This window comes from Ovoidimarina sediminis (assembly GCF_032586175.1).
GTDB classification, from domain to species: Bacteria; Pseudomonadota; Alphaproteobacteria; order Rhodobacterales; family Rhodobacteraceae; genus Ovoidimarina; species Ovoidimarina sediminis.
Genome location: NZ_JAWHTE010000008.1, coordinates 1 through 188987 on the forward strand (window position 1 = coordinate 1; position 188987 = coordinate 188987).

Sequence of the window (188987 nt, forward strand, 5' to 3'; positions counted from 1 at the left end):
TCTATACTCACCCGAAGAGTGTTGGAACTACTTCAGGGCTGCCGGATATGTCTCAGGTTAAAGGCCGGATGCTTTAGCGGCGTGAAGGGCCAGAGATTTGATACCGCGCAATTCGCGGGCCCGGAAACGCAAAGCGCCGCCCCTCGGGGAGCGGCGCTTCGACAATCCTGCCGGAACGTTTTACCGGTCTTCGACATCCACGTAGTCGCGCCGGTTCGCACCCACGTAAAGCTGACGCGGGCGTCCGATCTTGAGTTGCGGATCCGCGATCATCTCTTTCCACTGCGACACCCAGCCAACCGTGCGAGCAAGCGCGAAGATCGGCGTGAACATGGAGGTCGGGAAGCCCATGGCATCGAGGATGATGCCGGAATAGAAATCCACGTTCGGGTAGAGTTTCTTGTCCTTGAAATAAGGATCTTCCAGCGCGATCCGCTCCAGCTCCTTGGCGACCTGCAGCGTCGGGTTGTTCTCGATCCCCAGAAGATCCAGCACCTCGTCGGCCGACTGCTTCATCACCTTCGCGCGCGGGTCGAAGTTCTTATAGACCCGGTGGCCAAAGCCCATCAGGCGGAACGGATCGTTCTTGTCCTTGGCGCGCGCGATGAATTCGGGGATGCGGTCGGGCGTTCCGATCTCGCGCAGCATTTCAAGACAGGCCTGGTTTGCGCCGCCATGCGCCGGGCCCCAGAGACAGGCAACGCCAGCCGCGATACAGGCAAACGGGTTCGCCCCCGAAGAGGAGGCAAGCCGCACCGTCGAGGTCGAGGCATTCTGTTCGTGATCGGCATGAAGCGTGAAAATCCGGTCCATCGCGCGGCTAAGGATCGGGTTGACGACATAATCCTCTGCCGGCACCGCGAAGCACATCCTGAGGAAGTTCGACGCATAATCGAGATCGTTCCGGGGATACATGAACGGCTGGCCGATCGAGTACTTGTAGGCCCAGGCCGCGATCGTCGGCATTTTCGCGATCAGGCGGATCGAGGCGACCTCGCGCTGCCAGGGATCGTGAATATCGGTCGAGTCGGGATAGAAGGCCGACATCGCGCCCACGACCCCCACCATGACAGCCATGGGGTGCGCATCCCGGCGAAAGCCGCGGAAGAAGTTCTGCATCTGCTCATGCAGCATCGTGTGCATGGTGACGCGGTTCTCGAAGTCTTCGAGCTGTTCGGCCGTCGGAAGATCGCCGTAGAGAAGGAGGTAGCAGACCTCGAGGAAATGCGATTTCTCGGCCAGCTGATCGATCGGATAACCCCGGTGCAGAAGCTCGCCCTTATCGCCGTCGATGAAGGTGATCGTCGAGTCGCAGGACGCGGTCGACGTGAAGCCGGGATCGTAAGTAAACACGCCGCCCTGGCCATAGAGCTTTCGAATATCGATGACATCCGGGCCGGCTGTCGGCGTCAGAACCGGCAATTCAAGCTCTGTCCCATCAAAGATAAGCTTGGCCGTCTTCGTCTCCTGCTGCGTATCAGGCATTGTCTTGCATCCTTCCTGCAGCGGCCCCTGACGAGACCGCAGAACTTCATCGTGTGGCGGCAAGAAGCCTGCCGGAGAGTGCGGCCGGTTAGCCCCGGCTCGCGTCATTCAGCCGGGCGACGGTTTCGTCTTGTCCCAGCACCAGCATCATATCATAGACGCTGGGGGTTACGCTGCGTCCTGCAAGCGCGGCACGCATCGGCCCGGCAAGTTTTCCGAACTTCAGCCCCTGTGCCTCTGCGAATTCCGTCAGGATAGCTTCCAGCGAAGCCCGGGTCCAACTAGCATTTTGCAGGTGCGGCGTCAATTCTGACAGTATACCACGGGATACATTGTCAAGTTGGGAGGACGCTTTCTCATCGGGCCGCACCGGGCGCTCGATCATAGTAAAGTGCGCTTTATCAATAAGTTCCTCGAAGGTACGGGCCCGATCCGTGAGGCAAAAGAGCGCGGATTTCAACGCCGCCTTTGTGGCATCGGACAGGGACGGTCTTTTTGCAGCTGCAAAATAACTTTCTACACCTGCGATCACATCTTCGTCGCCCATCGCCGCGATATGCTGCCCCGACAGGTGATCGAGCTTCTTGCGGTCCATCCGCGCGGGCGATTTCTTGATTCCGGTAATGTCGAACCATTCAAGCGCCTGCGCATCGGTGAAGAATTCGTCATCCCCATGGCTCCAGCCAAGCCGGGCGAGGTAGTTGCGCATCGCCGCCGCCGGATAGCCCATCGCGGCCCATTCCATGACGCCCAGCGCGCCGTGTCGTTTCGACAGCTTCTTGCCGTCCTCGCCGTGGATCAGCGGGATATGCGCCCAGACCGGCACCTCCCATCCCATCGCCTCGTACACCAGCATCTGGCGGGCGGCGTTGTTCAGGTGGTCGTCGCCCCGGATCACATGGGTCACGCCCATGTCGTGATCGTCGACGACAACGGCCAGCATGTAGGTCGGCGTGCCGTCCGACCGAAGGACGATCATGTCGTCGAGCTGGTCGTTCCGGATTGTCACGTCGCCCTGCACAACGTCGTGAATGACCGTCTCGCCCTCGCGCGGCGCCTTCACCCGGATCGCGAAGGGCGCGTCGGGGTGGGTCGCCGGATCCGCATCGCGCCAGGGCGAACGGAAGAGCGTCGATCGCCCCTCTGCGCGCGCGGCTTCCCGGAACGCCTCGATCTCCTGCTGCGTGGAAAAGCATTTGTAGGCCGCCCCGCGCGCCAGCATCTCCTGCGCCACCTCGGCATGGCGGCCCGCCTGTTCGAACTGGCTGACGGCCTCGCCATCCCAGTCGAGGCCTAGCCAGCGCATGCCATCCAGGATCGCCTCTGTCGCTTCGGGCGTGGATCGGGCGCGGTCGGTATCCTCGATCCGCAGCAGGAACCGCCCGCCCCGGCCCCGGGCATAAAGCCAGTTGAACAGCGCCGTGCGCGCCGTGCCGATATGCATGTACCCGGTGGGCGAGGGCGCGATGCGGGTGACGACCGGACGGTCCGTTGAAGTTTCAGGCATGTGTGCCCCTGTTAACGTTTTGGAAACCATCGGAGGGAAAGCTCGGTCCCGTCACTACAGGACTGGCGCGGGAGAAAACAAGGGTGCTGACCGCCGGCCGCCTGACCCGCATGCTGGACGGGCAGCGCGGATCGCTCATTCTCTGGACCCCGGTGTTCTACGGCACCGGGATCGCCGCCTATCTGGGTCTCGCACGAGAGCCGGGAGCAGTCTTCTGGGCGTCAGCCGCAACGCTGGCAACTGCGTTTCTCTGGCGGCTCAGGCGAAAGGGGCTCGAGGCACCGCTGGCCATCGCTGGGCTTTGCCTTCTTCTGAGGGCGGCCATCGCGGCGGGCCGCACCCACAGCATCGCCGAACCTGTGCTTTCATTCAGATACTACGGGCCGATCCAGGGGCGGATCGTCGATATCGACCGCTCGGGATCCGACAAGATCCGCCTGACGCTGGATCGGGTGGTGCTGGAACGGGTGCCGGACGCCCGTACGCCCGCGCGCATTCGCATTTCGCTTCACGGGGACCAGGGCTTCGTTACCCCTGAACCCGGCCTCACGGTCATTCTGACCGGCCACCTCGCCCCGCCCGGCGGGCCGGTGGAGCCAGGCGGTTTCGATTTCCGCCGACAGGCCTGGTTCAAGCGGATCGGGGCTGTGGGATATACGCGCACGCCCGTCCTCGCCCTCTGGCCGGCGGAAGAGGGGCATACGGGCCTTCTTCTCTTCCGCCTGCGCAACACCATCGCGGGGGCGGTGCGCGCAACGCTTCCAGGCACCACGGGCGCTTTCGCGGCGGCTGTGATCACCGGCGACAGATCGGGGCTCGACCAGCCCACGCTCGAGGCGATGCGCTTGTCGAACCTCGCCCATCTCCTCGCGATCTCGGGGCTGCACATGGGGATGCTGACGGGCTTCGTCTTCGCGCTCGTGCGCTATGGCCTTGCCCTTGTGCCCTGGGCGGCCCTGCGTTGGCCGCTTCACAAGATCGGGGCCGTCTCGGCTCTTGCGGCAGGCACAGTCTACCTTGGCCTTTCGGGCGGCAATGTCGCCACCGAGCGTGCCTATATCATGGTGGCGGTGATGTTCGCCGCGGTGCTTTTCGACCGGCGGGCGCTGACGCTCCGCTCCGTTGCGCTGGCCGCGCTGATCGTTCTGACGCTGCGGCCAGAGGCGATCCTCGGCCCCGGATTCCAGATGTCCTTCGCCGCCACCACCGCGCTCGTCGCGGCCTTCGGGGCGCTGCGGAACTCGGGCTTCTGGCGTCTGCACCCGGTGCTGCGATGGGTGGGGGCCCTTGCGCTGTCTTCGCTTGTCGCCGGCCTCGCCACCGCACCGATCGCGGCCGCGCATTTCAACCGTGTTCCCCATTTCGGCCTGATCGCCAACCTCCTGGCCGTGCCTGCGATGGGCGCGGTCGTCGTGCCCGGTGCGGTGGCCGCCGCGCTGCTCGCACCGCTTGGGCTTGGAGAGGTCGGGCTGAGGATCATGGCGCTGGGCATCGACTGGATCCTCGCCGTCGCACACCATGTCGCAAGCCTTGATGGCACAGTCAGCCACGTGGCCACCCCCGCCCCCGCCATCCTTCCGCTTCTGACGCTGGGGGCGCTGTTTACGGTTCTCTGGACAACGCGCCTCCGATGGGCCGGGATCCTGCCTGCCATGGCGGCCCTCGCCCTCTGGGCCATGACAGAGCGCCCGGGGCTTCTGATCGCGGCCGATGGCGGGCTGATCGGGCTTCTCGCCGAAGAGGGCCGCAGCCTCAGCAAGCCGCGGGGCGGCGGGTTCGCCGCGGAAACCTGGCTCGAAAACGACGGCGACGGCGCGACCCAGGGGGTCGCCGCCGCCCGTTCGGGGCTGATGATCGACAAGGGACATGCGGTGGGGCGGATCGGCCCCTTTGACATCCACCACCTTTGGGGCCGTGGCGCGGAAGAAGCAGGCCGCGCGGCCTGTGCCAGGAACGCCATCCTCGTCACCTCGGCGCCGATCGCGCCCCTGGCCGGTCCCTGCCGGGTGATCGACCCGGCAGTTCTGGCGGAAACCGGGGCGCTTGCCCTTTACCTCAGGAAAGAGACCCTCATCGATGTGCCCACCTACCGCCCCGGCGCGCACCGTCCCTGGGCGCCACGCCCCGTCAGCCGTCCGTGAGACCTTCGCAGAACCGTTTGATCCGGGCGCAGGCCTCGGTCAGTTCCGCCTCTGAGGTGGCATAGCTCACGCGGAAATGCGGGCTGAGCCCGAAGGCCGCCCCGAAGACGACCGCAACGCCTGTTTCCTCGAGAAGCGCGGTGACGAACGCCTCGTCATCCACAATCCGCGTGCCGGAGGCAGAGACTTTTCCGATGCACCCTGCGATCGACGGATAGACGTAGAACGCGCCTTCCGGCACCGGGCAGGTGATCCCCGGACAGGCGTTCAGCCCCGCAACGACAAGATCCCGCCGCGTCTGGAAGAGCCGCGCGTTCGGGGCAAGGAAATCCTGCGGCCCGTTCAGCGCCTCGACCGCCGCCCACTGGCTGACCGAACAGGGGTTCGAGGTGGTCTGCGACTGCACCTTCCGCATCGCCGCGATCAGGGGTTCGGGCCCGCCGGCATAGCCGATCCGCCAGCCCGTCATGGCATAGGCCTTCGACACGCCGTTGAGCGTCAGTGTCCGGTCATAAAGCCCGGGCTCCACCTCTGCAGGGGTAGCGAAGGTGAAACCTTCGAAGGCTATATGCTCGTACATGTCGTCGGTCAGCACCCAGACCTGCGGGTGCCGCATCAGAACGTCGGTCAGCGCCTTCAGCTCGTCGCGCCGGTAGCCCGCGCCGGTCGGGTTCGACGGCGAGTTGAAAATCAGCCACTTCGTCTTCGGTGTGATCGCCGCCTCGAGCGCCTCGGGCGACATCTTGAACCCGCTTTCAAGCGTGGTCTCGATCACCACCGGCGTGCCCCCCGCCATCAGCACCATATCGGGGTAGCTGACCCAGTAGGGTGCGGGGATCAGCACCTCGTCACCGGGGTTCAGCGTCGCCAGAAGCGCGTTCCAGATCGCCTGTTTCCCGCCAGAGGAGATGGTGATCTGCGACAGGGTGTAATCGAGGTTGTTTTCGCGCAGGAATTTCGCCCGCACCGCCTCTTTCAGCTCCGGAATTCCGTCGACGTTGGTATAGCGCGTCTTGCCCTCGTCGATCGCGTGCTTGCCGGCCTCGCGAATGTTTTCGGGCGTCGGAAAGTCCGGCTCCCCGGCGCCGAGCCCGATCACGTCACGGCCCGCCCGCTTGAGCTCATCGGCCTTCGCCGTCACCGCCATTGTGGGGGATGGTTTCACCCTCTGGAGTGTCGCGGATTGCAAGCTCATGGTCGTCTCCGGTTGAGCGTTCACGAAAGCGACCCATATTGTCGGCAAGGCTTCCCTTCAACCCGTAACCGCAGGTGCCCCCAATGGACGATGCTCTCGACAACGACTGGTATTCCGAAGACATGGCAACATTCGGCGATCGTGTCGCAGCCGCGCGCGAGGCTCTCGGCATGACGGACGAAGAACTGGCGCGCCGGCTGGGTGTTCGCCTGAAGACCGTTCAGGGCTGGGAACAGGACACCGCCGAACCGCGGGCCAACAAGCTTCAGCTTCTTGCCGGCGTGCTAAACGTGAGCATCCGCTGGCTTCTCACCGGGGAGGGCGAGGGCATCGACGCCCCCGATCCGACCCATGAGGAAGATCTGGCCGCCCTTCTGGCCGAGATGCGCAAGCTTCGGGTCGACATGGCGCAAAGCGCCGAACGGCTCGGCCGGCTCGAGAAGCGTCTGAAATCGGCGATGCGCCGCGCGGCATGACGGAGGCGGCCGAAACCCGTCTCAAGCGGCTCAAGATCCGCTCCTGGCGCCGTGGCACGAAGGAGATGGATCTGATTCTGGGCAAATGGTCGGATCGGAACCTGCCCGAGATGGATGAAACGACGCTCGACGCTTACGAAGCGCTGCTCGATGAGAACGACCAAGATCTCTATCTCTGGGTTTCCGGCCAGGCCGTGCCGCCCGAACACCTCGCGCCCCTGATCTCGCGCATCGCCCGCGAGACCGTAAATCATCCAAATTAAAGGATAATTCGCGATTTCCGGCCAAGACATGCCCGTATGGGTAAGACGGCCGGAGACGACCATGAGTATGATTGAACCGATCCTCGAGGGGGAGACGGGCGGGCTTGCATCCGAATACCTCGAAACCCTAGCCCTCGTGGAGCGGCTGCACCGCCTTCTCCTCGACGTCATCAAGGACGAGTTCGAACGGATCGGCATCCTGGAAATCAACGCCGTGCAGGCGCTTCTTCTGTTCAATGTGGGCGAGAACGAGGTGACAGCTGGCGAGCTGAAGAGCCGCGGCTATTACCAGGGCTCGAACGTCTCCTACAACCTCAAGAAACTGGTGGAGGCGGGATACATGCACCACCAGCGCTGTGATATCGATCGCCGTTCCGTGCGGGTTCGCCTGACCGAAAAGGGGCAGGACGTGCGTGACGTGGTTGCCGGCCTGTTCGACCGTCACGTCAACGGCATGGCCGGGCGCAGTGGCTTCGGCCCCGCCGGCCTGAACGAAACCAATGCCTGCCTGGCCCGGCTGGAACGGTTCTGGACGGATCAGATCCGGTACATCTACTGAGGCCGCTTGGCGTGCTGCCCCCCCCGGGGCCGCAGTGCCACCGTTGCCTTGCCTGCGGCCTCGCCCAAAGCGTTTCGGGCATGAGACGCCCCGCCAGGCGCCTCATCCGATTTACGGTGCACCTCCTCGTTCCGTGCTAGAGTGGTTGCTCAAACCAAAAAGAACGAGGGACAAAATGACCGATACACACAAGGGCCAGTGTTTCTGCGGTGCCGTGGAGATCGAGGTTACCGGCGAACCGGCCGGGATGGGATACTGCCATTGCGAAAGCTGCAGATCCTGGTCGGCCGGCCCGGTAAACGCCTTCACGCTCTGGAACCCCACCAGCGTCCGGATCGTGAAAGGTGAGGAACACGTCCGGCAATTCAACAAGACCGCGAACAGCGACCGGAAATGGTGCGACAAGTGCGGCGGGCACCTTATGGCAGGGCATCCCGGCCTTGGCCTTACGGATGTCTACGCGGCCGTCATCCCCAGCGTGACCTTCACTCCGGGTATCCACGTGAACTACGCGGAAACCGTGCTTCGGATGAAGGATGGGCTGCCCAAGATGAAGGATTTCCCGTCGGAATTCGGCGGATCGGGAGAGACCGTTCCCGAATAGCCGGCCATAGGATCGGGGGCCAGGCCTTCCGCGTGGAGGCCCGGCCCTGCGCCGCAACGGGCCCCTAGCGCCGGAACGGCGTTGGCCTCAGCCCCGCATCGAGGCTGTCAACCACATCAGCGATCCGCCTGGCCCGCGTCGCATCCGTTCTTGCCGTCTTGATCCACTCAAGCGCCCCGCGCTTCACCGATCGCGGCCATGCCTCCCAGCCCGCCACGCGCGGCCCCAGCGCAGCGTCGAGATCGGCCGGACGCTCCAGCCGCTCCACATCGTCGAGAAACGCCCACATCCCGTTCTCCCGCGCTGCCGCCACCAGCGCCTCGCCCGCAGGCGTCATCCGGCCAGCCGCGCGCGCCGCCTCGATCTTTTCCTTGTTCGCCCGGGACCACGCCGATTTCGGGTTGCGCGGCGCGATCAGCACGCTGGTACGATCCCCGTCCACACCCCGTGTCTGGCTGTCGATCCAGCCCCAGCACAGAAGCTCTTCGATCATCTCGCCATAGTCGAGATAGTGATCGGTATGCTTCTTGTAGGTCACGAGCCAGACCGAGGAGGCGGTCGCGTGATGCGCGGCAAGCCAGGCGCGAAGCTCGGCCCGCCCCCGCACTTCCACCCGCTCTGCGCCCTCCGCCGCCCGCGCCATGGCCCTATTGCAGGGGCCGCGTAGGCTGCGGTTCCGGCTTTGGCCAGTGAAGCGGCGTCTTGGGGTGGTAATACCCCTGCCCGTGCCAGGGCGATCCGATGGTCAGGTGCCCCGAAAGCCCGTCATCCTCTGAATATTTGAGCCCCAGGTGCAGGCCCGAACCGTGTCCCTGACCGATCCGGTAGCGCGGCACGACATAGACGTCGCGCACGCGCCGATCCCGCTCAGCCGCCGCCTGCGCGGCCTCAGCCTCGGCGCGCAGCAATTCATCGACCCGCGAGGCCCGCAACAGCGCATCCGCGGAACGCGGCGAGGGCGGCCCGTCATAGGCGGGCGTAGCGAACGGGTTTTCGATCGGCGCGGGCCGGTTGATCCGCACACCGTTGTCGTCGAGCCCCGGGTCGCCCGGCAGGCCATAGGCCCGCTCCTCCACCGACTGGGCGGCAATTGGCACGGGCATGCCAAGCATAATCAGAACGGTCAGAAGCCGCTTCGCTTGCTGGAACATCACACTCTCCATTTCGCCCGCACAACTGTGCCAGCAAAGCGGTGATATGGAAAATCACGATCCCACCGGGGATCAGTGCGCATCGGCCCAGTTGTCCCCCTGCCCCGCATCGACCGTAAGGGGAACGGTCAGCCTCACGGCTGGATCGGCCGCGCCTTCCATCACGTCGCGCGCGGTGTCGATCAGCCGGTCGACGCCGCCTTGCTCGACCTCGAACAAAAGCTCGTCATGCACCTGCAACAGCATCCGCGCCGGCTGTCCCTCGATCGCGCGCGGCATCCGGATCATCGCCCGCCGGATCACATCCGCCGCCGTGCCCTGGATCGGCGCATTGATCGCCGCGCGCCGGGCAAAGCCCGCCGTCGGGCCCTTCGCGTTGATCTCGGGCGTATTGATCCGCCGCCCGAACAGCGTCTGCACGTAACCGTGCTCCTTCGCGAAGGACACCGTTTCATCCATATAGGCGCGGATCCCGGGGAACCGTTCGAAATACCGGTCGATGAAGCCCTGCGCCTCCTCCCGCGGGATCCGCAGGTTCCGCGCGAGCCCGAAGCCCGAAATCCCGTAGATCACCCCGAAGTTGATCGCCTTCGCCTGCCGCCGGATCTCGGGCGTCATCTCGTCAAGCGGCACGTTGAACATTTCCGATGCCGTCGCGGCGTGAATATCCTGCCCTTCGCGGAACGCCTGCTTCAACGCCTCGATATCGGCGATATGGGCGAGAATACGCAATTCGATCTGGCTGTAATCGAGGCTGACGAGCACATGCCCCGGCTCCGCCACAAAGGCCGTTCTGATCCGGCGGCCTTCCTCGGTTCGCACGGGAATGTTCTGAAGGTTCGGGTCGGTCGAGGCCAACCGCCCCGTATTCGCCCCGGCGATCGAATAGCTTGTGTGCACCCGCCCCGTCTCGGGGTTGATATGCTCCTGCAGTGCATCGGTGTAGGTCGATTTCAGCTTCTGCACCTGCCGGTAATCCAGCACTCGCGCGGGCAGGTCATGCTCGGTCGCCAGATCTTCCAGCACGTCCGCCGGGGTCGAGTATTTCCCCGTCTTGCCCTTCTTTCCGCCCGGCAGGCCCATCCGCTCGAACAGGATCTCCCCCACCTGCGCGGGGCTCCCGACATTGAACTTCTCGCCCGCCATCTCCTGGATCTCGTCTTCCAGCGCGGCCATCTTCTGAGCGAAGGCGTTCGACATGCGCGACAGCGTATCGCGATCCACCTTGATGCCAGACATCTCCATCCTAGCCAGAACCGGCACCAGCGGGCGTTCGAGCGTCTCGTAGACAGTTGTCACCCGGTTCAGGTGAAGCTGCGGCTTCAATGTCTGCCAGAGCCTCAGCGTGATGTCGGCATCCTCGGCGGCATAGCGCACGGCATCGTCGATCGGCACCCGGTCAAAGGTGATCTGCGACTTGCCCGTGCCCAGAAGCGATTTGATCTCGATCGGCTGGTGGCCCAGGTACCGCTCCGAAAGCTGATCCATCCCATGCCCGTGCAGCCCCGCGTGCAGCGCGTAGGAAATCAGCATCGTGTCGTCGATCGGCGCAACATTCACCCCGTAGCGGGCGAAGATCTTGGCGTCGTATTTCATGTTCTGGCCGATCTTCAGAACCGCCGGGTCTTCCAGCACGGGCTTCAGAAGCTTCAGCGCCTCATCAAGGTCGATCTGCCCTTCGGCCAGATCGTCCGACCCGAAAAGATCATCCGACGACGCTGCGCGATGGGTCAGCGGGATATAGCAGGCGCTGCCTGCATCGACGGCAAGCGATATCCCCACCAGATCGGCCGTCATCTCGTTCAGCCCCGTCGTCTCGGTATCGACGGCCACCCAGCCCCGCCCCCGGATCTTCGCGATCCAGGCCTCAAGCGCCCCGCCATCGCGCACGCACTCGTACGCCTCCGGGTCGATGGGCGGGGCTTCGGGGCGGTCGGGCGCCGCGGCCGGCGCGGCCTCCGCAATCACCGGGGCTTCGACGCCCAGCGCCTCCGACACCCGCTTGGTGATCGTGCGGAATTCCATTTCGGTGAGGAAAGCCAGAAGGTCGTCCGCCACCGGCTCTTTCACCTCGAGACTGTCGAGGTCGTAATCGAGCTCCATGTCGCAATCGAGCGTCACAAGCTTCTTGGACAGCCGGATCTGGTCTGCATTCTCGATCAGCGTCTGCCGCCGCTTCGGCTGCTTGATCTCCTCCGCGCGTTCCAGAAGCGTTTCGAGATCGCCGTATTCGTTGATCAGAAGAGCCGCCGTCTTCACCCCAATCCCGGGCGCGCCGGGGATATTGTCGACGCTGTCGCCCGCGAGCGCCTGCACGTCGATCACCTTGTCGGGCGTCACACCGAACTTTTCTTGGACGCCCTCGACGCCGATCCGCACATTCTTCATTGCGTCGAACATCTCGACGCCGTCGCCGACAAGCTGCATCAGGTCCTTGTCGGAGGAAATGATCGTGACCCGGCCGCCCGCATTGCGGGCCATGCAGGACAGAGTCGCGATGATATCGTCGGCCTCGAACCCCACCTGTTCTAGGCAGGCGATATTAAAGGCCTTGGTCGCCTCCCGCGTCAGCGGGATCTGCGGTCGCAGATCCTCGGGCATCTCGTCCCGGTTCGCCTTGTACTGGTCGTACATGTCGTTCCGGAAGGTGTGCGATCCCTTGTCGAACACCACAGCCACATGGGTCGGCGCGTCCGCCCCCTTGTTGTCCTCGACATTCTTCCACAGCATGTTGACGAAGCCCGAGACGGCCCCGATCGGCAGCCCGTCGGATTTCCGGGTGAGCGGCGGCAGCGCGTGATAGGCCCGGAAGATGAAGGCCGACCCGTCGATCAGGTGCAGGTGATGTCCCTTGCCGAACGCCATCGCGGATCCCCCATGTTGCCGGTCGCCTAGACCTAACGCGGGGGTGCCGGGCGGTCCAGCGGGCTCAGTGCTGCGCCTTGATGAAGGTGCCGTTATTGAGGTCACGCATGGCCTGCATCAGCTCTTCGCGGGTGTTCATCACGATGGGGCCATGCCAGGCCACGGGTTCCTCGATAGGCTGGCCCGATACCAGAAGGAAGCGCATGCCCTCGGGCCCCGAGGTGACGGTGATCTCGTCGCCGGTGTCGAAGCGCACGAGCGTCCGGTTCCCCGTCATGTCGCGGATGTTGAGCTCCTCGCCCACCACTTCCTTCTCCACCCGTACTCCCACGGGATCGGAAGCATCGCGGAACGTCCCCGCACCCGCGAACACATAGGCGAAGGTGTTGGCATAGGTATCGACGGGCAGAACCTTCCGCGTGTCGGGTGGCAGCGAAACGTCAAGATACTGGGGATTGGCGGCGATCCCGTCGACCGGCCCCGACTTTCCCCAGAATGCGCCCGTGATCACCTTCACCCGCGTCCCGTCATCGTCGATGATCTCGGGAATATCGCTGCTTTGGATGTCCTGATAGCGGGGCGCCGTCATCTTCAGCGAGGACGGCAGATTGGCCCAAAGCTGAAACCCGTGCATCTGTCCCGCGGCGTTCCCGCGCGGCATCTCCTGGTGCAGGATGCCGGAGCCTGCGGTCATCCACTGAACCGATCCGGCGCCAAGGACACCGTTGTTACCCAGCGAATCCCCGTGCTCCACCTCGCCTTCCAGCACATAGGTTATCGTCTCGATCCCCCGGTGCGGATGCCAGGGAAAACCCTTCTCATAGGCCCTGGGATCGTCGTTTCTAAAATCGTCGAGCAGAAGAAACGGATCACTCTCGCCCGGATCGCCGAACCCGAAGACGCGGTGCAGGTGCACGCCCGCGCCCTCCATGGTCGGCTGGGCGTGGGAGGTGGATTTCACGGGGCGGAAAGTCATGGCAGGAAAACTCCTTGGATGCCGTCAGGATATCGCCCCGCTTTGAGGGAAGTCCAACAGGCACCGGCGCACAGGATCTGTGCCACGGAGAACGAAGGGCCTCACCCCTCGGCAAAATCCTCGTGGATATACCGCTTGTCGCAATACCCGCATTCGACCCATCCACGGTCGGGCGGGATCGACAGCCAGACACGCGGGTGCCCCAGCGCGCCTTCGCCCCCGTCACAGGCCACGCGCCAGGCCGACACCACTTCGGTTTCCGGAACCTCGGGCACGGAAGTACCCGCCGATGCGGCCTCGTCTGACATGGCGCTGTGTCCCTTCGGGTTGCCGCCGGGCATCTCCCGGCTTAGGTCGGGCTTCAACATACCGACGCCCGAACCGGGCACAAGAGGTTGAAGGCACTCCATGGCCACGGAATACGCGATCGAAATCGAAGACCTGCGCAAGGTTTACAAGGGCCGGGGCGGCGAGGCCGACAAGGAAGCGCTGAAGGGTGTGTCGCTGAATGTGCCCACAGGGTCGATCTTCGGGCTTCTCGGCCCCAACGGCGCGGGCAAGTCGACGCTGATCAACATCCTTGCCGGGCTTGTCCTGAAAACCTCGGGCAAGGTGCGCATCTGGGGCTTCGACCAGGATCAGAACCCGCGCCAGAGCCGCGCCGCCATCGGCGTCATGCCGCAGGAGCTGAACTTCGATCCCTTCTTCACCCCGCGCCAGTCGCTTGAAACCCAGGCCGGGCTTTACGGCGTACCCAAGAGCGAACGCCGTTCAAACGAGATCCTTGAACTGATCGGCCTGTCCGACAAGGCCGATGCCTATGCCCGCACGCTCTCGGGCGGGATGCGCCGCCGCCTTCTTCTGGGCAAGGCGCTCGTGCATCATCCCCAGGTCCTTGTCCTCGACGAACCCACGGCAGGCGTCGACATCGAGCTTCGCCAGATGCTCTGGACGAATGTGAGGAAGCTGAACGAAGAGGGCATGACCATCATCCTCACAACCCATTATCTCGAAGAAGCCGAGGAGATGTGCGACGAGATCGCCATCATCAACCATGGCGAGGTGGTGGCCCGCGACACGACCGCGGCACTTCTCAGCCGGATCGATTCACGCACCCTCGTGATCCTTCCCGAGACCGGCACCGATGCAGAGATCGATCTCCCCGAAAGTGTCCGGCAGGAACGGCGGCGCGATGGCAGCATCGCGCTCACCTATGCCCGCCACGACGTGACGCCGGGCGAACTTCTCGATCACGTCCGCGCCGCGGGGGTGACGATTCGGGAGCTGGCGACGGAAGAGCCGGATCTTGAGGATGTATTCCTCGAACTCACCCGATCCCGCTGATGTTCGCGCAACAATAGTTCACATTTAATCCCTTGAAAGAAATGTTGTTGCGCTGCAGGTGCGAATAGACTAGGCCCTTTGCAGTTGCAGAAAAAGGGCGTGAAGAATGGCGCATGACGGTCAGGACATAGTCAAGGAAACGCAGGTGATCCTTCCCGATCTTCTCGCCCTCACCAAGGGCGGTGTCACGGCGGCCGAGGCGCTTCTTTCCCGCGCGACGGCCCACGTCCGCGCCCGGCTCGAGGTTGACGGCAAGGTCACAGGCGCCGCGATCGAGGCCGACCAGACCGCCGCCCACGGCCTTGCATGGGTCGCAACCTATGTCGAGGCGCTGCGCCAGATGCACGGCTGGGCCGAAGGGCTCGAAGCAGCGGGAAAGTTCGGCGAAACGGAGCAACTGATCCTGCAAATCGCCTTCGGGGAGTATCTCTGGCAACTCTACGGCGGCCTGCCCATGAGCCAGGGCGAGATCCTGCGCCTGCAAGACCTCGGTCTTTCCCAAGACGATCAGCGCATTCTGATGGCGCACGAGGTGATGACCCTCACCCAATCAGGCAACACCCAGGCCGCGCGCAGCCGTCTGGCGCAGATCATCCGCGACACCGGCACCTCCGGCATAATCGGCGAAAGCGGCCTCGACGACGAGCTTGAGATGATCCGCGACCAGTTCCGCCGCTTCGCGGTCGAAAAGGTCGAACCCAACGCACATGGGTGGCACCTGAACGACCAGCTGATCCCGATGGAGCTGATCAACGAACTCTCTGAAATGGGCGTCTTCGGCCTGACGATCCCCGAGGAATACGGTGGCTTCGGCCTGTCCAAGGCCTCGATGGCCGTCGTCAGCGAAGAGCTGTCGCGCGGCTATATCGGCGTGGGATCCCTTGGCACACGCTCGGAAATCGCCGCCGAACTCATCCTCTGCGGCGGTACTGAAGAGCAGAAGGCAAAGTGGCTTCCGGGCCTCGCCTCGGGCGAGATCCTGCCCACTGCGGTCTTCACCGAGCCCAACACGGGTTCCGATCTCGGCAGCCTGCGCACCCGCGCCACCCGCGACGGCGACGACTGGCGGATCACCGGCAACAAGACCTGGATCACCCACGCCGCCCGCACCCATGTGATGACGGTTCTCGCCCGCACCGTGCCGGACACCAGCGATTATCGAGGCCTGTCCATGTTCCTCGCCGAAAAGACGCCTGGCACCGACGACGCGCCCTTTCCCGACGAGGGCATAACCGGCGGGGAGATCGAGGTTCTGGGCTATCGCGGCATGAAGGAATACGAACTCGCCTTCGACAACTTCCATGTGAAGGGCGAAAACCTGCTCGGCGGTGTTGAAGGGCAGGGTTTCAAGCAACTGATGCAGACCTTCGAAAGCGCCCGTATCCAGACCGCCGCCCGCGCTGTCGGCGTCGCGCAATCGGCGCTCGATATCGCGCTGCGCTACGCCGAGGACCGCAAGCAGTTCGGCAAGGCCCTGGTCGAATTCCCCCGCGTCTCCGGCAAGATCGCGATGATGGCGGTGGAAACCATGATCGCCCGCCAGCTCACCTATTTCTCCGCCCGGCAGAAGGATCACGACCGGCGTTGCGATCTCGAGGCCGGGATGGCCAAGCTGCTGGGCGCCCGCGTTGCCTGGGCGGCGGCCGATAACGGGCTTCAGATCCACGGCGGCAACGGTTTTGCGCTCGAATACCAGATCAGCCGCGTTCTTTGCGACGCGCGGATCCTCAACATCTTCGAGGGTGCCGCGGAAATTCAGGCGCAAGTCATCGCGCGCCGCCTTCTGGCCTGAGGCGCGCGATGCGGCTGGGACGTGCAATCGCTGTCGCGCTTGGCCTGACCCTCGCCGCCTGCGCCGGGGACGAAACGATCTCGGGCTATGCCGACCGAGACGCGACCTACCTGCTTTCCGATCTTTTCGGGGAGCCTTTCGATGCAACCGCGACAATCAGTTTTCCGGAAGAAGGACAGATCGCGGGCACCGGACCCTGCAACGCCTACTCCGCCGCGCAATCCGCCCCTTACCCGTGGTTCGAACCGGGCCCCATTGCCGCAACGCGACGCGCCTGCCCCGATCTTTCCGCCGAGGCCGCGTTTCTCGCCGCGCTGGAGACCATGACGCTGTCCGAAGTCACCGGCGACGTCCTGATCCTCTCGGACGAGGACGGGCGCGAAATGGTGTTTCGCCGTCAGCCCTGACGCGCGATCAGGTCGGCAAACCGACGCCGCGCCTCGGGCAAAGGCCGGTCGCCCAGCGCGGCGGCCACCCGGGCCGACAGGAAATGCCCGGTTGTCCTGAGCCCCGCCGCGACCTCCGGCAGCGCGCCCTCGCCCTCCCCCAGAAGCGCGGGCGGCAGGGGCAAAAGCCTGTCCTCCCACTCCCCTGCCCCGGCACGGCTGACCGCGCGGCCCGATTTCGGAGAGACATAGGCCAGGTCTTCCAGCGCGCCCGTCACCGCGCAGCGAGACAGATCGAGGCCGAAGCCCAGCTCGTCCAGAAGCGCCAGCTCCCACCTCAGATAGGCCAAGGGCCAGACCGGGTTCACCCCGATCAGATCCATCAGCCCCCCGGTCTTTTCGTACAGCGGATCGTGCGCCTCGCGCTCCGGCAGGGCAAAGGACAGAAGCGCAAGCGCCGAGGTCATCCCGGCAAGCGCCAGCCGGTCGCCGAAGACCTGCGCCGCGCGCGCCTTGACGGGCTCCACCGTGAAGGCCCCGATATGTTCGTCAAGCCGCGCGCGCCAGGTCACGTCAAGCTGCGCCCCGGGCTGCAGGATGGGCGTCATTTTCCGGCTCACCCCGCCCCGGACCACCCCCGCATAGCGCCCCTGCCCCGGTGCGAAGATCTCGATGATCGCCGCGGTTTCGCCGTGCTTGCGGACGCTCAGGAGGACGCCTTCGCCCCGCCACTCCATCTCAGGCGAGCCCTTCCTCGTTCAGAAGGTGCCGCCCCTCCCGGTCCTCAACCTCGACGACCCAGAGATCGCGGTCGAACTGGCGCTGGCGCGCGATTGCGGCATCTACCTCCGCCTCCTCGCCCTCGCTCAGAACGACCCAGGCGCGTTCCCCGGTCATCAGGTCATAGGAGCGTTGAAAACAGGTCGCTTTCCCGTCAAGCGTCGCAAGCTTCACCATCACAACCCCCGCCGTCGGATCGCCCTTGAAGGTGATATAGGCAGGGATATTCATCAACGACAGCCGCCGCAGATAGGCGTCGATCCAGACCCGCGCGGTCAGTCTCGGGCTCACACGTCCCCCTCGCGGAACTCAAGGCCCATCTCGGAATAGCGCTCGGCCTCTTCCAGCCAGCCGGGCCGCACCTTGACCTGCAGGAACAGGTGCACCGTCCGACCCAGAAACTCCGCCAGTTCGGCGCGCGCCGCCTGGCTCACCGCCTTGATCGTTTCGCCCTTCTTGCCGAGGACGATCCCCTTATGTCCGTCACGGGCGACATAGATCAGCTGGTCGATCCTGACCGAACCGTCGTCGCGTTCCTCCCAGCCTTCCGTCTCGACAGTCAGTTGATAGGGCAGTTCCTGGTGCAGCCTCAGCGTCAGCTTCTCACGCGTGATCTCGGCGGCGATCATCCGCATCGGCAGATCCGCGATCTGATCTTCGGGGTAAAGCCAGGGGCCCGCCGGCACCGCGCCCGCGATCCATGCCTTCAGATCCTGCACGCCATAGCCCTTCTCGGCAGAGATCATGAAGGTCTCCACAAATTCGAACCGCCTGTTCAGATCTTCGGCGAGGCCCAGAAGCGCCTTTGCTTCCACCCTGTCGATCTTGTTGATCGCCAGGGCCACGGGCTGTTCGCCCGCATGGGTCCGCAGGTTTTCGAGAATCGCCTCCACCCCGGCCGTCACGCCGCGATGCGCCTCGACGAGAAGGACCACAAGATCGGCATCCGCCGCCCCGCCCCAGGCCGCCGCCACCATCGCCCGGTCCAGCCGCCGGCGCGGGCGGAAGAGGCCCGGCGTGTCGACGAAGACGATCTGGCTGTCCCCTTCGATGGCGATGCCCCGGATACGCGCCCGCGTCGTCTGCACCTTGTGGGTGACGATCGATACCTTGGCGCCCACCATCGCGTTCAGAAGCGTCGACTTGCCCGCATTGGGCTCGCCGATCAGCGCCACGAAACCCGCGCGCGTCTTCGTCTGATCCTCATTCGTCATCACATGTCCACCGGTCCTACCCTGCCCCGGGCGGGCAGGGTTCCAATGACCTCAGGGTGCGGGCCGGGTCAAGCCCCGTCCACCTCCGCAAGAAGCGCACGCGCCGCGGCCTGTTCTGCCTGTCGCTTCGATCCGGCCTCGGCCCGTGCCGCGCGCCCGTCCTCAAGCCGGGCTTCTATGGTGAAGATCGGCGCGTGATCGGGGCCGCTGCGTGCCACCTCGACATAGGACGGTGGCGGCTTGCCCTGCCCTTGCGCCCATTCCTGCAGCGCCGTCTTCGGATCGCGCGCATCCTCCTCGACCCGGGCGATGCGCGCGCCCCAAAGCCGCACGACCAGATTCCGCGCCGCCTGAAACCCGGCATCGACATAGACCGCGGCAATCACCGCCTCCATCGCATCGCCCAGAAGCGCGTTCTTCCGCCGCCCGCCCGACATCATCTCCGACCGGCCGAGCCGCAGCACCTCGCCCAGCCCGATCTCGCGGGCCACCTCGGCGCAGGTTTCCTTCCGCACAAGCGCGTTGAAGCGGGGCGCAAGCTGGCCTTCCGAGGCGCCCGCATCGGCCTCGAGCAACGCCTCGGCCATCACGAGCCCCAGAACCCTGTCGCCAAGGAATTCAAGCCGTTGGTTGTTCGCCCGCACGGGGCTTGCCATCGAGCCGTGCGTTACCGCCTCGATCAAAAGATCGGGATCTCGGAACTCGTGCCCCAGCCGCGCGGAAAACGCCCGAAGCGCCTCCGACACTGCCATCAGTCGATTTTCTTGAAGAACCTGTCAGGCCGCCAGGTCCAGACGAAGAAGAGCGACCGGCCCGCCGCCGAGAACATCACGCGATCCGCCCGGCCGATCAGGTTTTCGAACGGGACGTAGCCCACGCCGTTGGGCGGCATCACCCGGCTGTCGGTGGAGTTGTCGCGATTGTCACCAAGGAAGAAGAAATGCCCCTCGGGAACCGTGTAGACGGGCGTGTCGTCCAGCCGTGAGGGCCGCACATTCAGCACCGAATGCGAGGTTCCGCCCGGCAGGGTTTCGACGAATTTTTCCTTCTGGCAGGTGCCGCCGAAACCGACGCCCGCGTTCTGGCAGAGAGGCAGCGACGCGATCGGGCCCTGCCGCTCGAACGTCTCCTGAAAGATACCGTCGGGTGTTTGCGGCGCCGGTTCGTCATTGATGTAAAGCACGCTGTCGCGCATCTGGATGCGATCGCCCGGCAGGCCGACCACCCGCTTGATGAAATCCGATCCGTTCACCGGATGGCGGAACACAACCACATCGCCGCGTTCCGGTTCCGATCCGAAAATGCGGCCGTCAAAGGGGCACATCGAGAATGGGCAGGAATGCTGGGAATAGCCGTAGGCCATCTTGTTCACGAACAGAAAGTCGCCGATCAGCAGCGTGTCCTTCATCGATCCCGAGGGGATCCAGAAGGGCTGAAACAACACCGTGCGAAACACCCCGGCGATCAAGAGTGCGTAGACAATCGTCTTGACGGTCTCGACGACCACGCCTTCGCCTCTTGCCATGATGCCTGCCTCTGCCACGCGTTTCAGGGCTTCATGCGCATCGCGGGCCGGCAAGTCAAGATTGGGGGGGAACCTCCGTGGCCGCGAGGGGCCGCGCCTCGATCACGACGAAGGCCTGCGCCCAGGGGTGATCGTCGGTCAGCGTCACGTGGATGACGGCCTCGTGCCCTAGCGGCGTCATCTCCTTCAGCCGGTCCGCCGCCCATCCCGTGACATGCATCACCGGCTGGCCGGAGGGCAGGTTGGTCACCGCCATGTCCTTCCAGGCGATCCCCATCCTGAGCCCGGTGCCCAGTGCCTTCGAACAGGCCTCCTTCGCCGCCCAGCGCTTGGCGTAGGTGCCCGCAGTGTCCTTCCGGCGCTCCGCCTTGCGCTGTTCGACATCCGTGAAGACACGGTTGCGAAAACGGTCGCCGAAGCGCGCGAGAGTACCTTCGATGCGCTCGATATTGCAGAGGTCTGTGCCGATGCCGAGGATCATGCCTCTTCATGGGGTGCGGCGGGGCTCAAGGCAAGCGTCAAGCCTTCGGTCACCATTCCGCGTTAGACACCGGGCCATGATCACACGGGCCGACAGGCAGAATGCCGCATCGGGCCTTGCGCTTCTGTGCCTCGCGGGGTGCTCGGGCGTGGCCTACAACACCACCGTGGCGGCGACACCGGCCGCGCGGCTGGCAATGGCCATGTCGGTCGTGCCGGGTGAGACGACCGAACAGGGGTTCATGACGCGCTGGGGTGCGCCGGTTCAGAAAATCCGCGAAGGCGGGCAAACCGAATTCGTCTACCGCGACATGAGCGAGCTTGAATGGTATCATCTGCCGCAGTTCGGCGACAGCACGCGCTACGTCATTGTGACCTTCCAATACGGGATCGCGACGGGGGTGCGCACGTCAGACGGCATCGCCTGCCGCGCGACCTTTCCGCCGCGGCCGCCGAACTTCGCCCTCGACAACCCGACACAGGTGCAACTCGTGGGCTCCTGCCCGCTGGGCGGGCTATGGCCGGGCGTCGGGGGCACTGGCGACGGCGGTTCGGGCGGCCACCCGACAGGCGATGCCCCGGCGCTCGCCCCGAACGGAGGCATGGTGGAGGATGACGCCGCACGTTATCCGGGCGGCGGCACGACAGGCGATCTTCCTAAATAGCGGCGCGCGCCTCATCCATCAGGCGGCGCATCTCGGCGATCGCCGGGGTCAGCCCGCGAAAGATCGCCTCACCGATCAGGAAATGCCCGATATTCAGCTCCCGCACCTCGGGAAAGGCCGCCACCGGACCGACCGTATCATAGGTCAACCCGTGGCCCGCATGCACTTCGAGCCCGAGGGAATGCCCGAATGTGGCCATCTCCCTCAGCCGCTCAAGCTCGGCATCGCGCTCCGCGAACCGGCCCTCGGCATGGGCATCGCAATAGGCACCGGTGTGCAGTTCGATCACCTGGGCGCGGATCCGGTGCGCGGCCTCGATCTGCGCCTTGTCGGCGGCGATGAAGATCGACACGCGGCAGCCCGCCTCCCGCAGGGGCTGAATGAAATGCGCCAGCCGGTTCTCGTCCCGCGCCACTTCAAGCCCGCCTTCCGTTGTCCGCTCCTCGCGCCGTTCGGGTACGATGCACACGGCATGCGGCTTGTGGCGCAGCGCGATCGCCTGCATCTCATCGGTCGCCGCCATTTCGAAGTTCAGAGGCACCGTCAGCACCTCCATCAGCCCCTCGATATCCTCGTCCGAGATATGCCGCCGGTCTTCCCTGAGATGCGCGGTGATGCCGTCGGCTCCCGCCTCCTCTGCCAGCTTCGCGGCCCTGAGCGGATCGGGATAGGCCCCGCCGCGCGCATTCCGCACCGTCGCCACGTGATCGATATTGACGCCCAGCCGCAGAGCACGCTCACTCATTGTTCCACTCCACCCTTCGCCGCCGCCTCGGCCCGTTCCTGCGACGCCTTCTGCATCTCGATCTTGCGCCGCCGCGCCTCGAAGCGTTGCTTCATCCGTGCGATCCGCCCCTTCTGATAGGATGCAATCACCGGGTTGGCCATGAAATACGCCGCGAGCGCGGTGAGAATCCCGGGCACGATGCCACCCACGAGATAGGGCAGGAAGATGCGCGAGAAGAATTCGGAAGTCTGCGTCCAATCCGCCTGCCGCGGCGTGAAGATCGCGGCGAAGTTCCCCCAAAGCTCCACCGACACAACGCTGAAGCTGAGAAGGATGTCCTGCGGCGGCACGCGCGGGGCATTGAGCATCCAGGTGCCAAGTTCCACCGCCACGGTCGCGATGATCGGGAAGGTCACGGGATTGCCGAAGAACGTCGCCAGAAGCGAGGCCAGGATATTGCCGCGCATAAGATAGGCTATGCCGGCAGCGGTGAAGAAGTGCAGCCCAAAGAACGGCGTGAAGCTAGCGAACACCCCCGCGGCGATCCCCCGGCTGATCTTGTGGGCCGGATCCGGCAGGCGCCGCAGACGGTAGACGATGTAACGGCCCGACCGGCGCCAACCGCCCGGGGGATAGAAGAATTCCCCGAACCACCGAAGGTAGGTCTTTGGATTTCGCCGCTTGAACACCTCTGTCTCGCGCTCCGCCTACGTCGTCTCTTTCAGCTCCCGGTGGCGCTCGACCGAGGCCACGTCGCTGTCGGCCTCCATCGCCAGCATCACCGCATGCAGGTGCTCGGCATCCCGCAATTCTACGTCCAGAATGAGGCGGTAAAAGTCCGGTTTCCGGTCAAGAAACCGCAAGTCCGTGATGTTCGCCTTCTGCTCGCCAATCTGGGTGCACAGGCGCCCCAGAACCCCGGCATCGTTCGAAATCGTGAGGTCGAGCCCCACGTCATAGACCGGCTGGTGCACGCCGGAATGCCAGCGCAGATCGATCCAGCGCTGCGGCTGATCCTCGTAAGCCTCGAGCGCGGCGCAATCGATCGCGTGGATGACGACGCCCTTACCTCGATAGGCGATGCCCACGATCCGCTCTCCCGGAACCGGGCGGCAGCAGGGCGCGCGGGTGAAGCTTTGTTCCCCCGACAGGCCGACGACTGCGCGGGCTGCGTCGATTTCATCGCCCTTCTTCTCCGCGAGATCGGGGTAAAGCGTTTCCACTACGCTCCGCGCAGTGATTTCCGCCGCACCGAGACGGGCGAGAAGTTCCTGAGACCCCGCAAGCCCCATGTGCCGTGCCGCCGTGGTCAGGGCTTTCTCGGTCGCGCGCTTGCCCACATGCTCGAACGCCACGCGGGCCAGTTCCTTGCCAAGCTTCTCGAACCGCCGCCTGTCCTCGTCGCGCAGGCTGCGCCTGATCGCGGCCTTGGCGCGTCCCGTCGCGACGATATCGATCCATGTGGCCTGCGGGCGCTGCCCCTCGGCAGTGATGATCTCGACCGACTGACCGTTCTTCAGCCTGGTCCACAGCGGCACGCGAATCGTATCCACCTTCGCGCCGACGCAGCTGTCGCCTATCCGCGTATGAATCGCGTAGGCAAAATCCAGCGGGGTCGCGCCCCGGGGCAGCTTCACCACCTCGCCCTTCGGCGTGAAACAGAACACCTGGTCCGAGTACATCTCCATCCGGACATGTTCGAGAAACTCGTCATGGTCGTCGGCATTCTCGAACCGGTCGGTCAGGCTGGCAACCCACTGCGCGGGATCGACCGCGAACGGGTTTTCGGCCCGCACCCCATCGCGATAGGCCCAATGCGCGGCCACGCCGGCCTCTGCGACCTCGTGCATCTCACGCGTTCTGATCTGAACTTCCACGCGCTTGCCGTCCCGTCCCGACACGGTCGTGTGAATAGACCGGTACCCGTTCGATTTCGGTTGACTGATATAGTCCTTGAACCGCCCGGGCACAGCGCGCCACCGCTGGTGGATCGCGCCGAGAACACCATAGCAATCGGCTTCCGACGTCGTGATGACACGAAACCCGTAAATATCGGACAGCCGTGAAAAGCCCTGGCCCGACGCTTCCATCTTGCGCCAGATCGAGTAGGGCTTCTTCGCCCGGCCATAAACGTCGGCCTCGATCCCGGCGCGTTCGAGTTCCTTTCGGATATCACCAGTGATCTTCTGCACCACATCGCCGGTTTCACGCTGCAGCGTGATGAAGCGGCGCATGATCGAGTTGCGGCCTTCGGGGTTCAGCACGCGGAAGGACAGATCCTCCAGCTCGTCGCGCATCCACTGCATCCCCATGCGGCCCGCAAGCGGCGCGAAGATATCCATCGTCTCATGCGCCTTCTGAACCTGCTTCTCGGGGCTCATGGATTTGATCGTGCGCATGTTGTGAAGCCGGTCCGCCAGCTTCACGAGGATCACCCTAAGATCCTTCGACATCGCGAAGAACAGTTTGCGGAAATTCTCCGCCTGTTTTGTTTCGGAGGACGACAGTTGCAGGTTCGTGAGCTTGGTGACGCCATCCACAAGCTCGGCAATCTCGGTGCCGAAGCGATCCTGCACCTCGCCATAAGTTGATCGCGTGTCCTCGATCGTGTCGTGCAGAAGCGCGGTCACGATCGTCGCATCGTCCAGATGCATCTCAGTCAGGATCGCCGCCACAGCGACGGGATGCGAGAAATAGGGTTCCCCGGACCGGCGAAACTGACCCTCGTGCATCTCCATGCCATAGGCATAGGCGCTGCGGATCAGCTTCTCGTTCGTCCTCGGGTTGTAGTTGCGGACCAGTTCGATCAGGTCGTCAGCGTCGATCATCCGGTCCGCCTGTCGGGCGTTTCCGCCCCTATTGCCGCTCCTGCGCTTCCATCAGCGCCCGGAGGAGTTTCTCTTCCGACAAATCGTCATCCGCGGGTTTGTCGTTTTCCGTCTGGCCCATCAGAAGCGCCATCGCGTCTTCTTCCGGCTCATCCACCTCGATCTGGGTCTGGTGGCTTTCGATCATCCGTTCGCGCAGATCTTCGGCGCGCTGCGTTTCCTCGGCGATTTCGCGAAGGCTCACGACGGGGTTCTTGTCCTTGTCGCGGTCGATCGTCAGCGGCGCACCCGACGAAATCTCGCGCGCCCGGTGGGCGGCAAGCATCACCAGTTCGAACCGGTTCGGAACCTTGTCAACGCAATCTTCGACCGTCACGCGGGCCATAAGCTTCTCCAATTATCAGCCGGGAGACCAGAAACCCGGTATTTAGGGCCGGATCGCCCTGAACACAAGGCAAAAACCTGCCTATTCGGGCGCGATCGGGCGGATCGCGGCGCGCTCTGCCTCGGGCAGGGCATCGCGAAGCGCCTGCGCGGTACGCCCGATCACCGGATGCACCCAATCCGGCGCGATCTCAGCGAGCGGCACAAGGACGAAGGCGCGATCCTGGATCCGGGGGTGCGGCAGGATGAGGCCGTCGGGCACGCGCGTCTTCTGTTCCTCGAGCGGAAGATCACGCCATTCCGCGTAGGTCTCGGGATCGGGCAACACCTGGTCGCCGACAGCCAGCAGATCGAGATCGAGGATGCGCGCACCCCAGCGCGATTCCCGTCTCCGGCCAAAGCGCGCCTCGATCGCGTGAAGCCTTTTCAAAAGTTCCGTTGCGTCAATTTGCGCGACATTTTCGTCAAAAGCGATCTCCACGACCGCATTCACGTAGTCGTCGCCCGCCCCCGGAGGAAACGCCGGGTTTTCGTATAAGCTACTGACAGACAAAACATTTATGCCGCCATCACGCAGCGCCTGGATGGCGGCGCGGACCACCTCTTCGGGGGTCATTCCGCCCGCACAAATGTTCGAGCCGAGGGCAATATATCCTGGCATTGCAGAACGTCGACTAAAGTATAGTTGAATCAAGATACGTTCGCTCTATGGTCAGCGCGCCGGGCGGGGCACGTACCACCCCAACCAAAACTAATCAAACAGGTCCGCGCGGCTAAGAAAAAGGAAAAATCTAGCGTGTTCTATCGAGACGAGCGGCTCGCCTTATTCATTGACGGATCGAACCTCTACGCGGCCGCAAAGGCCCTTGGCTTCGATATCGACTACAAGCTTCTTCGCGAGGAATTCATGCGCCGCGGAAAGCTGTTGCGGGCCTTCTACTACACAGCACTACTTGAGAACGACGAGTATTCGCCGATCCGGCCGCTCGTCGACTGGCTTCACTACAATGGGTTTTCCATGGTCACGAAGCCGGCGAAGGAATTCACCGACAGCCAGGGACGGCGCAAAGTGAAGGGCAATATGGATATCGAACTCACCGTCGATGCCATGGAGCTTGCGCCGCGGGTCGATCATATCGTCCTGTTTTCCGGCGATGGCGATTTTCGTCCACTGATCGAAAGCCTTCAACGGCAGGGCGTGCGCGTATCCGTGGTCTCCACGATCCGCTCAAATCCGCCGATGATTGCCGATGAATTGCGCCGCCAGGCCGACAACTTCATCGAACTCGACGAACTGAAGCAGGTGATCGGCCGTCCTCCGCGCGAACCGCGCGAGGATACCCGCGAACGGGCCGAAACCACCGATTAGGCCAAGGGCGGCATCAGCCGCCTGGCCGCCCGTTCACGCGGTTGTGCTGTTCGATCACCCGATCGGGCCAGGTGCTCTTGATGAACGCGAGAACCGACAGGATCTCGCGGTCGCTCAGGATATCGCCGAAGCCCATCATGTTGCTTTTGTGCCCGCCGCCCACCACCTCGGCCGAGCCGAGCTTGGTGATCCGGAACAACAGCTCGTCCTGGTGATGCCAGGTGTGCCCCGTCTCGTCATGGGGCGGCGCGGGCCAGTATCCGTCGTCTCCCGCCATCTGCCAGTCGGGTTCGCCTTCAAGGTTCTCGCCATGGCAGGCCGCGCAATGTGCGGCATAAAGCGGCGCGCCCTCGGCCACCCGTTCGGCATCCTCATAAGGGATCTCAACGGGTGCGGCCCCCACCAGCGCCCAGTAGCCGCCAATTCCGGCCACGACCATCAGCGCCGCTGCAAGCACCAGCTTCCTCATTTCCGATCTCCTGTCCGTTCCGCCCGTCACGCTTCCTGAAACCGACCGCTTGCGGTCGCCGCCCACGCCACTATCCTCGCACCGAAACCGGATGGAAATACGTCAGTTGAGCAAATCTCCCCTCACCCTATACCTCGCGGCACCGCGCGGCTTCTGCGCCGGGGTCGACCGCGCCATCAAAATCGTCGAAATGGCGCTCGAGAAATGGGGCGCCCCGGTCTATGTCCGGCACGAGATCGTGCACAACAAGTTCGTCGTCGACGGGCTGCGCGACAAGGGCGCCGTCTTTGTCGAGGAACTTGACGACTGCCCTGGCGACCGCCCGGTCATCTTCTCGGCCCACGGGGTTCCGAAGGCTGTGCCGGCAGAGGCCGCGCGGCGCGAGATGGTGTTCGTCGACGCCACCTGCCCGCTTGTCTCGAAGGTTCATATCGAGGCCGAGAGGCACCATGCCAACGGCCTCCAGATGGTGATGATCGGCCACGCAGGCCATCCCGAAACAGTCGGCACCATGGGCCAATTGCCCGAGGGGGAGGTGATCCTCGTCGAAACGGTCGAAGATGTCGCGACGCTGGCCCCGCGCGACCCCGGGAAACTCGCCTTCATCACCCAGACGACGCTGTCGGTCGACGATACCGCCGAAATCGTCGCCGCCCTTCAGGCGCGCTTCCCGGCCATCGTCGGGCCGCACAAGGAAGACATCTGTTATGCGACCACGAACCGGCAGGAGGCGGTGAAGGCCATGGCGCCGAGGGTCGACGCGATGCTGGTGATCGGCGCACCCAATTCGTCGAACTCGAAACGGCTGGTCGAGGTCGGGCGCGCAGCGGGCTGTGCCTACGCACAGCTTGTCCAGCGCGCGGATGACATTGACTGGCGTGCGCTCGAGGGCATTTCCTCGGTCGGCCTCACCGCCGGGGCCAGCGCGCCCGAGGTTCTGGTCAACGAAGTGATCGACGCCTTCCGCGCGCGCTATGACGTGACGGTCGAGCCGGTGGAAACCGCCGTCGAACGGGTTGAATTCAAGGTGCCCCGTGTCCTGCGCGAACCGGCCTGACCGCACGGGGCCCGATGCCTGACGCGATCCGATCGCTCGCCGCCCGGCTTCTGGGCTTCGCGATCATCGTTTTCGCACGCTTCATCACGGCCGTCCGTGCGATCTGGACCGACAGCGAACCGGAAACCGGCCAGCGGGTCTATTACGCCAACCACACCTCGAACGGCGATTTCATCCTGATCTGGACAGTGCTGCCCCCAGACATCCGGGCGCGGACGCGGCCGGTGGCGGGAAGCGACTACTGGTTCAAATCGCGCCTGCGTACCTTCATCGGGAAGGACGTTGTCAACGCGGTCCTGATCGACCGGCGCCCCGACGCCCGCGATACCGACCCGATGGAAACGATCCTCGACGCGCTCGACACCGGCGTGTCGCTGATCATCTTTCCCGAAGGCAAGCGCAACAACACCGAGGAACGGATCCTTCCGTTCAAGAGCGGGATCTACAACATATCCGTCCAGCGTCCCGAGGTCGAACTCGTCCCCGTCTGGATCGAGAACCTCAACCACGTGATGCCGAAGGGCAAGCTGATCCCGATCCCGCTTCTGTGCACCGTGACCTTCGGGCCCCCGATCCGCGCGGAAGCCGGAGAAGACCGCAAGGCCTTCCTCGAATGTGCGTCGAACGCGCTTCTCGCCCTCGCCCCCGAAGACGAGGCCACGGCATGACCGACGCGCGCAGCGATTTCATGATCCTTCTGGGCGGGATCGGCGCGATCCTGATCGTGGCCAGCCTGATCGGCCAGACGCTGGCCCTTCGTGCGGGCCCCGAGGGGCCCGGCAAGGGCATCCAGAACCTCAACGCACGGATCGCTGCCTGGTGGGCGATGGTCGCCCTTCTGGCGGTCGCGTTCCTCGCGGGGCGCACCGGCGTGATCATCCTTTTCGCCTTCTGCTCCTTCGCCGCCCTGCGGGAATTCGTAACGCTGACGGCGCGGCGCAGCGCCGATCACTGGGCCATCGCCACAGCCTTCTTCGCAATCCTGCCGGCGCAGTACTACCTGATCTGGATCGACTGGTACGGGCTCTATTCCGTGTTCATCCCGGTATACGCCTTCCTGCTTTTGCCGGTCATCGCGGTGCTCGAGGGCGATACCCAGAAATTCCTCGTGCGCATCAGCGGGCTGCAATGGGCGCTGATGATCACCGTCTATTGCGCCTCCTACGTGCCGGCGCTCCTGTCGCTCGAGGTTGACGGGTACGAGGGCCGCGCGATCCTTCTGATCGCCTTCCTCGTCGTGGTGGTGCAGCTGTCGGATGTCTTCCAGTACACCTGGGGCAAGCTGATCGGACGCCACAGGATCGCGCCCTCTCTGTCGCCGTCCAAAACGTGGGAAGGGCTGATCGGCGGCGTCGTCAGCGCGACGGCTGTGGGCGCGGCGCTTTGGTGGATCACCCCCTTCACGCCGCTTCAGGCCGCCGTCCTGGCCTTCGCGATCACCATCGCGGGCTTCTTCGGCGGGCTCGTGATGTCGGCGATCAAGCGCGACCGGGGGGTGAAGGACTGGGGGCACCTGATCGCGGGCCATGGCGGGTTCATCGACCGGCTCGATTCGGTGATGTTCTCGGCCCCGCTTTTCTTCCATCTCACCCGCTATTTCTGGTCGACCGTATGACACCGGTTGCAGGCGCGCCCCGCCATGGCTGACCGCCGCCCCCTGGCGAGCCGGCAGAACCCGCTTGCAGGCCGCGCCGCCCGATGGCTGGCCGAACGCGGGATCCGCCCCAATCGCATCTCGCAAGGGAGCATCGTCTTCGCGGCCCTTGGTGCCGCAGCCTTCGCGCTTTCCGCCGCAGGCGGCGCTGGGCCTGCGGCCGCGCTCCTCGTGATCGCGGCGCTCGCCTGCCAGTTCCGCCTTCTCTGCAACCTCCTCGACGGGATGGTCGCCATCGAGGGCGGGTTGTCGGAACCCGACGGCCCCTACTGGAACGAGGCGCCCGACCGGATCGCCGACTTCCTTTTTCTCACGGGCGCAGGGATCGCCGCAGGGGTTCCATGGCTCGGCCTCGCCGCCGGCGCCATGGCCATCCTCACCGCCTATATTCGCGAGCTTGGCCGCGCCGAGGGCCTTGACTCGGATTTCTCGGGCCCGATGGCGAAACCGCAGCGCATGGCGGCCCTCACGATCGGCGCGCTGCTTGGCGCTGTCGAAGCGCTCGCCTTTGGCTCATCGATCGCGCTGACCCTCGCGCTCGCCGTCATCGCCCTCGGTGCTGCCTGGACAGCTGCCGCCCGATCCAAACGCCTGATCGACACGATGAACACGGGGGCCTAGCCCCAGGCCGCCTGCCCCACCATCAAGACCCGGCCGGTGTCATCCTCGGCCCAGAGATCCGCGCCCCGGATCGCGAACCGGGCCAGGCCCGGCAAGCTCAAGGGCGCCGTCGCGCGGAACGAAAAGCCGGTCAGCGCCCCGCCCTGCCGCACCGCCAGATCCATCATGAGCGTCGCCAGAAGCGGCCCGTGCACGACGAGGCCCGAATACCCTTCGACCCCCCGCGAATAATCCGCGTCATAGTGGATGCGATGGCCGTTGAAGGTGAGTGCCGAGTACCGGAAAAGAAGCGTCGAATCGAACGTCCGCACCTCCCTGTGATCCGCGGCGGCGGGGCGGTCGGGTGGCCGCCCCGGCGGCGCATCGGCGGCGCGGTAGACCAGATCCTGCTCTTCGCTGACCGTAAGCGCGCCGCGCTGCCGGATCTCGTGGCGCAGCGTTACGATCGCCAGCGGGCCCGTGCGTCCCGTCTTTTCCTCGGCCCGGATGCAGCGGCTGACGCGCGTTGCCCGGATGCCAGCGCGCAGGGGCGTGTGAAAGGTCAGCCGTCCCCCGGCCCACATTCGCCGCGGCAGTCCGAAATCGGGGATCAGTCCCGCCCCTCTCATCGGGTGGCCGTCATCGCCAAGCGCGGTGGAAGGCAGGGCACGCCAGAAGTAGATCTGGTGCCAGTAGGGCGGCAACGGATCGCCCAGCCCCGGCGGCGGCCCGGACCGGCCCAGCGCGGCGTGCAGCGCCGCGGCCCGCGCCGGATCGAGCGCGTCGGTGATCTCTTCGGTGGCATCCCCCATCGCGGCGAAAGCTAGTGCATGTCCATCGCCGGGTGAAGCACTCTCGCGCACCCGGACGGCGCCCGCCACCCTTGCGCCACAGCCGCGGGAGGCGTAGCAGAAGAACCGACCGCAGGAAGGGGACGGAACACCCATGACAGATGATCCGAAGACGCTCGTCTCGACCGATTGGCTGGCCCGGCACCTGAAGGATCCCGACCTGCGCCTGATCGACGCCTCCTGGTACCTTCCCGATGCGGGCCGCGATCCCAAATCGGAATATGACGCCGCGCATATCCCCGGCGCGCGCTTCTTCGATATCGACGAGATCAGCGATCAGCGCTCGGCCCTGCCGCACATGGCACCGCCACCGGAGAAATTCATAAGCCGCATGCGCGCAATGGGAATCGGCGACGGCCACCAAGTGGTTGTCTATGACGGGATGGGCCTTTTCTCGGCGGCCCGCGTCTGGTGGCTTTTCCGCCTGATGGGCAAGACGGATGTCGCCGTGCTGAACGGCGGGTTGCCGAAATGGCTTTCCGAAGGTCACCCGATCGAGGATATGCCCCCCGTCATGCGCGACCGCCACATCACGGTCAGCCTGCAAAACCACCTCGTTGTCGACGTCACCCAGGTGGCACATGCCTCGAAACTCGCCGATCACGAAATACTCGACGCCCGCTCCCCGGGCCGTTTCTCGGGGGAAGAACCCGATCCCCGCCCGGGCCTGCGCGCCGGTCACATCCCGAATTCGAAGAACGTCTATTACAAGACGCTTCTGAACGAGAACGGCACGATGAAGACGAAGGCAGAGCTGCGCGAAGTTTTCGACGCCGCCGGCGTCGACCTGAAGAAACCCGTAATCACCACCTGCGGATCCGGTGTCACGGCAGCGATCATCTTCCTCGCGCTCGAACGCCTCGGGGTCGACCGCAAGGCTCTGTATGACGGATCCTGGTCCGAATGGGGCAAATACGACGACCTGAAAGTTGCCACGGGATGACCATTCAGCCCGCGGGAACCGAGGTCGGCTACACCGTCACCTGGCTTCAGATGACGGAGCGCCCGTCTTACGACTGGCCGCATCTGCCCGCGAACCAATCCGCCTCGCTCCTGCATGCCGTCAAGCCGCCGCGCTGGTATTTCCTGTCGCTCTACGACGCGGTGGGCCGCCACTACGCCTGGGAAGACGCACATGACCGCGACCCCCAGGAACTTCAATCCTGGCTCGGCGAAGACAAGGTCGATCTCTTCACGTTGATGGGCGACGGCTGGCCGCAGGGCTTCTTCCTTCTCGATGCGCGCAGCCCCGAAGTCACCGACCTGTCCTATTTCGGGCTTGTGCCCGAGGCCGTGGGCAAGGGGCTCAGCACCTTTCTCCTGCGCACCGCGATCCTCACTGCCTGGCAGCGCGAGGGCCTGCGCGTGCTTACCGTCAATACCTGCACGCTCGATCACCCACGTGCGCTTCAGACCTATCAGAAGAACGGGTTCACCCCCGAGCACCGCAAAACCTTCAAACGCATCCTCAAACGGCCCCGCAACCTGGCCCTGATCCCCGACTGAAAGACAACGCCATGTTCGAACACCTGAACCAGCAACCCGCCGACAAGATCCTCGAACTGATGCAGCTGTTCCGCGACGACCCGCGCGACAACAAGGTCGATCTCGGGGTGGGCGTCTACAAGGATGCCGACGGGCACACCCCGGTGATGCGCGCGATCAAGGCGGCCGAGAAACAGCTTTGGGAGGCCGAGACAACTAAAAGCTATGTGGGCATTCTGGGCGACGGCGCGTTCAACAGCGCGATGCGCACCCTGATCCTAGCCGACAGTGTCGCGGGCGACAGGCTGGCCTCGGCGGCCACGCCGGGCGGCACGGGGGCCTGCCGGCAGGCCTTCGAACTGGCCCGCTTCGCCAATCCCGGCGTCACAGTTCACGTCTCCGCGCCCACATGGCCGAACCACGTTTCGATCTTGAAATACCTCGGCCTGCCGACCGTGGAATACCGCTATTTCGACAATGCTACCCGCGCCGTCGATTTCGACGCAATGGCCGAGGATCTGAAGCGCGCGAAGAAAGGCGATCTCGTCCTCCTTCACGGCTGTTGCCACAACCCGACCGGCGCCAACCTGACGGCGGACCAATGGGGCACGGTCGCCGACATCCTGGCCGAAACCGGCGCGACGCCGATGATCGATATCGCTTACCAGGGTTTCGGCGACGGATTGGAGGAAGACGCGCTGGGCACCCGTCTTCTCGCCTCCCGCCTGCCCGAACTTCTGATCGCGGCCTCGTGTTCGAAGAACTTCGGCGTTTACCGGGAACGCACGGGCATCCTGATTGCGGTATCCGAAACGCCGGCGGCATCGAAGATCACGCAGGCTAATCTTGGCTTCCTGAACCGCCAGAACTTCTCTTTCCCGCCCGACCATGGCGCGCGGCTCGTCCAGATGATCCTCGACGACGACGCGCTGCGCACCGACTGGCGGGCCGAGCTTGAAGAGGTCCGCCTCGGCATGCTGAAGCTGCGCGAGGATCTTGCCGCCGAACTACGCCAGCGCACGAATTCCGACCGCTTCGATTTCATCAAGGATCACCGGGGCATGTTCTCGCGCCTCGGCGCGACGCCAGAACAGGTCATGGCCATGCGCGAAAGCCACGGGATCTACATGGTGGGCGACAGCCGGATCAACGTCGCGGGGCTCAACGCCCGCACCGTGCCGATCCTGGCCGAGGCGATCGTCGCCGCCGGGGTCTGACCCCGGCGCGGCGCGTTAGCGGGGCAAGGGCGCCCCGCCCGCCCGCTTTGCAAAGAGAACCGGGGCCTCGCGCCCGTCCGGCCCGAAAAGACGCGTGGCAGTGAGACCAAGCGTTCCAAGGATCGCGTCGATTTTCCTGTTGTCGAGAAGATCGGCTTCACCGGCCCCAACATAAAGCCCCGCAGGCTCATAGCGCGTCACCGCGCCGTCCGAGATCCCTTCCCACCACGCGCCGTCCTCTTTTCCGCCCGCCCAGGTCGCGTGACATAGAACACGCCGCACAACGTCACCGTCGCGGTAGAGGTGGAAGTCGTAATTCTTCTCTGCGGCCGCCTCTCCCGAGCGCCGGAAATAAAGCACATCCGCCCCGGAAAGCACGGAGGACACCCCGAAGGCCGTCATGCTCATCCCCGAGGCCATCTCACGCATCTCCACCACCGTCAGGTCTGCATGACCGGTCACGCGGGATATCCGAAGATCGTCGAAATCGGCCGCAAAGCCGCCGAACCCGGCGTTGGCGGGCGGCGCATCCCGGGTGAGCGGCGCCCCCTCGGCCTCGGCACCCGTGAACATCATGTGGACGTCGAGCCGCCCCACCATATCGGGATCGGGCGACATCCCCGCCATCGGGTTGTTCCACGGCCCGTCGGCTGCCCGCATCCCCATGATCCGCATCAGCAGGCGAAAAAAGAGGGAGGGTTTGTGGTTTTCCGGATCGAACCCGCCGCCCCACGGTTCAGCGTCCGCAAGGCTTTCTGCTAGCGCCCGCAGAACCATTTCCTGCGACGCCTCCACCAGCAGAAAATCCTGGTACCCGAAATTTTCCACGGGGCTCATCATGGTCATCGGCCCGCACTCCTTGCATCCGCCGAAACCCCCGGACGGCATGCTCACGGAAAAATGCGTTAAAAATTCGACGGGTTGACGCCGCCATTCCACACGTCACACTTGTGCCAAGGGATGAGATAACTCACGAACGAGAACCCCGGGGGACAGATGCGGCTGCTCCATGTCGCCGATATTCACTATGCGCTGAAGCAGTTCGACTGGATCGCTTCGGTCGCAGAGGATTTCGACGCCATCTGCATTACCGGCGATTTGATCGAGGATCCCGGCCACGTACCGCCCGCGGCGCAGATCGTCGTGATCCGCAAATACCTCGCGGCCATGGCGCAGAAGACACGCGTCCTCGTCTGTTCGGGCAATCACGACCTGACGGGGCCCGACGAATTTGGCGAGAACGTCGCCCACTGGATTCCGCCGCTGGCGCAAATCGACGTTGTCCCGGACAAAAGCTGTGTGGAAATCGGCGATACGCTCTTTTCCGTTCTGCCCTGGTGGGATGGGCGCCTGACGCGCAACCGCATCGCCCAGCAGCTCGCCGAAGATCACAAGAAGCGCAGCGACAAGTGGATCTGGCTCCACCACGCACCGCCTGCAGGCGTCAAGGTGGCGTGGAACGGCACGCGGTTTTACGGCGATGGCAATCTCGTAGACTGGATCGATCGCTACCGGCCGGATGCCGTGTTGTCGGGACATGTGCACCAGGCGCCCTTCGCCAATGGTGGGTCATGGGTCGATCAACTGAACGGCACCTGGGTCTTCAACATGGGGCAACAGCCGGGCGATGCACCGGCCTGCATCATCTACGACACCGACGCGGCAGAAGCCGTGTGGTTCTCCATCGCCGGGGTGCAAACCATGTCGCTGTCCGGCAACGGGCACCTGCGCGAAGGCACGCCAGACTGGCTTACAGCCGCTCGTCCCCAGGCTTAGGTTCCGGCCGCACGTCGGGCCAGCGTTCCTGCTGCTGCATCAGCGTATCCAGCACCTGGTCCACCATCCCGAAATGATTGGTGTACCCTTCGAACTGCCGCCGCATGTCCGTGAGGTAGGACGTCGCATCCACCAGCCGTCGTGCAAGAATGCGCGCGGTGTGCAGGGCAAGTTCGGGGTTGTTCTTCAGATACTCCCCGGCCCGCTCCACCCTGTAGGCCTTCACGGGCGTCGCCGCCGCGACCTCCGCGGTCGTCGAAACCGCCAGAAGCGCCGAGATTTCGCCAAACACCGCGCCGGGTTCCCGGACCCGGGTCACCTCGGTTCCGCCCTTTCGTACAGTGGCCTCGCCTTCGATCAATATGTAAAGGCGATCGGCCACCACATCCTCTTCCATCAGCACGTCGCCGGTCTGAAATGTCTCGACCGGCAGATCGCCGCAAATGTCCAGAATGTCCCTCATCGTGTCGTCCTGTCGCTGCCCCACGATCCCTCTTAGCAGAAAAAAAACCCGGGCGCGAACGCCCGGGCAAGTTGCACGATAAAGACTGACAGGAAGGGTGATCAGCCTTTGGTGAAGTCGGGGTAGGCTTCCATACCAAGCTCGCTGGTATCGAGGCCCTGCATCTCGGCTTCCTCGCTGACGCGGATGCCCATGATCCCTTTCAGGATGATCCAGACAACCAGCGAAACGACGAAGGTGAAGACACCGTAGGCGATGATGCCGGTGATCTGCGTCACGAGGCTGGCATCGCTGTTGTAGAAGACGACCGCTATGGTGCCCCAGATCCCTGCGAAGAGGTGCACCGGGATCGCGCCGACGACGTCGTCGATCTTGAACTTGTCGAGCATCGGCACAGTAAGCACCACGATCACGCCGCCGATCGCACCGATCCAGAGCGAACCGAAAAGCGTGGGCGCCAGCGGCTCGGCGGTGATCGATACGAGGCCGGCCAGCGCGCCGTTCAGAACCATCGTAAGGTCCGCCTTCTTGTACATGATCTGCGTCAGGATCAGCGCCGCAACGGCGCCCGAGGCCGCAGCCATGTTGGTGTTCGAGAAGATGCGGCTCACGTCGGTGATGTCGCCCACGGTGCCGGCCGCAAGCTGCGAACCGCCGTTAAAGCCGAACCAGCCGAGCCACAGGATGAAAGTCCCGAGCGTGGCGAGCGCAAGGTTAGAACCGGGATAGGGGAACACCTTGCCGTCCTTGTACTTGCCAAGGCGCGGGCCGAGGATGATCGCACCGGCAAGCGCCGCCCAGCCACCGACCGAGTGCACGATCGTCGAACCGGCGAAGTCGGAGAAGCCCGCTTCCGACAGCCAGCCGCCGCCCCACTGCCAGGAACCCGAGATCGGGTACATGATACCCGTCAGGATCACGACGAAGACGAGGAACGGCCACAGCTTGATGCGTTCGGCCAGCGCACCCGACACGATCGAGGCGGTGGCGGCGACGAACATCAGCTGGAAGAAGAAATCCGATCCAACAGAGGCGTAGTCGAGCGCGGCATCCGCGGCATCAAGCCCGACGGGCTCAAGCGAGGTGGGCGAGAAGAATGGCCCGACCCAGCCGGCCATGATCCAGCCGTCGCCCGGGTACATCAGGTTGAAACCGATCAGCCAGTACATGATCGACGCGATCGAGAAGAGCGCGATGTTCTTCGTCAGCTGCATCGTCACGTTCTTCGAACGCACCAGCCCGGCCTCGAGCATCGCAAAGCCCGCTGCCATCCAGAACACGAGGAAACCACCCACGAGGAACAAAAGGGTGGTCATGATGTACGGGCCGATCTCGTCGAACCCCGGCGCCGCCGCCTCCTGCGCATATGCGACGGCGGGCTCAAGGGCGGCCCCCATCACGGCGCTGGCTGCGATAAATTTCGAGAGTTTCATAGGTGATAGTCCCCTTTGGATCTGCTTCTGCCCGCGTCAGAGCGCGTCGGCGTCGGTTTCGCCGGTCCGCACCCGCATGGCGCTTTCGACGTCCAGAACGAAGATCTTGCCGTCACCGATCTTGTCGGTCTTGGCAGTGCTCGCGATGGTCGACACAACCTGTTCGGCCATGCTCTCGGATACGACGATCTCAAGCTTGACCTTCGGCACGAAGTTCACGGCGTATTCCGCGCCGCGATAGATTTCCGTGTGCCCCGACTGCGAGCCGAAGCCTTTGATCTCGGTGACCATCATGCCGCGTACCCCGATGGAGGTGAGCGCTTCGCGCACCTCTTCGAGCTTGAACGGCTTGATTGCTGCGATGATGAGTTTCACATGCATCCCCTTCCGTTTTGCGGGAGGACCCCCGCGGTGTTACATGCGGGAAAAGGAACGTATGGCGGCGCCAACTCAAGAAATCGGGGCCTGAAATAGCAGCCCAAACTCAGCGAGTTGCACAATTTTTGCACAAATTGAGTGCATTGCTTAAATTTTAATCGATTAAGAATCGCCCTCTGGCGGAATGGCCGGTCCACATCCATGTGAGACGGGCGTATGATGGGTGCAATAAATGCGTAAGCAGACGGGCAGGTAAGCAGACATGGCTCGCGGACAGAAACCGCCGCTGAAGGCGGAGCGTCGTTACAAGACGCCTCCCAAGGCGGAGAAACCGGCGAAGACAAAGCGCACCCGGCGCAGGAAGCCGGCGCGCCGCACGCCGCTTCTTCTCAGGCCCTTTGTCTGGCTGTTCCGCATCTTCATGCGGCTCTTCATCCGTGTCGGCGTGCTCGCCGCCGTGATCCTCGCGCTCGTCGTGGGCTACAACGCGATGACACTGCCGCCGGTCCAGAACCTGCTCGACGCCCGCGCGCGCGGCTCCGTCACCATCCTCGACCGCAACGAACAGGTCTTTGCCTGGCGCGGCGAACAGTTCGGCGGCCAGATCACGGCCGATACCGTCTCGCCCCACCTGAAGAACGCGATCGTCGCCACCGAAGACAAGCGCTTCTACCGCCACTTCGGCCTGTCGCCGCGCGGAATCGCCTCGGCGATCCGAATCAACCTGCGCGAAGGGCGCGGGCCGTTTCAGGGCCATGGCGGTTCCACGATCACCCAGCAGGTGGCGAAACTCCTCTGCCTCGGCACCGAATACGATCCCTCCGCCGGCATGACGGAGGCGGAGTTCGAGGCCGACTGCCGCCGCACCACGATCCAGCGCAAGGCGTTCGAGGCGATCTATGCCCTCGCGCTCGAAACCCGCTACTCGAAGGACGAAATCCTTACGATCTACCTCAACCGCGCCTATCTCGGCGCCGGCTCCCGCGGGTTCGAGGCCGCCTCGCAACGCTACTTCGGAAAATCCGCCAACGAGGTCACGCCCTCCGAAAGCGCGATGCTCGCGGGGCTCCTCGTCGCGCCCACCCGGTATGCGCCCACCGCCAACCTCAAACGCAGCCAGGACCGCGCCAACGTGATCCTGGGGCTGATGGAGGATCAGGGCTACCTGACAGCCGAACAGACCAGCACGGCCCGCGCCCGCCCCGCCGAACTTTCCGAAGCCGCCGAACGCCGCGCGGGCGGTTATTTCGCCGACTGGGTGATGGAACAGGGCCCGAGCTTCCTCACCCGCGAGACGACCGAAGACGTGATCGTCCACACCACCTTCGATCAGCGGATCCAGACCGCCGCCGAACAGGCCCTGCAATCGATCTTCGAAACCAAGGTGAAACCCGGCTCGAAGGCCCAGGCCGCCATCGTCGTGATGTCATCGGACGGCGCCGTGCGCGCCATGGTCGGCGGGCGCAAGTTCAAGGGAGTCGCGGGCCAGTTCAACCGCGCGATCCAGGCCAAGCGCCAGACGGGATCAAGCTTCAAGCCCTTCGTCTATGCCGCCGCCCTCGATCTGGGATACAGCCCGAACGATATCGTGGTGGACGAACCGCTCACCATCGACATCCCCGGCTCTGGGCCCTGGAGCCCGCAGAACTACACCCGCGATTACAAGGGCCGGGTCACGCTGACCGATGCGCTTGCCCATTCGCTGAACATCCCGGCCGTGAAGATCTCGGAATTCGTGGGGCGTGAAAACGTCCGCAAGATCGCCGAAGGCTTCGGCATCGAAAGCGATCTGGCCGACGGCCCGGCGCTGGCGCTCGGCGTCTCGGAATCGACCCTGCTTGAAATGACGGGGGCCTATGCGGGCATCCTGAACGGCGGCTCGGCGGTGACGCCCTACGGAATGATCGACCTTCGGATCAAGGGCGATCCAACCCCGATCATCGGCCAGGAAGGCGGGGTGCAGGAGCGCGTGATTTCCCAGCGTGCGGCGCGCCAGCTTGTCTACATGATGCGCGAGACCGTGCTCACCGGCACCGGCACCCGCGCACAGGTCGGCGGCCACCCGGTTGCGGGCAAGACCGGCACCACCCAGGCCCAGCGTGACGCCTGGTTCATCGGGTTTTCGGCCGATTACGTGGTGGGCGTCTGGATGGGCTATGACGACAACACGCCGCTCACCGGTGTCACTGGCGGTGGTCTTCCGGCAGAGATCTTCCGCGAAGCCATGGCCGGCATCCACCAGGGCATGCCGACGAAACCCTTGCCGATGACGGCCCCCGAACCCTCGCGCCAGGTCGCCAGCGGAAACGATAGGGGCACCTCTGCGCAGGACAGGCTGCGCCGCGGTCAGACGGAACGGCGCCAGCCGCAAACCGATAACGTCGTCGAACAGATCCTGCTCGATGTGCTGGGAGAGCTGTTTCGCCGCAACTGACGGGTGGTCAGACCGGGGAAAAGCGGAGCGTCAGCTCCGCCGCCGCAGATCCTGGATCATCCCGTCGATGCTGCCCCTGTTCTTGTCGAGGATCGCGCCGATCTCGGTCTGTTCGGTTCTGACAAGGCTGATCCCTTCGATCACGATATCGAAGAACAGGTCGCGCCCCGACCGGTCCGAAACCCGGAACACCACCGAAAACGGTGCCTGCCCCGGCAGCTTCGCAACTGTTTCAACCTCGTGCCAACGCTTCACCTGCTTTGCGCCGATCACCTGGATCTCGCCGCCGATGAATTCGCGGAACCGCCGCCCGTATTTGCGCGACAGATAGACGGCGAACGCCTCGGAAAACGCATTCAGCTGCGACTGGCTGGCCGATCGCGCATCCGGCCCCAGCGTCGCCCGCGCCACGTTCGGCACATCGGCATAGCGCCGGAACACCTGTTCGAACTGTCCCAGCATCGCACTTTCCGACCGGCCCGAATTGATGATCCCGTTGATTTCCGCAACCACCCGGTTCACCAGCGCCGCAGCCTGGGCATCGTTCAGCGCAAAGGCCCGGGGCGCCGCAACCATCGCGGCAAGCGCCGTACCGGCGCGGATCACATCACGTCTGTTCAACTTACTCTCCATAGATGTCGCCGAACACGTCACCTTCTGCCCCGCTGTCGCTTCCAAGCTCGAAGCGGCGGTTCTGCAGATAAAGGTTTCGCGTCTGCGCATAGCTGTCTGCGCTTTCGTAAAGAAGCGCGTCAATTGTGCCCCTGAACTCGTACCGCGCCCCCAGCCGGTCCATCACGTTGGCGCTTGGGGGGATAAGCTCAGCATCCCCGTTCAGCGTACCCGAAATCGGGTTCGAGATGAAATCGACGACCGTTCCCACCGCATCCCGCTCGTTCGAAGCGCCGAATACGGGAAGTTCGATATAGGCGCCCTCACGCGCGCCCCAGACATGCAGCGTCTCGCCGAACCCGGTGCGGCGGCTCTCAAGGCCCGCCTCGCTCGCCGGATCGAGAACGCCCAGCCCGAAAATTGTGTTCATGACGAATCGCGCGAAATTGTGCCCCGCGTCGCGCACGTTGCCCTGCGCAAGGTCGTTGGCGATGAACCGCGGCGTATCGATGTAATTGGCGAAGTTCGATACACCCGTGCGCACCGGTTTCGGCACGATCACGCCATAGGCCGTCGAAGTCGGGCGCACCACGGCCTGGTCGAGGCCTAGGTTGAACTTGTGGATTTTCCGGTTCGTCGCCTCGTACGGGTCATGTATGTCCACCGGCTCGTCGGGCACAGAACAGGCCGACAAGGCGACGCATACGCCCGCAACAAGCGCGAAATGTCTCGAAAACTGCCACATGTTCAAGTCTTTCTGCCGGGGGACGCGGCTCTATCTCTTGGGGATACCACATAAGCGTTCGGAGAGAAAAACACATCGGTATGGATATGCCGATGTCCAAATTGTGACGATTTCGAAACAGCCTTAACGGGCGGCACCGGTGCCACAGCCGCGCGCCGCCATCATTCTGCTTTTCAAAGGGGTCGAATGCACAATAGGTAGGCCCTTAACGATCCGAGGGAGGCTATTCATGACATCCGAAATCGACCAGCGGCTTGCCGAACGCGGCCTCACCCTGCCTGAGGCCACCGCACCGCTCGCCAATTACGTGCCATTCGTGCGCACCGGCAACCTCGTCCATGTGTCGGGCCAGGTTTCCGCACGGGACGGCGCGCTGATAACCGGCAAGCTGGGCGACGACATGTCGGTTGAAGACGGCGCAAAGGCGGCCGAGGCCTGTGCGCTTTCGCTCCTCTCCCAGGTCCGCGCGGCCTGCGACGGCGATCTGGGCCGACTGCGCCGCGTCGTGAAGCTCGTTGGCTTCGTCAACTCGACCCAGGGCTTTACCGATCAGCCCAAGGTGATCAACGGCGCCTCCGACCTTATGGTCGAGCTTCTGGGCGATACGGGCCGCCATGCGCGGTCCGCCGTCAGCGCCGCATCCCTGCCCTTCGGCGTCGCGGTCGAAATCGAAGGCATCTTCGAAGTCGAATGATCCCGCTTCCCGACGCCTTCCTTCGGAAACCGCTGGCCCACCGCGCCCTGCACGACACGGCGGCGGGCCGGCCCGAGAATTCCCGCGCCGCCGTCCGCGCCGCGATCGATGCCGGCTATGGCATAGAGATCGATCTGCAACTCTCCGCCGACGGCGTGGCCATGGTCTTCCACGACTACAAGCTTGAGCGGCTGACAGGCGAAACCGGCCTCGTCCGCGAACGCACGGCGGCGGATCTTGCGAAGATCCGCCTCGCCGGCGGCGGGCCACGCGAAACGATCCCGACGCTGGCGGACATTCTCGCGCTCGTCGGCACTCACACGCCGCTACTGATCGAACTGAAGGATCAGTCCGGCACGCTTGGCACAGACACCGGCGTGCTCGAGGCGGCTACGGCAACGGCCTGCGCCGCCGCTCCCGATGGCGCGATGATCGCGGTGATGTCCTTCAACCCCGAAAGCGTCCGCGCCATGCGGGATCTTGCGCCCGATCTGCCGCGCGGCCTTACCACCCAGAACTTCGCGGCAACCGGTTGGGGCCCGGTCTCAAAGGATCGCCTCGCCCATCTCACCGAGATGCGCGATTACGGGCCGGTGGGTGCAGGCTTCATCAGCCACGATGTCGATGATCTGACCTCCCCCGTCGTCTCCCGCCTGAAATCCGAGGGCGCGAAGATCCTGTGCTGGACGGTGAAATCCCTCGAGGCCGAGGCCCGCGCACGCCGCGTCGCCCACAACATCACCTTCGAAGGCTACCTGGCCCCGTTCCCTGCCGCTTGACCTCGCCTCCGGCGACCCCAAGTGTTAGGGCTGAAGGCAGCGACAGGCCCGATGACCCAGGCAACCCTTGAAATCGAAGCGTTCGGCTCCCTGGCCGAGATCCCGGCACGCGACTGGGATGCCTGCGCCTGCCCGGAAGCCGCCGATGGCGGCCGCCCGCTCGATCCCTTCACCACCCACCGCTTCCTTAATGCGCTCGAGGCGTCCGGCTCCGTCGGCACCGGCACGGGCTGGCAACCCCGCTACCTCGCGGCCCGCCAAGACGGTGTGTTGATTGGCGTTGCGCCGCTTTACGCCAAGGGCCACAGCCAGGGCGAATACATTTTCGATCACAACTGGGCCCATGCCTACGAACAGGCGGGCGGGCGCTATTACCCCAAGCTCCAGATCGCCGTGCCCTTCACGCCCGCCACCGGTCGCCGCTTCCTTGCCCGCCCGGGTCACGAGGCCACGGCCATGGGCGCGCTGATCGAAGGGGCGATCCGCATCGCCTCGGACAACCGGCTGTCATCCGTCCATGCCACCTTCTGCACCGAAGACGAGGCGATCGCGGGAGAGGTCATGGGCCTCATGCGCCGCACCACCCAGCAATTTCATTGGGAAAACATCGGCTACAACGATTTCGACGCGTTCCTCGCCAATCTTTCCTCCCGCAAGCGCAAGAACATCCGCAAGGAACGCGCCACCGCAAACGCCTTTGGGGGCGAGATCGTCTCGCTGACGGGCGACGCCATCCGCCCGGAGCACTGGGACAGTTTCTGGCAGTTCTACCAGGATACCGGCGCGCGCAAGTGGGGCACGCCCTACCTCACCCGCCGGTTCTTCGACATCGCACACGAAACGATGCGGGAGGACATGCTCCTCGTCCTCGCCATTCGCGAGGGCCGCCCCGTTGCGGGCGCGCTGAACTTCATCGGGCGCGAAACGCTGTCTGGCCGCTACTGGGGCGCGGTCGAGGATCATCCCTGCCTGCACTTCGAGGCCTGCTACTACCGCGCTATCGACCACGCAATCGCCCATGGGTTGAAACGGGTTGAAGCCGGGGCGCAGGGTGCGCACAAACTCGCCCGCGGCTACATGCCAGTCGCCACACATTCGCTGCACTGGGTGGCGGACCCGGGCTTCGCCCGCGCGGTGGAACAGTATCTGGAGGCGGAACGCTCCGCCACGGATGAGGAAATCGAGGTCCTGACAAGCTACGGACCGTTCAGAAAGGTAACGTCGGAGGATTGATGGCAGAGAAACTCACAGAGGCCGAACGCGCCGAGCATCTCGCGGTGCTGGAAAAGGCGGGCTGGTCACTCGATACGGGCCGCGACGCGATCACGAAGGACTATACTTTCAAGAACTTCGTGCGCGCCTTTTCCTTCATGTCGGGCGCGGCGCTTCATGCCGAGAAGCTGAACCATCACCCCGAATGGTCGAACGTCTACAACCGCGTGACCGTCACGCTCACCACCCATGACGCGGGCGGGCTGACAGACCTCGACATCACCCTGGCCAAGCGCATGGACGCCCTCGCATGAATTCCGATGTCGTCAACGAAGTTCTGAACACCGACATCCTCGGCACCTCGCTGCGCGAGCTTCTGTCGGTGCAATACCTCCTAGATCTCACGGGCAATATCGTTGCGGCCATTGCGATCCTCTTGATCGGCCTCTTCGTCTCGGGCTGGATCAGCCGCCGGATCCGAAGCATCGGCGGGCGCAACCGACACCTCGACATCACGCTGTTCAGCTTTCTGGGCAATATCGCGCGCTACGTGATCCTGGGCCTTACCGCCCTCATCATCCTCAACACCTTCGGGGTACGCACCACCTCGGTCGTCGCCGTCATCGGTGCCGCGGGTCTTGCCATTGGTCTTGCGCTTCAGGGCACGCTGTCGAACGTGGCGGCGGGCGTGATGATCGTTTTCTTCCGGCCCTTCAAGGTCGGTGATTTCGTGGTGATCGACGGCCAGATGGGCACGGTCAAGGACATCACGCTCAACTTCACCGAGCTCTCGGATCTCTCGAACGTGCAGATCATCATTCCCAACGCCAACGTGTGGGGCAACACGATCACCAATTACTCCGCCTATCCCGAACGCCGGGTCGAATGGGTGTTCGGCGTCAGCTACGGCGCCAATCTCGCTCAGGCCGAAAAGATCATCCTCGATACGATCATTTCTGACCCGCGCGCCAGGGCGGAACCCGAACCCTTCATCCAGGTGACGAACCTGGGCGATTTTTCGGTCGATTTCACCGTACGCGTCTGGTGTGCCGCCGGGGATTTCTGGGGCTTCAAGACCGACATGACCCGCAGGGTGAAAGAGGCACTCGACACCGGCGGCATCGAAATTCCCTTTCCGACGCAAACCGTTTACCGGGTCGGAGAAGCCGCGGAATAAGCGCGCCTAAGCGGGCGTTCTGCCAAACGGCCCGCCCCACGTTCCATCAAGCTTGAACGCAATCAGCCCCCGCCACCCACGGGGGCTGATTACTTGCGTCGCACTGACGCTACGTAAAGTAATTTTTCCGCTCCGTAGTGCCAAATCTATTTGATTAATGCACCATTAGTATGTCTTATCATGGCAATACGTCGATTGCTGAGTACTGCTTTCCCCATGAATGAAGACGACTACATAGGGCGCCGCATGCGCCATCGCCGCTGGGAACAGGGCATGTCCCAGACAGAACTTGCAGACAGCGTTCTCATCGAACCCCACGACATCCAACTCTTCGAATCCGGCGTCAGATCCGTACCGCGTCTTCTTCTGATCAAGATCGCTGCTGTGCAGGACGTGCCCGTCAGCTACTACACCGACGGCATCGAGGACGCACCCGCCGAATAGCCACACGCGCATTGAAAACAGTGTCTATTCCGGCCCGAATTCCGGAAATCGGGCCAGGCGCACGTCACACCCGCTGCCGCTCCGGCCCCTTCGATCCATCGACAAAAGAGACGAACAGCGACGCGATAACGGCCGCGGTGAACAGGTAAAGCCCCCAGGCCACCTCGATCTGCCCGATCCCGATTCCCTTCGCGATCACCACGTAGAGGGCGAGGATGAAAATATCGGCCATCGCCAGTTTCCCCATCACCGCGATCACCGGCTGCGTCGCCCGCGACATCAGGTTGAAGTGGATCAGCCCCATGCCAAGGCATTTCAGCATCGGCGCCATCAGCGCAAAGAACGTGACCGCTATGGCCAGGAACACATCCGTCTCCCACAGCTTCTGAAGCCCCGACACCACCGTGATCGTATCCGGCGCAAACAGCGTGCTGCCCCCAAGCCAGCCCGGCATCTGCCACTGCGGCAACAGACCGGTTCGCATCAGGGGGGCGAACCACGCGACCGGAAAGGCCACCACGAGGGCGAGATTCAAATACTTCGCCAGATGTTCCTTCGACATGCCGATCCCTTCGCAAACTCGTCGCGTTGCCCCAAAGAATAGCGTCAGCACGGCGCTGCCGAAAGCCAGCGCCCAAAACAGTTCGGGCGCCACCCGGGCGCCCGAAAACAGTGTCTATTTCAGCCTAATCACCACTGATCGGGGCCCTTCTCGGCAAAGGCATGCACTAGGAAATCGATGAAGGCACGCACCTTGGGCTGGGTGAACCGGCCCGGCGGGTACACCGCATAGATCCCCTGCACCTCGACGGGCAGATCCGGGATCGCCTCTTCGACCAGCCCCTGTTCCAGCGCTTCGGCATAGAGGAAGCTCGGCAGATAAGCGATCCCAAGCCCCGAGATCGCGGCATTGAGAAGCGACTGGCCGTCATTCACCGTCAGCCAGCCCGCCGTCCGCACCTGCCGCTTCTCGCCCGAAGGCGCGGTCAGCTTCCACACGTTGCCCGAAGACTGGTTCGAGTAATGCAGCAGCTTGTGTTCGTTCAGATCGTCGATCTTTCCGGGCCGGCCGTATTCCGCGAAATATTCAGGGCTCGCGATCATCCGCTTCGTCGTCTCGCAGAGTTTCCGCGCCCGAAGCGTCGAATCCTCCAGCTCCCCGATCCGGATGGCCATGTCGAACCCTTCCGAAATCAGCTCCACATAGCGGTTGTTCAGCACCATGTTCACCGTGATGTCGGGGAACTCCTGCAGGAACTCGCCCAGGACCGGCGACAGGTGGTTCACGCCGAAGTCGGTCGCCACGGAGATCCGTAGAAGGCCCGACGGCGCAGATTGCATCGATGTGACAAGCGCATCCGCCTCGCCGGCATCGTTCAGGACGCGGCGCGCGCGGTCGTAATAGGCCAACCCGATCTCGGTCGGGCTCACCCGGCGCGTCGTCCGGTTCAGTAGCCGTGCGCCCAGCCGTGCCTCAAGAGAGGATACATGCTTCGACACGGCGGATTTGGAAATACCCATCTTCTTGGCAGCGTCGGTGAACCCTCCCTGGTCCACCACGGTTGCGAAGGCTTCCATCTCGGTCAAACGGTCCATTTAACACCTTGCTTACCGGTACCCTCCACAACGGCCCTTCTGAAGGTGAAATCGGGCGACAATGCGGACAGCGACCGACAATAGTTTGGTATCTTCAGGATCGTTATGGGTTCCGAAACAGGCAATGGGGGCAAAGGCCGGGCCCGATCGCGCACCGAAAACACTGGCTTTCCGAAACGTTAAAGGCTGGCCGCCAGCCTCGCCCCCTGGTCGACCGCGCGTTTCGCATCCAGCTCGGCGGCAACATCCGCGCCCCCGATCACGTGCACGCGCCGGCCTGCCGCCTCAAGCTCGTCCTTCAGCGGGCGATAGGGCTCCTGACCCGCACAAAGAACGATCGTGTCCGCCGCGATCACCGTGGGCCGTTCGTGCCCCTCGCCAAAGCTGACATGAAGCCCCTCTGCATCAATCCGCTCATAGTTGAGCCCCCCCACCATCTCCACCCCCTTCATCCGAAGGCTCGCGCGGTGGATCCAGCCGGTCGTTTTGCCAAGGCCCTTGCCGGGGCGGCCCTCTTTCCGCTGGCACAGGGTCACTTTGCGCTCCGCCGGGGCCGGTTTCGGCCCGTCCGGCGCCAGCCCGCCCCGCGCCGCGCCGGGATCGGCCACGCCCCATTCGCGCAACCAGGCGTCAAGATCCTCGGTCACGCCATGACCATCCTCGACGAGGTATTCGGCCACGTCGAAACCGATGCCTCCCGCGCCCACGATCGCCACACGATCGCCTGCGGCCTTGGCCCCGGTCAGAATCTCGACGTAGCTCGCGACATTCGGGCCCTCCTGCCCCGGAATCCCCGGATCTCTCGGCACAACCCCGGTCGCCAGGATAACCTCGTCAAAGCCCGACAGTGCCGCCGCATCGGCCCGGGTGTTCAGCTTCAGGTCGATTCCGACTTCGGCCACCTGCCCCTCGTACCAGTCGACGAGCCCGTGAAACTCTTCCTTCCCCGGGATCTGCCGCGCCATGTTCAGTTGCCCGCCGATCCGCCCCGCCGCCTCAAACAGCGCCACCTGATGCCCCCGCTCGGCGGCCACAAGCGCGGCCGAAAGCCCGGCCGGCCCCGCCCCCACCACGGCCACCCGCTTCGGCTCCTTTACGCTGGAATAGACCAGTTTTGTCTCGTGACAGGCCCGCGGATTGACAAGGCAGGAACTCACCTTTCCCGAAAACGTGTGATCCAGACAGGCCTGGTTGCAGGCGATGCACGGCGCGATCGCGCGGGCCCGCCCCGCTTCAGCTTTCGCCACGAAATCGGGGTCGGCCAGAAAGGGCCGCGCCATCGACACCATGTCGGCGCACCCCTCGGCCAGTACGGCTTCGGCCACCTCCGGCGTGTTGATCCGGTTCGATGTGATTACGGGAATCCCGACTTCCCCCATCAGCTTCTGCGTGACCCAGGTGAAGGCCCGGCGCGGCACGCTTGTCGCGATCGTGGGAATCCGCGCCTCGTGCCAGCCGATCCCGGTGTTCAGGATCGACGCACCGGCCGTCTCCATCGCGCGCGCTAGTGTGACCACCTCGTCCCAGCTCGATCCCTCAGGCACGAGGTCGATCATCGACAGGCGGTAGATCACGATGAAATCGTCTCCCACGGCGCCGCGCACGCGCCGCATCACCTCCAGCGGCAGGCGCATGCGATTCTCGTAAGCGCCACCCCAGCGATCCTCGCGCTTGTTGGTGTGCCGGACAAGGAACTGGTTCAGGAAATACCCTTCCGATCCCATCACCTCGACGCCATCATATCCCGCCTCGCGTGCCCGCGCAGCGGCCGTGGCGATATCGGCAATCTGCTTCTCGATCCCGGTCTCGTCGAGTTCCTTCGGCGGAAAGGGCGAGATCGGCGATTTCACCGCCGACGGTGCCACGCAATCGGGCCCATAGGCATAGCGCCCGGCATGAAGGATCTGCATCGCGATCCGCCCGCCGGCGTGATGCACCCGGTCCGTCACCTGCCGGTGGTTCGCGATATCCTCCGCTGAGTAAAGGCCCGCCGCGCCGGGAAACACCCCGCCCTCGCGGTTGGGCGCCATGCCGCCCGTCACCATCAGCCCGACACCGCCGCGCGCGCGCGCGGCATAGAACTCGGCCACCCGGCCCCAGTCCCCGGTCTCTTCCAGCCCGGTATGCATCGAGCCCATCAGAACCCGGTTCCGAAGCGTCACATGCCCAAGATCGAGGGGCGCCAGAAGATGCGGATAATCGGTCATTGGCCCCAGCCCTTCAGTTTGGCGAAAATACTCCCGCCGGAGGCATAGAACCTAAAACCCCGCCCTAACAAGCCGCGCGCCGGCCTTACGCGGGAAAACGCTGCGTCACCCGGGCAGCGTGCCGTCCAGCACATAACGCAGGATCTCCACCACCTGCCGGGGCTCCTCGGCCACTGCAAGCGCGGCCGCATCCACCTCCTTAAGCGCATGCTGATGCTCGGGCGGATGCAGGATGATCAGCGATTTGCCCAGCGCGGCGGCATAGCCCGCGTCGAACGCCGCGTTCCACTGCTTGTACTTGTCGCCAAAGCGCACCACGACGATGTCGGCATCCTGAATGCCCTTCCGCGTGCGGAGCGCGTTCACCATCGCGCCCTTGTGGTCGTGCCAGTATTTCGACGGCTCCTCTCCGAGGATCCGCACCCCGCAATCGTCCGACGCATCGTGATCCGTCACCGGCCCCCAGAACGCGACGTCGAGCCCCTCGGCGCCCGCGCGTATCTCCTCGCGCCAGTCCGTGTGTATCTCTCCCGACAGGTATACCTTCAGCGTCATGGGTTCTCTCCTTTGTTCTTTCCCGCCACATAAGGCACAGCGCGGAAAGAACCACCCCGGGGCTTCATGTGGCCCGAAATATCCCGGGGGACTCGCCCGTCAGGGCGAGGGGGGCAGCGCCCCCGTCTCTCAGCCCCCGGTCAGGTCTTCCGCCAGCATCAGTGCATTGCCGTCGGGATCATAGAAGGTAGCAAGGCGCACCATCCCTTCGATCGTCTCGGTCGCGCCGTCGAATCGCACCCCCGCCCCTTCAAGTGCGGCCCGCGCTGCCGCAAGATCCGCCACCCCGAAGACCGGAACGGTATTCCCCGGCGCGGGCTCCGCCTGCTCGCCGAGGCCAAGGGTCACGCCCTCCGTTTTCGTGCGCATCTCGCTCCATCCCGCCTCGTCGATATGGTGCAGAAGCTCGAAGCCAAGCGTCTCGGCATACCAGGCCGCGCTCGCGCGACGGTCGCGAACGGAAAGGGCGAGCGTGATCGTCGTGTCCAGGGAAACAAGCGGCACCGGGGCTTTCCTCATATCATAAAATAAAGTAACTATATTTTATGGACATAAAAACGCTTGTCAACCTTACCTCCCGGGCCTGGTCGCTGAAGATCCTGGCCCTGCTGGAGGCTGGCCTCCCGGGCCGGCAGGCGCCGCTCCTGGCGGCCACCGATGCCGGGCGCACCGCCTTCGCGGCGAGCCTCGATCACCTCGTGGAACTGGGGCTTCTCGAACGGAATCCCGGGCACGGCCACCCGCTGCGCCCCGAGTTTCGCCTGACACCCGCGGGCTGCGCCGCCGCAGCCATCGCCCGCCGCATCCTGAACGCGGTCCCGGACGAACCCGCCCTCCTCCGCCGAAGCTGGACGGTGCCCATTCTCGCCCTAACCGACCGGCCGCAACGCTTCTCGACGCTGAAGACGATGCTCACCCCGATCACCGACCGCGCGCTCTCGACCTCGCTTCGGTCGTTGGAGGAAAACGCCTGGCTCCGCCGCGACATCGATCTCTCAACCCGGCGGCCCTTCCCGATCTACCGCGCGGTCAACACCGGCCACGACGTCGCCGCCGCCATCCGTCTCCAAACATGAAAACAGCAGGTACCTAGGGGGTCACCCTCTCAGCACACCCCCCGTGGCCTTCCCGACCTTCTTGACGATCTTCGCGCCCACCGCCTCGATCTCCTCGTCGGTCAGCGTCTTCTCAACCGGCTGCAACCGGACGGTGATCGCAAGCGATTTCTTGCCTTCTCCAAGGCTCCCGCCCACGAACTCGTCGAACACCCGCACATCGCCGATCAGCGCCTTGTCGGCACCCTGGGCGGCGTTCACCACATCAAGTGCGGCCACATCGGTATCGAGCACGAAGGCGAAATCCCGCTCCACCGCCTGCAGGTCGCTCGCGGCCAGCGCAGGTTTCGTCGTGCCCTTCGACCGCGCCGCCGGGATCTCGCCGGGCCAGAGGGTGAAGCCCATGACAGGGCCCTTCACGTCCATCGCCTGAAGCGTCCTTGGGTGCAGTTCGCCGAAGACGCCCAGCACCTTCTTAGGGCCGAGGCACAGCATACCGTGCCGCCCCGGATGCCACCACTCCCGCGCGCCGCGCAGGATCTGCACCTTCGCCGGCGCCCCCATCGCGGCCAGGATCGCCTCCGCATCGGCCTTCACGTCATAGATGTCATGCGGCCGCGACGCGCCATGCACGTCCTTCGGCCCCGTCCGCCCCACCAGGATACCGGAAATCAGCAGATGCTGCTCCCCGGGTTCGGCCCCGTGAAACCCGGGCCCCACCTCGAACAGCGCGAAATCCGTGAACCCGCGCGCCTGGTTCCGCGCCGCCGCGGCCAGAAGGCCGGGCATCAGGTTCGGCCGCATATGGCTCATCTCCGACGAGATCGGGTTTTCCAGCCGGCAGGCCGCTTCGCCGCCGAACAGCGCGGCCGACGCCTCGTCGACGAAGCTGTAGCTCACGATCTCGTTGTAACCCAGCGCGGCGGCCGCCCGCCGCCCAGCCGTCTCGCGCATCTGCGTGGGCGTCAGGATCGGCTTCGGCACGCCCGCCGATACCCGCGGCATCGGCTTCGCCTCAAGCTTGGTCAACGACGCGATCCGCGCCACCTCTTCCACCAGATCCGCCTCGCCCATGATATCGGGGCGCCACGAAGGCGGGTGCGCCTGGTCGCCCTCCATCCGGAAGCCAAGCGCCTCCAGCGTCCCGCGCTGCGTCTCCGCCGGAATGTCCATGCCCACGAGCGAGGTCACCCGGTCGGTATCCAGCCGGAAGGCCCGCGGGGCCTCCACGGGCGCACCGTCCACCACGATCTCCGACGCCTCGCCACCACAGAGTTCGAGGATCATCCGCGTCGCGGCCTCGAGCCCCGGCAGCGTATGCAGGGGGTCCACCCCCCGCTCGAACCGGTACTTGGCATCGGAATTGATCTTCAGCCGCCGCGCCGTCGCGGCGATCACCGAGGGTGTCCAATAGGCACTTTCGAGAAACACGTTCACTGTGTCGGCAGTCACACCGGACGGCTCGCCCCCCATGATCCCGGCAATGCTCTCGGGGCCGTTGTCGTCCCCGATCACCATCATCCCCGGCTCGAACGCATAGGTCCGCTCGTCGAGCGCCTCGAGCGTCTCGCCCCCTTCCGCCGGATAGATCCTCAGATCCCCCGTCACCACGTCTGCATCGAAAACGTGCAGGGGCCGGTTCTGATCAAAGGTGAAGTAGTTGGTAATATCCACCAGCGCCGAAATCGGCCTCAAGCCGATCGCCTTCAGCCTGTCCTGAAGCCACTGGGGCGAAGAGCCGTTCTTCACCCCCCGGATCACCCGGCCGGTGAAATGGGGGCAGCCTTCGGCCTTCAAGGCCGCGTCGATCTTCACACCGATAGGCGAAGGAAACGCCCCCGGAACAGGTTCTATTTCAAGCGGTTTCAGCGTGCCGATCCCCCGCGCCGCCAGATCCCGCGCAATGCCGTGGATGCCCAGCGCATCGGGCCGGTTCGGCGTGATCGCGATCTCGATCACCGGATCCACCTTCGCCGGGTCATGCTCGGCCAGCCAGTCGATGAAGCGCTCGCCCACTTCGCCCGACGGCAGTTCGATGATACCGTCATGGGCGTCCGACAGTTCCATCTCGCGCTCGGACGCCATCATGCCGTGGCTCTCGATCCCGCGGATCTTGCCCACCCCGATCGTCGTGTCGATCCCGGGCACGTAGACGCCCGGATGCGCCACGACTACGGTGATCCCCTCCCGCGCGTTCGGCGCACCGCAGATGATCTGCTTCTCGCCCTGATCCGTTGCCACCTGGCACACGCGCAGACGGTCGGCATCCGGGTGCTTCTCGGCCTTCAGCACCTTGCCGATGGTAAAATCCTTCAGCCGGGCCGCCCGATCCTCGATCTCTTCAACCTCGAGGCCCAAGTCGGTCAGCGTCTCCGCGATCTCGTCAACCGACGCGTCGGTCTCCAGATGCTCTTTCAGCCAGGACAGGGTGAATTTCATCGGCCTATGCCACCTTGCGGATTAGGGTTCCGCGCGACATCTCAAATTCGGGCGCGAAGGGCAAGGCGTCAGGGGTAGGAGGGCGGCAATCCCAGAAGCTCGTCAAGCTGCCGCGCGATCCATCCATGGGTAATGAAATGGCCGCCTGGATGGATATCGAGGCTCACCCGCCCATGCGCGCACGCCTCCCACACGGTCCGCTCCAGCGTCAGGAACTCGACCTGCCGCCACGGCCCCCGGGCCTCGCCCGCCCCGCACCCCATGGCATCGCGCCAAAGCTTCACGGGCCAGGTCGTGTCGCCCCCCGGTCCATAGGGGAAGTCGAGCACCTGATCGTTCAGCCCGTAAACCTGCCGCACCTCCCCGGGCCGGGTTGCGCACGTCTCGTCCTGGTCGAGCGTCCCCGAAATCGCCAGAAGCGCGGCGATCCCCTCGCCCCGCTCACAGACAAACCGCCACGCCATGTTGCTCCCCCAGGAATAGCCGGAGACGAAAATCTGATCCTCGATCACCGGGTAGCGCTTCCGCACATCCTCAAGAACTGCGGCCCCGAAGGCCACGTCCTTCGACCCGGGCCGCCAGAAATCCCACGTCTTCCGCTCCCCGTTCGGCGCGACCAGAAGAACCCCCCGCCGCCGCGTCGCCCCGGAGATCCGCTGATGCTTGACAATAAGCGTCCCCTGCCGCTGCCAGCCATGGAAATGCATGAGAACCGGCAGGGGCGTCACCCCGTCCCAGCCATCGGGCGTCAGCACGTGATAGGACCGGTCGCCCAACTGGCAGGTCACATCGGCGTGACAGCCCTCCGCCGCGAGGGCCGGACGGGCGAGGAGCAGAAGAACGAAGAGGAAGACCCGCATGCCCCCCTCCTAGCCGCAGCAGGCGGGGCGTGTCAGATCAATTCGGCGTCAGGTCACGGAATGATCGCCCGCGCGCTCACCGCGACAAACCCCCATGCAGCGTCGGCACCTCCAGCGCCCCGAACCCGTAGTGCCGAAGCCACCTCAGATCGCTGTCGAAGAACGCCCGCAAATCCGGGATCCCGTATTTCAGCATCGCCAGCCGGTCGATCCCGATCCCGAAGGCAAAGCCCTGCCACTGATCCGGATCCACCCCGCCCCAGCGGAGCACGTGGGGGTGCACCATGCCGCTCCCGAGGATCTCCATCCAGTCGTCGCCTTCACCGACCTTCAACTGCCCGTCCACCCAGGAACAGCGCAGGTCCACCTCCGCCGACGGCTCCGTGAACGGGAAATGCGAGGCGCGGAAGCGCAACTCCGCGCTGTCCACCTCGAAGAACGCCGCCACGAAGGCTTCGAGGCACCATTTCAGGTTCGCCATCGAAATGTCGCGGTCGATCGCCAGACCCTCCACCTGGTGGAACATCGGTGTATGCGTCTGGTCGTAATCCGAGCGGTACACCCGCCCCGGCGCGATCACCCGGATCGGTGCGCCCTGCGCCTGCATCGCGCGGATCTGCACCGGGCTCGTATGGGTACGCAACACATGGGGCGGCCGGTTCGCCCCCTCGGGCAGGCTCATGTAGAACGTGTCATGCTCTTGCCGGGCGGGGTGATCGGGCGCCATGTTCAGCGCGTCGAAGTTCAGTTCGTCCGATTCGATCTGCGGCCCCTCGGCCACGGCAAAACCCATATCGGCGAAGATCGCCGTCACTTCCTCGGTCACCTGGCTCACCGGGTGCACCGTGCCCTGCCGCCGCGTCCGCCCCGGCAGGGTCACGTCCAGCCACTCCTCGCGCAGCCGCGCATCGAGTGCCGCATCCGCAAGCGCCGCCTTCTTCGCCGCCAGCGCCGAGTTGATCTCGTCCTTCAGCGCGTTCAGCGCCGGGCCCGCCACCTGCCGCTCCTCGGGGCTCATTTTCCCCAACTCGCGCATCTTGAGGCTGATTTCGCCCTTCTTGCCCACGGCATCCACGCGCAGCGTTTCAAGCGCCGCCTCGTCCTCCGCGGCCCCGATCAGGCCCAGGTACTTGTCTCTCAGGTCGTCCATCGCCAGCGGGTCCCCGTCATCTCGCTCGGCCTGCGTGCTACCCCGCGGGGCCGGGCGCTGCAAGACGGATGGCTCCCGCAGGCGATGTTGCAGAATTGCCGAGCGCCGCCCCTGCACCGGATTGTCCACAACCGGGGCACAGTTTCGCCGCCTTCTTCTGTCAGACACTCGGGCGCGTGTAACCAGCTATTTCGAGAGTGCCCCATGCGTCTCATCGGCCTGTTCCTGATCTCACTCTTCCTCCGTGCGCCTCTGCCGGTGAAGCTTCTGGTCGGTCTTCTCTTCCTGCCCATCGCCCTGCCGCTTGCGATCCTGCGCATCCGCCGCCACCGGAAGGATCAGGCGCCGGTGCACCGCCTCGCGCCCGAGGTGCTGAGCGAACGGCTTGTCCTCCAGACCGCCGAGATCGATCCCAGCTCGAAGGAACTCCAGGCCTTCCGCGCCCGCGTCCTCGTACTCGTCGATGCCGAAGACTGGGCGGGGCTCGATACCCTCGTCACCCGCTGCGATCAGGCCCGCATGGCGGCGAAGGACGACACCCGCCTCGCCCCACACGCCATCGCGGCGATCTGGGACAGAATCCAGGAAGAGGCCGAAACGCATTTCGACGACCGTCTGTCGCGCGGCGAGGACGTCATCCCTGCCTCGGTGATCGAACCCTTCCTCGATGCCGCCGACGACGCCCCCGACAGCTACGCCCTGACGGCGCTGGCCGCGGGCCTCGCGATGCAGCTTGGCTGGGCCCGCCGCGGCCATGCCTGGTCGGAACTGACCGACGAGGAAGAGATGCAGGCGATGCAGGAACTGTTCGATACAGCCGGCGGCCTGCTTTCGGGCTTCGATGCCGAAGATCTGAATTCGCCGCTGCTCGCCGGGCTGGCCTACGATCACCTCGCGGGAACCGGCACCGACACAAAGGGGCTCAACCGGGCCTTCGCGCTCCGCATGCGCCTCGATCCGGGCGATCCCGAAGCGCTCGGGGCCCATGGCTGGTATCTCCTGCCGCGCTGGTACGGCGATTACGAAGAACTCGACGCCGCCGCCCGCCGCCGCCACGCCGAGACCCACCGCGCGCGGGGTGCGGCGGATTACGCGCTTCTCTAAGATCACGCGCTCACCCGCGACGACGGCGCGATGATGATGATCGACATGGGGCTCTACAGGGAAGGTCTCTACGACCTGATCGACCGCTCACGCGATCCGGAAGCCACTGTGAACACCGTCCTCTCGACGCTTCACGATGTCGGCCTGCCCCGTGTCGGACTCGGCGGCAGCCGCGAACCGGCAGAACTCGTCCAGCGCCGGGCCGAATTCCGCGCGCTATTCGACGAGATCGCCCGCGCCCGCCTCACCCGTATCCTGCCCCACCGCTGGGACGAAGGGCTCGATGCCGCCCGACACAGCCTTGCCCTCACCTACCAGGACGAGATCATGGCCGGCGAAACCGTGCATGTGGGCGAACACCACGCAGCCTGACTGCCCTTCATGTGGCCGGAAATATCCCGGGGGTCCGGGGGCAGAGCCCCCGGTTCCTGACCGGGCGCACGGGAACATGCCCCGCATGGCTCTCCATCCGGGGCATCTCTCGGTCTTGACCTGAAAGGAAGAAGGCCCGGGAGGTCCCCGGCCCTTATGCTCAGCCCAGCGCGGCCTTCGCCTTGTCGACAATCGCCGTGAAGGCGTCAGGCTCGTTCACCGCGAGATCGGCGAGCACCTTGCGGTCCACCTCGATCCCGGCCAGCGACAGCCCGTTGATGAAGCGCGAATAGGTCAGCGCCTCGTCATGGGCGCGCACGGCGGCGTTGATCCGCTGAATCCACAGGGCGCGGAAGTTGCGCTTGCGGTTCTTGCGGTCGCGCGTGGCGTACTGGTTGGCCTTGTCCACCGCCTGCGTGGCGGTGCGGAAGGCGTTCGACCGGCGGCCGTAATAGCCTTTGGCGGCCTTGATCACTTTCTTGTGGCGGGCGTGGGTCACTTTCCCGCTGGTAACGCGTGCCATGGGTCCGGTCTCCTCTTAACGGTCGTAAGGCATGAAGCCCTTGACGATCTTCGCGTCAGGGGCGCTGAGCGTGGTCGTGCCACGCGCTTTGCGGATGAACTTCGTGGTCCGCTTGATCATGCCGTGCCGCTTGCCGGCCTGGGCGCTGATGACCTTCCCGGTCGCCGAAACCTTGAAGCGCTTCTTCGCGCTCGATTTCGTCTTCATCTTGGGCATTTCCGTCTCCTGTCTTCCGAACGGTTTCAAGCGCGACTCGGCATGCCACTCCGGCCGGCCGCACGAACGAAGGCGCCGTATAGGCCGCGCGCGGCCCACCATCAAGCAAAAACTTGCGCCCTCAGCCCCGAGCCTAGCCGAGCCCCACCATGTCCATCGCGTAGCGCGGCAGGTTATTCACCGAAAACCCCTCCGAGGGGCCGATCACCTGTGCCCACAGGATAAGGATGCCACCGGCAACCGCGCAGGCTGCAGGCCCGCGCATGGTACGGTTCGACGAGGAAAACGCCCCGATCACCATCGGAACCGAGGCTGCGAGGAAAAGAACACCGAGGACGAAAAGATGCTCCGGTCGCATGTGCGACGCTCCAGGACTCACCGCCCCTCCAGCGCGCGCACATTAGCCGAAAGGCAGGGGTCAGATCAATTCCCGCGTCCCGTGCGCCCGAAGCGTCACTCGGGATCGGTCGAGAAGATCAGGCGTTCCTCGCAAGGCGCGATCCTCAGGATATTGGTTGATCCGGGCACATTGAACGGCACGCCCGCGATCACCACGATCTGGTCGCTTTCCTCGGCGAACCCGTCCTTCCGCGCCGCCCGCGCGGCGTTCACCACCGCCTGCTTGAACCGCTCCAGGCGGTTCGTCAGCACGCAATGCAGGCCCCAGGTCAGCACAAGCTGCCGCGCCGAAGGCAGGATATGGGTCATCGCGATGATCGGCGGGCGCGGGCGCTCCCGTGCGATCAGACGCGCCGTGGTCCCCGATTGCGAGAAACAGCAGATCGCACTGATATCAGTGGTTTCCGCGATTTCCCGCGCGGCCACCACGATCGCGTCGGCCGAGGTTTCACGCTTCCCGCCCCGGCTCGCATCGATGACCGAGCGATAGGTCGGGTCGCTCTCCACCTCGCGCGCCACGTTGTCCATGGTCGTCACCGCCTCGATCGGGAATTGCCCGGCGGCGCTTTCCGCCGACAGCATCACCGCATCCGCGCCTTCGTAGATCGCCGCAGCCACGTCCGACACCTCGGCCCGCGTCGGCATCGGGCTCTCGATCATCGATTCAAGCATCTGGGTCGCCACGATCACCGGTTTCGCCGCTGCACGGCATTTGCGAACAAGCTGTTTCTGAATCGGCGGCACGTTCTGCACCGGCAATTCCACGCCCAGGTCGCCGCGGGCCACCATGATTCCATCCGACACCTTCAGGATCTCGTCGAAGGCATCCACCGCCGCGGGCTTTTCGATCTTCGACAGAATCGCGGCCCGCCCGTTCGCCAGTTCGCGCGCATCCCACACGTCCTTGGGCCGTTGCACGAAAGATAGCGCCAGCCAGTCGACGCCCAGTTCGCAGGCGAATTCAAGGTCGGCCTTGTCCTTTTCGCTCAGCGCAGCGAGCGGCAGCACGACATCGGGCACGTTCACGCCTTTCCGGTTCGAAATCGTGCCGCCCACCGTCACGGTGCAATCGGCGTGATCCTCGCCGCAGCTTTCCACTTTCAACCGGATCTTCCCGTCATTGACGAGAAGCGTCGACCCGGGTTTCAGCGCCTGGAAGATCTCCTCATGGGGAAGCTGGACCCGCGTCGCATCCCCCGGCGTCTCGTCAAGATCGAGCCGGAACGACTGCCCCACTTCAAGCTCGGCGCTGTCCTCCTCGAAGGCGCCGACCCTCAGCTTCGGGCCCTGTAGATCCGCCAGAATCGCGATCGGCCGCCCGACCTCTTCCTCGATCTTGCGGATGATCTCGTGCCGCGCGGCGATCTCCTCGTGGGTGCCGTGGCTCATGTTCAAGCGAAACACGTCCGCACCCGCCTCGAAGAGCGCCTTGATCGTCTTGTGGTCCGACGATGCCGGGCCGAGGGTCGCTACGATCTTGATGTTGCGCTGTCGTCTCATGGCCCGTTTCGTCCCTTACCAAACCCGCGAATACATGCTCGGCAGCGTTATCGCTGATAACGCTAACGCTGGCAACTGGCGTCCCCGAACGAGGTGGCATATGTCACGAGGGAACGAACCGTACGGCAGCAGGATGAGTGACGAGCCCTTCGAGATAATCGGCGCAGACAGGCAAAGCCCCTGGCTCATCGCCTGCGATCACGCCACGAACCGGGTCCCGCCATGCGTGGGCGGCGGCACGCTGGGCTTGTCCGACGAAGAGATGTCGCGCCACATCGCCTGGGATGTCGGCGCCGCCGGCGTCACCCGCGGCCTTGCCGAACATCTGGGAAGCCCCGCGATTCTCTCGCGCTTCTCGCGCCTTGTGATCGATCCGAACCGTGGGGAGGACGACCCGACCCTGATCATGCGCGTCTACGATCGCACCATCGTGCCCGGCAACCGCCACATCGACGAGACGGAACGCGAGCGGCGGTTGAACGCCTTCTACCGGCCTTACCACGCGGCCTATGCCGAACTTGCGGCGCGCCGCCGCGACACGCTCGTGGTCGCGGTTCACAGCTTCACCCCCCAGCTGCGCGGCCGCCAGGTGCGGCCCTGGCACGTGGGGGTGCTGTTCGATCCGCGCGACGAACGCCTCTCGCGCCCCTTTATCGACCGGCTTTATGGCGAAGGCGATCTCGTCGTGGGCGAGAACGAGCCCTATGCGGGCCACCTCCCCGGCGATGCAATCGACCGGCACGGGCTGATCCCTGGCCGCCCCAACGTTCTGATCGAACTCCGGCATGATCTGATCGACACCGCGGAAAAACAGGCCCGCTGGGCCGCCCGCCTCGCGCCGCTTCTGGAAGGCGCGCGCACCGGCGCGGGGCTCTGACGCGGCAACCGCCCGGCGATTGCGCCGGATCAACCCCCCTCCGCCCGCCCTGCCCTAGACTTCCCGAAAGCGACACCCGGGAAAGGCAAGCCCAATGGCACCTCTCATGCGCGCCCCTGCAGCGCTCCTCGCCCTTCTGGCTCTGACGGCCTGTACCGGCGCACCGCACGCTACCGGCGCGCCGCTCCCCGGCGAAACCCGAGTTGCCACCTCCGCGATTCTCGCCAATGACGTGGCCAGCAGCATCATGTTCTTCGACGCGTTGCAGGATACCACCTGCGACAGCCGGCGCGTCGTCGACACCCGCATCGTCGCCGAAGACGAGGTTTACATGTTCCGCGAAGGCCGGCTCGTGCAAGGCAAGTGGTCCGAAGTCTGGACGCTCGACCGCTGCGGCAAGACCGCGCGCCACCGGCTCGACTTCGAGGCCGACGGCCGTGGCGGCACCACCTTCGGAATCTCGGTGGTCTAGCGCCCCGGTGCCCCTCCGCCTTGACCTCGCGTGGCCCGATGCCAATCTCTCCCCTAAAGGAGAACTTGCACCCATGGACGATCAGACCCGCCTCGAACTCGAAGCCGCAGCCTTCCGCCGCCTGCGCGATCACCTGCGCGAGCGCACCGACGTGCAGAACATCGACATGATGAACCTCTCGGGGTTCTGCCGGAACTGCCTGTCGCGCTGGTATCAGGAGGCCGCCACCGAACGCGGGATCGAGATGACGAAAGACGAGGGGCGCGAAATCGTCTACGGCATGCCCTACGGCGAGTGGAAAGACAGATACCAAACCGAGGCCACGCCCGAACAGCAGGCCGCCTTCGCCGCCAGTCACACCCACGACTAGGCGCACCGCAACGTGATTGGGCCGGGCCCGCGGCCTTCTTTAGCCTGGGTCCGCTCCGCGCCACAGATGGATCGAAAGCGATGCGAAAGATCGCCCTGATTGCCGCCCTTGCCCTGATGCCGCTCTCGGCCCTCGCGGCGGATGACCGGCCTGCGGTGAACGAACAGCTCCTGCTTTCAATCCGCCACGGGCTCGCCCACTACGGCATCCGGGCCGACCTGGAGAAACTGACCCTCAGCCAGGCGGTCGAACTGAATTTCCTCCTGGATTCCTCAGAAGGCCGCGGCGCCCTGAACCGGCTCCGCAAGAAACAGAGAATCCTCCACCTCCTGCGAAAGGCAGATGCGCTATGATCCCCATGAAAGCCGCCCTCGCCGGCACGCTCATCCTCGCCACGCCCGCGATGGCCAGCACCCAGCTTGAACGCTCGGTCGGTCTCGGCCTCCGCCAGCACGGCATCCACACCGATATCGAAACCCTCGATCTCGAAACGCTCGCCCGCCTTTCCTTCGCGCTCTCGAACGAAGACGCGGGCGAAGGCGACGTCCGCACTCGGCACCTTCTCAACGCGATCCTCGATCAGGCCGACGCCAAACGGAAGGACACCGAATGACCCGCATCCTCCTTCTCACGATCGCCCTTGCGCTAACGGCCCCGGCCGCGCAGGCCCTGACCCAGCTTGAACTGTCGGTCCGGCAGGATCTGCGCGAATACGGGTTCCGCGACGTCGATGTCGAAAAGCTCACCACGGCACAACTCGTTGCGATCAGCCACATCGCCCACGCCAAGAACGACAACAAGGGCGGGAAGCGCGCGCAGATCCGCTCGGTCCTCGGCAAATCCTACAGCCTGCGCGGCATCCTGTTCCCGAACTGATCGGCTCGGACGCCATCACGCCGTCAACAGCACCCCCATCCCCGTCAGGATGATCACCGCCCAGCCAAGCCGCCGCCCGAGCTGCCCTTCCTTAAGAAGGATGCTCCCTGCCAGCACCGACAGAAGCACGCTCACCTCCCGCGTCGGGGCCACGAAGGCCACCGGCGTGAAGGTCAGCGCATAGAGCACGAGGATATAGGCCAACGGATTGAACAGTGCGATCAGGATCACCTCCTTGCGGTGCTCCGCCCAGTGCCGCCCGATCTCATGCCATTTCCGCCGCGCCATCGGCGACAGAAGCAGAACGCGCCCAAGGCTCGACGAATAATCAAGGATGATCGGCGGCACGAGAAGGACGGATACGGCATAGGCATCCCAGGCCGTGTAACTGCCGATAAACGTCCCCGTCGCCAGCCCGAACAAGAGCGACAGCGTCACATGCCGCGCCCCGGGTCGGATCCCACCCGTGAGCATCAGCACACCGAACACGATCAGAAGCGCCCCGGCGGCCATCTGCACCGTGATGATCTCGCCCAGAAACACCACCGCGAAGGTCGATGAAAGCAAGGGCCCGGTCGACCGCGCGATCGGATAGACGAGCGACAGGTCCCCGTGCCTGTACCCGATCTGCAGGATCAAGAAATAGCCGAGGTGCAACAGCACGCTGCCGATGATGAAGATCACCGGCCAAAGGCTCAGATCGGGATCCTGCGTCACCAGGATCCAGACCGGCAGGGGCAGATAGATCACGACGGTGACCAGCGAGAACAGCCAGATCAGCTCCGCCCCGCCTCCCACGCGCTTGACGAAGAAGTTCCAGGTGGCGTGGCAGACTGCGGCACAAAGGACGAGGACAAGACCGGCGAGTGACATGGGTAGGCTCCGGGTTGGGTCAGACGTGTTTCATCACGCCCTGTCCATCCCCTCTGGCGTTTTCGTCCTCGGGTGTCTGCCACCGGCTCATAACGGCGCTCGGACCAGCTTGCGGTTGCGCAACGGAACCCTAGCCGCACATGGAAAGGCTGTCCGCAGGCTAGGCGCCTTCGCCGCACGCCTCAACGAAAAAGCGCGGCCCGCCGCAAGGGCCGGGCCGCGCCGTCGCGGGCAACGTGGGGAAAAGCCGGTGGGCTCAAAGCTTCGTCGCCACCACGAACCGGTTGGGTGGCGATGCCGGGTAATTCCCGGTCTCGATGATCCGGAAGCCCGCGCGTTCGATCCGCGCTTCCAGATCGGCGATCCGGAAGAAGTTCAGCTTGCCCTTCGGCGCCTTTCCGAACAGCCGCATCACCGGCAGCGCCACGCGCAGAAGCCCGAACGGCCACCCTTCGAGGCAGGGGGTCTTGGTGATCAGCGTCCCGCCCTTCACCAGCGTGCGCTGGAGCGTTGCGAGTGTACCATCGACATCTTTGACGAGGTGCAGAAGGTTGAACCCCATCACAACATCATACCCGTCCTTTCCGAATTCCGGCGAGGCCGCATCGAGCGCCTTGAAGCGCACATTCGTCACCCCGGCGTCCCGCGCCTTCGCTTCCCCGATCGCCACCATGGCGGGCGAGAAATCGGTCGCGGTGGTATGGCCGGTATGGGGGGCGAGCTTAAGCGCCGTCGTCCCGGTGCCGCAGCCGACTTCGAGCACTGCGTGCTCGGGGCCAATATACGAGCGCACGCGCTCCAGCGTCTTCTCGTAAGCATCCATGTTCTGAACCGGGCGCGCGGCATAGCGTTCCGCGATATTGTCCCAGAAGGTGATTTCGGCAGTCATCTCTCTCTCCGGTGTGTTTGTCATCCTGTGTGCGAGACGGGGTCTACACATGCCCGAAAACGAATAGAATTGCCGATTTTCGTCTTTCCATTATACAAATTTGCATGAATTGGAGCGCCCTCACCTTCGACTGGAACCAGGTCCGCGCCTTCCTCGCCACTGCCGAGGAAGGCTCGCTCTCCGCCGCGGCCCGTGCACTGAAGCAATCTCAGCCCACTCTCGGCCGCCAGGTCTCGGCGCTCGAGGAAAGCCTGGGCGTCGTCCTCTTCGAACGGGTCGGGCGCTCGCTGGCGCTCACCCCCACGGGCCGCGATCTTCTCGACCATGTGCGCGCCATGGGTGCGGCGGCCGAACGCGTCTCCCTGATCGCGGCGGGCCAAAGCCAGACCGTCGAGGGCAGGGTCTCCATTTCGGCCAGCGATGCCATGGCCGCCTACGTGCTCCCCAGCGCGCTCGCGACGCTTCAGCAGGCCGCCCCCGGCATCGAGATCGAGGTGATCGCCTCAAACGCGATCAGCGATCTTCAACGCCGCGAGGCCGATATCGCCATTCGCCACATCCGCCCCGAAGAGCCCGAGCTTTTCGCCCGTCTCCTGGGCGAGGAAACCGCACACCTTTATGCGGCACCGTCCTATCTCGACCGGCGCGGGCGGCCCGAAACCATGGCCGATCTGGCCAAACACGACGTCTTCGGCTTCGCCGACCCCGACCGCACGGTGATGGAGTTCAACAAGCGCGGCCTCCCCGTCCAGCGCGGCCAGATCCGCATTTTTTCCGAAAGCGGGCTCGTCACCTTCGAGATGGCCCGCCAGGGCCTCGGCATCGCGGTCATGGCCGACAGCGTCGTCGCCCGCAGTTCGGGGCTGGAACGTGTGCTGCACGAGTTCGAAGTCCGCTTCCCGGTCTGGCTCGCCGTCCACCGCGAGGTTCAGACAAGCCGCCGCATCAGGCTGGTCTACGATCATCTGGCCGAGGCGCTGAAACAGCGGGCCTAGCGCGGATCCACGCTGAAGAGATCGGTGGCATGCCCGCGCCCGCGAAGCGTGACGGTTCCCACCTGCCTTGCGACGAGTGTTTCAGGAAGATCGATTCGTTTCAGAAGTTCTCGCGACAACAAGAGGGTGCAGGCGAATGCCTTGCATTGCTCCTGGATCCGCGCCGCCGTGTTAATGGTGTCGCCGAAAAACGAGATCTCCTGTTTCTGATCGCCGCACTGGCTGATGACGATCGAACCCGCGTGAAGCCCGATCCTGTACCCGGGAACCACGCCGAAGGCGCGCTCATAGGCATCCGCCTTCTCGCGCACGCGGGCGGCAATCGCAAAGCAGCAGTGAAGGACGCGGCGGTTCAGCTTGCCATCCCGCACACGCCAGGTCACCACCATCTCGTCGCCGACATATTGATGGATCTCGCCACCATGCGCGGCAATAGGTTCGGAAATATCGAAAAAGAACTCGGTGATCAGCCGCTGAACGCCCACATCGCCAAGACGTTCCGCCAAGGTCGTCGAGCCTGCGAGATCGAGGAACATGAAGATGCGGTCTTCGGAAACCGGTTGCCGATAGCGGCCCAGCACGAAGTTCAGGAAGTTCCGCGCTCCCACCATGCGGACGACCTGCAGCACGACCTGAAAGACCACGACGAACAGAAACACCAGTACGACGGTGCGCCCGAACTGCCGGTCCGGGGAAAGGACGACATCGAGCGTGGCAGTGCCGCGAAACACCAGGTCGCCAAGCACTGCGGCCGCGAAGATCACGACCAGCAGGAAAAGAGATTTCAGCAGGATCGCCGCAACGAAATGCATCCGCCGGATGGCCTCGCCCCATCGGCTGGGCACTACGAGGATCTCGAACCCCCAGAACAGCACGCTGCCGACAAACCAGCTGAACCCGATCTGCTCCAGAATATTCGGAGCGACATCGAAGTCATCAACCGAGAAGAGATAGGCATCGAGGACGCCGTAAATCGTCGTCAGCGCGACGCCGAGAAGGAAAAGCCGCACCCTCGCAAACACACGTGTGGACACGGGAACCTCCGATTCTCAGCCGTGCTCCTTCAGAAGCCGCTGTTTCTGGCGGTTCCAGTCGCGTTTGGCCTGTGTCTCGCGCTTGTCGGCCTGCTTCTTGCCGCGCGCGATCCCGATCTTCAGTTTCGCAAGCCCTCGGTGGTTGAAATACATCACCAGGGGCACCAGCGTCATACCCTTCCGCTGGGTGGCGTTCCAGAGATCGGCCAATTCCTTGCGCGATACCAGAAGCTTGCGCCGGCGCCGATCCTCGTGGCCGAAGGTCCGCCCCGCGTCATAAGGCGCGATATAGCTGTTGACGAGCCAAAGCTCACCGTTCTCCACCGCGGCATAGCTTTCGGCGATGTTCGCCCCGCTTTCCCGCAGCGATTTCACCTCCGATCCCATAAGCTGAATGCCGCACTCGATATCCTCCTCGATCGCGTAATCGAAGCGCGCGCGCCGGTTCTCGGCGATCACCTTGTAGTTCGGATTGTCCTTCGGTTTGGCCATGCGCCCCCCATATCGGCTTGCGCCCCCGCCGTCCATCCGGGCGCTTGACGCGGGCGGCGCGGGCGGAAAAGCATGGCGGCCATGTTCGACCAGCTCTTCCTCGGCACCATCCTCACTGTCCTGACCTTCACGGCTGCCGCACTTCTGATCTGGGTCTTCGAGGCGATCCTGCGGCAGCGGCGCCCCTGGCTTCTCAGGCCGCCGCATGGGCTGAAGCTGATGCTTCTGCTGTGCCTCACCCTCTTCTGGATGATGGCGATGCTCACCGTCGCGGTCTGGATCTGGGCGGTGGCTTTCCGGCTTCTGGGGATCTTCGGAACACTCGAGGCGTCGGTCTACTTCTCCCTCGTCGCCTTCACGACGCTGGGTTTCGGCGATGTCCTCCTGCCCCAGGAATGGCGGCTCTTAAGCGGGCTCTCGGCGGCGAACGGCCTGCTGATGTTCGGCCTGATGACCGCCGTACTCGTCGAAACCCTGCGCGAAACCCGCGGGATGCAACGGGAAGGACCGAGCTGACGGAAGACCCTAGTTCAGAAGTCCCGCAAACCGCATCGCGCTGTCGATCGCTGCCTTCGTCCCATCGGTCAGCCCGGTCAGCGGCAGACGCACCTCTTCGGAACAGCGCCCAAGCCGCGACAGCCCGTATTTCGCGCCCGCCAGTCCCGGCTCGAGGAAGATCGCCCGGTGCAGCGGCATCAGACGATCCTGATACTCCAGCGCCTTGGCGTAATCCCCCGCCAGCGTCGCCTCCTGGAATTCGGCGCACAGCCGCGGCGCCACATTCGCGGTGACCGAGATACAGCCCTGCCCGCCATGGGCATTGAACCCCAGCGCCGAGGCATCCTCGCCCGAAAGCTGGATGAAATCCTTCCCGCATGTCGCCCGCTGATCCGACACCCGCGTGATGTCGCCGGTGGCATCCTTCACCCCGATGATCCGGGGCAGCTTCGCAAGCTCGCCCATCGTCGCCGGCGACATGTCCACGACCGACCGGCCGGGGATGTTGTAGATGATGATCGGCAGGGTGCAGCAATCGTGCATTGCGGTGAAATGCGCGATCAGCCCCGCCTGCGTGGGCTTGTTGTAATAGGGCGTGACGACCAGCGCGGCATCGGCCCCCACCTCTTCGGCGAACTGCATGAAGCGGATGCCTTCGACGGTGTTGTTCGAACCCGCCCCCGCGATCACCGGCACCCGGCCCGCGGCGGTGCGCACGACCGACTTGATCACCGCCTCGTGCTCCTCATGGCTGAGCGTCGGGCTCTCACCCGTGGTGCCCACGGGCACCAGCCCGTGGCTGCCTTCGCCGATATGCCACTCGACGAGTTTCTCCAGTGCCTCGAAGTCGACCTTTCCGTGTGTCATCGGTGTCACGAGGGCTGGATATGACCCTTTAAACATGAGTGTCTTCCTTCGAGGTGGTATATGTCGGCGGTGGCCCGCCGGCGGATCGCCGCGGACCCTATAGTTTTGCCACGAGAATGCCAAGTTTGTGTGTTGTACGTTAACCAAGGGGCGCTAGGATCGGCGGCCATGACCGGGACAGTGATGCAGCTATCGCGCACAATCATGGGGGCGGCCCTCGGGGCGGCTCTCGCACTGCCTGCCGGGGCGGTGTCGGGCGATATCGCGCCCAAGGCCCGTCCCCTCGCCGAAAAGGCCCGTTCCGAACAGGCGCCGCGCGCCCGGCCTGACGGGCTTCTGGTGCGGCCCGATCCGACGGTCTCGACGAAAGCGGCGCCCTCACCGCGTGCGGTGATTCCCGAAATCACCCCGCTCGAACGCGCCATGGCGCGGATGCGCGAAGGTGACTGGGGGTCTGCCCTGCGAATCGCCGGGCCCGCCGGCTCCGTCACCCGCGACATCATCGAATGGCATCGCCTCCGCGCCGGACGCGGCGAATTCGACGAAGTGGTCGATTTCCTCGCCCGCCGTCCCGACTGGCCGGGGCTCGACTACCTCAGGAAGCGCAGCGAGGGCAAAGTGCCGTATCGCCGCCGCACCGACGAGGTGATCGCGTTTTTCGCCGACATGCCGCCGCAAACGGGCGCCGGGCTCATCGTCCTCGCCGCCGCCCAGGAAGAGGGCGGCAATGCCGAGGCCGCGCGCCGCCTCGCGATCGAGGCGTGGACGATGCACGACCTGACGCAGGCCGACGAACGCTACCTTCTGGAACGCTACGGCGAGGTGCTGAAGGATCACCACGAGGCGCGGCTTGACTACCTTCTCTGGGCCGGCGAGGCAGAGGCCGCCGAACGCCTCTTCCCGCGTGTCTCCGAAGGCTGGCAGGCGCTGGCCCGGGCGCGCATCGCGCTCCGAAAAAAGGCTAAGGGCGTCGATACGCTGATCGAAAAGGTGCCCGCCCGCCTCGCGGGTGACCCGGGGCTTGCCTATGAACGCTTCATGTGGCGGCTCGACAAGGGCCGCCGCGACGGCGCAGTCGAAATCCTGCTGGAACGCGAGGGCACGCGCGCCGCACTCGGCCAGCCCGCCCACTGGGGCAACTGGCGCCGCATCCTCGCGCGGCAGTGGATGCGCGCGGGTGACGGGAAGACGGCCTATGCGATTGCCTCCGCCCACGGGATGACGCCGGGCGAAGGCTATTCCTACGCCGATCTCGAATGGCTTTCAGGCTATCTCGCGCTCACCTATCTCGACGATGCGGAAACCGCACTCCGCCATTTCCGCAGCTTCCGGGCCGCAGTGGAAACGCCCATCAGCCTCGGACGCGCGGGGTATTGGGAAGGCCGGGCGCATGAGGCGCTGGGCGACGCGGAAGGCGCGGCGATGGCCTATGCCTTCGGCGCGGAATACCAGACCAGCTTCTATGGCCTCCTCGCGGCGGAGCGTGCAGGCCTGCCGATGGATCCCGCCCTCACCGGGCGCGAGGTGATCGACGACTGGCGGCTCGCGGGTTTCCGCAATTCGGCGGTGTTCCAGGCGGCGGTGCTGATGCACACGGCGGGCGAACGCGATCTGGCCGAACGCTTCCTCACCCATCTGGCCGAAAGCCTGACGCCGGTGGAAATCGCCCAGCTTGGCGATTTCGCCATCGAGATCGAGGAGCCGCATTACGCGGTGATGATCGGCAAGCGCGCCGCAAGCCGCGGCATCGTGGTGCCCCGCGCCTATTACCCGGTGATCGATCTGGGCCTGGGCGCCCTGCCGGTGCCCGAGGAACTGGCCCTCGCCATCGCCCGGCGCGAAAGCGAATTCGATCATACCGTGCGCAGCGGCGCGGGCGCGGTCGGGCTAATGCAGGTGATGCCGGGCACGGCCCGCGATGTCGCCCGCGAACTGAAGATCAGCTATTCGAAAAACCGCCTGCAGGACGATCCGGTCTATAACGCGCAGCTCGGCGTCACCTATCTCGACGGTCTGATCCGCACCTTCGGCGAAAACTTCGTGCTCGTCTCCGCGGGCTACAACGCAGGCCCCGGCCGCCCGTTGCGCTGGATGGAAGAGCGGGGCGATCCCCGGCGCGGTCAGCTTGATGTCGTCGACTGGATCGAACGCATCCCGTTCCGCGAAACCCGCAACTACGTGATGCGGGTTATGGAAAGCCTGCCGGTCTACCGCGCCCGGCTGACCGGCGAAACAGCCCCTATCCGCCTCAGCGAAGAACTCACCGCCCGCTAGGCAGCCTTCCGGCCCACCGCCTCGCGCCAGAGCGTGAAAAGACCCGCCGCCACCACGATGGCGACGCCGATCGCCACGTTCACCTTCAGCGTCTCGCCGAAAACGACGATGCCCGCGATCGACGCGAAGACAAGCTGGAGGTAGGCGAAGGGCTGCACCGCGCTCGCCTCCGCCACCTCGTAGCAGCGGATCAGAAACCAGTGGCCCAGCGCCCCCGTCATGCACAGCGCCGCCATCCACGCCCAGTCGGGCCGCGTCATCGGTTCCCACATCCACAGCCCCGCGGGCGTCAGCGCCACCGCCCCCACCGCCCCGGTCCAGAAGAACGTGACCGACGCGCTGTCCCACCGCGACACGTACCGCGTCAGAAGCCCGTAAAGCGCGAACATCCCCGCCGCCAGCAGCGGCACAAGCGCGGCGGGCGTGAACACCGCCGCCCCGGGTTGCAAGATCACCACCATCCCGACCGCCCCGATCGCGATCGCGGCCCAGCGCCGCCAGCCCACATGCTCCCCCAGAACCGGCCCCGACAGCGCGGCGATCAGCAGTGGGTAACTCGCGAAGACCGCGTGGCTTTCCACAAGCCCCAGAAGCACAAAGGCCAGCACCATCACACAGATCTGCACCGACAGCAAAAGACCCCGCACCACCTGCAACACCGGCCGCTTCGGACTCAGCACCCGGGCCAGCCCGCCCGCGCGCCGCACCGCCACGGCAAGCGCGAACACCCCGAAGAACCAGAACCGGATCGTCACCACCATCACCACGTTGTACTCGCTCGCCAGGTGCCGCGAGATCCCGTCCTGCGCCGCGAAGACCAGCGTGGTCGCGACCATCAGAAGAATGCCAAGTCGTGTGTTCTGTTCGGTCATGAAAGCCGCGCCACCGTCATGTGCCGCTTCCGTCCAAAGCCGGGCCGCCGCTCCACCGCGAACCCCGCGGCCTCAAGCCCCCGTCGCACATCGCCTGCCGCGCTATAGGTCGCCGCCGTCCCACCCGGCGCGGTGTGGCGCGCAACCTCCGCCAGAAGTCCGGGCTCCCACAACTCGGGGTTCCTCGAAGGCGCAAAGCCGTCCAGAAACCACGCATCCGCCACGCCCGGCCAGCCGGGCAGCATCTTGCGCGCATCCCCGACCACCACCTCTGCCGCGACGCCTCCGATGGTGAACGACACGCCCCGCCCCCAGGCCCCGGCAAGCGCCGCGCGCCCGGAAAGCCCCGGAAACGCCTCAAGCGCGCGGGCCATCTCCTCCGCCGTCATCGGAAAGGCCTCGAAGCCGGTGTAACGCACACCTTCCACCCCAAGCTCCCAGGCCAATTCCGCAAGCGCCAGAAGGTTCAGCCCGGTGCCGAAGCCAAGCTCGGCCACGTGAAACCCGGGCACAAGCCGCGCACCAAGATCATTGCCGTCCACAAACACGTGCCGCGTCTCCGCCAACCCGTCCTCCAGCGAGAAATACGGGTCGTCGAAGGCCCGCGACACAGGCACCGCGCCGTTCCATTCGATATCTGCCCGCTGGTCTGCCACGCGCCGCTGTCCTAGGAGTAATCGGGCGAGCTATGGAGGAGGCGCGGGGCCTTGGCAACGCCGGACATCACCGTACGCGGCGCGGGCATCTTCGGCCTGTCGGTCGCCTGGGCCTGCCAGTCGCGCGGCGCGCATGTGCAGGTGATCGACCCGGGCGGGCCGGGGGCCGGCGCCTCGGGCGGGATCGTGGGTGCCCTCGCCCCCCACGTGCCCGAACGCTGGAACCCGAAAAAGGCGTTCCAGCTCGAAAGCCTCCTGACGGCCGAAGGGTTCTGGGCTGAGGTGAAAGTGGTCTCGGGCCTGTCCCCCGGCTACGCCCGAACCGGCCGCCTCCAGCCCCTGAAAGACGCCGCCGCCCTCGATCTTGCGCGCCAGCGCGCGAGCTCTGCGGCAGAGATCTGGGGCCCCCACGCCACATGGTCGGTGATCGAGGCGGATCCCGACGCGGCATGGGGCCCCCGCACCGAAACCGGCCACCTCGTCCACGACACGCTCACGGCCCGCATCCACCCCCGCCGCGCCTGCGAAAGCCTCGCGGCAGCGATCGCCGCCCGCGGCGGCGAGGTGCTCCGTGACGGCGAAGAGGCGGGCACCGTCATCCACGCCACCGGCACCGCTGGGCTCAAAACCCTCTCCGAAAGCCTCGGCAAACCGCTCGGCGACGGGGTGAAAGGCCAGGCTCTCCTCCTCCGCCACGCCGCCCCCGAGGGCGCGCCGCAGATCTTCGCCGACGGGCTCCACATCGTGCCCCACGCGGACGGCACCGTCGCCATCGGCTCCACCACCGAACGCGACTTTACCCACGAGACCCCCGAAATCGGGGCGACCGACGCGCTTCTCGACCGTGCCGTCGCGGTGCTGCCCATCCTCCATGGCGCGGCCATCCTCTCCCGCTGGGCGGGCCTTCGCCCCCGCGCGATAACCCGCGCGCCGCTTCTCGGCCCCTGGCCCGGCCGCCCCGGCCAATTCATCGCCAATGGCGGCTTCAAGATCGGCTTCGGCATGGCCCCGGGCGTGGCGGAGGTGATGGCCGATCTCGTCCTCGACGGGCGTGATCGCATCCCCGAAGGCTTCCGCATCGACGATGCGCTCGCCCGTGCGTCGCGTTAACGCCACACCCCCGAAATCAGCCCCTTGCCCAACCGGGCGCGATTAACCAAAAGACGGGGTCATGACGCGCGTCCCCACCGCTCCCCTTCTTCTCGGCCTCGCCGGGCTTCTGCCGTTTCTCTGGGGCGTGGCCACGATGTATGTGCCCGCGCTGCAGGAACTCACGCTCTCGACAGTCGGCCCGCGCTTCGCCGGGCCCTATGTGCAACTGTCCTACGGAACGGTGGTCCTCGCCTTCATGTCGGGCGTCCTCTGGGGCTTTGCCACCAGGGCCGAGGGCGCGGTTGCGGCCAGCGGCTACGCGCTCTCCGTCCTCCCCACCCTCTGGGCCTTCTTCTTCGTGGGCGGCGGGCCGGTTTCTGCGGCGATCTACCTGATCGCGGGCTTCATCGCTCTTCTCGCGCTCGACTGGATGTTCGCGCGGCAGGGCCTGGCGCCATCGTGGTGGATGCGCCTGCGGCTTCTTCTGACGACGGTCGTCGTCCTCACCCTGATCCCGGTCACCCTGTGAGGCCCCATGCCTGAGCTTCTTGCCTTCACCGACGGCGCCTGTTCCGGCAACCCCGGCCCGGGCGGTTGGGGCGTGCTGCTCCAGGCGCGCGACGGCGACACCATCCTCCGCGAGAGGGAGCTTTCGGGCGGCGAAGCGGAAACCACCAACAACCGGATGGAGCTTCTGGCGGCCATCACGGCCCTCGAAACCCTCGAGCGCGCTGCGGCGGTGACGATCATCACCGACAGCACCTATGTGAAGAACGGCGTCACGGGCTGGATCTATAGCTGGAAGAAGAACGGCTGGCGCACGGCCGCCCGCAAACCCGTCAAGAACGAAGATCTCTGGCGCCGCCTCGATGCGGCGCAGGAACGCCACCGGGTGACGTGGGAATGGGTGAAGGGCCACGCGGGTCATCCTGAAAACGAACGCGCCGACGAACTCGCCCGCGCGGGCATGGCCCCCTACAAGCCGAAGAAACCGAAAAACGGCGAGGCGTGAAGCGCACTACCGCCGCCAGTGCGTCGGCACGATGATCAGCGCCCCCACCGAGGCCACGATCGCGTTGATCCCGGGCCGCCCGAAGCTGATCCCGAACATCAGCGTCACGAAGTAGAACAGAAACGCCCCGCCCACGCAGATGATGATCGACTGCAGGTAACCGTTATGGGTGAACCCGGTCTTTTCGGCGATATAGCCCACGATCCCGGCGATCACGACCGTTCCGATCAGCGTTGGAAACATCTTACGCTCCGCCTCCCAGTTGCGTGCCCGGCGGCAGGGGGGTGCCATTCAGGAACGCCGCCGCGTCCTGCCGCCCCCGGCCCTCGATCTGCGCCTCCGTCACCTCGACGGCCCCGGCACCGCAGGCGATGCGAAACCCGCCCAGAACCACGCCGGGCGCACCCGCGCCGTCGATAACTCGCGACCGCAAGAGCTTGAGCCTCCTGCCGTCCAGCATCGTCCACGCGCCGGGAAAGGGCGACAGCCCCCGGATCTGCCGGTCCACCTCCGCCGCGGGTCGCGTCCAGTCGATCCGCGCCTCCGCCTTGTCGATCTTGCCGGCATAGGTCACGCCGTCCCCGGGCTGCGGTTCGGGCACCAGTGTATCAAGCCGCTGAAGCACCTCCACGATCAGCCGCGCGCCCATCTCCGAAAGCCGGTCATGCAGATCCGCCGTCGTCTCCTCCGCCCCGATCGCCGTCGCCTCGCGCAGAAGCACGGGGCCGGTATCCAGCCCCGCCTCCATCTCCATGATGCAGACGCCCGTTTCGGCATCCCCTGAAAGGATTGCCCGGTGGATGGGCGCCGCCCCCCGCCAGCGCGGCAAAAGCGAGGCGTGGATGTTCAGACAGCCATGCGCCGGCGCATCCAGCACCGCCTGCGGCAGGATCAGGCCATAGGCCACCACCACCGCCACATCCGCCTTCAGCGCGGCGAACTCCGCCTGCACGGCATCGTCCCGCAAGCTCTTGGGATGCCGGACGGGCAGGCCCAGCGCCTCCGCCCGCGCCTGCACCGGGCCGGGTCGCTCCTTCTGCCCCCGCCCCGCCGGACGCGGCGGCTGGGTATAGACGCAGGCAATGTCGTGCCCCACCCCGTGCAGCGCCTCAAGCGCGGGCACCGAAAACGCAGGCGATCCCATGAAGACAACCCTCACGACGCCACCTTCTTCGCCCGCTTCAGAACCATGTCGCGCTTCGTCCGGCTCAGCCGCTCGATGTAAAGCTTGCCGTCCAGGTGATCGATCTGGTGCTGCACGCTCGTGGCCCAGAGCCCGGAGAACGCCCGGTCCTGCACCGCGCCGTCCTCGCCCAGGTAGCGCACCGTCACCTCGGCGGGCCGCTCCACCTCCGCCGACACGCCGGGCAGGCAGGGGCTCGCCTCTGGATGGCGGTTCATCGCCTCGGACCGCGAAACGATTTCGGGGTTCGCCATCCTCACGGCCCAGCCCCGTTCATCCGATGCATCGACGACACACAGCCTCAGCCCGACCCCGATCTGCGGGGCGGCCAGCCCCACGCCGGGCATCGCTTCCATCGTGTCGATCATGTCCTGCCAGATCGCGCGGATCTCGTCGGTCACCGCCTCGACAGGCGCGGCCGGCGTCCGCAGCATCCGGTTCGGCCAGCGCAGGATCGGCCGCGCGCTCACGCGCCAGCCCCATAGGCCGCGACGGCCTCCGCCCGCGCCTCTTCGCTCAGCCGGTCAAGTGTCACTATCCCATCCAGGTGATCCAGCTCGTGCTGCGCACACCGCGCCAGCATCCCTTCAAGAAACACCGTCTCCCGCCGCCCCGAAAGCGCGGTATAGGCCAGTGTCACCGCCTCGGGCCGCATAACCTCGGCCAGAACGCCAGGGATCGACAGACACCCCTCGCCCATCGCCATTTCATCCTCCGACCGGCCCACGATCTCGGGATCGATGCAAACCCACGGGTCTTCCGGTCCCTCCTTCCACGAGATGTCCATCACGAACACCCGTGCCGCCACGCCCACCTGCGGCGCGGCCAGCCCGCGCCCCGGCGCGTCGTACATCGTCTCCAGAAGATCCGCCGCCAGCGCCCTGACATCGTCACCCACCGCGCCCACCGGCGCGCACACCTCAGCCAGAACCGGATCGGGCCAGAGAACGATGGGCCGAACCGTCACGCCCGCGCCCGCTCGCGCTTCAGCTTCACCATCTTGCGGGTGATCATCTGGCGCCTGAGCGGCTTGAGGTAATCGATGAACAGCTTGCCGTTCAGGTGGTCGATCTCATGCTGCACGCAGGTCGCCCACAGCCCGTCGAACGTCTCTTCCCGGCTCGTGCCGGTTTCGTCCATCCAGGCCACCGTCACTTCGGCGGGCCGCTCCACATCCCCGTATTGCTCGGGGATCGAAAGACAGCCCTCCTCATAGGTGTTCATCTCCTCCGAAACCCACCGGATCTCGGGGTTGAACAGGATCAGGGGCCTCGGCGCCGCGCCCTCTTCCTTGACGCAATCCATCACCAGAAGGCGCTTCAGCACACCCACCTGCGGGGCGGCAAGCCCGATCCCGGGCGCATCGTACATCGTCTGAAGCATGTCGTCGGCCAGCACCCGCAGATCCGACGAGATATCGGTCACGGGTTCGGCCACCTTCTTCAACCGCGGATCAGGGTGGATTATGATGTCTCTCAGCGCCATGGCCTTCATTTAGGCGAGCGGCGCGATCCCTGCAATCGGCTTGCAGCGGCGGCGGATCAAACTACGCTCCCGCCGTGGTATCAGGTGGAGGCCAAATGAACTTCGACAAACCCACGGATCGCCGCGGCTCCTATTCGGTGAAATGGGACAGAACGCAGGCGCTGTATCCCGTCGGCGAAGATTTCATCCCGATGTGGATCGCCGACACCGATTTCGAGGCGCCCGAATGCGTCCGCGATGCCGCCCGCGCCATGGTCGATCACGGCATCTTCGGCTACGGCTTCGATACCGACAGCTATCTGGCCTCCGTCGTCTGGTGGGCCGAAACCCGCCACGGCTGGTCGCCCGATCCTGCGGCGATCTTCACGGTAACGGGGCTCTGCAACGGCATCGCCCTCGTCCTCGATACCTATACCGACCCGGGCGACGGCGTGGTGATCTTCTCGCCGGTCTATCACGAATTCGCCGCCACGATCCGCGCAGGCGGCCGCCGCGCGGTCGAGGTCGAGCTTCCCCGCGAAGACGGCCGCTACGTGATGGATCTCGACGCCGCCCAGGCCGCGCTCTCGGGCGACGAGAAGATCCTGCTTCTCTGCTCGCCCCACAACCCGGTGGGCCGGGTCTGGACGTCGGGCGAACTCGCCGCCCTCGTCGATTTCGCCAACCGCAACGATCTGATCCTCGTGTCCGACGAGGTGCATCAGGATCTCGTCTATCCCCACGCCACCTTCACCCCCACGATGCGGGTCGACGGGGCGGCGGACAATCTGATCGTCCTCTCGGCGGCCTCGAAGACCTTCAACATCGCCGGAATGCGCATCGGCAACGTGATTATCCCCAACGCCGAACTCCGCGCCCCCTTCGCCGACCGGATGCGTGCCCTCAAACTCCAGCCGAACATCATCGGCATAGCCATGACCACCGCCGCCTACAGCCCCGAAGGCGCCGATTGGGCCGATGCTCAGGTCGCCTATCTCGACAGGAACCGCGCGGTGTTCGAAAAGGGCGTGGGCGCCATCCCCGGCCTCACCGCCACCCCGCTCGAGGCCACCTATCTGGGCTGGGTCGACTGGTCGGGCACCGGCATGACGCGCGAGGAAATCCACCGCCGCGTCATGGAAACCGCCGGCATCGCGCCGCAGCGCGGCCCAGATTTCGGGCCGGGAGGCGAAAAGTTTCTGAGGTTCAACTTCGGCACACAGCGCGCCCGCGTCGAAGACGCCGTCGCACGGCTTCAATCCGCCTTCGCCGATCTGCAGTAGGGCTCAGCCCTGCCCGATCAGCGCCACCGGCGCGCGTGGATCAAGCTCGTAATCCTCCGGTGCATGGTCCATCGCCGGTGTGGCGCGCTTGAACTCGTACACCATCTCGCCCGACTCTTCCGACGAGGCCACGATCAGGCATTGCGACAGGTGCCGCGCGCCTTCGTAAACATCGACAAGCCCGCGCAGACTCGAGGCTTCCTCGGGGTCCACCGCAAACCCGTCATCCCAGTAACGCAGAATGGCGAAGGTCTGGTCGCCAACCTTGACCTTCAGGCGAGACGTCTTCCTCAGATGCGCCTTCCGGGCAAGCTCAAGCCCTGCACGCACCTCTTTGGGCAGATATTCCGACATGTCCTGACTCCCCCGAGCAGCACTGCGCAGGGTGGCCCAATTCGCCTCTAAATCAAGAAAAATTTATTCAAACCTCTGAAAACCGGAAACAATCCGCCATTTCACAAGGGAAAGTCGCGGAATCGGCGCATTTCATCTGTGCGCCAAAACACCGCCCCCCTGCGCCCATCTCGGATGTCTGTGCGTTGATTCTGTCCTATGTAGACCGCCAGCAAAGGAGAGTTCCAATGGGCCAACTGGTCGAAGGTGTCTGGCACGACACGTGGTATGAAACGAAGGAAACCGGCGGCAAGTTTGTGCGTTCGAACGCCGCCTACCGCAACTGGATCACCGCCGATGGCGCGCCCGGCCCCTCTGGCGAAGGCGGGTTCGAGGCCGAGGCGGGACGCTACCACCTTTACGTCTCCTATGCCTGCCCCTGGGCGCATCGGACGCTGATCTTCCGCAGCCTCAAGGGGCTCGAAAACATGATCTCCGTCTCCGTCGTTCATCCCGACATGCTGTCGGACGGCTGGACGTTCGACACCGGGTTCGACGGCGCAACGGGCGACGATCTCTTCGGGTTCGATTTCCTGCGCGACGTCTATCTGAAATCCGATCCCAACACCTCGGGCCGCGTCACTGTGCCGGTTCTCTGGGACAAGAAGCGCGGCACCATTGTCTCGAACGAAAGCTCCGAGATCATCCGCATGATGAACTCCGCCTTCGATCACCTCACCGGCAACACCGACGATTACTGGCCCGAAGAAATGCGGGGCGACATCGAAGAGGTGAACAAGCGCGTCTATTCGAACGTCAACAACGGCGTCTACAAATCCGGCTTCGCCACCTCGCAAACGGCCTATGACGAGGCCGTCACGGCGCTTTTCGAAAATCTCGACTGGCTGGAAGACCGGCTCTCATCCCGCCGCTACCTGATGGGCGACCGGATCACCGAGGCCGACTGGCGGCTGGTGACAACGCTCTTCCGCTTCGATCCGGTCTATCACCTGCATTTCAAATGCAACCGCAAACGCCTGATCGATTACCCCAACCTCTGGGCCTATGCGCGCGAGCTGTATCAGTGGCCGGGCGTGGCGGGCACGGTGAATTTCGATCACATCGTCCGCCACTACCACTACAGCCATGAAACGATAAATCCCCACCGGATCATTCCGATCAACCCGGTGCTCGACTGGGACGAACCCCACAGCCGCGACGAGATGATCCGCAAGGCGGCGTGATCAGCCGGCCGGCTCCGTCCCGTGATGCTCCACCAGCGCCGCCAGGTCCTCTGGCGGCGTTCTGGCCGGCAGGAAGGCGGCGGTGTTCGGCACCAGCTGAAATATCGACCCGTCCGAGAAAAACCGCGTCCGCGTGACGAAGATGACCTTCGCGCGCGGGTGCCGGTAACTCGCGAAATCCGCGACGGCCAGCGCGCTGCCTTCCTGAAGGTCGAGGCTGAGAACGATCACCTGCGCAGGGTGGAACTGAAGATGCTCCACCGCATCGGCCTGCGACCCCGCAATACTGACCTTCACACCCTGGCGTTCCAGATGCGCTTTCCAGACGCTGGCCAGGCTGCCGTCGTTTTCCACGATCAGAACATCGGTCGACACGGCGGCCACCTCGGTTGAGTTTTTAAGATTTTAGACGAATTGGCTCTATTTGCCGCCCAATTCGTTAACCAAAGGTTAACAAACCCGAAGAAAAGGTTAACAAAGCCGTCTTCGCGCATGATTCCGCCGATTGGCGTTCGGGAGTTGAATTGCGCCCCCGGTCGCGTAGGGTCGCCCCGAAAAGCGCGAGAGGTCCCATGAGAACTGCCCCCATTCTCACCGCCGCCGTCCTGATGTCGGCGCTTGCCACCCCCAGCCTCGCCGCCGTGTCCTGCGGCGGCTCCTTCGGCGATTTCACCAGCCGCATGAAGGCCGAGGCGTCATCCCGCGGCTACGACAAGGCCACGGTCGATCGCTTCTTCGCCTCGGTCCGGCAGGATCCCGCGGTGATCCGCGCCGACCGCGCGCAGGGCATCTTCCAGATGCCGTTCACCGATTTCGCCCGCCGCCTGATCAGCCAGAACAGGGTCCAGAACGGCCAGCGCAACGCCCAGCGCTACGACACGGTCTTCGACCGGATCGAACAACGCTGGGGCGTGCCGCGCGGCGTCCTCCTCGCCTTCTGGGCGTTCGAAACCGATTACGGCGCCGTGCAGGGCGACTTCAACACGGTGAACGCGCTGATGACGCTCAGCCACGATTGCCGCCGCCCCGATCTCTTCCGCCCCCAGGTCTTCGCCGCGCTGGAACTCTTCCGCCGCGGCGATCTCGATCCGGCCCGCACCACCGGCGCATGGGCGGGTGAAATCGGCATGGTCCAGATGCTGCCGGGCGACATCATCGAGGCCGGCATCGACGGCGACGGCGACGGCCATGTGACGCTCAAGACCTCACCTGCCGATGCGCTTATGTCGGGTGCCAACATGCTCTCGCGCCTCGGCTGGCGCGCGAACGAGCCCTGGCTTCAGGAAATCACCCTGCCGGACAGTTTCGACTGGTCGCAAACCGGGTTGGAAACCAAGAAACGCGTCAGCGACTGGAAGCGCCTGGGCGTCAAGGGCCGCAGCGCGGCCCTCGGCCCCGACAGGCTCGAGGCCTCTATCCTCCTGCCCCAGGGCCGGAACGGTCCGGCCTTTCTCGCCTACCCGAATTTCGACGTCTATTTCGAATGGAACAAAAGCTTCGTCTACGTGATGACCGCCGCCTATTTCGCCACCCGGCTCGAAGGCGCGCCGGTCTTCGACGCCGGCAACCCCACCCCGGCGCTCTCAGGCGCGGAAATGAAGGCGCTCCAGCAGAAACTTACCGCCCGCGGCCATGACGTTGGCGGAATCGACGGCATTCTCGGCCGGATGACGCGCGAGGCGGTGCAGAAGGAACAGGCCCGTCTCGGCCTGCCCGCCGACGCCTGGCCCACGCGCGATCTTCTGAACCGTCTCTGAACCTGACGCCCCGGATCCCCGCAGGCCCCCTGCGGCTTTCCCGGCGTCAGGGCGCCATCGGCGTCCGGCTGCGCACGGGAAACCGCGTGCCGTCAGCGATGATCAGAACCATCCGCCCGCCAGCCTCCACATAGGTGTCGCACCGCCCGCGCCCGCTCTCGAACATCACGCACACATCGCCACCGGGCCCCGCCACATAGGTGCCCATGAAGGGCTCAAGCCCATCGGCATAGGTGTAACTGTAGCCTTCGCCCGGCCCATAGCGCGCCATCGATCCGTCTTAGAACCCGCTCACGTGCCCCGACAGCAGCGCGGCGGTTCCCTCCACCGACAGATCCGCCGACAGAATCGTATCGCCGTCGCGAATGCCCTGCGCCGCACCCGCGATGATCCCCGCACACAACGCGGCCTGACAACCGCGTCTCATGGCCGGCACCCTACGATGCCCGAAGCGTGCCCGCCGATCAGAACCACGTGATCGCCGCGCCCTCCCCGGAAAAGGAGGCCGGCACCCGCGCCTCCTGATCGCCCGCGCTTCCGGCCATGGCCAGAAACATCATCGCGATGGCCACTGCCGCCGCTTCCCGCATGCTCGTCCTCTCAGTGCCCCGGTTCTCCGGGGTCTAAAGCACACTCGTTAACCAAAGCCTGATCTCAGGCCACCAGGGCTTCTGCCTTCTTCAGGTCGACGGAAACAAGCTGGCTCACGCCCTGCTCGCCCATCGTCACCCCGAACAGCCGGTCCATCCGCGCCATCGTCACCGCGTGGTGCGTGATGATCAGAAACCGCGTCTCGGTCCGGCGCGTCATCTCGTCCAGAAGATCGCAGAACCGGTTCACGTTGGCATCGTCCAGGGGCGCATCCACCTCGTCCAGAACACAGATCGGTGCGGGGTTCGCAAGGAACACCGCGAAGATCAGCGCCAGCGCCGTCAGCGTCTGCTCCCCCCCCGACAGAAGGCTCAGCGTCGCCAGCTTCTTGCCGGGCGGCTGGCACATGATCTCAAGCCCGGCATCCAGCGGATCCTCGCTTTCGACCATCACAAGCTTCGCCTCGCCGCCCCCGAAAAGATGCGTGAACAGCATCCCGAAGTTCGAATTCACCTGCTCGAACGCGGTGAGAAGCCGCTCGCGTCCCTCTCGGTTCAAACTCGCGATGCCCGACCGAAGGGTGCGGATCGCGGCTTCAAGATCGGCTTTTTCGTTCACGAGCGTGGCGTGTTCTTCCTCCACTTCGCGCGCATCCTCTTCGGCGCGCAGATTCACCGCGCCCAGCGCATCGCGCTGCCGCTTCAGCCGCGCCACGTCGGCCTCCACCTTGTCGGCGGCGGGCATTGCATCGGGGTCGGCGTCGAGCGTTTCCAGAAGCTTTCCGGGGCTCGTGTCCAGATCCTCACGGATCCGCAACACGGCGGCCTCCACGGTTTCCCGCGCGCTCTCGGCACGCGCTTCCGCCGCCGCCCGGGCTTCCCGCGCCTCCGACGCCGCGCGCTCCGCCTGCCGTTCGGCATCCACCGCACCCCTCAGCGCGGTCTCTCCTTCCGCCAGGGCATCCGCCGCCGCCTTCCGCCGGGTTTCAGCGCCATCGATGTCGTCCGACAAGCGCTCCCGCGCAGCCTCAAGCTCGCCGGGCTTGCCGCGTGCGGCCTCAAGCTCCTCGCCCGAGGCGTCCACCCGCGACTGCAGCTCGGCGATCCGCGTCCCCGCCGTCTCCGCCCGGTTGGTCCACGAGGTCACTTCCGCCCCGATCGCCTCAAGCCGCTTGGCCCGGTCCTCCGCCTCGCGGCGCAATTCGTCGTGTTCCGACCGTCGGGTCATCATCGTCATCCGCGCGGCCTCGGCGGCCATCCGCAGGTCTTCCACCTCCGCCCGCGCCGCCTCGACATCGCCAAGGCCCTGCAACGCGGCTTCCGCCTCGCGCATCCGCGCCCGCGCCGAAGTCGCCTCGTCCGCGTGCCGTCGTGCCGCCTGCCGCGCGCTTTCCAGCCGCCCGGCCGCGATCGAACGCTCCGCCTCCGCCTTCGAAACCGCCCGGCTCGCCTCCGTCACCCGCTGGTCCGCCGCCCGCCGCGCATCCCGCGCCGCCCGGTCGGCCTCGGTCACCGTGGCCAGCTTCGCCTTCAGATGCTCATGCGCCTGCGTCGCGCCCGATGCCCGCGCGCTGGCCTCTTCCAGATCCTGCTTCAGCTCCTGCAACCGGTTCAGCTGCTTCAGCCTAAGCGCCGCCGCCGACGGCGCCTCGTCCGCCGCGGCACGGAACCCGTCCCACCGCCACAGATCGCCTTCGATGCTGACCAGCCGCTGCCCGGGCAGAAGATCGGCCTGCAGCCGCGCCCCGTCGGCGCTGTCCACAAGCCCAACCTGCGCCAGCCGCCGCGCCAGAACCTCGGGCACGGTCACGTGGTTGGTCAGCGCCGCAACGCCCTCGGGCAGAAGCTGGGGTTTGGCATAGCCGGGTAGCCTTGCCCAGCCGGTCGATCCGTCGCCCGCGATCTCCGGTGCACGCAGATCATCGGCCAGCGCCGCACCCAGCGCCTTCTCGTAACCGCCATCGACGCGCAGCAGGTCAAGCACCTGCCCGCCCTCGGCGGTATCGCGGTCGACCAGCCGCGCCAACGCGCCGACCTCGGCCTTGAGCGCGCTCACCTCGCCCTCGGCCTCCGACCGGCTTGCCCGCGCCTCGGCCTCCTGCGCCTGCACCGCGCCGCGCGCATCATCGGCGGCGGTCAGCGCCTCTTCGGCCTCGGCCGCGGCCTGCGACGCCACCTGAAGCTCGGCCTCCGCCACCTCGAACGCGGTCGCCGCCGCCCCTTCCGCGGCCTGCGCCTCGCGCGCGGCCGCCTCGGCCCGCGCCGCCTCGGCCTCGCCCCGTTCTGCGCTCTGCGTCGCGTCTTCCAGAAGGCGCTGCGCCGACTGGTGGCGCGCGGCCAGCCGCGCCATGTCCTCGGTCTGCCGCGTGAATTCCGATTCCCGGTCCTGCAAGACCTGCGCGGCATCCCGCGCCTCGGCGCCCGCCGCCTCGATCCGCTCTTCGTGGCCCTCGCCCTCGGCCTCAAGCGCCCGGGCCTCTTCCTCCAGCCGCGCGATCGTTTCGCCCGCATCCCGGCTCAGCGCCTCTTCCCGCTCCATGTCTCGGGTCAGCTGGGCGATCCGGGCCTCCAGCGTTTCGATCTGGCTCAGCGCCCGGGCTTCCTCGTCCGACAGGCGATCCCGCTCCACCGTCAGCCGCTGCAGCACGGCCTCGGCGATTGCCGCCTCCTCGCGCAGGGGCGGCAACGCGCCCTCCCGCGCCTCACGCGCGCCGCCGGCCTCCCGCGCCAGACGCTCGGCCTCTGCGGCGGCCTTGACCTTCACGCCAAGCCCCGCCTCGGCGGCCGCCCGCGCATCATCCGCCTCACGCCAGCGCCGGTACAGAAGAAGCCCCTCAGACCGCCGCAACTCCTCGCTGATCGCCCGGTACCGCGCCGCCTGCCGCGCCTGCCGCGCAAGCTGCGCAAGCTGCTGCGCCAGCGCCTCGATCACGTCGTCGACACGCGCCAGGTTCGTCTCCGCGCCCTTCAGCTTCAGCTCCGCCTCGTGCCGCCGCTGGTACAGGCCCGAAATCCCCGCGGCCTCTTCCAGAATCCGGCGCCGCGCCTGCGGCTTCGCGTTGATCAGTTCCGAGATCTGGCCCTGCCGCACCAGCGCCGGTGAATGCGCGCCGGTCGAGGCATCGGCGAACAGCATCTGCACATCGCGCGCCCGCACGTCCTTCTGGTTCACCTTGTAGGCGGATCCCACGTCCCGCGTGATCCGCCGCGCGATCTCCAGCACGTCGCTGTCGTTGAATCCCTGCGGTGCCAGCCGTTCGGAATTGTCGATCATCACGGCGACTTCGGCGAAGTTCCGCGCCGGGCGGCGCGTGGTGCCGGCGAAGATCACGTCCTCCATCCCGCCGCCCCGCATGGCGGTAGGGCGGTTCTCGCCCATCACCCAGCGCAGCGCTTCGAGGAGGTTCGACTTGCCGCACCCGTTCGGCCCGACGATGCCCGTCAGCCCGTTGGCAATCAGCATCTCCGTCGGGTCGACGAAGCTTTTGAACCCGTTCAGTCTGAGTTTCGTGAACTGCACGACGGCCGCCTGCTTTCTTCTTCGTGATTCCGCCTGGGACAAGCTTCCGCCCGTGCATCGGGGAAGTCAATTATGAACCCCACGGGATGCGGCCAAAGACAGTTTATCCACAAGATGTAGACATTCCGGGGCGCCAGCGGCCTGTTTATCCACAGGTTATCCACACTGTCTTTGCGAATCGTTGCGCGCAGCACGGCCGCCCCGCTACAGGGATCGCCGTGGGATCTGCCAAGGGGGCGAACGATGTTCGATCTGCCGCAACTCTCGATCAGAATCGAGTCGCCGTCTTCCGGCACCCTGAAAGGCATCATCGCCGAAAGCGGGCCGCTCGACACGGCTGGCGACACCGCCGATCTCTTTGCCCCCAACAGCGAGTTTCTCGTGGCCCGGCTCGATGGCCGCCCGGTCGGCTGTATCGCGCTGCTCGACCATGTGCGCTACGGCGAGGCGCGCCGCCTCTACGTCGTCGAAGAGATGCGCGGCAAGGGCATCGCCGCGGCACTCGTCACCGCGCTCGAAGGCGCGGCGCGCGAGATCGGGCTCACCTCGCTCCGGCTCAACACCAAGGCCAGCCATCACCGGATCGAAACCTTCGCAGGCTTCGGCTTCCGCGCTGCCGAAGGCAGCGGCGCCGCCTGGATGGAAAAGCGCCTCTGACCCGGGCGGGGGGTTGCAGAGGGCGGCTTTGCCGCTAGGTCGCAAAAGAACCGTCGCAAATCTTCCGTGATTCCATGCTTCTCTGCATTTCGGGCTCGCTTCGCGCCCAGTCGACCAACACGAAACTCGCCCGCGAGGCCGCGCGCCTCTACGGCGGGCCGCATGAATTCGGCGACATCCGCCTGCCGCTCTACGATGCCGATCGGGAAGAGGCCGATGGTATCCCATCCGAGGTGACGCGCCTCGCAGGCCAGATCGCGGGGGCCGAGGCGGTGGTCATCTCCTCCCCGGAATACAATCAATCGATCCCCGGCGGGCTGAAGAATGCGCTCGACTGGGTCAGCCGCACCAAGGGCACGCCCTGGCGCGACAAGCCGGTGGCGATCGTCTCCGCGGCGGCGGGCCGCGCCGGGGGCGCGCGCGCCTCCTACGCGCTCCGCCTCGCGATGACGCCCTTCCGCCCCCGGCTCCTCACCGGTCCCGAAGTGCTCGTCGCCGACGCCCGCAACCAGTTCGACGCCGAAGATCGGCTCATGGGTGAGATGTACATCAGGAACCTCACCGAACTGATGGAAACCCTCCGCCGCGCCGCGACCGGCTGACGTGCCGGCGCAACGCCGGGCGCGAACTTTCGCTTGACCTCAACCCGGCTTGAGCCCCTACGCTGCCCCCTTCACGCAGCGCCCGGAGCCACGCGAATGCACGTCCTCACCGTTCTGGATCACCCCGACCCGGCCTCGTTCAGCGCCGCCGCGGCCCGCCGCTTCATGGAAGGCGCCGAGGCCGCCGCGCACACGACCGAACTGGCCGACCTCCACGCCGAAGGCTTCGATCCGCGCTGGACTCTGGCCGATATCGAGGCCGATGACGGCGCCCCGGCCCCGCGGGACGTCGCCGCCGAACAGGCGCGCATCGCGCGCGCTGACGCGATCTGCCTCGTCTTCCCGCTCTACTGGTGGGGGATGCCCGCGATGACGAAGGGCTGGGTCGATCGCGTCTGGTCCTGGGGCTGGGCCTACGATCAGCTCGACGATCCCGAGCGGTCGCTCCAGCGGCCCCGCACGGGCATCCTCCTGATCCCCGCCGGGGCACGCTCCGACGAGATGCAGGCCGATGGAAACGAGGCCGCGCTTGATACCGCCTGGATCAGGGGCACCTTCGGCTATTTCGGCCTATCCCCTCGCCGCCTCGAACTGCTCCACGGCGCAACCGGCTCCGCAACCCGCCGCGCAGCGCTGCTGGATCGCTGCTACCACATCGGAAACACGCTGCCCGAACCCGCCCCGCACGCAGCCGGGCAAACCGCGCCCTAAACCGCCGCCTTCCGGCTTTCGTCGAGGTAGATCTCCCGCAGCCGCCGCGCCACCGGCCCGGGTGCCCCGTCGCCCAGCGTCACGCCGTCGATCTCCACCACCGGCATCACGAAGGCCGAGGCCGAGGTCACGAAAGCTTCATCCGCCGCCTTTGCCTCTTCCACGGTGAACGCCCGCTCCTCGACCTCCATCTGCGCCTCCCGCGCAAACCGCAAAACGGCGGCCCGCGTGATCCCGTGCAGAATGTCGTTCGACAGGTGCCGCGTGATGATCTTCCCGCCCTTCACGATATAGGCGTTGTTCGAGGTGCCTTCGGTAACGTGACCATCCTCGGTCATCCAGGCGTCATCCGCGCCCGCCTTCTTCGCCATCATCTTGCCCATCGACGGGTAAAGAAGCTGCACCGTCTTGATGTCCCGCCGCCCCCAGCGGATATCGGGGATCGAGATCACCTTGATCCCGTTCGCCGCCGCCGGGCTTTCGGCCAACCCGGGCTTCGACTGGGTGAACATCACAAGCGTCGGCGCCGCGCCCTCGGGAAAGGCGAAATCCCGGTCCGCCGCGCCCCGCGTCACCTGCAGATAGACAAGTCCGTCCTCGATATCGTTCCGCGCCACAAGCTCGCGGTGAATATCCAGAAGCGTGTCGTCATCGACGGGCGCGGCCATCTCAAGCTCGCCAAGCGATCGCTTCAGCCGCGCCGCATGGCCCGCGAAATCGATCAGCTTGCCGCCCAGCACGCTCGTCACCTCGTAAACGCCATCGGCAAACAGAAACCCCCGGTCGAAGACCGATACGGTGGCCTCTTCCTCGGGCAGGTACTCTCCATTCACGTAAACGGTACGGCTCATGCGCAGGCTCCTTATCCCCAAAGCGCGGCATCCGGCGGATGCACGCCTGCCTCGTCGTAATGCAGCGGCGGAACCCGGTCTTCCGCCAGAAGCAGCGGGCCGTCAAGATCCACGATCTCCGCCCCCTGCGCGACCAGCACGGCGGGCGCCATCGCAAGGGACGAGCCCACCATGCACCCCACCATGATGCCATAGCCCCCGGCCCGCGCGGCATCGCGCAAGGCCAGCGCCTCGGTCAGCCCCCCGGTCTTGTCGAGCTTGATGTTCACCATGTCGTACTTGCCCTCGAGGCCCGGCAGGCTCCTGCGGTCATGGCAGCTTTCGTCAGCGCACACGGGCAGGGGCCGCGCGATCTCCCCCAGCATCCCGTCATCGCCCGCGGGCAAAGGCTGTTCCACCATCTCCACGCCCAGCCGCACCAGGTGTGGGGCAAGCTCGGAATATTCCTCCGCGCTCCAACCCTCGTTCGCATCGATGATGATGCGCGTCTTCGGCGCGCCGGCCCGCACGGCCTCGAGCCGCGCCATATCCCCCTCGCCCCCCAGCTTCACCTTCAGAAGCGGGCGATGGGCGTGTTTCGCCGCCGAAGCCCGCATCTCCTCAGGCGCCGCGAGGGACAGGGTGAAGGCCGTCACCACCGGCCCCGGCGCCGCCGCGCCCGGCCCCAGAAGCTCCCAGGCCCGCACGCCCTGCGCCTTGGCAATCCTGTCCCACAGGGCGCAGTCCACCGCATTCCGCGCCGCGCCCGCCGGCATCATGGCTCCCAGCGTCTCGGGCGTCAGCGGCCCCGACAGCGCGCCGATCTGCGCTTCCACGCTCTCCAATGTCTCGCCATACCGCGCGTAGGGCACGCATTCGCCGCGGCCCTCTACGCCGCCCTCCTCCACCGTGACGGTCAGCACCTGCGCCTCCGTCCGGCTGCCGCGCGAGATCGTGAAGGCCTCCGCCAGCCGGAACCTGTCGCGCGTCACCGATACCAGCATCAGCCCAGGTCCGCCGCATCGACGCGCAGGAACGCATCCTCGTCGTGGTAATGGCCAAGCGCGCGGTAAAGAAGATCCGCCCCATAGCCCTCCACCTGCGCATCCAGGTTCGCCCGCACCGACCGCACGTCATCGACGCCGAGGAACGGCCGCCATACCGCGCCGGCCACCTCGATCCACGGGCCCACGGCATCATCCGCGATCTCCGCATCATCGGCATCGAGCACGACCATGGGCGTCTCCCCCGTCACCGCACCCCCCTGCCAGAACAGAAGATGCGACCACGGGGCACTGTCGATCCGCTGAAGGATCCGGGACAAGGGCTCAGGCTGTCTCACGAACGCCAGCGTTACCCGATGGCGTCAAGCGCGTCCACCAGCCGCCCGGCGCCCTGACGGAACGGGTCGCAGGCCGGAAGGCCCATGCGCCTTTCCACGTCCTCGAGATAGCTCAGCGCCTGATCCTCGCCCCAGGCAGAGGTGTTGACGGCAATCCCCACCACCTCGCAGCCCGGGTTCACGATCCGCGCCAGCGGCAGCGCCATGTCCCTCAGCGCCTCGAGCGTGGGCAACTGGTAATCCGGCAGCCCCCGCATATGCGCCCGCGTCGGCTCGTGGCTCAGGATCAGCGCATCGGGCTGCCCGCCATGGATCAGCGCCATGGTCACACCAGAGAACGACGCGTGAAACAGGCTGCCCTGCCCCTCGATGTGATCCCAGTGATCGTCGTCGTTGTCCGGTGTCAGCCATTCCACCGATCCGGCCATGAAATCCGCGATCACGGCATCAAGCGGCACCCCGTCACCGGTCACCAGGATGCCGGTCTGCCCCGTCGCGCGAAAGGTCGATTTCATCCCGCGCGCCCGCATGTCCTTGTCCATCGCCAGCGCGGTGTACATCTTACCGACCGAGCAATCCGTGCCCACCGCCAGCACCCGCTTGCCCGACCGTTTCTTGCCGTTGGCGATCGGGTACTTCACGCTCGGCACCCGCACATCGTGCAGCATCCGGCCATGGGCCTTCGCGGTCGCCACCAGATCCTGCTCGTCGCGCAAAAGGCTGTGCAGGCCGCTGGCCAGATCGAATCCCTGTTCCAGCGCGGTGTGAAGCTCGGCCTTCCAGCTGTCGGAAATCACGCCGCCCCGGTTCGCCACCCCGATCACCAGGGTTTTCGCCCCGGCCGCGCGGGCCTCTGCCAGGTCCATGTCCGGCACCTTGACATCCGCCTGGCACCCGGGCAGCCGAAGCTGGCCCACCACGTTCTCGGGCCGCCAGTCGCGGATTCCCTGTGCCACCTTCACGGCAAGCTGATCCGGCGCATCGCCGAGGAAAAGAAGATACGGGGTTTCAATCATCGCAAGGGCCCTCCAGCAGCGCGCGCCACTATGGGGGCGTGCGATCTCAATTTCAGCGAAAATTCAGACCCGCAACTGCCGAATTTTCGCAATTCGTTTTTCAGAAGTGGCATTCTGCACAAGAATCTTGCACGACCGGTGCCGAAGGCGACGGCATCGTCCCTGCGCAGGGCAAAGTTTCTGCACGTGCAAAATGAACCTTGCCGCACCGCCCGCAATAATCTACCCCTCAGCGCAACCAAACCGAAATAAAGTTGCTTTCTCCATGTCCTTCCGCATTCAGCCGCAAGCGCCCGCCCGCCCCAACCGCTGCCAGCTTTTCGGCCCCGGCTCGCGTCCCGCGATCTTCGAGAAGATGGCCGCCTCTGCCGCCGACGTGATCAACCTCGATCTCGAAGACAGCGTGGCCCCCGACGACAAGCCCGAGGCCCGCAAGAACATCATCCAGGCGATCTCCGACATCGACTGGGGCAACAAGCACCTTTCGGTCCGGATCAACGGGCTCGACACGCCCTACTGGTATCGCGACGTGGTTGACCTGCTCGAACAGGCGGGCCCCCGGCTCGATCAGATCATGATCCCGAAGGTCGGAAACGCCGCCGATATCTACGCCGTCGACGCCCTCGTCACCTCCATCGAGGCGGCGATGGGGCGCGAGAAACCCATCGCGCTCGAGGTGATCATCGAAAGCGCCGCGGGCATCGCCCATGTCGAAGAGATCGCTGCAGCCTCCCCCCGCCTCCAGGCCATGTCGCTGGGCGCCGCCGATTTCGCGGCCTCCATGGGAATGCAGACAACCGGCATCGGCGGTACGCAGGAAAACTACTACATGCTCCGCGACGGCGCGCGCTACTGGTCCGATCCCTGGCACTGGGCGCAAACGGCGATCGTCGCCGCCTGCCGCACCCATGGCGTGCTGCCGGTCGACGGGCCGTTCGGCGATTTCTCCGATGACGAAGGCTTCTGCGCCCAGGCGCTTCGCTCTGCCACCCTCGGCATGGTCGGCAAATGGGCGATCCACCCCAAACAGGTAGCGCTCGCGAACGAGGTCTTCACCCCGTCGGACGCCCAGGTCAGCGAAGCCCGCGAAATCCTCGACGCCATGGAACAGGCCAAGCGCGAGGGCGCCGGGGCCACGGTCTACAAGGGAAGGCTGGTCGATCTCGCCTCGATCCGCCAGGCCGAGGTCATCGTGCGCCAGGCCGACATGATCGCGGGGCGCTAGGCGCGCCGGACCGGCGCGCGCGCCCTCAGAAAACGAAATCCCCCGGGTCGAGATCGCCCAGCGCAACGCCCAGAAGCACAACGCTGTCCGCCCCCGCGCTGATCCGCACATCCGCACCCTCGGCCACCATGTGCGCGGCCACAAGATCCGCCCAGTCGGTGATCTCCGTCACCGCGCTCAGGTCGATCCGCTCGAACGCATTTCCCGCCTCGAAATCGAGGATCACATCCGCCCCGAACCCATCGGTGAACACGAAAGTGTCGGCATTGAAATTTCCCGCCAGCACATCGTCGCCCGGCGCCGCCAGGATCGTGTCGAACCCGGCCCCGCCGAACAGCTCATCGGCCCCCGCGCCCCCGTCGATCAGGTCGTTGCCGGGCCCGCCATTCAGCCTGTCATCCCCGCCGCCGCCCAGAAGCACGTCGTCGCCGCCCTCTCCGAACATCCCGTCACCCATTTCGCCGCCATCGAGAAGATCGGCCCCCGCGCCCCGGAACAGCCGGTCGAACCCGTCGCCGCCCAGAAGCACGTCATCCCCCGTGCCACCATAAAGCACATCCGCCTGCGCCCCGCCGTCGAGCCAGTCGCTTCCGTCCCCGCCCTCCAGCCGATCGAAGCCGGCATTGCCTTCCAGCCGGTCCGCCCCGGCCTCGCCCCAGAGCAGATCCTCCTGCGTTCCACAAGGATGAGAGATACGACTTCAAGAACCGGAAGGCATGGTCTGCCGCTGCTCCAAACTTTGGCATTCCTTTTGGTTCGACAGTCCTAACCATCGAAATCATTCTTCCAGACGCAGCGGCTCTTCCGAACCAGTATAGGGACGGGCTGACTGCACCAAGTGACCGTTCGCCCATCCTCGCCGAGCACTTCCACGGCCTCGTGCGCGAGTTGATGCCGGATTGGGTCAAAGAAGTTATTCGGAAAGAGCATCCGCCATCTGACGACAACCTAGACGATCTGCAAAAGGACCTTCAAAAGCTCTTGGATGAGTTCCGTGTCCCAACGATAGCCTTCAATCCGAAGCGCCTTCACGACCCCCAGAAGGTGGACAAGACCAACGATGGATCGGACGAGACTGACTTCTTCAATTCTGACCCCCTAGATTCAGACGACCCGGTCGACGAAGAGCTTATGGACCGCATTCGGCACCAGACGCCGCGAGCGAGCCCAACAAAGAAAGTGAGGAAGGCTCCTGAGGGAGCGAAGCTGTCCAAAGAGTCCCGCGCCTTGGAGCGGGTCCCCACCATTGAGATTCTGGTGGACCCAGAAGAGATTGCAGCGAAGGCGATTTCTGGGCGGGCCGGTCGCTTCTACAAGGACAGTCAGACGCTATTTGTTAACGGGAAATACTCCGCAGTTGACCGCATGGCCGCTGAACTCGAACTTTCGTTCGCAGGACAGGGCGACGCCGAAGAAGTTCGAAGAGCAGTTTTGAAGGCGGCACAGCGGTTCACCGCTTTCAGGGTGGGTAAGGCCACTTGCTACGCGATCAGCAAACGGTTGGCTGACGATTGGAGTATCGACGATTTGGATCGAGCCACTTCGCCGGAGTCCCTTTCATTGGCCGCCGATGACTATCGGCAAAGCCTGAATTCTGCACGCAAATGGGTAAAGACAATTCTCAAAGAGCATGCGGTGGACACGGATGCTGCTTGAATCAGGTTTCTGGCGCGATCAACTCGGCTGATGCACGGTCCTGATTGAGCCTAAACAAACGGGCTAGAATTTCGTCATCGGAAAGCATCCCGGCCCGAAAATCGTTTCCCCAACCGTAGGCTTCAGCGACGGCTTCATCCAATGTGCGGTGGGCATGGTTGAGCCATGCAGGGCGGACGTTGTAGAGGTTTGTCAGCGTGCGCTTTTTGAGTTCCGCTGCCGCCTTGTCGTCCTTTGGCACGATGCGGTCAGGGTAGCCGGGAACGACCTCGGGAATTCGGTCCACAAGGTCCGGCGGGTTCAACCAGTTTTCACGCAATTCGTTGAGCCGGGTACCGGCCATATCGTCTGAGCTTGTTTCCATGCTCTCTTCGCTCTGGTGAGCCGCGCGTCTGCCGGCATTCCATTACCCACCGGGTCTTAATCGAGCATGAATTGAACACCGCGCCGGCCGCGACGCGGCCGTCAGCCTTCGATCACCGGGTTGCGCAGAACACCGATGCCCTCGATCTCGCTTTCCACGACATCTCCGGGAAGACAGTAGCGCGTGGCAGCAACCAGATCGTCGGTCGGCTGCCACGATCCGCCAAGCTCGGCATCCACCGACCACGCGGTACCGGCTGGCGTGCCGGTTAGGATCACCATGCCGGGCTTCAGCGTAAAATTCGTCGAAAACACCTGAATCAATTCCGCGCAGGTCCAGATCATATCCCCGGTGGAAGCGTGCTGCCGCAATTCGCCGTTGATCCGTGTCGACAGCATCAACGCCTGGGGGTTGGGAATATCCTCGGTCGTGGTGATGACCGGGCCGATCGGCAGGCTGCCATCGAAAGCCTTGCCGCGGCCAAGCTCGTAAAACACTGTCCCGTCATCGGTGAACCGCACCTGCCTGTCGCGCGCGGTCACGTCATTGGCGACGGTGTAGCCGAATACATGATCAAGCGCCTCCTCCACCGGAATGTGCCGGCCGGGCTTGCCGATAACGATGGCAAGTTCCGTCTCGCAATCAAGCTTCGCGGTCAGTCGCGGGTCGTGCACGATCCCCTCGCCCGGCGCAACGACGCAATCGGCGGTCTTCAGGAAGAATTCCGGCTCCTTCCCGCTCAGCGGCGCGCCGGCCTTTTCCGCGTTGTGGGCGCGGTAGTTGCTTCCCGCGCACAACACGGTCGACGGCAGAAGCGGTGCGGCAAGAGTAAGGCTCACGCTGTCGCGAACCGCTTCGGGCGGGGCCGCCGCGCAGGCCGTGCGGGCCGCGGTCAATGCTGCCTCGCCGCCTTCGATGAATCGGGTCATCTCGCGAAACTCGGGCCGCGGGTCGGCGGCATAAAGATCCACTACCCGGTCACCGTAGATCGCACCAAGCTTGCGCGTCCCACTCTCTACGAAGGTCAGTACTTGCATGGGCCGTCTCCCTCAGAATGCCAGGAAGGAAAGTGTCAGAATAACGCCGAGCGCCGCGACACCGAGCCGGACAAGCGCCTCCGGCAGGCGCCTTACGAGCAGCGCGCCCCAATAGCCCCCAACAACCCCGCCGACGAGAACGCAGGAAGCCGCAAGCCAGTCAACAAGCCCCGAAAGGATCATCGGGCCCACCGCGACGGATTGAATGACGAAGGCCAGAAGGTTCTTTGCCCCGTTCACCTGGCTCAGCCCGCTTCCCGACGCGATCGTCAGAACCGCGAGCAGCATGAAGCCCATGCCCGCGCCGAAGAACCCACCGTAAAAGCCGATCGCGCCGATCAGGATCACCGTAACCGCCTGAAGCCGCCCACCGGGCAGAACGCGGCGCACCAGATCGGCCATGCGGGGGCCGAGAACGATCGCCGCCACCGCGATGGCCAGAAGAAGCGGAACGACGCGAACGAAGGCCTCGTCGCTCGAATTCACCATGATGATGGCGCCCGCCAGCGACCCGGCAAAGGCAGGCACAAGCAACAGGGCGAGCCGGCGGGCTTCCGCCGCGATCTCGCGCCGGTATACCCAGACGGCGGGCAGCTGCGCGGGCCATAGCGCGACGCCCTGGGTCACGTTGGCCGCAATCGGTGGCAACCCCGAGGCAAGAAGCAGAGGGAAAACGAACAGCTTTGCGCCCCCCGCCGCCGCGTTCACCGCGCCCCCCAGAAGCCCCGCGAAAAGAAACAGCAGTATCTCACCGCTCATGGTCAGGATGCCACAGCGCGGTTGCTCTCGGGCCCCGTCAGACTGGCAGCCGTAAGCGCGAAATGGCGCTCGGTCAGTGCGCAGGCGCGCTCGGTATCCCGGGCAAGCACCGCCTCCGCGATCTCGGCATGTTCCGCCCCGAGGTTGCGGGACCCCAGCTCCTGATAGACGGACGCCCGACGGTACCGTTCGCACAACTCCTGAAGCCCTTCGCGGATCTTCAGAAGCCAGGCCGAACCGCAGGCCGCAACCAGGGCCTCGTGAAACTCGGTATTGGCCCGCTCCCAACTGTCGGGAACGCCTCCACGCGTGCCTGGAAGCGCCATGTCTTCCTTACGCATAATGTAACTCGCCGCCACGATCCGCGCCTCCCAGGCGTCATCGCCCTTCTCGATCGCCAGCCTAAGCGCCTCTTTTTCGATGGCGGTGCGGGCAAGGTTGAGATCGGCGAATTCCGAGGGGTCCAGCGGGGCGACGGCAAAACCGCGATTGCCCTCGCTCAGCACAAGCCCGTCCTGGCTCAGCTTCTGAAGCGCCTCGCGCAGCGGCGTGGGTCCGATACCGTAGATGCCTTTCAGCTTCTCGATCCGAAGCCGCTCCTCGGGCACCCGCACCCCACGGATGATGTCGCGCTTCAGCGCGCGATAGGCTGCCTGGCTCAGCGTTTCGGCCTCGTCCGGCCGAACGGGAGACGGCGATTTCGTACTTTGCATGCCTTGGGTCACCGGAGCCTCTTCAGCCACGACACGCCATTTGACAGGCGGCCACATATATGTTTCATCATTTTATCGATAAAAAATGGAAATGTCGACAATATGAGACTCGTTACTTTCCAGATCGGCGATACTGTCGCAGCGGGCTTCATCGACGGGGAGGATGCCGTCGTCTGTGCCGAGGGCGCCGGGGCCGACCGCGCGGTGCTTGGTGTGATCGAAGGCGGCGCAGAGGCCCTGGATCGCTGGGGCAACTCCGGAACGCGGCGGGTGCCCCTGTCGGAAGTCTGCCTCCTGGCGCCGATCCCCGAACCGCGCCGCGATGTCTTCTGCGTGGGCAAGAACTATTACGCCCATGCCGCAGAATTCCATTCCAGCGGCTTCGATTCAAGCGCCAAGGAAACCGTGCCCTCCCATCCGGTCGTCTTCACCAAGGCAACAACCTCGGTCTGCGGCCCGGGGGCGGTGGTGAAGGGATCACTCGACCCCACGAATTCGGTCGATTACGAGGGCGAACTCGGCGTCATCATCGGCAAGCGCTGTTTCCAGGTCCCGAAGGCCGAGGCCTATGACCACGTCTTCGGCTATGTCACCATCAACGATGTCACCTCGCGCGAATTGCAGAAGGATCACAACCAGTGGGTCATAGGAAAGGGCGTCGACACGTTCTGCCCGATGGGCCCCTGGATCGCGACCGCCGACGAGGTGGGCGACGTCACCGCCCTCGAACTCGTCACCCGGATCAATGGTGAAGAACGGCAGCGCGCGAAGGTGTCCGATCTGATCTTCGACATCCCGACGCTGATCGAAACGATGAGCCGGACCATGACACTTCTGCCCGGTGACATCATCGCGACAGGCACTCCGGTCGGCGTGGGAATCGGCTTCAAGCCGCCGCGCTATCTTGCCGACGGCGACGTGATGGAGGTCGAAATCACCGGCCTCGGCACGCTCAGGAATACGATAGGGTAACTCAAGAAACCCAGACGATAACCAAGGGAGGAACGGACACATGCGGCTACTGAAAACCACTGCGGCGCTTGCCGCGCTCATCGGGTTGGCGACCGCGACCCACGCTCAGGACGGATACTTCGCAGGCAAGACGATCGAGGTCGTCGTTCCCTTCGGCGAAGGCGGGGCCACCTTCGTTTCGGCGAAATTCCTCGAGCCCTATTTCGAGAAGCACCTGCCCGGCAACCCCGAGATCGACGTCGTCTCCCGGCCCGGCGGCGGCTCGATCCTCGGTGCGAACTGGTTCGAACAGAACGCGAAGTCGGACGGCACTACGATCCTGTTCACCACCTCGTCCACGGCGAACCCTTTCGTCCTCGGTCAGGAAGGCGTCGAATATCGGCTTGCCGATTACCGCGTTGCCTACAGCCACCCGTTCAGCGCGGTGGCCTATGTCTCGCCCGACACCGGCGTGACCAGCGCGGCCGACATCAAGAACGCCTCGACGCCGCTCATCTATGGCGGCATCGCGGCGGCGGCATCGGATCTGCCGGGGCTTCTGTCCTTCGAAGTGCTCGATCTCGATGTGAAATCGGTGCTCGGCTTCAACGGACGCGGCCCGGTACGCCTGGCCTTCGAGCAAGGCGAACTGAACCTAGACTACCAGTTCACGCCGGTCTACCTCACCCAGGTCGTACCCTCGGTGGCCGAAGGCCGCGCAGTCCCGCTCTGGACGGGCGGGGCCATGGAAGGCGGCGTCCTCAAGGCCCGCGATCCGATCGCGCCGGAACTGCCCTCGGTCTACGAGGTCTATGAAACGATGAATGGCGAGGCGCCCTCGGGCATCGAATGGGATGCCTTCCAGGGCATCGCCTCTGTCACCTATGCCTACGGGCTCACCGGCTACATGCACCCCGACGTGCCGCAGGAAGTGCTTGATATCTTCGCCGAGACAGTGGCGGCCATCAACGCCGACCCTGCCTTCCAGGAGGAAAGCCAGAAAGTGACGAATGGCGCACGCCTGAACGCGGGCCCCGATACCGAGGCGGCGATCAAGGCGGCGCTCTCACCCTCGGATGAGGTGCGCGACTATCTGCGCAACCTCCTGACAGAAAAATACGGTGTGAACTTCTGATAACCCACCCGCGCGGGCCCGGCTTCCGGGCCCGCGCCACGTAAGGCTGGCCGGTCGAGGAACCTTCATGTTCGAGAACGCGCTTGTCGCGCTTGACGCGCTCTTCGACCCGATCAGGCTTGCGGCCCTATTCGCCGGCATGATCGTGGGCATGATCTTCGGCATGCTGCCCGGGCTTGGCGGTGTCGCCGCGGTCTCGATCCTTCTGCCTTTCGTCTACTATCTCGACGATTATTCGGGGCTCGCGATGCTCCTCGGGGCCGTGTCGGTCGTCTACACCTCCGACACGATCACCTCGGTTCTTCTGGGGGCACCCGGCTCGCCCGCCTCGGCCCCGACAGCGATCGAGGGCCATGCGCTCGCCAAACAGGGCCAGGCGGCCCGCGCCCTGGGCGTGGGCTTCCTCGCCTCCATGGTGGGCGGGCTGGTGGGCGCGCTGATCCTCTTCGTCGCGATCCCGGTCGCCGGGCCGATCGTCCTTCTTCTGTCGACGCCCGAACTCTTCATGTTCGCGCTCGTCGGCCTCTTCTTCGCCTCCTCCATGATCGGCAAGGATCTTGCCAAGGGCCTCGCCGCCGCCTGCCTCGGCATGCTTCTGGGCGTCGTGGGCCCCGCACAGGCCGCCGCCGATTTCCGCTTCACCTTTGGGCAGGTCTACCTCCTCGACGGGTTTTCGCTGACGATCGTGGCCCTCGGCCTCTTCGGGGTGGCGGAGGTGATCTCCATGCTCGCCGCCGGCGGCGGAATCAGCCACGAGCGCATGAAGGTCGCCCAGTGGGGCGAAGGCTTCCGCGATTTCTGGCGCCACAAATGGCTCGTTCTGCGTGCGGCTTTCATCGGCGTTCTGGGCGGCTTCGTCCCCGCCGTCGGCGCCTCGGCCTCGACCTGGGTCGCCTACGGGCATTCGATCCGCTCGGCCAAGGACAAGTCGAAGTTCGGCAAGGGCGAGATCCGGGGCATCGCCGCCTCGGAAGGGGCGAACAACGCCACCGTGATCTCCGATCTGGTGCCCACGCTTCTCTTCAGCGTGCCGGGCGGCCCGGCGGCGGCGATCTTTCTCGGGGCGCTCTTTTCCTTCGGCTACTACCCCGGGCCCCGGATGATCACCCAGCACCCCGATCTGATGTTCCTCATCGTCTGGTCCGTGGCGCTGACGTCGGTTGTGGGCGCGGCGCTCTGCTTCGCGATCACTCCGGCCCTCGCCCGGCTCACGCGCATCCCATTCGCGATCATCGCTGCACCGCTCGTGCTGATCATGATCATCGGCGCCTACCAGTCGACCTCGACCATGGGCGATATCTTCATGCTCTTCACACTGGGCGCACTGGGCTGGCTGATGAAGCATGGCGGATGGCCCCGCGCACCCGCCCTCGTGGGCTTCGTCCTCTCGGGCCCGATGGAACAGTATTTCTGGCTCGCCAACCAGATCCACGGCTGGTCCTGGCTGACGCGCCCCGGGGTGCTGCTGATCGGGTCGGTGATCGTCATTCCGCTCATCCTTTCGGCGGTGCGCTGGGCCAGAACGCGGGCCCGCCCGGCTGCCAACGCACCAAAAGAGGAAGAGGTGCCCGCGCCCGAAGCAAACCGTGGCATTGCCCTCGTCCTCGCCGGCATCGCGTCGCTGATGTTCGCCTATGCGATGTGGGAGATGTTCACGTTCAACCCCGCCTCGCGCCTCATGCCCTCGCTCGCGATCCTGCCGGGGCTGCCGCTGGCGCTCTGGCTCGTGATCCGCGGGATCCGCGAGTACGAGAACGATTTCGCGCGCGACGCGGGCGAACTGACGGTCCTCGCCGCGCTCATTGCCTATGCCATCGCGGTTTGGGCCATCGGTCTCAGCATCCCCACCATCGCGCTTCTGGCGTGGATGCTCTTCTACCGCGCGAGGATGCGCCTCTGGACGGCCGCAATCTACGGCTCGGTGGTCTTCGTGATCGTGCGGCTTCTCTTCGACCTCCTGCGCGGCGACGCCCCCGTCGGCGCGCTCCTATCCATAAGCTGACACAGGAGACCGTCATGTCCGACATGATCGACGAGGACATCATCGAGCCAAGCATCGATCCCGAGACGAAGAAAATCGGCGTGCGGCACGTGAAGGCCACCAACGCGGCAGGCACCCGCACGAAGATCCAGGTCAGGGATTTCGATCCCGTCTATACCGACGAACCCGCATCGCTCGGCGGCACGAATTCCGCCCCCAGCCCGCTTGAGACCGTACTGGTCGCGCTGGTCGGCTGCGACGGGGTGATCATCAACGGGGTCGCCAACGCCATGGGCTTTGCCTACGCGGGCGTCGATTTCGCCTGCGAAAGCCAGATCGACGTGCGCGGGCCCAAGGGCGTTCCGGGCATCCGGCCCTACTTCGAAAGCGGCAAGCTGGAAATCATCGTCTACTCCGACGAACCCGAGGCACGCTTCCGGCAACTCGCAAAGAATGTCGAATTCCGCTGCCCGGTGATGAACCTCCTGGCGGCGGCCAAGGTCGACATGGACGTGACCTGGACCCAGAAGCCTGCCGCGGACTACGCCGGCAGCGTCGCCTGATCCCTGCCCGCTCCGGGCGCGGGCCTGTTCAAGCCTGCGCCCGCCTACCATGCTCCGCCGCAACTGATCCGCGAAGGAGTTTGCCGTGCCCACCACGCCCGCCGCCCGCGTCCTCTTCGCCCTTGGCCTCTGCCTCTCCCTTCCCCAGGCCGCACGGGCCGACACGGCAACCTTCAAAGTCACCATCGACATCACCTGGAGCGCCGAAACCGCGCCGTTCGAATTCCCCCAGGGCGGCCACGTCACCCATTTCATCGGGGCCACGCACAACAGCCGCTATGTCCTTTTCCGCAACGGCCAGACGGCGTCGAGCGGGCTTGAACTCGTGGCCGAAAACGGGCGCGACCGCACGCTCGAGGCCGAGCTCGCCGAAGCCGACCGCAGGGGCCGGATCGGCGGTATCGTCGAGGGCCCCGCACTCCGCACCGTTCCCGGCCAAATCACGTTCCGCTTCACGGTCACACCCGAACACAGCCTTGTCTCCTTCGTCTCCATGATCGCGCCCAGCCCTGACTGGTTCACCGGGCTCGCCGACATCCCGCTCCATGATGGCGAAGCCTGGATTGACGCGCAGGATCACCCCTTGTGGATGTGGGACAGCGGAACCGATGCGAGCCAGACCTACGCAACACCCGATGCCGATCTTCAGCCGCAGGAATCCGTCCGCCTCGTGGCGACGCCCCATGTGCTCACGAAGGACGGCCTCGTGCCGATGGGCACCGCCCGGATCGTGCGCGTCACACCCTGACGAAAGCTCTCAGAACGCGATCTGCACCTTGATCGCCCGCGTCCGGTCCGAGGCCAGCGTGAAGGCCGCCACCGCCTCCTGAAGCGGCAGGGTATCCGTCACGAGGGGCCGCACGTCGATCCGCCCCGCCTGCATCATCTCCACCGCCAGCGGAAATTCGTGATGGAAGCGGAACGATCCCCTGAGCGTCAGTTCCTTGGCCGTCATCGCCTGCACCGGCAGGGTCATGTCCCCGCCCAGACCCAGTTGCACGATCGTGCCCCCCGGCCGCATCGCAGGCACGGCCGCGGCCAGCGCCGCGGCCACCCCGCTGCATTCGAACAGCACGTCGAACCGCCCATTCCCGGCGCTATCGGGTGCGAGCCCGTCCGGCGCCTCGGCCACGTTGATCCCACGGTCCGCCCCGGCCTTCCGCGCCACCTCCAGCGTGAAATCCGTAATATCCGTCGCCGCGATCTCGACGGCGCCATAGGCCCGCGCCACACTCACGGCCAGAAGCCCGATGGGGCCGCATCCCGTCACCAGCACCCGCCGTCCCGCAAGGCTGCCGGCTTGCCGCGCGGCGTGCAGGACGACCGACAGGGGCTCCGCCATCGCCGCCTCTTCGGGGCTCAACCCATCGGCCACCACACATTGCGCAGCATCCGCGACCAGAAGCTCCCGAAACGCCCCCTGGATATGCGGAAAGGGCATGGCCGAGCCATAAAACCGCATCTCGAGGCAATGGTTCTGCCGCCCCTCCGCGCAGAACGCGCAGTGCCCGCAAGGGCGAGACGGCGAAACCGCCACAAGCTGCCCCTCCGCCAGCCCCGCCACCCCATCGCCCAGCGCCACGATCCGCCCCGCCACTTCGTGGCCGAGGATCATCGGTTCTTTCAGCCGCACCGTGCCGAACCCGCCGTGATTATAGTAATGCAGATCCGACCCGCAGATCCCGCCATTGGCGATCCGTATCAGCACCTCGCCGGGCCCCGGCACCGGCTCGGGATGGTCCTCGAGGCGCAGGTCCTTCACGGCATGGGCGGTGATCGTTTTCATGGCGGCCTCGGTGTATCCTGTGAACGTGTCCGCCAGTCTCTGCGGCGGGTTCCTGGTTGACAAGCGCTCATACCGGTAAACAGTCGTCCCCAACACCAGCCTCGACCACCGAGGCATCGAACCGGAAGGACGCGCCATGTCGGATCTGTTTTCACTCAAAGGTCGCCGTGCGCTCATCACCGGCTCGTCCCAGGGGATAGGCTTTGCCCTCGCGCGGGGGCTCGCGGCCGCTGGCGCCGGCCTCATCCTGAACGGCCGCGACAAGGGCAAGCTCGACGCCGCCGCCGAAACCCTGCGTACCGAAGGCGCCACGGTCGACACCCTCCCCTTCGATGCCACTGATCACGATGCGGTCCGCGCGGCCGTAGACGGCTACGAGGCAGAAAAGGGCGCCATCCATATCCTGATCAACAACGCCGGGATGCAGCACCGCACACCGCTCGAAGATTTCCCCGCCGATGCCTTCGAACGGCTTTTGCAAACGAACATCGCCAGCGTCTTTCATGTGGGCCAGGCCGTGGCGCGGCACATGATCGCCCGCGGTGCGGGCAAGATCATCAATATCGCCAGCGTCCAGACAGCGCTCGCCCGCCCCGGCATCGCGCCCTACACGGCGACCAAGGGCGCCGTGGGCAACCTAACGAAGGGCATGGCGACCGACTGGGCGCGCCATGGGCTTCAGTGCAACGCGATCGCCCCGGGCTATTTCGACACGCCGCTGAACGCGGCCCTCGTTTCGGATCCCGAGTTCTCGGCCTGGCTCGAAAAACGCACACCCGCCGGGCGCTGGGGCCAGGTTGACGAACTCGTCGGCGCGGCGGTCTTCCTGTCCTCCGACGCCTCCAGCTTCGTGAATGGCCATACGCTCTATGTCGACGGGGGCATCACGGCCTCGCTCTGAGGGGCGAACCAGACAAGAAGAGGGGAAGCCCATGTTCGGAATGATCGAGGGTACCGGGTTCGAAGTCATCGATCCGTCATTCAGCACCTGTCTCATCGGCCACGCCCGGGTCGAACGGCTCTGGACGGGTGCGCGCTGGTCCGAAGGCCCGGCCTGGTTCGCCGCCGGGCGCTATCTCGTCTGGTCGGATATCCCGAACAACCGGATGCTCCGGTTCGACGACACGGATGGCTCGGTCTCGGTCTTCCGCGAGCCTTCGAACAACTCGAACGGCAATACGGTCGACCGTGAAGGCCGGCTTGTCACCTGCGAACACCTTGCCCGCCGCGTCACGCGGACCGAGCTTGACGGCACCATCACGGTGATCGCCGACGGCTACCAGGGTATGCGCCTCAACTCCCCGAACGACGTGGTGGTGAAATCCGACGGAACGATCTGGTTCACCGACCCCAGCTACGGCATCCTCGCAGATTACGAAGGCGGCCGAGCCGAAAGCGAAATCGGCGCCTGCCACGTCTACCGTGTCGATCCGTCCGGCGAGGTGGTGCGCGTCGCCGACAATTACATGAAACCGAACGGCCTCGCCTTCTCGCCGGACGAAAGCGCCCTCTACATCGCAGACACCGGCAAATCCCACGATCCCGACGGGCCCGCCCATATCCGCCGCCACACGGTCAACCCCGACAACACCCTTTCGGGCGGCGAGGTCATCGCCGAATGCACGGCCGGCCTCTTCGACGGCTTCCGCGTCGATCGCGATGGCAGGATCTGGACATCCGCCGCCGACGGCGTCCACTGCCTCACCCCCGACGGCACGCTGATCGGCAAGATCCTGATCCCCGAACTCGTGGCCAATGTCTGTTTCGGCGGGCCGAAGATGAACCGCCTCTTCATCTGCGGAACGACGTCGCTCTACTCGGCCTTCCTTACCGTGAACGGGATCTCGCCGGTCTGACGACCGGTCGAGGCCACGCAACGGGCATGTCACGCTTCACGATCGAACAGATCCGCACCTTTCTCACCGTCGTCCGCCTTGGCGGCGTCCGCCGCGCGGCGGGCGCGCTGAACCTCACCCAGCCCGCCGTCACCACCCGGATCAAGAACCTCGAAACCGCACTCTCCTGCGAACTCTTCGATCGCAGCTCGGGCGGCATGAAGCTGACGAAACGCGGCGAACTCCTCCTCGCCCATGCCGAGAAATTCGAACACCTTGTCGAACTGGTCGAGCGCGATGTGGTCGATCCGGCAGGGGTCGAGGGCCGCCTGCGCCTAGGGGTGTCGGAAACCATCGCCCAGTGCTGGCTGCCCGAATTCGTCTCCCGCCTTCACACCGCCTATCCGAAACTCGAAATCGATCTGAACGTCGACGTCTCGCTGGACATGCGCGCCGCCCTCCTCAATCGCGAGCTTGATCTCGCAATCCTCCTCGGCCCGATCTCCGATTACTCGGTCGACAACATCATCCTGCCGGGCTTCGATCTCGCCTGGTACGCGGCGGCGGACAGCGACCCGAAGGTCGGCGCGCGCGACTATCTGCTGAGGCCGGTCATGACCTACGCGCGCAACACCCGGCCCTTCCGCGAACTGAAGGAAATGCTCTACGAACGCGTCGGCCCCGATGTCTCCCTCTTCCCGTCCTCTTCGCTTTCCACCTGTTTCCGGCTGGTGGAGGCGGATATGGGCATCGCGGTTTTGCCCCGCGCTCTCGGCTCGGATCATGTGAGGGCGGGACGGATCCGCGAATTCGATCCGGGCTGGGTGCCCAGCCCCCTGCAGTTCACCGCCTCCTACCTGAGCGAACCGAAAAGCCACCTCACCGAAACCGCCGCCACCATGGCGCTTGAGGTGGCGGAGCGCTATGCGGCGCGGCACGGGTGAAAGATTTTCTTTATCAAAACCGGTAAAATCATTCGATTTGATCTTATTGCCCGAACCCGTCACGCTTCACGACGACAACGGGGCTGCCACATTGCACGAAATACTCAGACACAAACCGCTCACCGATGTGCGCGCGGCGATCCGCGCGAACCTCTACCGGTCGCACACTGCCGGCCTCGGCCAGGGCTACCTGCAGGCCAATCTCGCGATCATGCCCGAGGCCCACGCCCTCGATTTCATGCGCTACTGCCAGCGGAACCCGAAGCCCTGCCCGCTCACCGGCGTTTCCGACACCGGCAACCCGGTCATGTTCACGATGGGCCGCGATATCGATATCCGCACCGACGTGCCGGCCTACAACGTCTACCGCGACGGTCGGCTCGAATGCTCGCTGAACGATATCACTGAGATCTGGCAGGATGATTTCGTGGTCTTCGCGCTAGGCTGCTCGTTCACGTTCGAGCGTGCACTCGAAGAGGCGGGGCTACCCCTCTGGCACATCCAGAACGACAAGACCGTGCCCATGTTCCGCTCGAACATCGACACCGTGCCCGCCGGGCCGTTCTCGGGCAAGATGGTCGTCTCGATGCGCGCCATCCCCGAGGATCGGGTGGGCGAAGCGGTCGAGATCTCGCGCCGCTATCCCCTTGCCCACGGGGCGCCCGTCCACTGGGGCGATCCGGCGAAGATCGGCATCACCGACATCTCCAGCCCAGAGTGGGGCGATGCCGCCCCGGTGCCCGAGGGCCATGTGCCCGTCTTCTGGGCCTGTGGCGTCACCCCTCAGGTCGCGCTCGAATCCGCCCGCCTGCCGATCTGCATCACCCACAAGCCGGGGCATATGCTGATCACCGATATCGCCGAAGACGCCGAAGTCCCGGTGCTTCATCCGAACACGCACTGAATCCAACGAAATCCAACAGGGAGACACCCATGAAACGCACTCTCAGCATCCTGATCGCATCCACGGCCCTCGCGGCCCCCGCCATGGCCGAAGACCTTTCGGTCGTCGGAAGCTGGTCGGGCCTGCCGCTTCACAAGGAATACGAAGCGCCCTTCTGGGGCGAAAAGCTGCCGGCTGCCTCGGGCGGCAACATCAACGTCTCGCTCACCACCCACAACCAGATGAACCTGGGCGTGGGCGACGTGTTCCGCCTTCTGGGCGACGGCGTCTATGACGTGGCGATGACCGTGGCCGACTACGCGGTCGCCGACGCCCCCGAACTCGAAGGGCTGGACGTGCCGCTTCTGGCTCTCACCGCCGACGAGGCCCGCGCAATGGTCGATGCGGCCCGGCCCATGGTCGAAGACATCTATGCAAACCGCTTCAACAGCAAGGTGCTCGCCATCGCGCCCTATCCGCCGCAGGTCGTCTTCTGCAACGCCGAGGTGTCCGAACTCTCCGATCTCGAAGGCCTCAAGATCCGCGCCTCTGGCCGGATGACAGCGAAGTTCCTCGAAGCCCTCGGTGCCGAGGGCGTGAACGTGGCCTTCTCGGAAGTCCCCGGCGCGCTCCAGAAAGGCGTCGTCGATTGCGCGGTTACCGGCGCGGGCTCGGGCTACTCCGCCGGCTGGTGGGAAGTGTCGACCCACTTGATGCCGATCCCGCTCGGCGGCTGGGACAGCGTGGTGACGGCCATGAACATGGACAAGTGGAACAGCCTTGATGCCGACACCCAGGCCCTGATCTCCGAACAGGTCGCGGCCGAATTCGAGGCCCCGGCCTGGGCCAGCGCGCAGGACGCGCTCGTCAACGATATCGCCTGCCTGACCGGCAACGGCGACTGCCCGGCAGGCGAAGCGCGCGGCATGACGCTCGTCGAGGTGTCCGAAGCCGATTTCCAGAAGGCACGCGACGTCCTCGTGGGCGAAGTGCTCCCCGACTGGGCCGAGCGCGCGGGCGGCGACTGGGCCGAGCGCTGGAACGCCAGCGTCGGCGAAACCGTCGGCGTCAAGATCGGCGGCTAAACGGGAATGGAGGACTCGCTGCTTCAAACGCTCCGCCGGCTCAACCGCGGCATCGCCCTTCTCACGGGCGTCCTGCTTATGGCCTGCGCCACGATCGTGCTGGCGGACATCGTTCTGCGGCAGCTCGGGTCCTCCTTCGGCGGCACCGACGAGATCTCGGGCTACGTGATGGCCATCGCCACCTCCTGGGGCATGGCCTTCACGCTTCTCGAACTCGGGCACGTGCGCATCGACATCCTGCGCGGCCGGGCAAGCGGCCTTGGCCGCGCGCTCTTCGATCTCTTCGCCATGCTCATGCTCACCGGAACGGTGACGCTGATCGCCTGGAAATGCTGGCCGGTGGTGGAGCGCTCGCTGCTGAACTCCTCGCGCGCCAACACGCCACTCGAAACCCCGCTCGCTTGGGTCCAGGCGCCGTGGTTCGCGGGCTGGGTCTGGTTCGCGGTCATGGCCTGGCTCACTTTCATCGCCGCCGTGGTGCTCGTCGCGAAGGGGCGCTTCGGCGAGGCGGAAGAAGCCATCGGCTGTTTCGGGGAAGAGGATATGGCGCAATGATCTGGGCCATCGCCGCCGGGCTCCTCGGGCTTCTCGCACTCTCGATCCCGGTGGGGATCGTACTCTTTCTGCTGGGCTTCGGGGTCGATACCTTCTTCAGTCCCTTTCCGCTGATAAAGGGGCTGGGCAATCTCGTCTGGTCGACCTCGAATAACGCCACCCTGATCGCCATTCCTTTCTTCGTCCTCCTGGGCGAGATCCTCGTGCGCTCCGGCATCGCAACCCGCACATACGCGGCGCTCGACCGCTGGGTCAGCTGGCTCCCGGGCGGGCTGGTCCATGCCAACGTCGCGACGGCGACGATGTTCTCCGCCACATCCGGTTCCTCGGTCGCCACCGCGGCCACCGTCGCCACGGTCGCCATGCCGCAGGCGGAAAAGCTTGGCTACGATCCCCGCCTCTTCTCGGGCGCAATCGCGGCGGGCGGGACGCTCGGCATCATGATACCGCCCTCGATCAACCTGATCGTCTACGGCTTCCTAACCCAAACCTCGATCCCGCAGCTTTTCCTCGCGGGCCTCGTGCCGGGCATCGCGCTGGCCCTGGGCTTCATGGCGATCACCGTGCTGATTTGCGCGATCCGGCCCGAACTGGGCGGCACCCGCCGCACGTTTCCCTTCCCGGAAATGCTGCGCGCGCTCGTCCAGCTCATCCCCATCGTTCTCCTCTTCACGATCATCATCGGCACGATCTACAAGGGGTGGGCCACCCCAACCGAGGCAGCGGCCGTGGGCGTCGCGGGCGCTGTGCTGATCGCAGCCATGTTCGGCGGCGTCAGCCTTCGGATGTTCGCCGACAGCATCCTCGGCACCATCAAGATCACCTCGATGATCATGCTGGTCGTGATCGGCGCGTCCTTCCTGAACTTCACGCTAGCCTCCGCCGGTCTCGGGAATGAGTTGCAGTCGCTGCTTGACGGACTCGGCCTGTCCCCCACCGGCCTGATCCTCGTCGTGGTGGTGATCTACATCGTGCTCGGCTTCTTCATCGAAACGCTGTCGCTCATGGTCGTGACGATCCCGATCATCGTGCCGCTGGTCGTGGCGCAGGGATACGATCCGATCTGGTTCGGCATCCTGATGATCGTGCTCATCGAAATGGCGCTGATCACACCGCCTGTGGGCCTCAACCTCTACGTGGTTCAGGGCGCGCGGAAGTCGGGCAAGATGGGCGAGGTCATGGTGGGCGCGATCCCCTATGTCGTCGCCATGCTGATCATGGTGGCGCTCCTGATCCTATTCCCCTCGATCGCGCTTTATCTTCCATCCGTGCTCGGCGGGGGCTGAGACATGCGGTTCGACACACCGGAAGGCCCGCGCGACATCGCGATCCGCCGTGCCATCGTCGCGGGCTGGACGGGGCGCGATCGCGCGGCGGTCGATCACCATATCGCCGAACTGGCGGAAATCGGCGTCACCCCGCCATCGGAGGTGCCGCTTTTTTACAGGGTCTCCGCCGGTCTGCTGACGCAGGCGGGCGAGATCCAGGTTCTGGGCCCCGACACTTCGGGAGAGGTCGAACCCCTCGTGATTCATGCCGAAGGCCAACTCTGGCTCGGCCTTGCCTCAGATCACACCGACCGTGCGCTTGAGGCCGTCTCGGTCGCCGCCTCGAAACAGATCTGCGCAAAACCCGTCGCCTCTATGCTCTGGCCCTTTGCCGACCTTGCCGATCACCTCGACCGTCTCACCCTCACCTGCGAGATCGTCGAAGACGGCACCCCGAGCCGCTACCAGGAGGGCACGCTGGCCTCCATCCTGCCGCTCCCCGACCTGATCGACCGTGCGGGTCTCAAAGACGGCGACGCCATGCTCTGCGGCACTCTTGCCGCAATCGGCGGCGTCCGGCCCGCCGGCAGTTACCGCATGGCACTCCACGATCCCGTCGAGGACCGCGCGCTTCACCTGTCCTACACGGTCGCCACGCTGCCTGAAATCGCCTGATCCGCCCGCCTGCGTCGAAGGGCTTGACCGCCTAGCCCCCGCCACCGACGATGCCGCCCGGAACGGAAGGACAGATTTGGGGGATACCGGCGTCATGACCACGAACACCACGGAAAGCTATTTCGCCGGCATCCCGAAGGCCCGCTTCGAAGGAAAAGACAGCACCAACCCCTTCGCCTTCCGCCACTACGATCCCGATGAAGTGGTCATGGGCAAGCGGCTCGAGGATCACCTCCGCTTCGCCGTCGCCTACTGGCACAGCTTCGCCTGGCCTGGCGGCGATCCCTTCGGCGGGCAAACCTTCGACCGGCCCTGGTTCGGCGACACGATGGATCACGCGCGTCTCAAGGCCGACGCGGCGTTCGAGATGTTCGATATCCTCGGCGTCCCCTTATTCTGCTTCCACGACGCCGATGTGTGCCCCGAAGGCGCCAGCTTCGCCGAAAGCGCGGCGCGCCTCGACGCCATCGCCGATCTCTTCGCCGAAAAGATGGAGGCCACCGGCACCCGCCTTCTGTGGGGCACCGCCAACCTCTTCTCCCACCGTCGCTTCATGGCGGGCGCGGCCACCAATCCCGACCCGGATGTCTTCGCCTACGCCGCCGCCACGATCAAATCCTGCATGGATGTCACCCACCGCCTTGGCGGCGTGAACTACGTCCTGTGGGGCGGCCGCGAAGGCTATGAGACGCTTCTGAACACCGATCTCGCACGCGAACGCCGGCAGGCGGGGCGGATGCTCCAGATGGTCGTCGACTACAAGCACAAGATCGGTTTCGACGGCACCATCCTGATCGAACCGAAACCGCAGGAACCCACCAAGCACCAGTACGATTACGATGTCGCCACGGTCTACAGCTTTCTCAAGGAATTCGGGCTTGAAGGCGAGGTCCGCGTCAACATCGAACAGGGCCATGCCATCCTCGCGGGCCATTCCTTCGAACACGAAATCGCGCTCGCGGCCTCCCTCGGCATCTTCGGCTCGATCGACATGAACCGGAACGACTACCAGTCGGGCTGGGATACCGATCAGTTCCCCAACAACGTGCCCGAGGTGGCGCTCGCCTATTACGAGATCCTGAAAGCCGGCGGCTTCTCAACGGGTGGCACGAATTTCGACGCCAAGCTGCGCCGCCAGTCGCTCGACCCGGCGGATCTCATCCAGGCGCATATCGGCGCGATGGATGTCTGCGCCGCGGGGCTCAAGGCCGCCGCCGCGATGCTCGAAGACGGCACGCTCGAGGATCTGAGGACCGCCCGCTACGCGGGCTGGGACACGAGTGACGTGCTCGACCAGGATCTCGCCACGCTCGCCGATCGCGTGATCCTGGGCGGCATTGATCCCACGCCCGTCTCCGGCCGCCAGGAATATCTTGAAAACCTCGTCAACCGCTTCCTCTGACAAAAGGGTTGGACGATCTCGGAACCCTCCTGCTTCTGTCCACCGGCGCTTTCCTGATCGCCGGTACGGTGAAGGGTGCGGTGGGCATCGGCCTGCCCACCACGGCCATCGGGCTGATGACGCTGGCCATCGATCCCCGCACCGCGATCGCACTGATCCTCGTGCCGATGATCGTCTCGAACGCCTGGCAGGTCTACCGCTCGGGCGAAATCCTGACGGCCGCGCGCCGCTACCTGCCTTTCGCGGCGGCGCTGATGGCAGGGGTCTGGGTCACCGTCTCGCTTACCGCCAACGCCCCCGACCGGGTGCTCTTCGGCGTCCTCGGCGTCGCGATCCTCATCTTCGTCGCAGTGAACGCCACCCGCTTCGCCCCGCGCATCCCCGATGCATTCGACCGCCCCGCCCAGATCGGCTTCGGCATCGTCGCAGGCGTCATGGGCGGGCTCACCTCGGTCTGGGCGCCGCCCATGGCGGTCTACCTCGCCGCCCGCCGCGTCCCGAAGGACGAATTCGTCCGCGCCAGCGGCCTTCTCATCTTCCTCGGAAGTCTGCCACTTGCCTTCGGCTACCTGCGTGAAGGGTTCGTGACGACGCCGCTTCTTCTTCTCTCCCTCGGCCTGCTGGTCCCCACGATCCTCGGCTTCACCCTGGGCGAGGCGCTGCGCACCCGCCTCTCGGAAGAGGCCTTCCGCCGCGTCCTTCTCGGGGTCTTCTTCCTGATGGGGCTCAACCTCGTCCGCCGCGCCGTCTTCTGAACGCAACCGTGAGAGGAGAATCCCGCGCGTGCCTTGTTGCCGACTGCCCGACGCTCTACATGGCGCTCCATGAAGCGCTTCATTCCATTTGTGAAAAGCGATCCGGTCGTGCCGGTGATCCGCCTGCAGGGGATGATCGCCTCCATGGCCCGCGGAACCGCATTGAACGATACCGGCCTCGCGCCGCTGATCGAAAAGGCGTTCAGCAAGGGCAAGCCCGCCGCGGTCGCCCTGACGATCAACTCACCCGGCGGCAGCCCGGCCCAGTCCTCTCTGATCGCCGCGCGCATCCGCCGCCTGGCTGACGAGAAGAAGATCAAGGTCTACGCCTTCGTCGAGGATGTGGCAGCCTCGGGCGGCTACTGGCTCGCCACCGCGGCTGACGAGATCTGGGTCGATCAGAACTCCGTCGTTGGCTCCATCGGGGTAATCTCCGCCGGGTTCGGTTTTCACGAATTCATCAGCCGCCACGGTGTCGAGCGGCGGCTCTACACCGCTGGCAAATCCAAAAGCATGCTCGATCCCTTCCAGCCCGAAAAGCCCGAGGATGTGGCCCGGCTGAAAGAGATCCAGGGCCAGATCCACGACACCTTCATCGACCACGTGAAAACCCGGCGCGGCGCGCGGCTTGCCGAGGAAGATCTCTTCACCGGCGAGATCTGGGTGGGTCAGGCAGCGGTCGACAAGGGGCTTGCCGACGGCATCGGCCATGTCGTTCCGAAAATGAAGGAGGTGTTCGGCGACAAGGTGCGCCTCGTACCGTTCCAGCAGCGGCGCCCCCTTCTGGCGCGTTTCGGCGCCAGCCTCGGCGACGATCTTCTCGGCCTCGTCGAAGAACACGCGGCCCGCGCCCGGTTCGGGCTCTGACCGCGTGATCAACGTCGTCTTCCTCTTTCTGATCGGCATGGCCGTGCTCGCCATCGCCGGACGGTTCCGCAAACGCGGGACCGGAGGGAAGGTGACGGGCAAGTGCCCTGCCTGCGGGCGGCACCGGATCGGCAAGGGCCCCTGCCCCTGCGGACGGGGCGGCGCGGCATGACGCAGGATCTTCTCCTCGCGGGCCTCGGTCTCGTCATCCTGCTTCTGGCGGGCGACTCCCTCGTGCGCGGCGCGGTGAATACCTCGCTCCGCCTCGGCATTCCGGCGCTGATTGTCTCGCTCACCATCGTCGCCTTCGGCACCTCGGCGCCCGAGCTTCTGATCGCGGTCGCGGCGATCAAGGACAATGCGCCCGGCATCGCGCTCGGAAATGTTGTCGGATCGAACACCGCGAACATCCTCATGGTGCTCGGCCTCCCCGCCCTCCTCGCGGGCCTTCAGACCAGCCAGTGCGAGACGCGCAAGACCTATCTGGTGATGCTGGCGGTCTCGATCTTCTTCATCGGCATCTGCTTCACCGGCCCGCTGACCTGGATGCACGGGCTTGTCCTCCTGGCCGTCCTCGCCGTCATCCTCTTCGATCAGGCGCGCGAGGCACTGGCCCACCGCCGCGCCAACGGCGCCTTGACGGCAGAGGAAAACGAAGAGGAAGAGGTCGAGGGCGCCGATCCCGAGATGGGCTGGCCCAAGATCGCCGTTTTCCTGATCCTAGGCCTCATCGGCCTGCCGCTTGGCGCCGATCTTCTGGTCGACAGTTCCGTTTCCCTCGCCCGCACCTTCGGTGTCAGCGAAACCGTGATCGGCCTCACCCTCGTCGCCATCGGCACCTCGCTGCCGGAACTCGCGACAACGGTGATGGCGGCCTACCGGCGGCAGGCCGACGTGGCGCTCGGCAACGTCATCGGCTCGAACATGTTCAACCTGCTCGCGATCATCGGCATCGCCACGATGGTTGGCCCGATCCCGATCGACGCGACCTTCCTCAGGTTCGATCTCTGGGTCATGCTCGGCGCATCGCTTCTTCTGGCCCCCTTCGTGTTCTCGTCCACGCGGGACATGGGGAAGACCTGGGGCCTGATCTTCACGGGCGTCTATGCCGCCTATCTCTGGATGGTTGTCGAAATGGGAGGTGGCTTATGACCGGACGCGCATTGATCACGGGGGCCGGCGACAGGCTGGGCCGCGCCATGGCGCTGCACCTTGGCGCACAGGGCTTCGACGTCGCGGTGCACTACAACAGCTCCTCCGACGGCGCGCGGGAAACGGCGGAGGAGATCATCGCCCAGGGCGGCAAGTCCGTCACCCTCGGCGCAAACCTCCTCGACGAGGAAGCAACGCAGGCGCTTCTTCCCCGGGCGCGCGAAGCGCTCGGCGGCCCGATCACCTGCCTCGTCAACAACGCCTCGATCTTCGAGGAGGACAGCATCGAAACCGGCACCCGCGAAAGCTGGGACCGGCACCTTGAATCGAACCTCCGCGCGCCCGTGGTGCTGACCCAGCACCTCGCCGCCGACGCACCCGATCCCGACACCGACGACCGCGGCGAACCGGTGGCCCGCGCCCTCGTTGTCAACATGCTCGACCAGCGGGTGCGCAAGCTCACCCCGGCCTTCATGTCCTACACCATCGCGAAGATGGGGCTCTGGACGTTCACGCGTACCGCGGCCCAGGCGCTCGCTCCCCGCGTGCGGGTCAACGCCATCGGCCCGGGCCCGACACTCAGGGGAACGCGGCAAAGCGAAAAACACTTCCAGGATCAGCGTGATGCCACGATCCTCGAACGCGGTTCGAACCCCGAGGATATCTGCGCGGCGCTGCAGTATTTCGTCGACGCACGGGCCGTCACCGGCCAGCTTCTCTGCGTCGATGGCGGGCAGCATCTGGCCTGGCAGACACCCGACGTTTTGGGCCCCGAGTGACGCGCTGACGCAGCGCTCAGGTGGAACCGGGGGCTTGACTTGTTCACCGGAAAACGGGCGGTCACAGAACTGTTACGAATCTACTAATGTTTTCAGTGCTCTGATCTCATCGCGAAAAAATACCATTAAATATCAGTATCTTAAATATGCGCCTAAAAAATAGGCAAACTGACGAAGCCTCCAAAAACTAAGAGAAAAATATTGGTGCTCCAAAGTTCTCCCAAGACTTATCCCCAGATATCGTGGACGTAATTTCCCTTGCCCCTGCCCGCGGATGAGTGCAGCCAAGACCCAGAATCATTACCGCTAACATGACCTCCGAAGCCCCCGCCTCCACGCCCACCGGCCACACCGTCATCCAGGGCTATCTGAAGACGCTCGAAACCCGCCCGGGCGTCTACCGGATGCTCGATGCGAAGGGTGCGGTGCTCTATGTCGGCAAGGCCAGAAACCTGAAGGCCCGGGTCTCAAGCTACGCCCGTCCCACAGGCCACAGCCCGCGGATCGCGCGCATGATCGCCGATACCGCCTCGATGATGTTTCTCACGACGAAGACGGAAACCGAGGCGCTGCTTCTCGAACAGAACCTCATCAAGCAGCTGAAGCCGCGCTACAACGTGCTCCTGCGCGACGACAAGTCCTTCCCCAACATCCTCGTCAGCGGCGAACACGCCTTCCCGCAGATCAAGAAGCACCGAGGCCGCAAGGCCGAGAAGGGCAACTATTACGGCCCCTTCGCCAGCGCGGGCGCGGTGAACCGCACCCTGAACCAGCTTCAGAAGGTGTTCCTCCTCCGGAACTGCTCGGATGCCACCTTCGACAGCCGCACGCGCCCCTGCCTCCTTTACCAGATCAAGCGCTGCTCTGCCCCCTGCGTCGGCTACATCGACGAGGCGGGCTATGCCCAGCTCGTCTCCGACGCCGAACGCTTCCTGCAAGGCAAGTCCACCCGCGTCCAAAGCCAGCTGGCGGCAGAGATGGAGGCTGCCTCCGAAGCGCTCGAATTCGAACGCGCCGCGGCGCTGCGCGACCGGATCCGCGCCCTGACGCAGGTGCAATCGACACAAGGCATCAACCCCGCCGGCGTGGCCGAAGCCGATGTCATCGCGCTTCACACCGAAGGCGGGCAGGCCTGCGTGCAGGTTTTCTTCATCCGCGCCAACCAGAACTGGGGGAACCGGGATTTCTATCCCAAGACAGCAGGCGCCGAACCCTCCGAAATCCTCCGCGCCTTCCTCGGTCAGTTCTACGACGGCAAGGATCCCGCCCGCCTCATCCTCCTCAGCGACGACATCGAGGATCGCGAGCTTCTGGAAGAGGCGCTTGGTGAAAAACGCGGCCGCAAGGTCGAGATCGCGGTCCCCCAGCGCGGCGAAAAGGCCGAACTCGTGGCCGGTGCGCTCCGCAACGCCCGCGAAAGCCTCGCCCGCAAGATGTCGGAAACCGCCACCCAGTCGAAACTCCTCGCCGGGCTGGCCGAGGCCTTCGGTCTCGACGGCCCGCCATCGCGGATCGAGGTCTACGACAACTCCCACATACAGGGCGCGCATGCCGTTGGCGCGATGATCGTCGCGGGCCCCGAGGGCTACATCAAAAGCCAGTACCGCAAGTTCAACATTCGCGGGGAAGAGCTCACCCCGGGCGACGATTTCGGCATGATGAAAGAGGTTCTGACCCGCCGCTTCAAACGCCTCCTGAAGGAAGATCCCGACAGGAACACCGACGCCTGGCCCGATCTTCTGCTGATCGACGGCGGCGCGGGCCAGGTTTCGGCGGTGCACGAGATCATGGCGGAACTCGGGGTGGAGGATATCCCAATGGTGGGCGTCGCAAAGGGCGTCGACCGCGACCAGGGCAAGGAAGAGTTTCACCGCACCGGCGCCCGCCCCATGGCGCTCCGCCGCGGCGACCCGGTGCTCTATTTCATCCAGCGGCTCAGGGACGAGGCGCACCGCTTCGCGATCGGCGCCCACCGCCAGAAACGCGCCAAGTCCGTCAGCGCCACCCCGCTCGACGATGTGCCGGGCGTGGGTGCCACGCGCAAACGCGCGCTCCTGGCGCATTTCGGCTCAGCCAAGGCGGTCGCCCGTGCCAATCTGCCCGATCTGAAAGCGGTGGAAGGGATCTCCGATACCCTCGCCGGAACGATCTACAACCATTTCCACGACGGCGGCGGCGCCTGAGGGCCCTCAGCCTTCGCTGCCCCCCGCCCCGGCAACCCCGGTGATCCTGTCCACGGTGCTCGCAAGCACCGCGTCAAGTGACAGGCGCATCCCGTTCGCCCAATCCACATAGGCCGCCAAAGCGCCTTCAAGCCCGGGCACCGCATCCGCGATCTGCGGCGCATAGAGGTAGACGAGGATCAGAAGAACGGCCATCGCCATGACCCCGGAAAACCCGATCCGGAACCCGGTGCGCCGCCGTGCGATCTCATCGGCCGTGATCACCGGCGGCTCGGGCGTGCGCCGGTCCCGGGTGGCCGTCAGCGTGGCGTTGATATCGTCGATATCGGGCAGCATCGACTTGCGCTGCACGCCCTCTGCCGCCTCATCTTCCACCCCCCGCAGCCGCGCGGTGCGCGCCTCGGTCTCCATCGGGGCGGGTCGCGGCGGCGCGGGGTCAAGCGCGCCGAGATCGGGCTGCAACTCCATCGCCTGCGCCTCTTCGGCCCGGCGCGCGGCAATCTCGCGTTCGGCCTCTGCCCTCAGGATACCCAGCACATGGGCGTCGGGCTTCCGGCGCGGCAGGTCAACGGCGACAGAGGCCGCCGCCGGAACATCTTCATCCTCGTCCTCGTAAGCCTCGTGGCCCTCGTATTCGTCGTAATCGTCGTGTCCGTCACCGGCCTCCGCGACCGGCTCTTCAGCCTCGGCCTCCGCAGGTGCGTCGTCCGCATCCTCGGCCAGCCGCGCCGCCTCGGGCTCATCATCGGACAGCGTGTCATCGTCCTCCGCTGCGATCGGCTCCGCGTCGGCCTCGTCCTCTTCGTCCCAGTCCTCTGTCTCGTCTCCGGCATCGGCCTCTTCGTCCCAGCCGTCGGCGTCATCCTCCTGCGCCGCACTCTCCGACGCCGCTGGCGCCTCCGGCTCATCGAAATCCCGCCCCTCGAAAAACGCCTTCGCCCGTTCGTCCAGCCCGTCGCCCGAACGTTCGAACTCCGGCGCCTCATCCCCGGGGTCCTCCTCGGCCAGAACCAGGGGTTCCGCCGCCTGCGGCTCCTGAAACCAGGTCCGTCCGCAGTTCGAGCATTGCACATCCCGGCCGGACGCCGGAATCATCGCGGCATCCACCTCGTACTGTGCATCGCAGTTCGGGCAAATCAGGCGCATGTGCTGCCCCGGGTCCTGTTTCTTGAGTGCCTGCCTCGTGCTTCGCAATGAATAGCAGGGCAAAGGGCGAAACTCAAAGCGTAACGCACAAACCACGATTGAATCAGTGCCGCCCCTGAGGCAAAGAAGACCCGACGGACGAAGGGGCCCGGCGTGATCCAGTTTTCAGGTGTCAGCTACAGCTACGGCGACCGGCCGCTTCTGTCGGATGTGTCGCTGGAATTGCATCCTGGCTCGTTCCATTTCCTCACCGGCCCGTCCGGCAGCGGCAAGACGACATTCCTGCGTCTCTGCCATCTGGAGCTCGCGCCGGACAGCGGCCAGCTCGAAATCTTCGGCAAGGATGCCCGCAGCCTCGGGCGCGACGCCATCGCCCAAACCCGGCAGCGGCTCGGCATCGTCCATCAGGACACCCGCTTTCTCGATCACCTGACGGTGCGGGAAAACGTCTCCCTGCCGCTGGTCGTTGCCGGCCGCTCCCCCGAGACGGAAGAGGAAAATCTCGCCGAACTCCTGGGCTGGACGGGGCTGGCCGATCGCGCCGATGCCCGCCCGCCCGAGCTTTCGGGCGGCGAACGCCAGCGCGCGGCCCTCGCCCGCGCCATCATCACCTCTCCCGACATCGTGCTCGCCGACGAACCGACGGGCAATGTCGACTGGGACATGTCGCTTCGCCTTCTCGGCCTTCTGGTTGAGCTGAACAAGCTCGGCCGCACCGTGCTCATCGCAACCCACGATCTGAACCTGATCCGCCAGGTGAAATCCCAGGTGCAGGCCCGTGTCCTCCGGATCCGCGACCGAACCCTGCAACTCGCGGGGACGGATCTGTGATCGCCCGCCTGCTCCGCCCCCGCGCCGCCCCGGGCGATGCACACCGGATCGTGCCGCCCACGGGCATCACGGCGGTGCTGACCGCCTTCGTCGCGGCCACCATGAGTTTTCTCGCCGTCTTCGCCCTCGCCCTTCTGTTCTCTACCGACCGGCTGGCAGACCGCTGGGGCGGCGCACTGGCCCAGACCGCGACGATCCGCATCTCCGCCCCGCCGGAACAGACGGGCGAACAGATCGACCTCACGCTCGCGATCCTGAAGCAGACGCCCGGCGTCGAAAGCGCCCGCCCCCTCACAAGCGCCGAAAAGGCGGGGCTGCTCGAGCCGTGGCTCGGTCCCGAAATGCCGGTCGACGGGCTTCTCCTGCCGGAACTGATCGAAATCGTGGAAACCCCCGAAGGCCTCGACGCCGAGGGCCTGCGCCTCAGGCTCCGGGCCGAGGTGCCGGGCGCGGTGTTCGACGATCACGGCCGCTGGCGCGCGCCGCTGATCGCGGCGGCCGACAGGCTCCGGATGATCGGCTCTGGCGCGGTCGCGGCGATCGCCCTCTCGCTCGCGGCCATGGTCACACTGGCGGCCAGCGCAGCACTCGCCGCGAACACCCGGGTGATCGAGGTTCTGCGCCTGATCGGCGCCCGCGATCACTTCGTCGTCCGCGCCTTCACCATGCGTTTCACCCTGCGCGCGCTCACCGGCGCCGCCGCGGGCACGCTTCTGGGCCTCGTGGCGCTTCTCGCGATCCCCCGCGCGCCGTCTGCCGATACCTTCTTCGCCGATCTCGGTCTTCGCGGCGCCGAATGGGCCGTCCTCCTCGTGATCCCGCCCGTGGCCGGCGCGCTCGCATATATCGCCACCCGCCTCACCGCGGTCCGCAAGCTCAGGGAGATGCGCTGATGCAATGGCTCCGCTCGCTCCTCTTCAACGCCCAGATCTACATCATGATGCTGATCATGGCGCTGGTCTTCTTTCCCTTCGCGGTCTTCAGCCGCGACTGGGCGCTCCGGGCCTGCCACACCTGGTGCCGCTGGGTGATCTGTTCGGCGCGCTGGATGGTGGGCCTCAGGGTCGAGATCCGCGGCACGCCCCCCACGATCCCCTGCATCGTCGCCGCCAAGCACCAGTCCTTCTTCGACATCATCGTGATCTTCGGCGCGGTGCCGCTCGGCCGCTTCATCATGAAGCGCGAGCTCATGTTCGCCCCGATCCTCGGCCAGTACGCGCTGCGGATCGGCTGCGTCCCGGTGAATCGCGGCAAGCGAGGGCAGGCCATCGCCAAGATGGTCGCGGATGTGAACAAGGGCCTCCGCCGCCCCGGCCAGCTCATCATCTACCCCCAGGGCACCCGCGTCGCCCCGGGCGACGTGAAGCCCTACAAGATCGGCACCGGCATCCTCTACGAACAGCTTGGCCAGCCCTGCGTGCCGGTCGCCACGAATATCGGGCTCTTCTGGCCGAAGCGCGGGGTCCTGCGCAAACAGGGCACGGCGGTGGTCGACTTCCTCGAAACGATCCCCCCGGGCCTCTCGAAGGAGGCCTTTATCGACCGCCTCGGAACAGAGGTCGAGACCCGCTCCAATGCCCTGATGGCCGAAGCGGGCTTCATCGTCCCGAAGGAGGTCCCGTGAACACGATCGAGGCGCTCGAGGCCCTCTATGGCCACCCGCACGACATCGCGTCGCGCAAGGTCGTCTCCCGCATAACCCCGGGCTAACGGCCCTGGATCGAACGGGCACGGTTCTGCATCCTCGCCACAGTCGGGCCCGAAGGCACCGATACCAGCCCCCGGGGCGACGACGGCCCCGTCGTCACGATCCTCGACGACGCCACCCTTGCGCTGCCCGACTGGCGCGGCAACAACCGCGCGGATTCGCTTCGCAACATCGTCCGCGACGGGCGCGTCTCGCTCATGCTGATGGTGCCGGGCGCCTCCAACGTGGTGCGCATCAACGGCACCGCGAATCTCACCGGCGACGAAGCGCTCCGCGCGCGCTTTGCGAAGGCCGGCAAAGCCCCGCGCACCGTCACAGTCATCCGCATCTCCAAAATCTATTTCCAGTGCGCCCGCGCGCTGGTCCGCGCACGGCTCTGGGCGGGGGAGGATGACAGCGCGCGCCTCCCCACCGCAGGCGATCTCATCGCCAAGGCAACCACGGGTGATCTCGGCGGCCCCGCCTATGACGGCGAATGGAACGGGCGCGCCGCCAACACGCTCTGGTGACCGCCAGGCTTCATGTGGCCGAAAAATATCCCGGGGGGGCCGCCCGGCACGGGCGGCGGGGGCAGGGCCCCCTCAGGCCGCCAGCCCCTTCGATCCCATCTGCAGAAACTTCTTCCGCCGGTCCGCCACAAGCTGATCCGCCGACATCGGCCCCAGCTCCTTCAGAAGCGATGCGATCGCGCCACCGACCGAGGTGATCGTACCCTCCCGGTCGCGCTGCGCGCCGCCAAGGGGCTCTACGATGATATGGTCGATCACCCCCAGGCCCTTCAGATCCTGCGCGGTCAGCCGCAGGGCCTCCGCCGCCTCGCGCATCTTCTCGGCATCCTTCCAAAGGATCGAGGCACAGCCCTCGGGGCTGATCACCGAATAGATCGAATGCTCCAGCATCGCGACCCGGTTTGCCGTGGCGAAAGCCACGGCACCACCCGATCCGCCCTCGCCGATGATCACGCTGATCAGCGGCGCGCGGATCTTCAGGCACATCTCGGTCGATCGCGCGATCGCCTCCGACTGCCCGCGCTCCTCGGCCCCCTTGCCGGGAAAGGCGCCGGGCGTATCGACAAGCGTGATCACCGGAAGCCGGAACCGGCTCGCCAGGTCCATCAGCCGGATCGCCTTGCGATAGCCCTCGGGCCGCGCCATCCCGAAATTCCGCTCGATCCGCGTCTTGGTGTCATGGCCCTTCTCATGGCCCATCACCACCACCGGCGTGTCGTTGAACCGCGCAAGGCCCCCCATCACCGCATGGTCGTCGGCAAAGTTCCGGTCGCCCGCTAGGGGCGTGTACTCGGTGAACAGCGCCTCGATATAATCCTTGCAATGCGGCCGGTCGGGATGCCGCGCCACCTGGCATTTCCGCCAGGGCGTCAGATCCTTGTAGAGGTCGCGAAGCATGGTCGAGGCCTTCGCGTCCAGCGCCGCGGCCTCCTTCTCCACATCCATCTCCGCATTCGCCCGGGCAAGCGCACGAAGCTCTTCTGCCTTGCCCTCGATCTCGGCCAGCGGTTTTTCGAACTCAAGATAGTTGGTCATCGGCCCTTCCCTTGCGGCCCAGCCTATATGTCTCCATGAAGGCAGCGTTGCAATATCCGGCTGAAATAGGGGCCCTGTCGATGGAGCGTCTGAGCGACCGCGAAACTGTGGAACGGATCTGGTGGGCCGGGGTGCGCGCGGTCCAGGGCGAAGACGCGGTGCGGAACGCCCTCGATGCAGGGCCGATCGATCCACCCGACAGGATCATCGCTGTCGGCAAGGCCGCCGCCAGCATGGCCGCGGCCGCCAGCCAACGTTTTCCCGGCGTTCCCTGCCTTGTGATCACAAAATACGATCACAGCGCGGGGCTCTCCCTTAACGGCCCCGCCGAGGTCATCGAAAGCGCCCATCCCGTGCCCGACGCCGAAAGCCTCCGCGCCGGCGCGCGGCTGCTCGAGGTCGTCTCGGGCCTCCCGGCCGACAGCCACCTCCTGCTCCTCGTCTCCGGCGGCGCCTCGGCGCTTGTCGAGGCTCCGAAAGCCGATCTCACGCTCGACGACATCGCCCGCGAGAACGCCAGCCTACTCGCGGCGGGGCTCGATATCCACGCCATGAACGCCCGCCGCAAGGAACTCTCCCGCATCAAGGGCGGCGGGCTCCTCGCGGCCTTCCCCGGCGCCCGCGCCACCGTCTTCGCGATCTCCGATGTCGAAGGCGACGCGGTGGGGGTGATCGGCTCTGGCATCGGCCTCGTCCCCGACGGCGCAGCCTATGCACACGAAACCCGCATCATCGCCTCAAATGCCATAGCCCGCGCGGCGGCAGAAGAAGAGGCCCGCGCTTTGGGCCTTCCCGTCCTCGGCTCCGAGGAAACCCTCTACGCCGACATCGCGGTTGCCGCCGAACGCATCCTCGACCGCCTCGACGGTACCCCGGGCCTCCGCATCTTCGGGGGCGAGCCCACCACGATCCTCCCCGATGCCCCCGGCGAAGGCGGCCGCAACCAGGCCCTTGCCCTCACACTCGCCCGCGGCATCGCCGGGCGCGACGGCCTCACCGCGCTTGTCGCCGGCACCGACGGCTCCGACGGGCCCACAGGCGCGGCGGGCGGCGTCGTCACAGGCGAAACCTGGGAAGATACGGGCGCCGGCCACCTCGCCCGCGCCGACAGTGGCCCCTATCTCCGGGCACACGGCGCGCTCTTCACCACTGGCCCGACCGGCACCAACGTGATGGATCTCGCCATCGTCCTGCAGCGCTAACACGCTCTGCGGAATTGTCATCTCACCCAGATCGCCCTATGTCCCGGCGAGAAGAGGGAGGGAGGAGCCCCAATGGCAACCACTGTCGCAGAGCTTATTGCAGCGCACCCGTCCGACGCCCCGGCCTTCGGCGCACCCGACCGGCCCTGGCTCAGCTATGGCGCGCTCAGGGATCTTGCGGAAACCACCCGCGCCAGCCTGCATGCCGCCGGGATCGGCCGGGGTGATCGTGTGGCCATCGTCCTGCCCAACGGGCCGGAAATGGCGGCCTCCTTCATCTCGGTCGCGCAAACCTGCGTGACGGCGCCTCTGAACCCGGCCTATCGCGAAGACGAATTCGCATTCTATCTAGAGGATCTGGGCGCCCGCGCGGTGATCCTCGCCGAAGACTATGACGGCCCGGCGGCGGCGGCGGCCGCTTCCCTCGGCCTCCAGGTTCTCCGCCTCTCATTCGACGCCGATGGCCCCGCGGGCGCCTATACGCTCAGTACCGAAACTTCCGGCACGCTCTCCGATACGGGCCTTCCCACGCCCGATGACGTGGCGCTCATCCTCCACACCTCCGGCACAACCTCGCGGCCCAAGATCGTGCCGCTTCTGCAATCGAACATCGCGGCCTCGGCGAAAAACATCGCCCTCTCCCTCGATCTCTCGCCCGCCGACCGCTGCCTCAACGTGATGCCGCTCTTCCACATTCACGGGCTCATCGCCGCCGTCTCCGCCTCGCTTCAGGCGGGCGGAAGCATATGGTGCAGCCCGGGCTTCGATGCGCTCCGCTTCTTCGGCTGGATGACCGAGGCGCAGCCGACCTGGTACACCGCCGTCCCCACGATGCATCAGGCGATCCTCTCCCGCGCCAGCCGCAACGCCGATGTCATCGCCTCCGTCCCGCTCCGCTTCCTGCGTTCCTCCTCCGCTTCGCTGCCAGGCCCGGTGATGACGACGCTCGCCGAAACCTTCGGCGCGCCGGTCATCGAAGGCTACGGCATGACCGAGGCCACCCACCAGATGTGCTCGAACCCGCTGCCGCCCCGCGCCCAGAAACCCGGTGCGGTGGGCGTGCCCGCGGGGCCTGAGGTGCGCATCGCCCACGAGGCCGAAGACCGGCTGATCGAGGGCACCGGCGAAGTCGTGATCTCCGGGCCGAACGTCACCCCGGGTTACGAAAGCAACCCCGACGCCAACGCGAAAAGCTTCTTCGAGGCCGAGAGCAAGCGCTGGTTCCGCACCGGCGACCAGGGCGCTTTCGACGAAGACGGCTATCTCACGCTCACGGGACGGCTGAAGGAAATCATCAACCGCGGCGGCGAAAAGGTCAGCCCGCTCGAGGTCGACGGGGTCCTGAGCGATCACCCGGCGATCCAGCAGGTCGTCACCTTCGCGCTTCCCCATCCCAAGCTCGGGGAAGAAGTCGCGGCGGCGGTCGTCCTCCGCGAGGGGATGGAGGCCACCGAACGCGAGATCCGCGATTTCGCGGCCGAACGCGTCGCCGCCTTCAAGGTGCCCCGCAAGGTGGTGATCCTCGACGAGATCCCGAAAGGCGCCACCGGCAAGCTCCAGCGCATCGGGCTTGCCGAAAAGCTCGGCCTCACAGAAACCACCTGACCGGAGACGCCTCATGAAGATCTGCATTTTCGGCGCCGGCGCCATCGGCGGCTATATGGGCGTGAAGCTTGCACGCGCGGGCGCCGATGTCAGCCTCGTGGCGCGCGGCCCCCACCTCGCGGCGATGCAGGCCAATGGCCTCCGGCTGATCGAGGAAGATGGCGAAACCCGCGTCGACGTCACCGCCTCCGACAATCCCGAAGACCTCGGGGTGCAGGATTACGTGATCGTCACGCTGAAGGCCCACTCGGTCCCGCCTGTCGTGCCGAAGATGCAGCCCCTGATCGGCGACAACACCACCATCGTCTCCGGCGTGAACGGGGTGCCCTGGTGGTACTTCCACAAGCACGGCGGTGCGCTCGAAGGCACCCGGCTCGAAAGCGTCGATCCCGGCAACGCGCAATGGGATGGCTTCGGGCCCGACCGGGTGCTGGGCTGCGTCGTCTACCCGGCGGCGGAGGTGACCGAACCGGGCGTCATCCGCCATATCGAGGGCAACCGCTTCTCGCTCGGCGAACCCGATGGCGAGAAATCCGAACGTGCCATGGCGCTCTCCAAGGCGCTCTCGTCGGCGGGTCTCAAGGCCCCCGTCCGCCCCCGCCTGCGCGACGAGATCTGGGTCAAGCTCTGGGGCAACCTTTCCTTCAACCCGATCTCGGCGCTCACCCACGCCACGCTCGACATCCTTTGCACCGATCCCGGTACCCGCGCGGTGGCCCGCGGCATGATGCTCGAAGCCCAGGAAATCGCCGAAAAACTCGGTGTGAAGTTCCCCATCGACGTCGATCGCCGGATCGACGGCGGCGCGGCAGTTGGCGAGCACCGCACCTCCATGCTCCAGGATCTGACGATGGAACGCCCGATGGAAATCGACGCCCTCGTCACCTCGGTCCAGGAACTCGGGCGCCTCACCGACACGCCCACGCCCACGATCGACATCGTGCTGGCCCTCGTCCGCCAGCGGGCACGGGTGGCCGGGCTCTATGGCGCCTGACGCCCTCCTTCATGTGGCCTGAAATATCCCGGGGGGCCTCGCGGCACGCGAGGCGGGGGCAGCGCCCCCTCCTACCCTTCGATCCTCAGTAGCCGCCCGAACGGGGGCGCCGCTGCGCCGCCCCCGGGCACCGCCCAGATCACCGGCACGCGCGGCGCGGGGCCCGCGGGCCCTTCGAGATCCGAAAGCACCACGATCACCGACGGATCGCGCTCCAGCGCCGCGCCCAGCGCAGGGCGGAAATCGGTTCCCCCGCCCCGCCGCATGCCCTGCCGCATCACCGGTTCGGGCGCCTCGCCGGGGCCAAGCACCAGACGAAACCGCACCGCATCGTCGAAGCCGATCACCTCGGTCTCCGCCCCCGTCCGCCGGGCGATCCCGCCCACTTCCGCGGCGAAGAGCGAAAACTCTGCATCCCCGACCGAACTCGATCCGTCGACCGCCACCGCGATCCGGGGCCGCCCCCTGTCCCGCGCCCGCGCGCCTTCGAAAACGGGCACCGGCCGCCCCTCGGCACGGGCCCGCGCCTCGCCCGCGATCCACCGGTTCGCCGGCCGCCGGTCGCTCGGCTCCGGCACGGCAAGCAGCGCCTTCGCCAGCAACCGCCGCAGCACGATCTCCCAGGGCACCCGCGCCGCCATCCGGTCGATCAACGCGCCCGCCGCGCCGATCCCCGTTCCCGAAATCCGGCCAGCCTCAAGCGCACGGGTCAGCCGCGCGCGCCACGTGCCGTCGTCCGCCGCGCCCCGGCCCGCACGCTCCGGTGCCACATCCTCGCGAAACGCCTGCGCGCGTGCATAGTCTCCGGCGCGCCCCGCGCGGCCCCCCGCACCGCCCAGAAGCCAGTGATAAAGCCGCTCCGCATCCCACTCTTCCAGCGCCCGCTCGGTGCCCTCGGGCGCGGCGGCCGCCAGAAGCCCGGTCAGCGTCACCGCGGGGCGCGGCAGGGCATGGCCGCCCCGCGTAAGCGTTTCGTTCACGATCGCATCGACGCCCAGCGCGTAAAGCGCGCCCCGGAACGCCGGCCCCAGCCGCTCCGCCATCGCGCCCGCCCGCGCCCCGTGCCGAAGTGCCACGTGCAGCACGTGATGCGCCACAAGCCCCACCTGCGCCTCGCGCGCCAGCCCCTCGAACTCCGGCCCGTAGAGGATCGTCTCGCCCTCGGTGCGCGTCGGCCCCGGATCATCGCGGTGCACGCACCAGAGCGCCAGAAGCGCCGCGCCCGGGTCCACATCCGGCAGATGCGCCAGCGCGGCGGCGGCCCGCGCCGAATGCGCCTCAGTCAAGGCCCTGCGCCGCCCGCGCCTCTGCATAGGCGCGATAGGCCTCCGACCGCCCGAACGCCGCCTCGAGCCCTTGGTCGAGCCCCTTGCGAATAAGCATATCGAACCCGAAACCCTGCAACTCCGCCAGGGGCAGCGTGCGAAACACGGCCTCCTCCCGCGTCGCGGCCAGCTGCCCGATCCCGGCCATCACCTCGATCACCCGCTCCATTGTGGTCTCCGACGCCACCGCCAACAGCGCGGAAATCAGCGCCGTCAGCCCGTGCATCGTCTGCGGGTAAAGCCCCGGCAGATCCTGCGCCCCCGCCTCCAGCATCTCCTCCACCCGAAGGCTCGCGCTCACATCGTCGGCCACCAACTGAAACTCGGCGGCCGCCGCCGTCCCCACCGTCCCGGCCACCATCGCGCGCGCCAGCGCCCGGTCCGCCACAGCCCGCCGGATCTCGCTCACCCGGCTCCAGGCGCGCGGAGTGCAGGCGATGGTCTCGCCCCGGCGCAGGCTGTCTTCCGTCGTCTCCAGCAGATCGGGCCGTGCCCGGATGAAGGCCACCACCGCCGGGTCGATCCCCCGCGGCATCGCGTAGTTTTCCACCCAGTCCCGCGCCTCCGCCACCACGTGCAGGTGGATCAGCCTGTCCGACAGCGCGGTGCCCATCTCGTAGGCGACCGCCCCGTCCTCGACACTGTTCCCGGCGGCCACGATCAGCACGCTTTGTGGCAGGCGGTGCCGCCCCACCCGCCGCTCCTGCAAGAGGCCGTAAACCGTGGGCTGCAAATGCGGCGCCGCCGCCGTCAACTCGTCGAGGAAAAGGATCGAGGGCGTCGCGGGATCGTCCGGCAGGTCCTCGGGCCGGTACCACACAGTCCGCCCCCGCTCGTGATCGTAATAGGGCAGGCCGCGCAGATCCTGCGGCTCGATCGTCGTCAGCCTGAGATCGAAAAGCCGCGCCCCGATGTCGTCGGCCAGCGCGGCCACGATCTCGGTCTTGCCCACCCCGGGACGGCCATGCAGCATCCACGATGCCGTCAGGCCCCCCGCAACCTGCGCCTCCCATCCCGCGCGCAACACCCACGCGGCCTCGCCCGCCGACAGGGTTTCCGCGTTCAGCGTCATGCCTCTGCCATCCCGCCCCGCTCAAGCCGCGCGCGCAGCCTGGCATGCGCGCTCACCGATCGCGCCTCCACCGTCACCTCGCGCACGAAAACATCCTCGGCAAGGTTCGCCCGCTGCAGCGCGCGCTCGTCCCCGATCCCCTCGAAAAGGCCCTGCAGGATCTCCCGGTCTTCCGCGCCAAGCGCCATGACCTCGGGTGTCGGCGCCGCCCGCTGCACCGACACGAAGGTCAGGGGCCGCACCCGCGCCAGTTCCGACTGTTCCACCACAAGCGTCAGCGCCCCCTCGGCAATGTCATGCCGCGCCGCGATCCGCCGCATGGCCGCCTGCCCCCGGAACCGAAGCCGGTCGAGCGCCTCGGAATGGGCCGGATCGCCCGTGATCCGCGCCCGCGCGGCCTCGTCCAGCTTCAGCACCTTCAACTCGAAGAACCCGATCGCGATCACCATCAGAAGCGGCGCCTGCGCGATCGGCAGCGTGAACTCGCGCCAGATCAGCGCGGCGAAGACGAAGGGCAGAAGGGCCACGGCATAGCGCAGCCATTGCATCTCGAACACGAACCGCCAGAAATCGCCGCGCCCCATCCCCCGGGGCCACACCATCGCACGCCCGAAAAACCGGCGTGGCACCACGCGGGTCTCCAGCGCGGCGGGGTTCAGGACGGTGTCGGGCGAGATCACGATCATGGCACGCGCACAAACGGGGTTGGGTCCGGGCACCCGATGTACCCGGACCCCCCGTCACCTAGACCGGCTTTCCTCCCCGTCCAACCGGTCAGGCGGGCACGGCACCGGTGGCGGACATGATCCTGTCCGCTTCGGCGCCACGCACCTCTTCGTAGCGGTCGAACCGCTCCGATATCCACGCCGTGCCCCGGGTCTCGCCCGCAAGCGCCCGGAACAGATCCTGCACCTGCGAGGCCGGCAGAGTGGCCTGGAAGATATCCCAGCCCGCGGCCCCCGGATCGCCCTCGAAGCCCAGAACCTGACCTCCGAGGCTCGATACCGTCGGCACGAGGCCCCCTGCATAGATCGACGGCACATGCACATCCACATGCACGATCGGCTGCAACAGCACCGGCCCCGCCATGGTCAGCGCCTCGCGCACCGCCGCCGATCCCGCAGTGCGGAAGGCGAAATCCGAACTGTCCACCGAATGCGATTTGCCGTCGGTCAGCGTCACCGCCACATCGACCACCGGGAAGCCGTGCGGCCCCTTGGCGCAGGCGTCTTCGGCGCCGTGCTCCACCGCCGGGATATAGTTCCGCGGCACGGCCCCGCCCTTCACGACCTCGTCGAAGGCAAAACCGCTGCCCCGCGGCCCGGGCTTCAGCGTGATCTGCACATCGGCGAACTGCCCCGCCCCGCCCGATTGCTTGCGGTGGCGGTGGTGGTGATCGACGCTCTTGGTGATCGTCTCGCGATACTCGGGCGGCACCGATGCTTCCTCGACCTCAAGCCCGAAATCCGCTTCGAGCTTCTGGGTCACGCGCCGCATATGCTGTGGCCCCTGCACCGAAAGGATCGCCTTGCCGCTCGTCGCATCCTGGCCCAGCGTGATGCCAGGATCGATCTGCGCCAGCTTTTGCAGCGCGGCCGACAGGCGCACCTCGTCGCGCTCATGCACTGGCGTCAGAAGCGCGTGCAGGCCCGGCGGGCGCGCCGCCGCCCAGTGCGGCAGGTCCGCGTCACCATCGGCGGTGTAAAGCCGCCCGACCGACAGGTGATCGGATTTGATCGCCAGCCCGATCTCGCCGGGCTTCAAAGCGGAAACCGGCGATTTCGCATCGATCTGCGTGAGGCTTCCGATCGTGTCGCCGCCCACACGGGCCGCAGGCGCCACCCCGTCGTCCAGGGCGCGCAGAAGCGTCATCTTGCCCAGGTGCTTGCGGATGTCCGAAATCGGCGACACCGCCAGCGCGCCGTCACCGCCAGCCCGCGCACGCGCGACCTCGACGCCCGGCGCCTCATGGCGCAGCGATTTCATCAGCCGCGTGACGCCATTGTTGTGCGACGCGGCGCCCACGAAGGCCGACATCAGATCGGATCCTTCCGCAACCCGAGCGGTCAGGGGGAACACATCCTCCGGGGCCGGACGCTTGTCCTCGATCAGTTGCTCCAGCAGCGTGTCGTCGAAATCCGAAAGCGATTCCAGAAGGTCGGCCCGCGCCTCCTCCTCGCGCCCCTGAAGGTCTTCGGGCAATTCGATCAGATCCGAGGGTTCGCCCTCGCGGTACTTCCAGGCGCGTTCCGAAATCAGGTCGACCGATCCGGTGATGGTATCGCCCTCGCGGATCGGCACCTGCCGCAGAACGATGTGATGGCCCGAATAGGTCTGCAACGCCGCAACGATATCGCGCATGCGGTCGGTGGCCTGATCCATCCGGTTGATGAACAGCCAGCAGGGCACGCCCGATTCCTCGATCAGCCGAAGGTAGGGGGCCGACAAGACGGCGGCATCCTCCGCCGGCGGAACGCATAAGACGACGGCATCCGACGCGGCCAGCGCCGGGCCCGCATGGGCCAAAGCATCCGCGCCACCGGCGATGTCGATCGCGGCCCAGTCATCGCCGAGATAGTCAAACGTGGTCACGCTCACGGCGTCGCCGATCTCGAGGGACGTCGCGCGTCCGTCAAGCGCCGCCAGCGCCGCCGTGAGCGTTGATTTGCCCGAGTGGGCAGGTCCGATAACCGTTAGAACTCTCATCGCTGATAGCCTCCTCGCCTGCGATTTATCCGCTGCGCGAAAGGCCGGATGGGCGCCCTCTCGGGGGGTGCATCCTCCGCCGTATCAGCCTGCCTCGACACCGCCGGGCCGGGCCCCCTCCTCCGGGACGCTCGGTCCGGTTCGGCAAGCTCAGTGTCGGGCCTCGCCGCCCCATCCGTCAAGGGCTGGATATGGGGAGGCGTCAGGGGGCGGGTTTCGCGCCCCATTCACCCGGCCCGGTTCGATCGAAGAAGCCTCCGCATCCGGGCAAGTGGCGGCAGGGGGCGCAGGGTGCCGGCTTCGCGACGCGCTTTCTGGCAACGGGCGATCTGCCGTTGGGCACACAGCCCGTTCACGGGCCCCGGCGATGCGCCTCGCTCATCGCCTCTCTCTTGCCGTGACCGAACGATCCACCCGGTCGCGCGGCCAGTTTCTGAGAGGGCTCCGCCACCCGAAGGTCATCGGGAAGAAACCGCGTGTCCCGCAGTTCGAAGATGCAGGGATCAGACCGGCCGGCGCATGGCCACGGGCGGCATCGAGGAACGTTCCGGAAGTGCCGCGAAGCAAGAGCACAACGGCGATCGCGATCGCGATTGCGAACACCGGGGACGCCCCCGATGTGGCTGGAGGCAGGGCCCAGATGGCATACGGCCGATACCGGGCGGGAACGGCCGGTGTCGCCGTTCGGATACCAACCTGTCCGAGCTTCCTTCCGTTTCGGCCAACCGGGCACCGTCTGACCAACTCCACCGCGCGTCCCCGAAACCCGCGACGGTTCCGGTCGAGGGAACCGGGCAGGGTGACGATCGAAGCGGGCGGCCGCAATGATCACGACACGCAGAACCCGGGCCCCCATGAGGCCCCGTGGCGCGTCGGCGGCGCCGACGACAGGGCCGCGGATCAAAGTTGACGATGGCCTGTTCCGGTCCGGGCTCAGGCCGCCGAAACACCAAGCCCGTCCTGCGCTTCGGCCCGATGAGCCAGCACCTCGCCCCTCTGCCATGACAGCGCGTCCGCAACGATGTCCTCAAGGCGATCGCGTTTGGGTGTCCACTTCAGAATTCTGCGCAAGGACGATGCTTCGGCAATCACGGAGCAGACATCACCGGGCCGACGGCCGGAATACTCCACGGGGAAATCCAGCCCTGAAACGCGCTTCACGGTCTTGATGACATCCAGGACGGAACTGCCAACCCCGTAGCCGCAGTTCAGCACCTGGGAGGGGCCGCCGCCGCGCAGATATCGGACCGCATCGACATGCGCCGACGCGAGATCCGAAACATGGATGTAGTCCCGCACGGCGGTGCCATCTGCGGTCTCGTAATCGGTTCCGAACACGACAAGGCCATCGCTCTGGCCCGTCGCCGCCAGAAGCGCCTTCTTGATGAGGTGCGTTGCATTCGGATTGCGCTGGCCTGTCCGGCCAAGCGGATCGGCCCCGGCAACGTTGAAGTACCGCAAGATGGCGTATCGCATGTCGTGGGCTTGGCCCACATCGCGAAGCATCTGTTCGCTCATCAACTTGGACCAGCCATAGGGTGAAACCGGGGAAACCGGCGATGCCTCGGAAATCGGCTCGGATCCGCAATGGCCGTACACGGCGGCCGTGGACGAAAACACGAAGTGCCTGACTCCGGCCGCCACGGCCACCTCAATGAGGTTGCGGCTCTGGCTGGTATTGTTCCCATAGTATTTCAAAGGGTCGGCGACCGATTCGGGCACGATGATCGACCCCGCGAAATGGGCAACCGTATCAACCGAATGACGCGAAATGATTTCTGCCATCCGGTCCCGGTGTCCGACATCCGCGATGAAGAAATCGGTCTTTGCCGGAATGGCTTCCCTCGTACCCGTGGACAGGTTGTCGACCACCACGACGTCATCGTGCCCGGCGTCAAGAAGCGCATGCACGAACTGGCTTCCGATATAACCTGCGCCGCCCGTCACCAGAATGCTCATGCGACTTTCGCCTGCGTGCCTGCGGGAAAGGAAGCGGTCGGCGCGTGGCCGCGCGACAGGTCGAGAAAACTGTCGTAACCGAAGTGGCGGCAAATTTCCCAAGGTTGGGTCGGCTGATAGATGTCCGATAGCAATCTGGCCGCGACCCTGAAATCCTCAAAGCCTGCGCGGCCTTCGCTGTGCCCGTGGCGCCTGAAATGCTCCATGGCATCCGGAAGGATCTTCCTGTTCTCGATGGCGTCATCCACCTCGGGATTGGCCTTTCGGTAGATCCGCTCGCTGTCCCTGTATCGCTTCAGAAGCTCTGCAACCGTCATCGGAAGGGCCATCTGCTTGTCAAAGGCGCACAGCGCTGCCCGGGCGATGATCTTGCCGGCGGCATCTTGCGTGATCGGCCGCTCGAGATAGGCGGCACAAAGCCGGTCGAACGCCGTCGCCGAAGCCCCGGCGACGGCTTCTCCCGTGGTGCCGAACCACTCCACCGCAGCCTCTGTGACATAGGGCAGCGTGTCGAGCTTGTGTTCGACGAGGTCCACAGCATCATCCGGGCGGCCCATCAGGGCAAGGGTCAGGACAGACCCCGTGACATCGTCGGCAGCCGCCACGGCATGGGCTTGAAACGGCCTGTGCGTGCGGCCCTCCGGTGGGGCATGCCATCGCGCATCATCCGTTCCGTCAGGGGAAGGGAGTTTCGTCCAGGTATGCCGGACAAGCCCCGCATCGGTTCGGTCCGCATATTGCGCCAGAAGTTCGAAGACCGCCGCGGGATCGGCGCCGGCCTTCGCAAGGCCGTCGCTGATGTCGGCATGTTCGTTGATCTTCGCCTCCCATCTGCGGCGGTTCGCCTGCTCCTCGACGGCCCTGGAGCCCGCCGCGACGTTCAGGACGTCGCGTATCGAGCGATCGTTCGGAGAAATCTCGATAGCATTGACAATGCGTCGGTAGTTCTTGCTCGCCGACGTTTGCGATATCATGCTCGGGCGATCGACTTCGTAGAGGTACAGGGGCTCGGGACAGATCTCGATCCTGCCTCCGCTCTGGGCCACCCTGAGCATGAACTCGAAGTCTTCGAAGCCGACATCCTTGAGTTCCGTATAGCCGCCCACCCGGTCGAAGGCATCGCGACGGATCAGGGCCGTTGCCGCGCCGAACCAGTTCTGCGACGTGCCAAGCGAGACCGGGCCGCCGAGCGGAAACATCGAAACTTTCTGATTGAATTTCTCGAGCATCTCGACGCCTTCACGGCGCCGGTGCGCCTCCATGAAGAGGTTGGGGCAGTTGATCACTTCGGCGCCCGTAAGCTGGGCCGCGCGTACCAGGGTCGAAACAAGATGGCCGAAGGCCAGATCATCGTCGTCGAGGTAAAGAAGGAAGTCGCCACTGCTGACGCGGGCGACCGTATTTCTCGCTGCGCCCAGATAAGCATTCTTCTGGCGGACGACACGGCCACCGGTCCTTTTCAAAACACTCTCGACCGTATCGAGCGTTTCGGCGGCTTCCGCGCTCGTCGAGCCGTCATCCACCACGACGATCTCCATGTTCTCGTAGTCCTGGCGAAGGGCGCTCCACACGGCATCCAGGAGCTTTCGGGGCCGTTCGTAATGCGTGATGCCGAACGTGACGCGCGGCAGATCCCGCTGCACGGAGGTCCTGATCCGGGGTGCAGGGTGCTTTCGTGCGTGAAATGCCAGCCAATCCTGCTCGAACGTTTCAGGGGCGCGCGCGAATTGTGTCGGTTCCAGCGGAGATGTGAGCTGACGCGCGAGCGTCTCGGCGATGCCCTCCGGGGACGGGTCGAAAAGATGCGTCTCATGCTGTGCCGGATCCACGATTTCCGGTGCGCCTCCGCGGTTTGAGGACAGAACCGGTTTGCCGAGGGCCATGGCCTCCATCACGGTGTAAGGCAGGTTCTCTTCGGGGCTCGGGATAACGACGAGGGCGCCCCGCCGCCCGGACAGATAGCGCATCGCCTCCAGGCGGTTGAAATTCGGGATCACGCGAAGCTCCGCCGAAACCCCCTTCATTATGTCGGTTACAACGAGGCCGGAGTGCCGCCCCGCGATCTCGCTGAACCCCCCGAGAAGCGTCACACGGATCCCGATCAGGATGCCACGCTCGTCGAGGAGGCGAATTGCCTTGAGAAAGCTCAACAGTCCCTTGCGCTCTTCATGTCGGCCAAACATGACGATTTCCGAGGCCGCCACCGCTATCGCGTTCTCCTCGGCCAGGAGCCGGCCACGATGCACCGATCCCGTGATCACGTTGGGCAAGACATGGCGCCTTTCGGCAGGCGGCATCGCGAAATCGTTTTCGACCATCCAATCAAGGAGATAGCGGCTCGGGGAAACCAGGTGATCCGCCCATTCGATCGAACAGCGTTCCATGTGATCGATGCGAAGGTGATCGGGATGCGAAAAAAGCGAGTTGTTGGCGTCGATCGTCCAGCGCGTCGGCCCGTGGGTCTGAACAACGATCGTGGACGCCGCAAAGACCAGACCGCATCGCTTTGCTTCCAGCGTCGCAAATCCCAGACCCTTGTAGTCGTGAAAATGGATCACGTCATGCGTTATTCCAAGATCGCGAATTGTCCGATAAACGGTGTATGTCTTCTTTGAATAATCATTTCCGCAATGAACGTATTTCTCGAAATCCGGTGTCAGAATGCGAATGCCCTGTTCGGCAAGGTGTGGTGCCTTTTCTTGCGCCTTTGCAATTGATTCGAAATGCGCGGGCGTAAACAGAATATCCACGGAATGGCCGAAGCGCGCCAAGGCCAGCGCCAGTTCGAGAAACGCGGCACCGATCCCGCCGGACGGAGGGATGGTGCTAAGCTCTTCCGTTACAAGGAGAATGCGTTTGGCCTTACTCATTTCGAATCCATTCGATTTTCTTCAGGTTGTGGGGGGCTTCAAACCAGCGCAGGCAGCTGAAGGAGCGCGGCGTGATGGTTGGCTCAATAACTTCAACGCGCCTGTCTTTCCGAGGCGGATGATCATTCAAAGGCCCCTGAAATTGCTGGTACGGGAAAACGCGAACCTTTCGCTGGAAAACATTCATAGATACTTCGGAAGGGCACGGAATTCGCTTCCCACTACGCGGCAATCGAACCTTTCCATTTCTGTCATTGGCCGAATTAGATGTGCGTGCTTAATATCGAGTAAAAGGCCGAAGAATTTTGAAAGATGCGAAGAAGATCGCATCGAAATTCTGCATGGCACTACTTGAAACGGCGTGCGAAATTCGCCCGAATGGCCTATCGGCCGATGCCTGCCGGTAAGGCAATCAGGGGCGCAAAGCCGGATTTCGGAAAGATTGCAGGTTCAGGGCGAAGATGGCGCGCATCATACGGCAATACCAATCTCCACCGCATCGCGCACATCCGCGGACCGCAGCGGTTTGAGCCGTGTGTCCGACTCCTTTCTGAATTTCTCCGGATCTACTTTCGAAAGAACTGCATCATGCACGAGTTTTCGTCTCAGGTTTCTTGAATACGGCTGCCTTTCGCCGTCATTTGGAAGCACTGCCCAGTAATCATCGAACAGATTGTGCGGCACGTTGTTCTTCTCGAGGAAACCGGCATATTCGATCAGGCGGCTTGGATAGGTTCCGTGGAACATGCCGAAATCCGAACGATCGACATAGTGCTGCATGGGCAGGTCCGGGTCGAAATCCGCGAAATCCATGTAGGGCAGCGAGAAATGATCTGCCATTTCTCTTGTGCGGGTATCGAAGACAAGAAGCAGGCTGGGCCTCCCGGCAAGCATCGCAACGACATTTCCGTGAAAGCGCGCCCCAAGAACGAAGTCGAGGCCCCTGTTATGCTCAATCCATTCCGGGAGATTGAAGAATATCCTGCCATGGTGACGGAAGTATTCCGCGGCTTTTTGCGCAAGGAATGAATCCCCCATATAATACAGGAAATCCGGAGTGTCTTGCGGGCCTTCTTCGAGGTATCTGATTTCCGTCTGGCAGATATACGTTGCCGAGTGTTTCATTCCGTATTGAATCAGGGATCTGACCGCATCACGGTATTTGCCGGCAGGGGTGCAATGTATGCCGAACCTTCCGGATGCGCTTTGGTCACCCTTGAACGGCGGCCACCCCTTCGGCCCGGGCCAATAGATCGAGGGGCATCCCACGATGTCCAGGTTGTGAATGCCCATGTCCTCCAGAACGGAGGCCGTATAGATCCCGCGCACTCCGATCGACGCCGACCGCTCCCGCAGGATCGAGATGAAGCGTTTGGTGCCTTCGCTGAGATTCGGGCGCTCGCCAAAATCGTAGGCCTGTGCTCCGCATCCGACCATGGTGATGTTCGCGACCCGCCGCGCTTCGAGGATATCGACGAATGGGCCAAGATCCGTGGCGTCGCTGATGAAGTTCGACATGGACAGTACCAGGTGGTCCAGGTCCTGGGGAATGTCTTCGAGGCGCCGGATCTCCTGCACTTCGGGTCGAAGCTGTTTCGCCAATGCCGTCTCGAACAGCATGTTGCCCGTGTTTCCGACTGTGGCTGCCAGCTTGTCTGAGATGGAGGCATGCGGGGGCGGCGTCGTCGCCACCGTTCTCAGAAACGCATGCACCATCAGCGAACTCCAGGTAAGTTGTCGGATTGCCTCGCTCTTGGATCCCACATCATGATTACCACCAGGTAAACTCGACCCGGCGAGCCGGGCGCCGGGTCCACAGAGGGTTCGCTGCCGGCAGATCGGCGGCCGGGCCGACGGGCGATGTCGCGCCCCAAGGGGTCATCAAGCGGCGCACGGGCGCAGTACGTTCTCGGATCTGCGCGGGTCTTTTCGGGTGATCGACGACCGGGCCATCGCCTATGCCGACTTGCGCGGCATCGACAATACATCCCGGCCGGCAACCTGGACGTCAACAACCGCGTGTCGCTGATCCTGATGGATTATCCCAACGCACGACGCCTGAAGATCCGGGGGCGGGCGGTCGCGTACGAAAGCGATGCGATCGACGTCGGGCGCACCGGGCCCAGCGCGGAACGGGTCGTCATCATCCATGTCGAGGCACTTGACTGGAACTGCCCCTGGCACATCCCGCGCCGCTACACGGCCGATCCGCGTCCCGGACAGGACGGCCCGCAGGATCAAAGCATTGGTGTGGCAAAAGGGGGCGCCGTCCAGAACGCAACCAGCCCCGCGAAGGGGCCCGGCGGCAGAGGCCGCCGGGCCATGGGGGTTACGCCGCGCGGGCGCGGCGCGCGGGAAAGTCGATGTCCGTTTCCGCAACGTTGTTGAGGTAGTTCGTGAAGATGTTCGCCACCACGTTCGCGACGGTTTCCACGATGTCTGCCTCGGACAGTCCGGCGGCGCGCGCGTCTGCAAGGGCGCCGTCGCCGATCATGCCGCGTCGCTCGACGATGGCGCGCGCAAGCGCCAGAATCGCATGGGCACGCGGATCGTCCGATCGGCCTGCCAGGTGATCGTCGATCGTCTCCGGCAAGACCTTCAGCCCGGAAGAAATTGCGGCATGGGCCGAGGCGCAGTAGTCGCAGCCGTTCATCCCCGCGACGGCCAGCGCGATCGCCTCCCGGGTGCGGGCATCGAAGCTGCCCGTGGCAAGCGTTTCGTTAAGTCCGAGAAGCCCGGCAAGGGTGGCCGGCTGGTTGCCCGCAACCCGCTAGAGGTTGGGCACCATGCCGATCTTATTGCGGATGGCCGCAAAGAGCGTGGCGGTTTCGGGTGTCGCGTCGCGATCCGCGACCTGGGTCAGGCGTGACATGGGTGTATCCTTTCGTTTTTTTTTGGGGGGGATCAGGCCGAAGCGATTTCGCCGTCGGGTTTGGAGAGGCCGATCACCGCCACGACAGCGGCTCCGTTGACGAGGTAGAAGGCAGCATCGAGCCCGGTGAAGCCAAGCGCGACGGGCAGGATGAGGAACAGAAGGCCGACCGCGAGGTCGACCGCCAGGTGCAGCCGGTAGGGAAGCACCCGGAAGAGGCCCATCTGGTGATCGGTGAAGACCGTCAGCACGACGGCGGCGACGCCGACGACGGGCGATATCGCCAGGGCAAGCGGATGGGAGGAGCCCAGGCCAAGAAGAAACGGCAGGACGAGAAGCGCCAGCGCGACGGGGTAGTCGAGCCAGGCGTGAATGGTCTTGGTGACAAAGCGCATGAGAGGTATCCATTGTCAGGGTTTCAGGATCTGCGCGTCAGCGCATGAGCCGAGATAACCCCACACTTTGGTACGATGAACTCCAGATCATCCGGAAAACATGTCTGATCGCCCGAAGTAGCGGACGAATATTCAAGCCACCTTACCTTGGGCGTGCGCTGCCCGGAACGCCGCGGGCGACACTCCGATTTCCTTCTTGAAGACCCGGCTGAAGGCCGATTCAGAGGCGTAACCCGATATCTCGGCGGTTTCGGCGACCGACAGGCCGCGCATCGCCAGCGCCTCCCGCGCGATCTGCATCCGCCACGAGGTCACGTAGGCCATCGGCGTGAGTCCGATCCGGGCCGTGAACCGCTCGGCAAAGCTCGTCCGCGACAGCCCAGCCTCGCGGGCCAGCCTCTCGACGGTCCAGTCCGATGCGGGCGCCCGGTGGAAAACGGTCAGCGCCCGGGCGATGTTCGGGTCTGCGAAGCCGGCCAGGTTTCCGCCCGCCGCAGCAGATTGCTCGATATGGGCGCGGATCGCCTGCGCGAAGATCGCCTCCGACATCTTCAGCGCGATCAGGTCGCCGCCCAGCCGCGCGCCACCGGCCTCGGCGCCGATCACGCGCAGCGTCGCCTCGAGCCAGGGGCCCAGGTCGTCGCCATAGCCCCTGAGGTGGATCAGGGGCGGCAGCCGGTCCAGCAGGATGTGCCGCGAGCCCTCGGCCAGCGCGAAATGACCGCAGATCAGTTGCGTGTCCTGCGGCGCATCCTCGCCGCCCCACACCAGCGTGCCATGCCCGGGAAAGCCGGACCGCGCGAGGATGTCGTCAAGCGGCAGGGCCTCGTCGGGGCCCGTGTGCCGGCAGAGCAGCACATGCGCGCGCCCGTGCGGCACGATCACAAGATCGCCCTGCTTCAGCGCGATCGCCTGCTCGGCCCCGTCAACCCGGATCTGCGCCTCGCCGCGATGCACGTAATGGAAGCGCGTCACATTCCGGAACGGCGGCACGCGCACACCCCAGGGCTCGGTAAAGCTCGTGCGGAAGTAAAGCGTCCCTTCAAGGGACAGGCGCGTGAGGATGTCGCTCAGAAGGTCCAGCATGGGTCGAGGATTACGCGAAACACAGTGCGTCCGTCCAGCCATCCGGACGATCTGACAGGAATACCGGACTTCCCGGCATTCATGGACCGGCGAGCTTGTGGCAATCGAATTGCCATTGAAACCCAAGACAGGAGAAATCCGATGAAGACCCCCACCCTTGCCCTTGCCGCTGCGATGGCCGCGCTCGGCATGGCCGCCGATGCCGGTCAGCCGATGAACGACCTCCAGATCGCCCACACCGCCTATACCGCCGGCGGCCTCGACATCCGCTATGCGCATCTGGCGCTGGCGATTTCCGAAAACGACGCGGTGCGCGACTTTGCGCAAACCATGATCCGCGATCATTCCGCCGTGAACGACGCCGCAGGCCGGCTGATCGCCGAACTGAACGTGACGCCCGAGGACAACGACCTCAGCCGCGCGCTGGTCGACGGCGCGGCGGCGAAACGGGCCGAACTGATGGCGCTGACCGGAAACGCCTTCGACTGCGCCTACGCGGCGAACGAACTGGGCTATCACCAGATCGTCAACCAGACGGTGGCGGAGACGTTCATCCCGGCGGTCACGGTCGCACCGCTCAAGGCGTTGCTCGAGGACGCGCTGGTCACCTTCCGCGCCCACGAAGCGCATGCCGAGCGCATGGTCGGCGGCCTCGAATGCGCCGGCTGACGCCACAACTCTCCCGGCGTCGCTTCGGTCAGGGCCTGGGCGCAAGCCTGGCCCTGCCCCCCCTGCCGCGCGCGGCCCGCGCCCATGACGATCCGCATGTCGTGATCGTGCGCATGTCGCGCTTCGCCTTCGTCCCTGCAACCGTCGAGATCCGGCCCGGTGACGAAGTCATCTGGGTCAACGACGATCTCGTGCCGCACACCGCGACGGCCCGTGAGGGCGACTGGGAAACCGATACGCTGGAGGCGGGAGCCTCCGGGCGGATCGCCTTCGCGGATCGCGGCACCTTCGCCTATGTCTGCGCCTTTCATCCGCACATGACCGGAACCGTCGCGGTCCGGTCCGGGTGAACGGCCCGCCGGTCACCGATATCCCCCCGCGGGCGACCGGCCCAGATCCTGAATGGAGATCAACCTTGCCCGTCCCGATCACGCCTATCAGCCACGCGCTGTGCCCCTACGTCCGGCGCGTCGCCATCGCGCTTCTGGAAAAGGGGGTCGCCTTCGACAGGCGCACCGTCGCCCTCTCCCATAAACCGGGCTGGTTTTTGGCGATCTCGCCGCTTGGCCGCACGCCGGTGCTGCAGGCCGGCGACGATGTGCTCCTCGAGTCCGCGGCCATCCTCGAATACCTCGAGGAAACCCTGCCGAACCCGCTTCACCCGCAAGACCATGCCGAACGCGCCCGCCACCGTGCCTGGATCGGCTTTGGATCGAACTGCCTCGGAGACATCGCCGGATTCCATTCTGCAGGCGACGCCCAGACCCTCGACACCCGGGCCGCCACGATCCACGCGCGGTTCCGCGTGCTCGAGGCGCATCTCGGCGCCGGCCCCTGGTTCGCCGGCACCCGGTTCGGCTTCGTCGACACGGTCCTCGCCCCGGCATTCCGGTACTTCGACACCTTCGACGCGATCGGCGATTTCGGGGCTTTCGACGGCCTCACCCGCGTGCCCGCGTGGCGCGCCAACCTCGCCCGCCGGGCCTCCGTGCAGATGGCGGTCGAGGCCGATTACGCCAACCGGCTGGAGCGGTTCATCGAACGCAGGGGCAGCGCGCTCGCCCATCGCCTCATGGCGCGCCGCCTCCGGTCGGCACTTCCCGATATCGCAGGGGCCGTCTAGATGTATGGCGACCCCCGCACCCCCAACCCGCCCGACCGCGCGTCCACGATCATGCCCCGAACCGATATCGCCTTCGTCCGCCTCCCCACGATCCCCCTGGAAACGCTCGTGGCGCACATGAACGACCCGCGCACCGGCGTGCACATGCCACTCCTGACCTCCGCCTGGACCACGGATTACGCCGCTGCCTTCGTGGCGGCGAAGGAGGCATGCTGGCACCGCGACGGCCTTGGCCACTGGGCGATCCTGGAAGGTGGCCGCTACATCGGCTGGGGCGGGTTCCAGAAGGAAGGCGACGAGTGGGATTTCGGCCTCGTGCTGATTCCCGACGCCTTCGGCCTCGGCGCAAGGATCACGCGGCAGGCCCTGGCCGTCGCGCGTGCCGACCCGCGGATACCGTACATAACCTTTCTGCTTCCCCCGTCCCGGAAGCATCTCGGCGCGCTTGGGCGCATGGGCGCGGAACGCATCGGCGCAATCGAGTACGATGGGGCCGAGTTCGGAAAGTACCGGCTGGACACGGGCCCATAGGCGGCTCTGAACCGCTTGCCGGCACCGGCGGCAAGGCCCGCCACCATCCTTGCGGGAATGCCCTTGCGGCGCCATCGCTTCCGACGGTTTCGGCCTGTCTTGTGCGGGCCGTCCGCCACCGGTGCGCCAAGCCGCCCGACCGGCAATCCAGCAGGCCGGCCCCAGCTCGGTCATCCGATCCGCACATGCGTCCCTCGCGAAAGGCTTTCGCCGAGAAACCGCATTCGGAATCCCGCCATCAGCCCCGAAAACCCGCCGTCCGATGTAATCGAACCCAACGCGAGTGCGCTGCCCGCCTATCGGCATCCTCCTGCAACAGGCGGTCGGGAAATCCGCATTCCCGAACCCGGACCGGCAGAACAACCTGATTTCCGAAGAAAATCTCCACGGTTCTGCCCGAATCTGCCAGTATGACGGGGTAGACGTAACGGTAAATCTGGCGGATCGGCATGACCGGAAACCTGAAAGACGACCTTGCGACGCTCTTCACCGGGCCCAACAGCGAGGGGATCTTCATCATCGGCGCGGCCGTGGGGCTGCTGATCGTCTACCGCATCCTCTTCGGCTCGAACGGCCGCGACGGCGGCGGCGGCGGGTGCGGCGGAAGCAGCTGCGGCGGGGGCTGCTGCGGCGGGGAATGACGTTCAGCAGACGGTTCTGAACCGCTCCACCATCACATCCAGAACCTCGTTCGGATCGCGCTGCCACCAGTCGCGCGACGAGAAGATTTCAACCTCGCAGGGCCCGGCATAGCCCGCGGCCTCCACCGCGCGGCGGATCGCCTTCAGATCGGCCACCCCGTCGCCCATCATCCCCCGGTCGAGAAGCATGTCCCGCGTGTCCTCCCGCCAGTCGCAGAGGTGATAGCCGAGGATGCGGTTTCCGGCCTCCCTCAGGCTTTCGGCAAGGCCCGTGTCCCACCACACGTGATAGACATCGACGGCCACGCCCACATTCGGCGCGCCCGCCCTCTCGCAAACGCTAAGCGCGTCGCGCACGGTCATCAGGCAGGTGCGGTTGCCCCCGAACATCGGATTGAGCGGCTCAAGCGCCAGCGCCACATCCCGCTCCGCCGCATAGGCCGCAAGCTTGGCCACGCGCCCGGCCAGGATCTTCTGGCTCTCCTCCACTCCCTTCGTGCCGGGCTCCGTCCCACCGGTCACGATCGTCAGCACCCGCGTCCCCAGCCCGGCGGCCATATCGACCGACGCCCGCGCCTCATCAAGCGTTCCCGGCGCCCCCGGCCCCACCAGATAGGGCGTGCGGCAGAGCCCCACGACCTCCATCCCCGCCGCGCGCACGCGTTCGCCGATCTCGACGGCCCGGGCCCCGATCTCGCGCCGCCAGAAGACGATTCCGCCAAGGCCCCGTTCGGCGCAGGCATCGATCACCCGCTCCACCGGCCAGCCCGCGCCATAACCATCGAGGTTGTGCCCCAGCGTCGCCGTGTTGAGCGCGAGCGGCGAGATATCGCGCGAAAAATCCCGCATCACACCCCGTAGACGGCCATCATCCGGCCCATCCGTTCAACCGCAAGATCGGGATCCCGCAGAAGCCCGTTCTGATCCGCCAGCCGGAACACTTCGGTGAAATAGGGCAGCGGCCGCATCGCCTGGTGCCCGTTCAGCATGATGAAGTGATCCTGGAACCCGTTCAGCCAGGCCAGGAACACGACGCCAGTCTTGTAATACTGCGTGGGCGCCCGAAAGATCAGCCGCGCCAGCGGCACCGTCGGATCAAGCAGCCTGCGGAACCCCGCCGCATCCCCCTGCCCCAGAAGCGTCACCGCATGGGCCGCGGCCGGGGCCAGCGGATCGAAGATGCCCAGAAGCGCGTGGGAATGTCCCTCGGCATCGCCCTCGATCAATTCGGGATAGTTGAAATCGTCGCCCGTATACATCTTCACGCCATCGGGCAGACGGCGGCGCATGATGATCTCTTTCTCCTTGTCGAGAAGCGAGATCTTGATGCCGTCGACCTTCGCGGCACTCTCGCCGATCACCTGAAGCGCGGTTTCGAGCGCCTCATCAAAGCTTTCCGCTCCCCAGTATCCGGCAAGCGCGGGGTCGAACATCTCGCCCAACCAGTGCAGCACCACGGGTTCGTCCGCCGCCGCCAGAACCTCCCTGTAGGTAGACAGGTAATCGTTGGGCGATGTGGCAACCCGCGCCAATGCCCGGCTGGCCATCAGGATGATCCGGCCACCAACCTTCTGGATCGCGTCGAGCTGTTCGAAATAGGCGCGCCGCACGTCGTCGAGGCCGCGCGCCTCCGCCGGATCGAGCTGATCCGTCCCGCAACCGTTGAAGACAAGCGCGTCGGGAAGCTCCGCCTTCGTGCGCGTGATCAATTCCAGCGCCCCGGGCCAGTCGAGGCCCATCCCGCGCTGCGCGGTATCCATCGCCTCGGCAATCCCAAGCCCCAGCCCGTCGAGGTAGCGGCGGAACGCCATCGTCTTGTCCCAGTCCACGACGGCGGGGCCCGAGGGATCGCCTGCGGTGAAGGGATCGGCCACCACATGGGCGGCGGAAAAGACGACGCGCGCAGGTTCGGCGCCCATCGGCGTGACCGGCAGAGGCGTGCCGGTCAGGTGATAGTCCGTCAGGCGGCCGGTTTCGTCGGGAAGAGCGATCTTCATCAGAGGTATCCTTCAGAAGCGCGGCACAAGCATCCCGGCATCCGCCGCGATCACCTGACCGGTGGTATAGGGAAGCCGGCCTGTGGCAAGCGAGGCGATGATCGTGCCGATCTCTTCGGGCTGCCCGACCCGGGGGATGAGCGTCAGGCCCTCCTTCGCGCGGGCTTCGTATTGCGCGATGACAGGCGCCGTCATCTCTGTCGCGATGAGGCCCGGGCGCACGTCGTAGACGGCGATGTTTTCGGGGCCCAGCCTCACCGCCCAGGCTTGCCCGGCCATCGCGGCGGCGGCCTTCGAGGCACAGTATTCCGAACGCGGCACGGCCACCGCGGTGGCGTTCGAGGAGGTGACGTTGACGATCGAATGGAAGAGGCCTGGGTCGAGGTCGCGGGCCAGAAGCCGCTTCGCGAAGGCCTGGGTCAGGAAGAAGGCAGCCTTGGCGTTGACCGCAAGGCAACGATCCCAGCTTGCCTCGCTGACATCCAGCGGATCGCCGCGCTGCATGACGCCCACGCCGGCGTTGTTGACGAGGGTGGTGAGGGGGCCGAGCGCCTCTTCGATCCGCCCCAGGGCCGCGTCATGGGAGGCAAGATCGGTGACATCGAGCACGACCGGAAGCGCACGGGCACCCGCGGCTTCGATCCGGGCCACTGCGCCTTTTAGTTCGGCGTCATCGGCGGGCCCGTTCACCGCAACGGCGAAGCCCTCGCGCGCCAGCGCGTCCGCGGCGGCAAGCCCGATCCCCCGGCTTGATCCGGTGACGAAGGCGACAGGGCCGGTCATGGCATGTCTCCCGGCGAGATATGGGGGCGTTGCCCCCGCCGCCCTGCGGGCGGCTCCCCCAGGATATTTTCGGCCACATGAAGGGGCTGGGGCATGTCAGACCTCGAAATCCATGACGAAGACACCATCGGGCCCGCCCTCGAGCGTGGCCACGATCCGGGCACCGATCGCCTGGTGCGTGGGGTCGGCGAGATAGGTGCGCGCACGCCCGTATCGCGGAAATCGAACCAGAAGAGATCGCGAAAGCCGCGCACCAGCGGATCCTCGACCGAGACATTGGCGCGCACCTGGAAGTCGAGGATGCCGTCGATATGGCCCGAGAGCCCGGCGAGATCCTGCATCAGCGCGGTCTTGGTTTCTCCGGTCGTGCCGGGGGCATAGCGCAGCGCGACGAGGTGGCGGATCATCAGGGTTTATCCTTGTCTTTCAGGAAGTTCGGCGTACGGCGCTCACGGAAGGCGGCAAGGCCCTCTGCAAGGTCCGGCGAGTGGGCGGCAAGCGCGCCGGCGAGCGATTCCGCGATACGCTCGCGCTCCTCGCCTTCGGCGTGGTTGATCATCATCTTGGCGAGTTCCGTGGCGCGGGGACTGCGTGTGAGGAGTGTTGCGGCGAGCTCCTCCGCCGCCGCCATCGCCTGCCCCTTGGGCACGACGCGGTCGACAAGCCCGAGGCCAAGAGCCTCGTCCGCCGTGAACACCTCTCCGGCAAGCACCATGCGGCGCACCACCTGTGCCCCGAAGCGGCGGACCGCCCGCTGCGTGCCGGACCAGCCGGGGATGATGCCGAGCCCGGTTTCGGGCTGCCCGGCCTTGATCTGTTCCTCCGCCACGCGGATATCGGCGCAGGCGGCAAGCTCAAGCCCGCCGCCCAGCGCGTGACCGTCGAGCACCGCGATCACCGGCTGGCGCAGGCGGGCGAGCGCATCGAAGGCGGCGTGGCCGTCGCGAAGCCAGTGGCGGCCGAAACTGTCGGGGGTTTCGGAGGCCCAGGCCTCGATATCGCCGCCGGCGCAGAAGGCCTTGCCTTCGCCCGACAGGATCACCACGCGGATGTCGTCATCCGCCTCGATCTCTGCACAGCGGGCGGCGAGGCGGGCGACCATGGCACGGTCGAGCGCGTTGAGTTTCGCGGGCCGGTTGAGGCGCAGATGGGCGATCGCGCCATTGCGGGTGAGATCTATGTCGGCGGCGGTGCTCATAGGGTGAGGCCCATGGGTTCGGGGCGGAACAGGGCCGCGTCCATTTCCTTCAGGCTGTCGGCGACCTTGAGCGGCGTGGCGGCCTGGGCGAGGATATCACGCTCCAGATCGAGGCCCGGGGCGATTTCCGTCACCGTGAGCCCCTGGGGCAGCAGTTTGACCACGCAGCGTTCCGTCACATAGGAGATATCGCGCCCTTCGGCGGCGGCCTTGCGGCCCGAGAAGCTGACCTGATCGACCTTTTCGACGAACTTGGCGATCTTGCCCTCGCGGTCGATGACGAGCCGCCCGCCTTCCACCCGCATTTTGGCGCCGGCGTTGAAATTACCTGAAAACACTATCTTTTTTGCCCGTGTCGTGATGTCGACAAAGCCCCCGGCCCCCGCCGTGCGGTGGGGGGTGGCGGCGAGGCGGGAGACGTTGACGGAGCCTTCCCTGTCGATTTCGAGGAAGGACAGAAGCGAGGCGTCGAAGCCGCCGGCCTGGAAGTAGGCGAACTGGTGCGGCGAGGTGACAAAGGCCTCGGCATTGGCGGCGCAGCCGAACTTGAAATCGAGCAGCGGGATGCCGCCCACGGCGCCTTGTTCGATCACCCAGGTGACATCGCCGTGGCGGCCTTCCTCGAGCAGGATGCGGGGGACGTTGGCGGAGACGCCGAAACCGATGTTGACGGCCCAGCCTTCCTTCAGCTCCTGCGCGACGCGACGGGCGATGATCTTGTTCGGCCCGAATTCCATCGCGTGGAAGCTGTCGAGGGGGCGGATCAGCTCGCCCGAGATCGCGGGATCGTAAGGCGTTCCAGTGGTTTGCAGCATATCGGGGGCTTCGACGACGATGTCGACAAGGATGCCGGGGACGTGGACGTCATGGGGGCGGATGGTACCGTTTTTCGCGACGCGGCGGACCTGGGCGATGACGATGCCGCCGCGGTTGTGGGCGGCGAGGGCCATTTCCATCGCGCCGAGATAGGCGCCTTCGGATTCGAAGGAGAGGTTGCCGCGCTGATCGCCCGTGGTGGCGCGGATGATCGCGATATCGGGGGCGACGGCGGGGAAATAGAGCCAGTCGTCGCCGTCGAATTTCTCTTTCCGGACAATGGGTTCAGCCCGCGCCGCATCGTTCATCGCGCAGCCGTCCTGATCGGGATCGACGAAGGTATCCATGCCCACCTTGGTGAGGACGCCGGGCCGGAAGGCGGCGGCTTCGCGGAGCATGTCGAACACGATGCCGGAGGGCACGTTATAGGCTTTGACCTCGTTCGCGGTGATGCGCTGCCAGATCAGCGGAGGCTCTGCCTTGGACGGGCCGGAGGGGTAGCTGCCGCCTATTATCTTATTGATACAACCGGGTTTTGCGATGTGATCGACGCCCTTGGTGCCGAAGAAATCGCCGGCGGCGATGGGGTGGATCATGGTCAGATCGCGGGGGTGGCCTTCGGTGTCGAACCGCTGTCCGAGCGCGGCGAGGATGGCGTCGGGGCAGCAGAGGCCGGAGGAGGAGTTCACAGCGACGGTTGCGCCATCGGAGATGAGCGCCACGGCTTCGGCGGCGGTGCGCTGTTTGGATCTGGTCACGCCCGGTTTTCCTTCGCGCAAGTAACTGAACAGTTAACACACTATGCACGCTTAGAATGCCCGGATCAAGCGCGATATTCCAAGGAAAAACGGGGGTTTCGGGGATTTATGAACCGCTTAAGTAACCATTAGGTTACAAAGGCGGAGAATCGCGGCGCCGGGCGGTGGGGCTGTGTACGTTTTCGCGCCGGGTGGCGGAAACGGCCCCTGTTTCACCCATTAGACCATGAAAGGTTTACGGCGGAGTGAGAGGCGCGCGCCGGGGCGCGGGGGCCTTGTTTTCAAGGTTGGGCGGGGCCAAGGCGGTGCACCGGACAGGCCCGCCGGGCCGGCGGCGGGCGGGGCAGAATGCCCGGAATCGGCGTGTACACCCGGCGTACACACCGCGTACACACCCCGTACACAGATTTTGCGCGGCGCCGGTCAGGAAGGACGCGCGTGATCGTGGCAAATCAGGTGCGATTCCGCCTCGGACAGCCCGGCATCGTGGAAGGCGCAATGACGCCCCGCGTCCCCGCGCAAATGATGGCGGCAGGTGTGGCACTGGCCGAAGCCCGGTGCGCCCGTGGCCCGGAGCACACCGTCAAGAAGATGCTGGAGCGTGAAGCTTGCAATCGCCCTGTCCTGAGGCCCGAAATCGGCAAGCGCGATGGCCAGCGCGCCTTCCTGCTCCAGCGCGAATTTCCCCTTCTCCGTAAGGGCATAGGATACCGACCGGCGATCCCCCTCGGGGATGCTGGCGGTGAGATGACGCTTGGCGGCGAGCGCCTTCAGCGTCTGCGAGACGGTGCCCCGCGTGGCCCCCAGATAGGCGGTGGCGGCCGATGGCGTGCGGGAAAACCGGTTGGCGCGGGAGAGGTAATCGAGCGCCGCGCGCTGGGTGGCCGTGAGGCCCCCGAAACGCCCGGCAGACCCGATCAGGCGGGCCATCCGGGTGACGGTGGAGAGAAGCGGATCAGGCATCCGCAAAGTAGTAGCGAGTCGCTATTAACAACCGGTTAGTGTCGAGTCGCTACTATCCAGGACCGGCGAGATAGTAGCGAGTCGACACTATCCCGGCGCGGGAGCCCGTTCAGACGCGGCCCCGGATCAGATCGGCGGCCCTTTCGGCGACCATGATCGTCGGCGCGTTGGTGTTCGACGACGGCACGTTCGGGATCACGGATGCATCCACGATCCGGAGGCCCGAAAGGCCGCGCAGCCGCAGATCGGGGGTGACGACGGCCATGTCATCCTCGCCCATCCGGCAGGTGCCGACCGGGTGGTGATCGGTTTTCGCCATGCGGTGCGCGTAGGCCACGAGCGCCGCGCGGCCGGTGGCGTCGGGGCCGGGCAGAACCTCGCGCCGGAGCCAGGGCTTCAGCGGCGCGGCCCCCATGATCTCGCGCGCAACTTCCAGCGCGCGGAGCGAGGCGTCGAGATCTTCCGGTTCCGCCCAGTAATTCGGATCGATCAGCGGCGCCGCCTTCGGATCGGCGGCGGCGAGGCGCACGGTGCCGCGCGAGCGGGGGCGGAGGTAGGCGGAGTTGAGCGTGACGCCCGCGCCGTCGATCTTCGCGATGCCCTTTTCGATGCCGGAGCCGAGACCGAGATGGAACTGGATGTCGGGCCAGCCATCGGATTCGCCGGTGTACCAGAAGCCCCCCGTTTCGAAGAGCGAGGAGGCGGCGGGGCCGCGTTTCGTGAGGATGTATTGCAGACCGGCGCGCAGCGTGCGGTCGGGCCTGTCCCAGCCGTCATAGCTGTGCGGGCCGGTGCATTCCCAGATCGTGCAGAGATTGACGTGATCCTGCAGGTTCCGGCCCACGCCCGGAAGATCGTGGCGGATGCCGATGCCCAGGGCGCCGAGATCGTCGGCCGGGCCGATGCCGGAGCGGAGGAGGAGCGCCGGCGAGCCGATGGCGCCTGCCGAAAGGATCACCTCGCGGTCGGCGTGAACGGAGGTTTCGCCGCCCTTCGTGCGGTAGGTGAGCCCGGTGACGCGGCCGTTTTCGACCATGAGGGTGCCCACCTGGGCGTGGGTGACGAGGGTGAGATTGGGCCGCGTGAGGGCGGGGTGCAGGAAGGCCCGCGCGGTGGAGGAACGGCGGACGTTCCTTTGCGTGAGCTGGTAATAGCCCGCGCCCTCCTGCGCCGCGCCGTTGAAATCGGGGTTGCGGGGGAGGCCCGTGGCTTCGGCGGCGGCGATGTAGGCCTCGGCAATCGGGAGCGCGCCTTTCGGGTCGGAGACGCCCAGGGGGCCGCCTTTCGCGTGAAAGGCGTTCTCAAACCGTTCGTTGTCTTCGGAGCGCTTGAAATAGGGCAGGACATCGGCCCAGCCCCAGCCCGGGATGCCCCAGCCGTCATAGTCGCGGGGATTGCCGCGGGCGTAGAGCTGGGCGTTGATCGAGGAACCGCCGCCGATCACGCGGGCCTGGGTGTACCAGAGGCGGCGGCCGCCGAGATGTTTCTGCGGCACGGTTTCCCAGCCCCAGGAGGCCATGCCCTTCGTCATCTTCGCGAAGCCCGCGGGGATGTGGAAGAGCGGGTGCCTGTCGCGCCCGCCCGCTTCGAGGAGGAGGACGCGGGTGCCCGGATCTTCGGAAAGCCGCGCGGCGAGGACGGCGCCTGCCGAGCCGCCGCCCGCGATGATGTAATCCCACCCGGGCATGGCCGGGGTCAGGCGATCCGGTCTTCGGTTTTGGGATCGAAGGGGATCGCCTTTTCCATGTTGATCGCGAGGTCGACCGTCTGGCCCGCCTTCACATCGGCGTCGGCGCGCAGGCGGGCGATGCAATCCTTGCCGCCGAGGGACGTGGTGGCGAAGGTATCGGAGCCCGCGGGTTCGGTGACGTCGATCTTCGCGGAAATGGTTTCGACATGGGTGGAATGGCGATCGGCGCCGTCGGGATCGGTGATCGCCTCTGGCCGGATGCCGAGGATGATGTTCTGCCCGTCATAGGCGCGGAGCGCCGCGCCCGGGTTGGCGAAGGCGAGGCGGATCGACCCGCCCTCTTTCGCGATCTCGGCGTGGACGGCGGTGTCGGAGACCACGACCTTCGCGGGCAAGAGGTTCATCGACGGCGAGCCCATGAAGGAGGCGACGAAGATGTTGGCGGGCGTGTCGTAGATTTCCTTCGGCGAGCCGAGCTGCTGGACATAGCCGCCGTTCATCACCGCGATGCGGGTGGATAGCGTCATCGCCTCGATCTGATCGTGGGTGACGTAGACGATGGTGGTGCCGAGGTTCTGGTGCAGTTTCTTGATCTCGGTCCGCATGTCGACGCGGAGCTTGGCGTCGAGGTTCGACAGCGGTTCGTCGAAGAGGAAGACATCGGGGTTGCGGACAAGCGCGCGGCCCATGGCGACGCGCTGGCGCTGGCCGCCGGAAAGCTGGCCGGGCTTGCGATCGAGAAGCTGCTTGATCTGCAGCATCTCGGCCACCTCGTTCATCGCCTTGTCGCGTTCGGGTTTCGGGACGCCGTGCATCTCGAGCCCGAAGGTGATGTTCTGGCCCACGGTCATGTTGGGGTAGAGCGCGTAGGACTGGAACACCATGGCGATGTTGCGCTTCGAGGGGTGAACGCCGTTCATCGGCACGCCCTTGATCGCGATTTCGCCGGTGGTGATGTCTTCGAGCCCCGCGATCATGTTGAGAAGCGTGGACTTGCCGCAGCCCGACGGGCCGACGAGGACGAGGAATTCGCCTTCCTCGACGGAGATGTCGACCTTGTGGAGAACCTCGACCGCGCCGTAGGACTTGGTTGCGTTGTTGATGTCGAGAAAACCCATGGTCTTATCCCTTGACTGAGCCGGCCATGAGGCCGCGGACGAAGTAGCGGCCCGCCACGATGTAGACGAGAAGCGTGGGGAGCGCGGCGAGGATCGCGCCGGCGAAGTGGACGTTGTATTCCTTCACGCCGGTGGAGGAGGACACGAGGTTGTTGAGCGCCACGGTCATCGGCTGGCTGTCGAAATCGGCAAAGGAGGCGCCGAAGAGGAAATCGTTCCAGATATTGGTGAACTGCCAGATGACGCAGACGACGATGATGGGCCCGGACGACGGCAGCATGATGCGCCAGAAGATGCGGAAGAAGCCGGCGCCGTCGATCTGGGCGGCGCGGACGAGTTCGGTCGGGAAGGCCGCATAGTAGTTGCGGAAGTAGAGGGTCGAGAAGCCGATGCCGTAGACCACGTGGACGAGGACGAGGCCCGGGGTGGAGCCCGCGAGGCCGGTGAGGCCGAGGACGCGGGCCATCGGGATCAGGACCATCTGGAAGGGGATGAAGCAGGCAAAGAGCATCAGACCGTAAAGGATCTTGTCGCCCCGGAAGCTCCATTTCGTGAGGACGTAGCCGTTGAGCGCGCCGAGGATCGTGGAGATCGCCACGGCGGGCACGACCATCTTGATCGAGTTCCAGAAGTACGGCTTCAGCCCGGTGGGTTCGACCCCGATCTGGGCGGTGGACCAGGCGGCGAGCCAGGGCTCGATCGTCCAGACCTTCGGAAGCGCCATCATGTTGCCGCCGGTGATTTCCGACAAAGGCTTCAGCGAGTTCGCCACCATGACGAAGAGCGGCAGAAGGTAGAACAGCGCGAAGAGCAGGAGGAAGAGATAGATCAGCGTGCGCGTGAAGCGGTTGGTGCGGATCGCGGTGTCTGTGGAAGCGATGGCCATCAGTTCCGCTCCTTCAGCTCTGCATAGAGATAGGGGATCATGATCGCCGCGATCGTCATCAGCATGATGACCGCCGAGGAAGCACCGATCCCCATCTGGTTGCGCGAGAAGGTGTAGGAATACATGAAGGTCGCCGGCAGTTCGGTGGCCCTGCCCGGGCCGCCGCCCGTCAGCGCGATGACGAGGTCATAGCTTTTGATCGCGAGGTGCGAGAGGATGACGAAGGCCGACAGGAACGCGGGCCGCAGCTGTGGGATGATGATCCGGCGGTAAAGCTGCCAGTTCGAGGCCCCGTCCATCTGCGCGGCCTTCAGGATCTCGTTGTCGATGCCGCGCAGGCCCGCGAGGAACATCGCCATGGTGAAGCCCGAGGATTGCCAGACCGCGGCGATTACCACGGTGTAGATCGCCATGTCGCGGTTCTTGATCCAGTCGAAGGCGAAGCTTTCCCAGCCCCAGAGATGCATGGTGTTCTCGATGCCGATGCCCGGATCGAGCATCCATTTCCACGCCGTGCCGGTGACGATGAACGACAGCGCCATCGGGTAGAGGTAGATCGGCCTGAGGAGCCCTTCGCCGCGGATCTTCTGATCGAGGAAGATCGCCAGAAGAAGCCCGATCAGCGTGCAGATCACGATGTAGAGCGTGGCGAAGATCGCGAGGTTGGTGACCGAGATCGTCCAGTGCGAGAGGCGGAAAAGCTTGTCGTAGTTTTCCCAGCCGACCCAGCCGTAGGAAGGCAGGATCCGGCTATCGGTGAAGCTGAGATAGATCGTGAAGAGGATGAAGCCGTAAACGAAGACGAAGATCAGCGCCACGGAGGGCGAGAGTACGAGCTTCGGTATCCAGTTCTGGAGTTTCGTGCGGAAATCGACGTCGCCCTTGGCGCGGATCTCCGGCCGCACTTGTGCGTTGGCCAGGCTCATGAGCCGCTCCCCCTTCGGTCTGTCCCTGTTGGCTTTAGGTTGTCCGCGGGCGGGCACGCCGCCCGCGGACAGATCTTTCGCGGATCGCTCTTACTGGGCGATCTCGACGGCTGTCACCAGCTCATCAACGGCGGTTTCGCTGTCGTATTCGCCGTTGAAATGCGCGGTCACGACGTCATAGACGGCGTTCTTGACCGCAGCAGGCGCGGCGTGGCCATGGGCCATCGAGCCGAAGAGGTTGCCCGACGACGCCGCGGCGGCGAGATCGGCCATGCCCTTCTTGCCGCAATCGTCGAAGGCTTCGTTCGGCACGTCGGTGCGCGCGGGCACGGAGCCCTTCACCACGTTGAAGGCCGACTGGAAGGACGGCGAGAGGATTGCCGAAGCAAGCGCAGACTGTTCGGCCGAAACCGAACCGCCCTGGTCGAACATCATGAACTGGTCGGCGTTGAAGGTGACCTGATCCTGCGTGCCCGGGAAGCGGAAGCAGAGGAAATCCTCGCCCGGCACCTTGTTGGCATTCAGGAATTCGCCCTTCGCCCAGTCGCCCATCATCTGGAAGCCCGCTTCGCCGTTGATGACCATGGCGGTGGCGAGGTTCCAGTCGCGGCCCGAGAAGTTTTCATCCACATGATCGCGGATGAAGGCCATGCGATCGAAGGCTTCCTTCATGGTGTCGGAACCCAGCGCCTCGGGATCGAGATCGATGAAGGCCGACTTGTAGAAGTCGGGGCCACCGGTGGACATCACGACCGCGTCGAAGATCGTGGCATCCTGCCAGGCCTGGCCGCCATGGGCGATCGGGGTGATCCCGGCTTCTTTGAGCGTGTGGGCGGCGGCCTTGAACTCTTCCCAGGTGGTGGGCACGGCGATGCCGTGTTCGTCGAGCACGGCCTTGTTGGCCCAGACCCAGTTCGTCGAGTGGACGTTGACGGGGGCCGAAACCCACTTGCCATCGACCTTCGCGAAGGCCTTGAGCGCGTCGGGAACGACCGCATCCCAGCCTTCCTTGGCGGCGGTTTCGTTCAGGTCGGCGAGCGCGCCCTGACCGGCCCAGTCGAGGATGTCGAAGCCGAGGCCCTGCACCGCGGTCGGCGCGTTGCCGGCCGTGACGCGGGCACGCAGCACCGTCATCGCCTGTTCGCCGCCGCCGCCGGCGACCGGCATATCCTGCCAGCCGATGCCCTGGCCTTCGAGATCCTGCTTGAGCACGTTGAGCGCCGCGGCTTCACCGCCGGACGTCCACCAGTGCAGAACCTCAACATCGGCCGCCTGGGCCATACCTGCGGACAGGGCCAGAGCGGCCACGGTCAGCTTCAATCCCTTGAGGGGTTTTGTCATCGCATCCTCCACGTTGCGTATGTTTGTAACCGTATGGTTACTTGTTTATAACGTTATAAATACTGTATATGTCAAGAACGGCTTTCAGGGAACATCAAAAATCAATCGTCCGTCAACATATGTTTGCGCTAACGAAATCAGTATGCAAAGCGCTTTGGCGGCCCCTGCCCCGCACGCGGCGCGGATGAGGGCGGGCGGCTGAGATGAGCGATGCGCGCGAATCACTCCGCCTTGCCAGGAAGCCCACGCAGCGCACTATTGCCGAGATCACCGGGCTTGCCGTGACGACCGTGTCGCGGGCGCTGGCGGGGGACGAGAAGATCGCCGAACGCACCCGGGCGCAGGTGGCGGAGGTGGCGCGCGAGATCGGCTATGTGCCCGACCGGGCGGCGCAGCGCCTGCGCACGGGCCGGTCGAACGTGATCGCGCTGGTGCTGGATCCGCACAGCGAGATCCTGGGGTTTTCGTCGTCGATGATCAGCGGGATCAGCGGGGTTCTGCATGACACGACGTTTCACCTGGTTCTGATGCAATACGCGATCGACGAGCCGCCGATGGACCCGATCCGGCGGATCGTGCGGAACCGGCTGGCCGATGGGCTGATCCTCGCGCGGACCGAGCCGCAGGACCCGCGGGTGGCCTACCTGATGCGCACCGGGTTTCCCTTCGTGACCCACGGGCGGACGGAGATGGCGGCGCATCCCTGGCTGGATTACGACAACGCCGCCTTCGCGCGGATGGCGGTGGAGCGGCTGGTGGGCGCGGGGCGGCGGCGGCTGGCGCTGGTGGCGCCGGCGCCGAAATACAGCTTCAATGCCCATATGCGCGAGGGGTTTCGCGCGGCGGTGGCGGCGCACGGGGTGACGGGGCTGGTGGCGCAGGGCTTTACCATCCACGACACGCCCGGGGCGATCACCTGCGGGGTGCGGGAGATGGCGCAGGGGGCGGAGGCGCCGGACGGCTGGATCTGCCCCGGCGAGATCGCGGCGATGGCCGTGCAGGCGGGGCTGACCGATTGCGGGCAGGTGATCGGGCGGGACGTGGACCTGGTGGCGAAGCAGACCTCGGAGGTGGGGAACCTGTTTCGCCCGCGGCTGACCGCGATCTACGAGGATATCGAGGAGGCGGGGCGGCGGCTGGCGCAGCTTTTGCTGGCGCGGATCCGGGGGGAGGACCCCGCGGCGCTGCATCACCTGCAGATCCCGGTCTGGGCGGGGGAGGACGGATGAAACGGCTGTTGATTACCGGCGCGGGCGGCGGGATCGGGCGCGAGGCGCGCGGCGCGCTGGCGCCCCTGGCGGAGACGCTGCGGCTGAGCGACGTGGTGGATCTGGGTGAGGCCGGAGCGAACGAGGAGATCGTGACCGCCGATATCGGGGATGCGGCGGCGGTGGAGGCACTGATGGAGGGCGTGGACGGGGTGGTGCACCTGGGCGGGGTGAGCGTCGAGGATGCGATCGACCCGATCCTGCATGCCAATGTGCGGGGGGTGTACAACCTGTACGAGGCCGCGCGGATGCATGGGCGGCGGCCGCGGATCATCTTCGCCTCGTCGAACCATGCGATCGGGTTTCATCCGGTGACGGAACGGCTTGATGCCGACAGCGTGCCGATCGCCGACAGCCTTTACGGCGCCTCGAAGGTGTGGGGGGAGCAGATCGCGCTGATCTACTGGCACAAGTTCGGGATCGAGAGCTTGCGGATCAGGATCGGATCGGTGTTTCCTGAACCGAAGGACCGGCGGATGCTGTCGACCTGGATGAGCTATCGCGATTTCTTCTCGCTGATCCGGCGGGCCTTCATGGTGCCGGCGCTGGGCTGCCCCGTCGTTTATGGCGCGTCGGACAATTCCGCCGGGTGGTGGGACAATTCGAAGACCGGGTTCCTGGGCTGGCGGCCACAGGACAGCGCGGACAGGTGGCGCGCGGAGAAGGAGGACGGGGCCCCGCCGGGCGATGGCGAGGATCCGGCGGTGAAATACCAGGGCGGGGGCTTTGCGAAGGCGGGGATCATGCGGACGCCCCGGACGGGCGGAGGCTAAAACCCTTGGACGGGGGCCGAGCCCTCACGCTAAGAAGGGGCACCCCGAAACCCGACAAAAAACACGCTGGGGCACCCGTTTGAGCAGTTCCGACGCCCGAAAACCGACCGTCCTGATCTGGGGCAGCTATGACCTTGGCAAGCCGCGCACGCGACTGATGCGCGCCGCGATCCGCCAGTCTGGCGCGGAGGTGCGGGAAATCCACGCCGATGTCTGGGCGGGTGCCGAGGACAAGGCGGTGATGGGCCGCGGCGCGGCGCTGGGCCGGGCGGTGCGGCTGATCCTGGCCTATCCCGTCCTGCTCTGGCGGTTCCTGACGGGCCCGCGGCCCGATGTGGTGGTGGTGGGGTATCTCGGGCATCTCGATGTCCTGATGCTCTGGCCCTTCGCGAAGGCGCGCGGCGTGCCCGTTGTCTGGGATGCGTTCCTGTCCTTGCATGACACGGTGGTGGCGGACCGGCGGATGCTGTCGCATGGGCATCCGCTGGCCAGGCTTCTCTGGCTTTGGGAGTGGCTTGCCTGCCGGGCGGTGGCGCGGGTGGTTCTGGATACCGGGGCGCAGGCGGCGCTTTTTCGCGAGGCCTACGGGCTTCCCCCTGACCGCGTCACATCGGTTTTCGTGGGCGCGGAGGCGGCCGCGTTTCCCGAAGCCCCGCCGGCGCCATCGGCGGCGCGCGCGCAGGTTCTGTTCTATGGCCAGTTCATCCCCCTGCACGGGATCGCGACGATCGTGGAGGCCGCGCGGCTGGCGCGCGGACGCCCGATCGACTGGACGGTGATCGGACAGGGGCAGGAGGCGGGCCGCATCCGCGCGATGCTGGACGAGGACACGCCCGAGGCGCTGACCTGGGTGGACTGGGTGCCCTATGAAGAGCTGGCCCGGCGGATCGCGGGGGCGGATGTGTGCCTTGGCGTTTTCGGAGAAAGCGGGAAGGCGGGCCGGGTGATCCCCAACAAGGTGTTCCAGATCCTGAGCGCGGGGCGGCCGCTTGTGACGCGGGACGGGCCGGGGATGCGGGAGCTTGTGCCCGAGGGCGCGCCGGGGATCGCGCTGGTCAAGCCCGGCGATGCGGCGGCGCTTCTGGACGGCGTCGAGCGGCTTCTGGCCGCGGGGCCCTATCCGCAAGGCCTGCACCGGGACATCGCGGCGCGGTTTTCGATCGACGCGCTGGCGGCGCGGTGGGCGGAGATCCTGCGCGAGGCGGGATAAGGCCCCGGGCCGTCAGGCGCCGAAGCGGGAGAGCGCGGCGGCGAGACCCGAGCGGATGTCTTCGGGAATGTCGGGTTCAGACGGCTCTGACGGGGCGACGGTGTTGCCGCCTTCGAGCGCGACCCCCTCTTTTTCGTAGAGGCCCGACACCTGCGCGAAGGCCGCGCCCGGATCGGTGCAGAGCGTGCGGTAGTCGAGCGTGAGGTGCCGGGTGTCCGGCAGGGCCGCGAAGGCCGCGCGGATATCCTTGCGGATGCGCGCGATCTGGCCCGCGACCTGATCCAGCGGATCGCGTTTCAGAAGATCGGCCTTGTCGGGCGTGGCGAAGGAATACCAGATCGCGCGGTCGCCATTGTGCCGCTCGCGCGCCGAGAGCAGCGACCATGCGGCGGCGAGCGGATCGCGTTCGACGTAGAGGAAGCGGGCGTCGGGGATGTGGTGGGCCAGGGTGGCGATCTGGTGATTGACGATCATGCCCTTGAGCGCCACGGGCCGGCCCCCCAGCGCCTCGCCCAGCGCCGCGAGGTGGCGGCGGAAGAGATCGAACTCTGCGCCCGTCGCCTGATCGAGATCGACCGCGATATCGCCGTCGCCGGGGAAGATGCCGCGCCAGAAATACCAGAACTCGCTGGGGGCGAGCATCCCTTCGGTCTTGCCGAGATCGGAACGCGTGCCGGGTTTCGCCGGAGTGATATCGGCGAACTCACCCCGGAAATCGAGGGCGGGATCGGTGAGCATGGCCTGCGCCATCGCCCCCACGAATGGCGCGCGCCAGAACCGCGCGATGAAATTGGAGGGCACCGAGAAGGCCCCCGAGGCGGCGAGCCACTGGGTGGCGAAGGTGGTGCCGCTGCGCGGGGTGCCGACGATGAAGAGGGGCGGCGGCTGCGGCGCGGGCTGGCCGGGATCGCAGGGCTCAAGCGCCTGGCTGAGCCGTTGCAGGAGCGCCTCGAGCGCGGGGTTTCGCCGGAAGGCGGGGCGGCGTTCGGTCGTCATCGTGCGGCGGCGTCCCTTGGGCTGCGATAGGCGGGAAAGAAGGCGGACCCGGTGGCGCCGTGAGCCTGTGTCAGGGCATCGTAACGGGCGGGATCGAGGATCTTGCCGCAGATCCATGTCTGGCGGGTGGCGGAGGCCCAGCCCTTCTTGAACCGGTAGAGGCCGTCGGAGGGATCTTCGACCGTGCCCGCGGCGCCGCCCCAGTCGAGCCAGCGGACGCGGCCGCGAAACGCCTCGAACGCCGCGGCGTAGAGCGCGTAGCCCGCGCGCTGGCTGTAGCCTTCGGGGCTTTGGGCCTGGAGGTGGAGATAGGCGACCTCGCCCATTTCGAACCAGATCGCCGCGCCGAGGGTTTCGCCGGTCGCGGTGGACCGGGCCTCGAACAGGCGCGCGCCGGGGAGGGCGAGGTGGCGGGCGATGATGGCAGGCGAGAGGGTGGCGACGCCTTCGATGGCGCGCTTGTCGATGAGGTGGCTGTAGAGCGCCCAGAAGACATCGGCCCGGCTGGCGGGATCGGGGATTTCGGTGACTTCGAGCACCTTGTGGGCCTGGCGGGTTTCCCAGCGGTGGTGCTTGCTTGCGGCGTCTTCCCACGAGAAGGCGGGATCGGCGAGGAAATGCGTCTTGAGCGGGCGCAGGAGATCGAGGCCCGGGAGGGTGGTTTCGGGCGCGTCGGCGAAGGGGTTGAGGACGAAGACGGCGCTGACGGGGGCGGGATCGCCGCCCGCGAGACCGGCAAGATCGGCCCCGAGCGCATCGAGATCCTGCGCGAAGAGCATCGGGTAGGGCCCGGCGAGATCGGTGCCGCCGCCGGGGACCGGGCGGGCGAGGAGCGTGGCGCCGGAATGCGGCAGCCGGACGACCGCGGTGCCGCCCGCAAGGCTTTCTGCGTAGCCGGGATGCGCGTATCCGCTGTCCACCGGGGGGTTCCTGCCCTTGCCTGTTCTGCCGCCCTGCCCTTGGCGGATTGTTAGCCCTTTGCCGGCCTGCTGTCGATGCCGGGGCTAGCGGCCCGCCATCTGTTCGAGGCGGCGGCGCAGGCGGTAGAGGCGGCGGCCGAGCGGCGTGTCGCGGTAGGCGATCCAGGGCGCGCGGTCTTTCTCGTCGATATGGCGGATCAGGAAATCGCGGACCTTGCGGGTTTTCTCGAGCCGGTCGGCGCGGGTGCGGCCGAACCAGAAATTCCCGGCATGAACGCGGTAGAGGACACTGTCGCGATCGATGTAGCCGACCCAGCCCGCGCGGGCGGCGAGGGCAAAGATCGCCCAGTCGCCGAAGGGGAGTTCCTGAAACTCCTCGGGCAGTTCCGGCAGCGCGCTGCGGCGCAGGACGGCGGCGGAGGTTTGCACGAAGTTGCCCGGCACGAAATCGGCGAGCACGCTTTTCTCGCGCCGGTGGCGGGGATGGGGCACGCGGCGGAGGCGGCGGCCGGTATCGACATCGACGTAGATCGAAGCGGTCTGGCACAGGGCGCAGCCCGGGTTCGCCTCCATGAAGGTGATCTGGCTGGCGAGTTTGCCGGGATCCGTCCAGGCATCGTCGCCGTCGAGGAAGGCGATGTAATCGGCGGTGTAGCGTGGCCAGAGTTCGTAATTGATGCGCTTGCCCTGGCTGAACTGGTTTTCGTCCTGGAGGATCGCCTCGATATTCGGGTGGCGCGCGGCGTAATCCGCCACGATCTCGCGGGTGCCGTCGGTGGAGGCATCGTCATGGACGAGGAGGCGGACGGGAAACGGGGTGTCCTGCGCGAGAACGCCGTCGAGCGCGTCGCCGATCAGCGCCGCCTGGTTGAAGGTGACGATGACGACGAGGACGTCTGGGTGGGTGGTGTCTGGCACGGCCTGCCTCCGCATTGCCGGGGCATTGGTAACGGGAGGGCGAAAGCTGGTCCATCCCGGACACGGTGGTTTCAGGAATATCGTTCGGATGAGCGGGAACTGTTGCGGCGGACACCGGGATTGATAGGATTCGCGCGGGGCATAACGAGCGTAAGGAGCAGGCGTGGAAAAGCTACGCTTTGTCGAGGCGAAGACGCCCGACATGGACCGGATCGCGGCGCTGTTCGAACAGTGCGCGGAGGTCAATTTCTGGGCGAACCGGGGCCCCCTCTATCAGCATCTGACCGAGGCCTATACCGATCACGTGGGCCTCGCGCCCGAGGCCGCCTTCGTGCCCTGCGCGAATGGCGGGATCGCGCTTGAGGTTCTGGCGCGGATCCATGCGATGCGGGCGGGCGGGCGATTGCGCTGGGCGGCCTCGGCCTTCAGCTTCGCCAATATCGGGCGGGGCTATTTCGCCGATGTGGTGCTGGTCGATTGCGACGAGAACGGGATGCTGGACGTGCGCGAACTGAAGGCGCGGGCCGACGAGTTCGACGGCATCGTCGTGACCAACGTCTTCGGGTGCTGGGCGGATTTCTCGCCGTGGGTGGAGGTGGCCAAGGCCACCGGCAAGGCGCTGATCATCGACAATGCCGCGGGCATGTCGACGCGGATACCGGACTGGCCGTGGCAGAGTTTCTCGCTGCATCACACCAAGCCCTACGGGGCCGGTGAGGGCGGGCTGATGGTGGTGCCTGCCGAGGATGCGGACCTGGCCTACGGGATGATCGACTATGGCGCGGCCGACGGCGCGATGCGGACCGAGTGGCTGAACAACGGCAAGATTTCCGACATTTCCTGTGCCTTCCTGATCGACCGGCTGGAGCAGCGGGATCAGTGGGCGCCGAATTACGTGGCCGCCGCGGAAATGGTGGACGAGATCGCGCGCGGCGCGGGATACGTGCCGCTGATCGGGCGGGATCTTGACCGCCCCGCGATGAGCCGGGCCTATATCGCGCCCACCTCGGTCGGGATCGAGGCGGTCAGGGCCTCGACCCACGTGTCTTTCGGCAAGTATTACCAGCCGCTTGCGCTTTTGCAGCGGACCGAGCGGCTTTATGACCGGCTGGTGAACATCCCGACCCATCCCGACATGCTGGCCCTCGAACGCGGGCACCTAGAGGCCGATCTTGGCCGGTTGACCGGGTAACGGGGGCGCGCATGTCGAAAGTGAGACGTTTCGTTCGCAAGGCCGCCACGCCCCTTCTGGGCGATCCGGCCACGCCGCTGTCGACCGCGCTGCAGGCGCTCAAGGGCCTTGATTTCGCGCCATCGACGGTTGTCGACGTGGGCGCGAACAAGGGCCAGTGGACACGATCCTGCCGCCGGTTCTTTCCCGAGGCGCGTTATGTGCTGTTCGAGCCGCAGGAGGCGCTGAAACCTCATTTCAGCGATCTTCTGGCGACCGGGCAGGTCGAGCTTCATTCGATCGGGCTGGGCCGGGAGCCGGGCGAGGCCGCGTTCACCCTGCACGAGCGCGACGACAGCCGGACCTTTGCGCTGTCGGCGGAGGTGGCCGAGCGGCGGGGGTTTGAGCAGGTGACGCTGAAGGTCGACGCGCTTGACCGGTTTCTGAGCGAGAACGGCCTGCCCGACCCCGAGATCCTGAAGGTCGATGCGGAAGGCTGGGATCTTGAGGTTCTGGACGGGGCGGCGCGGGTGCTGGAGACCGCGGAGGTGGTGTTCGTGGAGGCCGCCGTGGCGAACCGGCGGATCCAGACCGATCTTCTGAGCGTCCTGAAATACATGGATGCGCGGGGTTACACGCTTCTGGACCTCTCGGACCTGAACCGTCCATTCGCGCACGGGCTTCTTTGGCTTGTCGAGGGCATGTTCGTGCGGCGGGGCGGGCTGGTGGACCAGGCGGTTGAGGCGCATTCGGCCCTGCCCTGACCTCAGACCAGGATCAGGATGATCGCCGTGTAGAGCGCGTTGCGCCCGTAGATGCCGTTTCGGAGGAGAAAGAGCCTGCGCCCGATCCACGATTTGCCGGGGAGCGTGGCGTAGCCGTCGAGAAGGGCCGCGTCCTGCGGGGACAGGCGGTCGCGGTAGCTGTCGCGGAAGGCCGCCGCCTGGGCGCGTGTGCGCTGGAGCGTGATGCGGGCCTTCGCGATGTGGCGCCCGGGGGCGGTGATGAGGCGATAGGCGATCGCGGCCATGCTCCACGATGCCGCGCCGACGACATTGCCGCCGTGCTGGCGGTAGAGAACGCCCGGCTCGGGCAGGTAGATCATCGTGCCGAACCGCTGGGCGACGAGGGCGAGCCACCAGTCATGAAGCGCCGCGCCCGCCGGGATCGGGGCGGAGAGCCGGCGGAGTTCGGCATTGCCGAGCATCGCGCAGCCGGTGACGGTGTTGTAGACGAGAAGCCCCGGCCAGAGCGCGCTTATCGGCCGTTCGGCGATGCGCATGTAGCGCCGGAACGAGGGGTGGAGGGTGTTCAGTTCGTCATCGACCACGCGCAGATCCATGTGCACGAGGACCGGGGTGGCGCCGGCGGAGGCCCCCTCGGCCCCCTGCACGGCGTCGAGGAGGCGGGCCAGCTTGTCGTCGAGCCAGACATCATCCTGATCGCAGAAGGCGAAATACGGCGCCTCGCTGGCCTCGAGAAGCCGGGCGAAGGCCTGGGTGGCGCCGCCCGCGCGATCGTTCGCTGGCAGGATCGTCATGCGGCCCGGGTGGCGGTCGGCCCAGTCGCGCAGCATGTCGGGCGTACCATCGGAGGAGCCATCGTCGCGGGCGATGATGTGCCAGCCGGTGACCGTCTGTGCGGCGATGGAGGCCAGGAGGGCCTCGAGATGTTCGGCCCCGTTATAGGTGGCGAGAAGGATATCGATGCGAGGCGGGCCGCCGGCGGGCATTGGGGGGTTCCGGTGTGACGTCGTTTTGCGTGGTTCGCCGGGAGATTAGCCGCGCCCGCGCGGCGAGGACAGCGGCCCGGCGCGAGAGGATGGGGACGTGGTGCCCTGCCACGACACTTCGCCGGGGGCCGCGTGCAGGCTGGCTTCCGCGGCGGACCGAAGGAGGGTAGAAGTCGGACCAGACCCGGCAGCATTCGCCCCCGCGCCGGGAGGAGGCAACCTGAGCACGCGGCCCGGCATACGATCCATTCTTCAGAACGGCAGCCTGCTGGCCGGGCGGACGGCATTCGAGTTTGCCGCGCGGCTTGTCTATCTGGTGCTGCTTGCGCGGTATCTTGGGCCTGACGCCTACGGGGCGTGGAGTTATGCGCTGGCGGCCTATGGCCTGGCGCTGGGAATCGCATCCCTGGGGCTGGAGACGCTGGTGGCCTCGCATATCGGGGGCAGCCGGCACAGGGGGGCCGCGGTGATCGGGACGACGGCCGCGCTTCGGCTGGGGCTTTCGGTTCTGGCGGTGGCGGGGCTTGCGGTGTTCGCGGTGGCCGCGGAAGGGCCGGGGGAGGTGCGCACCGCGCTGTTCGTGGCGATCCCCGCGCTGCTGGGCCGCGGGATCGCGGTGCTCGCCCAATCCTATTTCGTGGCTTACGAGGCGGTTTCGGCGCAGATCAGGGTGTCGTTCGTGCTGCGGCTGGCGGAGGTGGTGGCGGGGACGGCCTTCCTTCTGCTCGGGAGCGGCGTGCTTGGGGTGATCGCGATCCACGCAGCGAGCTGGGTGCTGGAGGCGCTTTTGTCGGTGCGGCTGGTGCGGCGCCTGCCCGTGGAGGGGGCGGTGCGGGTGGATCGCGAGATGATGACCCGGCTTCTGAAGGAGGGCGCGCAGCTGGGCCTGGCGACGGCGTGCGTTGCCTGGCTTCTGTCGGGGCCGGTGATCCAGCTCAGGCATGTAAGCGGGGACCTGGCGGTGACCGGGCAGGTTGCGCTGGGGCTTCAGGTGGCCGCGATCCTGATGGCCACGGCGCAGGCGCTGATGTTCGCCGCGCTGCCGGTGCTGAGCCGGGCGGTGGCGGAGGGTGACGCGCGGGCGGTGCGGTATGGGCCCTATGTGGCGCTGATCGCGATCGGGCTCGCGGTGCCCGGGGGGCTGATCGGGATGGCGATTGGGCCCCCGGTGATCGGATTTCTGATCGGAGAGGCCTATGCGGTGGTGGGCGGGCTGATCGGCCCCGCGATCTTCCTGGCGGGCGCGATGGTGGCGCCGATGGGCTATGCCCAGGCGGCGATCGTGGCGGGGCGGATCTGGCCGCTGATCGTGGCGAGTGCGCTGGGCGCGGGTGCGATGTCGGCGCTTCTGCCGCTGGCGCTTCATGCCTTCGGGCCGGTGGGGGCCGTGATCGCCGCCGGGCTTGGCTGGGGCCTGAGGGCCGCGCTGCTGATCGGGGCCGGGGTGGCGTTCGGCCTAGCCGCCCGGCACGAGATCTGAAAGCGCGCGGGCGAGATCGGTGGCCGTGGTGATCTTGTAGCTGGCCTCCGACCCTTCGACGAATGTGACGGCAAGCCCCGCCTCGCGCGCCACCGCAACGTCATCGGCGCCGCTGCCGTCATGGGCGCGGTGGGCGGCGAGGATCGGCGCGAAATGGAAGCCTTGCGGGGTTTGCGCGCGCCAGAGGCCGTCGCGGGGCACGGGGGTTTCCGCCATGCCGTCTTCGGCCCGCCAGAGCGCATCGACGACCGGAAGGGCCGCGCAGGCGCCCGGGTGCGTGTCGAGCGCGGCGATGACCGCGCGGATCACCGAGCCGGGGACGAAGGGGCGCGCCGCGTCGTGGATGAGGACACGGGCCGGGCCCCGGGCTTCGAGCGCGTCGAGCCCGTTGCGGACGGAGGCCGCGCGCGTGTCGCCCCCCATGACCGGGGGAAGCAGGCGGGGATCGGTGAGCGACGACAGCGCCTCATCGGCCAGGCCCCGGTCGTCGGGGTGGATGACGGGCAGGACGGCGGTGATGTCGGCAAGCGCCAGGAACGCCTGTGCCGACCGGGTGAGCGCGGGGGGCCCCGCGAGGGGGATATACTGTTTCGGGATCTCGCCGCCCAGGCGGCGGCCGCGCCCCGCGGCGACGAGGAGGGCGGCGACTGTCATGCAAGCGGGCCTGTGTGAGCGGCGGTCATGAGGGCAAGCTTATTTGGCGCGCGCGGGCTTCGCCAGCCCTCAGCGCCCGCGGAATTCGGGCGGGCGACGGGCGAGGAAGGCCGACACGCCTTCGGCATAGTCGTCGCTTTCGCCGCAGGTTTTCATCAGCTCCGCCTCGAGATCGAGCTGCGCATCGAGGCTGTTCGTGGCCGCCGCCTGGATCGCCTGTTTGGTATGTGCGAGCCCGAGCGTGGGGCCTTCCGCGAGGCGCGCGGCGAGGGCGCGGGCCTCGTCCAGCAGCGCCTCGTCCGGCACGGCCTTCCAGATCAGGCCCCAGTCGGCCGCCTGCTGGCCCGAGATCGGTTCGGCCGTCATGGCGAGCCCCTTGGCGCGGGCTTCCCCCAGAAGGCGGGGCAGGTGCCAGCTTCCGCCGGTATCGGGGATCAGGCCGACCTTCGAGAACGACTGGATGAAGCGGGCGGTTTCGCCCGCGAGCACGATATCGCAGGCCAGCGCGAGGTTGGCCCCTGCCCCGGCGGCGACGCCGCCCACCGCCGCGATCACGGGCATCGGAAGCGCGCGGATCCGGCGGACGAGCGGGGCGTAGAAGGTGCGCACCGTGTGGCCGAGATCGGGCTTGCCCTGCATCTTGGCGGGGTCGCGATCGCCCAGATCCTGACCCGCCGAGAAGGCGCGGCCCGCGCCTGTGAGCAGGACCGCGCGCTTGCCCTGCCCCGCCTCGTCCAGCGCCGCGCGAAGGGCGAGGTGCATTTCTTCGTTGAAACTGTTGAGTTTTTCGGGGCGGTTTAGGGTGATTTCCACCCAGAGCCCGTGATCGGTGGTGAGGATGGTGTCGGACATCGGGGCCTCAATAGGCATTCATGGTGAGGAGTTCGTATTCGGCGACCACGTCATCTTCGTGGTCGGTGAGGGTGACGTGCCAGCGTACCTCTCCATACTCCTCCGTCCGGCGGGTTTTCTTCTTCACCGTGAGGCGGACCTTGATGCGCGTGCCCGGTTCGACCGGTTTCATGAAGCGCAAGCTGTCGAGGCCGGTATTGGCGAGGACGGGGCCCTCGTCGGGCTGGACGAAGAGGCCCGCCGCGAAGCTGAGCAGGAGGTAGCCGTGGGCGACGCGGCCCGGGAAGAACGGGTTTCGCCGGGCTGCCGCGTCATCCATGTGGGCGTAGAAGGTATCGCCCGTGAAATGGGCGAAGGTTTCGATATCGTCGAGCGTCACCGTGCGTTCGGCGGTGTGCAGCGTGTCGCCTATGGCGAGATCGCCGAAGCGGCGGGTGAAGAGGTGGCTGTCGGTCGTGCGTTCCGCGGCGCCAGGCACCCAGGCGCCGGTGATGCCCGTCAGGATATCGGGGCTGCCCTGGATCGCGGTGCGTTGCATGTAATGGAGGACGCCGCGGATGCCGCCCAGTTCCTCTCCGCCCCCCGCGCGGCCCGGGCCCCCGTGGGTCATGTGCGGCAGGGGCGCGCCGTGGCCCGTGGCCTCGCCCATCGAGGTGCGGTTGTTGATGTAGATCCGCCCGTGATAGGCGCCCGCGCCCAGCGCGACCTCGCGCGCAACATCCGGATCGCGGGTGATGAGGGAGGCGACGAGGCTGCCGCCCCCGCGGTTCAGAAGGCCGGTTGCGTGGGCGATGTCGCAGTAGCCCATGACGGTGGAGACCGGCCCGAACGCCTCTGTCTCGTGGACCGTTCGGGCGGTATCGGGGGTTTCGCAATGGAAGAGCATGGGCGGGAGGAAGGCGCCCGCGTCGCGATCGGCGCCCGCGACCTCGAACGCCTCGGGGGTGCCGAAGACGCGCGTGGCCTCGCGCCCGATGGCCGCTGCCTTTTCGAGAACGTCGGCGCGCTGGGCGGTGGAGATGAGCGCGCCCATGCCCGTCGCCTCGCGCCGGGGATCGCCGATTTCGGTTTGGGCGAGGCGGGCCGAGAGCGCCTCGATCAGCGCCGGGACGTGGGCTTCGGGGGCGAGGATGCGGCGGATCGCGGTGCATTTCTGGCCCGCCTTGGCCGTCATTTCGCGATGCGCCTCTGTCACGAAGAGATCGAATTCGGGTGTGCCGGGGGCCGCGTCGGGGCCGAGGATCGAGGCGTTGAGACTGTCCTGTTCGGCGATGAAGCGGGTGGCGTTCGCGAGGAGGTTCGGCGTTGCGCGGAGGTGGAGCGCAGTGGCGGCCGAGCCCGTGAAGCTGACCACATCCTGCCCGTCGAGACGGGCGAGCATGTCGCCCAGCCCGCCGGTGACGAGTTGCAGCGCGCCTTCGGGGAGGATGCCGCTGTCGACGATCAGGCGCACGCAGGCCTCGGTCAGGTAGGCGCTGGCAGTGGCCGGTTTGACGATCGCGGGGACGCCCGCGAGGAGGGTGGGGGCGAGCTTTTCCAGCATGCCCCAGACCGGGAAGTTGAAGGCGTTGATGTGGATCGCGGCGCCCTGGAGGGGGGTGGCGATGTGCTGGCCGAGGAAGCTGCCCGCACGGGAGAGCTGTTCGATTGCGCCATCGGTGTAGACATGCCCGTCGGGCATTTCGCGGCGGCCCTTCGAGGCGAAGACGAAGACGGTGCCGATGCCGCCATCGATATCGATCTTGCTGTCGGCGAGGGTGGCACCGGTGCGGTAGCTGAGATCGTAGAGCGCCTGGCGGTGGGCGTTGAGGTGGGTGGCGAGCGCCTTCAGCATGCGCGCGCGGTCGTGGAACGTCATCGCGCGGAGGGCGGGGCCGCCGGTGGCGCGGGCGTGGTCGCGCAGCGCGGCCATGTCGAGCCTGTCGTTGCCGGCCTCGGCGAAGACCGCGCCGGTCACGGCATCGGCGATGGGCCGGGCGCCCGGGCCGGGGGCGACCCATGCGCCCAATGCGTAGCTTTCGATCCCCTGGAGTGTCATGCCGGCGCCTCCCCTGCCCGCCCCTGTCGTCAGCCGGGGTGCAACTCCGCGAGCGTGGCGTCAAGCGTTTCGGCCCAGTCCGCGCGCAGTTCGGCATTCGGCCGGTGGCGGAGGCCCATGGCGCTGAGATGGGCGAACCGCGCGGGATCGTCGGGCCCGAAGACCGGGGCGACGCGCGGCCGCCAGTAGGCCAGCGCCGCGTCGACCTCGCCCCCCCGGCCTTCGGCGAGGAGGCGCGCGATGCCTTCGCGGGCGAGGCGCACATGGGCCGCCTCGACGGGCGCGATGCGGGTGAAGGCCTCGGCCAGCGGGCGGTAGGACACACGCGCGAGTTCGCCAAGCTGGGTGCCGGTGGCGAGGCCCATGACGAGGTTCATCACCACCGCGTCGGTCCAGCCCTGCAGCGGATAGGTGAAGACCGACAGGCGCATGTCATGCGCCGACGGCAGCGCGCCGGGGGGCGTGTCGCGGGGCAGCCGGGCGGCCCAGGGGTGGTGGATGGCGTAGCGCGCGGTGTTCGCGCCGAATTCGCCCATCAGGGTGAGGACGGCCTCGGCGTGGCTGGTTTTCTCGAGCACGATGCGCGCCGCCGCGATCCGCTCCTTCAGCCCCGGGGCGGCGTTGATCACATCGGCGAAGCCCGCGGCGCCCGCGAGTTCGCTGTCGACGAAGCGGGCCATGATCTTCATCACCTCGGCGCGGTAGCGGGGCGGCGCGTTGGCCGGGCTCGTCAGCACTCCGCCCTGGGCGAGGTAGGCCTCGAGGCTCATGTCGTCTGTCGTCATCGGCGCCCCCCGGGGGAATCGGCTGTGCGGGGGAAGCCTAGCACAGCCCGCGCCGGGGCGGGTGGGGCCGCCGCGCCCATGGCGCGCGCCGGGCTGGCCGTTCGCGACGCGCGGGGTCGCGCTGTCGGAGGCGCCAGTGGCGGGGGGATCGGCGCGCGGGCGGGCGCGCCGTCGGAGAACGCGGCCCGGGAGCGCACCCCGTTCGGGCGTGTCGTCCGGGCGTCCTGGCCGGGCTGGCGGTGCCGCCGGAGGGCGCGGTGTGCATGTGCCGGCCGGGCCGGAACCGGTGGGGCGTCACCCCTCCTGTCGTGCCGGTGAGCCCCCGGCCCCTTCGCGGCGCCCTCAGGCGGCCGGCGCGCGGGCGGCGGCCCGCCGCGCCATGGCGCGGGCGCGGCCGGCGAGATCCGCGAGCGGCAGGATCATCGTTTCGCCCCGGTCGCTCACCTGCACCAGATCGCCGTCATCCTCGCCCGGCGGGCCGTCGGGAATGCGCCATTCCGAGGTTTGCATGCTGCAGATCCGCCGCGCGGTGAAGCCGACCTGAAATCCTTCGACCTGGATGAGAAGGACAAAGCCCGTGCCGTCCGCCCCCGCCGGCGCCCCGGGCAGCGCGACCAGGGGTACGGAGCGGTCGCCGGTGAGGAAGAACCCCAGCACCGACCCCGCCATGTCGCCGGGAGGCACGATGTCGGACGGCATCGGCAGGATGCGCGCGATCTGGCGGGCGGGCACCGCCATCATGCCGCCGGCATCGAAAATCAGGTACCGGGCGCTTTCGCGGCGGGCGCCATCCTCGGCCCCCGTTTCGGCCGGGGGCGGGGCCTCGCGTTTCACCTGCTGGGCGGACAGTTCCGCCAGGGTCAGAAGATCCTCGCGCGCACTCAGCGCCTCGAAGGATACCATGAAGATCTGGGTTCCGTCGCTGGGCACATAGACCTTGGGCAAAAGGCCCTCGGCCGCGATCAGGGCGCTGGCGTCATGGGTCTTTTCGGCGGGGATGGAAGAGAGCCGTTCGGTGGCATCGACGCAGAAGCCCAGCCGCCTGTCGCCGGGGAAGCGCAGCACGACGATTTCCGCCTCGGAAACCGCGGCCGCGCGCCCGAGGCCCAGAATGCGGGTGGTGTGCACCACCGGCACCTTCCAGCCGTGATGTTCGACGAACCCCGCGCAGATCCCGCCATCGCCGCCGATTTCGCTGGTGTCGAGCGGCTTGCGCGGCACCGTAGCGCCGACATGAACGGCATCGACGCCGAAATGGGCGCCGCCCGCGGTGAAGATCAGCGCCTTGCGGCTGCTGATCGACCCGCTGCTGCGCTGGGCCGTGCGGGTATGGGCGATCGACGGCACGTCGTCGCGCGCGAAAAGCGCCGCGGCGTCGAGGCAGTTCACCGCGCCGCCGTTCAGCACGAAGCCCTTGCGGAACAGCGCGTCGTCCCCCTGCCCCGGCGCCTCCGCCGCGCCGGGCGCGAGGCCATAGCGCGTTTCGGTGGGATGCGCCTCGGTCAGGCTGATGATCTCGTCCAGCGCGATGGCGGTGATGCGCTTTTCGTGCTGAAGCACCGCCGCCTTGCCCACCTTCCGGTGCGTCGCCGGCACGCCGCAAAGCCGTTCGAGATCGAGAAGCGGCACAAGCGTGCCGCGCAGGTCGAAGGCGCCCAGAAGCGGCCCGTCAGGCACCATCAGCTTCGAGACGGCGGGCACGACGCAGACCTCTGCAAGATGGCCGAAGGGCACGCCGACAAGCCGGTCGCCGATGCGGAACACGCCGTAGCCCGACTGCGCCGGCCCGGACGGCATCGGGCTGCCCGTCACCGCGGCGCCGTGCAGAGCGCGCCGGCAAGCTCGGCGATCTGATCCCCCGCCGCGGCGCTGGCCGCATTGGTGTCGGCCGACGCCGTGAACCCATCGATCGACGCGCCGAGCGTGCTGCTGATCGTGGAAAGCCCGTCCAGCGTTTCCTGAAGCTTGCGCGCGCTTGCCTCGAATTCACGGTCGGCCTTCTCGGAAAACCATGCTGTTTCGAAGATTTGTGCAAGGCGCTCGCCAACAGAACGATCGATCAAGGATTGGAACAGGGGCGAATGCGGCGAATTAGCTGAGACCTCGCTGCCCCCGCATTTCGGCGCACTCCCATTACGCCCAGTCTGTCAGGTCAACGGGGGCTGCCGAAGTCGTCCTTCTTGGCAAACTCACATCCGGTAAATGCGTGTCAGGCAGATTTCTTGGGCGGATTACAAGCTGAGTCACCCCTCCTACCTTTCGACAGATACGCCAAAAAGTCTTCCGGAGATAGCGGCCTGGCAAAAAGATAGCCCTGAAGCACGTCGCATCCGACCTTTTCCAGGTCACGAGCCTGTTCTTCGGTCTCAACGCCTTCCGCGATGGTGGTGATGCCAAGGGTGTCCGCGATGTCGACGATACCTCTTATGACATCAAGGTACTTCGGGTCCTGGCCGATGGGCTGAACAAGCCTTCGGTCGATCTTGATCGCCGACGGCTGGATCGCCATGATCGAGATGATCGATGCGTGGCCGGAACCGAAGTCGTCGATCTCGATGTCTATTCCGCGTTCCCGGACTTCGGCGAGGTTGCTGTTGAACTCCGCGCTCTCGTTCTCCACCAGTATGGATTCGAGCAACTCGAAGGTGATCTTGCCTGCACGCGACCGGTACCATTGCTCGATATCCTCGAGAATAGCTGTATCGCGCATGCGTCCGGAACTGATGTTGAAGCTGATTTTCGGAACCTCGAGTCCTGAAGCCTCCCAGTCGCTCACAAGCTCCAGCGCGGTTCGAAAAGTCTGCCGGTCGATCTCGGGCATGATGCGCATCTGCTCGGCAAGCGGCATGAACTTGTCCGGCGTCAGAAGCCCGCGCGTCGGGTGTTGCCAGCGCAGGAGAGTTTCGACGCCCAGCAACTCGCCGGTTTGTGCCGAGACTTGCGGTTGAAAGTACGGCACGAACTGGTCTGTATTGAGCGCCTCCTGAAGATCCGCACCGAGCTCCCGATTGTCGAGAATGCCCCTGTAGAGGTCAGTCGTGAAGAACTGCACTTGGTTTCGTCCGCTGTCCTTGGCCGTGTAGAGGGCCTTGTCCGCGAAGAACTGAAGGTCTCGCCCGTGATCGAGAATGTTTTCCGCATGGGCGACGCCGAAGCTCGCGCGAACATGAAGGTTGCGTCCGCCGAAGTTGACCGGTTTTTCAAGGCGGCACCGCATGCGGTTGACGAGGCTTTCCGCCGCGCGCTCATCGCTGCCCGGCGCCATCAGGATGGAGAACTCGTCGCCGCCGATCCGGCCCACGAAGTCCCCGTCGCGCACGCAGGATTTCATCGTTTGCGCCACATGTCTGAGCGCTTCGTCGCCCGCCTCGTGGCCGAGCGTATCGTTGATGTACTTGAACTTGTCGAGGTCAACGCGAATGAGGCAGAGATCGCGCGGACCGTCGCGTTCGGCCCTGTAGAGGCGGGATTGGAACAACTGGTCGAAATAGCGCCGGTTGGGGAGGCCGGTCAGCACGTCATGCATCGCGAGGCGTTCGTTCTCCTGCCGCATCCGTTCGGCGAACCGATGCGCCTCCTTCAGCGCAGTCTCGCGCGTAACGTCATCGGTCACATCCGTCAGCGCGCCGATCCAGGACACCGCGCCGTCATCGAGCTTCTTCGGCGTGGAGGAACCCGAAATCCAGACCGTTCCGCGTTCCGGGTGGACGACGCGAAAACGCTCACGCCAAGTGCTCATCTTCTGCTCGGAGGCGTCGACCGAAGTGATGACCCGGGCAAGATCCTCTTCGTGCACGCGTTCGAAGGGGCCCGCCGGCGAGGCCTCGATCTCTTCCTGCGTCAGACCCATGATCTCGCAGAAGCGGCCGCTAAAATAGGGGAAGTCGAAACTGCCATCGCGATACCGCCTGTACTCGAAAATGCCGGCGGGTGCGTTGTCGGTGATCCGGGTGATGCGGGTGTTCGCCTCTTGCAGCTCGCGCGCGGCTTCGGCCTGGCGGGCTTCGTTCTTCTTGAGTTCGTCGATGCTGAACTGAGCGCCGCAGATCATGTCCGGCAGGCCCTGCGCGGTCCGGCGGATGCGCCGCCCGACGGAGCGGCACCAGATGTAGCTGTCATCTCCGCGCCGGATGCGGAAATCCTCGGAGAAGTCGTCGGTGACCCCATCGCTGACCTTCCTTAACGAGAGGCCGATGCGGGGCAGATCGTCGGGATGAATCCTCGCCGCCCATCCTTCGACATCTTCGGCCACGCCTTCTTCGATGCCAAGAAGCTCGGCGATATTGCTGCCCGACCAGGACCTGCCCTCATCGGGAATGTTGAACCACGGGACCACGCCGCTGTTTTCCGACGAGACCCGCAGGATTTCGGCGGTCTGCTGTGCCTCGGTGCGCGCGGATTCGGCATCGGCAAGCGCGTTCGACAGATCAGCTTCCCGCCGTTTTTCGTCGTCGATACAGACCATTGTTCCGGCGACCAGCGGTGGCATGGCAAGGTCGCTGCGGTCGATCATGGCCGCCACGCCGCGATACCATTGATAACTGCCATCCTTGTGGCGCAGCCGCTGCTCGTTCTTGTATGTATCGGACTGGCCGCTGACCAAACGTTCCATGGCCGCGACGGCGGCGGGCAGGTCGTCGGGATGAAAAATCCCGCGCCAGCCGGCATCGTCGGGGGTGAATTCCTCGGGTGTGTAGCCGAGCACCTCGTAGCCCTCCTCGGCCAGCCAGGCCTCTCCCGATTCGGAACACAGGTTCCAGGCCAGCTGTTCGCCCGCGGAGAGCGAGATGCTCAGCATGTCTTCCCGGGCCTTCGCCTCGGCACGCAGCCGTTCGGACAGGGTGACCGCCTCGGACAGCCGCAATTCGATGGCCTTCACATCATCGAAGGCGATGATCATCCCCGCCATAAGCGGCGGGAGGTCCTGTGCGGAACGGTCCTGCAGCCGCGACATGACGCGGTACCAGTGATACTGCCCGTCCTTGTGGCGCATCCGGTGGATCGACTCGTAGGTGTCGCTTTCGCCGGAAAACAGGGCGACGACCCGCGCGATCGCGCCGTCAAGGTCGTCGGGGTGGATGATACTGCGCCAGCCGTCCGAGTTCGGCACCCATTCGCTACGGTCGTAGCCCAGCATCCGATAGCCTTCGTCCATCAGGAAGGCCTCACCGGTTTCTTCGCAGGCGCTCCACGCGGCCTGTCCGCCAAAGCCCATCGCGAGACGCAGCAATTCCTCGCTTGCCTTGGCCTCTGCGCGCAACCGCTCGGCGAGGCCCAGCGCTTCGGACAGACGGGCTTCCTTTTCCTTCAGCGCGTCGATCCTGACGGTCGTTCCGGCCATCAGGGGCGGCAACCCCTGGTCGCTCCGGTCGATCATCCGCGCGATCACGCTGTACCAGTGATAGCTGCCGTCCTTGTGCCGGTAGCGGTTGTCGAACCGGTACAACTGACGCTCACCGTTCAAGAAGGCGGTCATTTCCTCGATTGCAGCGGGCAGGTCGTCGGGGTGGAAGAGGCTGCGCCAGCCGGCGCTGTCGGGCACGAACTCGCCCGGCTCGTAGCCCAGCATCCGGAAGCCTTCATCCATCATCCAGGCTTCGCCGGTTTCAGCGCAGGCGCTCCACGCCGTTTGTTCGCCGGAGGACACCGAGGTGCGTAGCATCTCTTCGCTGGCCTTGGCCTCCGCGCGCAGCCGCTCGGCCAGGTCCAGCGCCTGGTTCAGCCGCTCTTCGTTTTCCTTCAATGCGTCGATGCGGATCGAGGTGCCCGCGATCAGCGGCGGCATATCGCGGGCGCCGCGATCGATGATGCGCGCAACGACCCGGTACCAATGATAGGTGCCATCCCCGTGTCGCAGCCGGTGCTGATCTTCGAAAAGGTCTATCTCGCCATCCCTGAGGCGCTCCATTTCCGCGAAGGCCCGCTCGGCGTCCTCCGGATGGGTGATGCCTCGCCAGCCATTCCGGTTCGGAATGAAAGTCTCGGGCGTGTAACCGAGAATGCCATAGCCTTCTTCGGTCAGCGTGCAGTCCTTGTCCTCCGGACCCAAGGTCCAGACCATCTGCCCCCCCGCGGCAAGGGACATCCTGAGCATTTCTTCCCGGGCCTTCGCATCCGCACGCAGGGTTTCGGCGTTATGCAGGGCCTCCGACAGCCGCGTCTCGCCCGCCTTCAGGGCGTCCACGTTGGTGAGCATTCCGGTGAGAAGCGGAGGCAGACCCTGTTCGCTGCGGTCCTTGAGCCGGGCCATCACGCGATACCAGTGATAGCTCCCGTCGCCATGACGCAGGCGCTGGACGTGGTCGAACGTGTCCGTCCGGCCTGAAAAGAGCGCCGCGACCTTGTCTTGCGATCCGGCGCGGTCGTCGGGGTGGGTGATCTCCTGCCAGCTGTCGCCGGTGGCATCGAACTCTTCCCGGGAATAGCCGAGCATGCGGTAGCCCGCGTCCATCAACCACGCCTCGCCGGTGTCCCGGCAATTGCTCCAGGCGGCGTGATCGCCGAATTCGACGGCGAGCTTCAGCATGTCCTCGCTTGTTTCGGCCTTCTCGCGGGCCTCTTCGGCCGCTTCAAAGGAACGCTGGATCTCGACACTGGCCGACCGTGCCACTTCCAGCAGCCTTTCACGTTCGAGGCGGGCGAGCCGATCCTCGTGGACGTCCTTCAATCCGCCGCAAATGAGCGGTGTCCCCGACGCACTTTTTCCCATGCGGGCGGAGGCCTCGTACCAACGCCACTCGCCGCTCTTCGTCCGCAACCGAAACACGGCCTTATAGGTCTCCGCATCTCCCGCGACGAGCGCCTCCATCGATGCAATCGCATCAGGGCGGTCTTCGGGATGGATCAACTTGCGAAACGCCTTGGACGTGCGGCCGATCCCGTCAGGCTCATAGCCGAGGATCTTGAAGAACAGGTCGCTCCACCAGGCAGCGCGGGAGACGGGGTCAACAGTCCAAAGAGCCACGCCAGCACTCTCCGCAGCAAGGCGCGTTAACGCGAGGGAAGGCAGATCTGCGCTGATCGGGTCCAAATTCGACATGGCGTTCAATCTCGTTTGCTGGCTCCCGTCCGCGTGAGGCTGACGAAATTGTGACATTCGGATGCGGCGTGAGCCCACATTCTGCGGCATGATTTCGGTGCTTCGGCGCCAGCGCGTTTTTATGCCCGAGCCGTCTTAATCCAACGTGAAGGCTTTCGGATCAAACCCGTAGATCTCGAGCCAATTCAAACCTGAGAACGATTGCCTCCGGCGTGCCCCCATCAGGTGGTCCGGTTTGATTGTTGGTCCATCGTCGGCCTGGAGCTCACCCCGTTTCTGGTCCGGACAATCATCGCGGACGATCGCGATGACCCTGAACCGCGCGGGCATTTCGGGAACGCAGGACAAAGTGTGGGGGCCGTCCACCATTCACGGCAACCCGAAACGAGGGACGGGCATTCTCAACAGTGAGCTCTACACTGGTAGGCTCGTCCGGAACCGTCTGCGATTGCTGGCAACACTCCGATGAACGATCGACGACGGCCGAGGCGCCGCCATTGCTGCACCCGAACATCGCACGGATGTATCAGGATCGGATCGCGAAGCTCTGCGAGAACCTGCAATCCGAGAAAGATTGAGGCGCCGCCGTCGACGTGCTTCGACCCGGGGGCGATCCTGCGCTTTGCAGCGGACAAGCAAAACCCCGACTTCCTTTCGGAGGCCGGGGCTTTGGACAACCTGCTTTCGCAGAAATCGTTGGTTGCGGGAGGGCGCAGCAGACGATCGCGGCGCGCGAGGGCCACAAAAGCAAAAACCTCCGCGGCAGGACCGGCGGAGGCATCGCAAGTATCGTTGGTTGCGGGGGCACGATTTGCTCAAGAACCTACAGCCGAAGTCACCGTCTAGTTGGCCAAAGTACCCGATCGTCTGCAAAGCAACATGAAGCAGTCACCTGACTCAATCCCTCAGATGTCTCAAGAGAGCCCGATGGGGTCAGAGCGCAACAGCCATTATTGCATGTGCAGAAAGTTCTTAACCTATGTCCCGATAATTCGCGCCGCACTATAATCATTGGGACCGATCACTCTCATCAGTCGCAACGGATCGGCATCCTCCGCGAACTTGATGAGATGGGCCTCAGGCCTTGTGTAGGCTCCGGTGCCTCGATGGGCGCACTGGTCGGCGCTACCCGGTTCGGCTCGACTAGAGCATGCCTGACGTAGGAGCGAATGCGCACCCTATTCCGTTTGGTGACTTCGCCCAAAGTTACCCGGTGGCTGACGCTGGCGGGATCCGCGTCACCCTCAACTGTAGCATCTCGATGCCTGGCCGGTTAGAGTGGCATATCCGCCGGCGCGTTGGCGGGATCGTCGCGGACCAGCGCGCAGTGTGCGCCGCCGAGTGCGCAGTGTCGTAAGAAACGAGGCTTTACGCGAAACGTCTCACCGGCTTCGCTCCCGGTTCCGCGCCTCCCTCCCAGTCCCCAACGGCCGAGCGGCTCGGTAGGCGGGGCGCCCACAGGGACTGGATCACCGCCGACACCTAAAGGTGCGACAGAATCCGGCGTCTGACCTGCTAAAAGAAAAGTCCCGCCACGACGAGCGCGGCGGGGAAGTTGCGTCCATGCACTCATCGCCCCTCATGGAAGGGGTAGGCGCAAAAATCCAACTCGAAACTTCAGGAGAATATCCCCGCCGGAATGAGATCGGCGAGGTTTAGAAAGCCCTAGCACGAGGGTCTAGGAACCCTTGTCGGGTAACACACTTATCCATCAGCACAAAGCGGCAAATTCTGGCCCCAATGCCCAAGAATAGCAGCTGTTGGCAGGCTGCCTTCCCCCAAGTTTCTCGTACACGCTAAACGGCAGCAGGGCTTGGCCCGATTTGTTGAATGGTGATTGTGACAAAAGGCACTCTACGAGATACCGCAGGAGCCGGGGCGTACCGCCCAAGCGTTGTCGGCGCGCGGCGCCATGCTCCAAACCGCCATTCCCATGCATCGAGGACATATCCGCTCGTCAGGGCCTCCGCTTCTGAATGTCGACCTGCATCTAAGGCAGATGCGCTCGGCAGCGATGTCGGCGGTTGCCATGGGACTTTTGCATCTTGGGTCTGCTGATGTGATCATCATTTTCGCTCCTCGCGTTTCCTCAACCGCTCCATATCGCCAAGGGCCCGCCTGATGAGTTTCTGAATGCGGGCGTCTTCGGCCTCGGGGGTCACCGCGTAGCGATCGATAAGAAACCGCCACTTTTTCATAACCTCGATCCAACTGCGCGCAGGCTTCGCCAGCATCTGTTCTTCAAGGGCGTCCCGCTGCGGGTCGGTCGCGGAGCCTGCGGGCGACGCGCTGTTCGCTGGGCGTCGTCGCATCTTGGCCTCACGCTGGTCAGCCGTGGATCTGCGACCGTCGAGATTGATCGGCTCATCGGTCATGGGATCGTCCCGACCGTCGTTTGGATAAGCCCGCCAGGCGGGACAGGGCGCCATCTTCCCGACACTGGCGTCATTCTCCGGTTCCCGGGCGGGCACTTCCCATGCGGGGACCTTGCAGCCCTGCATCGTCATTGCCGAACGGCTCGACAGTATCTCTCGTGATCTGCGACTCGCCGAAACCGGCGCCAGACCTGCCGGTGTAGAGCGCGCGGAGTTCGGCCTCTGCCACGCCATCCGCCCGCATGACGAGACGGATCATCGGGTCCGCCAACATCTCTTCGAGGAAGTAATCCGTCAGGGCTTCACCTGTGAGCTTGTCCTTTGCGGCGGCGTGCTCCAGCTTGGCGAGCGGCACGGTTAACGTTCGACTGAGTCCGGGATGTGATGTTCGCGGATGGAGGCGTACGAGAACGGACGACGTCCATGTGCCCGGTTCATTCCGGTCCAAAGGTTCGAGCAACTGGGTTTCGATCTCGTATTCTCCAGCGGGCAGGGTCTCACTAATGTTCGGAAGTTGGAACGCTCGCAAAAATACTGCGGTGGTCTTCAACGAAGCGTTCATCTCAATTCTCCAAGTTGGATCACGCGAGCAAATGCCTTTGCGTAACGGTGGACAGAATGGCTCGTATCGCGAGCCGAGGAAGTACGATTGGCCCCTTCAGGGATGAGGCCGACACCGCTTAGTTTCGAGATCCACTCAGCACCTCGGCGGGGTCGTCCTCCGCGTCCCAGGTCCATACGTCGAATTGGGTCAGGGTGTTTGGCCCGAATGTCTGTGTCAGAGGGACATCGGCGGCGTCCCGACCGCGGGCGACCAGGATCCTTCCCACCCGCCGGGTGTTGTTTCGCGGGTCAAAGACCCACCAGCGGCCGTCTAGAAACACCTCCATCCACGCCGCAAAGTCGCCAAGACGATCAGGCTCGGGTTGTCCGATATCGCTCAGATAGCCGGTGCAATAGCGGGCGGGGATGTTCATGCAGCGGCAGAGTGTTATGGCGAGATGCGTGAAATCACGGCAAACCCCATACCGTCCGGCCAGCGTCTCCGAGGCCGTGCGGGTCGCACTCGCCTGCATGTAGTCGAACGAAACGGTAGAATGGACGAAATCGCAGATCGTCTGAACGCGCTCCCATCCCGGTGGGGTGTTCTCGAACAGGCGCCAGGCTTCGTCCGATAGCAGATCTGTGTCGCAGTAGCGGCTGCCCAACAGGTAGACGAGCGTTTCGAACGGCAGATCCTGAACTTCATGCTGCACGGCATCCGGGGCGATCGGATCGGGCTGGCCGCAATCGCGGAAGATGCCGTCGGTGGACAGTGTGAAGTCTCCCGTCGGCGCGACCATCCAGGTGCACCAGTTGCCAGAGCCATCGCGATAGCATGCAAGCGGCACGCTGGGCGATGTGATGAGATAGTCGGCGCGTTCAAGGTCTCCGAAGCGCGAGTAGTGCACGTTCAGCATGGCGATGAGCGGCGTCGGCTGAGTCAGGTGATAGCGCAGGCGGCAACCGATCCGAATTCGGATCCCGTGCTCGCCACCGCGGGGCAATCCTGGCGCTTCATCGTCCAAGAACGCACTCCCCGCGCGTGAGCTGAAAGCCGCGGTCGCATCGCCAGCGGTTGCCGGATCGGTCCAAATGCGCGTTCGCAGGCAGGTCGATCGCGACGCACATGTCGTCAACGGGTTTGAATCCGCGCTCGCACTGCCATCCCGGACCATAGGAGTCCGGGGCCAGAAACGCGTTCGCAGGAACAGCGAGGGGATCGCAGCGCCCGTCGATTTTTACGTACCCACGCTCGCAGGCCCATTGGGCACCATGTTCCGCGTTGGTGAGATAGGCGTTCTCGGGCACGGTTATCGACACGCAGGTGCCGCCCTCTGCCGTGAACCCCCTTCCGCAGGCCCAACCCGAGCCTGTGGGGTCGTTCGTGAGGTGCGCGTTGTCGGGAAGGACAATCGCAACGCAGGCATTGCGATCCTTGCGGTAGCCGCGCTCGCATTCCCAGTCGAAACCCGATGACCGCAGGAAGGCGTTCTCAGGCACCTGGATCGCCTCGCAGGTCGCACCGCCCACTTCGACAAATCCGCGCTCGCAGGCCCAGCCCGGCCCGTAGGACCGTCCCGTTGCAAACGCGTTCTCCGGAATGTCGATGGCGTCGCACCCGTCACCGTTCACGCGGTATCCTAGGGCGCAATTCCAGCCGCCTCCATAGCTCCGCGCATCTGCGTTTTCTGGCGGTGGTCCGGTACCGTCCTGTGCGAAGACCGGAGTAGCGACGACAGCGATCACTGCGGCAGCGGCTCGTAGCGAAGTACGGAAGCCAAGCCTTGAGCCCTTCGGTCCGCCCAATTCAGCGCGATGGTTCATCCCTCGTTTGCAGTCGCTGCATCAACGTCGAGAGACGCCAAACAGGCCTTGGCGATATCTTGGTTCGGTGTCTCGTAGCCGGGCAAGGTTGCCCACCCAGTATCCATTAGCGCGCTGCGGCGCTGGAAGCTCGATGTCGCGCGGATCGTGGCCAGCTTTTCGAGCCGATCAGGGTCGGTTCTGGCCATGTCGAGACAAATAGGCACCAAGGCTGCGACGACGTCATTCCGGGACATCGCCATCGCCCTGCTGTTGGACGTTTCGCCCGTCACCCAGCCGCCCCAGGTAAAGCCGGTGATGCCGACGCACGCTGCGCCAATCAATGCGCCGTAGATTCCGGGCTTGAGCCATTCGGGAGTATTCATGGGTGGTCCTCCTGCGGAGAAAGCGCCGCGTCGCTGTAAAAGTTATTCCGGGTCGCAGTCAGCTGCCGGTACAGCGCGGTGTCTTTTATCCGGTTCGGGCCACAGGCCTCAGGTCATGCAGCCATCCGATGCGCCCGACCGGAGGAGCGCCGGCGCGGCCTGCGCTTCTTTTGCGCCTTCGGTGCATCGCGTGGGTCATCCCAAGGGCGGCCGCCGGTGATCTCAACCCGCTTGCCAAGCACCTTCTCGATGGCCTTGAGTTCCGCCACTTCTTCCGCGGCGCAAAGCGAGATGGCGCGCCCGTCGCGACCGGCCCGGGCCGTCCGCCCGATCCGGTGCACGTAGGTCTCGGGAACGTTCGGCAGATCGAAGTTGTAGACATGGCCGACGCCGGGAATGTCGATCCCGCGGGCAGCGACATCCGTTGCAACCAGCACGCGCACCGTTCCGGCCTTGAAGGCCTCGATGGCCCGATCGCGCTGCCCCTGGCTCTTGTTGCCGTGGATCGACGATGCGGCAAATCCCGCACGTTCAAGATGCTTCATCAGGCGCTCGGCGCCGTGCTTGGTGCGCGAGAAGACAAGCGCACGGTCGTCGCGATGCCCGTCGAGCAACTCGATGAGCACGTCCTGCTTCCGGTCTTTCGGCACGAAGTGCACGCCATGGGCAACCTTGTCGGCAACCTTGCCTGGCGGCGAGGCTTCAACGCGCTTCGGATTCTTCAGGTAGTCGCGGGAAAGTTCCGTCATCGTCTTCGGCATGGTGGCCGAAAACATCATGGTCTGGCGATCCTTGCCAAGCATCGGCGCGATGCGGCGCAGGGCATGGATAAATCCGATATCCAGCATCTGGTCGGCTTCGTCCAGCACCAGGAACCGTGTCTTGCTGAGGTCGACGGCGCGGCGATCCATCAGGTCGACAAGACGGCCAGGCGTGGCCACGAGAATATCGGTTCCGCGTGCCAGCTTCTGCGCCTGTGCATTGATCGATTTGCCGCCGATGACGAGGGTGATGCGAAGATCGGCCGTTAGCCCCTGAAGGCTCTGGACGATCTGATTTGCCAGTTCCCGCGTCGGCGCAAGAATAAGCCCGCGTGCGGTTTTCGGGGCGGCCCTCTCCTGGCTCTTCGACAGCGCCACAACCAGCGGAATGCCGAAGGCGGCGGTCTTGCCTGTTCCGGTCTGGGCGATACCCAGAATGTCGTGACCGGCAAGCGCGCCGGGAATGGCCTTTGACTGGATGGGCGTTGGCTTTCTCAGTCCCAGACCTTCCAGCCGGGAGACGAGGCGAGCGCTAAGCCCGAGTTCGTGAAAATCCATACGTGTCCTTGTCCGGACCACGGGTCCGGTCTTGCCGCCACGCATGCGAGATGCCTGGCCAGCCGGGGTGTACCCGGGGCGAACGTACCTGACACGGGATTGCGCCAAGGACCGCCCTGAGCGGGGTCCCCCCTTACGTGATGTGGGAAAACTGTGCGTCATGGCCTGGGGCGGCGATTACGCCGCCTGCTCACGCGGCAGAGCGATGACGTTATGTGGTAAGTGGGGCCTGCTTCGGGTTTTGTCAATGGCAGCATTAGGACCTTGCGTACCGGTACGAAGAAACCTCACTGCACCAAGCTGGCCCTTGCGTTCTGCCTCGGAGCAGCCCATGTACACCCAGTCAACGTTATTCTCTGCGACCCTCTGCCTCCGTTCATCCGGCTTCAGTCGATCACTCAGTCTGACTTTGCCGGGCTGCCGCATCCTGCGGGCAGCATCCAGAACAGGAGGTCACGGACATGGCCAATGGCACCGTGAAATGGTTCAATTCTTCCAAAGGCTTCGGCTTTATCGCACCGGAATTGGGCGGCAAGGACGTCTTCGTTCACGTCACCGCGCTCGAGCGCTCCGGTCTCAGCAGCCTCGCTGACGACCAGAAGGTCACATACGATGTCGAGGCTGGACGGGACGGCCGCGAAAGCGCGATCAATCTCGCTCTCGCCTGACCCAACTGATGCCGGATGCCCCGACAGGCATCCGGCCCACAGCATGGATCGACACAGCTTGCCTCTGCCTGCGGACTCCGCTTCAGCCACACCCCTGGCTTCAGCAGGCACTTGGGCGCGGCGGTTAGCAAAGTACCGAAGCCCGGTTCTCGCGCGCAGCCTGATGGAACTTGCGGTGACGGCCATCCCGTTTGCAGCGATCTTCGCCCTGTCATGGGCGTCGCTGTCGATCAGCCCGTGGGTCGCCGTAGCGCTGTCGCTCGCAAACGCGGCATTTGTCGTTCGCCTCTTCATGATCCAGCACGATTGCGGCCATGGCGCCTTTTTCGGCAGCCGGGCCTGGAACGACTGGCTCGGCCGGATCATCGGCGTGCTGACAGTTACACCCTATGATGTGTGGCGCAGGACCCATGCCATCCATCACGCCACGACCGGAAATCTCGAGCGCCGCGGGATCGGCGACATCCCAACCCTCACGGTCGCGGAATACCGTGCGAAGCCTCTGTTGGGGCGTCTCCTCTACAAGCTGATCCGGCACCCTACGGTCTTGTTCGGGATCATCCCGTTCTACAGTTTTTTCCTGCGGAACCGGATCCCCGTGGGGCTCCTCCGATCCGGCAGGCGTTATTGGGCCAGTGCACTGTTGACCGATGCAGCGATCCTCGTCGTACTCGGATTGCTCTATCTGCTGGGGGGCATCCCGGTGCTGCTTTTCATCTACCTGCCGATGATGCTGCTCGCGGCGTCTACCGGCATGTGGCTGTTCTATGTCCAGCACCAGTTCGAAGAGACATCGTGGGACGGCGAGGCGGATTGGTCCGTGCAGGACGCTGCGCTTCACGGGTCTTCCCACTATGTCCTGCCTCCGCTTCTGAGGTGGATCACGGCGAATATCGGCGTTCACCACGTTCATCATATGGCCAGCCGCATCCCCTACTATCGCCTGCCTGAAGTCCTGCGGGATCACTCCGAGCTCGCCGGTGCGGGGCGTCTCACGCTTCGCGAAAGCCTGGGATGCGCACGCCTGGCGCTCTGGGACGAAACCCAACGAAGGCTCGTTTCATTTGCCGAGGCAAGGCAGTTGCCCGCGTGATCCCGCACTCAAGGATCATGCCAAACATATATTTGGGAGACACCATCATGACGCGTTACAACACGGACGGTCGAACCGCCACAGGGCGTAAGCTTTTCAAGGACAAGCCCAAAAAAGCAAAGGATCGACCGAGAGACACACCCTCCGAAGTCCAGATGGGCGAGCACGGCAGGTACCAGATCAAGTCCGGTCGTCTTTCGGGGGAATATGTTGCCCGGGCCTTTCCGAAACCGCCGACGACCGCACGAGGGTTGATTGCCGAAGCGAGAGGCGCAACAGAGGAGGCCGCTATCGCCGCCTTGCACGATGTCATCGACGCGCGGGAACTCAGAAGAACCGAGGACCGGAGGATTGATCAAGGAACGGGCTCTGCGGTTCCGAGCACGGAAGAATATGTCGAGGCGATCGGCCAGGTTGTCTTGTCTCGTCCACAACGCGCGATGCTTATGGCATTGGCCTTGGCCGACGATGATGGACTTTCAGAGATGCGTATGGCGAGCGCGGCCGGATACAAGTCTCAGACTACAGCCAATCGGGCATTCGCGGCTGCAGGGCTGTTGATCGCCAGCTATCTATCTGTCGACGCGACTTCAAACGGGGATCGAAGTGAGGGCGAAGGCGCAGCGTTTCTGGGCGGACGAGGAGAGCAGCAAGGCGAAGAAGATCCAGGAAACTGGATCCTCTACCCAGAGCTACGCGAAGCTGTTCGTTCTTCGTTTTGAGTAGAGCGGTAAGCAAGCTCGAAGAAATGGAAAGTGGAAAGACCGCTCGTGCCTGCGATCGAAGTCGCTCGGCGGGGCTAGATCCCGATAGCCCAGTATTCGAGCATGAGATCGAATTTCTACTTTTCGACGACCGGTCTGACAGTTGCTGAACGGCCCGATGTACCGGCTTGTTGATTGACCTCAGAGGAGCTCCGTCAGGTCGTCATTCATACACGACAGAAGCTCGCGGCGTCCGAGCGACGGACGTGCCGCGTGATCGGCTTGGCGCTGAGCTCCCTGCAATACCTGCCGAAACCAAGAGAGGACCATGCGCTGCGGTTGGCTCCGACCCGCCTTGCTGAGCAGTACGGTCGGTATGAGTATCCAAGCGCACCTGTCGCAGGGTTACAGACTTAACGGCTGCTCCGTCCCGCACACCAGACCTTCGCCCGATTCCCAAAGATGTCAGCTTTCGCCAGAACCGGACGTTTACCCAAAGCTCCCCTCTCGGCCCGGTGGGGGTGGGGGTATTCAATCCATGGAGAGCCTCGCGCAGGGACCGGCGAGGGGGCAAACCTTTTGAGAAAGACAAAATTAAGGGTGGGGAGGTCAAAACGCTTCGAGTTCGGGCTGATCGCGCCGTCTCCATTCTCCAAAAAGCGATCCGGTACAGTCGGCGATTCACGTCAGAACCCCGACATCGCACGGCCCATCTCCTTGGGGCGCGGCAGCGCCTGGCAAAGGATTGGCGACAGGTCGGCCGAAACGCTGTAGACTGGGAGGATCCGGAACAACTGGCAGATATGATCCGCGATGGAGTGGCGCGGTCGGACGATCTCAACAAGTGGGCCCGCGACGCGGTACGCTGTCTTGAAGAGGTCGAGAAGATCCGGCGTCAGTTTGCCTGGTGAAAGGAGAGGCGGCGACGGATCGTAGAGCATCGACCTCGCGCACTGGTCTGTCTTCACTGCGGTGATGATCTTCCTTCACCGAAGAACCCCGGCAATCCCCCGAAGTACTGTTCAGCGCGCTGTCGCGTTGCTGGACATCGGGCAGAGAGGAGGCTCGCATAATGGGTGCATTTCATTTTCAAAGAATTTGTGTCCGGTGTCATCGAAACATCTTCCCGAGCGAGGTGGAGCACATCGCCAATCGGTACGATCGAACCATAGAGCAGTGGGAGATTTGCCCAAGTTGCGACAGTGAGATCACCGACAGAGAGCGCGGGGGATTTCACAAAGAGGCTGCCCAACTGAACCTGGACATGCGGCCCTACCTTTAGGGCTGCAGGACAGTGATGTCGTATTGCGTGACAACGAGCCCTACGCTCGCCGCGCGAACCGTGCCGCCTACCTGATGACCGTCTCGACGTCGCCGTCGGTGATGTAGGGCACGTGGACGCCCTGCTTAGTATTCCCTGGCCAATCATCCAAAGCCGACATCCGACATGGTGTGATTGCGGCGGCCGCTCTCCGGTGGCGAACGAGGTTCGGTATTTTGGCCTCATGGATTTAGCCGTGAGGAGAACGACCATGAAGCACTTTGCCGGTTTGGATGTGTCACTGAAAAGGCAGCAATGCCGCTGTCGCCACCGCCCGAAAGATCGCCGTGGTGATGCTGACGCTTTGGAAGAAGGGAACAGATTACAATTGGAACAAGGAGGCCATTGCCTGATCAGAAGTCCCGCCTAAGCGGTTGGGAGCTAGGTCCCGAAGGGACGGAGCTTGATCGATCTCGCTGTTTTTGTTTGGGAAGCCAGAATGCCGCAAACCCCGCACCTGACATTGGAGACGATCCACCCCCGAAAACCATCATGAGGAGCAGATCAAGCGACCTCGGAGAGAACCATGACCCCAGAAGGACATATCACGCTCCCAATTGACGACGCCGCAATCAGAGAACCATTTCACTCAGATGTCTCAGTTGAGTCGATTGTGTTGAAGAAGTCGGCTTGAAGAGCGCGAGCGGCTTGCGGTCGCGCGCGCTATCGCCTGGCGCTCAGGCCGGGGCGGGCGCTCCCGAGATCAGTTTCGCGAGTTTCCGGAGGTTCTGAGCGGTTGCAGCGAGTAGGAACTCGTCTCTGGCGCCGTTTGGTCCGC

General features: G+C 65.5%; 199 protein-coding genes and 2 pseudogenes. 92 read left to right on the forward strand and 109 right to left on the reverse strand.

Annotated elements, in window-relative coordinates; genetic code table 11:
* Positions 1-180: 180 nt before the first annotated feature.
* Both gltA and gltX read right to left on the reverse strand, forming a co-directional pair.
* Entirely contained in the window at positions 181-1485 is a 1305-nt protein-coding gene (gene gltA / locus RXV90_RS10920; RefSeq protein ID WP_316648695.1) for a citrate synthase, read from the reverse strand.
* A gap of 88 nt (positions 1486-1573) precedes the next feature.
* The gene (gene gltX, locus RXV90_RS10925; protein ID WP_316648696.1) at positions 1574-2992 is read right to left on the reverse strand and encodes a glutamate--tRNA ligase; all 1419 of its coding nucleotides are present in this window, start codon (positions 2990-2992) and stop codon (positions 1574-1576) included.
* An 83-nt stretch (positions 2993-3075) separates the two neighbouring features.
* Here gltX and RXV90_RS10930 point away from each other — a divergent pair, with 83 nt between their 5' ends.
* On the forward strand, positions 3076-5133 hold the full coding sequence (locus RXV90_RS10930; RefSeq protein ID WP_316648697.1) for a ComEC/Rec2 family competence protein: 2058 nt from the start codon (positions 3076-3078) through the stop codon (positions 5131-5133).
* On the opposite strand, the gene RXV90_RS10935 is transcribed toward RXV90_RS10930, so the two are convergent.
* Entirely contained in the window at positions 5120-6328 is a 1209-nt protein-coding gene (locus RXV90_RS10935) for a pyridoxal phosphate-dependent aminotransferase (RefSeq protein WP_316648698.1), read from the reverse strand. The genes RXV90_RS10930 and RXV90_RS10935 overlap by 14 nt on opposite strands.
* An 83-nt stretch (positions 6329-6411) precedes the next feature.
* On the opposite strand from RXV90_RS10935, the gene RXV90_RS10940 reads away from it, so the two are divergent.
* The 4 genes from RXV90_RS10940 to RXV90_RS10955 all read left to right on the forward strand — a co-directional run bounded on the left by RXV90_RS10940 (position 6412) and on the right by RXV90_RS10955 (position 8230).
* Positions 6412-6804: a helix-turn-helix domain-containing protein gene (locus RXV90_RS10940; protein ID WP_316648699.1), complete on the forward strand. Its 393-nt coding sequence runs from the start codon at positions 6412-6414 to the stop codon at positions 6802-6804.
* Complete coding sequence (locus tag RXV90_RS10945) at positions 6801-7067, forward strand: FAD assembly factor SdhE (protein ID WP_316648700.1); 267 nt, start codon at positions 6801-6803, stop codon at positions 7065-7067. Before RXV90_RS10940 ends, RXV90_RS10945 begins: the two co-directional genes overlap by 4 nt.
* Positions 7068-7128: 61 nt before the next feature.
* Positions 7129-7626: a MarR family winged helix-turn-helix transcriptional regulator gene (locus tag RXV90_RS10950; protein ID WP_316648701.1), complete on the forward strand. Its 498-nt coding sequence runs from the start codon at positions 7129-7131 to the stop codon at positions 7624-7626.
* A 175-nt stretch (positions 7627-7801) separates the two neighbouring features.
* A complete protein-coding gene (locus tag RXV90_RS10955) occupies positions 7802-8230 on the forward strand; it encodes a GFA family protein (RefSeq protein WP_316648702.1) in 429 nt (142 codons plus the stop codon).
* A 64-nt stretch (positions 8231-8294) separates the two neighbouring features.
* Here the strand turns inward: RXV90_RS10955 and RXV90_RS10960 are convergent, their stop codons facing one another.
* The 5 genes from RXV90_RS10960 to RXV90_RS10980 form a co-directional block, all read right to left on the reverse strand.
* Positions 8295-8873: a YdeI/OmpD-associated family protein gene (locus RXV90_RS10960; RefSeq protein ID WP_316648703.1), complete on the reverse strand. Its 579-nt coding sequence runs from the start codon at positions 8871-8873 to the stop codon at positions 8295-8297.
* Positions 8874-8877: 4 nt separating this feature from the next.
* Entirely contained in the window at positions 8878-9381 is a 504-nt protein-coding gene (locus RXV90_RS10965; protein ID WP_316648704.1) for a hypothetical protein, read from the reverse strand.
* 72 nt (positions 9382-9453) lie between these two features.
* Positions 9454-12246 carry a DNA polymerase I gene (polA, locus tag RXV90_RS10970; protein ID WP_316648705.1) on the reverse strand — a complete coding sequence of 931 codons (2793 nt, stop codon included), beginning with the start codon at positions 12244-12246 and terminating at the stop codon, positions 9454-9456.
* Between the two features lie 64 nt (positions 12247-12310).
* Complete coding sequence (locus RXV90_RS10975; protein ID WP_316648707.1) at positions 12311-13222, reverse strand: pirin family protein; 912 nt, start codon at positions 13220-13222, stop codon at positions 12311-12313.
* Between the two features lie 101 nt (positions 13223-13323).
* A complete protein-coding gene (locus RXV90_RS10980; RefSeq protein ID WP_316648927.1) occupies positions 13324-13530 on the reverse strand; it encodes a zinc-finger domain-containing protein in 207 nt (68 codons plus the stop codon).
* Positions 13531-13630: 100 nt separating this feature from the next.
* Between RXV90_RS10980 and RXV90_RS10985 the strand changes: the two genes are divergently transcribed.
* From RXV90_RS10985 to RXV90_RS10995, 3 genes are all read left to right on the forward strand, one after another.
* Positions 13631-14566 (forward strand): ABC transporter ATP-binding protein, encoded by a 936-nt coding sequence (locus tag RXV90_RS10985; protein ID WP_316648708.1) that lies wholly within the window; start codon positions 13631-13633, stop codon positions 14564-14566.
* 106 nt (positions 14567-14672) lie between these two features.
* A complete protein-coding gene (locus tag RXV90_RS10990) occupies positions 14673-16358 on the forward strand; it encodes an acyl-CoA dehydrogenase family protein (RefSeq protein ID WP_316648709.1) in 1686 nt (561 codons plus the stop codon).
* 8 nt (positions 16359-16366) lie between these two features.
* Positions 16367-16765: an META domain-containing protein gene (locus tag RXV90_RS10995; protein WP_316648710.1), complete on the forward strand. Its 399-nt coding sequence runs from the start codon at positions 16367-16369 to the stop codon at positions 16763-16765.
* Here the strand turns inward: RXV90_RS10995 and recO are convergent.
* From recO to acpS, 6 genes are all read right to left on the reverse strand, one after another.
* Complete coding sequence (recO, locus tag RXV90_RS11000) at positions 16756-17481, reverse strand: DNA repair protein RecO (protein ID WP_316648711.1); 726 nt, start codon at positions 17479-17481, stop codon at positions 16756-16758. The two genes, RXV90_RS10995 and recO, sit on opposite strands and share 10 nt — an antisense overlap.
* Position 17482: 1 nt before the next feature.
* Positions 17483-17815 (reverse strand): DUF1491 family protein, encoded by a 333-nt coding sequence (locus RXV90_RS11005; protein WP_316648712.1) that lies wholly within the window; start codon positions 17813-17815, stop codon positions 17483-17485.
* The gene (era, locus tag RXV90_RS11010) at positions 17812-18738 is read right to left on the reverse strand and encodes a GTPase Era (RefSeq protein WP_316648713.1); all 927 of its coding nucleotides are present in this window, start codon (positions 18736-18738) and stop codon (positions 17812-17814) included. Before era ends, RXV90_RS11005 begins: the two co-directional genes overlap by 4 nt.
* 68 nt (positions 18739-18806) lie before the next feature.
* A complete protein-coding gene (rnc, locus tag RXV90_RS11015; protein WP_316648714.1) occupies positions 18807-19490 on the reverse strand; it encodes a ribonuclease III in 684 nt (227 codons plus the stop codon).
* A complete protein-coding gene (gene lepB, locus RXV90_RS11020) occupies positions 19490-20263 on the reverse strand; it encodes a signal peptidase I (protein WP_316648715.1) in 774 nt (257 codons plus the stop codon). The genes rnc and lepB overlap by 1 nt, the downstream gene beginning before the upstream one ends.
* A gap of 55 nt (positions 20264-20318) precedes the next feature.
* Positions 20319-20744, reverse strand: a complete 426-nt coding sequence (gene acpS / locus RXV90_RS11025; protein WP_316648716.1) for a holo-ACP synthase — start codon at positions 20742-20744, stop codon at positions 20319-20321.
* Between the two features lie 76 nt (positions 20745-20820).
* Between acpS and RXV90_RS11030 the strand changes: the two genes are divergently transcribed.
* The gene (locus tag RXV90_RS11030) at positions 20821-21408 is read left to right on the forward strand and encodes a hypothetical protein (protein WP_316648717.1); all 588 of its coding nucleotides are present in this window, start codon (positions 20821-20823) and stop codon (positions 21406-21408) included.
* Here the strand turns inward: RXV90_RS11030 and RXV90_RS11035 are convergent.
* The 5 genes from RXV90_RS11035 to folK all read right to left on the reverse strand — a co-directional run bounded on the left by RXV90_RS11035 (position 21401) and on the right by folK (position 26008).
* Positions 21401-22153 carry a pyridoxine 5'-phosphate synthase gene (locus RXV90_RS11035; RefSeq protein WP_316648718.1) on the reverse strand — a complete coding sequence of 251 codons (753 nt, stop codon included), beginning with the start codon at positions 22151-22153 and terminating at the stop codon, positions 21401-21403. The two genes, RXV90_RS11030 and RXV90_RS11035, sit on opposite strands and share 8 nt — an antisense overlap.
* Entirely contained in the window at positions 22150-22824 is a 675-nt protein-coding gene (locus RXV90_RS11040; RefSeq protein WP_316648719.1) for a DUF2062 domain-containing protein, read from the reverse strand. The genes RXV90_RS11035 and RXV90_RS11040 overlap by 4 nt, the downstream gene beginning before the upstream one ends.
* Positions 22825-22842: 18 nt before the next feature.
* On the reverse strand, positions 22843-24963 hold the full coding sequence (locus tag RXV90_RS11045) for a RelA/SpoT family protein (RefSeq protein WP_316648720.1): 2121 nt from the start codon (positions 24961-24963) through the stop codon (positions 22843-22845).
* Between the two features lie 28 nt (positions 24964-24991).
* Positions 24992-25348, reverse strand: coding sequence for a DNA-directed RNA polymerase subunit omega (gene rpoZ / locus RXV90_RS11050; RefSeq protein ID WP_316648721.1), 357 nt, complete (start codon positions 25346-25348; stop codon positions 24992-24994).
* A gap of 81 nt (positions 25349-25429) precedes the next feature.
* Positions 25430-26008 carry a 2-amino-4-hydroxy-6-hydroxymethyldihydropteridine diphosphokinase gene (folK, locus tag RXV90_RS11055; protein ID WP_316648722.1) on the reverse strand — a complete coding sequence of 193 codons (579 nt, stop codon included), beginning with the start codon at positions 26006-26008 and terminating at the stop codon, positions 25430-25432.
* Positions 26009-26143: 135 nt separating this feature from the next.
* Here folK and RXV90_RS11060 point away from each other — a divergent pair, with 135 nt between their 5' ends.
* Positions 26144-26716, forward strand: a complete 573-nt coding sequence (locus tag RXV90_RS11060; RefSeq protein ID WP_316648723.1) for a LabA-like NYN domain-containing protein — start codon at positions 26144-26146, stop codon at positions 26714-26716.
* Between the two features lie 13 nt (positions 26717-26729).
* Here the strand turns inward: RXV90_RS11060 and RXV90_RS11065 are convergent, their stop codons facing one another.
* Positions 26730-27185, reverse strand: coding sequence for a c-type cytochrome (locus tag RXV90_RS11065; RefSeq protein WP_316648724.1), 456 nt, complete (start codon positions 27183-27185; stop codon positions 26730-26732).
* Positions 27186-27291: 106 nt separating this feature from the next.
* On the opposite strand from RXV90_RS11065, the gene ispH reads away from it, so the two are divergent.
* The 4 genes from ispH to RXV90_RS11085 are packed head-to-tail and all read left to right on the forward strand — an operon-like array spanning position 27292 to position 30517.
* Positions 27292-28242: a 4-hydroxy-3-methylbut-2-enyl diphosphate reductase gene (gene ispH / locus RXV90_RS11070; RefSeq protein WP_316648725.1), complete on the forward strand. Its 951-nt coding sequence runs from the start codon at positions 27292-27294 to the stop codon at positions 28240-28242.
* Positions 28243-28256: 14 nt separating this feature from the next.
* Positions 28257-28910 carry a lysophospholipid acyltransferase family protein gene (locus RXV90_RS11075; RefSeq protein WP_316648726.1) on the forward strand — a complete coding sequence of 218 codons (654 nt, stop codon included), beginning with the start codon at positions 28257-28259 and terminating at the stop codon, positions 28908-28910.
* Entirely contained in the window at positions 28907-29857 is a 951-nt protein-coding gene (locus tag RXV90_RS11080; RefSeq protein WP_316648727.1) for a phosphatidate cytidylyltransferase, read from the forward strand. Before RXV90_RS11075 ends, RXV90_RS11080 begins: the two co-directional genes overlap by 4 nt.
* 24 nt (positions 29858-29881) lie before the next feature.
* On the forward strand, positions 29882-30517 hold the full coding sequence (locus tag RXV90_RS11085; RefSeq protein WP_316648728.1) for a CDP-alcohol phosphatidyltransferase family protein: 636 nt from the start codon (positions 29882-29884) through the stop codon (positions 30515-30517).
* Here RXV90_RS11085 and RXV90_RS11090 read toward each other — a convergent pair.
* Positions 30514-31443 (reverse strand): HTD2 family dehydratase, encoded by a 930-nt coding sequence (locus RXV90_RS11090; RefSeq protein WP_316648730.1) that lies wholly within the window; start codon positions 31441-31443, stop codon positions 30514-30516. The two genes, RXV90_RS11085 and RXV90_RS11090, sit on opposite strands and share 4 nt — an antisense overlap.
* On the opposite strand from RXV90_RS11090, the gene sseA reads away from it, so the two are divergent.
* Genes sseA through RXV90_RS11105 form a run of 3 tightly spaced genes read left to right on the forward strand, consistent with a single transcriptional unit; the run spans position 31442 to position 34049 of the window.
* Positions 31442-32290, forward strand: coding sequence for a 3-mercaptopyruvate sulfurtransferase (gene sseA, locus RXV90_RS11095; protein WP_316648731.1), 849 nt, complete (start codon positions 31442-31444; stop codon positions 32288-32290). The two genes, RXV90_RS11090 and sseA, sit on opposite strands and share 2 nt — an antisense overlap.
* Positions 32287-32853 carry a GNAT family protein gene (locus RXV90_RS11100; RefSeq protein ID WP_316648732.1) on the forward strand — a complete coding sequence of 189 codons (567 nt, stop codon included), beginning with the start codon at positions 32287-32289 and terminating at the stop codon, positions 32851-32853. Before sseA ends, RXV90_RS11100 begins: the two co-directional genes overlap by 4 nt.
* Before the next feature lie 11 nt (positions 32854-32864).
* The gene (locus RXV90_RS11105; protein WP_316648733.1) at positions 32865-34049 is read left to right on the forward strand and encodes an amino acid aminotransferase; all 1185 of its coding nucleotides are present in this window, start codon (positions 32865-32867) and stop codon (positions 34047-34049) included.
* Between the two features lie 15 nt (positions 34050-34064).
* On the opposite strand, the gene RXV90_RS11110 is transcribed toward RXV90_RS11105, so the two are convergent.
* Positions 34065-34895, reverse strand: a complete 831-nt coding sequence (locus RXV90_RS11110; RefSeq protein WP_316648734.1) for a hypothetical protein — start codon at positions 34893-34895, stop codon at positions 34065-34067.
* Between the two features lie 150 nt (positions 34896-35045).
* Here RXV90_RS11110 and RXV90_RS11115 point away from each other — a divergent pair, with 150 nt between their 5' ends.
* On the forward strand, positions 35046-35825 hold the full coding sequence (locus RXV90_RS11115; protein ID WP_316648736.1) for a metallophosphoesterase family protein: 780 nt from the start codon (positions 35046-35048) through the stop codon (positions 35823-35825).
* On the opposite strand, the gene RXV90_RS11120 is transcribed toward RXV90_RS11115, so the two are convergent.
* The 3 genes from RXV90_RS11120 to RXV90_RS11130 form a co-directional block, all read right to left on the reverse strand.
* On the reverse strand, positions 35800-36288 hold the full coding sequence (locus tag RXV90_RS11120) for a Crp/Fnr family transcriptional regulator (protein WP_316648737.1): 489 nt from the start codon (positions 36286-36288) through the stop codon (positions 35800-35802). The genes RXV90_RS11115 and RXV90_RS11120 overlap by 26 nt on opposite strands.
* Positions 36289-36389: 101 nt before the next feature.
* Positions 36390-37685: an ammonium transporter gene (locus tag RXV90_RS11125; RefSeq protein ID WP_410482361.1), complete on the reverse strand. Its 1296-nt coding sequence runs from the start codon at positions 37683-37685 to the stop codon at positions 36390-36392.
* Between the two features lie 72 nt (positions 37686-37757).
* Entirely contained in the window at positions 37758-38096 is a 339-nt protein-coding gene (locus RXV90_RS11130) for a P-II family nitrogen regulator (protein ID WP_316648740.1), read from the reverse strand.
* 265 nt (positions 38097-38361) lie between these two features.
* Here RXV90_RS11130 and RXV90_RS11135 point away from each other — a divergent pair, with 265 nt between their 5' ends.
* Positions 38362-40533 (forward strand): transglycosylase domain-containing protein, encoded by a 2172-nt coding sequence (locus tag RXV90_RS11135; protein ID WP_316648741.1) that lies wholly within the window; start codon positions 38362-38364, stop codon positions 40531-40533.
* A gap of 30 nt (positions 40534-40563) precedes the next feature.
* Here RXV90_RS11135 and RXV90_RS11140 read toward each other — a convergent pair whose 3' ends face one another.
* Both RXV90_RS11140 and RXV90_RS11145 read right to left on the reverse strand, forming a co-directional pair.
* Entirely contained in the window at positions 40564-41154 is a 591-nt protein-coding gene (locus RXV90_RS11140; protein ID WP_316648742.1) for an MlaC/ttg2D family ABC transporter substrate-binding protein, read from the reverse strand.
* 1 nt (position 41155) lies between these two features.
* On the reverse strand, positions 41156-41890 hold the full coding sequence (locus tag RXV90_RS11145) for an MlaA family lipoprotein (protein WP_316648743.1): 735 nt from the start codon (positions 41888-41890) through the stop codon (positions 41156-41158).
* Between the two features lie 229 nt (positions 41891-42119).
* On the opposite strand from RXV90_RS11145, the gene RXV90_RS11150 reads away from it, so the two are divergent.
* The 6 genes from RXV90_RS11150 to RXV90_RS11175 all read left to right on the forward strand — a co-directional run bounded on the left by RXV90_RS11150 (position 42120) and on the right by RXV90_RS11175 (position 46196).
* Positions 42120-42584 (forward strand): RidA family protein, encoded by a 465-nt coding sequence (locus tag RXV90_RS11150; protein ID WP_316648744.1) that lies wholly within the window; start codon positions 42120-42122, stop codon positions 42582-42584.
* The gene (locus RXV90_RS11155; protein ID WP_316648745.1) at positions 42581-43363 is read left to right on the forward strand and encodes a glycerophosphodiester phosphodiesterase family protein; all 783 of its coding nucleotides are present in this window, start codon (positions 42581-42583) and stop codon (positions 43361-43363) included. The genes RXV90_RS11150 and RXV90_RS11155 overlap by 4 nt, the downstream gene beginning before the upstream one ends.
* Positions 43364-43414: 51 nt before the next feature.
* Positions 43415-44596 carry a GNAT family N-acetyltransferase gene (locus RXV90_RS11160; RefSeq protein ID WP_316648746.1) on the forward strand — a complete coding sequence of 394 codons (1182 nt, stop codon included), beginning with the start codon at positions 43415-43417 and terminating at the stop codon, positions 44594-44596.
* Positions 44596-44889, forward strand: coding sequence for a 4a-hydroxytetrahydrobiopterin dehydratase (locus RXV90_RS11165; protein ID WP_316648747.1), 294 nt, complete (start codon positions 44596-44598; stop codon positions 44887-44889). The genes RXV90_RS11160 and RXV90_RS11165 overlap by 1 nt, the downstream gene beginning before the upstream one ends.
* On the forward strand, positions 44886-45752 hold the full coding sequence (locus RXV90_RS11170) for a mechanosensitive ion channel family protein (protein ID WP_316648749.1): 867 nt from the start codon (positions 44886-44888) through the stop codon (positions 45750-45752). The genes RXV90_RS11165 and RXV90_RS11170 overlap by 4 nt, the downstream gene beginning before the upstream one ends.
* 216 nt (positions 45753-45968) lie before the next feature.
* Complete coding sequence (locus RXV90_RS11175) at positions 45969-46196, forward strand: helix-turn-helix domain-containing protein (RefSeq protein WP_316648750.1); 228 nt, start codon at positions 45969-45971, stop codon at positions 46194-46196.
* A gap of 64 nt (positions 46197-46260) precedes the next feature.
* Here the strand turns inward: RXV90_RS11175 and RXV90_RS11180 are convergent, their stop codons facing one another.
* From RXV90_RS11180 to RXV90_RS11200, 5 genes are all read right to left on the reverse strand, one after another.
* Positions 46261-46758 (reverse strand): paraquat-inducible protein A, encoded by a 498-nt coding sequence (locus tag RXV90_RS11180; RefSeq protein ID WP_316648751.1) that lies wholly within the window; start codon positions 46756-46758, stop codon positions 46261-46263.
* Positions 46759-46886: 128 nt separating this feature from the next.
* Positions 46887-47792: a LysR family transcriptional regulator gene (locus RXV90_RS11185; RefSeq protein ID WP_316648752.1), complete on the reverse strand. Its 906-nt coding sequence runs from the start codon at positions 47790-47792 to the stop codon at positions 46887-46889.
* A 179-nt stretch (positions 47793-47971) separates the two neighbouring features.
* Positions 47972-49999 carry an NADPH-dependent 2,4-dienoyl-CoA reductase gene (locus tag RXV90_RS11190; protein WP_316648753.1) on the reverse strand — a complete coding sequence of 676 codons (2028 nt, stop codon included), beginning with the start codon at positions 49997-49999 and terminating at the stop codon, positions 47972-47974.
* A gap of 105 nt (positions 50000-50104) precedes the next feature.
* Positions 50105-50554 (reverse strand): YtoQ family protein, encoded by a 450-nt coding sequence (locus RXV90_RS11195; RefSeq protein WP_316648754.1) that lies wholly within the window; start codon positions 50552-50554, stop codon positions 50105-50107.
* A 129-nt stretch (positions 50555-50683) separates the two neighbouring features.
* Positions 50684-51058 carry a VOC family protein gene (locus tag RXV90_RS11200; protein ID WP_316648755.1) on the reverse strand — a complete coding sequence of 125 codons (375 nt, stop codon included), beginning with the start codon at positions 51056-51058 and terminating at the stop codon, positions 50684-50686.
* 41 nt (positions 51059-51099) lie between these two features.
* Here RXV90_RS11200 and RXV90_RS11205 point away from each other — a divergent pair, with 41 nt between their 5' ends.
* Positions 51100-51630, forward strand: a complete 531-nt coding sequence (locus tag RXV90_RS11205) for a winged helix-turn-helix transcriptional regulator (protein WP_316648756.1) — start codon at positions 51100-51102, stop codon at positions 51628-51630.
* A gap of 21 nt (positions 51631-51651) precedes the next feature.
* On the opposite strand, the gene pheT is transcribed toward RXV90_RS11205, so the two are convergent.
* From pheT to pheS, 3 genes are all read right to left on the reverse strand, one after another.
* Entirely contained in the window at positions 51652-54048 is a 2397-nt protein-coding gene (gene pheT, locus RXV90_RS11210) for a phenylalanine--tRNA ligase subunit beta (RefSeq protein WP_316648757.1), read from the reverse strand.
* Positions 54049-54116: 68 nt separating this feature from the next.
* Entirely contained in the window at positions 54117-54908 is a 792-nt protein-coding gene (locus tag RXV90_RS11215) for a CE1 family esterase (protein WP_316648758.1), read from the reverse strand.
* A gap of 76 nt (positions 54909-54984) precedes the next feature.
* Positions 54985-56058 (reverse strand): phenylalanine--tRNA ligase subunit alpha, encoded by a 1074-nt coding sequence (gene pheS / locus RXV90_RS11220; RefSeq protein WP_316648759.1) that lies wholly within the window; start codon positions 56056-56058, stop codon positions 54985-54987.
* Between the two features lie 204 nt (positions 56059-56262).
* Here pheS and RXV90_RS11225 point away from each other — a divergent pair, with 204 nt between their 5' ends.
* Positions 56263-57162, forward strand: a complete 900-nt coding sequence (locus RXV90_RS11225; protein ID WP_316648760.1) for a hypothetical protein — start codon at positions 56263-56265, stop codon at positions 57160-57162.
* Positions 57163-57192: 30 nt separating this feature from the next.
* Entirely contained in the window at positions 57193-57534 is a 342-nt protein-coding gene (locus RXV90_RS11230) for a hypothetical protein (RefSeq protein ID WP_316648761.1), read from the forward strand.
* 160 nt (positions 57535-57694) lie between these two features.
* Here RXV90_RS11230 and rplT read toward each other — a convergent pair whose 3' ends face one another.
* The 4 genes from rplT to pyk all read right to left on the reverse strand — a co-directional run bounded on the left by rplT (position 57695) and on the right by pyk (position 60172).
* Positions 57695-58057 (reverse strand): 50S ribosomal protein L20, encoded by a 363-nt coding sequence (gene rplT / locus RXV90_RS11235; protein ID WP_316648762.1) that lies wholly within the window; start codon positions 58055-58057, stop codon positions 57695-57697.
* 15 nt (positions 58058-58072) lie between these two features.
* Positions 58073-58273: a 50S ribosomal protein L35 gene (gene rpmI / locus RXV90_RS11240; protein WP_316648763.1), complete on the reverse strand. Its 201-nt coding sequence runs from the start codon at positions 58271-58273 to the stop codon at positions 58073-58075.
* 133 nt (positions 58274-58406) lie between these two features.
* Positions 58407-58631 (reverse strand): hypothetical protein, encoded by a 225-nt coding sequence (locus tag RXV90_RS11245; RefSeq protein WP_316648764.1) that lies wholly within the window; start codon positions 58629-58631, stop codon positions 58407-58409.
* A gap of 95 nt (positions 58632-58726) precedes the next feature.
* Positions 58727-60172, reverse strand: a complete 1446-nt coding sequence (gene pyk / locus RXV90_RS11250) for a pyruvate kinase (protein ID WP_316648765.1) — start codon at positions 60170-60172, stop codon at positions 58727-58729.
* A 133-nt stretch (positions 60173-60305) separates the two neighbouring features.
* On the opposite strand from pyk, the gene RXV90_RS11255 reads away from it, so the two are divergent.
* The 6 genes from RXV90_RS11255 to RXV90_RS11280 all read left to right on the forward strand — a co-directional run bounded on the left by RXV90_RS11255 (position 60306) and on the right by RXV90_RS11280 (position 62767).
* A complete protein-coding gene (locus RXV90_RS11255; protein ID WP_316648766.1) occupies positions 60306-61049 on the forward strand; it encodes an N-formylglutamate amidohydrolase in 744 nt (247 codons plus the stop codon).
* A 94-nt stretch (positions 61050-61143) separates the two neighbouring features.
* Complete coding sequence (locus tag RXV90_RS11260; RefSeq protein ID WP_316648767.1) at positions 61144-61521, forward strand: hypothetical protein; 378 nt, start codon at positions 61144-61146, stop codon at positions 61519-61521.
* A gap of 73 nt (positions 61522-61594) precedes the next feature.
* Positions 61595-61891 (forward strand): DUF1244 domain-containing protein, encoded by a 297-nt coding sequence (locus RXV90_RS11265; RefSeq protein WP_316648768.1) that lies wholly within the window; start codon positions 61595-61597, stop codon positions 61889-61891.
* 80 nt (positions 61892-61971) lie between these two features.
* Entirely contained in the window at positions 61972-62244 is a 273-nt protein-coding gene (locus tag RXV90_RS11270; protein ID WP_316648770.1) for a hypothetical protein, read from the forward strand.
* Positions 62241-62504: a hypothetical protein gene (locus tag RXV90_RS11275; RefSeq protein ID WP_316648771.1), complete on the forward strand. Its 264-nt coding sequence runs from the start codon at positions 62241-62243 to the stop codon at positions 62502-62504. Before RXV90_RS11270 ends, RXV90_RS11275 begins: the two co-directional genes overlap by 4 nt.
* Positions 62501-62767, forward strand: coding sequence for a hypothetical protein (locus tag RXV90_RS11280; RefSeq protein ID WP_316648772.1), 267 nt, complete (start codon positions 62501-62503; stop codon positions 62765-62767). Before RXV90_RS11275 ends, RXV90_RS11280 begins: the two co-directional genes overlap by 4 nt.
* 15 nt (positions 62768-62782) lie before the next feature.
* Here the strand turns inward: RXV90_RS11280 and RXV90_RS11285 are convergent, their stop codons facing one another.
* The gene (locus tag RXV90_RS11285) at positions 62783-63640 is read right to left on the reverse strand and encodes a DMT family transporter (RefSeq protein WP_316648773.1); all 858 of its coding nucleotides are present in this window, start codon (positions 63638-63640) and stop codon (positions 62783-62785) included.
* A 256-nt stretch (positions 63641-63896) separates the two neighbouring features.
* On the reverse strand, positions 63897-64529 hold the full coding sequence (locus RXV90_RS11290; RefSeq protein ID WP_316648774.1) for a class I SAM-dependent methyltransferase: 633 nt from the start codon (positions 64527-64529) through the stop codon (positions 63897-63899).
* Between the two features lie 104 nt (positions 64530-64633).
* Between RXV90_RS11290 and RXV90_RS11295 the strand changes: the two genes are divergently transcribed.
* Positions 64634-65524: a LysR family transcriptional regulator gene (locus RXV90_RS11295; protein WP_316648775.1), complete on the forward strand. Its 891-nt coding sequence runs from the start codon at positions 64634-64636 to the stop codon at positions 65522-65524.
* On the opposite strand, the gene RXV90_RS11300 is transcribed toward RXV90_RS11295, so the two are convergent.
* Both RXV90_RS11300 and smpB read right to left on the reverse strand, forming a co-directional pair.
* A complete protein-coding gene (locus RXV90_RS11300) occupies positions 65521-66558 on the reverse strand; it encodes an adenylate/guanylate cyclase domain-containing protein (RefSeq protein ID WP_316648776.1) in 1038 nt (345 codons plus the stop codon). The genes RXV90_RS11295 and RXV90_RS11300 overlap by 4 nt on opposite strands.
* A 15-nt stretch (positions 66559-66573) precedes the next feature.
* The gene (gene smpB, locus RXV90_RS11305) at positions 66574-67050 is read right to left on the reverse strand and encodes an SsrA-binding protein SmpB (RefSeq protein WP_316648777.1); all 477 of its coding nucleotides are present in this window, start codon (positions 67048-67050) and stop codon (positions 66574-66576) included.
* Positions 67051-67122: 72 nt separating this feature from the next.
* Here smpB and RXV90_RS11310 point away from each other — a divergent pair, with 72 nt between their 5' ends.
* Positions 67123-67566, forward strand: coding sequence for an ion channel (locus RXV90_RS11310; protein ID WP_316648778.1), 444 nt, complete (start codon positions 67123-67125; stop codon positions 67564-67566).
* A gap of 9 nt (positions 67567-67575) precedes the next feature.
* On the opposite strand, the gene dapA is transcribed toward RXV90_RS11310, so the two are convergent.
* Positions 67576-68451, reverse strand: coding sequence for a 4-hydroxy-tetrahydrodipicolinate synthase (dapA, locus tag RXV90_RS11315; protein ID WP_316648780.1), 876 nt, complete (start codon positions 68449-68451; stop codon positions 67576-67578).
* A 132-nt stretch (positions 68452-68583) separates the two neighbouring features.
* Here dapA and RXV90_RS11320 point away from each other — a divergent pair, with 132 nt between their 5' ends.
* A complete protein-coding gene (locus tag RXV90_RS11320) occupies positions 68584-70689 on the forward strand; it encodes a lytic transglycosylase domain-containing protein (protein ID WP_316648781.1) in 2106 nt (701 codons plus the stop codon).
* Here RXV90_RS11320 and RXV90_RS11325 read toward each other — a convergent pair.
* Together RXV90_RS11325 and mnmD are read right to left on the reverse strand one after the other, a co-directional pair.
* Positions 70686-71561 (reverse strand): DMT family transporter, encoded by an 876-nt coding sequence (locus tag RXV90_RS11325; protein ID WP_316648783.1) that lies wholly within the window; start codon positions 71559-71561, stop codon positions 70686-70688. The two genes, RXV90_RS11320 and RXV90_RS11325, sit on opposite strands and share 4 nt — an antisense overlap.
* A complete protein-coding gene (gene mnmD, locus RXV90_RS11330) occupies positions 71558-72217 on the reverse strand; it encodes a tRNA (5-methylaminomethyl-2-thiouridine)(34)-methyltransferase MnmD (protein ID WP_316648785.1) in 660 nt (219 codons plus the stop codon). Before mnmD ends, RXV90_RS11325 begins: the two co-directional genes overlap by 4 nt.
* 51 nt (positions 72218-72268) lie before the next feature.
* Between mnmD and RXV90_RS11335 the strand changes: the two genes are divergently transcribed.
* The 3 genes from RXV90_RS11335 (at position 72269) to rnhA (ending at position 74321) form a co-directional block, all read left to right on the forward strand.
* Positions 72269-73327, forward strand: coding sequence for an NAD(P)/FAD-dependent oxidoreductase (locus RXV90_RS11335; RefSeq protein ID WP_316648787.1), 1059 nt, complete (start codon positions 72269-72271; stop codon positions 73325-73327).
* Between the two features lie 61 nt (positions 73328-73388).
* Complete coding sequence (locus RXV90_RS11340) at positions 73389-73838, forward strand: DUF3429 domain-containing protein (protein WP_316648789.1); 450 nt, start codon at positions 73389-73391, stop codon at positions 73836-73838.
* Between the two features lie 6 nt (positions 73839-73844).
* A complete protein-coding gene (rnhA, locus tag RXV90_RS11345; RefSeq protein WP_316648792.1) occupies positions 73845-74321 on the forward strand; it encodes a ribonuclease HI in 477 nt (158 codons plus the stop codon).
* 6 nt (positions 74322-74327) lie between these two features.
* Here the strand turns inward: rnhA and RXV90_RS11350 are convergent, their stop codons facing one another.
* From RXV90_RS11350 to def (RXV90_RS11370), 5 genes are read right to left on the reverse strand one after another with little or no spacing between them, the layout of a single operon-like run.
* Positions 74328-74564 (reverse strand): hypothetical protein, encoded by a 237-nt coding sequence (locus RXV90_RS11350; protein WP_316648793.1) that lies wholly within the window; start codon positions 74562-74564, stop codon positions 74328-74330.
* A 1-nt stretch (position 74565) separates the two neighbouring features.
* Complete coding sequence (gene fmt, locus RXV90_RS11355) at positions 74566-75480, reverse strand: methionyl-tRNA formyltransferase (RefSeq protein ID WP_316648794.1); 915 nt, start codon at positions 75478-75480, stop codon at positions 74566-74568.
* Entirely contained in the window at positions 75477-75974 is a 498-nt protein-coding gene (def, locus tag RXV90_RS11360; protein ID WP_316648795.1) for a peptide deformylase, read from the reverse strand. The genes fmt and def (RXV90_RS11360) overlap by 4 nt, the downstream gene beginning before the upstream one ends.
* Positions 75971-76471 (reverse strand): peptide deformylase, encoded by a 501-nt coding sequence (gene def / locus RXV90_RS11365; protein WP_316648796.1) that lies wholly within the window; start codon positions 76469-76471, stop codon positions 75971-75973. The genes def (RXV90_RS11360) and def (RXV90_RS11365) overlap by 4 nt, the downstream gene beginning before the upstream one ends.
* Positions 76468-76989 carry a peptide deformylase gene (gene def / locus RXV90_RS11370; RefSeq protein ID WP_316648797.1) on the reverse strand — a complete coding sequence of 174 codons (522 nt, stop codon included), beginning with the start codon at positions 76987-76989 and terminating at the stop codon, positions 76468-76470. Before def (RXV90_RS11370) ends, def (RXV90_RS11365) begins: the two co-directional genes overlap by 4 nt.
* A 95-nt stretch (positions 76990-77084) precedes the next feature.
* On the opposite strand from def (RXV90_RS11370), the gene RXV90_RS11375 reads away from it, so the two are divergent.
* A complete protein-coding gene (locus tag RXV90_RS11375; protein ID WP_316648798.1) occupies positions 77085-78251 on the forward strand; it encodes a MalY/PatB family protein in 1167 nt (388 codons plus the stop codon).
* Positions 78252-78254: 3 nt separating this feature from the next.
* On the opposite strand, the gene RXV90_RS11380 is transcribed toward RXV90_RS11375, so the two are convergent.
* The gene (locus RXV90_RS11380; protein WP_316648799.1) at positions 78255-78605 is read right to left on the reverse strand and encodes a hypothetical protein; all 351 of its coding nucleotides are present in this window, start codon (positions 78603-78605) and stop codon (positions 78255-78257) included.
* Positions 78606-78832: 227 nt separating this feature from the next.
* Here RXV90_RS11380 and RXV90_RS11385 point away from each other — a divergent pair, with 227 nt between their 5' ends.
* Entirely contained in the window at positions 78833-79828 is a 996-nt protein-coding gene (locus RXV90_RS11385) for a glutathione S-transferase family protein (protein ID WP_316648800.1), read from the forward strand.
* Here the strand turns inward: RXV90_RS11385 and RXV90_RS11390 are convergent, their stop codons facing one another.
* The gene (locus RXV90_RS11390) at positions 79829-80203 is read right to left on the reverse strand and encodes a response regulator (RefSeq protein ID WP_316648801.1); all 375 of its coding nucleotides are present in this window, start codon (positions 80201-80203) and stop codon (positions 79829-79831) included.
* A 197-nt stretch (positions 80204-80400) separates the two neighbouring features.
* On the opposite strand from RXV90_RS11390, the gene RXV90_RS11395 reads away from it, so the two are divergent.
* Positions 80401-81585: a lytic murein transglycosylase gene (locus RXV90_RS11395; protein ID WP_316648802.1), complete on the forward strand. Its 1185-nt coding sequence runs from the start codon at positions 80401-80403 to the stop codon at positions 81583-81585.
* A 46-nt stretch (positions 81586-81631) separates the two neighbouring features.
* Here the strand turns inward: RXV90_RS11395 and RXV90_RS11400 are convergent, their stop codons facing one another.
* From RXV90_RS11400 to smc, 4 genes are all read right to left on the reverse strand, one after another.
* Positions 81632-81856, reverse strand: coding sequence for a hypothetical protein (locus RXV90_RS11400; RefSeq protein ID WP_316648803.1), 225 nt, complete (start codon positions 81854-81856; stop codon positions 81632-81634).
* Between the two features lie 9 nt (positions 81857-81865).
* Positions 81866-82012 carry a hypothetical protein gene (locus tag RXV90_RS11405; RefSeq protein ID WP_316648804.1) on the reverse strand — a complete coding sequence of 49 codons (147 nt, stop codon included), beginning with the start codon at positions 82010-82012 and terminating at the stop codon, positions 81866-81868.
* A gap of 37 nt (positions 82013-82049) precedes the next feature.
* Positions 82050-82175 (reverse strand): hypothetical protein, encoded by a 126-nt coding sequence (locus tag RXV90_RS11410; RefSeq protein ID WP_316648805.1) that lies wholly within the window; start codon positions 82173-82175, stop codon positions 82050-82052.
* A gap of 64 nt (positions 82176-82239) precedes the next feature.
* A complete protein-coding gene (smc, locus tag RXV90_RS11415) occupies positions 82240-85695 on the reverse strand; it encodes a chromosome segregation protein SMC (RefSeq protein WP_316648806.1) in 3456 nt (1151 codons plus the stop codon).
* Between the two features lie 243 nt (positions 85696-85938).
* Here smc and RXV90_RS11420 point away from each other — a divergent pair, with 243 nt between their 5' ends.
* The 3 genes from RXV90_RS11420 (at position 85939) to RXV90_RS11430 (ending at position 87665) form a co-directional block, all read left to right on the forward strand.
* A complete protein-coding gene (locus RXV90_RS11420; RefSeq protein ID WP_316648807.1) occupies positions 85939-86352 on the forward strand; it encodes a GNAT family N-acetyltransferase in 414 nt (137 codons plus the stop codon).
* Between the two features lie 74 nt (positions 86353-86426).
* Positions 86427-86954: an NADPH-dependent FMN reductase gene (locus tag RXV90_RS11425; protein WP_316648808.1), complete on the forward strand. Its 528-nt coding sequence runs from the start codon at positions 86427-86429 to the stop codon at positions 86952-86954.
* A gap of 96 nt (positions 86955-87050) precedes the next feature.
* On the forward strand, positions 87051-87665 hold the full coding sequence (locus tag RXV90_RS11430) for an NAD(P)H-dependent oxidoreductase (protein ID WP_316648810.1): 615 nt from the start codon (positions 87051-87053) through the stop codon (positions 87663-87665).
* On the opposite strand, the gene RXV90_RS11435 is transcribed toward RXV90_RS11430, so the two are convergent.
* From RXV90_RS11435 to dgcN, 4 genes are read right to left on the reverse strand one after another with little or no spacing between them, the layout of a single operon-like run.
* On the reverse strand, positions 87662-88516 hold the full coding sequence (locus RXV90_RS11435; RefSeq protein WP_316648812.1) for a D-amino-acid transaminase: 855 nt from the start codon (positions 88514-88516) through the stop codon (positions 87662-87664). The genes RXV90_RS11430 and RXV90_RS11435 overlap by 4 nt on opposite strands.
* 11 nt (positions 88517-88527) lie before the next feature.
* Complete coding sequence (dgcA, locus tag RXV90_RS11440; RefSeq protein WP_316648813.1) at positions 88528-89499, reverse strand: N-acetyl-D-Glu racemase DgcA; 972 nt, start codon at positions 89497-89499, stop codon at positions 88528-88530.
* On the reverse strand, positions 89499-89819 hold the full coding sequence (locus RXV90_RS11445) for a DUF7716 domain-containing protein (RefSeq protein WP_316648814.1): 321 nt from the start codon (positions 89817-89819) through the stop codon (positions 89499-89501). Before RXV90_RS11445 ends, dgcA begins: the two co-directional genes overlap by 1 nt.
* A 29-nt stretch (positions 89820-89848) precedes the next feature.
* A complete protein-coding gene (gene dgcN / locus RXV90_RS11450) occupies positions 89849-90853 on the reverse strand; it encodes an N-acetyltransferase DgcN (RefSeq protein WP_316648815.1) in 1005 nt (334 codons plus the stop codon).
* Positions 90854-91118: 265 nt separating this feature from the next.
* Here dgcN and RXV90_RS11455 point away from each other — a divergent pair, with 265 nt between their 5' ends.
* The gene (locus RXV90_RS11455; protein ID WP_316648816.1) at positions 91119-92078 is read left to right on the forward strand and encodes an L-malyl-CoA/beta-methylmalyl-CoA lyase; all 960 of its coding nucleotides are present in this window, start codon (positions 91119-91121) and stop codon (positions 92076-92078) included.
* 25 nt (positions 92079-92103) lie between these two features.
* Here the strand turns inward: RXV90_RS11455 and RXV90_RS11460 are convergent, their stop codons facing one another.
* Positions 92104-92772, reverse strand: coding sequence for a calcium-binding protein (locus tag RXV90_RS11460; protein ID WP_316648929.1), 669 nt, complete (start codon positions 92770-92772; stop codon positions 92104-92106).
* A gap of 185 nt (positions 92773-92957) precedes the next feature.
* Between RXV90_RS11460 and RXV90_RS11465 the strand changes: the two genes are divergently transcribed.
* Positions 92958-93734 carry a hypothetical protein gene (locus RXV90_RS11465; RefSeq protein ID WP_316648817.1) on the forward strand — a complete coding sequence of 259 codons (777 nt, stop codon included), beginning with the start codon at positions 92958-92960 and terminating at the stop codon, positions 93732-93734.
* A 1-nt stretch (position 93735) separates the two neighbouring features.
* Here RXV90_RS11465 and RXV90_RS11470 read toward each other — a convergent pair whose 3' ends face one another.
* The 4 genes from RXV90_RS11470 to RXV90_RS11485 all read right to left on the reverse strand — a co-directional run bounded on the left by RXV90_RS11470 (position 93736) and on the right by RXV90_RS11485 (position 96607).
* Positions 93736-94077, reverse strand: a complete 342-nt coding sequence (locus RXV90_RS11470; protein ID WP_316648818.1) for a hypothetical protein — start codon at positions 94075-94077, stop codon at positions 93736-93738.
* A gap of 122 nt (positions 94078-94199) precedes the next feature.
* Positions 94200-95135: a fumarylacetoacetate hydrolase family protein gene (locus tag RXV90_RS11475; protein ID WP_316648819.1), complete on the reverse strand. Its 936-nt coding sequence runs from the start codon at positions 95133-95135 to the stop codon at positions 94200-94202.
* A gap of 12 nt (positions 95136-95147) precedes the next feature.
* Positions 95148-95894, reverse strand: a complete 747-nt coding sequence (locus RXV90_RS11480; protein WP_316648820.1) for a sulfite exporter TauE/SafE family protein — start codon at positions 95892-95894, stop codon at positions 95148-95150.
* 2 nt (positions 95895-95896) lie between these two features.
* Positions 95897-96607 (reverse strand): GntR family transcriptional regulator, encoded by a 711-nt coding sequence (locus RXV90_RS11485; protein WP_316648821.1) that lies wholly within the window; start codon positions 96605-96607, stop codon positions 95897-95899.
* Positions 96608-96709: 102 nt separating this feature from the next.
* Between RXV90_RS11485 and RXV90_RS11490 the strand changes: the two genes are divergently transcribed.
* From RXV90_RS11490 to RXV90_RS11510, 5 genes are all read left to right on the forward strand, one after another.
* Positions 96710-97579, forward strand: coding sequence for a fumarylacetoacetate hydrolase family protein (locus RXV90_RS11490; protein WP_316648822.1), 870 nt, complete (start codon positions 96710-96712; stop codon positions 97577-97579).
* Positions 97580-97619: 40 nt separating this feature from the next.
* Positions 97620-98693, forward strand: a complete 1074-nt coding sequence (locus tag RXV90_RS11495) for a hypothetical protein (RefSeq protein WP_316648823.1) — start codon at positions 97620-97622, stop codon at positions 98691-98693.
* Between the two features lie 67 nt (positions 98694-98760).
* Positions 98761-100695, forward strand: coding sequence for a tripartite tricarboxylate transporter permease (locus RXV90_RS11500; protein WP_316648825.1), 1935 nt, complete (start codon positions 98761-98763; stop codon positions 100693-100695).
* 14 nt (positions 100696-100709) lie between these two features.
* Entirely contained in the window at positions 100710-101237 is a 528-nt protein-coding gene (locus RXV90_RS11505; RefSeq protein WP_316648827.1) for an OsmC family protein, read from the forward strand.
* An 85-nt stretch (positions 101238-101322) separates the two neighbouring features.
* Positions 101323-101985 carry a spondin domain-containing protein gene (locus RXV90_RS11510; RefSeq protein WP_316648828.1) on the forward strand — a complete coding sequence of 221 codons (663 nt, stop codon included), beginning with the start codon at positions 101323-101325 and terminating at the stop codon, positions 101983-101985.
* 9 nt (positions 101986-101994) lie between these two features.
* Here the strand turns inward: RXV90_RS11510 and RXV90_RS11515 are convergent, their stop codons facing one another.
* Positions 101995-103023, reverse strand: coding sequence for an L-idonate 5-dehydrogenase (locus tag RXV90_RS11515; protein ID WP_316648829.1), 1029 nt, complete (start codon positions 103021-103023; stop codon positions 101995-101997).
* Between the two features lie 136 nt (positions 103024-103159).
* Here RXV90_RS11515 and RXV90_RS11520 point away from each other — a divergent pair, with 136 nt between their 5' ends.
* The 15 genes from RXV90_RS11520 (at position 103160) to uvrC (ending at position 117406) form a co-directional block, all read left to right on the forward strand.
* Positions 103160-103924: an SDR family oxidoreductase gene (locus RXV90_RS11520; RefSeq protein ID WP_316648830.1), complete on the forward strand. Its 765-nt coding sequence runs from the start codon at positions 103160-103162 to the stop codon at positions 103922-103924.
* A 31-nt stretch (positions 103925-103955) separates the two neighbouring features.
* Positions 103956-104879, forward strand: a complete 924-nt coding sequence (locus RXV90_RS11525; RefSeq protein ID WP_316648831.1) for an SMP-30/gluconolactonase/LRE family protein — start codon at positions 103956-103958, stop codon at positions 104877-104879.
* A gap of 26 nt (positions 104880-104905) precedes the next feature.
* Positions 104906-105802 carry a LysR family transcriptional regulator gene (locus RXV90_RS11530; RefSeq protein WP_316648832.1) on the forward strand — a complete coding sequence of 299 codons (897 nt, stop codon included), beginning with the start codon at positions 104906-104908 and terminating at the stop codon, positions 105800-105802.
* Between the two features lie 91 nt (positions 105803-105893).
* On the forward strand, positions 105894-106706 hold the full coding sequence (locus tag RXV90_RS11535; RefSeq protein ID WP_316648931.1) for a putative hydro-lyase: 813 nt from the start codon (positions 105894-105896) through the stop codon (positions 106704-106706).
* A 29-nt stretch (positions 106707-106735) separates the two neighbouring features.
* Positions 106736-107770, forward strand: a complete 1035-nt coding sequence (locus RXV90_RS11540) for a TRAP transporter substrate-binding protein (RefSeq protein WP_316648834.1) — start codon at positions 106736-106738, stop codon at positions 107768-107770.
* Positions 107771-107776: 6 nt separating this feature from the next.
* The gene (locus tag RXV90_RS11545) at positions 107777-108325 is read left to right on the forward strand and encodes a TRAP transporter small permease subunit (RefSeq protein ID WP_316648837.1); all 549 of its coding nucleotides are present in this window, start codon (positions 107777-107779) and stop codon (positions 108323-108325) included.
* Entirely contained in the window at positions 108322-109611 is a 1290-nt protein-coding gene (locus tag RXV90_RS11550; RefSeq protein WP_316648838.1) for a TRAP transporter large permease, read from the forward strand. Before RXV90_RS11545 ends, RXV90_RS11550 begins: the two co-directional genes overlap by 4 nt.
* 3 nt (positions 109612-109614) lie before the next feature.
* A complete protein-coding gene (locus tag RXV90_RS11555) occupies positions 109615-110268 on the forward strand; it encodes a DUF2848 domain-containing protein (protein ID WP_316648839.1) in 654 nt (217 codons plus the stop codon).
* Positions 110269-110362: 94 nt separating this feature from the next.
* Positions 110363-111670, forward strand: coding sequence for a xylose isomerase (gene xylA, locus RXV90_RS11560; protein ID WP_316648841.1), 1308 nt, complete (start codon positions 110363-110365; stop codon positions 111668-111670).
* An 8-nt stretch (positions 111671-111678) separates the two neighbouring features.
* Positions 111679-112425, forward strand: coding sequence for a sulfite exporter TauE/SafE family protein (locus RXV90_RS11565; protein ID WP_316648843.1), 747 nt, complete (start codon positions 111679-111681; stop codon positions 112423-112425).
* A 69-nt stretch (positions 112426-112494) separates the two neighbouring features.
* The gene (locus RXV90_RS11570) at positions 112495-113292 is read left to right on the forward strand and encodes a S49 family peptidase (protein WP_316648844.1); all 798 of its coding nucleotides are present in this window, start codon (positions 112495-112497) and stop codon (positions 113290-113292) included.
* 4 nt (positions 113293-113296) lie between these two features.
* Complete coding sequence (locus RXV90_RS11575; RefSeq protein WP_316648846.1) at positions 113297-113464, forward strand: hypothetical protein; 168 nt, start codon at positions 113297-113299, stop codon at positions 113462-113464.
* The gene (locus tag RXV90_RS11580; protein WP_316648847.1) at positions 113461-114444 is read left to right on the forward strand and encodes a calcium/sodium antiporter; all 984 of its coding nucleotides are present in this window, start codon (positions 113461-113463) and stop codon (positions 114442-114444) included. Before RXV90_RS11575 ends, RXV90_RS11580 begins: the two co-directional genes overlap by 4 nt.
* Positions 114441-115223 (forward strand): SDR family oxidoreductase, encoded by a 783-nt coding sequence (locus tag RXV90_RS11585; RefSeq protein ID WP_316648849.1) that lies wholly within the window; start codon positions 114441-114443, stop codon positions 115221-115223. The genes RXV90_RS11580 and RXV90_RS11585 overlap by 4 nt, the downstream gene beginning before the upstream one ends.
* Before the next feature lie 311 nt (positions 115224-115534).
* Positions 115535-117406 carry an excinuclease ABC subunit UvrC gene (gene uvrC / locus RXV90_RS11590; RefSeq protein ID WP_316648850.1) on the forward strand — a complete coding sequence of 624 codons (1872 nt, stop codon included), beginning with the start codon at positions 115535-115537 and terminating at the stop codon, positions 117404-117406.
* 6 nt (positions 117407-117412) lie between these two features.
* On the opposite strand, the gene RXV90_RS11595 is transcribed toward uvrC, so the two are convergent.
* Positions 117413-118552, reverse strand: coding sequence for a zinc-ribbon domain-containing protein (locus RXV90_RS11595; protein ID WP_316648851.1), 1140 nt, complete (start codon positions 118550-118552; stop codon positions 117413-117415).
* A 153-nt stretch (positions 118553-118705) separates the two neighbouring features.
* Here RXV90_RS11595 and RXV90_RS11600 point away from each other — a divergent pair, with 153 nt between their 5' ends.
* The 4 genes and pseudogenes from RXV90_RS11600 (at position 118706) to RXV90_RS11615 (ending at position 121600) form a co-directional block, all read left to right on the forward strand.
* On the forward strand, positions 118706-119383 hold the full coding sequence (locus tag RXV90_RS11600; RefSeq protein WP_316648852.1) for a cell division ATP-binding protein FtsE: 678 nt from the start codon (positions 118706-118708) through the stop codon (positions 119381-119383).
* On the forward strand, positions 119380-120276 hold the full coding sequence (locus tag RXV90_RS11605) for a cell division protein FtsX (RefSeq protein ID WP_316648853.1): 897 nt from the start codon (positions 119380-119382) through the stop codon (positions 120274-120276). The genes RXV90_RS11600 and RXV90_RS11605 overlap by 4 nt, the downstream gene beginning before the upstream one ends.
* A complete protein-coding gene (locus tag RXV90_RS11610) occupies positions 120276-121007 on the forward strand; it encodes a lysophospholipid acyltransferase family protein (protein WP_316648854.1) in 732 nt (243 codons plus the stop codon). The genes RXV90_RS11605 and RXV90_RS11610 overlap by 1 nt, the downstream gene beginning before the upstream one ends.
* Positions 121004-121600: pseudogene (locus tag RXV90_RS11615) on the forward strand (pyridoxamine 5'-phosphate oxidase family protein). The gene RXV90_RS11610 and the pseudogene RXV90_RS11615 overlap by 4 nt, the downstream one beginning before the upstream one ends.
* A 72-nt stretch (positions 121601-121672) precedes the next feature.
* On the opposite strand, the gene RXV90_RS11620 reads toward RXV90_RS11615, so the two are convergent.
* Entirely contained in the window at positions 121673-122635 is a 963-nt protein-coding gene (locus tag RXV90_RS11620; RefSeq protein ID WP_316648855.1) for an acetyl-CoA carboxylase carboxyltransferase subunit alpha, read from the reverse strand.
* Positions 122636-122715: 80 nt separating this feature from the next.
* On the opposite strand from RXV90_RS11620, the gene RXV90_RS11625 reads away from it, so the two are divergent.
* The 3 genes from RXV90_RS11625 to RXV90_RS11635 all read left to right on the forward strand — a co-directional run bounded on the left by RXV90_RS11625 (position 122716) and on the right by RXV90_RS11635 (position 126436).
* A complete protein-coding gene (locus tag RXV90_RS11625) occupies positions 122716-123837 on the forward strand; it encodes a DUF4147 domain-containing protein (RefSeq protein ID WP_316648856.1) in 1122 nt (373 codons plus the stop codon).
* A 72-nt stretch (positions 123838-123909) separates the two neighbouring features.
* Entirely contained in the window at positions 123910-125442 is a 1533-nt protein-coding gene (locus RXV90_RS11630; protein WP_316648857.1) for an acyl--CoA ligase, read from the forward strand.
* 13 nt (positions 125443-125455) lie between these two features.
* Positions 125456-126436, forward strand: coding sequence for a 2-dehydropantoate 2-reductase (locus RXV90_RS11635; RefSeq protein ID WP_316648858.1), 981 nt, complete (start codon positions 125456-125458; stop codon positions 126434-126436).
* A gap of 71 nt (positions 126437-126507) precedes the next feature.
* On the opposite strand, the gene RXV90_RS11640 is transcribed toward RXV90_RS11635, so the two are convergent.
* The 10 genes and pseudogenes from RXV90_RS11640 to RXV90_RS11685 all read right to left on the reverse strand — a co-directional run bounded on the left by RXV90_RS11640 (position 126508) and on the right by RXV90_RS11685 (position 140721).
* Positions 126508-127722 (reverse strand): vWA domain-containing protein, encoded by a 1215-nt coding sequence (locus RXV90_RS11640; RefSeq protein WP_316648860.1) that lies wholly within the window; start codon positions 127720-127722, stop codon positions 126508-126510.
* Entirely contained in the window at positions 127715-128833 is a 1119-nt protein-coding gene (locus RXV90_RS11645; protein ID WP_316648861.1) for an ATP-binding protein, read from the reverse strand. The genes RXV90_RS11640 and RXV90_RS11645 overlap by 8 nt, the downstream gene beginning before the upstream one ends.
* Entirely contained in the window at positions 128830-129519 is a 690-nt protein-coding gene (locus RXV90_RS11650) for a hypothetical protein (RefSeq protein ID WP_316648862.1), read from the reverse strand. Before RXV90_RS11650 ends, RXV90_RS11645 begins: the two co-directional genes overlap by 4 nt.
* Before the next feature lie 88 nt (positions 129520-129607).
* A complete protein-coding gene (locus RXV90_RS11655; RefSeq protein WP_316648863.1) occupies positions 129608-131539 on the reverse strand; it encodes an elongation factor G in 1932 nt (643 codons plus the stop codon).
* 933 nt (positions 131540-132472) lie between these two features.
* Positions 132473-133498, reverse strand: coding sequence for a UDP-glucose 4-epimerase GalE (gene galE / locus RXV90_RS11660; RefSeq protein ID WP_316648864.1), 1026 nt, complete (start codon positions 133496-133498; stop codon positions 132473-132475).
* Positions 133495-136368 (reverse strand): glycosyltransferase, encoded by a 2874-nt coding sequence (locus RXV90_RS11665; protein WP_316648865.1) that lies wholly within the window; start codon positions 136366-136368, stop codon positions 133495-133497. Before RXV90_RS11665 ends, galE begins: the two co-directional genes overlap by 4 nt.
* 471 nt (positions 136369-136839) lie before the next feature.
* Positions 136840-138084, reverse strand: a complete 1245-nt coding sequence (locus RXV90_RS11670) for a polysaccharide pyruvyl transferase family protein (protein ID WP_316648866.1) — start codon at positions 138082-138084, stop codon at positions 136840-136842.
* A 613-nt stretch (positions 138085-138697) separates the two neighbouring features.
* A pseudogene (locus RXV90_RS11675) lies at positions 138698-139108 on the reverse strand (carboxymuconolactone decarboxylase family protein); the annotation flags it as partial.
* A gap of 164 nt (positions 139109-139272) precedes the next feature.
* Positions 139273-139635, reverse strand: coding sequence for a hypothetical protein (locus RXV90_RS11680; protein ID WP_316648867.1), 363 nt, complete (start codon positions 139633-139635; stop codon positions 139273-139275).
* A gap of 132 nt (positions 139636-139767) precedes the next feature.
* The gene (locus RXV90_RS11685) at positions 139768-140721 is read right to left on the reverse strand and encodes an AraC family transcriptional regulator (protein ID WP_316648868.1); all 954 of its coding nucleotides are present in this window, start codon (positions 140719-140721) and stop codon (positions 139768-139770) included.
* Positions 140722-140862: 141 nt separating this feature from the next.
* Here RXV90_RS11685 and RXV90_RS11690 point away from each other — a divergent pair, with 141 nt between their 5' ends.
* From RXV90_RS11690 to RXV90_RS11715, 5 genes are all read left to right on the forward strand, one after another.
* Positions 140863-141390: a DUF4142 domain-containing protein gene (locus RXV90_RS11690; protein ID WP_316648869.1), complete on the forward strand. Its 528-nt coding sequence runs from the start codon at positions 140863-140865 to the stop codon at positions 141388-141390.
* Complete coding sequence (locus tag RXV90_RS11695; RefSeq protein WP_316648870.1) at positions 141378-141740, forward strand: cupredoxin domain-containing protein; 363 nt, start codon at positions 141378-141380, stop codon at positions 141738-141740. The genes RXV90_RS11690 and RXV90_RS11695 overlap by 13 nt, the downstream gene beginning before the upstream one ends.
* 65 nt (positions 141741-141805) lie before the next feature.
* Positions 141806-142513 (forward strand): glutathione S-transferase family protein, encoded by a 708-nt coding sequence (locus tag RXV90_RS11700; RefSeq protein WP_316648871.1) that lies wholly within the window; start codon positions 141806-141808, stop codon positions 142511-142513.
* Complete coding sequence (locus tag RXV90_RS11705; protein ID WP_316648872.1) at positions 142514-143044, forward strand: GNAT family N-acetyltransferase; 531 nt, start codon at positions 142514-142516, stop codon at positions 143042-143044.
* Positions 143045-143493: 449 nt separating this feature from the next.
* Positions 143494-143685 carry a hypothetical protein gene (locus RXV90_RS11715; protein ID WP_316648873.1) on the forward strand — a complete coding sequence of 64 codons (192 nt, stop codon included), beginning with the start codon at positions 143494-143496 and terminating at the stop codon, positions 143683-143685.
* 3 nt (positions 143686-143688) lie between these two features.
* Here the strand turns inward: RXV90_RS11715 and RXV90_RS11720 are convergent, their stop codons facing one another.
* From RXV90_RS11720 to RXV90_RS11775, 12 genes are all read right to left on the reverse strand, one after another.
* Positions 143689-144534: a sugar phosphate isomerase/epimerase family protein gene (locus tag RXV90_RS11720; RefSeq protein WP_316648874.1), complete on the reverse strand. Its 846-nt coding sequence runs from the start codon at positions 144532-144534 to the stop codon at positions 143689-143691.
* A complete protein-coding gene (locus RXV90_RS11725) occupies positions 144534-145682 on the reverse strand; it encodes a dihydrodipicolinate synthase family protein (RefSeq protein WP_316648875.1) in 1149 nt (382 codons plus the stop codon). The genes RXV90_RS11720 and RXV90_RS11725 overlap by 1 nt, the downstream gene beginning before the upstream one ends.
* 12 nt (positions 145683-145694) lie before the next feature.
* Positions 145695-146465, reverse strand: a complete 771-nt coding sequence (locus RXV90_RS11730; protein ID WP_316648876.1) for a 3-ketoacyl-ACP reductase — start codon at positions 146463-146465, stop codon at positions 145695-145697.
* Complete coding sequence (locus RXV90_RS11735; protein WP_316648877.1) at positions 146462-146872, reverse strand: Dabb family protein; 411 nt, start codon at positions 146870-146872, stop codon at positions 146462-146464. The genes RXV90_RS11730 and RXV90_RS11735 overlap by 4 nt, the downstream gene beginning before the upstream one ends.
* Positions 146872-147663 (reverse strand): enoyl-CoA hydratase/isomerase family protein, encoded by a 792-nt coding sequence (locus RXV90_RS11740; RefSeq protein ID WP_316648878.1) that lies wholly within the window; start codon positions 147661-147663, stop codon positions 146872-146874. Before RXV90_RS11740 ends, RXV90_RS11735 begins: the two co-directional genes overlap by 1 nt.
* Positions 147660-149237 (reverse strand): acyl CoA:acetate/3-ketoacid CoA transferase, encoded by a 1578-nt coding sequence (locus RXV90_RS11745; protein WP_316648880.1) that lies wholly within the window; start codon positions 149235-149237, stop codon positions 147660-147662. Before RXV90_RS11745 ends, RXV90_RS11740 begins: the two co-directional genes overlap by 4 nt.
* A gap of 423 nt (positions 149238-149660) precedes the next feature.
* Entirely contained in the window at positions 149661-150200 is a 540-nt protein-coding gene (locus RXV90_RS11750; RefSeq protein ID WP_316648881.1) for a MarR family winged helix-turn-helix transcriptional regulator, read from the reverse strand.
* Positions 150201-150309: 109 nt separating this feature from the next.
* On the reverse strand, positions 150310-151887 hold the full coding sequence (locus tag RXV90_RS11755; RefSeq protein ID WP_316648882.1) for a GMC family oxidoreductase: 1578 nt from the start codon (positions 151885-151887) through the stop codon (positions 150310-150312).
* An 8-nt stretch (positions 151888-151895) separates the two neighbouring features.
* Positions 151896-153008, reverse strand: a complete 1113-nt coding sequence (locus RXV90_RS11760) for an ABC transporter ATP-binding protein (RefSeq protein WP_316648884.1) — start codon at positions 153006-153008, stop codon at positions 151896-151898.
* Between the two features lie 4 nt (positions 153009-153012).
* Positions 153013-153894 (reverse strand): carbohydrate ABC transporter permease, encoded by an 882-nt coding sequence (locus RXV90_RS11765; RefSeq protein WP_316648885.1) that lies wholly within the window; start codon positions 153892-153894, stop codon positions 153013-153015.
* Entirely contained in the window at positions 153894-154820 is a 927-nt protein-coding gene (locus RXV90_RS11770) for a carbohydrate ABC transporter permease (protein ID WP_316648887.1), read from the reverse strand. Before RXV90_RS11770 ends, RXV90_RS11765 begins: the two co-directional genes overlap by 1 nt.
* 90 nt (positions 154821-154910) lie before the next feature.
* Positions 154911-156161, reverse strand: coding sequence for an ABC transporter substrate-binding protein (locus tag RXV90_RS11775; protein WP_316648888.1), 1251 nt, complete (start codon positions 156159-156161; stop codon positions 154911-154913).
* Between the two features lie 203 nt (positions 156162-156364).
* On the opposite strand from RXV90_RS11775, the gene RXV90_RS11780 reads away from it, so the two are divergent.
* From RXV90_RS11780 to RXV90_RS11790, 3 genes are all read left to right on the forward strand, one after another.
* Positions 156365-157390, forward strand: a complete 1026-nt coding sequence (locus RXV90_RS11780) for a LacI family transcriptional regulator (RefSeq protein ID WP_316648890.1) — start codon at positions 156365-156367, stop codon at positions 157388-157390.
* Positions 157387-158202, forward strand: coding sequence for an NAD-dependent epimerase/dehydratase family protein (locus RXV90_RS11785; RefSeq protein ID WP_316648891.1), 816 nt, complete (start codon positions 157387-157389; stop codon positions 158200-158202). Before RXV90_RS11780 ends, RXV90_RS11785 begins: the two co-directional genes overlap by 4 nt.
* A 79-nt stretch (positions 158203-158281) precedes the next feature.
* Positions 158282-159412, forward strand: a complete 1131-nt coding sequence (locus tag RXV90_RS11790) for a glycosyltransferase (protein ID WP_316648892.1) — start codon at positions 158282-158284, stop codon at positions 159410-159412.
* A 12-nt stretch (positions 159413-159424) separates the two neighbouring features.
* Here RXV90_RS11790 and RXV90_RS11795 read toward each other — a convergent pair whose 3' ends face one another.
* The 3 genes from RXV90_RS11795 to RXV90_RS11805 form a co-directional block, all read right to left on the reverse strand.
* Positions 159425-160408 carry a sulfotransferase gene (locus RXV90_RS11795; protein WP_316648894.1) on the reverse strand — a complete coding sequence of 328 codons (984 nt, stop codon included), beginning with the start codon at positions 160406-160408 and terminating at the stop codon, positions 159425-159427.
* Positions 160405-161328, reverse strand: coding sequence for a hypothetical protein (locus RXV90_RS11800; RefSeq protein ID WP_316648895.1), 924 nt, complete (start codon positions 161326-161328; stop codon positions 160405-160407). The genes RXV90_RS11795 and RXV90_RS11800 overlap by 4 nt, the downstream gene beginning before the upstream one ends.
* A gap of 84 nt (positions 161329-161412) precedes the next feature.
* Positions 161413-162246, reverse strand: coding sequence for a glycosyltransferase (locus RXV90_RS11805; RefSeq protein ID WP_316648897.1), 834 nt, complete (start codon positions 162244-162246; stop codon positions 161413-161415).
* A 163-nt stretch (positions 162247-162409) separates the two neighbouring features.
* On the opposite strand from RXV90_RS11805, the gene RXV90_RS11810 reads away from it, so the two are divergent.
* On the forward strand, positions 162410-163438 hold the full coding sequence (locus tag RXV90_RS11810) for a DegT/DnrJ/EryC1/StrS family aminotransferase (protein ID WP_316648898.1): 1029 nt from the start codon (positions 162410-162412) through the stop codon (positions 163436-163438).
* Positions 163439-163449: 11 nt separating this feature from the next.
* Positions 163450-164181 carry an FkbM family methyltransferase gene (locus tag RXV90_RS11815; protein WP_316648899.1) on the forward strand — a complete coding sequence of 244 codons (732 nt, stop codon included), beginning with the start codon at positions 163450-163452 and terminating at the stop codon, positions 164179-164181.
* 2 nt (positions 164182-164183) lie between these two features.
* On the opposite strand, the gene RXV90_RS11820 is transcribed toward RXV90_RS11815, so the two are convergent.
* Positions 164184-165149 (reverse strand): glycosyltransferase family 2 protein, encoded by a 966-nt coding sequence (locus RXV90_RS11820; protein ID WP_316648900.1) that lies wholly within the window; start codon positions 165147-165149, stop codon positions 164184-164186.
* Between the two features lie 100 nt (positions 165150-165249).
* Here RXV90_RS11820 and RXV90_RS11825 point away from each other — a divergent pair, with 100 nt between their 5' ends.
* Positions 165250-166629, forward strand: coding sequence for an oligosaccharide flippase family protein (locus RXV90_RS11825; RefSeq protein ID WP_316648902.1), 1380 nt, complete (start codon positions 165250-165252; stop codon positions 166627-166629).
* On the opposite strand, the gene ispD is transcribed toward RXV90_RS11825, so the two are convergent.
* From ispD to RXV90_RS11860, 7 genes are all read right to left on the reverse strand, one after another.
* Positions 166606-167283 (reverse strand): 2-C-methyl-D-erythritol 4-phosphate cytidylyltransferase, encoded by a 678-nt coding sequence (gene ispD / locus RXV90_RS11830; protein WP_316648903.1) that lies wholly within the window; start codon positions 167281-167283, stop codon positions 166606-166608. The genes RXV90_RS11825 and ispD overlap by 24 nt on opposite strands.
* 69 nt (positions 167284-167352) lie before the next feature.
* Positions 167353-168135 carry a 2-(1,2-epoxy-1,2-dihydrophenyl)acetyl-CoA isomerase PaaG gene (gene paaG / locus RXV90_RS11835; RefSeq protein ID WP_316648905.1) on the reverse strand — a complete coding sequence of 261 codons (783 nt, stop codon included), beginning with the start codon at positions 168133-168135 and terminating at the stop codon, positions 167353-167355.
* Between the two features lie 7 nt (positions 168136-168142).
* Positions 168143-170173, reverse strand: coding sequence for a phenylacetic acid degradation bifunctional protein PaaZ (gene paaZ / locus RXV90_RS11840; RefSeq protein WP_316648908.1), 2031 nt, complete (start codon positions 170171-170173; stop codon positions 168143-168145).
* A gap of 29 nt (positions 170174-170202) precedes the next feature.
* Positions 170203-170958 (reverse strand): Phenylacetic acid catabolic protein, encoded by a 756-nt coding sequence (locus RXV90_RS11845; RefSeq protein WP_316648909.1) that lies wholly within the window; start codon positions 170956-170958, stop codon positions 170203-170205.
* Positions 170959-171300: 342 nt separating this feature from the next.
* Complete coding sequence (locus RXV90_RS11850) at positions 171301-172770, reverse strand: chemotaxis protein CheW (RefSeq protein ID WP_316648910.1); 1470 nt, start codon at positions 172768-172770, stop codon at positions 171301-171303.
* The gene (locus tag RXV90_RS11855; protein ID WP_316648911.1) at positions 172767-173021 is read right to left on the reverse strand and encodes a hypothetical protein; all 255 of its coding nucleotides are present in this window, start codon (positions 173019-173021) and stop codon (positions 172767-172769) included. Before RXV90_RS11855 ends, RXV90_RS11850 begins: the two co-directional genes overlap by 4 nt.
* A 146-nt stretch (positions 173022-173167) precedes the next feature.
* Complete coding sequence (locus RXV90_RS11860; protein ID WP_316648912.1) at positions 173168-178087, reverse strand: PAS domain-containing protein; 4920 nt, start codon at positions 178085-178087, stop codon at positions 173168-173170.
* A 217-nt stretch (positions 178088-178304) separates the two neighbouring features.
* On the opposite strand from RXV90_RS11860, the gene RXV90_RS11865 reads away from it, so the two are divergent.
* The 3 genes from RXV90_RS11865 to RXV90_RS25835 all read left to right on the forward strand — a co-directional run bounded on the left by RXV90_RS11865 (position 178305) and on the right by RXV90_RS25835 (position 179354).
* On the forward strand, positions 178305-178466 hold the full coding sequence (locus RXV90_RS11865) for a hypothetical protein (protein ID WP_316648914.1): 162 nt from the start codon (positions 178305-178307) through the stop codon (positions 178464-178466).
* Positions 178405-178575: a hypothetical protein gene (locus RXV90_RS11870; protein WP_316648933.1), complete on the forward strand. Its 171-nt coding sequence runs from the start codon at positions 178405-178407 to the stop codon at positions 178573-178575. The genes RXV90_RS11865 and RXV90_RS11870 overlap by 62 nt, the downstream gene beginning before the upstream one ends.
* 572 nt (positions 178576-179147) lie before the next feature.
* Positions 179148-179354, forward strand: coding sequence for a phage major capsid protein (locus RXV90_RS25835; protein WP_410482359.1), 207 nt, complete (start codon positions 179148-179150; stop codon positions 179352-179354).
* A gap of 709 nt (positions 179355-180063) precedes the next feature.
* Here RXV90_RS25835 and RXV90_RS11875 read toward each other — a convergent pair.
* The 6 genes from RXV90_RS11875 to RXV90_RS11900 form a co-directional block, all read right to left on the reverse strand.
* Positions 180064-180372 carry a hypothetical protein gene (locus tag RXV90_RS11875; RefSeq protein ID WP_316648915.1) on the reverse strand — a complete coding sequence of 103 codons (309 nt, stop codon included), beginning with the start codon at positions 180370-180372 and terminating at the stop codon, positions 180064-180066.
* 70 nt (positions 180373-180442) lie between these two features.
* Positions 180443-180934, reverse strand: a complete 492-nt coding sequence (locus RXV90_RS11880; protein ID WP_316648916.1) for a hypothetical protein — start codon at positions 180932-180934, stop codon at positions 180443-180445.
* A gap of 118 nt (positions 180935-181052) precedes the next feature.
* A complete protein-coding gene (locus tag RXV90_RS11885; RefSeq protein WP_410482362.1) occupies positions 181053-181895 on the reverse strand; it encodes a transglutaminase-like domain-containing protein in 843 nt (280 codons plus the stop codon).
* 34 nt (positions 181896-181929) lie between these two features.
* On the reverse strand, positions 181930-182547 hold the full coding sequence (locus tag RXV90_RS11890) for a hypothetical protein (RefSeq protein ID WP_316648918.1): 618 nt from the start codon (positions 182545-182547) through the stop codon (positions 181930-181932).
* A gap of 188 nt (positions 182548-182735) precedes the next feature.
* Positions 182736-183104 (reverse strand): hypothetical protein, encoded by a 369-nt coding sequence (locus RXV90_RS11895; RefSeq protein ID WP_316648919.1) that lies wholly within the window; start codon positions 183102-183104, stop codon positions 182736-182738.
* A gap of 113 nt (positions 183105-183217) precedes the next feature.
* Positions 183218-184423, reverse strand: coding sequence for a DEAD/DEAH box helicase (locus tag RXV90_RS11900; RefSeq protein ID WP_316648921.1), 1206 nt, complete (start codon positions 184421-184423; stop codon positions 183218-183220).
* Positions 184424-184884: 461 nt separating this feature from the next.
* Between RXV90_RS11900 and RXV90_RS11905 the strand changes: the two genes are divergently transcribed.
* Genes RXV90_RS11905 through RXV90_RS11915 form a run of 3 tightly spaced genes read left to right on the forward strand, consistent with a single transcriptional unit; the run spans position 184885 to position 186906 of the window.
* The gene (locus tag RXV90_RS11905; protein ID WP_316648923.1) at positions 184885-185091 is read left to right on the forward strand and encodes a cold-shock protein; all 207 of its coding nucleotides are present in this window, start codon (positions 184885-184887) and stop codon (positions 185089-185091) included.
* A 43-nt stretch (positions 185092-185134) separates the two neighbouring features.
* Positions 185135-186184, forward strand: coding sequence for a fatty acid desaturase (locus tag RXV90_RS11910; protein WP_410482360.1), 1050 nt, complete (start codon positions 185135-185137; stop codon positions 186182-186184).
* 47 nt (positions 186185-186231) lie between these two features.
* A complete protein-coding gene (locus RXV90_RS11915) occupies positions 186232-186906 on the forward strand; it encodes a hypothetical protein (protein WP_316648925.1) in 675 nt (224 codons plus the stop codon).
* A 668-nt stretch (positions 186907-187574) separates the two neighbouring features.
* Here the strand turns inward: RXV90_RS11915 and RXV90_RS11920 are convergent.
* The gene (locus RXV90_RS11920; protein ID WP_316648926.1) at positions 187575-187829 is read right to left on the reverse strand and encodes a hypothetical protein; all 255 of its coding nucleotides are present in this window, start codon (positions 187827-187829) and stop codon (positions 187575-187577) included.
* Between the last annotated feature and the right edge of the window lie 1158 nt (positions 187830-188987).

Coding starts and splice junctions, on each gene's coding strand:
- RXV90_RS10940 (WP_316648699.1), top strand. CDS start 6,412: ATGGACGATGCTCTCGACAACGACTGGTATTCCGAAGACATGGCAACA.
- polA (WP_316648705.1), bottom strand. CDS start 12,246: ATGGCGTTCGGCAAGGGACATCACCTGCACCTGATCGACGGGTCGGCC.
- RXV90_RS11815 (WP_316648899.1), top strand. CDS start 163,450: ATGTCGAAAGTGAGACGTTTCGTTCGCAAGGCCGCCACGCCCCTTCTG.
- RXV90_RS11275 (WP_316648771.1), top strand. CDS start 62,241: ATGATCCCCATGAAAGCCGCCCTCGCCGGCACGCTCATCCTCGCCACG.
- RXV90_RS11035 (WP_316648718.1), bottom strand. CDS start 22,153: ATGAGTGAGCGTGCTCTGCGGCTGGGCGTCAATATCGATCACGTGGCG.
- RXV90_RS11545 (WP_316648837.1), top strand. CDS start 107,777: ATGGAGGACTCGCTGCTTCAAACGCTCCGCCGGCTCAACCGCGGCATC.
- RXV90_RS11625 (WP_316648856.1), top strand. CDS start 122,716: ATGGAGCGTCTGAGCGACCGCGAAACTGTGGAACGGATCTGGTGGGCC.
- RXV90_RS11530 (WP_316648832.1), top strand. CDS start 104,906: ATGTCACGCTTCACGATCGAACAGATCCGCACCTTTCTCACCGTCGTC.
- RXV90_RS11350 (WP_316648793.1), bottom strand. CDS start 74,564: ATGTTTCCAACGCTGATCGGAACGGTCGTGATCGCCGGGATCGTGGGC.
- acpS (WP_316648716.1), bottom strand. CDS start 20,744: ATGATCCTCGGCATCGGCACAGACCTCTGCAATATCGAGCGCATCGAA.
- RXV90_RS11760 (WP_316648884.1), bottom strand. CDS start 153,008: ATGGGTTTTCTCGACATCAACAACGCAACCAAGTCCTACGGCGCGGTC.
- RXV90_RS11280 (WP_316648772.1), top strand. CDS start 62,501: ATGACCCGCATCCTCCTTCTCACGATCGCCCTTGCGCTAACGGCCCCG.
- recO (WP_316648711.1), bottom strand. CDS start 17,481: ATGGAGTGGCGGGGCGAAGGCGTCCTCCTGAGCGTCCGCAAGCACGGC.
- RXV90_RS11775 (WP_316648888.1), bottom strand. CDS start 156,161: ATGACAAAACCCCTCAAGGGATTGAAGCTGACCGTGGCCGCTCTGGCC.
- uvrC (WP_316648850.1), top strand. CDS start 115,535: ATGACCTCCGAAGCCCCCGCCTCCACGCCCACCGGCCACACCGTCATC.
- RXV90_RS11495 (WP_316648823.1), top strand. CDS start 97,620: ATGCGGCTACTGAAAACCACTGCGGCGCTTGCCGCGCTCATCGGGTTG.
- RXV90_RS11795 (WP_316648894.1), bottom strand. CDS start 160,408: ATGACGACCGAACGCCGCCCCGCCTTCCGGCGAAACCCCGCGCTCGAG.
- RXV90_RS11385 (WP_316648800.1), top strand. CDS start 78,833: ATGGGCCAACTGGTCGAAGGTGTCTGGCACGACACGTGGTATGAAACG.
- RXV90_RS10950 (WP_316648701.1), top strand. CDS start 7,129: ATGAGTATGATTGAACCGATCCTCGAGGGGGAGACGGGCGGGCTTGCA.
- lepB (WP_316648715.1), bottom strand. CDS start 20,263: ATGGCAAGAGGCGAAGGCGTGGTCGTCGAGACCGTCAAGACGATTGTC.
- RXV90_RS11500 (WP_316648825.1), top strand. CDS start 98,761: ATGTTCGAGAACGCGCTTGTCGCGCTTGACGCGCTCTTCGACCCGATC.
- RXV90_RS11650 (WP_316648862.1), bottom strand. CDS start 129,519: ATGATCGTGATCTCGCCCGACACCGTCCTGAACCCCGCCGCGCTGGAG.
- RXV90_RS11875 (WP_316648915.1), bottom strand. CDS start 180,372: ATGACCGATGAGCCGATCAATCTCGACGGTCGCAGATCCACGGCTGAC.
- RXV90_RS11690 (WP_316648869.1), top strand. CDS start 140,863: ATGAAGACCCCCACCCTTGCCCTTGCCGCTGCGATGGCCGCGCTCGGC.
- RXV90_RS11570 (WP_316648844.1), top strand. CDS start 112,495: ATGAAGCGCTTCATTCCATTTGTGAAAAGCGATCCGGTCGTGCCGGTG.
- RXV90_RS10955 (WP_316648702.1), top strand. CDS start 7,802: ATGACCGATACACACAAGGGCCAGTGTTTCTGCGGTGCCGTGGAGATC.
- RXV90_RS11395 (WP_316648802.1), top strand. CDS start 80,401: ATGAGAACTGCCCCCATTCTCACCGCCGCCGTCCTGATGTCGGCGCTT.
- pyk (WP_316648765.1), bottom strand. CDS start 60,172: ATGAGACGACAGCGCAACATCAAGATCGTAGCGACCCTCGGCCCGGCA.
- rpmI (WP_316648763.1), bottom strand. CDS start 58,273: ATGCCCAAGATGAAGACGAAATCGAGCGCGAAGAAGCGCTTCAAGGTT.
- RXV90_RS11730 (WP_316648876.1), bottom strand. CDS start 146,465: ATGACCGGCCCTGTCGCCTTCGTCACCGGATCAAGCCGGGGGATCGGG.
- RXV90_RS11290 (WP_316648774.1), bottom strand. CDS start 64,529: ATGACTGCCGAAATCACCTTCTGGGACAATATCGCGGAACGCTATGCC.
- RXV90_RS11230 (WP_316648761.1), top strand. CDS start 57,193: ATGATGATGATCGACATGGGGCTCTACAGGGAAGGTCTCTACGACCTG.
- dgcA (WP_316648813.1), bottom strand. CDS start 89,499: ATGCTGGTATCGGTGACGCGCGACAGGTTCCGGCTGGCGGAGGCCTTC.
- sseA (WP_316648731.1), top strand. CDS start 31,442: ATGACAGATGATCCGAAGACGCTCGTCTCGACCGATTGGCTGGCCCGG.
- RXV90_RS11165 (WP_316648747.1), top strand. CDS start 44,596: ATGGCAGAGAAACTCACAGAGGCCGAACGCGCCGAGCATCTCGCGGTG.
- RXV90_RS11435 (WP_316648812.1), bottom strand. CDS start 88,516: ATGAGCCGTACCGTTTACGTGAATGGAGAGTACCTGCCCGAGGAAGAG.
- RXV90_RS11455 (WP_316648816.1), top strand. CDS start 91,119: ATGTCCTTCCGCATTCAGCCGCAAGCGCCCGCCCGCCCCAACCGCTGC.
- RXV90_RS11270 (WP_316648770.1), top strand. CDS start 61,972: ATGCGAAAGATCGCCCTGATTGCCGCCCTTGCCCTGATGCCGCTCTCG.
- RXV90_RS11505 (WP_316648827.1), top strand. CDS start 100,710: ATGTCCGACATGATCGACGAGGACATCATCGAGCCAAGCATCGATCCC.
- ispD (WP_316648903.1), bottom strand. CDS start 167,283: ATGACAGTCGCCGCCCTCCTCGTCGCCGCGGGGCGCGGCCGCCGCCTG.
- RXV90_RS11910 (WP_410482360.1), top strand. CDS start 185,135: ATGGATCGACACAGCTTGCCTCTGCCTGCGGACTCCGCTTCAGCCACA.
- RXV90_RS11155 (WP_316648745.1), top strand. CDS start 42,581: ATGATCCCGCTTCCCGACGCCTTCCTTCGGAAACCGCTGGCCCACCGC.
- RXV90_RS11770 (WP_316648887.1), bottom strand. CDS start 154,820: ATGAGCCTGGCCAACGCACAAGTGCGGCCGGAGATCCGCGCCAAGGGC.
- RXV90_RS11725 (WP_316648875.1), bottom strand. CDS start 145,682: ATGAAGATCGCTCTTCCCGACGAAACCGGCCGCCTGACGGACTATCAC.
- rnhA (WP_316648792.1), top strand. CDS start 73,845: ATGCCTGAGCTTCTTGCCTTCACCGACGGCGCCTGTTCCGGCAACCCC.
- RXV90_RS11865 (WP_316648914.1), top strand. CDS start 178,305: ATGACCCTGAACCGCGCGGGCATTTCGGGAACGCAGGACAAAGTGTGG.
- RXV90_RS10985 (WP_316648708.1), top strand. CDS start 13,631: ATGGCCACGGAATACGCGATCGAAATCGAAGACCTGCGCAAGGTTTAC.
- RXV90_RS11225 (WP_316648760.1), top strand. CDS start 56,263: ATGCGTCTCATCGGCCTGTTCCTGATCTCACTCTTCCTCCGTGCGCCT.
- RXV90_RS11475 (WP_316648819.1), bottom strand. CDS start 95,135: ATGCAAGTACTGACCTTCGTAGAGAGTGGGACGCGCAAGCTTGGTGCG.
- RXV90_RS11320 (WP_316648781.1), top strand. CDS start 68,584: ATGACCGGGACAGTGATGCAGCTATCGCGCACAATCATGGGGGCGGCC.
- RXV90_RS11630 (WP_316648857.1), top strand. CDS start 123,910: ATGGCAACCACTGTCGCAGAGCTTATTGCAGCGCACCCGTCCGACGCC.
- RXV90_RS11915 (WP_316648925.1), top strand. CDS start 186,232: ATGACGCGTTACAACACGGACGGTCGAACCGCCACAGGGCGTAAGCTT.
- RXV90_RS11380 (WP_316648799.1), bottom strand. CDS start 78,605: ATGTCGGAATATCTGCCCAAAGAGGTGCGTGCAGGGCTTGAGCTTGCC.
- pheT (WP_316648757.1), bottom strand. CDS start 54,048: ATGAAATTCACCCTGTCCTGGCTGAAAGAGCATCTGGAGACCGACGCG.
- RXV90_RS11715 (WP_316648873.1), top strand. CDS start 143,494: ATGACCGGAAACCTGAAAGACGACCTTGCGACGCTCTTCACCGGGCCC.
- galE (WP_316648864.1), bottom strand. CDS start 133,498: ATGAGCATTCTGGTGACGGGCGGCGCAGGTTATATCGGAAGCCAGTTC.
- RXV90_RS11635 (WP_316648858.1), top strand. CDS start 125,456: ATGAAGATCTGCATTTTCGGCGCCGGCGCCATCGGCGGCTATATGGGC.
- RXV90_RS10960 (WP_316648703.1), bottom strand. CDS start 8,873: ATGGCGCGGGCGGCGGAGGGCGCAGAGCGGGTGGAAGTGCGGGGGCGG.
- RXV90_RS11515 (WP_316648829.1), bottom strand. CDS start 103,023: ATGAAAACGATCACCGCCCATGCCGTGAAGGACCTGCGCCTCGAGGAC.
- RXV90_RS11045 (WP_316648720.1), bottom strand. CDS start 24,963: ATGATCGACGCTGACGACCTGATCGAACTGGTCCGCAACTACAACCCG.
- RXV90_RS11765 (WP_316648885.1), bottom strand. CDS start 153,894: ATGGCCATCGCTTCCACAGACACCGCGATCCGCACCAACCGCTTCACG.
- RXV90_RS11110 (WP_316648734.1), bottom strand. CDS start 34,895: ATGACCATGATGAGCCCCGTGGAAAATTTCGGGTACCAGGATTTTCTG.
- RXV90_RS11785 (WP_316648891.1), top strand. CDS start 157,387: ATGAAACGGCTGTTGATTACCGGCGCGGGCGGCGGGATCGGGCGCGAG.
- RXV90_RS11470 (WP_316648818.1), bottom strand. CDS start 94,077: ATGGCCGGTACCCGGCTCAACGAATTGCGTGAAAACTGGTTGAACCCG.
- RXV90_RS11195 (WP_316648754.1), bottom strand. CDS start 50,554: ATGACGCTGAAGGTATACCTGTCGGGAGAGATACACACGGACTGGCGC.
- paaZ (WP_316648908.1), bottom strand. CDS start 170,173: ATGACACTCCAGGGGATCGAAAGCTACGCATTGGGCGCATGGGTCGCC.
- RXV90_RS11075 (WP_316648726.1), top strand. CDS start 28,257: ATGCCTGACGCGATCCGATCGCTCGCCGCCCGGCTTCTGGGCTTCGCG.
- RXV90_RS11430 (WP_316648810.1), top strand. CDS start 87,051: ATGCACGTCCTCACCGTTCTGGATCACCCCGACCCGGCCTCGTTCAGC.
- RXV90_RS11400 (WP_316648803.1), bottom strand. CDS start 81,856: ATGGCGCGCTATGGGCCGGGCGAAGGCTACAGTTACACCTATGCCGAT.
- RXV90_RS11655 (WP_316648863.1), bottom strand. CDS start 131,539: ATGAGAGTTCTAACGGTTATCGGACCTGCCCACTCGGGCAAATCAACG.
- RXV90_RS11085 (WP_316648728.1), top strand. CDS start 29,882: ATGGCTGACCGCCGCCCCCTGGCGAGCCGGCAGAACCCGCTTGCAGGC.
- RXV90_RS11205 (WP_316648756.1), top strand. CDS start 51,100: ATGGACATAAAAACGCTTGTCAACCTTACCTCCCGGGCCTGGTCGCTG.
- RXV90_RS10990 (WP_316648709.1), top strand. CDS start 14,673: ATGGCGCATGACGGTCAGGACATAGTCAAGGAAACGCAGGTGATCCTT.
- RXV90_RS11550 (WP_316648838.1), top strand. CDS start 108,322: ATGATCTGGGCCATCGCCGCCGGGCTCCTCGGGCTTCTCGCACTCTCG.
- RXV90_RS11720 (WP_316648874.1), bottom strand. CDS start 144,534: ATGCGGGATTTTTCGCGCGATATCTCGCCGCTCGCGCTCAACACGGCG.
- RXV90_RS11105 (WP_316648733.1), top strand. CDS start 32,865: ATGTTCGAACACCTGAACCAGCAACCCGCCGACAAGATCCTCGAACTG.
- smpB (WP_316648777.1), bottom strand. CDS start 67,050: ATGGCCAAACCGAAGGACAATCCGAACTACAAGGTGATCGCCGAGAAC.
- RXV90_RS11080 (WP_316648727.1), top strand. CDS start 28,907: ATGACCGACGCGCGCAGCGATTTCATGATCCTTCTGGGCGGGATCGGC.
- RXV90_RS11780 (WP_316648890.1), top strand. CDS start 156,365: ATGAGCGATGCGCGCGAATCACTCCGCCTTGCCAGGAAGCCCACGCAG.
- RXV90_RS11325 (WP_316648783.1), bottom strand. CDS start 71,561: ATGACCGAACAGAACACACGACTTGGCATTCTTCTGATGGTCGCGACC.
- RXV90_RS11285 (WP_316648773.1), bottom strand. CDS start 63,640: ATGTCACTCGCCGGTCTTGTCCTCGTCCTTTGTGCCGCAGTCTGCCAC.
- RXV90_RS10995 (WP_316648710.1), top strand. CDS start 16,367: ATGCGGCTGGGACGTGCAATCGCTGTCGCGCTTGGCCTGACCCTCGCC.
- RXV90_RS11920 (WP_316648926.1), bottom strand. CDS start 187,829: ATGCTCTACGATCCGTCGCCGCCTCTCCTTTCACCAGGCAAACTGACG.
- RXV90_RS11665 (WP_316648865.1), bottom strand. CDS start 136,368: ATGAGTAAGGCCAAACGCATTCTCCTTGTAACGGAAGAGCTTAGCACC.
- RXV90_RS10935 (WP_316648698.1), bottom strand. CDS start 6,328: ATGAGCTTGCAATCCGCGACACTCCAGAGGGTGAAACCATCCCCCACA.
- RXV90_RS11180 (WP_316648751.1), bottom strand. CDS start 46,758: ATGTCGAAGGAACATCTGGCGAAGTATTTGAATCTCGCCCTCGTGGTG.
- RXV90_RS11620 (WP_316648855.1), bottom strand. CDS start 122,635: ATGACCAACTATCTTGAGTTCGAAAAACCGCTGGCCGAGATCGAGGGC.
- RXV90_RS11420 (WP_316648807.1), top strand. CDS start 85,939: ATGTTCGATCTGCCGCAACTCTCGATCAGAATCGAGTCGCCGTCTTCC.
- RXV90_RS11340 (WP_316648789.1), top strand. CDS start 73,389: ATGACGCGCGTCCCCACCGCTCCCCTTCTTCTCGGCCTCGCCGGGCTT.
- RXV90_RS11705 (WP_316648872.1), top strand. CDS start 142,514: ATGTATGGCGACCCCCGCACCCCCAACCCGCCCGACCGCGCGTCCACG.
- xylA (WP_316648841.1), top strand. CDS start 110,363: ATGACCACGAACACCACGGAAAGCTATTTCGCCGGCATCCCGAAGGCC.
- RXV90_RS11645 (WP_316648861.1), bottom strand. CDS start 128,833: ATGACGCTGAACGCGGAAACCCTGTCGGCGGGCGAGGCCGCGTGGGTG.
- RXV90_RS11540 (WP_316648834.1), top strand. CDS start 106,736: ATGAAACGCACTCTCAGCATCCTGATCGCATCCACGGCCCTCGCGGCC.
- RXV90_RS11555 (WP_316648839.1), top strand. CDS start 109,615: ATGCGGTTCGACACACCGGAAGGCCCGCGCGACATCGCGATCCGCCGT.
- RXV90_RS11670 (WP_316648866.1), bottom strand. CDS start 138,084: ATGGTGCATGCGTTTCTGAGAACGGTGGCGACGACGCCGCCCCCGCAT.
- RXV90_RS11295 (WP_316648775.1), top strand. CDS start 64,634: ATGAATTGGAGCGCCCTCACCTTCGACTGGAACCAGGTCCGCGCCTTC.
- RXV90_RS11170 (WP_316648749.1), top strand. CDS start 44,886: ATGAATTCCGATGTCGTCAACGAAGTTCTGAACACCGACATCCTCGGC.
- RXV90_RS11750 (WP_316648881.1), bottom strand. CDS start 150,200: ATGCCTGATCCGCTTCTCTCCACCGTCACCCGGATGGCCCGCCTGATC.
- RXV90_RS11735 (WP_316648877.1), bottom strand. CDS start 146,872: ATGATCCGCCACCTCGTCGCGCTGCGCTATGCCCCCGGCACGACCGGA.
- RXV90_RS11740 (WP_316648878.1), bottom strand. CDS start 147,663: ATGAGCACCGCCGCCGACATAGATCTCACCCGCAATGGCGCGATCGCC.
- pheS (WP_316648759.1), bottom strand. CDS start 56,058: ATGGACGACCTGAGAGACAAGTACCTGGGCCTGATCGGGGCCGCGGAG.
- RXV90_RS11215 (WP_316648758.1), bottom strand. CDS start 54,908: ATGCGGGTCTTCCTCTTCGTTCTTCTGCTCCTCGCCCGTCCGGCCCTC.
- RXV90_RS11525 (WP_316648831.1), top strand. CDS start 103,956: ATGTTCGGAATGATCGAGGGTACCGGGTTCGAAGTCATCGATCCGTCA.
- RXV90_RS11135 (WP_316648741.1), top strand. CDS start 38,362: ATGGCTCGCGGACAGAAACCGCCGCTGAAGGCGGAGCGTCGTTACAAG.
- RXV90_RS11160 (WP_316648746.1), top strand. CDS start 43,415: ATGACCCAGGCAACCCTTGAAATCGAAGCGTTCGGCTCCCTGGCCGAG.
- RXV90_RS11115 (WP_316648736.1), top strand. CDS start 35,046: ATGCGGCTGCTCCATGTCGCCGATATTCACTATGCGCTGAAGCAGTTC.
- rplT (WP_316648762.1), bottom strand. CDS start 58,057: ATGGCACGCGTTACCAGCGGGAAAGTGACCCACGCCCGCCACAAGAAA.
- RXV90_RS11580 (WP_316648847.1), top strand. CDS start 113,461: ATGACGCAGGATCTTCTCCTCGCGGGCCTCGGTCTCGTCATCCTGCTT.
- RXV90_RS10975 (WP_316648707.1), bottom strand. CDS start 13,222: ATGACTTTCCGCCCCGTGAAATCCACCTCCCACGCCCAGCCGACCATG.
- RXV90_RS11125 (WP_410482361.1), bottom strand. CDS start 37,685: ATGGGGGCCGCCCTTGAGCCCGCCGTCGCATATGCGCAGGAGGCGGCG.
- RXV90_RS11030 (WP_316648717.1), top strand. CDS start 20,821: ATGATCACACGGGCCGACAGGCAGAATGCCGCATCGGGCCTTGCGCTT.
- paaG (WP_316648905.1), bottom strand. CDS start 168,135: ATGTCCGACACCATCCTCACCACCGATCACGGGCTCTGGGTGGAAATC.
- rnc (WP_316648714.1), bottom strand. CDS start 19,490: ATGGCAGTGTCGGAGGCGCTTCGGGCGTTTTCCGCGCGGCTGGGGCAC.
- RXV90_RS11120 (WP_316648737.1), bottom strand. CDS start 36,288: ATGAGGGACATTCTGGACATTTGCGGCGATCTGCCGGTCGAGACATTT.
- RXV90_RS11245 (WP_316648764.1), bottom strand. CDS start 58,631: ATGCGACCGGAGCATCTTTTCGTCCTCGGTGTTCTTTTCCTCGCAGCC.
- RXV90_RS11090 (WP_316648730.1), bottom strand. CDS start 31,443: ATGGGTGTTCCGTCCCCTTCCTGCGGTCGGTTCTTCTGCTACGCCTCC.
- RXV90_RS11895 (WP_316648919.1), bottom strand. CDS start 183,104: ATGAATACTCCCGAATGGCTCAAGCCCGGAATCTACGGCGCATTGATT.
- RXV90_RS10980 (WP_316648927.1), bottom strand. CDS start 13,530: ATGTCAGACGAGGCCGCATCGGCGGGTACTTCCGTGCCCGAGGTTCCG.
- dapA (WP_316648780.1), bottom strand. CDS start 68,451: ATGTTTAAAGGGTCATATCCAGCCCTCGTGACACCGATGACACACGGA.
- RXV90_RS11485 (WP_316648821.1), bottom strand. CDS start 96,607: ATGCAAAGTACGAAATCGCCGTCTCCCGTTCGGCCGGACGAGGCCGAA.
- RXV90_RS11260 (WP_316648767.1), top strand. CDS start 61,144: ATGGCACCTCTCATGCGCGCCCCTGCAGCGCTCCTCGCCCTTCTGGCT.
- RXV90_RS11695 (WP_316648870.1), top strand. CDS start 141,378: ATGCGCCGGCTGACGCCACAACTCTCCCGGCGTCGCTTCGGTCAGGGC.
- RXV90_RS10945 (WP_316648700.1), top strand. CDS start 6,801: ATGACGGAGGCGGCCGAAACCCGTCTCAAGCGGCTCAAGATCCGCTCC.
- dgcN (WP_316648815.1), bottom strand. CDS start 90,853: ATGATTGAAACCCCGTATCTTCTTTTCCTCGGCGATGCGCCGGATCAG.
- RXV90_RS11585 (WP_316648849.1), top strand. CDS start 114,441: ATGACCGGACGCGCATTGATCACGGGGGCCGGCGACAGGCTGGGCCGC.
- RXV90_RS11845 (WP_316648909.1), bottom strand. CDS start 170,958: ATGACGACAGACGACATGAGCCTCGAGGCCTACCTCGCCCAGGGCGGA.
- RXV90_RS25835 (WP_410482359.1), top strand. CDS start 179,148: ATGCCTGACGTAGGAGCGAATGCGCACCCTATTCCGTTTGGTGACTTC.
- RXV90_RS11065 (WP_316648724.1), bottom strand. CDS start 27,185: ATGAGGAAGCTGGTGCTTGCAGCGGCGCTGATGGTCGTGGCCGGAATT.
- RXV90_RS11680 (WP_316648867.1), bottom strand. CDS start 139,635: ATGCGCTTTGTCACCAAGACCATTCACGCCTGGCTCGACTACCCCGTC.
- RXV90_RS11610 (WP_316648854.1), top strand. CDS start 120,276: ATGCAATGGCTCCGCTCGCTCCTCTTCAACGCCCAGATCTACATCATG.
- RXV90_RS11880 (WP_316648916.1), bottom strand. CDS start 180,934: ATGAACGCTTCGTTGAAGACCACCGCAGTATTTTTGCGAGCGTTCCAA.
- RXV90_RS10965 (WP_316648704.1), bottom strand. CDS start 9,381: ATGTTCCAGCAAGCGAAGCGGCTTCTGACCGTTCTGATTATGCTTGGC.
- era (WP_316648713.1), bottom strand. CDS start 18,738: ATGACGAATGAGGATCAGACGAAGACGCGCGCGGGTTTCGTGGCGCTG.
- RXV90_RS11375 (WP_316648798.1), top strand. CDS start 77,085: ATGAACTTCGACAAACCCACGGATCGCCGCGGCTCCTATTCGGTGAAA.
- RXV90_RS11150 (WP_316648744.1), top strand. CDS start 42,120: ATGACATCCGAAATCGACCAGCGGCTTGCCGAACGCGGCCTCACCCTG.
- RXV90_RS11905 (WP_316648923.1), top strand. CDS start 184,885: ATGGCCAATGGCACCGTGAAATGGTTCAATTCTTCCAAAGGCTTCGGC.
- RXV90_RS11490 (WP_316648822.1), top strand. CDS start 96,710: ATGAGACTCGTTACTTTCCAGATCGGCGATACTGTCGCAGCGGGCTTC.
- gltA (WP_316648695.1), bottom strand. CDS start 1,485: ATGCCTGATACGCAGCAGGAGACGAAGACGGCCAAGCTTATCTTTGAT.
- RXV90_RS11595 (WP_316648851.1), bottom strand. CDS start 118,552: ATGCGCCTGATTTGCCCGAACTGCGATGCACAGTACGAGGTGGATGCC.
- RXV90_RS11410 (WP_316648805.1), bottom strand. CDS start 82,175: ATGCGGGAAGCGGCGGCAGTGGCCATCGCGATGATGTTTCTGGCCATG.
- def (WP_316648797.1), bottom strand. CDS start 76,989: ATGGCGCTGAGAGACATCATAATCCACCCTGATCCGCGGTTGAAGAAG.
- RXV90_RS11685 (WP_316648868.1), bottom strand. CDS start 140,721: ATGCTGGACCTTCTGAGCGACATCCTCACGCGCCTGTCCCTTGAAGGG.
- RXV90_RS11100 (WP_316648732.1), top strand. CDS start 32,287: ATGACCATTCAGCCCGCGGGAACCGAGGTCGGCTACACCGTCACCTGG.
- RXV90_RS11860 (WP_316648912.1), bottom strand. CDS start 178,087: ATGCCGCAGAATGTGGGCTCACGCCGCATCCGAATGTCACAATTTCGT.
- rpoZ (WP_316648721.1), bottom strand. CDS start 25,348: ATGGCCCGCGTGACGGTCGAAGATTGCGTTGACAAGGTTCCGAACCGG.
- RXV90_RS11755 (WP_316648882.1), bottom strand. CDS start 151,887: ATGCCCGGGTGGGATTACATCATCGCGGGCGGCGGCTCGGCAGGCGCC.
- gltX (WP_316648696.1), bottom strand. CDS start 2,992: ATGCCTGAAACTTCAACGGACCGTCCGGTCGTCACCCGCATCGCGCCC.
- RXV90_RS11405 (WP_316648804.1), bottom strand. CDS start 82,012: ATGAGACGCGGTTGTCAGGCCGCGTTGTGTGCGGGGATCATCGCGGGT.
- RXV90_RS11900 (WP_316648921.1), bottom strand. CDS start 184,423: ATGGATTTTCACGAACTCGGGCTTAGCGCTCGCCTCGTCTCCCGGCTG.
- RXV90_RS11310 (WP_316648778.1), top strand. CDS start 67,123: ATGGCGGCCATGTTCGACCAGCTCTTCCTCGGCACCATCCTCACTGTC.
- RXV90_RS11255 (WP_316648766.1), top strand. CDS start 60,306: ATGAGTGACGAGCCCTTCGAGATAATCGGCGCAGACAGGCAAAGCCCC.
- RXV90_RS11520 (WP_316648830.1), top strand. CDS start 103,160: ATGTCGGATCTGTTTTCACTCAAAGGTCGCCGTGCGCTCATCACCGGC.
- RXV90_RS11480 (WP_316648820.1), bottom strand. CDS start 95,894: ATGAGCGGTGAGATACTGCTGTTTCTTTTCGCGGGGCTTCTGGGGGGC.
- RXV90_RS11425 (WP_316648808.1), top strand. CDS start 86,427: ATGCTTCTCTGCATTTCGGGCTCGCTTCGCGCCCAGTCGACCAACACG.
- RXV90_RS11185 (WP_316648752.1), bottom strand. CDS start 47,792: ATGGACCGTTTGACCGAGATGGAAGCCTTCGCAACCGTGGTGGACCAG.
- RXV90_RS11190 (WP_316648753.1), bottom strand. CDS start 49,999: ATGACCGATTATCCGCATCTTCTGGCGCCCCTCGATCTTGGGCATGTG.
- RXV90_RS11175 (WP_316648750.1), top strand. CDS start 45,969: ATGAATGAAGACGACTACATAGGGCGCCGCATGCGCCATCGCCGCTGG.
- RXV90_RS11820 (WP_316648900.1), bottom strand. CDS start 165,149: ATGCCCGCCGGCGGCCCGCCTCGCATCGATATCCTTCTCGCCACCTAT.
- RXV90_RS11145 (WP_316648743.1), bottom strand. CDS start 41,890: ATGTGGCAGTTTTCGAGACATTTCGCGCTTGTTGCGGGCGTATGCGTC.
- RXV90_RS11265 (WP_316648768.1), top strand. CDS start 61,595: ATGGACGATCAGACCCGCCTCGAACTCGAAGCCGCAGCCTTCCGCCGC.
- folK (WP_316648722.1), bottom strand. CDS start 26,008: ATGCCAGGATATATTGCCCTCGGCTCGAACATTTGTGCGGGCGGAATG.